The organism is Streptomyces sp. NPDC001920 (assembly GCF_053594495.1).
This window is the reverse complement of the sequence record NZ_JBSFEP010000010.1, coordinates 115,344-318,020: the sequence shown is the minus strand read 5'-3', so window position 1 is coordinate 318,020 and position 202,677 is coordinate 115,344. Positions and strand designations below refer to the sequence as shown.

The window sequence follows — 202,677 nt, the reverse complement described above, 5'->3', positions numbered from 1 at the left end:
TGATTCGCTGCATGTGATTCGTGTGGTGGACCGGGCGCGCAAGGCGGGGATCTCGCTGACGCCGGCGCAGTTCATCGCCCACCCGACCGTCGCGGGGTTGGCGGCGGCGGTGGCCGGTGGGGGGCGTCGGGGGCGTGTGGAGGAGACGCTGGCGGGGATCTGGCGGGAGGTGTTGCGGCTGCCGGAGGTGGGGGTCGAGGACGACTTCTTCGCGTTGGGTGGTGATTCGCTGCATGTGATTCGTGTGGTGGACCGGGCGCGCAAGGCGGGGATCTCGCTGACGCCGGCGCAGTTCATCGCCCACCCGACCGTCGCGGGACTCGCCGCCGTGGCCGGCCGGGCGGGTGCCGGGGGCGACCGGGCCGAGGACCGTGGGCCGGTGCCGTTGGTCCCCTCGCATCTGGCCTTCCTGGAAAGGGACTTCGCCGACAAGGAGATCTACACCCACCCGTTCGTCTACGAGGCGGTCGAGCCTCTCGACCCCACGCTCGTGGAACGCGCCGTGGAGTGCGTCCTGGAGCACCACGACGCACTGCGGATCTGCTTCCCGGACGACGGGGGCGCCTACCGGGTGAAGGTGCAGGAGCGCTTCGATCGCACACCGTTCACCAGCGTGGACCTGTCCGCGCTCGACCCAGAGGCCCAGGAGGTGGCGTTCCAGCGGCTGGACGCGGCTCTGCACCGGAAGCTGGACTTCACCCACGGGCCCCTCCTGCACGTCGCGCTGGTCAAGTTCGGGCCGCGGCGGCCGGACACGCTGATCGTGATCGTCCACCACCAGCTCATGGACAACAGCTCCTGGGACGTGCTGATCGAGGATGTGCAGGCCGCCTACACCGCTCTGGCCGCCGGGCGGATGCCGGAGCTGGAGCCCACGACCTCGTCCTTCGCGGCCTGGGCGCGCAACCTCGACCGGCTCGCCCGCTCCGCGGAACTGGACGACGACGCCGCGTACTGGACCGCGCTCGCCCGCCGGCCCGTGCCGAGCTGGCCACTGGACCACGAAGGCGGCGAGGACTGCATGTCCACCGAGGAGTCGGTGGTCATCGGACTCGACGTCGAGGAGACGTCGGCACTGCGCCTGGCCATGCGGCACGGCTACGGGCTCTCCGTGAACGAGGCCCTGCTCGCGGCCACTCTTCGCGGGTTCACCGAGTGGTCGGGGCAGGACTCGGTGATCGTCGACCTGGTCGCCCGCGGACGGGAACTCGGCGGCGATGACCTCGACCTGTCGCGTGCCATCGGGCGGTTCTCCATGACCTCCCCGCGGCTGCTGGAGGCACCCGCCGAGGAAGGGCCCCGTGCGCTGCTCGACTCGGTCGCGGCGCAGCTCAAGGCGGTGCCGCGGCACGGCCTCGGCTTCGGCCTGCTGCGCTACATCGGCGCCCGGCCGGAGGTCGCGCAGGCCCTGGCCCCGCTGGGCAAGCCGCACATCCTGCTCAACAACTGGGGCACCTTCGACAACGTCGTGGAGGAGTCGCCGGTGCTCGGCCCGCCCATCGAGGACGCGTGGCCGATGCCGAAGCTCCAGCGGATGCACCGCCTGATGATCGACTGCCGGGTCTACGGCGGTGCCCTGAAGGTCGGGTTCCGTTTCAGCCCGAACCTCAACGACCGGGCGAGCATCGAACGGCTGGCCGGCCTGGTGGAGGACAGCCTGCGCGGCTTCGTCCGGCTGGACGACGGCCTCGCGCCGGCGCCGCCCACCGCTCCCGCTTCCACCGGAGCGGCGATGAACCGGGTCGAGCGGACGCTCGCCTCCCTGTGGTGCGAGGTGCTGCGCCTGCCGGAGGTCGGCCTCCACGACGACTTCTTCGCCGTGGGCGGGGACTCGCTGCATGTGATACGGGTCGTCGACCGGGCACGCAAGGCGGGCATCTCGGTGACGCCGGCGCAGTTCATCGCGAACCCGACCATCGCCGGGCTCGCGGCCGTGGCCACGACCGCCGCGGTCGAGCGGGGCGGCGGTGAGGGCAGCGGCGAGATACCGCTCGTGCCGTCCCACCACGCCTTCCTGCGCCGGGAGTTCACCGACCAGCACCTCTACACCCATGTGTTCACCTTCGAGACCAAGGAACGGCTCGACCCGGACCTGGTGCGGCGGGCGGTGGCCCATGTGGTGGAGCACCACGACGCGCTGCGCATCTGCTTCCCGCGCGAGGACGGCGGCTACCGGGTACGCGTGCAGGAGCGGTTCGAGCAGACGCCGTTCACCAGCGTCGACCTCTCCGCGCTCGACCAGGACGCGCAACAGGCCGCGTTCGAGCGCCTGGACCGCTCCCTGCACCGCCGGCTCGACTACGGCAACGGACCGCTGCTCCAGTTCGCGTTGGTGCGGCTGGGCGCGGACCGGCCGGACGTGCTCATCGCGATCGTGCACCACCAGCTGATGGACAACAGCTCGTGGAGCATCCTGATGGAGGACCTGCAGAGCGCCTGTGTGGCGCTCGCCGACGGCCGCGAACCCCGGCTTCCGCAGCCGACCGCGCACTTCGCCGAGTGGGCGCGGCGCCTGGACCGCCTGGCCCGCTCACCCGAGCTCGACCAGGACGCCGAGTACTGGAGCGCGATCGCCCGGCGCCCGGTCCCGCGCCTGCCACTGGATCACGCGGACGGCGGCAACCTCATGTCGTCGGAGGAGTCGGTGGAGGTGACGCTGGACGCGGCGGACACGGCGGAACTGCGCCGGATGCTGCCGCGCGACCACCGGCTCTCCCTCAACGACGCCTTGCAGGCGGCGCTGCTGAAGGGCATCGCCGACTGGTCCGGACAGACGTCGGTCCTGCTCGACGTGGTCGCACGGGGACGTGAGCTCGGCGGTGACGACCTCGACCTGTCGCGCGCCATCGGCCGCTTCTCGGTGACCTCACCGAGGCTCCTCGAACTGCCCGCGGACACCCATCCACGCGCGGTCCTCGAAGCGGTCGCCCGGCAGGCGCGGGCGATACCGCGCGGTGGCCTCGGCTACGGCCTGCTGCGCTACGGCGGCGCCCGGCCCGGTGTCGCGGACGCACTGGCGCCGCTCGGCGAACCGGACGTCCTGCTGAGCAACTGGGGTGAGTACGAGCCGGACGCGGACGAATCACCGCTGCTCGGCGCGGCCATGGGCGAGCTGGCGCCGGTACCGGACCTCACCCGGATGCACCGCCTCATCGTCAACGCCGGCATCACCGGCGGCGAACTGGGTCTCACCTTCCGATACAGCGCCGATCTGCACGACCGCGCCACGATCGAGCGCCTCGCGGGCCTCGTGACACGGGCCCTCAGGTCGTTCCTCCGGCCGGACGGCCACTGACCCCCACCCTGCGACTGATTGGAACTCCCGTCACATGCCTGACGTCAAGGAATGGTGCCTGTTCCCCGAGCGGGACCGGGTGGCCGTCCACGAAGCCACCGAGCCCGGCCTGGATCCGTCGGCCTGGGCGGCCCAGAACGCCGCACGGCTCGACGAGCGGCTGCTGAGCGCGGGCGCCTGCCTGCTGCGCGGGTTCGACGCCCCGGACGCCTCGGCGTTCTCCCGGTTCGTCCGTGTCTTCGGCCAGGAGCTCGGGGAGTACACCTACGGCTCCACTCCGCGCAGCAAGGTCGGCGACGTCTACACCTCCACCGAGTACCCGGCGAGCGAGGTGATCCCGCTCCACAACGAGATGAGCTACACCAGCTTCTGGCCGGAGCGGATCTGGTTCTACGCCGCGGTCGCCGCCTGTGTGGGCGGTGAGACGCCGCTCGCCGACAGCCACGCCGTGTACGAGCGGATCCCCCGGGACGTGCGCGAGCGGTTCGAGCGGCACGGCGTGCGCTACGTCCGCAACTACCGCCCCGGGCTCGGGATCTCCTGGGAGGACGCGTTCGCCACGTCCGACCGCTCGGCCGTCGAGCGCTTCTGCCGCGAGCGGAACATCGCCTTCGAGTGGCTGGAGGACGGGGCGCTGCGCACCACCGAGGTCTGCCAGGCCGTCGCGGCGCACCCGGTCACCGGGCGGCCCGGCTGGATGAACCAGGCGCACCTGTTCCACGTCTCCAACCTCAAGGAGGCCACCCGCCAGGCACTGCTGGACCTCATGCCCGAGGCGGACCTGCCGCGCAACGCCTACTTCGGCGACGGCAGCCGCATCCCCGAGGCCGACCTGGCCGCCGTACGGGCCGCGTACGACGCGGAGACGCTGGCGTTCCCCTGGCAGCAGGGCGATCTGCTGATGGTGGACAACATGGCCATGGCCCACGGGCGGGCCGGCTTCGAGGGCCCCCGCAAGATCCTCGTCGCCATGACCGGCACCATCGACACCCTCGCCCCCGCGGGGGCCCGGTCGTGACCACCGCCGTCGGTCACGCCGACAAGATCGCCTTCCTGGAGAAGCACGGCACCGACGCGCTCGTCCACTCCGGCGCGGACCTGCTGGCGCACCTCCAGGGCGTTCACGACCTGCTGCGCTCCTGGGGATGCGGCGACGCGCTGTGCGACGCCGGGCTCTTCCACTCGGTGTACGGCACGGAGATCTTCCCGACCGGCGCCGTGCCCCTTCAGCTCCGGCCCGTCGTACGCGAACTCATCGGCGAGGAAGCCGAGTTGCTGGTCCATCTCTTCGGGACCGTCGCACGCGCCGGCATCTTCGACGCCGCCTTCGACGGTGCGCCGTTCCTGCTGGAGACCCGCTCCGGCGCGCACATCGGCGTCACGGACCGGCAGTACGGCGATCTCGCGACGCTCACCGTGGCCAACTGGCTCGAACAGCGGCCGCGCTTCCCGGAATCGGCGCGCATGAGCCGGGCCCGCGAGTTCGACGAGATGCGCCGCCATCTGCCCGAGGCCGCCCGGCACGCACTGGAGCAGGCGTACGGCTTCGCCCCCCTTTCCCGGCCCACGACCTGAAACGAGGAGACGTGGCACTCACCGACACCCCGAGCCCTCCCAGCGAGGAGGGCGGCGCGGGGCTCCTCTCCCGCCTCTTCATCCGGTGGCCCGCGCCCCTGGTGAGGACGGGGATGCAGCGGCCGCTCCGCAGCTCCGACACCCTGACGCCCCCGGCGTACGACCACCTGGAGCGCGTGACGCCGAGCTTCGAGCGGGCGTACGCGGAGCGCCGCGACCATCCGGACGGGCTGCGCAGGGCGCTGTACCACACCTACCGACGGCGCTTTTGGGGCGCTGCCCTGATCTTCCTCGCCTACCAGACCTGCGCCACGCTGGGTCCGCTGCTGGTGCGCGAGCTGATCCAGTGGTTCGAGCAGGACCGGCGCGGGGCCGTGCTCCAGGGGCTGCTCGTCGCGGCCTGCCTGGGCGCCTTCCACGTCGTGGACTCCCTGGCGCACAAGCACCAGTGGTCACAGGCGTGGAAGTCCACGCACTCCGTCAACGCGCTGCTGCGCGACCAGGTGCTGCGCAGGTATCTGCGCATGGACCGGGGCGCCCGCGCCGCCCATCCGGCGGGCGAGGTGATCACACTCGTCGCCTCCGACTCGATGCGCGTCGGACGGCTCGGGTTCATCCACATGTCCTGGGCGGTACCGCTGGGCATCGCCGGCTCCAGCGTGATCCTGTGCGTGCTGCTCGGCTGGGCCGGCCTCGTCGGCATCGTCGTCCTGATCGCGGGCCTCGCCCTGTCGCACGTCGCCAACGAGCGGGTCTACGCGCTGGTGCCGAAGATCCGGGACGCCAACGGCGTACGGATCGGGCTGGTCGGTGACTACCTCGCCGCGATGCGCACCCTGCGCGCGCACGGCTGGGAGGACGTCGCCGAGCGGGCGGTGACCCGCGAGCGGTCCGTGCTGGGCGAACTGCTGGTGCGCCGGCAGAAGCGGCTCGCGACGCTCTACCTGGTCAACTCGGCCGTACCCGTGCTGATGGTCAGCATCACCCTCATCACCTACGTCGCCCTCGGACACGAACTGCGCGCGGCCGACGTGTTCTCCGCCGTCGCCGTCCTCACCGTGCTGCGCTCGCAGCTGCCCGAACTGGTCCGCTACCTCGACATGCGCAACGAGTGGCGGGTCGCCCTGGGCCGGATGACGGCGTTCCTCACCGCGCCGGAGGCCGCGCCGGCACCGGCCGGTTCGGCGCCCGCGGGCAGCGTCGCCCTGTCCGACGCGTCGTTCGCGTGGCCTGCCGACGAGGCGGCGGAGCCCTGCCTGACCGGCGTCGACCTGCGGATCGCGCCGGGTGAACTGGTCTGCGTCCTGGGCCGCGTCGGCAGCGGCAAGTCCGCGCTGCTCGGCGCGCTCGCCGGGACGATGCGACCGGTCGCCGGTACCGCCGAGGTGTCGGGCGGCGTGGTGTACCTGCCGCAGAAGGCCTGGATCATGCAGGGCACGGTCGAGGAGAACATCCGCTGCTTCTCGCCCCGCGACCCCGAGCGCTATGCCGCCGTGGTGCGGGCCACCGCACTGGAGACCGACCTGGCCGCGATGCCGCTCGGCGACGCCACCGTGGTCGGCGAACGCGGCACCACCCTCTCCGGCGGCCAGCGTCAGCGCATCGCGCTCGCCCGAGCGGCCTACGAGGACGCCGACGTCTATCTCGTCGACGACCCGACCAGCGCGGTGGACGACACGGTCGCCGGCACCGTCCTGGACGAGCTGGTCTGCGGTGTGCTCGCCGACCGGACCCGGATCGTCGTCACCCACCGCCTGGACTTCGCGCGCCGTGCCGACCGGGTCGTCGTCGTGGAAGCGGGCCGGGTGGTCGCCGCGGGCTCCTTCGACGAGATCGCGGCGGGCATCCCGGAGCTGCTGCCCGCCCTCGGCGAGGCGGCCCGCGCCCACGGCGCCGAGGAGCCCGAGCCCACCGAGCCCGGCGTCGAGCGGAATGCGGACACCGAGCCCGAACCCGAGCCCGCGATCCGCGACGGCAAGGTGCTCGCGGACACCTACCGCGGCTACCTGCGGGTACTGACGCCCGGCATCCTCCTTGCGGTGCTGATCGGCCTGGCCGTCCTCGGCCAGAGCGCGCTGGGCGCGACCTCCTTCTGGCTCGGCCTGTGGACCGACCGGGCCGGTGAGGACACGCTGCTGTACGCCGGTGTCTTCGCCTCGATCGGCCTGCTCACCCTGTGGCTGGACCGCGGCCTGTTCAGCTTCGGGTTCTCCCGCGGCGTCAAAGCCGGCCAGACCCTGCACAAGGGGATGCTGGAGAAGGTCCTGCACGCCCCCGTGTCCTTCTTCGACAAGAACCCGTCCGGCCGTGTGCTCAGCCGCTTCTCGGCGGACACCGAGACGGTCGACCTCGAACTGCCCGAGTACACCATGGACACCCTCAAGATCGCCGTGGGCATGGTGATCCCGCTGCTCGCGCTCAGCGTCACCAGCCCCGTCACCCTGGTGTTCACGCCCCTCGTCCTGCTGCTGTACCTGCGCTGGCAGCGCCGTACCCGGTCCAGCACCGTCGAGTCGTCCCGGCTGGCGAAGCAGGCGAAGGAGCCGGTCCTGTCGCTGATCGCGGAGGCGGTCGACGGCGTGACCACGATCGAGGGCCGCACGGCACGCGTCCGGGGATACGAGGCCGCCTTCCGTGAGCGCGTGCGCGCCGCCCACTACGCCGACTACACGGTCAACTCCCTGTCCCGCTACTTCAACCTGCGTCTCGACCTGGTCGGCGCGGCGGTTCTCTTCGGCTTCTCCGCGCTGCTCGTCGTCCAGGGCGGCGTGGGAGCGGGCACCGTCGGCGTGGGCATCAGCTTCGTGTACACGCTCATCGAGACGCTCGCCATGAGCCTGATGACCGTTCAGACGATGGACCTGGCGCTCGCCGGCTTCGAACGCGTCCACGACTACACGAAGCTGCCGACGGAGACGACCGGCGGCGACCGCGCTCCCGAGGGCTGGCCGGCCAGGGGCGACGTCCGCTTCGAAGGCGTCACCCTGCGCTACGACAAGGGCGGCCCCGCCGCCCTGGACGCCCTGTCCTTCCACGCCCCCGCCGGCGAGAAGGTCGGCATCGTCGGCCGCACCGGCAGCGGCAAGTCCAGCCTCTTCGCGGCGCTTTTGCGGTTCGTCGACGCCGAGGGCGGCCGGATCCTCATCGACGGCGTCGACGTCTCGGCCCTGCGACTGAAGGACCTGCGCTCCGCGATCGCCGTCGTGCCCCAGGACCCCGCACTGCTGCCGGGCACGCTGCGCGCGAACCTCGACCCCCGCCGGATCCACCCGGACGCGGACCTCGAGGCCGTGCTGGGCCGGGTCGGCCTCGCGGACCGACTCCTGGCGCTCCCGGACGGGCTCGGCCACACCGTCTCCGGCGGTGGGGCCCGGCTCAGCGCCGGTGAGCGACAACTGCTGTGCCTGGCACGGGCGCTGCTCGACCGGGCGCGGATCGTCCTGATCGACGAGGCCACCTCGAACCTCGACGCCGAGACCGACGCGCGCATCCAGCGCATCCTCGCCGGGGAGCTGGCCGACGCGACGGTGCTCACCATCGCGCACCGGCGGGACACCCTGGCGGACGCCGACCGGGTGATCACACTCGACGCGGGGCGGGTGGTGCACGTGGCCACGGCGGCGGACGCCGGCGCCTTCGTGGGGGAGGGCATGAAATGAGCGACGACACCGAGGCCCCCGTGCTGGAGCTGGTGACCGACCGGGTCCGCACCAAGCGGCGGGGACAAGCCGTGCGGGACGTTCCGGTCCGGCTCGACCCCTCGGCCGCGCAGCTCCTCACCGAGCTGAGCCGCACCCGCGAAGTACCCGAGCACACCATCCTTCTGACGGCGTTTCAGCTGCTCCTGGGCCGCTACGCCGGAGTCAAGGACGTCAGCGTCGGCTCGGCCGGCCCTGAGGGCGTGGGCGCCTACCGCACCCACTGGGAGGACGACCCGGACTTCGCCACACTGCTGCACCGGACGCGGGAGACACCGCGGACGGAGCGGCTCCGGGCCGAGCTGACCCTGGGCAGCGCCCCGAGCGGAGGGTTCGACGTGGCCCTCGCCTGGGACGAGACGCCGTCGGACACCGGTGAACTGGGCGGCACGCTCGCCTACGACGCCGAACTGTTCGACCGGGCCACGGCCGAGCGGATGGCGCAGCACTGCACCACCCTGCTCACCGCCGCGCTCACCGACCCGGCGGCACCGGTCTCCCACCTCGTGCACACCACCCCCGAGGAGCGCGCCCTCCTGGCCGCCTGGGGGACCGAGGGCGGCGAGGCCCGGGCCGCTGACGTGGTGGCGGCCTTCCGTGCCCAGGCCGAGGCCACCCCGACGGCAGTGGCGCTGCGCTTCGCGGACGGCACGCTCACGTACGGCGAACTGCAGGACCGCTCCGACCGGCTGGCGCGCGCCCTCGTCGAGCGGGGCGTCACGCCGGAGTCCGTGGTCGGGCTGGCCATGCAGCAGTCCGCGTCCCTCGTCGTCGCCATGCTCGCGGTGCTCACCGCCGGCGCCGCGTACCTGCCGCTCGACTCGGGCCACCCCGAGTCACGGCTGGCGTACATGGTCCAGGACAGCGGGGCCTGCGTGGTGCTCGCCGACCGGGACGTCGACTTCGCGGGCGGCGCTCCCGTCGTACGGATCGAGGACCTGACGCGCTGCTCCCCGCACACGCCACTGCCCGCCGTGCACCCTGAGCAGCGCGCGTGCGTGCTGTACACCTCCGGGTCCACCGGCCGCCCCAAGGGCGTCGAGAACACCCACCGCGGGATCGTGCGCCTCGTGTGCGACGCGGCGTACCTCGGCTTCGGGCCCAGCGACGTGGTGGCCCAGGCGGCGAACGTCTCCTTCGACGCGGCGTCGCTGGAGATCTGGGGGGCGCTCGTCAACGGCGCCGTGCTGGTGGGGGTCCCCAAGGACGAAGTGCTCTCGCCCGAGCTGCTCCGCAGGCGCATCGAGGCCGACGGCGTGACCGCGATGTTCCTCACCACCGCGCTCTTCCACCAGTGCGCCGACACCGCCCCGGCGATGTTCGCCTCCTTGCGCACGCTCTTCTTCGGGGGCGAGCCGGCCGACGCCCGGCGCGTGGCCGCCGTGCGCAGGGCCACACCCGGCACGGTCCGTCTGGCCAACGCGTACGGCCCGACCGAGGGGACCACCTTCGCGAGCACCTACGATCCGGCAGACCCCGACCCCGAGGCGGCCCGGGTGCCGATCGGCCGCCCCATCGCCGAGACCAGCCTGTACGTGCTCGACGAGTACGGTCGCCCGGCCGGCGTCGGCGTCCCGGGCGAGCTGCACCTCGCCGGTGCCGGACTGGCACGCGGCTACGCCGGCCGGCCCGACCTCACGGCAGAGCGCTTCGTGCCGAGCCCGTTCGGCGTGGGCGAGCGCCTCTACCGGACGGGAGACGTGGCGCGTTGGCGCGAGGACGGGGTCCTGGAATGTCTGGGCCGCGCCGACACGCAGGTGAAGATCCGGGGCGTCCGTATCGAGCCCGAGGAGATCGCGAGCGTGCTCACGGCCGATCCCGGCGTGCGCGCGGCCGTGGTGGCCGTACGGGGAACGGACGACGCCAAGCGGCTGGCGGCCTACGTCGTCACCGAGGACGGCCTACCCGCCCGGCCGCGGGACCTGCGGGCCCATGTCGCGGCGCGCCTGCCCGAGGCGATGGTGCCCGCCTGGTACGTCACCCTCCCGGAACTGCCCCTCACCCCCAACGGCAAGGTGGATCTGCGCGCTCTTCCCGAGCCCGGCGACGAGCACGGCGTCCAGGCCGCGGCCCGGGTGGCGCCCAGCGGCCCCCGGCAGGAGCTCATCGCCCGGGTCTGGCAGGAACTGCTCGGGGTGCGCGAGGTGGGAGCGCACGACGACTTCTTCGCACTGGGCGGTCACTCCCTCCTGGCCGCGCAGGCCGCATCCCGCATCGAGGCGGGGCTCGGCGTGCGGACCCGGGTGCGAGACGTGTTCGAGGCGCCGACCGTCGAGCGGCTCGCGGCGCGTCTGGCCGCGGCGCGCGGCACGGACGGCCACCCGCCGCTGGTGCCGGCGGGGCCGGGTCCGTACCGGCTGTCGTACGCGCAGCAGCGCCTGTGGTTCCTCGACCGGCTGGTTCCGGGCGGCGCCCTCTACAACGTGCCCCTGGCACTGTCCATCCGGGGCCGTCTGGACGTGCCCGCGCTCGACGAGGCCCTACGGGCACTGGTGGCCCGCCACGCCTCGCTGCGCACCCGGCTGGTCGCGGGCGAGGGCGGCGAACCGCGCCAGGTCGTCGCCGACCACCCGGAGACCGCTTGGGAGGTCGAGGACCTGAGCCGCCTGCCCGCCGCGGAACGCGAACAGGCGGCCCGGGCGAGCGCGTCGCGCGAGGCGCGGCGGGCGTTCGACCTCGAACGGGGACCGCTGCTGCGGGCCCGGCTGGTGAAGCTGGCCGACGACCGGTTCGAGCTGCTGCTCACCCTGCACCACGCCGCCTCCGACGGCTGGTCGGTCGGTGTCCTCCTGCGCGACCTCGGCGCCCTGTACGCCGCGGCCCGCGGGGCCGAGGGCGCGGCGCTGCCGCCGCTCACCGTGGGATACCCGGACTACGCCGAGTGGCAGCGCCGCCTCCTCGACGACGGGGCCCGCGAACGGCAGCTCGCCTACTGGACGGAGCGCCTGCGCGGGGCGCCGCCGGTCCTGGACCTGCCGACCGACCGGCCCCGGCCCTCGACACCCCGGTACGCGGGCGAGGTGCTCCCGCTGCGACTGCCCGCTCCGCTCGCCGCACGGCTCGCCGACGTGAGCCGCGCCCACGGTGTCACCCCGTTCATGACGCTGCTGGCGGCCTTCCAGCTGCTGCTGGGCCGGTACGCGGGTGTCAAGGACGTCAGCGTCGGCTCGCCGGTCTCCGGACGCACCCGTCCGGAACTGGAGGAGCTCATCGGCTTCTTCGTCAACACCCTCGTCCTGCGCACCCGCTGGGAGGACGAACCGACCTTCGCCGAGCTGCTGGAGCGGGTGCGCGACACCACCCTGGGCGCTCACGACCACCAGGACGTGCCCTTCGAACAGATCGTGGAGGCGGTACGGCCGCCCCGCGACCCCGGCCGGTCGCCGCTGTTCCAGGTCATGCTCTCCCAGCAGAACGTGCCGGAGACCACCACCGCGCTGCCGGGCCTGTCGGTCGGGGTGCGGGAGACCCCGGCCGGCATCGCGAAGTTCGACCTGACCGTCGCCTGGGACGAGGCGCCCTCGGCCGCCGGGGAGCTGCGCGGCCACGTGGAGTACGACGTGGACCTGTTCGACCGCGGCACGGTCGAGCGCATGATGCGGCACTACGTACGCCTGCTTCAGTCCGCGCTGACGGATCCCGCCGCGCGGGTGTCGGCCCTGCCCATGCTCGACGCCCACGAACTCGGCGTCGCCACCGGCGAGCCGGTGACCGCGTCGACGCCGGAGGCGGCCACGCTGCACGCGTGGGTCGCCCTCGCCGCCCGGCGCCGCCCGGAGCGGATCGCGCTCAGCCAGGACGGACGGACCGTCACCTACGCCGAGCTGGAGGCCCGCTCCGACGCCGTGTGCCGGTACCTGCGGGCGCGGGGCGTACGGCCGGGCGACACCGTGGTCGTCGCCATGGAGCGGTGCCTGGCCTGGCCGGCGGCGCTGCTCGGCGTCCTGAAGGCGGGCGCCGCCTACGTCCCCATGGACGCCCGTGCCGCCCGCGGACGGTTCGCACACGTGGCCGCCGACGCACGTGCCGTCCTGGTCCTCGGCTCGCGCACCTCACCGGTGCCGCCGTGCGGCGACCTGCCGTTCGCCCTGGTCGAGGACGCCTACGCCACCGACGGCGAAACCGCCGTACCGGCCGGGAACACGGGGCGGGAGCCGTACGACGTGCACCCCGCCGCACCCGCCTACATCCTCTACACCTCCGGTACGACAGGCCGGCCCAAGGGCGTCCCGGTCAGCCACGCCAACCTGGTGCACACGCTCGGCGCGGTCGCCGAGCGGTACGCGCTCCACGGCGACGACCGCGTCCTTCAGTTCGCGTCGCTCACCTTCGACGTGGCGGCCGAGGAACTGTTCGCCACCCTGGTGCGCGCAGGCCGCGTCGTCCTGCCGCCGGTAGGGCCCGTGCCCGGCATCGACGAGCTGGTGTCGCTGGCCCGGCGGGAGCGGCTGACCGTGCTCAACCTGCCGGCGTCGTACTGGCACGAGTGGGTGTCCGTGCTGGACCGCCACCCCCCTGCCGCGTGCCCGGCACTGCGCCTGGTCGTCGTCGGCAGCGAACGGGTCGACGCCGGCAGCCTCGCCGCCTGGCGGGCCGCGGCGCCGGCCCGCATCCGCTGGCTCAACGCCTACGGCCCGACGGAGACGACCATCACGGCCACCGTGTACGAGCCCGAGACGTCCGAGGACGTCAGCGGCACCGTCCCGATCGGCCGCCCGCTGCCCGGCGTGCGCGCCCACGTCCTGGACCACACACTCAGCCCCGTGCCGCCCGGCGTCCCCGGCGAGCTGTACCTCGCCGGGCCCGGCGTCTCACACGGCTACCTGGGCGACCCCGCACGCACCGCCACCCGTTTCCTGCCCGACCCCTGGGGCGGGCCGGGCGAGCGCATGTACGCCACCGGGGACCGGGTCCGGCGTTCCGCGGACGGCGTGCTGGACTTCCTCGGCCGCGAGGACGATCAGGTCAAGCTGCGTGGCTTCCGTATCGAGCTCGGCGAGATCGAGGCCGCCCTCGCCGCGCATCCCCGGGTACGTGACGCGGCGGTGCTGCTGCGCGAGGACACACCCGGACAGCCCGCGCTCGTCGGGTACGCGGCCGTGACCGCACCCGTCGCGACGGCCGATCTGCGGGCCCATCTGGCGGACCGGGTACCGCCGTACATGGTGCCGAGCGCGATCGTCACCCTGGACCGGCTGCCGCGCGGCGAACGCGGCAAGACCGACCGGCGGGCCCTTCCGCCACCCGCCGGCCCGGCGTCCGACGCCGTGCGCGGCACGCCCGCGAACGAGACCGAGCGCTTGGTCGCCGCCGTGTGGCGCGACGTCCTCGCGACGGACCGCGTGGGCGCCGACGACAACTTCTTCGAGATCGGCGGCCATTCGCTGCTCATCGTGCGGGTGCAGCACCGACTGGCCGAGGTGCTCGGCCGGCAGGTGCCGGTGGTGGACCTGTTCCGCCATCCGACCGTGCGCACCCTCGCCCGGCATCTGGCCGGCGGCGAGGAACCCGGCGGGCCCGTCGGGGCCCGGGGGCGCCGCCGGGCCGAGGCCCGCAGACGGCACCAGGGCGCACGAGCGGCGCGACGGCGGACCGACGACATTCCAGAGGCAGGAGAGGCACAGTGACCATCGAGACCACCGAGATCGCCGACCACGGGATGCCCGTCGGCGCCGTCGCCGTCGTCGGGATGTCCCTGCGGGTCCCCGGGGCCCGCACCCTGGACGACTTCTGGCGCAACCTGCGCGACGGCGTGGAGTCCATCAGAACCTTCACCGACGAGGAGCTGCTCGCCGCCGGCGTCACACCCGAGGAGATCGCACGGCCGGGCTTCGTCAGGGCGTTCGGCGCGCTGGACGACATCGCCGGCTTCGACGCCGCCTTCTTCGGCTTCTCGCCCCGCGAGGCGCAGCTGCTCGACCCGCAGCACCGGCTGTTCCTGGAGTGCGCGTGGGAGGCGCTGGAGCACGCGGGCTGTCCGGGCGACGGGGACGAGACGGTCACCGGGGTGTACGCCGGGGTGGGCGAGAGCTCCTACCTGCTGCGCAACCTCCTGGCCGAGGAGGGACTGGTGGAGCGGATCGGCGCCTTCCAGACCTCGCTCGGCAACGACAAGGACTTCATGCCGACACGGGTGTCGTACAAGCTGAACCTGCGCGGGCCCAGCGTCAGCGTGCAGACCGGCTGTTCGACCTCCCTGGTCGCCGTCCACATGGCGTGCCAGGCCCTCGCCAACGGGGAGTGCGACGTCGCGTTGGCCGGCGGTGCGACCGTCGTCGCCACCCAGGACCAGGGCTACCGGTACGAGGAGGGCGGTGTCGTCTCGCCCGACGGGCACTGCCGGGCCTTCGACGAAGGTGCCTCGGGCACCGTGCCGGGCAGCGGCGCCGGCGTGGTGGTGCTCAAGCGCCTCGACGACGCGCTCGCCGACGGCGACGTGATCCACGCGGTGATCCGCGGATCGGCGATCAACAACGACGGTGCCCGCAAAGTGGGCTTCACCGCGCCCAGCGTCGAGGGGCAGGCCGACGTCATCGCGGAGGCACTGGAGGTGTCCGGCACCGACCCGGCCACCGTCTCCTACGTCGAGGCCCACGGCACCGGCACCCCGCTCGGCGACCCGATCGAGGTGGCCGCGCTGAAGAGCGCGTTCGCCGAGGCGGGCGAGCAGCACCGCTGCGCGCTGGGCTCGGTGAAGACCAACATCGGCCACCTGGACACCGCCGCCGGTGTGGTCGGCCTGATCAAGACGGTGCTCGCGATGCGGGCCCGTGAGCTGCCGCCGACACTGCACCACACCTCGCCGAACCCGCGGCTCGCACTGGAGGAGGGGCCGTTCCACGTCAACGCCGCCCTGACGCCCTGGCGGGCAGAGGTGCTGCGGGCCGGGGTCAGCTCCTTCGGTATCGGCGGCACCAACGCCCACGTCGTGCTGGAGGAGGCACCCGAGCGTGCCGCGGCCACGGAGGGGAGCGGCCCGCGGCTGCTGCCGCTGTCCGCCGCCACGCCGACCGCGCTGGACACCGTCGCCGCCGACCTCGCCGCACATCTGCGCAGCCACCCCGAGGAGCGGCTCGACGAGGTCGCCCACACGCTGCAGAACGGGCGCCGGGCGCTGGCGTACCGGCGGTTCGTCGTGGCCGAGAACGCCGAGGAGGCCGTGGCGGCGCTGCTGCCCGGACCCGGCTCCCACGTCACCGACGCCGCGCGCGAGACCGTCTTCGCCTTCTCCGGGCAGGGCACCCAGCGCGTCGGGATGGGCCGCGCCCTGTACGAGCGCGAGCCCGTGTTCCGCGCCGAGGTCGACCGGGCCGCCGGCATCCTGCTGCCGTGCCTCGGCCGGGACATCCGCGCGCTGCTCTACCCGGCCGACGCCGAGCGGGACGCCGCGCACGCCGCGATGGGCTCCACCCGGTATGCCCAACCCGCCCTGTTCGTCGTCGAGTTCGCCCTGGCCAAGCTGTGGATGTCGTGGGGCGTCCGGCCGGCGGCCATGCTCGGGCACAGCCTCGGGGAGCTGGTGGCCGCCTGTCTCAGCGGAGTGCTGTCGTTCGAGGACGCGCTGCGGCTGGTCGCCGAACGCGGGCGGCTGATGCAGGAGGCGGCGCCCGGCGCGATGGTGGCGGTGCCGCTGCCCGAGGACGAGGTGACGGCGCTGCTCACCGGCGAGCTGGCCCTGGCGGCGGTCAACGGGCCGCACGAGTGCGTGGTGTCCGGGCCGGCCGACGCCGTCGAGACCTTCGAGGCACTGCTCGCCGGACGCGAGGTGGCCGCGAAGCGGCTGCGTACCTCGCACGCCTTCCACTCCGCGATGATGGACGCCGCCGCCACCGCGTTCGAGGCCCTGCTCGCCCGGACCCCGCTGGCCGCGCCGCGCATCCCCTTCGCCTCCAACGTGACCGGTACCTGGGTCACCGACGAGCAGGCCACCAGCCCGGCCTACTGGGCAGGTCAACTGCGCTCCACCGTCCGCTTCGACGACTGCCTGCGCACCGTCCGCGCACACGACGCCGTCCTGCTGGAGATCGGTCCTGGCCGGGTCCTGACCGGCCTCGCCCGGGTCGGCTCCGAGGGCCGCGCCGCCGTCGCGTCGCTGCCGACGGCCGCCGAGGACGGTGACGCCCGCCGCGAGGTGCTGACCGCCGCGGGCGAACTGTGGTGCCAGGGTGTCCCCATCGACTGGCCCGCGCTGCCCGGGGACGCCTCCGTGCGCCGCACCGTCCTGCCGACGTACCCCTTCGAACGCGACCGGCACTGGGTCGACGCCCCCCGCGGCGGATCCGGGCCGCGGACCGGCGCGGACGGGCTGCGGGTGCGCGGCTTGCGCCGGTCGCTCCCGGCGGCCGCGCGACCGGCCGGCGCGGACGCCGGTGCCTGGCTGGTGGTCACGGACGGCCCGTGCGGGGTGCTCGGCGCCCTGGTGGAGCGGCTTCGCGCCGGGCACGGCGAGGTGACGGCGGTTCCGGCCGCCGTCCTGTCCACGCCGCAGGAGTGCGCCCGGCTGGTGGCCGGTGAGCATCGCCTCGCGGGTGTGGTCTTCGGCGGGTTCCTCGACGGCGCGGCCGGTGCCGAGGACACGCTCACCGCCCTGTGCGAGGCGGTCGCGGAGCGCGGCGACGCCGGGACACGCGTCATCGTCGTCGCCTCCGGTGTGCTGGACGTCACCGGCGCTGAGCGACTCGTCCCGGCGCGGGCCTCGCTGGCGGCGTGGGCGTCCGCCGGCCGACCGGGTACGCGCACCCTGCTCGACATCACCGCACCCGGCACGCCCGGTGCCCTGCACCGCTTGACCGCCATGCTGCACGCCGAAGTCAGCGGCCCGGCACGGGAGCCGGTGGTCGGCCTGCGCGGTGCCCACCGATTCGTCCCGGAGCTCGAACCACTGCACCCGGCCACGGACGCCGGCCGCCACCGTGACACGCACTACGCCCTCCTCGGCGACGAACCGCTCACCGCGGCGTTCCACCGGGCCCTGACCGGGGCCGGAGCCACCGCCGGTCCGTCCCCCGCGGACGGGGCCGTCGCGCTGGTGCTGCTCGACGCGTCCGCCCCGCAGGCCGACGTGCTCCAGCGGCTCACCGACGCCGCCGCGCTCGTCGAGGGCGCACCCCCCACCGCCGTACGCGCCTGCGAGGTGCACATCTTCGGCGACGCTCCCGCCTCGTCCGTCATCGAGTCACAGGTGGCCCTGATCGCACGGGACTCCCGCACGCCCTGGACGGTCTGCGCCTGGCCGCGCGCCGGCCTCGCCGCCGTGGAGGCGGCCGTCCCCCGTGTCGTCGGCGCCGCGCCGGGCGCCTGCCAGGTCGTGGTCGGGGCCCTGGAGGAGCCCGAGGAGGCGACGGCGCCCACGGCCGCCGAGGACGCGCCCCTCTACACGGACGACACCGAACGCCAGGTCGCCGCCGTCCTCTGCGACCTCCTCGGGGTCCGGAACATCGACGCCGGTGCCGACTTCTTCCACCTCGGCGGCCATTCCCTGCTCGCCGCCCAGGTCGTCACGCGCATCCGCAAGGACTGCGACGTCGAGCTGCCCCTGCGCGCCCTCGTCGCCGACCCGACGGTCCGCGGCATCGCCGCCGCCGTCCGCGACGCCCGTACGCAGGACACCGCCGCGACCGCCGTGGAGGCGCTGCCGGTCGTCGTCCCCGACCCCGAGCACGCCCACGACCCGTTCCCGCTCACCGACGTCCAGCAGGCCTACCTGGTCGGCCGCACCGGCGTCTTCGAGCTGGGCAACGTCGGCATGCACGCGTACGAGGAGTTCGACGTCCCCGGCCTCGACCTGCCCCGCATGCAGCGTGCGTTCCGCCGGCTGATCGGGCGGCACGGGATGCTCCGGGCCATCGTCCACCCGCACGGCGAGCAGGAGATCCTCGCCGAGGTCCCCGACTACGTCATCGAGACCGAGGACCTGCGCGACCTGCCCGAGGACGAGGCCCGCGCGCGGCTCGAAGCGACCCGCGAGGCCATGTCCCACCAGGTCTTCAGCCCCGAGTGCTGGCCGCTGTTCGAACTGCGGGCCACCGTCCTGCCCGGCGACGTCGGCCGACTGCACCTGAGCGTCGACGGACTGATCACCGACGCGTGGGCGTACAACCTGCTGATGCGCGAGCTCACGCACCTGTACGGCGACCCGGACGCCGCGCTGCCCGAGCTCGAACTGTCCTTCCGCGACTACGTACTGGCCGAGCACGGCCTGGAGTCGACCGAGCGCTTCCGCGGCGCCGAGCGCTACTGGCAGGAACGGATACCGGAGCTGGCCCTCGCCCCCGAGCTGCCGCTGGCCCGCGACCCGCGCACCATCGAGACCCCGCGTTTCGCCCGCACCGCCGGAGAGCTGCCGCGCGGGCAGTGGGCGGCACTGAGGGCGGCGGCCGCACGACGCGGCATCACGCCGACCTCCCTGCTGCTCGCGGCGTACGCCGAGGCCCTCGGCACCTGGTCGAAGAACCGCCGCTTCACGCTCAACCTCCCGCTGGCCAACCGGCTCCCGCTGCACCCCGAGGTCGACGCGATCATCGGCGACTTCACCTCGCTGACGCTGCTGGAGCTGGACACCACGGCCCCGGTCCCGTTCCTGGAGCGCGCGGCCGCCGTGCGCGACCGGCTCGTGGCCGACCTCGACCACCGGCTGTTCAGCGGGGTCCGGGTGCTGCGCGAGATGAAGAAGGTGCGCGGTGACTCGGCGGCGGCCATGCCCGCGGTGTTCACCAGCCTGCTCGCCAACGACAGCGAGGAGGGGCAGCTCGGCGAGATCGCGTACAGCATCTCGCAGACCCCGCAGGTCTGGATCGACGCGCAGGTGTACGAGTCGGACGGCGCCCTGGTGCTGGACATCGACGCGGTCGAGGAGCTGTTCCCCGAGGGCATGGTGGCCGCGATCCACGCTGCGACCCTCAGCCTGCTGCGCCACCTCGCCGAGGACGAGGCGAACTGGGACCGTCCGGCACCGCTGCTCGTCCCGGCGGCCGACCTGGCCGCGCAGGAGGAGTACAACCGCACCGAGGGACCGCTGCCGTCCGGTTTCCTGCACGCGCCCTTCTTCGCCCAGGCGGCCCGCACGCCCGAACGGCCGGCGGTCATCACCCCGCACCGCGTCCTGAACTACGGCGAACTGGCCGCCCGCGCGCACCACATCGCCGCGCGCCTCGGTGAGCTGGACGTGCGCCCGAACGACCTGGTCGCCGTCGTCATGGAAAAGGGCTGGGAGCAGTCCGCGGCCGTCCTGGGCATCCTCGCCGCGGGTGCCGCGTATCTGCCCATCGACCCCGAGCTGCCCGCCGAGCGGATCCGTTTCCTGCTCGAACACGGCCGGGCGCGTGCCGTCCTCACCCAGGCCCGAGTCGCGGCGGCGGACGAGGACCGGTTCGCCGGTGTGCGCACGGTGCTGGCCGTGGACGAGCTGCCGTACGACCCCGCGGCGGCGGCCCGGCCGCTGCCCCGGACCGCCACGACGCCGAGGGACCTCGCGTACGTCATCTTCACGTCGGGCTCCACCGGACTGCCCAAGGGCGTGATGATCGACCACCGCGGTGCGCTCAACACCGTCGTCGACATCAACGAGCGCTTCTCCGTGGGCGCCGACGACCGCGTGCTCGCGCTGTCCTCGCTCAGCTTCGACTTGTCGGTGTACGACGTCTTCGGCCCGCTCGCGGTCGGCGGCGCGGTCGTCGTCCCGGACGCCGGCGCCCACCGCGACCCGGCGGCCTGGCTCGACCTCGTGACCGGCGCCGAGGTCACGCTGTGGAACTCGGTGCCGGCGCTGATGGAGCTGCTCGTCGAGCACATGACCGTCAAGGAGATCACCGGCGGTCCGCTGCGCACGGTGATGCTCAGCGGTGACTGGATCCCGGTCACCCTGCCCGACCGGATCCGGCGCACGCTCGGCTCACCGGAGGTCATCAGCCTCGGTGGGGCGACGGAGGCGTCGATCTGGTCGATCCTCCACCCCGTCGGTGAGGTGCCCGAGGACTGGGCGAGCATCCCGTACGGCCGACCGATGCGGAACCAGACCTTCCATGTGCTGGACGAGGCGCTGCGGCCGCGGCCCACGAACGTCCCCGGCCAGCTGTACATCGGCGGTGTCGGGCTGGCGTGCGGCTACCTGCGCGACGAGGTGAAGACGAACGCGAGCTTCATCACCCACCCGGAGACCGGGCAGCGCCTCTACCGCACCGGTGACCTCGGGCGCTTCCTGCCCAGCGGCGAGATCGAGTTCCTCGGCCGGGAGGACTTCCAGGTCAAGGTGCAGGGGTACCGCATCGAACTCGGCGAGATCGAGGCGGCGCTCATGCAGCACCTGGGAGTGCGGGCCGCGGTCGTGGTCGTCCAGGGGGAGCAGCGCGGCGCGAAGCGGCTGATCGCGTTCGTCGTCCCGCAGGACGGCGGGCGGGTGCCCGAGGACGTCATCGAGTTCCTCGGCGCCAAACTCCCGGCCTACATGGTGCCCGGCGTCTACCTCGAACTGGACTCCCTGCCGCTCACGGCGAACGGCAAGGTCGACCGGCGGGCCCTCGTCGTACCGGACGACCTGGCCGACGACGACGCGCCGCAGCACGAGGCGCCGCGGACCCCCATCGAGCAGACCGTCGCGGACATCTGGGCGGGCATGCTGGGCGCCGAACGCGTCGGCCTGAACGACAACTTCTTCGCCCTCGGCGGCGATTCCCTCCTCGCCATGCGCTCGGTGATCCGCCTGCGCAAGGAACTCGACGTCGAGCTCCCGATCCGCACCCTGTTCGACAGCCCGACCCTGAGGGATGTCGCCGCGGCCGTCGAGGACCAGATCCTCGCGGAGCTGGAGCACCTGACGGACGAGGAAGCGGAGGCCCTGCTCTCCAGCTGAGCCGGCCGGGGCCGGACGCGAGGGGCGGGACACGGCGGAACGTGCCGTCGCCCGTCCCGCCCGGCCCTGCCCGGACCGCCCGCGGAGCACGGCCGGGGCGCGGCACGAACCCCCGGCCCCGGCGCTCCCGGCCGCGCGGTGCCCGGTGGTGCCGTCGGCCGTGGCCCGTCGTGCCGCCGAGGCGGCTTCCGGCCCCCGCGGCCGGGCGGCACCCCGCCGGCGCGGCCACCTTCGGCGCACGGCCCCTTCCGACGGCCGAGCGCTTCAGCCGGCCGCCCGCCGCCCGCCGCCCGCCCGGCCGTCTCCGGCCCCCGACCCTCCCCTCCCTCCCCTCCCGCCCCTTCCCGTCCACCGAGCCAAGGACCACGGAGCCCCACACGTGAAGACAACCGCAGTACCCAGAGCGGCACAGCCCGTCGCCCGCGCCGGTGGATGGATCGTCGCGCCGGCGCGGCGGGCCGTGCCCGCCCTCAGGCTGTTCTGTCTGCCGTACGCGGCCGGAGCCGCGTCCGTCTACGCCGGCTGGTCCGGTGCACTCGGCGAGCGGATCGAGATCTGCCCGATCGAGTACCCCGGCCGGCAGACCCGCTGGCGGGAGAGCCCCCACGTACGGCTGGAGCCGCTCGTCGACGCGCTGGCGTCCGCGCTCAAGGGCGAACTCGACGTCCCCTACGCGCTGTTCGGCCACAGCATGGGCTCGCTCGTCGCCTTCGAGCTGGCCCGTGAGCTGCGCAGGCGCGGGGTGGGCGAACCGCACGCGCTGTTCGTCTCCGGCGGCCGGGCCCCCCGGCTGCGTCACGAGCAGCCCCGCATCCACGACCAGCCGGACGCGTTCGTCGTCGAACGGCTGCGCAGGCTGGGCGGCCTGCCCACCGAGGTCTGCGACGAGCCCGAGCTCCTCGAACTGCTCATGCCGGCCGTCCGCGCGGACTTCGCGGTGTGCGAGACCTACCGGTACCGCCCCGAATCCCGGCTGAGCTGCCCGGTCGTGGCCTTCGCCGGCACCGAGGACCGCGAGGTGCCGGCCGAGCGCATGAGCGCGTGGGCCGAGGAGACCTCCGGCCCCTTCGTCCGGTACGTGCTGCCCGGCGACCACTTCTTCCTGCGGCCCTCGCAGGCCGCGTTGCTGGACACCGTCCGCGCCGCCCTGACCCCCTGCCCGACCCCGCACACCCCACAGGAGCACCGATGAGCGCCCACACCGACCCCGCGGCCTCCTACAAGGTCGTGCTCAACGAAGAGGACCAGTACTCGATCTGGCCCCTGCTGCGCACCAACCCGCCCGGCTGGCGGGACGAGGGCACCCGCGGCACGCGCGAGGAGTGCCTCGACCGCATCGAGGCCGTGTGGACGGACATGCGGCCGCGCGGCGTCCGCCGGCGCGCGTCCGCCCTCGTGGCGTGAGAGCGCCGGCCACCCCGCGCAGCAGCTGAAGCGATCACGAAAGGTCAGCGACTTCTGACATGAACCACGGGACCTTCACGCCGGACGGCGCCCAGGAACGCGTCGGGCACCCGGCCCCATGCACCGGCCCCCCGCCCGGTGGCCTCCCCGGCTCCGACCCGGTCCGGGCCGCCGTCGTCGGCACCTACCCCCTGACCGTTCTGCAGACCGGCATGGTCTTCCACCAGGAACTCGACCCGCACGGCCTGCCGTACCACAACGTCCGCAGCCTCCTCGTCCGGGCGCCCCTCGACCCGGCCGTGCTGCGCCGCGCCGTCCAGGACGTGGTGGAACGGCACCCGGTCCTGCGTACGGCCTTCGACCTCAGCGACCACGAGGAGCCCCTGCAACTGGTCCACCGCAGCGTCGAACTGCCCCTGGAATGCGAGGACCTGCGGGGTCTGTCCGCCGAGAAGCAGGTGCGCGTGCTCGGCGAGCTGGCCGAGGCGGAGCGCACCCGGCCGTTCGACGTCACCCGCCCGCCGCTGGTGCGCCTGTTCGCCCACCGGCTCACCGACGACACCTTCCGCTGGACGCAGACCGAGCACCACGCGCTCCTCGACGGCCCGAGCAGGACCGCCTTCCGCGCCGAGGTCCTGGACCGCTACCGCCGTCTGCTCGACGACCCGGCGGCGCCCGCGGAGCCCGAGCCCGCCGCCACCTTCCGCGAGTTCGTCTCCCTCGAACGTCGCACCGCCGCCTCCGAGGAGGTCCAGCGCTTCTGGGCCGACGCCCTCGCCGGCTGCGAGCCCTGCACGCTGCCGCACCGCCCCGAGGAGCACCCCGCCGCCCCGCACGGCACGGTCGAGTGCGAGATCCCCGGCCGGACCGTCGAGAGCCTGCGCGACCTGGCCGAGCGACTCGGCGTCCCGCTGCGCAGCGTCCTGCTGACGGCCCACGCCAAGACCGTCGGTATCGCCACCGGCCGGCACGACATCGTCACCGGTGTCGTGACCGACGGGCGTCCCGAGGGAGCGGCCGGAGCCGGCGCGCTCGGCATGTACCTCAACGTCTCCCCGGTACGGGTGGACCTGACGGGGTCCACCTGGGGCGGACTCGTCCGCCAGGTGCACGACGCCGACGCGGCCGCCCGGCCGTTCAGGCGCTACCCGCTGGCCGCCGTCACCTGGGACCGGGACGGCGGTGAACTCTTCGACCACGTCGTCGACTTCGCCGTCGACGAGCCGGACGTCGAACTGCGCGCCGAGCCGACCGGCCACACCCTGTCGACCACGTTCCTGGACACCCCGGGCGGAGGTCTGCGGCTGCGCCTCGACCACGCCACCGACCGGGTCTGCCGGGAGCAGGCCGAGGACGTCCGCGACGCCTACCTCACGGTTCTCGCCGCGCTGCCCGACACCGAGGCCCGGCACGAGCACCTCTGCCCGCTCACCGAGTCCGCCTACCGGCTGATGCTGAAGGAGTGGAACGGGCCGGCCCGCGCCTACCCGGTGGACCGGTGCGTGCACGAGCTGTTCGAGGAGCAGGTACGCCGGGTCCCGGACGCCCTCGCGGTCACCGACGGCACCCTTGAGCTCAGTTACGCCGAGCTCAACCGCCGCGCCAACCGCCTCGCCCGACGGCTGCGGCAGCGGGGCGCCGGCCCGGAGAGCGTGGTCGCCGTGCTGTGCGGACGCACCACGGAACTCGTCGTCCTCCTGCTGGCCGTGCTCAAGTCGGGCGCCGCCTATCTGCCGCTGGAGCCGCAGTACCCGGCCGAGCGGCTGCGCTACCTGCTGGAGGACTCAGGCGCCCGCCTGGTGCTCGCCGAGGAGCGGTTCGCCGAGCGCGTCCCCGAGGGCCCGTGGACGGTCTGGCACACCGCGCGGGCGGCCGAGGAGGCGGCCGGTCTGGCCGACGGCGACCTCGGCCGCACCAGCTCCCCGGACAACCTGATGTACGTCATCTACACCTCGGGCTCCACCGGCCTGCCCAAGGGCGTGCTGGTGCCGCACTTCGGGGTCGTCAACTACCTGGGCTGGTGCAAGGAGGGCTACGCCGCACGTGGCTCCGGCGGAGCGCCGGTGTTCTCCTCCATCGCCTTCGACATGATCGTCCCCAACCTCTACACGCCCCTGGTCACCGGTGAGCGGCTGTGCATGCTGGACGACTCGCTGGACTCGGTGGCGCTGGCGGACCGGCTCGACGAGCTGGCCCCGTTCACCTTCGTCAAGATGACGCCGGGCCACCTCGACCTGCTGGACCAGCTGCTGCCGCCCGAGCGGGCCCGGAGCCTGGCCACCACCCTCGCGGTCGGCGCCGACACCTTCCCGACCAGGATCCTGGACTCCTGGCGGCGCAAGGACCCCGACAGCGTGATCCTCAACGAGTACGGGCCGACCGAGGCCTCGGTCGGCAACACCGTCCACTTCGTCGACAAACCCGTCACCACCGAGCAGGTGCCGATCGGCCGGGCCATCCCCAACACCACCATGTACGTGCTGGACCCGGCCCTGAACCCGGTTCCGCTGGGCGTGACCGGAGAGCTCTACATCGGCGGCGACTGCGTGGTGCGCGGCTATGCGGGCCGGCCCCGGCTGACCGCCGAGAAGTTCGTACCGGACCCGTTCAGCGAGGCCCCCGGCGCTCGTATGTACCGCACCGGTGACCTCGGCCGCTGGATGCCCGGCGGCGCCCTGGAGTTCCTCGGGCGCGACGACGGCCAGCTGAAGGTGAACGGCTACCGCGTCGAACTCGGCGAGATCGAGGCCGCCCTGGTCGCCCACCCGGCGGTGAAGCAGTCCGTCGCCGCGGTGATCGGCACCGACCAGAAGACGCCGCGCCTGGTCGGCTACTACATGTCCGACGAGGAGATCGACGAGCAGGACCTGCTCGCCCACCTCGCGGAGCGGCTGCCGGCGTACATGGTGCCGGGCATCATGACCCGGATCACCACGCTGCCCCTCAACGCCAACGGCAAGGTCGACCGCAGGGCCCTGCCCACGCCGCGCGCCCTGGCCGAGGCCGGGTACGACGGCCGTGCGGTGCCGAGCGGCGAAGCGGAGCGGGCCGTCGCCGCCGTATGGCAGGACCTGCTCTACCTCGACCAGGTGTGGCGTACCGACGACTTCGTGACCCTGGGCGGCAACTCGCTGCTGGCCGTGCAACTGGTCTTCCGGCTCCGGCGGCAGGGCATCGAGGTGAGCCTCGCCGAGGTGATGCGCCCGGTGACACTCGCCGATCTGGCGGCCGGCGCGGTCCTGACGCCGCCCGGCGACTCCGCCCGCTCCCACAGTGCCGCCGGCGGCAGCGGCCCTGACGACTCCGACAGCTTCGAGAGAGACGGAACGCGATGACCACGAACCTGGTTGCCCCCACGGCTGCCCCCGACGTGCCGGCCCTCTCGGTCGACGCGGCCCGGCTGCTGGGCCGGATCGAGAAGTTCGCGGCCATCGGCCGCAACGCCGCCGGAGGCATCGACCGCGAGGGATTCAGCGACGCGGACATCGAGGCACGGCTCGAACTCGTCCACGAGGCCGAGGCCGCCGGCCTCGCCGCCCGGGTGGACGCCGCGGGGAACGTGATCGTCCGGCGGACGGAAGGCAGGTGTACCGAGCGGCCGACGCTGCTCATCGGTTCGCACCTTGACACCGTGGTCAACGGCGGCCGCCTGGACGGGACTTATGGAGTGCTGGCGGCGCTGGAGGTGCTCCAGACCGTGGTCGAGGCGGGCGTCGAACCGGCCCACGAGCCGGTCGCCGTCGCCTTCGCCAACGAGGAGGGCGCCCGCTTCGCGCAGCCCTTCTGGGGTTCGAAGGCGCTGGTCGGCCGACTGGCCGAGCTGCCCCTGGAGCCACTGGCCCATGACGGTTCGCCGCTTCGGGAGCCGCTCGCCCGGCTCGGCGGCGACCTCGACGCGCTGGACAGCGCCGTCTGGCCGAAGGGTTCGATCGCCGCGTACCTCGAACTCCATGTGGAGCAGGGGCCGGTGCTGGAGCGCGGAGGTGACCGCATCGGCGTGGTCACCGGCATCACCGGGCGCACCGTGCTGACCGTCACGGTACGGGGCGAGGCGGGACACGCGGGCACCACGCCCATGGAGATGCGGCGCGACCCGCTGACCGGCGCCGCCCGCATCCTGCTCGCGGTGGAGGGCCTGGCCAAGGAGCAGCAGCTGTGCCGGGTGGCGACGGTCGGGCGGCTCGACATCCGCCCCAACTCGCCCAACACCATCGCCCAGGAGGTGCAGCTGACGGTCGATCTGCGGGACGGCAACCCGGTCCGGCTCGGGCTCGCCGAACAGGCCGTACGCAACCTGGTGGACACGGTCGCGCAGGAGCGCGGCCTCGGGGTCGAGGTGGCGGTCAGCACCAGGACCGAACCGGCGCAGGCGGACCGCGTCCTGCGGGACGCGATCGCCGACAGCGCCGCCGAACTCGGCCACCCCTACCAGCTGCTGCCCAGCGGCGCCGGGCATGACGCGCAGGTCGTGGCGGGGATCGCCCCGATCGGCATGATCTTCGTGCCCAGCCTGGGCGGAGTGAGCCATGTGCCGGAGGAGGACACGGCGGACAGCGACCTGATCGCCGGCGCGGACGTGCTGCTGCGTACCGCCCTGCGCCTGTGACCGGCGAAGGCGCCGCTCGGCACGGCGCCCGTACCGCGGCCGAGGAGCTCGGCCTGTTCGCGAGGGCGGATTCGTCACCCACCAGGAGAAGACCAGTGATCCCTGTACGTTCTGCACGTAAGAGCATCGGCGTGTTCTGCGGCTCGCGCCCCGGCCGCCACGAGGAGTACACCGAGGCCGCCCTGGCACTCGGCGATGAACTGGCCGCACGCGGGGCCGAGTTGGTCTACGGAGCCGGCGGGGTCGGCATCATGGGCGCCGTGTCGACCGCGGCGATGGCGGGCGGCGCGGCGGTCACCGGTGTCATCCCGCACGCGCTGCACGAGCGGGAGCGGCTCGACAACGCCTGCGGGGAGATCTTCCTGGTGGGCGGCATGCACGAGCGCAAGGCCCTGATGTACCGGCTGTCGGACGCCTTCGTGGTGCTGCCCGGCGGGTACGGCACGCTCGACGAGCTGATGGAGGTGGCCACCTGGAACCAGCTGGGCCACCACGACAAGCCGATCGCCCTGGTCAACGTACGCGGCTTCTTCGACCCGCTGGTCGCCATGCTCGACCGGATGCTCGACGAGCGTTTCTTCTCCGCCCGCGACCGTGCCCTCATCCATGTCGTCCCGGACGCGGGTGCGGCCCTCGACGCGATCGGGGTACCGAGCCCGACCGAAGTAGTCGCCGCCGTATGACGAGACCGTCGTGCGTCGGCACGACGGTGACGGCACCACGGGTGTTCCGTCGCGGTCCGGCCCGGATCGCGACGGAACACTTCGGCGAATCACGCCGCCGTGCCGCGGAACGAAAAAGCCCGGAACTCAGGCGGTTTCACGGAGCGACGGCGTCGCCCGATTCCACTCGTCCACCACGCTCAGCACGTCCTTCAGCGTCCCGACCACCGCGTCCGGCACCGCGCCGTACGCACCCAGCTCCTCCTCAGGAATGCTGCTGTGCGGCACCAGGATCGTCCGCATCCCGGCCCGCTGAGCCCCGTACACGTCCTCGAAGGCCCGGTCCCCGACGAACACGCAGCCGTCCGCCGAAGCCGCGCCCAGCCCGGCCAGCGCCGCCGCGAAGATGTCGGGGTGCGGTTTGGTCCACGGCACCTCGCTGGAGTACACGGCGGCGTCGACGTAGCCGAGCACCTCGTCCCGCTCGAAGATCTCCTCGTGCCACCCGGCCGGCCACAGCGTGTTGGAGAGCACGCCGACGCCCAGGCCGCGTTCGCGCAGCCCGTCCAGCATCTCCAGGGCGTGCGGGTCGATGAGGGTGTGCGCCTCCCAGGCCCGCCGGTACGTCGCGAGCGCCCGCGCCCCGGGCGTCACCCCGGCGAGCTCGAAGACCTCGTCGAGCCGGGCCGAGCACTGGGTCTCGCGGCAGCGTGTCATCAGCTCCCGTTCGGCCCGCAGCAGCCGCCCGCCGACCTCGGCCGCCTCGTGCGCGCCGACCCCGTCCAGGGCGGCGGCCGTCTCCTCCCAGATACCCGGCAGGTCCACCGTGTGCCAGGGGGTGAGGGTGCCCGCCCAGTCGAAGATCACGTACTCGACGGTCATGCCGCCTCCTTCACACTCGTCCTCCCGTACGACGGCTGCCGTACGGCGATCTGCAACAGCGCCAGGCCCGCCACGCACACGGCCAGCAGGCACGGCCCCACCGCCCACCACCCGTCCGCCGCGGTGACCGCGAGCCCCACCAGGGGCGGCGTGGCCAGCGCTCCGATGCTGCCGAACTGCGCGACCAGGCCGTTGGCGGCGCCCAGGTCGGCGGTCGCGCGCACCGCCAGCGGCACGGCCGCGAACACGGTGGCCACGACCAGCTCGTTGGCGAGGGCGATCACCAGCGCGCTGCCGACCGACACCCCGAGCCCGCCCGCCCCGGCGAAGGCGGCGAGCGCCCCCGCCGGCATCAGCAGCACGGCGACGAACAGCAGCCGCACGCCGACGCCGCGCACCAGCAGCCAGCTCGCCAGGAACCCGCCGGCCACCCCGATCAGCGACACCACACCGGTGAGGGTGCCGGCCGACTCGGTGGACAGGCCGAACTCCTCGTGCAGGTAAGGCGGGTAGAGCGTGACGCAGGCCACGATCGAGCCGCTGACCGCGGCGAACCCGGCGCCCAGTGAGGCGGGCCGCGCGAGCCGTCGTACCGCGGCCGCCCGATCCGGGCGCGTGGACTCGCGCCGCTTGCTGTGCCCGGCCACCGCGGGCAGCCGTGTGGTCAGCACGGCGACGACCAGCGTCGCCGCCGCGGCCACCGCCAGCCATTCCCGCCAGTCGAGCCACGACGAGAGCACCCCGCCCGCGAAGGAACCGAGCGCCAGACCCACCGGCATGAACGTGCCCCAGATCGCGAGCGCCCCGGTGAGCCGCTTGCCGTCGCCCAGCGCGAAGAGCAGCACGGGGGCGACGATCACCACGACGACGTATCCGACGCTCTCCACCAGCCGGCCGCCCAGCATCGCGGCGAAGCTGTCGGTCCGGGCGCAGAACAGCCCGGCCAGGCCCATGACGACGAGCCCGGCGACCAGCATGCGGTGCGGCGGCAGGGGACGGATCAGATAGCTGACGAACAGACCGAGCACGGCGGCGACCGCGGTCACCAGTGAGGTGAGCAGGGCGACCTGGGCCAGGGAAAGGGAAAGGTCCTCGCGTAACGCCACCGATATCGGCGTCATTTTTCCCATACTTGTGGCGGCGAAGAGCCCGGCCAGATAAATTAGGCAGAACTTCCATCGGAATGCGCGGGCCTCTCGCCTTTCTGCGAGTTCTTCCGATGTCGATTCAATTCCCTTGCCAGCCCTGACCACTTCGGTCTCGTCTGTCATCAAGCCTTTCCTCGCTCTTCGATTTTCGGGGGTCATGCCGTGGGATACGACGTGCTCGTGCTGGGCTCGCTCGTGATGGACCGCAAGTTCTTCGCCACCGGCATGCTGGGCGGGGCCGAGCCGGTCTGGGGCGTGCAGCGCCACCACGGCGGCGTCGGCCGCAACATCGCCGTCAACACGGCCCGGCTCGGCGCCCGCACGGCCTTCGCGGGCCTGTCCGGGTCCGGGCGGGACGCCGCCGATCTGGAGGGGGAGCTGACCGGGCTGGGCATACGGCCGCTCCACGTGCTGCGCACCGACGACGGGATAGGCCGCTGGGACGTCCTCCTCGACGAGCGGGGACGGCAGATCACCTCCCGCGTCGCGCTGCCCGACCCCGCCGCCGCCCGGCCCCTCGCCGGACCCGGCCTCGCCGGCACCGTGGCCGCGGCGAAGACCGTGGTGGCCGAGGGCGGACTCGACGAGGACCTGCTCACCTGGCTGTCACGGCAGGCCAGGGCGAACGGGACACCGATGTGCGGTCTGCCCACCCGGCAGCGGGACTTCGGCCCCCGCACCCGGTTGCTGCCGCTGTACGACGTGCTGCTGCTCAACGCCCGTGAGGCGCAGACCCTCACCGGAGCGCCGGGCACGCCCGGCGAGCAGGCGCGGCGGCTGCTCGGACAAGGACCCCGCGTGGTCGTGGTGACCGCGGGCGCGGCCGGCGCCGCCGTCGCCTGCGCGCAGCAGCCCGAACCGCTCACCCTGCCCGCAGAGGCAGGACCCTGCACCGACGACACCGGCGCCGGGGACGCGCTGGCGTCCGCGTTCGTCGTCGGCCTGGTACGCGGCGCGAGCCCCGGGGCGGCCCTGGCCCTGGGGCTGCGCGCGGCGCGGCTGACGATCGGCTGCCGGCAGAGCACCTGCCGCAGCCTGGCGACGGATCCGGTGCTCACGGCGCGGCGCACCGGGCGGTGGACGCCACCCGGTGCGCGTGCATCGTGATGCCGTCCGCCGCCAGCGCACGGGCGATGGTCTCCTCGTCGTAGGAGGCCAGCCCGGCGTCGGTGAGGATCTGCAGGTCCGTGGAGTGCATGTCGATCTCGCCGATCCGGGCCTGCCGGATCGCCCCCACGTTGTCCCCGGCGAACCCGGGCCGCAGCGGGTACTCCCCGTCGGCCAGGAAGGCGAACATCAGCAGGTGGTAGCCGCCCTGCTCCCAGGTCCCGGTGAACTCGTAGACGGCGAACAGCGAACAGGAGCGCACGGCGATGCCGGTCTCCTCGCGTGCCTCCCGCAGCGCCGCCGCCTCGGCCGGCTCACCCGGCTCGATCCCGCCGCCGGGCAGCAGCCAGTTGTTCGCGTACGGCCCCTTCAGCTGGCGGATGAAGGTGACGGTGCCTCCCGGACCCGGGATCACCATGAGGGCGGCGGGCAGCGCCCGTGCGAATCGGTCCATCGTCGTGCAGTCCTCGCTCGGTGCGGTGTCGGTGCGCGGTTCGGTGACGCGCTGTCAGTACTCGGTCGGCCAGCCGTCCGGTGGGATCACCAGTGCCAGTCCGATCCGTTCCCCCTCCACCCGGCCCTTGCGGTAGTAGGGCTCGGTCCGGGTGGTGAAGCCGTAAGTGGCCAGCGCCTGGCCGGGGTTGGCGAGGTCGGGACCACAGACGACCACCTTGGAGCGTACGTCGAAGGCCATCGCCTCGCGCACCAGTTCCTGACTGGGCTCGTCCGACTCGATGTACGCCACGAACTCGCCCCGCGCCCTGATCGAGTAGTGCACCGACCTGACCGGATAGCCGAGGCCGCTCAGATGGGCGTACATCAGGTATTCGTTCTGGAAGCTCATCAGGGTCAGACCGGAGCGGGCGCCGGCCACGATCGTCGGCCAGGGCGCGCCCGGTACGGCGGACACCCCGGTCACGGTGAGCACGTTGCTGCGCCGGGCCTCGGCGTAGTAGCCCTTGAACTCACCGAACGGCCCCTCCACCGCGTCCCGTTCCTCGACGAACCCGGTGATGACATGGGTGGCGTCGTCCGGCACCGGTGGGAAGCCCCCGACGTCCACCCGGCGGCCCAGCAGCCGCCCGGCGATCTCGTAGTCGTCGCCCTCGGCCGGCAGCCGGGAGGCGGCCACCACGGTCAGCGCCGGGTCGGCACCGAGGAACAGCGAGATCGGCATGGGGCGGCCGGTCTCCAGCCAGGCCAGCAGGTTGCGGTGGCCGTCGGTGCGCGGGTCCAGGAAGATCCGGGCTTCGTCGGGGCCGACCACCTGGGTGCGGTAGAAGCCCATGTTGACGCCGCTGCCGTCGGGCCGGGTGGTCACCCCGACACCGGCCGTGATGTACGGCCCGGCGTCGGCGGGACGGTGCTGGAGGATCGGCAGGTCGTCCATCAGACCGGGCAACTCCCGGCGGACCGGCGGGAGTCCGGCGGAGGTGCCCGGCGGCGGGACGGGACCCGCGAGCCGCCGGGACATCTCCGGAAGGTGCTTCTCCTCCGTCGTACCGAGCGCGGCCAGCAGCACCTCGCGCGGATACGGATGGCACAGCACCCGGGCACCCGGCCGCTCGGCGATGTCCGTGAACACCACCGTCGGCCGGGCCCCGTGCTCCTTCTCGATCTCCGCGACGGTGCGGGCGACCTCGACCCGGCTGCTGACCCGGCGGTCGTAGGTGTACAGGTCGACGGCGTCGTAGCAGCCGGGCAGCCGCAGCGCGGCGGCGTCCGTGGCCCGGGTCAGCCCGCTGCCGGGGAACCCGCGGCTCACGTGCCCACCCGCGCCGCCGCCGGGAACGGACGGCAGTCCTCGGTCGACTCCCGGGCCGTTTCCCAGGGGAACACGATCCAGTCGTCGACGACGGCCGGGCAGTGGTCGGGGACGTAACCGCTGCGGTGATTGCGGACGACGGCCGCGAACCGCACGTCCTCGCGCGCCACCCCGCGGGCCGCCAGGAACTCCAGCACCGCGTCGGCGGTCGCCCCCGTGCCCACTATGTCGTCGACGACCAGCACCTTGTCGCCGGCCCCGAGCCCCAGGGACCCCGAAGCGTCGACGACCGGCCGCTGCTTGGCGGCGTACCTGCTGTCGTCGGCCGTACGGCGCACCCGCACCGTGTGCATCACCGGCACGTCCAGCGCGCAGGTCAGGTACCCGCCCGCGGCGAGCCCGCCCCGGGCCACCGCGAGCACGGCGTCCGGAACGAAACCCGCCGCCCGCACCTCGCCGGCGATGTCCTCCAGCAGCCGCCCGAAGGTCGCCATGTCCAGGAGGTACGGCCCCTGCCGTGTCCACATGCCGGGCTGCTCGCCCGCCACGGCGGCCTCAGGCGTCGCGCTCATCCCGCCACCGCCTTCGCCACGTGGTCGATGTCGATCTGCACCGAACGCTCCCGGGCGTGCGGCACGTTCTCCGCGCGGCCGGCGGCCGTCACCCGGATGAACTCGGCCTGCGCGCGGAAGGCGCCCAGGTCGGGGGCGCCCGAGTAGCTCATCGCCGACTGCACACCGCCGACCAGCTGACGCAGCGTCCGCGCCAGCGACCCGGATGCGGGGAAGGTCGCCTCGACGCCCTCCGGGACGTAGTCGTCGACCTCCTCCTGGGTGACCGTCCCACCGGCCGCCTTGCGCAGCGTGAGCTCCATGCCGAGCGAGACGAAGCCGTTGCTGACCCGGTAGCGGCGGCCGTCCCGTTCCACCGGGGTGGCCTCGCTCTCGTCGGCGCCCGCGAGCGCCGAGCCCAGCATGACCGCGTGGGCCCCGGCCGCGAGAGCCTTGGCGATGTCACCGGCCTGCCGGATGCCGCCGTCGGCGATGATCGTCACCCCGGCCTCCTCGGCCGCGTCGGCACAGTCCATGACGGCGGTCAGCTGCGGCACCCCGGTGCCCGCCACCAGCCGCGTGGTGCACACACCGCCCGGCCCGATCCCGACCTTCACCGCCTGGGCACCGGCCGCCGCCAGGTCCCGCACCCCGTCCGCCGTGGCCACGTTGCCCGCGATGAGCGGGGTGCCGGGGTAGCTGGAGCGCAGCTCCTTCACGACGTCGATGACCTGGTCGCTGTGCCCGTGCGCGACATCCACCAGCAGGATGTCCACATCGTGCGCGACGAGCTGGGCCGCCCGCTCCCGCCAGTCACCGGTGACGCCGACGGCCGCGCCGGCCAGCAGCCTGCCCCGGGCGTCCAGCGAGGCCCGCCCGGCCTGCTCGGCGTCGGGCCGCACGGCCTTGACCGCGTCCAGCTGGGCGACCTGCTGCTCGACGGTCTGCATCCGGTGCAGGATGCCCAGGCCGCCCTCCAGCGCCATCGCCGCCGCCATCCGGTCACCGGTGCACCACTGCGTGTTGGCCGAGACGACCGGCACCCGCAGGGTCAGACCGGGCAGCAGCTCGCTGCGCGGGTCGGCCTGGCGCCTGCTGGTCAGCGAGGTGCGCCGGGGCACGAACAGGACGTCGTCGAAGCTCAGCCCGGTCCGTTCGGGTTCACAGATGCGCATGGACGTGTCCTCTTCAGTGACGGGTGTCGTTGGTGAGCGCGATCAGCTCGCCGCGCAGGGCGGGGTCCTTGAGCGCGCCCCGCCATACGGCGGTGGTCATCGTGGCCGGCGTACGGATGCCGCGCATCGCCATGCACAGGTGCTCGCCGCGGCCGATGACCGCCACGTCACAGGAGCCCGTCAGCCGCTCCACGTCGTCGGCGATCTGCTGCGAGAGCTGCTCCTGCGACTGGAGCTTGTGGGCGTGCTGGTGGGCGATGCGGGCGAACTTGCTCAGGCCCAGCATCTTCTCGCTGGGCAGATAGCCGATGGTGACCCGGCAGGAGAACGGCAGCAGATGGTGCTCGCACAGGGACCACACGCTGATGCCGGAGACGGCGACCAGGTTGCCGCTCGCCGTCGTCTCGAACAGGGTGTCGACGGACCCCGGCTCGTACCGGGTGAACTCCCGCCACCAGCGGGCGTAGCGGGCCGGGGTCTCCTTCAGGCCCTCACGGTCGGGGTCCTCGCCGATCTCCACGAGCAGCTGACGGGCGATCGACTCCAACGGGTCCGTCTTCTCGCCCGCCTCCAGCAGGTCCAGGTCCTCGGTCAACACTTCCACGCTGCTGGTCATCAGACACCCCGCTTGCTTCCCCACACGTTGACGTGCAGTCGTCCGGACAGATTCCATTTGCGCGTGATCACGTCATCGGCCAGCGCGCGCATGCCCTGGTCGATCTCCTCGGGGGACTGCCCCCGCGGCATGATCCAGACGTTGCTCAGGCCGAACCTCTCGACCAGTTCCTCGACCTCGGCCAGGTCGTCCAGATCGCCGCAGACGAACTTGAAGGACACACCCGGCAGTTGACCGAAGCGCCGCAGCGCCTCGGGGACGATGCGCCGCTCCTCGGCGACCCCCGAGTGCGCGAGCTTCGGCGACACGTTGAACCGGGCTCCGGCCGCCACGAGCGCGTCGCGCGGCACCACGGTGCCGTTGGTCTCGAACTCCACCACGACCCGGCGCTCCGCCAGGGCCTGGACCACGGGCAGCACCCGGTCCTGCTGGCTGAGCGGTTCCCCGCCGGAGATCACGATCAGCTCGACACCGAAACCGAGCAGCCGCTCGGTGACCTCGGTGACGGTCAGCGCGTGCAGCTCGTCCGCCGCACGGTAGGCGACGCCGGAGTCCGACTCGCCCTTCCAGTCCCATGTGTACGGTGTGTCGCACCAGCGGCAGGTGAGATTGCAACCGCCGAGCCGGAGGAACGCACACAACCTTCCGGTGGAAGGTCCTTCGCCCTGTACGGCGCTAGGTGGGTCCGAACATCTCGTTGACCACGAGTTTCGGAACCGCCATTTTCACCACCTCCTTGAGCCCGGAGACCGGGCTTGTAGGTACGCGTGTTCGCCGGCCCGTCAGGCGGCGGGCCGGTACGTCGCCCAGGTCTTCGGTGTCTCCGAGACCCGTACGGCGGTCAGTTCGGGGAAGTCCGCGGCCCACGTCCGGTAGATCCACATGGCGATGTGCTCGGCCGACGGGTTGGTGCCGGACAGCACGTCGTTGAGATGCCGGTGGTCGACGGTGTCGTCGAGCCACTTCTTGAAGACACCGAGCTCGCCGTAGTCCCGGACGAAGCCGGGCCCGGTCAGGTCGTCCTCGGCGGCGCTGAGTTCGAGTACGACGACGTAGTTGTGGCCGTGGAGCCTGCCGCACGGATGGTCCGGTGGCAGCCCTGCCAGCCGGTGGCTGGCGGAGAAGTGGAACTCCTTGGTGATGGAAAGCACGGTCCGGGTCCTCTCTCCCATGTCCCTCTGATCCTGAAGGGCGGCAAGCCCCGTGTCAGCGCTTGCCGTTGGCAGCTGGCGGCCATGACCGGCAGCGGCCAGGCAATGTCACTCCAGGAGCTCTTCCAGATCGGTCAGACAGTCCCCGCAGCCCGTGTTCGCGCCGGTGGTCCGGCGCAGGGCGGGGACGTCCCGGGCGCCCGAGGCCTTCGCCGCGAGGATCACGCTCTCCGGGACGTGTGCGCACAGGCAGATCAGCGGGTCCTCCGTCGGGCAGTGGGTCATGAGCCGCCCTCCGCGCTCCCGCCGAGCAGGCTCAGGGCACGGTCGAGGACCTCCGTCATGACATCCAGGTCCCGTTCCGCGACGACCAGCGGCGGATGGATGTTGATCACGTCGGGGGCCATCCCCGTCGAGGCGACGATGAGCCCGACGCGCGGGTCCGCCGACAGGCACAGCCGCCGCAGAGCGGGGGCGTGGTCGCCGGTCAGCACGAGGCGGGCGGCGCCCCCGAAGGCCTGGCAGTCGCGCACCAGGGCGGGGTGGTCGGCCTGCAGACGCTTCAGGCGGTCCGTCAGTCTTCCGGCGAGCACGTCCATGTCCGCGGCCGGGTCGGCCCAGGTGTCCCAGCGGTCCAGGACCGCCCGCGTGACACCGAGGGCGTGCGGGATGCCGATGTAGGTCGAGGAGTGGCTGCCCGGCCGGTAGGTCCCCGGTGCCGCGAGCGGTTCGCGCGCCCACACCGCGCTCAGGGCCGCGGCGCCGTTCGTCAGCGCCTTGCTGGCGACGACCACGTCGGGGGCGACCCCCGAGCGCTGGAAACCCCAGCGCGGACCGGTCCGGTGCATGCCGGTGAAGATCTCGTCGGCGATGACCACGGCACCGTTCGCGCGGGCATGGTCCACCGCCGCTCGCAGCAGCGCGTGATCCGGCTCGGCCATGCCGCCGACGTTCTGCACGGACTCGAAGACGAAGGCGCTCACCTTGCGTCCGAAGCCGGCCCCGCCGACACCCGAGAGCTCCGAGCCCCATCGGGTGGCCGCGGCGACGCAGCCCTTCCCGCACGCCGTCGCGGTGGGGCTCGCGTGCGGGCAGCGACCGCAGTCGGGGCTGGGCAGCCGTACGACCTCCAGGCCCCAGGCAGCGAGCAGTTCGCGGTAGCGGGGGCTGGAGCTGAGCATGCTGGTCACGCCGGACCTGCCGTGGAACGCGCCCTCGAACACCACGACCGTGCCCGGTCCGACCGCGCTGAACGCGATGCGCAGGGCCGTCTCCATGCCCTGCGCGCCCCCGAGATCCAGCTCGACGCGTCCCGGGGCACCGACGGCCTCGCCGAAGAGCCGCTCCAGCCGCTGGAGCACGTCCAGCCGCAGCTCGGACTCGCAGAAGGACGGCAGCGCGGGCAGGTCCTCGCAGTGGGCGAGGGCCTCCCGCAGGATCTCCCGGTCGTAGCCCCAGGCCACCGTGCCGTTGGCGGCCTCGGCGTCCAGGTAGCGGCGCCCGTCCGCGGCTTCGAGGTAGCTGCCCTCGGCACGGACGAAGCGCGGTACCTCCTCGGCGCGGTAGATGAGGTTGCCCGCTCCGGCGAACGGGGGGACGGCGGTGGTCATGCGTACGTCACCTCTCGGGTCGGTTCGCCCGCCGAGGTGCGCCAGGCGTCAGCCGTCCCGGTGGCGATGATCGGGCGGACGCCCTCTTCGTTGCAGTCGATCCAGCTGGTGAGGACGGTCAGGACGTCCCAGCGGGCACTGCCGGGTGGAAGCGGCGCGCGTCGCAGCACGCCGAGCCAGTCCTCGACGCGTCCCGGCTCCGGCCAGTCCCGGGCGCAGGCCCCCCACGGCCCCGGCTGCCCGGCGAGCCGGCCGAGGCTGGCGTCGACGTCCAGGTCGTGCGCCGGGATCTCGGCCTCCAGCTCGGCGAGCAGCCTCGTCACCGTCTCCCGGGGGTCGGGGGCGCCCGGTGCCGTCGTGCCGAAGAGGGGACCCGCGCACCAGTCCCAGCCCGCCTGGTACGAGAAGAGCTGCAACTCCCGGGCCACGTCGGCCGGTTCGTCGGCGGTGTGCATGAAGTTGTACAGCCCGTTGACCCGCCCGATCCGGGTCCGCAGATCGGTGCTGCGTGCGGCGGAGGGCTCCGCCGCACCCTTGGCGGCCGTGAGGCGTGCGCTGGCGGGCAGCCACGCGGGCCGGTCGCGGTCCTCCAGCAGCACCAGCAGACTGCGCCCCGTGGACAGCAGCGGGTCCACCACGGCGATGCGCTGAGCGGAGGCGGCGTTGAACTGGTAGCGCCACAACTCCCGCACGAGCAGCGGGTCGAAGCGCACGGTGGTCGCCGCGACCGGGTGCCAGCCCTCCGCCCGCAGGATGCCGAGGATCAGTTCGCAGCGGCGTCCGGCAACGGCGTCGGGCTTGAGCACGACGAACGTGTGGCGGTCGAGCACCCCGGGGTCGCGCATCGGGGCCAGTGAATCCAGCGCCTCGCGCATGTAGGGGTCCAGGCGGTAGGCCTCGGCCTTCCGGGGGTCGCGCGTCAGCGGATCCAGGGCCCCGGCGCCGATCGCGGAGTACGGCACGGCGTCACATCCCTTCGGGGGTCTCGTGGGCGGTCAGCTGTCTGCCGCCGAGCGGCGTGGCGACGCCGTCGACCAGGACGACCCGGCTTCCGTCGGAATGCGTGCCGGGGCCCAGGGCGAGCGAGCCGTCGGCGAAGGCCCGCACGGTCCACTGCAGGCAGGGGCGGTCACTGAGGCGCTTCTGCTCCAGCTCCTGCGCCCCGGGATCCACCCCGCGCCGGACCGGGACGGGCGGGCCCTGGCACAGCAGTGCCCCGCCGTCGTGGCTCCGGTCGACGAGGAAGCAGGACGTCCGGGTGGCGGTGTGGCCGAGGTCCATGGCCAGGGTGACCGGGTCGTTGCCGATCAGGACCCGGCTGTGTGCCGCGTCGAGCACGGTGAGGTCACCGGGGTGCTGGTTGATCATCCGGCCGTGGTAGCGGGTGAGCAGATCGCCCTCGATCCAGCGGTGGTACGCCAGCACGACGAGGTCCAGCGGACCGTTGTCCTCCTCCCAGGCGGCGATCCTGGAACCGAGCCGGTCGTGCCACTGCCGGGCCCGCCGCCGGTACGCGGCACGCTCGGCCGGGCCGGTCGCCCGGGAGGCGGTTCCGCAGTGGGCGTCGAAGTCGCCCGGCCACGCCTCGATCCCGTGGTCCCGGGCCAGGCCCAGTGCCTTGGACCGGGTGCCGTGCGAGGCGACGAGGGCGACCTCGTACCGGTCCGGCTCCGCGTGCTGCATGCCGATCAGGGTGCGCAGGTTCGCACCGGTGGCGGAGACGAGGACACCGATCCGCAACGGCCCGTCGGAACTGATGCGGCGCAGGGGAAGCGGAGCGGGGCCGGGCTGCGCGCCGAGGTGGGCGGGCCCGGTCGCGTCGGTGGGCCGGGTCGCGTCGGTGGCCCCGGTCGCGCCGGTGAGGCGGGTGGCGCCGGTGGTCCGGGCGGCGCTGGTGGGCCTGGCGGCGCCGGTGAGCCCGGTTCCCCCGGTGGGGCGGGTGCCGTCCGTGAGCCGGGCGCCGTCCGCGGTGGCGATGCCCGTCATCACGCGGCGTCCGCCACGTCGAGGGACGCCCACTGCTCGTGGGTCGCCGCGAGCATGCCGTCGGGAAGCTGACCGGCCTCCAGGGCGGTGATCCCGAAGGCGCGGTGGGCCGTGCCGGCGGCCAGGTCCCACAGCTGCCGGCCCTTGATGTCACGCCCCATCGCGTTGCGCATCTGCTGGGCCAGAGGCTGGGAGCCGGCGGCGACGATGCCTCCCGCCTGGTACCACAGGCCGTTCTCCTCGCCCTGGGTCAGGTCCTGGCCGCCGAGCCGCGCGGAGTCGCAGCGGTCGGTCATCATCATCGAGTTCTCCAGTCCCATGAGACTGACCGCGCGGCCGGCGATGGCCAGGTCGACGTGCTCGCCGTCGAAGTTGATGCAGGCGGCGATCCGCCCGGCGGCGGCCTCGCGCATGATGGCCGCGGGCACCGGGCCGGCGATCTCGTCCATGGCGTCCAGCGTCCAGCCGGGCAGGTCGTACGAGGCGAGCGTCGCGTCACGGCTCGCGCGGGCCCGCGTGGTGCGGAAGGCGTGCCGGATGTTGAGCGGCATGTCGTTGAACAGGTGGTCCGTCACCACCCGGGCGCCCTTGCCGTTCCACTCCGTGTCCCAGGCGATGTCGACGATGTCCTTGACCAGGCGGGCGCTCAGGCCGGGGTCGGTGCGGGTGAAGTGCCCCAGCGCGGGCCGCACCCCGTGGCCGAGCAGCATCGGGACGATCCACTCGAAGCCGGGGTGGCGCTCGAAGGTCTGCCCGTGGAAGTCCGAGGCGGGCGAGAAGGCGTCGGGGGAGAGAACCATGTAGCACAGGCCGAAGTCACCGAGGCGGGCCAGCCGTTCCCATTCGGCGCGGGTCGGGGCCCACACGGTGTCGGCCGGCGTGCCGCCGTGGCTGGAGAGCAGCGGCCCCTCCAGGGCGACGCCGACGACGTGCGGGATGCGCCCGGCCCGGCGCATCGCGTCGTAGCGGCGCATGAACTTCTCGAACTCGCCCAGCCGGTGGTGGTGCAGATACAGGGTCGGGATGCTGAGCACCCCCTCCCGCGCGCACACCTGCTCGAGGAGTTCGAGGTCGAGCAGGGAGAACTCGGAGAAGTCCACGCCGGCAAAGCCATGACAGTGGACCTCCACCGGAAGCAGCGGGGTGTGGGTCTGCTCGGCCGAGCCAGACAGGTTCTCCATCTTTCATCCCTCTCGCGTTCCTGCTGACGGTGTTGTCAAGGCTACTTGACAGACATTGACAGACTGGTTGGACGAGCGTTGACGATATCACCGGAATCCCTTTAGGCAAGGGGTAGATTCCCGTGCTTGGACCGGCTTGTGGTGTGCGGACGTCGCCGTCCTGGCTTGTCAAAGACGATCTGTAAGGGCTTGACTTGCTTGTCAAGCATCCTTATGTTGATCTGGCAATTGCAGGCAACGAGCCGGGGGTCAGGGGTGGAGCACGAGCTGGTCGTCTTCGACAACAGCGGTGTCCTCGTGGACAGCGAGAGCCTCGGCAACCGACTGCTGGCCGGCATGCTCACCGACGAGGGAGTGCCGACGACGTTCGCCGAGGCCGTCGAGCACTACCTGGGCAAGTCCTTCGCGGACGTGGTCGAAACGGTCCGCCGGCGCACCGGCACGGTCCTCGACGACGACTTCTCGACCCGGTTCCACACCCGGCTCTTCGACGTCTTCGCAAGCGAACTCACGGCCGCCGACGGAGTCCACGAGGTGCTGGACGATCTCGACGCACGGGGCGTCCCCTACTGCGTGGCCTCCAACGACACCGCGGACCGCGTCGCCGTCTCCCTCGAAGTCGCCGGACTCGCCCCGCGGCTGGCCGGCCGGATCTTCGGCGCGGACCAGGTGGCCCGCCCCAAGCCGGCCCCGGACGTCTTCCTCCACGCCGCCCGGCACTTCGGCGCCGCACCCGCCGCATGCCTGGTCGTCGAGGACAGCGCACGAGGAGTCGCCGCCGCACGAGCGGCCGGCATGACGGTGGTCGGCCTGGCCTCGCTCACTCCGCGCACCCGGCTCGGCCAGGCCCAGCGGGTCGTCGCATCCCTCGGGGAGCTGCGGGAACTGCTTCCCGCGCTCCTCCCCGCCAGGCCGCTGCAGGAGACCCGCCGATGACCGACGACCGCCGCCTCGGCCTGCACGTCTTCGACCTCGACGGGACGCTGCTGCGGTCCGACGCCACCCTCAGCGCGTACGCCCGTGACGGACTCAACGCCTTGCTGGACGAGGGCACCCGGCTCACCGTCGCCAGCGCCCGCAGCGCCGTCGCCATGCGCGGGCTGCTCGCGGGCGTGCGGCTGACACTGCCCGTCATCGAACTCAACGGCGCCTTCCTCACCGACCTCGCCTCCGGCCGCCACCTGGCCCACCGGACGCTGGACGAGGCGGCGGCCGCCACCGCACTGGACGCCCTCGCGCACCTGGCGGCCGAACCGGTACTGACCACCTGGGACGGCACCGCCGACCACGTCCTGCACGGCCCGTGCGGCAACCCCGCCCTCGCCTGGTACGTGGAGGAGAAGCGAGCGTACGGCGACCCGCGCCTGAGCGCCTGCACGGACCCCCGGGCCGCCGTCGCGGGCACGCACACCGCCGCGGTGATCACCTTCGTCCCCGACGAGGAGGCCAAGGCCGCCGTCACCGTCCTCGAAGAGGCTCTCGGCGACGCGGCCGGCGTCCTGGCGGCCGCCAACCGCTACGTACCCGGCTGGACCGAGATCCAGGTCGCGCACCCGCAGGCCGAGAAGGGGCACGCCGTACGCCTGCTCCGGCGGTCCGCCGATCTCGGGCATCTGCCGGTGACGGTGTACGGCGACCACCTCAACGACCTGCCCATGTTCGACGTCGCCGACCGCACCGTCGCCCCGGCCAACGCGCACCCCGCCGTCCGCGCCCGGGCGACCGCCGTCACGGCCAGCAACGACGAGGACGGCATCGTCCGCTACCTGCTGGACGGAGCCGCGCCGTGCTGATCGTCATGGAGGGCATCGACGGCAGCGGGAAGTCCACCGTGGCCGGCCTGGTCGCACGGGAGCTCGACCCGGACCGCACCACCCGCGCGGACAAGAAGGACATGGCGCCGGCCGACCCCGGCACCGCTGCCCGCGCCGCCACCCTGCGCGAGCTCATCTGGTCCTCGCCCGAGGAACAGGGCGACACCTACGGAGCCGCGCACTGGATCCTGCTGATCGCCTCGTGGTACGCGGGCCTGGCCCGGCTGCGCCCCGAACTGGGGGACGAGCACACCTTCGCCGTGATGGACGGCTGGTACTACCGCAACATCGCCAAGACCGTGGTGCGCGAACCGCTGGACCCGCACTGGGTCGAGTCGCTGTTCGCTCCCGTCCCCGAACCCGCGCTGACGGTCCTGCTGGACGTCCCGCCCGAGGTCGCCTGGTCGCGCCGCGACGACTTCAAGGACACCGAGATCGGCCGCTGGGACGGCTTCACCGGCCCACCGCGCGAGTCCTTCTGCGCCTACCAGGCGGTCGTACGCGAGGAGTTGCTGCGCATGGCCGAGGAGCGTGGCTGGCTCGTACTGACCCCTGACCCGGACGACCCGCCGGAGCGCACCGCGGCCACCGTCGTGACCGCGGCGCGGGCGCTGAGGAGGACACCGTGAGCCCCACCCGTGACGTGGTCGGCACCTCCGACCTCGACGTCTACGCCGAGACCCTCGCCGATGTCATCGCCGGACGGCGCCCGGCGGACGAGCTGGCCCGGCTGCCGGGCGCCACCTCGCCGGCGGCCCTGCGGATCCGCCGGGCGCACGAGGAAGCGCTCGCCGCCCGCGCCGCCGAGCAACCGCCGGCACCGCACGGCGGGCCACTGCCCGAACCGTCCCCGTACCAAGGAGGAAGCGTGATCGACCACCTCGACCGGCTCACCGTCGACTGGAACGACTTCGAAGCGGCGGGCGAAGCCACCCGCGACGTCGTCCAGCGTCTCGCGGACGACAAGGAGTCCCTGCGCAAACTGGTCTACGACGTGGAGAACAAGCCGGAGCTCCTCGCCATGTGCGAGCGGCACCAGCTGCTCGACTACATCGTGCTGTACGACGCGCTCGACCGGGGCGTCCGGCTGCGCCTGCACATCTCCACCGAGGACCACTTCGACCGCCCGCACGACCACCGGTTCTCCTTCTCCAGCCGCATCGTGACGGGTGGTTACACGCACACCTGGTACCACATGGACGGCGACCTGTACGGCGACGGACCCGACCCGCAGGCGCGCCAGTACCTCAACCGCCACAACCCGGACCCGCGGGTGAAGGACCAGCTGGACCGGCTCACTCCGCACATCGTCCGCTGGGAGGGGCCGGGCAGCTGCTACACGATGCACCACAGCGCCATCCACACCACGTTCACCACGCCCGACACCGTCTCCCTCTTCCTGCGCGGCCCGGCCGAGAAGGACCGGTCCGTGATCATGGACAAGGAGGAGGGCACCCTGTGGTGGCGCTTCGGCCGCCAGGACGAGCCCGAGGAGCGCCGCCAGCAGAAGGCCATGGGCCTCGATGCCTACCGGCAGATCCGCGACCGGCTGGAGAAGCTCGGCGTCATCTGACGCCCGGTGCGGTCCCGTTCCCTTCCCGCACCGCACGACCGGTGCCCTCCAGAGGAGAAAACCACCCATGAGCATCGAGACGGCTGACCGGGTACACGTCAACAACACCGTCGTCGAACTCTTCGAGAACGTCGGCCCCATCGACTGGGACGACCTGCCCCGCGCCGCGGAGCTGACCCAGCGGCTCATCCGTGAGTTCGCAGCCGACAAGGCGCTGTTCCGCAAGCTGCTGTTCGCCGTCGAGCACGACCCGTATCTGTGGGCCAAGTGCGAGGAGGACGTGGTCGAGGACAAGATCGTCCTGTGGGACGACGTGGAGAAGGGCCTGCGCATCAGGCTGCGGATGTCCACCGACCACCAGCAGCAGCTGGCCCACAACCACCGCTTCTCCTTCACCAACCTCGTCCTGCGCGGCACCTACCTGCACCGCAACTACGTGGCGCGCAACGGCTTCGACGAGAACACCCTGCCGGACGAGGTGCAGCCGGTGATGCTGCACCAGGACCAGGCCGGCGAGTGCTTCACCATCCACCACAACGCCCTGCACTCCACCCCGTTCACCGAGCTCGGCACGATCTCCCTGGTCCTGCGCGGCAACCCGGTCAAGGACCGGGCGCCGGTCATGTTCAAGGAGGCCCGGGGCCGCGAGGAGGCGCTGCGGCAGATGCGGCAGGGCCAGGACGGCACCCGCGGCGAACTGTCCGAGGTCGAGCCGGAGGCCGCGGAGGTCGGCACCATGTTCTGGCGGGTCGGCGAGGACCGCGAGTCCGCGGAGCGCCGCGCCGAGCGCCAGATGACCAAGGAGAAGTACCACTACTGGTGCCGCCGGCTGGAAGAGCTGGGGATCATCTGACATGTCGATCCGACGGCTCATGCCCGGGCGGGCGGCACTGCGCTACGGGCTCATCGGCCCCGGTACCCATGCGCAGGAGAACCTGCTGCCCGCCCTGTCGGTGCTGGACGGCGCCCGGCTGACCGCCGTGGCCGCACGAAGGCCCGACGCCGCCGCCGAGGCCGCGCGGCGCTGGGGCGCGGACCTGTGGACCGACGACTGGACCGACCTGGTCGACGGCGAGGGCACGGCCGAGATCGACGCCCTGATCGTCGCCGGCTCCCCGCAGTTGCACGCCGACGTGGTACCGCGGGCCCTGGCCCGGGGCATCAGCGTCTTCGTCGAGAAGCCCCCGGCCCCCGACACCGCGACGCTGGAGAAGCTCGCCGTCGACGAACGCGGCGCGCCCGAGGGCACGGTGGCGTTCGTCGGCTTCAACTTCCCCTACGGGCAGTCCTACCGCAAGCTCCGCGGCACCCTGCGCGCCCACGGCACGGTGCGCACCGTCGACCTGCGCATGGTCTCGGCCAAGCCCACGTCCCCGGTGTGGGGCTGCGCGACGGTGACGGACAGCCTGCTGCAGGGGCTGGGCACCCACGCCGTCGACCTGGTCCTGCGCGAACTCGGCGTCCCGGACCGGGTCACGGCCCGGCGCGCGGACATCGGCGCGGACCGCCATGCGCTCCATGTCTTCCTGGAGTACGCCGACGGGCGGCTGGCCACCCTGCTCCTCGGCAACTACTCCAACCGCCTGGAGTACCGCTGCGAGCTGGTCACCGACCAGTGCGTCGTCGGTGTCCTCGACGACTTCAACACGCTGACGCTCAGCCGCCCGTCGAGCACACCCGGCGTGGGGGTGCTCGACGGCAAGGAGACACTGCGCCACACATGGCCCGGCCGCCGCGGCGGCTACGGCCGGACCGGCTACTCGACCGAACTGGAGTCCTTCCACCGCAGCGTCCTGCACGGGGAGCCCGGCGACTCGCCGCTGTCGGCGTGCCTGGAGGTCTACCGCGTCCTCGACGAGGTGCGACGGCAGACGGGAGAGCGCCCGTGAACTCCGGGTCCCTCTCCCTGCGGGGCCGCACCGCGCTGGTCACCGGGGGCGGCAGCGGCATCGGCCGGGCCGTCGCCGGGGCACTCTCCGCGCTGGGCGCGCAGGTCGCGGTCAACCACCCGCCCGGTGCCGAGTGGGCCGACGGGGACCTCCCCGACGGCTGTTTCGCGGTGGAGGCCGACGTACGGGACCGGCAGCAGGTCGCCGCGATGTTCGAGACGGTGGGCCGCAGGTTCGGCCGGCTCGACGTGCTCGTCAACAACGCGGGTGTCTTCCCGCGCGCACAGGTCCTGGACCTCGACGAGGCGCTGTGGGACCTGGTCCTCGACACCAACCTCAAGGGCGCGTTCTTCTGCGCCCAGGAGGCGGCCGCGATGATGATCCCGCAAGGCGGCGGGCGGATCGTGAACGTGTCGTCGAGCGCGGCCTTCACCGGGTCGCCCAAGGGCGCGCACTACGCCGCGAGCAAGGCCGGACTCGTCGCCCTCGGCAAGTCGCTGGCCCGTGCCCTCGGCGTGCACGGCATCACGGTGAACACCGTCGCCCCCGGTGTCACCAGGACCGCCCAACCGGGCCTGGACGAGGAAGGGTTCCTGGCCGAGGGGCAGAAGATCCCGCTGGGCCGGGTGGCCCAGGCACAGGACGTGGCGAACGCCGTGGTCTTCCTCGCCGGCGACCTGGGCGGCTATCTGACCGGCCAGACACTGGGCGTCAACGGGGGCGCGGTGATGGTGCCGTGACCTCGTCCGACGTCCCGCCGCCCGGCTCGGTGCGCGAGGAGCTCACCGAGCGATGGGGCCCTGCGCTGCCACGGGTGCAGGCCAAGCTCTCACCGGTGCTGCACCCCTGGTTGTGCCGGTTCATCTCGCTGTCCCCCTATGTGGTGATGGCGAGCACGACCGGGTGGGGGCGTTGCACGGCCTCGCCCCGAGGCGGTCCCCCCGGGTTCGTACGGGTCCTCGACGAGCGGACGCTGTTCGTGCCGGAGGAGTCCGGCAACAGGCTGCTGCAGACCCTGCGCAACCTGGAGGAGGACCCCGGCGTCGGCCTGCTCTTCCTGCTGCCCGGCATGCCGGAGACCGCCCGGGTCAACGGGCGGGCCGAACCCCTCTCGCGCACCGATCCGCGCTGGTCCGCGCTCCCGCTCGACGCCGACGAGCGCGAGCGGCTGCTGTGGGGGTCGCTCGTGCACGTCGAGGAGGCGTACTACCACTGCGGCAGGGCGAGCCGTTTCGCCGATCTGTGGGACGTCGGCCGGATCAACCGCAACCAGTCCGACCCGCCCTTGAGCAAGCGGCCGGCCACGGCAGCAGGAGGAGAGAAGCATGTGCGGCACAGTCGGCCTGTTCATGGGGTGCTCGGCGGTGAGCCTGTGCCCCAAGCAGGCCCTGCTCGACCAGCGGGCTGACCCGGCCGCGGAGGAGGACGACTACGTCAGCCCGTTCCGCAACTGGCACGAGCGGGCCACCGTCCGCGCCGCGAGCCGACGCGAACTGACCCCCCTTGAGGACGGGCAGGGCTTCTTCGCGCCCGAGCTGGTGCCGCTGGCCTCCCACCCGCTGATCGAGGCGCTGCGCGACGAGCGTCCGGACGTCTACCGCGACGTGCTCGTGCGGCATCTGTACCGCTACCTGGACTTCACCGCGAAGCTGGAGCACCTGGTGGTCAACCGCACGGCGCTCGGCATCGCACACGGGACCATCGGGGTGCGGGTGCCCGACGCCATGCGGCTGGACGCCTTCAAGATCTACTGCGACGAGGCCTACCACGCGCTGTTCTCGGCGGACCTCGCGGGGCAGGTGCGCGAGCTGACCGAGGTCGACGCCGAACTGCCGCGGGTGCCCTACTTCATCACCCGCCTGGAACGGTTCCTCGAGGAGAGCCAGGACGACCTCGCGGCGCTCACCGAAATCCTCTTCGTCATCGTGTCGGAAACACTCATCACGGCCCAGCTGGCCGGCATGTGGAACGACACCAGCGTTGCCCCGGCCGTCCGTGAGACCGTCCGCGACCACGCGCTCGACGAAGGCCGGCACCATGCCTACTTCGCGATTTTCCTGCGTCATCTGTGGGGACAGCTGACACCCGCCACCCGCAAGCGTGCGGCACTCCAGGTGCCCCGGCTGATCCGCATTTTCACCGACCCCGACGTGCCCTCGGTGGAAAAGGAGATAACCGGTTACGGGTTCTCCCACGACGACGCCAAGCGCATCGTGGCCGAGCTTTTCCCGGACGCGGCCGTCGAGGCGTACGCGAAAAGCGTGGCCCAGCAGACGGTCCGGCATTTCGAGTCGGTCGGGGCATTGGACGACGAACAGGTGAGCGCGGAGTTCGCGACGCACGGGCTGCTCTGAGGCCCGACCGATGTGAAAGGACATGCCGATGGTGCAGACGATCACCACCGAGGACGGCCCACGCCTCCTCGGCCAGCTCCGGGAGCAGGGACTGCTCCCGGACGCGTACCGATGCGTGTACGCGGCCGGCTCCCTGGTGCGGGGCTGGGGCAACGAGACCAGCGACCTCGACCTGTACGTCGTCACGGACACGCCGTTCCCGGCGGACGGCGCCGTCGACTTCCACCCGGTGGCCCTGGTGCCGGACCGGGTACCGGTGGCGGTTCCCGCCCTGGACGGCCGGCGCGGGGACGTCGAGTTCTGGCTGGCGGACCAGTACCGGCAGGTCATGGAGAAGGTCTCCTGGGAGGCGTACCGCAGCGAGCGCGACACCGGGGCCGCCCTGAGCCAGTTCGAGCGCGACTGCCTGGTCAAACTCGGGCACGCCATCGCCCTCGACGGCACCGAGTGGCTGGCGGAGCAGCAGCGGCTGCTGCACGCGTCCGCCTTCGGGCGGACCATCGTCGCGCACAGCCTGGACCAGGCGGACACCTTCGCCGAGGACGCCCTGGGCCAACTCGGCTCGGGCGACGCGGAGAGCGCCCTGCTCACCGTGAAACTCGCCTTCGGGTACGCCGCGGACGCGCTGCTGGCCCACCACGGGGAGTACGGCACCACCGCCAAGTGGCGGTCCAGGAAGTACCGGGCCGCGGCGCCGGCGGTCCTGCCGTTCGAGCAGTACTGGGCGATCGAGACCATGCGCGACTACGACCCCGCCGAACCCGGCCGGTGGATCGAGGACGTCGTCGGCTGCGTCCGGCGCATCTCCATGGAGGCGGAGGTCTGATGGCGGCGAACATCGAGGCGCGGAGCGTCCCCCGGCACCGTCTGGAGGTCCGCATCAGGTCCTCCGAGGGCGCGATCCTGCTCGCCCGCTACGACCAGGCGTACGAGCTGCCCGAGGTGGCGGCGTTCATCTGGCGGCGTATCGACGGCACCGGCCGGGTGGAGGACATCGCCCGCTCGGTGGCCGAGTACTACGGCATCGACGCCGGCACGGCGCTCACCGATACCACCGACATGCTGGAGTGGCTTCTCGAAGAGAAGCTGGTGAAATTGTCCAGCTGAATTCGTTCTCCGTTCTGAAAGCATCCTGAATGGGTGCTGAATAAGCCGTTCGCGCACTTCGCGGACGGCTTGGAGGCGTTTCACTGAAATGCTTTCCGAGAGTTTTCAGGAATTTCCCGCCCGGACTTGCGGAGCGATGAAAAGCCCTCCTAATATCAGTTCAGCACGCCGGGCCGAAAACGTCGGGCCGGCGGAATTCACCGATGAATGAGGTGTATCTATATGAAGCAGTACAACAAGCCCGAGGCCAAGAAGATCGACTTCGGTCGCGTCATGATGGTGGTCCGCTAACCACAAGCGGACCAAGGGCGCCTCTCCATCACATCGAGGGGCGCCCTTCCCCTTTTTCTGAAAGAAAGGAACGGGAGCATGTGCGGACTCGGCGGTCTGGCCCGCGTCGACGGGCAGGACCTCGGCGTCGAAGCCGACGCGATCCTGACGACCATGGCCCGCACGCTTGCGCACCGCGGCCCCGACGCGGAGGAACTGCTGCGCCAGGGCCCGGTCGGCATGGCGTTCACCCGACTGTCCCTGGTGGACCCGGAGAACGGCGGACAGCCCCTCTACAGCGAGGACCGCTCCGTCGTCCTCATCGCCAACGGCGAGGTCTACAACCACCGGGAGCTGGCGGCGACGTTGCCGGCCGGGACCCGGCTGCGCACCGGCTCCGACTGCGAGGTGCTGGTGCACCTCTACCAGCAGAAGGGCCTGGACTTCCTCGACGACGTACGCGGCATGTTCGGCCTGGTGCTGTGGGACCGGCGCCGCAACGTGCTGCTCCTCGCCCGTGACCACTTCGGCGTCAAGCCGCTGTTCTTCACCCGTGACCGCGAACGGATCGCCTTCGCCTCCGAGATCAAGGCGCTCTTCGCCGACCCGGCGACCCCGCGCCGCGTCGACTGGGACCGCGCGCTCGTCAACCCCCTGATGACGTCGGCGCCCTCACTGGACCTGACCGCGCCCGCCACCTACTTCGAGGGCGTGGAGTCCGTACCGGCCGCCACCATCGTGGAGATCGACCTGCGCGACGGTGCGACCCGCCGCCACACCTACTGGCAACTGCCCGCGTTCGACGGGGACTCCACCCGCAGCGACGAGGACATCGTCGCGGAGTTCCGCGAGCTGCTCGCCGACTCGGTGCGGGCCTGCGCCACCGCGGACGTGTCCATCGGCCTGTTCCTCAGCGGCGGAGTGGACTCGGCCGCGGTCGCTGCCCTCGCCGCGGACACGACGGAACTGAAGACCTTCTCCGTGCTGAGCGGCTCGACCGTGGTCAACGGGGACGCCGAGCACGCACGCATCGTCGCCGACAAACTCGGCGTGGCCAACCACCAGATCCGCTTCGACGCCTCCCAGCCGCCCACCGCCGACGAATGGAAGCGGCTGCTGTGGCTCACCGAGATGCCCACGTGCAGCCCGGAGCAGTACTACAAGCATGAACTCCACCGCCACGTCCGTGCCGAGCACCCCGAGATCAAGGGCATGCTGCTGGGCGCTGCGGCCGACGAGTTCTGCGGCGGTTACTCCAGCACCCTCGCCGCCGACGGCGGCTGGCAGGGCTTCGAAGCCGGCCTCGCCGGCATGGCCCGCCGCGGCCTGCTGGAGGACCACCGGCCCAAGCTCGCCGCCTGGTGGGAGGGGACCGAGGGCGGGCTGCTGACCGACGCCGCGCTCGACCACGGCAGGAGCCTCCTCGCCCGCGACCCCTATGCCGCGTTCGTGACGGCGAAGATGCGCGACGTCGAGCAGTTCAACTGCTGGCAGGAGGACCGCACGGCGGCCGGCAGCGGCACCGAGGCCCGCGTTCCGTTCCTGGACCGGCGTCTGGTCGAGCTGGTCGCCTCGATCCCGGCCGCCCGGCGCGAGCGCCTGCTGTGGGACAAGGCCGTCATCCGCGAGGCGGTCGCCGACCTGCTGCCGCCCGAGGTCGTCCACCGCCCCAAGGTCCCCTTCTTCTACGGCGACGGCATCCAGCACACCCACCGCCCCTTCATCGAGATGCTCACGCGGGACGGCTTCGCCCTCGTCGAGGAGGCCCTGGCCACCGAGCGCGGACGCGCCATGCTGGACGCCGACCGGGTCCGCGCCCTGCTGCACCGACTGGCGCACGCACCGCTGTCCGCCCACGTGGAGCGTCTGCTGCCGTTGCTCAACCTGTGCCTGCTCGACACGATGGTCGCCGAACTCCCGCCCCCGCTCGTCGACTCCGCGGCGACGCTGCCCCCGCCCCGCCCCCTCCACCGGTTCACCGAGTGGGAGTCGGCCGCCCCCGAGATCGAGTCACTGGTCTTCGCGCCCTCCCGCTGGACCGCGGACAGCGTGATCACCCTGGCGGACCACGTGGTGCTGCTGAAGGACACCACCGGTACCTCGTACCTGGCCGTCGACGGCTCCCTGGAATACGTGCTGGAGGACGGCGACGACTGGACGGCCCTGCTGCACGGGCTCGACGGCACCCGGACCCTGGCCCAGGTGTGCTCCGACCGGGGCAGCGACCCCGAGGCCTTCCGACAACTGCTGGACGACTCCCTCGACCTCGGCCTGCTGCGCCTGTACGAGCCGGCCGCAGCCGACGCCACAGCACCCACCGAGTGAGACGAGAAGGTTGCTGATGACCACCGACCTGGCGATCGAGGCCGAGAACCTGGCCCGCTCCTACCGGACACGCACCGGCTGGCTCCGGCCCCAGCGCAAGACGATCGACGCCGTCCGCGGCGTCTCCCTCGCCGTCGGCCGAGGCGAGCTGTTCGGTCTGCTCGGTCCGAACGGCGCGGGCAAGACCACCACGATCAAGATGCTCAACACGCTGCTGCTGCCCACCTCGGGCACCGCGCGCATCCTCGGGCACGACGTGGCCAGGAACCCCCTGGAGGTCCGCCGGCGCATCGGTTACGTCTTCGGTGGCGACCGCGGCCTCTACGAGCGGCTCTCCGCCCTCGACAACCTCCGCTACTTCGCGGAACTGTACGGCGTCGAGCCGCGCGAACAGCTGCCCCGCATCCGCGAACTCCTGGAGACCGTGGGCCTCAGCGGCCGCGAGAAGGAGCGCGTCGAGGGCTACTCGCGCGGTATGCGGCAGAAGCTGCACATCGCGCGCGGACTGCTGCACCGGCCGCAGGTGCTGTTCCTGGACGAGCCGTCGATCGGCGTGGACCCCGCCGCCGCACGGGAACTGCGCCGGGTGGTCGCCGATCTCGTCCAGGGCGGTACGACCGTCCTGCTCACCACGCACTACATGGCCGAGGCCGACGAACTGTGCGACCGCATCGCGGTCATCGCCTCGGGCACCCTGCGCGCCGAGGGCACCCCCGCCGAACTCAAGGACCGGGTACGCAAACTCGACGTCCTGGAGGTCGAGGTCCACGAGGCGGTCGGGGAGGAGCATCTGCGACGGCTGCGGGAGACCGCGGGCATCGAGCAGGCCACCGTCGAGACCAGCGGCACCGTGGACGTCGTCACCGTCCACGCCCGGCCGTCCCACGGCACCCACAGCACCGTCATGGCGGCTCTCGCGGACCTGCGCACCGGCAAGGTCACCACGCGCGAGCCCACACTGGAGGACGCCTACATCTCCATCATCAGCGGCCCGGCCGCGGCGGGGAGCGCATGATGGGGTCCTTCACCTGGCGCGGCCTGTACCGCTTCTGGCGGCTCATGGCGGTCGGCGTACGCACCCACGTGCTCTACCTGTCCCGTTCCGGCCTGGAACTGGTCATGGCGGTCTTCGCCCCGATCGTCTTCGCGACCCTCGCCGTCTACCTGTTCCGCGCCGGCGACCACCCGGACCGCCTGCTTCAGGCCGCGGTGGGCGCCGGCCTGATGGGCGTGTGGTCCGCGGTCCTCTTCGGCGGCGGCGGCGCCATCCAGGAACAGCGCTGGATGGGCACCCTGGAGACGCTGGTCTCGGCGCCGACCCGGCTCTCACTCGTCCTGCTGCCGATCACCTTCGCGACCGCGATCGTGGGGACCTACTCCCTGGTGGCCACCGTGGTGTGGGGCGTCGTGCTCTTCGACATCCCCTTCACCCCCGCGTCGCCCGCCCTGTTCGTCCCGGCGATGCTGGTCTGCGTGGTGGCGCTCGGCATGATGGGCCTCCTCATGGCCGCCACCTTCGTGCTGCTGCGCAACGCCAACGCCCTGGCCAACGCGCTTGAGTACCCGGTGTGGATGTTCTCCGGAGTCCTCGTCTCCACGGCTTCCCTGCCGGAGTGGACCCGCCCGGTCACCTGGGCGCTGCCGACGAGCTGGGCCTCCCGCGCGGTGCAGGCGGCGACCGGCGGCGGAGAGGTCGTGCGGCCGGCGGCCGTCGCCCTCGCTCTCGGCGTCGGTTATGTGGCGGTGGCCCTGGTGGCCCTCATCTGGGTGGAGCGCCGTGCCCGCGGCACGGGCACCCTCGCACTCACCTGAGCGCCGAAGAAGCGGAGACACGCGATGACTGCTCTCACACGCGCCCTGCGCCTCGCCTTCCACGGCGGCGGCCTTTCCTACCGGGCCCTGTTCAACTGGACCACCCCGCCCATGTTCATCGGGACGCTGCTGGTGGGTCCGCTGTTCCAGATCTTCTTCTTCGTCCACGTCGGACGGAGCCTCGGGGTCGCCGACGACCGCTTCTACCTGCTCGGCAACACCGTTCTGGCGACCAGCATGCCGTGCGTGTACGGCGCGATCATGGCGGTCGCGAACGAGCGGCGGTATGGCACGCTCGGGGCGGTGCTGCTCAGTCCGCGCTCCCGGGGCCTGATCTGGGGCGGCCGGGTGCTGCCGTACGCCGTCAACGGGCTCGCCGTCATGACCTTCATGATGCTCATGGGCTGTCTGGTGCTGGGCCTGGACCTGCCGGCGACGACGCTGTTCGGCCTCGCGCAGGTCTTCGTCGTGGCCGCGGCCTCGTGCGCCCTGTTCGGCCTGGCGCTGGGGGCGCTGGCGGTCCGCATCCGGGACGTGTTCGTCATCTCCAACTCGGCCTTCACCCTGTTGATCCTGTTCAGCGGTGCCAATCTGCCGCCGGACTCCATGCCGGGGTGGATGAACGCGGTCGGCTCGTTCCTCCCGCTCCACCACGCCATCGAGGCCCTGCGCGCCGTCTTCGACGGCGCCTCGCTCGCGACGGTCTGGTCGGGCCTGGGACGGGAGGTGGCGGTCGCCCTGGGGTACGCGGTGCTGGCGTACGGACTGCTCCGGTTCTTCGAGTGGCGGAGCCGGGCGAACGCCGCGCTGGACGTCATGTGACCCCGGACCGGCCCACCGGCCCGCGGTGAAATTTACCGGGCACACCCCGGAAATTGTCTAAGTGGTCAATATTTGCCACGATTGACAGCGCGTGCGACCATGCGGGGGGTGGTCCGCGCGACCCACCCCCCGTCAGGCGTTGTGCTCCCGCCGGGACGGCGAGAACAACCCTTCCGACAGAGGTGCAATGTGCTTGAGCAGCCAGCATTCGGCAAGCGACTGCGCCAGATGAGGCAACATCGGGGCATCTCCCAGGTGGACCTCACCGGACCGGGGATGTCGGCCGCCTATCTGTCGAGGCTGGAATCCGGGAACCGCCGTCCCACCGAGCGGGCCGTGGCCTACCTGGCGGAGAAGCTCGGAGTACCCGCGGAGGCGTTCGAGGACGACCGGCCCGAGGACAGCCTCATCGACCTGGTCGCGAACGTGGCCGCCATGCCGGAGCGCGACCTCGACGCAGAGACCGGACGGCTCCTCACCGAGAGCCTCGCCGCGGCCGACGACGCCGACGCGCTGACCCGCTGGCACGCGCTCACCCAACTCGCGCGCATCTACGAGGTGCTGGGCCACTTCCGTGAGGAGTACGAGGCGCTGGTCCGGCTCAACGCCCTCAGCGAGGAACTCGGCCGTTCCGCCCTGCAGGTGCGGGCCCGGCTCAGGCTCGCGCGCTGCGCCCGCGACCTGGGCGACGCCAAGGCGGCCCGGGACGCCGTGGTCGAGGTACTGGGGCTCCGGGAGGAGCGCCGGTCGCGGATCTCCGCCGCCGAACTGGTGCGCAGCAAGCTCCTGCTGGTCTCCGTCCAGGCCGAACTCGGCGACCTCGCGGAAGCCGCGCGGCTGGCCGACGAGGTCTGCCAGTCGCTGCGGGGCGCGACCGGAGTGCTCGCCGGCGAGGCCCTGTGGAGCGCCGCCACGGTGGCCGCCCGCCAGGGCAATCACGCCCTGGCGATGGAACGCCTGCTGGACGCCAAGGCCGCCATCGACAGCCGTGACGACCTGAAGCTCTGGATCCGGCTCCGGCTGGCCGGCGCGTCCCTCTCCCTGGAGGCCGCCCCCGCCCGGGTGACGGACGCCGAGTCCTTCCTGGCGGAGGCCGAACCCGCACTGAAACTCATCGGCACCCCGCGCCATCAGCAGGAACTGCTCTTCCTCCAGGCCAAGCTGGCCTTCCATCAGGGCGACCCGGACCGCGCGGCGAAACTGCTGGCCGCGGGCGAGGACGGCAAACAACTGCTGTCGTACCGCGACCAGATCCGCTTCGATGTCCTTTGCGGCCTGCTCGCCCTGCGCGCGGGCGACCGCGAGGCCCTCCGCGACCTCAGGGAGATCGCCGCCCGCGTCCAGGCGGGGAACATGCCGGACCTGGCGGCCGAGGTGTGGCGTACGGTCGCCGAGAACACGATCTGAATGCAGCACCGCGGGCGCGGTCGTCCCCTGCAGGCCCGCTCCCGGCGCATCCCGGCATACAACAGACGGCACAGGGTGACCATTGCCGTGCCTCCCGCCGAGGCGACCTACTCGCTCAGCCCCACGACGCACCACCCTCGCCGAGCCGCTTCCGTCAGGACGTGTCCCCACTGCGTCAGCAGGTCCACGAACGCGTCGAAGTCACGCACCCAGCCGTCGGGGACCGCGGCGTGCTCGACGAAGGGCCCTCGCACCCGGTCGAGGTGAGGAAGGACCCGATCCCAGATCGCGGCCACATCCCGCACGCCGTCCGGTGACCGTGCGAGGAGCACGCCGTGGCCGCCCTCACCGAAGAAGGCCGTATCGGTGCGCTCGGCCTCGCCGTACGGCCCGTCCCAGAAGAGCCCGCGCAGCAGCACATCCAGTTCCCCCCGCAGCGAGGGGTCCACATGGCCGCGGACGCGTTCCCACCGCTGCCCCGCCCAGAAGTGCGCCTTGAAGGAACCGAGGGTGTGCGCAAACTCGTACACGGCGAAGAAGGCGCCGCTCGATCCCCGCGGCCGCACCCATCCCTCCCCGCCCGTCAGCGCCTCGTGGTCCCACAGCCCCGTCTCATCGGCGTACCAGGCGTCCCGCAGCCGCGGCAGCCGCTCCCGCGGCGGGACCTGCGCCAGCCAGGAACGGTCGGCGATCAACACGGTGATGTCGAGCCCCATGCCGGGGAGCGTACCGACCACGTGCCTCTGCGCGGGAACCAAGGGCCGCCCCCGACACCGAGCACACCGACCGCGCATCGGCCCCCGGCTCCCCACCACCGCGAAGGTGATCGCGGCCAGCACCGCGCGGCCCCCTCGCCGACGATGCCCTCCACCCTGCGGGCTAACCTGCGCCGGCGGCACCACCCGCTGGAACAACCTCCACAGGTCCTCCAACGCCATCCCCTCGACAAGCGCAGCAGTCATCACCCCGGACTGCCGCAAGATCACGCCAGCGAAATGGCGCCCAGACCCAGAGAACTGGGCATCTCATTCACCGGCGATGCCGGTCACGGGACGACATGGGGTGCGTTGCCCGAGGACAACGCACCCCATGGGCCGGGCATCGGCCAAGCGGCAACGGCATCGGAGGATATAGCCGCCTCAGGAGATCCGCCGACCCATCCTCGCCGACTGCCTATTGCGGCCCTTGGTGTCCCACCACTCGTCCAGCAGGGCGCGGACGATGTAAACCAGCTGCTGCAACCGGTCAGGGTGTGGGGCGGGCGAGGTGAGCACGTCCACGAAGGACCTGTCGTCCCATGGCAGCGTGACCACCCAGCATTCGTCCGGGTGGTCGGGTCGTTCCACAGTGATCGCAAACGTCAACGTCGCTGTGCGGTCCGGATGGTGCTCGACGGTCAGTCGGGTGATGTTGAACCCGACTCCGTCGACGGTGGTGTACGAACGCCCCAGAGCTTGCTCCGCCGGCGTCCTCTCCCCATGCATCATCTGGCCCTTTCCCTTGTCCCGTGCTCCCGCCTCAGGCGGCTAACAGCGACCTGTGGCGGCGGCCCTTTGGTCCACCTTGTAGGCCGTCAGAAGGTCGTTGATCCCGCCGGGCGTGCCGATGATGGTCCGGAACTTTTCGACCGGTGGGCACTGGATGGTGTAAGTGGAGTAGCCTCCCCGGCCATTGTCGGCTCCCGACGATATGGCAGAACTGATCTTCCGGTCCATCGCCCTGTTCCAGCCGTGGCGCAGCTTGATGTGCTTCCACCCCCACGTCCTGGTGCCGCAACGCAACGTGACCCTCTTGGGCCCTCTGAAGTACTCCCGCACGACGTAATCGCGACTGTGGCTCCTGCACTTTGCATCGATGCTATCGGCCGCCGTGATACTGACCCGCGTGTCAACCGGGGAGGGTGCTGCGGACGCAGAACTGGCTACCGGAAGCGCCAGGGCCGCCATAGCGACAGCGGCGGACAGCCCTGCCCTGACGAAGACATGGCGAGGCATACATTCCCCCTTCTTATTCCCCGTGGTCAGCGGGGAGTTGGGATTGCTCGTGCCTCAGTGCGAGGCACAGCACACGAAACAACGCCTGCCCGCAACCAGGCAAATTCGAAAACAGTTTCGAGCCATCATGGGTGTAGGCATTGGTGACCGCGTGTCTGGTTAGACCCTGGCGGCGGTAGTGACGTAATGGACTCCTCTGCTAGGTGGCGCAGCATGCCGCTGCTGCAGGAAGACAGCCTCGAAATGGTGAGGCCACTCCCTCGTGTTCCAGCGCTCTCGAAGACGAGTTCTTCCGTCGACCAGCAGTCGAGGGCCTTAGGTGTCGGCAGTCTGGGGTGATGACTGCTGCGCTTGTCGAGGGGATGGCGTCGGAGGACCTGTGGAGGTTGTTCCAGGGGGTGGTGCCGCCGGCGCCGGTTCGCCCGCAGGGGGGAGGGCATCGTCGGCGAGGGGGTCGCGCGGTGCTGGTCGCGATCACCTTCGCGGCCACCTCGGTCTGCACCTGAAAACTTCGACACGTATTCGACACGGCGACCCGCAGCACCCCGGTGGGAGCCGGACAGTCCCGGAGCCCTCCCGTGATCGGCAGGGGAGTGCCCGGGGCTTCGTCGCGTCCTGCGAAACACAGCCTGAGCAGGGGTAGCGAAGGCGCCTGCCCTCGGCCGGAGCCAGGGCGTGTTCGACAACGGCGACACCGGAACAACTGCACCGCGAGGTATTTGCTGCCCGCGCGCGAGGACCACGTCCGGTACCGCGCCGAGGCAGGTGTCCGCTTCGTCCGCCGCCTGCGGGTGACTCTGCTGGACCTGGCGCACGCCACTCTGCGCGACGGCCGTGAGCACACGTGCGAGTTCGACACTTTCACCCTTGGCCTGCAGGTGCGGGTGGACGACGGCCACGAGACCTACCTCGCCGTCCGGATCACCGGCTCCGTTCCGCCGAACCTGACCGTGCTGATCCTGCGCAACGTCCCCGGCTGCGAGGCTGAGGGCTGGTATCCGGAGTACGCCCTGTCTGAGCGGGACCTGCTCCCGGCCGAACAGGCGTGGTCCAACCTCATGGACCCACGCGCGGCCGCCCAGGTGCTGGACGAGGAGGGGTAGCCAGGCGTCCGTCGGCGCGAACTGCACCCCGATGTCGGGGTGGTCCACGACCGTGGACGGTCAAGGCGCTTGCTGTCGTAGCGATGTGCATCGCGCCAGGAATGAAAAAGACCAGCGTTTCCGCTGGTCAGATGGGCTTTGCGCCCCCGGCAGGACTCGAACCTGCGGCCAAGCGCTTAGAAGGCGCCTGCTCTATCCACTGAGCTACGGGGGCCGGTTGTGGTGGCCTCGTTCGTGGTGCCCGGGTGTGGGCTGATCCGTGACGTTGCCGGGGACAAGGATAGGGCTCCCGTGTCCATGTCCCTGTTGCTTCGCCTCCGTGGCTCGATGTGGAGGTTCGGTGAAGCGGTCCTGATAATCGCAGGCAGGTACGAATCGTGCACGGTTTTTGGCCCCTTGTGTACCCGGTGTTGTGCACTCGTTATGCCTGGACTGTGCCCGTGTCCCAGTCGTCCCTTCCGTCCCTTGTGTTCCATCGGCGCGCAGACATGCTCATATGCTTCAGAATTCCCCTAAAATTGGGCATTCTTCGCATGTGGTGACCTTGGACGTACGGCCTCAGCTGCTCGACGCACTCTCCGCCCTGCGCGACCGTGTCGCCGCCGCACGCTTCCCGCTGCCCCTGGCGGGGGCCCCACGCGCGCGTGCCAACCGCGACGAACTGCTCGCGCAGCTCGACGACTATTTGGTGCCCCGCCTGAGACAGCCCGAAGCACCCTTGCTGGCCGTGGTGGGCGGATCCACCGGGGCCGGCAAGTCGACGCTCGTCAACTCCCTAGTGGGCAGACGCGTGACCGAGGCGGGCGTGTTGCGGCCGACGACCCGGACGCCGGTGCTGGTCTGCCATCCGGAGGACCATCACTGGTTCAGCGGGATGCGCGTACTGCCCGACCTCACGCGCATGTGGGTGCCCGAACACGACCCGGCCGAGGAGTTGATGCTGCCCGGCGAGGACTCCGCGCGGGTGCTGCGGCTGGAGACGGCCGACACCCTGCCCCCCGGGCTGGCCCTCCTCGACGCGCCCGACATCGACTCCCTCCTCGGCGACAACCGCGCCCTCGCCGCCGAACTTATCTGCGCCGCCGACGTCTGGGTCATGGTCACGACGGCCGCCCGGTACGCCGACGCCGTCCCCTGGCATCTGCTGCGCACCGCCAAGGAGTACGACGCCACCCTCGTGACCGTCCTGGACCGGGTCCCCCACCAGGTCGTCTCCGAGGTGTCACGGCAGTACGGAGCGCTCCTGACCAAGGCCGGACTCGGCGACGTACCCCGCTTCACCGTGCCCGAACTGCCCGAGTCCGCATGGGGCGGTGGTCTGCTGCCGGCCACCGCGGTGGCACAGCTGCGCACCTGGCTCGTCCACCACGCCCAGGACCCGGCGGCACGGGAGCACGCCATGGCCCGTACGGCCTACGGGCTGCTCGACTCCCTCAAGGCCCGCGTGCCCGAACTCGCCGGTGCCGCAGCCGCCCAGTACGCGGCGGCACTGCGGCTGACGGCCGCCGTCGACTCGGCGTACGACAGCGAGTACGCGCGCGTGCGGGCCCGGTTGCAGTCCGGCGCCGTGCTCGCGGGCGACGCCCTCAAGCGCTGGCGTGCCTTTCCGCTGGACTGCTCCGCCGGGGAACTCCTCGACTCGCTGGTGGAGAGCCTGAGCACCCTGTTGCTGTGCGCCGTCACCGCCGCCGACGAGCGCGTCGACGACGCCTGGCGGCGCGAACCGGCCGCCGAGGCACCGGAGCTGATGGGCCGTGACCCGAGGCCGGGAAGCGTGGAGCACCGGATCGGCGTGGCCGTACGGCGCTGGCGACGGGAGCTGGAGGAGTACGCCGAGGACGAGGTGGGCGACGTCGAGCGCAGCGGCGTCGTGCCGGACCCCGAGGTCGTCGCGGCCCTCGTCGCCACGGCCCTGCTCGGTGCCCGCCGGGCGCGGTCCGCGGGCGAGGGGCTCGCCGAGCGGATCGGCGCGCACGGGGCGCTGCGGCTGCGCGACCGGGCGGGGCGGCTGCTCGCCGAGCACCTGGACCGGGTCATGCACAACGAGCGGGAGCGGCGGCTCGCGCCCCTCGACGCCCTGGAAGTCCACGCGGAGCCCCAGGCCGAACTCATCGCCGCGCTGTCCGTACTGCAGAAGGAGAGGTGACCGGTGACTGCCGTCACTGACCAGGACCAGATGGAACAGGACCAGACGGAACGCATCGATCGCCCCCACGAAAGCGCCCCCGACAACGCCGAGCGCGGGAAGGCCACCATGGAGCCCACTTCCGGGGAGGCCGTCCCCGAGAACAGCCTCGCCGCCGAAACCCACCCCGCCGCCGAAACCGGCGAGGGCGAGCGCACGGGTGAGCAGGACGACCGGACCGACGGCGCAGACGGCGACCGGCACGCGCGTGTGGAGGACGGTGACGCCCCCGTGAGCGGGGACGCGGAGAACGACGCCGCTCGCGGCACCGCGGACGAGGGGGGCACCCCCGCGCGCGCGGAGGGCGCCGACGGCCACGCGCGCGTGCGTGTCCCCGACTCCGGGAGCTCCGAGGACGGTGCCGTCCCGCCTCGTACGAGACAGGCCTCCCGCAAGGAGCCCTCCCCGTCCACGGAGCCCTCCTCCCGTAAGGACACCTCAGCGCGCAGGGGCTCCTCCCCGCGCAAGGACACCTCCCGCGCGAAGGCCCGTACCGGCGCCGCTTCCCGCACCACCTCTGCGCCCCGTACCGAGTCCCGTGGCGAGCTTCCGCGCGCGGGCTCCTCCTCCCGTCCGGCCCCCGCTCCCGCCGCGGACTCCACGACCCCCTGGGACGACGGGCTGATCGCGCGCCGGGTCGGTGATTCCCCCGCTCCGGAACAGCCCGCCGCCGCGGAGCCCCGGGCCCCCGGCAAGCCGGTCGTGATGCCGCTCGCCTACGACGGGCCGCTACGGTCCCGCCTCGACGCGCTGCGCGAACTGGTCGGTCTCTCGCGCACCCGGCTCGACGGCAAGACGCTCGCCGAGGCGGGCCGGGTGCTCGACGAGGCGGCGGCGCGGCGCAGGCTCTCCGGGCAGCACACCGTCGTCGCCATCGCCGGTGCCACGGGCAGCGGCAAATCGCAGCTGTTCAACGCGCTGGCCGGGGTGACGATCTCGGAGACGGGCGTACGGCGGCCGACGACCGCCTCGCCGCTCGCGTGCAGTTGGAGCGACGGCGCGGTCGGGCTCATCGACCGGCTGGGCATCCCGCCGCGGCTGCGGCGCCGGCCGGCGCAGAGCGCGGCCGCGGACGGGCAGCTGCGCGGGCTCGTCCTGGTGGACCTGCCCGACCACGACTCGGCGGCCGTGGCGCACCGTGAGCAGGTCGACCGCGTCCTGGCGCTCGTCGACGCGGTCATCTGGGTCGTCGATCCGGAGAAGTACGCCGACGCCGTTCTGCACGAGCGCTATCTGCGGCCCATGGCCGGACACGCAGAGGTCATGTTCGTCGTCCTCAACCAGGTCGACCGGCTGCCCGGGGAGGCCACCGACCAGGTTCTCGACGACCTGCGGCGGCTGCTCGACGAGGACGGCATCGCGCTGGGCGAGCACGGTGAACCGGGGGCGACGGTGCTCGCGCTGTCCGCCCTCACCGGGGAAGGCGTGGGGGATCTGCGCGAGGCGCTCGGCCAGTTCGTGGCGGAGCGCGGGGCGCCGGCCCGCCGTATCACCGCCGACATGGACGCCGCCGGCTGGCGGCTGCGGCCGGTGTACGCCGCCCACCGGCGGACCGGACTCAGCGAGGAGGCGCGCGACGAGTTCTCCGCCCGGCTCGCGGACGCGATCGGCGCCACCGCCGCGGGGGAGGCCGCCGAACGGGCATGGCTGCGCAACGCCAACCGCGCGTGCGGGACCCCGTGGCTGCGGCTGTGGCGCTGGTACCAGGACCGGGGCGAACCTCCGACGGGACGCCTGTCCCTTCGGGCCCAGACGGACGAGGAGGCCACCGCGCGCCAGCGCGTCGAACAAGCGGTGCGTACGGTCGCCGAGCAGGCGTCGGCCGGGCTGCCCGCGCCCTGGGCACAGGCGGTGCGGGAGGCGGCCGTACGGGGGGCGCAGGGACTGCCGGAGGCGCTGGACGAACTGGCCGCGCGGGCCGGACTGCCGCCGGGGCGGCCACCGCGGCCGGGGTGGTGGCCGGCGGCCGTGCTGGTGCAGGCGGCCATGACGATCCTGCAAGTCGTCGGCGGGCTGTGGCTGGTGGCGCAGATCATCGGGATCATGGCGCCCAACCTCGGCGTGCCGGTGCTGCTGATGGTGGCCGGCATCGTCGGCGGCCCGCTCGTGGAGTGGGGCTGCCGGATCGCGGCACGGGGACCGGCACGGCGGTACGGCCTGGAGGCGGAACGCCGGTTGCGGGAAGCGGCGTCCGGCTGCGGTCGGGCCCGCGTACTGGATCCGGTGGCGGCCGAACTGCTGCGCTACCGGGAGGTTCGGGAGCAGTACGGGAGGGTGATGGGGGTGGGCTTGGGCGTGAGGTGAGGGGGCGACCCGTGGCCGGGGGAGGGGAATTCGGGTGGCTGTCGCGGTGTCGCGGTGACGTGTCTGGCGACGGCCGGCAGGGGGCGTGGCCGCCGGTCGTGGTGGCCGGCGGTGACCCGTTCGGGTGGCGGGGATATCCACAGCCCAGCGGTGATCCACAGGGCTCAGCGGGCTCGGCCCGACGGAGGCAGTCTGGCTTCACGGCGATCGCGGCGGACGCGGTCGACCGGGGAGACGGACGCAGCCGTACGGGACGGGCCCGTACGCGTATCCGCCCGGCGAAGGCGGCCGGGCCAGGGAGGGGTTCGCAATGAACGAGACGATCATCTGCGCGGTGGGCAACGTGGCCACGCAGCCGGTGTACCGGGAACTCGCGACGGGGCCGTCCGCGCGGTTCCGGCTGGCGGTGACCTCGCGCTACCTGGACCGGGGGAAGAACGAGTGGACCGACGGTCACACCAACTTCTTCACGGTGTGGGCCAACCGGCAGTTGGCCACCAACGCCGCCGGGTCGCTGAACGTCGGCGATCCGGTGGTGGTTCAGGGCAGGCTCAAGGTCCGCTCGGACGTCCGCGAGGGACAGAGCTGGACCTCGGCCGACATCGACGCGGTGGCGATCGGCCACGATCTCGCGCGCGGCACCTCGGCCTTCCGCCGCACACCCCGACCGGAGTCGGGGGCCGTGTCCGCACCGGCCCGGCCCGAGCCCGACTGGGAGACACCCCCTGCGGACGGCGACGCCCAACAGGCCTCCGAAGCAATGGCCGTGACGTGACGTCAGTCACGCGGCGTAGCTGACCGAACTGCGGCTTATCGACGAATGCGCGCCGAACGACCCTGGTGGATTTGTCGATAAGCCCTGCTCGCGGCGGGCCCTGGCGATAACGATTCCGAGTCGGATCGGCCCTCCGACGGGATCACAGGGAAGCGTGGTGCGCGGCGTCCTTAGGATGCCGGAAATAGCTCTAGGGGCATCTGATTCTGCTGGTGGGACCGTACCCCCCACGTCAACGGGTCCTGCTCGAAGGGGAATTCTGTGTTTGCTGCGTTCTCTGCGCTGTCGGTGCGTGGGCGAGGGGCGGCCCGTCTCGCCGCCGCGACCCTTGTCTCCGGGCTCGTCGCCGCCTCGGCGATGACCGGTGCCGGCACGGCGATCGCGGCCGACGGGAGAACGCAGAGTCAGGGCGGGGCCGCCGCCACCATAGGCGGCCTCAAGACGTACGGCGCGGCGGTCGTCCACGCCGACTCCGGGGACCAGCAGATCTCGGCGGGCCTGTTCGAGATGTCCGTCGACGGCGGCGGCACCCTGCAGACCTACTGCGTCGACATCCACAACCCCACGCAGCGGGACGCGCGTTACCACGAGACGCCGTGGAGCGGCACCTCCCTGGGCGCGAACAAGGACGCGGGCAAGATCCGTTGGATCCTGCAGCACTCCTACCCGCAGGTGAACGACCTCGCGGCACTCGCCGCCGAGGCGGGCGTCAAGGGCGCCCTCACCGAGCAGGACGCGGCGTCCGGCACCCAGGTCGCCATCTGGCGGTACTCGGACGGCGTGAAGGTCGACGCACTCGACCCGCAGGCGGAGCAACTCGCGGACCACCTGGAGAAGAACGCGCGGGACGTCGCGGAGCCCCGGGCCTCCCTCACCCTCGACCCGCCCGCCGTCTCCGGTCACCCCGGTGAGCGGATCGGCCCCGTGACGGTGCACACCGACGCCGACAGCGTGACGGTGACACCGCCCGCCGACGCGGCCACCAGTGGTGTGCGGATCGTGGACAAGGACGGCAAGGCCGTCACCTCCGCGGCGGACGGCGGCCAAGTGTTCTTCGAGGTGCCCGAGGACGCCGCGAACGGCCAGGCGGAGCTGACCGTGCAGGCTTCGACGACCGTGCCGGTGGGCCGCGCCTTCGCCGCCGAGAGCCGCAGTCAGACGCAGATCCTGGCCGGCTCCAGCGAGTCGACCGTCTCGGCGACGGCGAGCGCGACCTGGGCGAAGAGCGGCGCGATACCCGCGCTGTCGGCGACGGAGAACTGCGCCAAGAACGGTGTCGACATCACCGCGGCCAACGAGGGCGACGAGCCGTTCACCTTCGAGCTGCTCGGCGCCGAGTACACCATCGCGGCGGGTGAGTCACGCACGGTGACGGTCCCGTTGCAGGAGGACCAGGCCTACGACTTCACCATCCGGGGCCCGGGCGGTTTCAAGAAGCGGTTCGCCGGGGTGCTGGACTGCAAGACACAGGCGGCCGAGGCCGACGAGGCGGGCACCGTCACCCAGACCCTGAGCGAGCCCACCCCCGCCACGGTCGGCACCACCTCCGACGACACCAACCTGGCCGCGACCGGCGGCTCCGGCATGACCCCGCTGATCGCGGGCATCGCCATCGGCCTGGTCCTGATCGGCGGCACGGCCCTGGTCCTCCTGCGCAAAAAGGAAGCGCCGGCGCGGGACTGAGCGGGGCATGACAGGAGTCCGACCGGGATCGGACACGCGGAGGGCGTTCGGCGGCCATGACCGGCGCCCTCGGCGGCCGGCGGCTCCCCGGTGTCGTGGCTCAGTGATCCGGTACGGGTGTCACCAGCGAAGTCCCCAGGTCAGGTCCCCTCGGCGATACGGGTTTCCCCCCAGGGGTAGCCGTCGGGCAAGATGGGGTGTTACTTACCGCGAGAGGGCATGAAAAGACCCCTCACCAGCGATTTTCCTGCCGATGAGGGGCCGTGTCAGGCGGCTTGGGCCGTCTCTGGGCCGTCGTGGGCGTGACCGGCGGCCCGGTACATCGCGGAGATGGCTTTCCGGGTCCGGGTCTCGCTGGACGGCATCAGGTGCGTGTAGACCCGGAGGGTGAACCCCGGGTCGCTGTGACCGAGGTACAGGCTCAGGGCTTTGATGCTCTCCCCGGCGTCCAGGAGGACCGAGGCGTAGAAGTGGCGCAGGGCGTGCATGCCGTGTTCGCGGGCGGGTGCGTGACGCTCGCCCTTCTCGGGGGTCGGGATGATGCCGGCGGATGCAAGCGCGGGCTTCCACGCCTGGTCGTTGAACCCCTGGCTCCAGATGGCTGCGCCGATGCTGCTCGTGAAGACGAGCCGGTGCGTGACCTTGGGGCCGGTCGGGGTGAGCCAGGGCAAGGTCACCTCGATGGGCGGGAAGGTCGCCATGTGCTCGCGGAGCGCGGCCGACACCTCGGGATCGAGGGGGACGTCACGGAGCTTGCCGCGCTTGGGTGGGGCGAAGACGAGCGTGCCCCGAACCTTCTTGACCTGCTGGCGGACGTAGAGCCAGCCGAGGTCACCGATGTTGTCGACGGCCAGGCCGAAGATCTCGCCCTGTCGCAGGCCGCACCCTGCCCCCACGTCGACCATGGCACGGTAGCGCTCGGGCAGGCCCGCACGAACGGCGAAGACTTCATCAAGGCGGCTCGCTCCGCTCCCCGCGCACGGCCCGGGCGCCGGCCGGGCCTGCGCTCCTGTCTCCGCCCCGCAGCCGCCTAAGCCAGAGAAGGGGTATGTCGTGGCTGGGGCGGTCGGCTCCACGGGTTTAAAGAGGTCGTTCTCTTTCCGAACCTCGTGTGTGGTTCTCGCTGGTCAGACATGAGATGGCTGCTGTCGCGGGAGTCTCGGCTCGTTGCTGGCCGAGATGTCGTGGGGGTGGCGGATGCCGTCGATGCGGGCGGTGTTGGAAGCGCGGCGGAAGGCCGCGGCGGTGCGGGTGGAGGAACTCGAAGCCGAGCTGGTACGGGTGCGGGCGGCTCTGGCGGACGCGGAAGAGGCGCTCAGGCGCCGGGTGATCGGCCTGGAGCAGTATCTGGAGGCACTGGCCGAGGCGGATGCGCCCGCCGAGGTGACCGGCGGGGTGTCACGGCGGAAGCCGGTGGGACCGCGCCGGGCGGTGCCTCAGCCGCAGAACGCCACCGGGGCCGAGGAGTTGTCGCCGGACTGTCAGGTGTTGATGGCCGCCGCGGTGGAGGCGGGAGGAGACGGGCTGGGTGCCCGGCGGGCAGCGGTGGTGCTGGGCTGGGACAGTGCCTCTGCTTCCCGCGTCGAAGGAGCGAGGGCCCGGCTGAAACGGCTGGTGGAACGGGGCTGGCTGGTCGAGGAGAAACCGGGCAGGTTCATGCCGCCGACACCGGAGCAGGTTCCTGGTGCTGGAATGCCAGGCGGCGGCTTATGAGCATGGTCATCGACCACAGGACCATAGCTTCGCTGGTCTCGATGCGCCGTTCGTAGTCACGGACCAGGCGCCGGCTGCGCAGGAGCCAGGCGAAGGATCTCTCCACGACCCAGCGGCGGGGCAGGACCTCAAAGCCGCTGGCATCGTCGCTGCGGCGGACGATGTCGAGGACGACTCCGAGGTCCTGAGCGGTCCAGTCGGTGAGGTGGCCGGAGTAGCCGCCGTCGGCCCAGATGCGCGCCAGCCGCCGGAAGTACTTCTTTGCTGCGGGCAGCAGGATGCGGGCGGCGTCCCGGTCGGTCGTCGACGCTGGTGTGACAGCCACGGCCAGCAGGAGGCCGAGTGTGTCGGTGAGTAGGTGGCGCTTGCGCCCGTTGATCTTCTTCCCGGCGTCGTATCCCCGTGAAGCGAGGGCGACCGTGGCGTCAGCCTTTACCGACTGCGAGTCCACGACCCCCGCGCTCGGCTCCTGATCGCGGCCCTCCGCCCGGCGGACGGCCTCACGCAGCCGGTCGTGCAGCTCGGCCACCAGCCCCGTATCCCGCCAGCGGGCGAAGAAGGCATACACCCGCGGCCAGGGCGGGAAGTCGCAGGGCATCGCCCGCCACTTGATGCCGTTGTCGACGAGATAGCGCACCGCGTCGATCATCTGCCGGTGGCAGTAGCCCTCCGGACGACCGCCCCGGCCCGCCAGCCAGGCCGGCACCGGCAGCAGATCCCGCACCCGTGCCCACTCGGCATCGCTCATGTCCGAGCCGTACCGGGGACGGCGTTCCGGCCGGTCGGCCGCATTCCCGAACCGATGGGCGAGACAGTCACACCCAGGAGTGGACGGACTGGACCCGGCAACCACGATCACGCGACACTTCGACAACAGGGCCTCTTGCTTCTCGCTGGACTCGACAACCGCGAGCTACCAAGAGGCCCTTCCGTCATGCCTCAACACCGCTCAACTCACCCGAACCAGCGCCCTGTTCGAACCACACCGACCACGCGAGCGGATAGAGAACAGGCAGTTAGCCAGCCACTTTGGCGCGAGCCTCGAAGATCACGGCCCCAACGTCGTGCCTTACCGGGCAGGTCCACAGACTGCCCGACGCGCCGCAAGCTTACGGGGCCATGATCACTCGCCCCAAAGCAGCTCCAGCCCAAAGCCGCTCCGCCGGCCGCGTGAGCGGGCTCCCGGAGCATCGGCATCATGGCCTATCGCCGCGTACGGGTGGCAACCGGTGACCGGTGGGACAACCAGTCGAAGAGAGCGAGTAGCTGCACGTGGCGCACGCCCGGAGCCTGCCATTCAGGATGTGTCCCACCTGTCCGCCCGCAGCAGACTCACGCCAGTCATTGGGCGAACGTTGGTGCGTCAGCCCCAGTCGCAGCCGGTGCCGTCATTGTCCCGGTCGAGGTGACTGCCGTAGCCGGGCTCTCCCCGGTCGCCGGCCGCGCGGGCGGAGGCGGCACTTCTCGTAGCCAGTGAATGGGACCAAAACTGAGACCAGGACCAGCTTCACTTTCGCTGATCACCTGGTTGCTGCTCCAGCGGACCTGTCGGGGGTGGGAACAACAGGCTTAGTGAGCCGTTGAATGAGGACGCTCCCATATCGGGTGGCGTCTGAGTCTTCGGCACCTTACGATCCTCGGATGCCTGTACAGCCTCAATCTGCTGCAGGACCGATCGCAGATGGCGGATGATCAGGAGTTCAAGGTCGCGGTCGCCGGTCTCATGGGCCAGGTTACGGGCATGCTCGCCTGCGCCAATAGCCTCCTCGAACCGCCGCATATCGGCCAGGGCCATGCCAAGGTTGTTCCATGCGTGGGCCTCGCTGTGACGGTCACCGGTCTCCTGGAAGAGGCTGCAGGCACGCTCGTAGGCGTCAATAGCCTCCTCGAACCGCCGCACCTGGACCAGGGCATTGCCGAGGTTGTGCCATGCGGTGGCCTCGCTGTGACGGTCACCGGTCTCCTGCGCCAGGTCGCGGGCATGCTCGTAGGAGTCAATGGCCTCCCCGAACCGCCGCACATCACTCAAGGCACTGCCGAGGCTGTTCCAAGCGGTGGCCTCACCGTAACGGTCGCCAGTCTCCTGGAGGAGGGTGCAGGCGCGTTGGCATGCCGTGATGGCCTTCTCAAACCGCCGCACACCACGGAGGGTGAGTCCAAGGTTGTTCCATGCCTGGGCCTCGCTGTGACGGTCACCGGTCTCCTGGAAGAGGCTGCAGGCACGCTCGTAGGCGTCGATGGCCTCCACAAACCGCCGCACCTTGCTCAAGGCATTGCCGAGGCTGTTCCATGCGTCGGCCTCGCCGTGACGGTCACCGGTCTCCTGGAAGAGGCTGCAGGCACGCTCACCTGCGTCCATGGCCTCCCCGAACCGCCGCACATTCGTCAAGGCCATGCAGAGGTTGAGCCATGTGGTGCCCAGGCCGTGACGGTCGCCAGTCTCCTGGAAGAGGCTGCAGGCACGCTCGTAGGCGTCAATGGCCTCCCCAAACCGCCACTCCCCGCTCAGGGCCATGCCGAGGCTGTTCCATGCGGCGGCCTCGCCGTGACGGTCGCCAGTCTCCTGGAAGAGGCTGCAGGCACGCTCGCCTGCGTCAATGGCCTCCCCGAACCGCCGCATATCGGCCAGGGCCATGCCGAGGCTGTGCCATGCGGCGGCCTCGCCGTGACGGTCGCCAGTCTCCTGGAGGAGGACACGGGCATACTCGCCTGCGTCAATGGCCTCCTCGAACCGCCGCATATCGGCCAGGGCCATGCCGAGGCTGTGCCATGCGGCGGCCTCGCCGTGACGGTTGCCGGTCGCACGGGCCAGGTCGCGGGCATGCTCGTAGGCGTCAGTGGCCTCCTCGAACCGCCGCCCCTCGACCAGAGCCATGCCGAGGTTGTGCCATGCCCTCCCCTCGCTGTGACGGTCGCTAAGGGTGCGAGCGGCGGTGCAGGCGACTTCAGCAGCGTGGACGGCGTGAAGGAAGTCCCGACGCCCATGGAGGTAGGTATTCAAGGCGAGGGCAAGAGTGAGGGCAGCGGTGTGGCGGTTGTCAGCTGCCATCAGGTCCAGGGCGGACAGCAAGGTGGCGCGCTCGGTATCGAACCACGCCCATGCATGCTGCGGGGTAGGGAAGACCTCCGGACCCGGTTGCCCCTCGGGTGCGCTCAACCCTTGGTCGGCGGCGGCGGCGGTGTCGACGTAGTAGGTGAGCAACTCCTCCATGCCGTCGGCGGGATCATCAGGGTGGTCAGCGATCAGCATCGTGGCGTACAGGCGGATCAGGTCATGCATCCGCCACCGGTCTGGGCCCGCCTGCTGAATCAGGTGCGCGCGGGCCAAGACGGTGCCCAGCATTTGGGCAGTGGTGGCCCGGTCCTGGCCGATCAAGGCGGCGGCAGCGTTGGTGGTGAACTCTGGCCACGGGCAGGCCGTCAGCAACCGAAAGGCTCGGGCGGCAGCTTCGCCTTCGACTGTGCGCAGGTGGGTGTAGGACAGGTCGAACGCGGCCCTCACCGGGCGTTCACCATCGCTGAGCATCTCCAGGCGCTGGGCAGCGTTCGCCAAATCTGCGGCGAGAGCTCCAACGGTCAGGTCAGGCGTAGCAGCCAGACGTCCGGCGGTGATCCGCAGAGCCAGCGGCAACCCTCCGCACGCCTCTACCAGCGCCCGGGATGCCGAGGTGGAACGACGCAGCCGGGAATCTCCAGGACGCGCGGCCTGAAGCGCCGCGGCGAGCAGAGCGTGCGCAGCTTTGGGAGGCAGCACCTCAACCTCCATACCGGGCACACCCAAGGCAGTGAGGATGTGGCGGGAGGTGACCAGCACACGATGGCCTCCATCGCCAGGCAACAGCGGCGCCACTTGGTCACTGGCAGCGGCATTATCCAACACGATAAGCACCCGATGCCCGGCATCTGCCAGTTCCGCCAGGACCGTACGCACCAGCGCCCCGCGGGCCTGCGCGCCTGCAGGGATGACCTCGCCAGGCACGCCAAGGGCGCCAAGGAGCTCCATCGCGCCGTTGTCGGCTTGCAAGCGCCGGTCAGGGTCGTAGCCGTACAGGTCCAGAAACACCGCGCCACCAGTGAAGGAGCCTGCCTTCAGTGCGGCGTGAGCCGTGTGCAGTACCAGTGCGGTCTTGCCGATTCCAGCCATCCCCGTCACCACATGGACCGCCACTGTCTCCGGGCTTTCGCCATCCGGGCGCGGAGCGAGGAACGCCGCTAATTCGGTGAGTTCGTCTGTGCGGCCGGTGAATGCCGACGGTGCCGGGGGCATCCCTCGCATGGCGGAGGGCACATCCCTGGGTAGATGTAAGGCGATGTCGCGGCCTTGTACCAGCATCCGCACCGACCCGCCGGAGAACACGTTCGCGGTGTCCCCACCGGTGTGCACTACAGGCCGCCGACGCCACCAGCGCCACAACGCCATGCCCTTCGCCCCCTGCATCGATCACACCCAACCACCCCCTGTCCTACGGCTGGGGGGGCTCCTGCCTTGGTGGAGTCGGCGGGGTCGCACCGGGAGCGGAGGAGGCCGAACCGGTGATGTCCCGCCCCATCACCACCGGCCCGTAGGCGGTGCCGCCACTGAAGGTGTTAGACACCCCTTGGTCTGCGGCAGGCGTCCGCCCTGCCGGTGCCGGCGAAGGGCGGCGGGCCAGCACGATCCCGTAGCTGGATAGCGCCAGCCCAGCCAGCCCGATGAAGGCCCCCAGCACGCTAGCCACCTTGTCCGCCCGATCCAGGCCGACCACGGCGAAGAAGGCACCCAGGCCTAGCATGGCTACCCCGGCTGCCACTACTGCGACCGTGACCGCATTCCGTCTTGTCACCCGTCCAGGATGCTCGGCACCGTCCCCTGCCGCAGGCAATCCATCACAGCCAAGGGTCACAACCTGGCATCGCACTGGAGAGCGAACGCTTTCCAAGCCTGATAGCACAGCGAGGGATGTCATGTGCGCGCCGACTACGCACCGCTGCCAGAGCGGGCGCCTGATGTGCTCCTGCCCTTCGCGACCCGCAATAGTCTGGAGCGATATGGTTCCCCCTCATACCCGAGGCACCACCAGGAGATACGGGCAACATAGTCCTGGGTGGTGCGGAATCGTGGCGGACTCCAGTCGACCGGTGCCGCGCCAGCAGTTACCTCACGTGAGGCTGTGGGGTTCGGGCTCGCCATTCCAGCCAGCCAGCTCACGACGGCTGCAACACCACAGGGCAGGTCCCCCGGTGTTGCAGCCCGTCGGCGAAGCCGACTTCCATCAGGTCCAGCCCACGCTGGGCTGTCTTCGTGTGGGCAACGTGTGAATCTGGAGCACCCCGCCTACGTGTCCTTCAGCAGGACGCCAGAAGCGGGTGTCGACCTCTCGGCCTACCGGCGGCCGTGAACCGGCTGCGAGCCGTGTCGAATGTGTGTCGACGTCAGGTGGCGAGCTGTCAGGGGAAGGGGTAGCTGCCCAGGTCAGTGACCGACCCCCGGCGAACACACTTAGCGCCTTCTAAGCCCCAGGTCCATCATTGCGTCATGATCTGCAGATGGATGAGTACGCGTGGCCCACGGGCCCCGACCTGCCGACCGCGGACGTAGTTCTCGGGAGCTGGGCGGCGACCGTCGCAGCTCTGCCAGTGGGGACCCACATCACTGGAGAGGTCATCGGTCGCCAGCCCTTCGGCGTCTTCATACGTATAGATGGTGTGCCCGACGCCGTGGCGCTGGCCGAGATCACGGCCATGCCGCTGGGGATGGAGCTGCCCGCCCTCGGTGCCTCCGTCGAGGGGGAGGTCTTCTGGCACGCCCACAACCACCAGGTGAGGGTCCGGCTGGATGTGTGGCGGACGTCCGCCGAGTGATCGTTCCCTGGGCCGTCTCTGGGCCGTGCGAGGGCGCCCGAGGGCACTCAACGACGACCGACGCTGACAGTCGAGCCACCGCCGCCAGCAGCGAAGCCCCAGGTCAGAGTCCCTCGACCATACGGGTTTCCCCCCAGGGGTAGCCGTCGGGCAAGATGGGGTGTATCTGCCCACTGCCAGATTTCAAGCTGCCGGACGGTTTCTCTTGGCTGAGTTCATTTACACCATGCGCAAGGCGCGCAAGGCGCACGGCGACAAGGTGATCCTCGACGACGTCACCCTGAGCTTCCTCCCCGGAGCGAAGATCGGCGTCGTCGGCCCGAACGGTGCCGGTAAGTCGACCGTTCTGAAGATCATGGCGGGCCTTGAGCAGCCGTCGAACGGTGACGCCTTCCTGTCGCCCGGGTACAGCGTCGGCATCCTCATGCAGGAGCCCAAGCTGAACGACGAGAAGACCGTCCTGGAGAACGTCCAGGAGGGTGTTGCCGAGATCAAGGGCAAGCTCGACCGGTTCAACGAGATCGCCGAGCTGATGGCGACCGACTACTCCGACGCGCTGCTCGACGAGATGGGCAAGCTCCAGGAGGAGCTGGACCACGCAGGCGCCTGGGACCTCGACGCCCAGCTGGAGCAGGCCATGGACGCGCTCGGCTGCCCGCCCGGCGACTGGCCCGTGGTCAACCTCTCCGGTGGTGAGAAGCGCCGCGTCGCGCTGTGCAAGCTGCTCCTGGAGGCCCCCGACCTGCTGCTGCTCGACGAGCCCACCAACCACCTCGACGCCGAGTCGGTGAACTGGCTGGAGCAGCACCTCGCCAAGTACGCGGGCACGGTCGTGGCCATCACCCACGACCGGTACTTCCTCGACAACGTCGCCGAGTGGATCCTTGAGCTCGACCGCGGGCGCGCCTACCCGTACGAGGGCAACTACTCCACGTACCTGGAGACCAAGCAGACCCGTCTGAAGGTCGAGGGGCAGAAGGACGCCAAGCGCGCGAAGCGGCTCAAGGAAGAGCTTGAGTGGGTCCGCTCCAACGCCAAGGGGCGGCAGGCCAAGTCCAAGGCGCGTCTGGCCCGCTACGAGGAGATGGCCGCCGAGGCCGAGAAGATGCGGAAGCTGGACTTCGAGGAGATCCAGATCCCGCCGGGCCCGCGTCTGGGCAACATCGTCGTGGAGGTCAACAACCTCAGCAAGGCCTTCGGTGAGAAGGTCCTGATCGACGACCTGTCGTTCACGCTGCCGCGCAACGGCATCGTCGGTGTCATCGGCCCGAACGGCGCCGGCAAGACGACGCTCTTCAAGATGATCCAGGGCCTGGAGACGCCGGACTCCGGCGACATCAAGGTCGGCGAGACCGTCAAGATCTCGTACGTCGACCAGAGCCGCGAGAACATCGACCCGAAGAAGACGCTGTGGGCCGTGGTCAGCGACGAGCTCGACTACATCAACGTGGGGCAGGTGGAGATGCCCTCGCGCGCGTACGTCTCCGCCTTCGGCTTCAAGGGCCCCGACCAGCAGAAGCCGGCCGGCGTGCTCTCCGGCGGTGAGCGCAACCGCCTGAACCTCGCTCTCACCCTCAAGCAGGGCGGCAACCTGCTGCTCCTGGACGAGCCGACCAACGACCTCGACGTCGAGACCCTCTCCTCGCTGGAGAACGCCCTGCTCGACTTCCCGGGCTGCGCCGTGGTCGTCTCCCACGACCGGTGGTTCCTGGACCGGGTCGCCACGCACATCCTCGCCTACGAGGGTGACTCCAAGTGGTTCTGGTTCGAGGGCAACTTCGAGTCGTACGAGAAGAACAAGATCGAGCGGCTGGGGCCGGACGCGGCGCGTCCGCACCGGGCCACCTACAAGAAGCTGACCCGGGGCTGATCGGTCTTGCGGCACATCTACCGCTGCCCGCTGCGCTGGGCGGACATGGACTCGTACGGCCACGTCAACAACGTGGTCTTCCTCCGCTACCTGGAGGAAGCGCGTATCAACTTCCTGTTCCGCCCGGAGAAGGACTTCAAGCAGGGGTCCGTGGTGGCGCGTCACGAGATCGACTACAAGCGGCAGCTCGTCCACCGGCACACGCCCGTGGACATCGAGCTGTGGGTCACTCAGATCCGCGCGGCGTCCTTCACCCTCACCTACGAGGTGAAGGACGACGACCTCGTCTACGTCCGGGCGTCGACGGTGATAGTGCCGTTCGACTTCGAGGCGCAGCGCCCGCGTCGGCTCACCTCCGAGGAGCGCGAGTTCCTCCGTGAGTACATGGACGACGACGAGGAGGAGGCCGTCGCCGCATGACGGTGCTCCACCTCGCCGACGAGGGGGAGGCGGCGGATCTCGCGGCCTTCCTCTCCCGGCTGCTCCACTACGACCGTGGGGCCGCGGTGCGCCTGCAGGGGGCCGGCACCGCGCTCGCCGTCTTCGGGCGGCCGCCGTCCTTCGAGGTGCTGGCGATCCGCGCGGTACGGCTGGCGAAACCGTACGAGAACGGGCTCGACATCACACTCGATGTGACCGTCTCCGCGGGTGAGCTGCTGGAGTCCGTGGACGAGGCGGCGGCCACGGCCGTCGTCCCGGCCGCCGTGACCGGCCCGCCGTGGGCCGGGGTGCTTCCGCCGCGCGGCGGCTGGCGGCGCGAGCCGGGGTTGCCGGAACCGGGTGAGCTGCGGGCCATGGTGGGTGCGGTGGTCGCCGAATTCCGCTCCCGTACGCAGGAGTTGGCGCCGGAGAGCCGCACGCGGGCCGAGCTCGACCAGATCGGGCGGGAGATCTGGTCCCGGGCGGTCGGGGACACCCGGCTGCCGGTGCGGGCCGTGCACGCGGCTCAGTCGCTGGGCTTCCTGCGTGCACCGGGCGGCACCCACGCGCCCGACGCGGCGCAGCTGGGGCTGTTCTCGTCGGGCGCATGGCTGAGACTGCGTACGCCGTACGGGTCGATCGCAGTCCGCAGGGCGGGACTCGGGGCGCTGGACGTCAGCGTCCGCTGACCCTGTCGCGGAAGGAACGCCGGCCACGGAAGGAAAGCCGGACGCAGAGGGGCCCCTTCTGCACCGGCGCCGTCCGGATCCGGCCACCCCGGTGTCCGGCCACCCCCGTATCCGGCGCCATCCCGGTGTCCGGCCACCGAGAGGCTCTCAGCCCTCCGTGTTCACCATCGACGCCGCCGCGTACGTCAGGTAGTTCCACAGCGTCCGCTCGTGCTCCTCGGAAAGGCCGAGCTCGTCGACGGCGTCGCGCATGTGCTTCAGCCAGGCGTCGTGTGCCGCCCGGTCGACGGTGAAGGGGGCGTGCCGCATACGCAGGCGGGGGTGGCCGCGGTTCTCGCTGTACGTCGTCGGGCCGCCCCAGTACTGGATCAGGAACAGGGTGAGGCGCTCCTCGGCCGGGCCCAGGTCCTCCTCGGGGTACATGGGCCGCAGCAACGGGTCCTGTGCGACACCCTCGTAGAAACGGCGGACGAGCCGGCGGAAGGTCTCCTCCCCGCCGACCTGCTCGTAGAAGGTCTGCTCCTGAAGAGTGCCGCGCCGAATCTCGGTCACGCCGCGCCGAATCTCGGTCACTGTGGGCTGCCTCGCATGTCTTGTTCCGGTCCGCCCGAGTCTGCTCTGCCGGGGGCCCGGGGGTCGTCCCCCGGAATGCAGTACGTCCCCCATGGTCTCAGACCGGGCGGCCCAGGACTCAAGGCCTAGGACCAGACCCGTTGCCGGAGGGTGCCATCACGCCGACTCCGGATCCGTCCGTCGGGGCGCTCGCCTCGTGCCGCCACCCGCAGGACAGTGGACGTATGAGCACGCAGGATCTCGGCAGGGACGCGAGGGACGCGAGGGACGCGAGGGACGCGAGGGACGCGGAGGCACTCGCGTCGCTCGCCGCTTCGGCACGGGCCGCGCTGGTGCGTGAGATCGAGGCGAGCGGGGCGTGGGCCGACGACCCCGTGTGGCGGGACGCCTTCACCGCCGTACCACGGCACCTGTTCGTGCCCTACTACTACGTCGGCGTCGTCGGCGGCTACGAGCGTCGCTGGTGTCTGAGTCCCGACCCGGCGGCGCGGGAGCGCTGGGTGCGCGGCGCGTACGCGGACACCCCGCTGGCCACCCGGCTGCGCGACGGAGAACTGCTCTCCTCCAGCAGCCAGCCGTCCCTGATGGCGATGATGCTGGCCGCGCTGGAGGTCAGGGACGGGGACCGGGTCCTGGAGATCGGAGCGGGCACCGGCTACAACGCCGCCCTGCTCGCCCACCGGCTCGGCGACGACGACCTCGTCACCACCGTCGACCTGGAGCCGGACATCACCGAGACGGCCCGGCAGCATCTGGCGGCCGCCGGGTACCACCCCGTCGTCGTCACCGGCGACGGCGCGCGCGGCGTACCCGAGCGCGCCCCCTTCGACCGGGTCATCGCGACCTGCACCCTGACGTCGATCCCGCGCGCCTGGCTCGCGCAGTCCCGTCCCGGCGCCCGCATCCTGACACCGCTGGCCACCGGCCTGGTCGCCCTCACCGTCCGCGACGCCGAGCACGCCGAGGGCCGCTTCCTGCACACGCCCGCCTACTTCGTGCCGCTGCGCGGCGGGAGCCGGGGCGAACCTGAGCGCGCGCATCTGGGCGCACTGCCGCACCGGGCCCGCGATCACGACCTGTTCCGCTTCCTGCTTGCGCTGACCCGCGGCAACCTCGATCCGCAGGAGGCGTACACGCTGTGGGAGCGCGAGGGGCAGCCGGCCCGGGAGCGGTACGGGATCACGGTGCGCGGCGAGCACGAGTGGGCGTGGCTGGACGACCCCGAAGGGCCGTACGCGTGGCCGCTGCCCGGCTGAGGCACCGTGCGCACCGCACACGCGGGAGGGGGCGGTCGCACGGCACTTCCACGCCGTACGACCGCCCCTTCCCGGCCGAGTTTCGGGCTCCTAGCCGCGCCGGATCGTGATCGTCGTCCACGCCCCGACGTGCACCCGGTCGCCGTCCTGCAGCGGGACCGGGACGAACGGCTGGATCGGGTCCTCCGCGCCGTTCACCGTGGTGCCGTTGGTCGAGTTCTGATCGACGACCGCCCAGGTGCCGTCCGGCTGCTGGACCAGGACCGCGTGCTGGTGGGAGACGCCCGGGTCCTCCGGAGGCACCGACAGGTCGATGTCGGGGGTGTCGCCGGTGGAGTGGCGGCGGCGGCCGATGGTGACCTGGTTGCCGGTGAGCGTGCGCTGCTGCTCGGGCGAGTACGCGGGCAGGTTGAGACCCGCGGCCTCCGGGCCGGAGCGCTGCATCATCGCCATGAAGTAGTCGCGGTCCGGGCCGATGGTCGCCGTCCAGGTCGCCGGCTGCTGCGGGAAGCCGGGGCCGGGCGGGGGCGGGGCCTGGGCCGCGCCGGGCTGCGGGTAGCCGTAGCCGCCCTGGGGCTGCGGGGCGCCGGGGCCGCCGTGTCCACCGTGACCGCCACCGGGGCCGGACGACGGCGGGGAGATCACCCAGTCGTCGTCACCGCCGCCGAAGGGAGGCGGGCCGCCCTGCGGACGGTTCTGTTCCTGCGGGAATCCGGGCGGGGCGGAGGGGCCACCCGGTGCGGGCGGGGCCGCGGGGCCGCCGGGGCCGGGCGGGCCGGACTGCAGGAAGCCCTGCGGCAGGCCACCGGTCGCGCCGGGGCCGCCGGGCGGCGTGGGTCCGGGCGGGGGCGGAACCGACCGTGACGGGTCGCCGCCGAAGCCGGAGGGGCCGTTGCCCTGCGGGCCGCCGGGGCCGGGCCCGAAGCCTCCGGGACCGGGGTTGGTCTGGGCAGGACCACCGGGACCCGGGCCGAAGCCATGGGGACCACCGGGGCCTGGACCATTGGGGTTCCCGGGACCACCGGGGTTTCCGGGACCACCGGGAGGACCAGGGTGCCCCGGTCCGCCGGGTCCGCCGGGTCCGCCGGGTCCGCCGGGTCCTCCGGACCGGGGCGGCTCCGAGCCGAACGGAGGGATCGGCTCCGCCGGGCGGTTCACCTGCGAGGGGCGCGAGCTCTGGTAGTCGTACGCGTCACCACCGCCGTACGACGGGCCGGGGCCCGGCGGCGGCGGGAATCCGCCCGACGGGCCCGGGCCCGGGCCGGGTGCCGGCTGGCGCGGGGCGGCGGGGGTGTAGGACGTCGCCGTGTTGGTGAGGAAGTTCCACCGGCACTCCTCGCAGAACGGCGCACCGCCCTCACGCGGCGTGCGGCACTGCGGGCAGAGCTCCGGCTCGGGCGCTCCGCCCATGTGCGGCCGGCCGGCAGGCTGGCCGGCGTTCGGCCCCCCGGACGGGCCGCCGGGGCCGGGCGGCGGGAAGCCGTAGCCGCCGGGCGGGGGCGGCGGGGGAGGGGGCGGAGGTACGGCACCGGCCATGCGGTGACCGCAGACCTCGCACCAGTCGTCGGAACCCGACTGGTGTCCGTTCGGGCAGGTCGGCATGTCGGCGCTTCCCCCTCTCCTTTCCGGTCGCCTCGACCGGACTACTCCAACCCCAAGGGGTCAGGCTCGCTGCTTTTTCGGTGCTGCTGGGTCACTTCTTTACACGAACAGTCTTTGTCGACCGTGTTTCGAGAGTCATCTCGTCGGCCTCCGCGACCTTCGCCTTCAGTCGCACAGTACCTGCCGCGGCATCGACCACGTCCACCACCTTCGCAAGGAGTTTCGCCGTATCCGCGTTTCCGGAGCTACTGGCGAGCTGGACCGCCCGGCCCAGTTTGGCCGTCGCTCCGTCGATATCTCCCGCTTTGCGCAGGTCGAGACCTTGCTGGATGGCCTGTGCCAGTTCGGCCTGGCCGGTGTAGTGGGCGACCTGCGGGTTGATCGAGGTCGAGGCGGCCATGTCATCGGTCCAGACGGCCCGTACGAGACCCTGCGCGCCCAAGTTGTGCGCGGTGCCGTCGGGTTGCGGGACGACCAGGGAGACCCGGGCGGCGAGCATCTCCTGGCCCAGATTCGCGGCCGGGACCTCGACACAGACGTGGTAGTCACGGGACTCGTCTCCCCATGAGCCCGTGGGGTAGTCACCGGCGCGCGGACCGGCGTCGGTGCGCCGCTCGGTCAACTCCTCGACGGTCGGCGCCACTTGCTTGACGAACTTGATGGTGGTGCCCACCGGTGTCCACAGCCGCAGGGCGACGTCCGCGACCTCCTTGCCCATCGCCGTCTCCATCATCCGGGTGAAGTCGGCGGCGAGGCCGGCCGGGTCGGCGACGATGTCGGCGCTGCCGAGCAACGCGGAGGCGATCGCTGTGACTTCTTTCACTTCCCAGTCGGTGCCCACGCCTCGGGCGTCACAGGTGAAACGTCCGGCACAGGCGTCGAGCGTGGCCTTCAACTCCTCGGGCGACTCGTGCTCGTTGCGGCCGTCGGTGAGCAGGATGCCGTGCCGGATGCCGACGTCGGCCGAGGACAGCAGACGGTCGGCCAGTCGCAGCCAGGTTCCGATGGCGGTGCCGCCGCCCGCGCCGAGTCTGCGCAGCGCCTGCTTGGCCTGGTCGCGGGTGGTGGCGTCGGCCACGGCCAGACGGCCGCCGCCCGGATAGACCTCCTTCGCCACGTGCGTGCCGCCGATCACCGCGAAATGCACACCGTCGCGCAGCGTGTCGACGGCGGCGGCGGTGGCGTCGCGGGCGTTGCGCATCTTGGTCGGCGGGTAGTCCATCGAGCCCGAGCAGTCGACCATGATCGCCACTGCCGCGGACGGGCCCTGCCCCGGTGCGTAGAGGTGGGGCGCCGCGACCGCGCTTCCGACCGTGCCGCCGCCGGTCGCGGTCACCGTGACGATCGCGTTGACCTCGCGACCGCCCTCCGGCAGGTACTCGTTCTGGTACACGTCCACCGAGAACTGCGGCGCGTTCGACTTCGAGAAATTGGCCATGCCTTCTCAAATCCCCCTAAAGACCCCCATGGTGGGGCAATGGCTGTAGGCGGACCGGTCCCCTCCGGTCCGATGAGGCCTGTCCCCTATGTGTGGCCTCAGGCCGATCCTGCCCCCATCGGGGGCGCCGGGAACGGCAGGACGGCCACTGTTACGTTGTCGTGGCCCCCGCCGTCGAGAGCGTGACCGACCAGAACCTGCGCGGTGTGCAGGGGGCGCGCGGCGGCGTCGAGGGGCACGGCCTCGGCCATGTCCGCGGCCGCCTCGGCGTAGTTCCACAGCCCGTCCGTGCACACCACCACCACACCGGGCCGGTCCGGCTTGAAGGAAGCGGTGTGCGGCTCCAGTTCGTAGGCGTCCGCCCCGAGCCAGCCCGTGATCGCGTGCGCGCGCTCGTCGGCGTACGCCTCCGCCTCGTTCATCAGGCCGGCGGCGACCATCTGCGCCGCCCACGAGTCGTCCTCGGTGAGCCGGGCCGGGGGAGTGCCGCGGTCCACCGGCACCCAGTAGACGCGGCTGTCGCCGACCCAGCCGACGATCAGCAGTTCCGGGGTCACCACCGAGCCGACGATCGTGCAGGCCGGGGCGTTCTGGTGCGGTGCCTGCTCGCGGGCCGTCTCGGGCTCCGCGGCCAGCGCGTTGACCGCGTTGGCGGCGGCGACGATCGCGTCGTGCATGGCCTGCTGCGGGTGCGTGCCGCGCGGCAGGGCGGCCAGCAGCGACTCGCTCGCGGCCCGGGAGGCTGCCATCGAGGCGTCGTCGGGCCGCGTCGCCGAGGACACACCGTCGCAGACGATCGCCACGGTCGCGGGCCGCCCGTCGGGCAGCGCGGTGCAGCCGACGGCGAACGCGTCCTCGTTGCGGTGGTGGCGCAGGCCGCGGTCGCTGACGGCGGCGACCGGTCCCGCGTCCTGCTCCATGTGGTCGCGTTCACGCGGCTGCGCGTGCCCGCAGTTCTCGCAGTACCCGTCGTGGTCGACGCGGCCCGCCCGGCAGGCCACGCACACCTTGGCGCTCTCGCGCGGGCTGGGCAGGTCGGCCACGCGCGGGTCGGGTGCCTGCAACGGGTACTCCTCGGGCTCGGCCGGGCGGTCGAACCGGACACCGGACGCCGGAGAGACCGGCGAGCCGGTCGGGGCGGGGGGAACGGCCGGGGCTGACGGGGTCTGCGGGGCCGCCGGCACGCTGTGGTCGCCCGGGGCCGGGGGGTCGGGGAACCCCGCGCCGGGGGTGCCGTGCGGGGCGTCGGGGCCGTTCGCGGACGGCGGCACCGGTGCGGCGGACGGAGGTGACTGCGGGGGCGGGGGTGTGCCCGGGGGCAGGTCGTGACCGGCGGAGCCGGCGCCGTGGTGCCCCGTCGGCCGAGCGGCCGGTGCGCTGCCGGTGCCGTCCGGCGCCGTGGCGCGCGGCCAGTGCATGCCGGGCGCGCCCGCGGCAGGGGGCGGCGCCGAACCGTTCAGGGCGATGGTCGGGTTGTCGTCCGGCCGTACGGGCACGGCGGACAGGTCGTATCCGCACGCACCGCAGAAACGGTCACCCGACTCAAGCGGCCATTCGCAGCTCGGGCAGGCGGACAACTGGGGCATCTGCGACATCAACTACACCCACGTCCGGGGGCGGTAACGGTTGGCACGTTCCACCAGGTCGATCCTCTCCTCGCCGCCCCGTGCGAGCCGGGCCAGCGTGCGATATGCACGCTCCAGGCCGAAGCGCAGTCCCCGCTCGTCCAGGCCGCTGCCGAGCAGCGTCCGTCCTCCGGGGGCGGGCGGGGCGGAACCCTGGCCACCGGAGAGTATCCAGTCCAGCGCGCAACCGAGGACTTCCGCCGACAACTGCTCCCGGCGCGCCGGATCCAGGCCGTACGCCTCCAGCGCCTCGACCTGGCCCGCGGCGGCGGTCAGGTCCTCCAGGAACGGTACGTCGGCGGCGACCGGCGTGCGGCCACGCAGCCGGGCGCGGACGGCCGCCACACGTGCGGCCGTGTAGTGAATGGAGCTTTCCGGCACCGACTCCAGGGTCCTGACGGCACCGCTGCGGTCACCGGACGCGAGCCGGACGCGGGCGAGACCGAAGGCGGCGCTGACATAGCTGGGGTCGGTCGACCACACCAACCGGTAGTACTCGGCGGCGTTGTCCAACTGGCCCAGCACCTCCGCGCACATGCCGAGGGCCAGCTTGGGGGCGGACTCCCCGGGGAAGGCGTCGTAGATCGCGTCGAACGCGACCGCGGCGCCCTCGTGGTCGCCGATGACGAGCGCGGCCACGCCGCGGTACCAGACGACCCGCCAGTCATCGGGCCGCTCTTCCTCCAGCTCCAGCAGGGCCTCGTGCGCGCTGCCGCTGTCACCGTTCTCCAGCCAGGCACGGACCTGCCGCAGCCGTGTCTCGGTCGACGGCGTCGGCGTGGCCGCGAGCGCCCCGAGCAGCTCGGCCGGAGCGGTCGTCATCAGACCCGCCAGGAAACCCGCGTTGGGGTCCGAGGGGTCGACAAGAGGGACCGGCAGGGCGAGGGCGGCGGCGGACGTGTCGACGGACTTGACGATCCCGGCAGGAAGCGCGGCCACGGGCGAGGCGGTGGCCGCGGCGAGCGCGAGGGCGGGACCCGAAGAGGTGCCGGGGGAGCCGGACACCGCGCCGCCGCCCTGGGCCGGGACGGGCACCGGACCGGCGGCAACCCTCCCACGCCACCGCCCCGGCGGGACGACCCGCGTCCCCAGCCGCGACACCTCCGTGTCCAGCTTCGGGAACAGCTCCGTGTCCGTCACCCGCAGCTCCGGGCCGAACAGCGTCGACAGCGACGGCCGCGCACGCCCCGTCTGCAGGGACACGACCTCGCGCAGAACGCCCGTCAGCTGCTCCGCCATCTCCTGCGCGGAGGCGAAGCGGCGGGCCGGGTCGGGGTCGGTGGCGCGGACCAGGAGCCGGTAGAAGGACTCGTACTGGCGGAAGACCTCGATGTTGTCGGGGTCGGGCAGGGAGTCGACGTAGACGTTCGTGTAGCCCTGGAAGTCGAAGGTGAGGACGGCGAGCGTACGCGCGACCGTGTACAGGTCGGACGCCACCGAGGGGCCCACCTCCGCGACCTCCGGCGCCTGGTAGCCGACCGTGCCGTAGATGGCCGACTCCTCGTCGTCCATCCGGCGCACCGCGCCCATGTCGATCAGCTTGAGCTGGTCCTCGGTCTGGATGGCGTTGTCGACCTTGAAGTCGCAGTACAGGAGGTTGCGGCTGTGGAGGTGACCGAGCGCCTCCAGCGCCTCGATCCCGTACGCGCACGCCTGCTCGACCGGCAGCGGGTCCCGCTTGCCCTCGGGGGTGCGGCGGCCGTTGGCTATCTCCTTCAGCGACTTGCCGCCCACGTACTCCATGACGATGTATCCGTCGAGCGAGCCCGTGCGCTGGTCCAGGTGTTCCACGAAGTTGTAGATCCGCACGATGTTGGCGTGCTCGATCTCCGCGAGGAAGCGCCGCTCGGAGATGGCCGCCGCCATCGCGTCCTGGTCACCGGTGTCGAGCAGGCCCTTGAGCACCACCCAGCGGTCGGAGACCGCCCGGTCCACGGCGAGGTATATCCACCCCAGCCCGCCGTGCGCCAGGCAGCCCGCGACCTCGTACTGGCCGTGCACGATGTCGCCGGCCTTCAGCTTCGGGACGAAGGAATACGGGTGACCGCACTTGGTGCAGAAGCCCTCGGTGCGCCCCGGACGGTCGCCGCGGGCCCGGCCGACGGCCGCGCCGCAGTCCGAGCGGGAGCAGAACCGCTTGCGCTCCGGCACCTCCGGGTTCTCCAGCACCATCGCCCGCGGATCGGGGCGCGGGACCCCCGGAACCTGGACCAGACCGGCACCGAGGCGCCCACGGCCGCTGGAGCCGGCGGTCGAACCGGAGCTGCGCACCGACACCGAGCGGCCCGTCGAGCGGCCCGAAAGGGAACGGGACAACCGGCCCGACACCGAGCGCCGGGACTTCGACGACTGCGACGACGTACGGGAGCTGGCCCGGCCGGTGGATCGGGAGCCGGCGCTGCCCGCCGAGCCCTTGCCGCCGCCCGTGACACCGGTGGGCGGCGAGCCGACCATGCCGGTCGCCGAGACGACCGGGGCGAGGCCGCAGGTGTCGCAGTACAGCTCACCGCCGCCCATGTCCTCGTACGATCCGCCGCAGTCCGGTCGCTGGCATTGCTGCTGTGCCTGACTCATGACGACGACTCCCCCCTGTCCCTCATGCCGCCGGACCCCCGCGGTCCTCGGGCCCCCGCGGCCCCGGCACCCGTCCGCTGCCGAGCAGTTCGGCGGCGGCCTGCTGGTAGCGCAGGACCGCCTGCTCGGCGACCCGCAGGTCGCAGGGCGCGCTCCACAGCATGCGGCGGGCGGCGTCGTAGCGCTCGATGAGGAAAGGGTCCTCCGCGAGGCCGTGCCGGGCCACCTTCGCCTTGTACGCGTCGAGACGGCCGCGCAGCTCGGCGCGGACCGCCAGCGGCGCGGTGACCGCGGTCAGCGACTCGCGAGCGCGCAGCAGTTCGTCCTCCGCCTTCTGCTCCAAGGACTCCAGGAGCGGGGACAGGCGGTGCCACTGTCCCTGTCTGCGGTACTCGGCGGCCGTCGCCAGCTGCTCCTGCAGCACGGTCGGCGGACCGCTGACGACGGGCACCTCCGTGGCCGCGATCTTCGCCAGCACCTCGCCGCGCGCGGTCCGGGCCTCGGCGAGCGTACGGTCCGCGCGCGAGAGCACGTCCCGCAGCTTCACCAGACGCTGCTCCGCGTCCTGACGGACCGTCAATACCGCGTCGATCTCCCGGCGTACGTCCTCCAGCGCGCGCGCCTCCCGGTCGTAGACCGTGGTGTCCGGCCTGCCGCCGCCGGGCGCCGAACTCCCGGGCGTCGGCAGCCAGTACGCGAGCGGATCCGACACCACCTCGGCGCGCAGCCTGGTGAGCGTGCGGGTGATGCGCTCCAGGTCGTCGCCCGCCGGGTGCTCGCCGGGGCGTACCCCGACGGAGTGCGCGAGCCGGCGGGTGCGCTGCAACTCCGCGGCCAGTAAATCGATACGGGCGGGCAGCGCCGACCAGACCGCGTCCGCGGCGACGACCATGTCCAGCGAGGCCGCGTACAGCTCGTTCATCCGGTCGACCAGCGCGGCCAGGCTGAACTGCTCGCTGAGCTTGCCCGAACCGCCGTGCAGGGTCGGCGCGTTGGCCATCGCGGTGGCCGAGCCGGCGACGGTCACCGACTCGCCGCGCAGCAGCTCCGTCAGCTCCACCAGGTCGTCCCGGCTCGACCAGCGGCGGCGGGCGCGGATCTCACGGGCGGAGCGCAACGCGCCCGTGTACGCGTCGAAGTACGCCCACAGCAGCGTGATCGAGGCCTCCGCGGCCGTCCAGCGCTCCTTGGTGGTGCCGGTGAGCTCGGCGCCTTCGAGGAGTCTGCGGCCCGCGTGGTCCTGCAGGGCGAGGAGCGAGGTCTCGATCGCCTCGTGCTCCGCGCCGAGCCGCGCCAGCGCACGGTCCACCTCGTCCCGGTCCATCACCGGCCCGGCGGGGTCCGTGACGCCCATCGATCACCTCTCGCTGCGTTGAGTTCCGTCGGTCGGTCGGTCGTCGGTTGCGTTGTCGTCGGTCTGCCGGTGCGTCGTCCGGTGTCCGTCGGTGGCCGGTTACTTGTAGTCCGCCTCGGGAGGCGTCGCCGACTTCGACTTCTCACCGGGCTTGTCCATGGTGGGGTGCAGCCACTTCTCGTAGGACGCCCGCCATCCGTCCGATGCCGCTATGTAGCTCTCCAGCGTCCGGTTGACCTGGCGTACCAGATCGTCTGCCTTCAGGTTCATCGCCACGCCGTAGTACTCGTCCGTGAAGAGCCCGCCCTTGAGCTCCACCGCCGGGTCCTGTGCGGCCTGGCTGGCCGCGAGGGCGCCGTCGGTGACGACCGCGTCCGCCTGGCCGAGCTGCACCTTCACCAGGCAGTCCAGCTGGTTGGGAACGACGGTGGAGATGTCGGCCGAGGCCGGCAGGTCCCCGCTCTTCTTGTCCGCCTTCAGTTTGTCGTACGCCGTGGACCCCGTCGCCGAGCAGATCCGCTTGCCGGCGAGCGTGCCGTCGTAGCCCTTGATCGTCGAGGTCTTGGGAGCCAGGACCTGCTGACCCGTGACGAAGTAGGGAGCGGAGAAGGCGACTTGCTCGATGCGGTCGCAGTTGATCGTCATGGTGCGGACCACCATGTCGACCTCGCCCTTCTGGATCGCCTCGATACGGCGGCTCGTCGGGATGGCCTTGAACTGCACCGCGTCCCGGTCTCCGAGGATGTCCTCGGCGATCCGGTGGACCAGGTCGATGTCGAACCCCTCCAGCTCACCCGCCGGGTTGTTCGGGTCGAGGTAGCCCCAGCGGTAGCTGTTGGTGTCGACGCCGACGACCAGGCGCCGGTCCTCGCGGTCCTTGATCGCGTCCAGGGTGGGCGTCTCGCCGTCGCCCCCGGACGGCGACAGGCTCTGGTTCTGCGGATCCTCGCAGTTCTCGGCCCGCACCCGGGTGGCGTGGGCGACGCCCTGGCCCGCGGCGACCGTACCGCCGGTGTCGGCGTGCGGACGGCTCAGGGGCAGCATCAGCGCGAACGTCATGACCAGGGCGCACACGAGCGCCATCGCGCCCACGCCGCCCCAGCCGCGGAGGCGTGAGCGGTGCGTCGTGCCGTGCGCGTTCATCGTCGTGCCCCCTTTCATCGGTACTCCGAAAGCCTGCGGCCGATGCCGAGCACCGCGCCGGCCGCCCCGAGGACCGCGAGGACCGCGGCGCCGGTCGGGAGGCCGGAAAGCGAGTCACGGCCGTCGCTCGCGGCGCGCTTGAACTCGGTCTGCTCATGGGTGAGCGCGGTAGCCAGGGCCTTGTCGACGTTGTCGAAGCACACGCTCGTCGGCTCCTTCGCGGCGCCGATGACACGGTCGCGGGCCGCCTGGTAGTCGCCGGAGTCGTTGTCCTCGCGGGCGAGGCCGTGGCGGTCCTTCCAGACCTTCATGAAACCGTTCGCGTCCTGAACGGGCTTCCTTCCCGCCGTGTCGTCCGCGAGGTCCTCGGCCCGGGCGAGCGCCTTGCCCAGCTGGTCGATCTCCTGGTCGTAACCCCATTCGTAGAGGTCCACGACCGTGCCGTCCTCGAGCGTCCTGGAGTCGGCGCCGCGGCGTACCAGGGTGAGGTTCTCGTCGCTGCGGGCGGTGAGGGAGGCGATACGGGCCTCGTGCAGCACGTCCAGGGAGCGGACGCCGTGGTCGTACGAGTCGTTCAGGCCCGCGCGTGCCACGGTGTGGCCCACGGCGACCCAGAGCAGGACCACGGTGGACGCGGCCGTCGCGGTGACCAGGCCGTGGTTCAGGACCCTGTTGGTGCGCCGGTAGTTGCGGCGCTGTGCCCAGCCGAGGGCGGCCAGGGTGACGACGCCGAGAGCGGCGGCGGCCCATGGGAAGGACTTGGCCGCCGCGTAGTCGGCCCGCAGGCGCTGGTTCTCGGTCTGGTGGAGCTTCTCGGCGGCCGGCAGCATCTTCTGCTGCATCATCTCGTTCGCGGCACGCAGGTAGGCGCCGCCCACCGGGTAACCCTGGCGGTTGTTGGCCCGTGCGGTCTCGACGAGACCCTTGTACTCCGGCAGCAGTCTGCTGAGCTCGGCGATCGTGTCCGCCGAGGTGGAACCCGGTTCGGAGTTGGCGGCGGCCTGGACCAGCTTGGCGGCGGCGGTGCGGATGTCCTGCTCGTAGCCCTCGCGCATGGCGGGCTTCTCCTGCAGGCCCGCGAGGTATCCGCTGGCCGCTGCGGTGTTGGCGTCCGCCAGGGAGCGGTAGATGTCGGCCGCGTCGGAGCTGAGGGGCTGGCTGCGGTTGAGGACGTCGTCGGCCGCTGCCGCGCGGTCGGTCATCTGCCAGGCGGCGACGGCGCCGAAGGCCATGACCAGGGCGGCCAGGAGGGCCCCGATGAGGCGGAGCCGGCCGGGTTCGGTGGTGGCGGCCGCGCGCAGCTGGTCGAAGCCCTCGGCGAAGGCGGTGCGGCGGGGTTCCGCGGCCGGGAGCCCCGGTGGGGCGGGCCGGGAGGGTCGCGGCGGCACGGACGGCAGGGTGGGTACGCCGGGTGTCGGGCCGTGGCCCGGTGGTGGTGCGCTGGTTTTCGGCGTCTGTGTCACTGCTGACCTCCCCCATGGCCATCCGTCGCCGCAAGTATCGCTGCCGGGACTGACATCCGCATCGCGGACCCCGAACCTTCGCCACGACGAAACACGCCCCGCACGTCCCCCTGCCCATGAACACGTCGCGGGAATCGGTTCGGTTCCAGGTTCGGGCGGTGGGGGCGGCCAAGGGCGAGCGAGGGGGCGTGGGGGCGCGCGCCGGCCGCCCGGCGGCTCCCCGCCCGCCGGCCGCCGCCCGGTGGCAGGGGTTGCACCCGGGCTACGACTCGAAATGCCGGCGGAGCCGCTCGTGCGCCGAGGCGGGTGCCCCGACCGCGTCCAGGCCCAGCAGGGCCGCGCCCAGTACCGGGCTCGCCGTGACGACCTTCGGGGCCGCCTTGGGGGCGCGAGAGGCGAGCAACTCGTGAATCCCGTCGATCAGTTGAGGGGGGCGGGCGGCCAGGACGCCCCCGCCCAGGAGCACGGGTGTCTCCTCCTCCAGCAGGTCCAGGCGGCTCAGGGCGACCGTGGCCATCGTGACGACCTCGTCGGCCAGGCGGGCCACGATTCGGCGGGCGACCGGATCGCCGGAGGCCGCCGTGGCGAAGAGGACCGGGGTCAGTTCATGGCGGCGGGCGGGGGCGATCCGCTCCAGGTGCAGGGCCTCGATCAGGGCGTACATGGTGGGCAGGGCGAAGTGGGCGGGGAGGGTCCGCATCAGTGCCGTGGATGCCCCGCGGCCGTCCTCCGCCCGCGCCGCGTGCCACAGGGCCTCCTCCGCCAGACCCCAGCCGCCGCCCCAGTCGCCGGAGATACGGCCCAGCGCGGGGAAGCGGGCCGTACGGCCGTCGGGGCGCATGCCCACGCAGTTGATGCCGGCGCCGCAGACGACGGCCACACCGCGGGGTTCCGTGACGCCCGCGCGCAGGACGGCGAAGGTGTCGTTGCGGACCTCCACGGTCGTGCTCCACGCGCGCGTGTGCAGTGCGGTGGCCAGGTTCGCCTCCTCCACCGGAAGGTCGGCGTTGGCCAGACACGCCGAGACATGGTCGGCGGCGCTGACGCCCGCCGCGGTGAACGCCCGCCGCACGGCCTCGGCGAGGGTGTCCATCGCCGCGTCCACCCCCACCGCCGGCGGGCGGAAGCCGCCTCCGCGCGCGGTGGCGAGGACGGTTCCGTCGGCCGCCACCACCGCCACGTCCGTCTTGCTGTTGCCCGCGTCGACGGCGAGGACTCGTGCGGTCATGCCCACGCGAGGTGCTCCCGGTTGTGTGCGATCAGCCGGTCGGTGAGGTGCTCCGCGTACGCGTACTGGCCGATCAGGGGGTGGGAGAGCAGGGCCTTGAAAACCCGGGCGCGCCCACCGTGCAGGGCCGCTTCGAGGGCCAGGTCCTCGTACGCGGCCACCTGGGCCATCAAGCCCGCGTACAGGGGGTCGGGGCTCGGTACGGCGAGGGGGGTCGGGCCCTTGCGGCCCACCGCCGCCTGTACCTCGATCACCGCGTCGTCCGGGAGGAAGGCAAGGGTGCCCCTGTTGTGGGTGTTGACGACCTGGTACGGGCTGCCCGCCCCGTTCAGCAGCGCGGCCGCCAGGTCCACCGCCGCCTCCGAGTAGTACGCGCCGCCCCGCTTGGAGAGCAGCTCCGGCTTCTCGTCGAGGGCCGGGTCGGCATAAAGGGTCAGCAACCTTCTCTCCATGTCCGCCACTTCCGCGGCGCGGGACGGTTTGGTGCGCAGCTCACGGACCACCTCGTCGTGGGCGTAGTAGTAGCGCAGGTAGTAGGAGGGGACGACGCCCAGGCGGTCCAGGAGGGGCCGGGGCAGGCGCAGGTCCGCCGCGATGGCGTCGCCGTGTTCGGTGAGCAGCCCGGGCAGGACGTCCTCGCCCTCGGGGCCTCCCAGACGTACGCCCGTCTCCCAGGTGAGGTGGTTCAGGCCCACGTGGTCGAGGTGGATGTCGGAGGGGGACGCGGCGAGAAGGGCCGCGAACCTGCGCTGGAAGCCGATCGCCACGTTGCACAGGCCGACCGCTCTGTGGCCCTCCTGGAGCAGGGCGCGGGTCACGATGCCGACCGGGTTGGTGAAGTCGATGATCCAGGCGCCGGGGTTGGTGCGGCGGACCCGGTCCGCGATGTCGAGGACCACGGGGACGGTGCGCAGGGCTTTCGCCAGGCCGCCGGCGCCGGTGGTCTCCTGGCCCACGCAGCCGCACTCCAGGGGCCAGGTCTCGTCCTGCTCGCGGGCCGCCTGGCCGCCGACGCGCAGTTGCAGCAGCACCGCGTCCGCGCCGTCCACCGCCGTGTCCAGGTCCGTGGTGGTGGTGACCTCGCCGTCGTGGCCCTGGCGGGCGAAGATACGGCGGGCCAGCGGCCCCAGCAGGTCCAGGCGGTCCGCGGCCGGGTCCATCAGGACCAGTTCCTCGATGGGCAGGGTGTTTTGGAGGCGGGCGAAACCGTCGACGAGTTCGGGGGTGTAGGTCGAGCCGCCGCCGACCACGGTGAGTTTCATGTCTGGTTCAACCCTTCACTCCGGTGAGTGTGACGCCCTCGACGAACGCCTTCTGCGCGAAGAAGAACACGAGGATCACGGGGGCCATCACGAGGACCGTGGCGGCCATGGTGAGGTTCCAGTCGGTGTGGTGCGCGCCCTTGAACGACTCCAGGCCGTAGGAGAGCGTCCAGGCGCCCGGGTTCTCGGACGCGTAGATCTGGGGGCCGAAGTAGTCGTTCCACGCGTAGAAGAACTGGAAGAGCGCCACTGCGGCTATGCCCGGTCTCGCCATGGGGAGGACCACGCGGACGAGTGTGCGTAGTTCGCCGCAGCCGTCCACTCGTGCCGCGTCCAGGTACTCGTCCGGGATCGTCATCAGGAACTGGCGCAGCAGGAAGATCGAGAACGCGTCGCCGAACGCCATCGGGATGATCAGGGGCCAGAGCGTCCCGGAGAGATCCAGCTGCTTCGCCCAGAACAGGTACATCGGAATGACGATCACCTGGGGCGGCAGCATCATCATCGAGATGACCAGCATCAACGACAGATTCCGGCCGCGGAAGCGGAACTTGGCGAGCGCGTACGCCACGGGGATGGAGGACACGACGGTCAGGACGGTGCCCAGGCCCGCGTAGACCAGCGTGTTCCGCCACCACGTCAGGAAGCCTGGGGTGTCGAGGACCACGCCGTAGTTGCCCCATTCCCAGGTGTCGGGCACCAGGTCGCGGGTGAGCGCCTGCTGGTCGCTCATCAGCGAGGTCAGGACGACGAACACGAAGGGCAGGGTGAAGAAGAGCGCGGCCGCCACCCCGAGGGAGTGGATCGCCATCCATTCCAGGAACGCCTTGCGGCGCGCCGTGCGCTCGGCGACCGGCGGCGTGCTCACGTCGACCGGCCGGTCGAGTACCCGGGTCATGTCAGTCACCTGCCTGGATCAGTCCGCCGCGGCGCCGCATCAGCAGCGCGGTGAACGCCATGGCGAGGGCGAACAGGACGAGCGCGACCACGCAGGCCGAGCCGTAGTCGAAGCGCTGGAAGCCGAGGTTGTAGACGAGCTGGGGGAGGGTCAGGGTCGACTTGTCCGGGTAGCCCGGCTCGAACTGCTGGCCCGAGCCGCCGATGATCCCGGAGGCGACCTTCCCGGCCACCAGGGGCTGCGTGTAGTACTGCATCGTCTGGATCACGCCGGTGACGACGGCGAACATCACGATCGGTGAGATGTTCGGCAGGGTGACGAACCGGAACCGCTGCCAGGGTGACGCCCCGTCCAGTTCGGCGGCCTCGTACTGCTCCTTCGGTACGTCGAGCAGCGCGGCCATGAAGACGACCATGAGGTCGCCCACGCCCCACAGTGCCAGCGCGGTGAGGGCCGGCTTGGACCAGGCGGGGTCCGTGAACCAGCCCGGTGCGGGGAGCCCCAGGTCGTCGAGGACCGAGCCGACCGGGCCGGTACCGGGGTTGAGGAGGAAGACGAAGGCCAGGGTCGCCGCCACCGGCGGAGCGAGATACGGCAGGTAGAAGAGGGTGCGGAAGACGCCCGCGCCGGTCTTGATCTTCGTGATCAGCAGACCGACGCCGAGCCCGAACACGACCCGGCACGTCACCATCACGAGTACCAGCCAGAGCGTGTTGCGCAGGGCGGGCCAGAACAGCGGGTAGTCGTAGAAGACGTAGGCCCAGTTGCCCAGGCCGCGGAAGACCGGAGTGCCGAAGCCGTCGTACTTCATCAGGGAGAAGTACACGGTGGACACCAGCGGATAGGCGAAGAAGACACCGAATCCGATGAGCCACGGTGACAGGAAGGCCGCCGTCCGAAGCGCCGACATGCGGCGCTTCGCGCGGAGAGGGTGCGTGGACATCGGGCCGCTACTTCGCCTGCTCGATGTCGGTGTCGATCTGCTTCGCGGTCTTCTCCAGACCGGCCTCGAGGTCCGTCACCTTGCCGGACTCGTACTGGTAGCCGAAATCCTGAAGCGTCGTCTGGTACGTCGAGCCGTTGACGGACGCCGGCGGGGTGTTGGACTCCGGGTGCCGGGCGATGTCCAGGAACGTCCTGAAACCCGGTTCCACCTTCAGGTCGGGCGACTTCAGGGCCGCGAACGTCGACGGCACGTTGTGGATGGCGTTGGCGAAGGACACGACTGCCTGTGTGTCGGTCGTCAGGTACCTCACCAGTTCCCAGGCCGCGTTCTGCTTCTCGCTCCGCGGGGCGATCCCGATGATCGTGCCCGAGAGGAAGCCCTTGCCGTACTCGTCCGCCTCGTCGTCGGCGACGGGCATCGGCGCGGTGCCGATCTCGAAGTCCACCCCGGCGTCCTCGGCCATGCCGAGCCGCCACTCGCCGTCGAGCTGCATGGCCACCTGGCCGGTGTGGAACGGGTGCTTGGCACCCCACTCGTCACCGAAGGTGTTGCGGTACCTCTCCAGCCGGGCGAAGCCGCCGAGGTCGTCGACGAGCTTCTTCTGGAACCTGAACATCTCGGCGAAGGCCGGGTCCTCGGCGACGGCGGATTTGCCGTCCTTGCCGAAGTAGGCGTGGTCCCACTGGGACATGTAGTGGGCCACGACCGTCTCGTAGCCGTGGTACGTCGGCATGAACCCGAGTCGCTCGTAGCCGTCGCCCTTTGTCTTCGTCAGCTTCTCGGCGACCTTCGCGAACTCCGACCAGGTCTTCGGCGGGGACGTGACGCCGGCCTTCTGGAAGGCGCCCTTGTTGTAGTACAGGCCGTAGGCGTCGCCCAGCAGTGGCAGGGCGCAGCGGGTGCCCTCGAACTGGGTGTAGTCCAGCATCGGCTTCGGGATCATCTTGTCCAGGTCGAGCTTCGACTTCTCGATGAAGGGCTTCAGATCGAGGAAGGCGCCCGAGGAACAGAACTTTCCGATGTTGGAGGTCGTGAACGACGACACCACGTCCGGCCCGTTCGAACCTCCCGCGCGCAGCGCCTGGTTGAGCTTGTCGTCGTTGATGTTGCCGACGACCTTCACCGTGATGTTCGGGTGCGCCTTCTCGAAGCGGTCGACGTTCGCCTGGACCGCCTCGACCTCGGCGGGCGCGCTCCAGCCGTGCCAGAAGGTGATCGTCGTCCGGGCGTTCGGGTCGTCGGTGGCCCCGGAGCCCGACTGGCCGGTACAGGCCGTGGCGAGGAGGGCCAGGGAGGCGGAGGCGGCGAGGGCGGTGGCCGTGCGGCGGGGCAGTGAAGCTATGACTTTTCCAGACTTTCCGGGCATGACTGAGTCTCCCAAGGGCGGGGCGGGGTGGGTGAGGGCAGCGGGGGAGGAGAGGGAAGGCGGGGGTGAGGGTGGGGTGTCGGTTGTCGGGGGACGCCGCCGAGGGGGGGCGATCAGCGTGAGGTGTCGAAGACCTCGTCGCGTGTGGTCGCGAGCGCGCTCTCCAACGCGCCCCGCAACACCGGATGTTCGCGGACGTCACCGACGACGAGCCGGGGCCGGGACGCGGCCAGCTCCTCCAGTTCGGCCTGGACCAGGGCGCGCAGGACCTCGCCGCCGGCGGTGAGGGAGGCGCCGCTGAGGACGACCAGTTCCGGGTCGAGGACGGAGACCAGCGAGGCCAGACCGGTGGCCAGCCGGGTCGCGTACGTCTCCAGGAGCAGCCGGTGCAGGACGGTGTCCTCGGTGGCGGCCCGCTGGACGAGGGCGGCGGCTGCCTCCGCGTACGGCCCCGACGGGATGTTCGTCATGCCGAGTTCGCTTGCGAGCCGAGGGATGGCCTGGGAGCCGGCGAGCGCCTGGTATCCGCCGCTGTTGGCCCTGGTCACATGCCTGACCAGGGGTGCGCCCGGAACCGGCAGGAAACCTACCTCGCCCGCGCCCCCGGTCCAGCCGCGGTGCAGGCGTCCGCCGAGGACGAGGGAGGCGCCGAGGCCGCCCTCGTTCCACAGCAGCACGAAGTCCTCGTGGCCGCGCGCCGCGCCGAGCCGCTGCTCGGCCACCGCGACGAGGTTGACGTCGTTCTCGTACTCGACCGGCATCGGCAGTGCGGCGGCGACTTCGTCGAGCAACGCAGGGGTGTGCCAGCCGGGGAGGTGGGAGGCGTAGCGCAGCCGGCCCGTGTTCGGGTCGAAGGCGCCGGGGGTGCCGATGACGAGCCGGTGGACGTCGTCGCGGGCGAGTCCCGCCGCCTTCACCGCGCCGTCGAGGGCGTCGGTGACCTGCCGGGTGACGGGCTGGGCCGGGCGCCTGCCCGGGGTGGGCAGTTCGTACGACCCCACCGTGCGGCCGGTGATGTCGGCGACGGCGGCGAGGATGCGTTCGGGTGTGACATCGAGCCCCGCGGCGTACGCGGCGGCCGGGTTGACCTCGTACAGCTGGGCGCCCGGGCCGGGCCGACCCTCCGTGGTGCCGGTGGCCAGGACCAGGCCGGCGGCCTCCAGGCGGGCCAGCAGCTGGGAGGCGGTCGGCTTGGACAGGCCGGTGAGCTTGCCGATCCGCGTGCGGGACAGTGGCCCGTGCTCCAGGAGGAGGTCCAGGGCGGCACGGTCGTTCATGGCGCGCAGGACGCGCGGAGTGCCCGGCGTACCGGCGGTTCCTGCCATGGGATCGACACCTGCCTTTCGGCTGACCAGCTTCTCAGCGGCTCGTGAGGTGCGTCCATCCGGGGTACCTCGATCGAGCACTGTTAGGAAACTTTCCTATCGCTTGCGGAGGAAGGTAAGCCGGGAGGGAAGGGGCCGTCAAGAGACGCGGCCTCAAGGGGTGACCGGGTGGAGGGATCACTTACGGGGGAGCAGCAGCGGGGTCGCCAGAAGGAGCACGCCGGCGACGCCGATCGCCGTTCGCGTGTCCGTGGTGGCGGCCAGCAGGCCCCACAGGGCGGTCATCGCGGCGGTCGTCGTCCTGCCGGTGATCTGCCAGGCCGACAGGGTGCGGGTCACACGGTCCCGCGGGGTCAGTTCGAGGCGACGGGTGGCGAGCACCGGGTTGAAGACGGCCGCGCAGGTGATCAGGCCGAACTCGACGGCCATCACGAGGGCGAGGCCGGACGCGCCCGGCCCGACGAAGGCCAGCCCGACGGGCCAGCACGCGCGCAGGGCGCCGGCGGTGAGCAGGACCCGCCGTGAGCCGTACCGGGCCACGAGTCGGCGCGACAGGCGGGAGCCCAGCAGGCCGCCCAGGCAGGGGGCGGCGAAGGCGAGGCCGTACTGCCAGGGGGCGAAACCGAGTTGGCCGACCATGAGGACCGCGAGCAGCGGGGTGGGCGCCATGATCAGGGCGTTGACCAGGATCGTGTTGAGGAACAGCGGGCGCAGGGTGGGGTGGGTGAGGATGTGCCGCCAGCCTGCCTGGAGGCCGGCGGCCGACAGCTTGCCCGCGCGTGGGACTGGCGGGAGGTCAGGAGGCGACTGCCGCCTTTCCTCACCACCGATCGCCCGGATCCCCAGCGCCGACAGCAGATAGCTGACCGCGTCCGCCAGCACCGTCGCCATCGGCCCGAACACCCCGATCGCCGCACCGCCGAGCGGCGGCCCGAGCGCGGTGGCCGTCCAGGCCGTGGCCTCGAAGCGGCCGTTGGCCACGAGCAGGTCCCCGGGCGCCACGAGGGACTTCAGATACGCCCCGCTCGCCGCCGTGAAGGTGATGTCCGCGGCGGCGACCACCATCGACACCACCAGCAACTGGCCGAGACCCAGCGCGCCCAGTGCGTACGCGGCCGGGATGCTGAACAGCGCCGCGCACCGCAGCAGGTCCGCCGCGATCATCACCGGCCGCTTCCGGCGGAACTCCACCCACGCCCCGAGCGGCACCGCCACCAACGCCCCCACCGCGAGCCCCGAGGACGCGAGCAGCGCCACCTCGCTCGCCCCGGCGTGCAGCACGACGATCGCGATCAGCGGCAACGCGTCGAACGCCAACCGCGTCCCGAAGGCACTGACCCCGTAGGCGGCCCACAGCCACCCGAAACGCCGCCCCAGCGACTGCCCGCCCGCCATGGCCTGCCCCAGCCTCCCGGTCTCGGGGGCCATCCAAACGAGCAGGGCCTCGCGGGGTCAAACAACTGCGGCGGACCCGGTCACCCCTGCTGGTCGTACGCGCGAGAAGGCTGCCGGGCCCCTCGGCGAGCCGGCTCGGTCGACCACTCAGTTCCGCTCGGCCCGCTCGGTCTGCCACAAACTCCGGCACCGCCACCCGCTGCCCCACGAAGGCGGTTGTGGTCGGGGCGAAGACGCGATGGCGACGAACACCGCGGACGCGAGCCGGGGCGACAACCGGGAGGCCGAGTCCGCCCCCACGGGTCGGGTTCCGCCCCGTCGGGGCGGGTTCCGTCCCCAGCCGACCAGCGGCCTACTTGGTAACGCTCGGCGGCGTCAGCGGCGTAGCCGCCTGGGCCTGCGGGGAGGATGTGTTGGCGTATGCGGACGGGGCCGCCATGGCGGCCGTCGGGTCGGCCGGGGAGCCTTCGTCCGCCGGGACGGCGGCCTGGCCCACGATCGGGATGTCGGCGGCGTCGAAGGCGCGCTTGATGCGCCAGCGCAGTTCGCGTTCCACGGTCAGGGACTTGCCGGGCATGGTCTTGGCGGACACCCGGACCACCATCGAGTCCAGCAGCACGCTGTCCAGGCCGAGGACCTCGATCGGGCCCCACAGGAGCTCGTTCCAGGGCTCCTCCTTGCTCATCCGCTCGGCGACCGCGTCGATGGTGGCCTTGACCCTGTCCAGGTCCTCGCCGGAGCGGACCGTGACGTCCACGCCGGCCGTCGCCCAGCCCTGCGAGAGGTTGCCGATGCGCTTGACCTCGCCGTTGCGGACGTACCAGATCTCACCGTTGTCGCCGCGCAGCTTGGTCACGCGCAGGCCGACCTCGATGACCTCGCCGGAGGCGACGCCCGCGTCGACGGTGTCGCCGACGCCGTACTGGTCCTCCAGGATCATGAAGACGCCGGAGAGGAAGTCCGTCACGAGGTTGCGGGCGCCGAAACCGATGGCCACGCCCGCGACACCGGCCGAGGCGAGCAGGGGGGCCAGGTTGATCTGGAACGCGGAGAGGATCATCAGGGCGGCGGTGCCCATGATCACGAAGCTGGCCACCGAGCGCAGGACCGAGCCGATCGCCTGCGAGCGCTGACGGCGGCGTTCGACGTTGACCAGGAGGCCGCCGATGGCCGTGCCGTCCACCGCCTGGACCGTGCGGTTCATCCGGTCTATGAGCTTGGTGATCGCCCTGCGGATCACCACTCTCAGCACCGCCGCGATCACCAGGATCAGCAGGACCTTGAGGCCTATCGCGAGCCAGGTCGACCAGTTCTGCTCGACCCAGCTGGCGGCCTGGTTGGCGCTCTCCTGGGCGTCCTGGATCGAGGGAACCGCCGGAGTCGTCGTCTCGGCGGGAGACGGCGACGGCGTCGGTCCGACGGCCAGTGGGACGACGGGCAAGGACACGGCAGGTACCTCCAGTGCAGCGGCCCGCCCCACCGGCAGATGGTCAAGGTCACGAAAAGGTCACCGATGGGGCAGGCTCACCACACTATCGGGGCATCGTGTGCGGATCGTCGCGATGTTCGAGGGAGAAACCGTGCCCACCTGGGGATGAACTGGTGGGATGAACAGTTCGCCGCTCGGGGGATGAATTCAGATGTGGTTGAAAACACTCCCAGCCCGTTACCGGGACATGGTGGCGCTTTCACCAGGCAAGAGGGGAGACTGACTACAGATCGTCCCGGCGCGAGCCACGCGCCGCCGACGCCCAAGGAGGCATCCGTGCCGCATGTCCTGGTCCTCAACGCGTCGTACGAGCCACTCGGCGTCGTACCGCTCCGCCGCGCGCTCGTCCTCGTCCTGGAGAACAAGGCCGTATGCCTTGAGGAGTCCGGCGCCTATCTGCACAGCGCAACCGTCACAGTCCCCGCACCCAGCGTGGTCCGGCTCAAGCGTTTCGTCCGGGTTCCCTACAGGGGGCCCGTTCCTCTGACCCGAAGGGCGCTCTTCGCGCGCGACGGGGGCCGGTGCATGTACTGCGGTGGCGTCGCAACCAGCGTCGACCACGTCATCCCGCGCAGCCGCGGGGGCAAGCACGTCTGGGACAACGTGGTGGCGTCCTGCCGCCGCTGCAACCACGTGAAGGCCGACCGACACCTGTTCGAAATCGGCTGGCGGCTGCGCCACAAACCCGCTCCACCCACCGGTCTGGCCTGGCGCATCATCGGCACCGGGCACAGGGACCCGCGCTGGCTGCCGTACTTGCAGCCGTACGGCGCGGACGACGCCTTGGCCCGGATCGACGGCATCTCCGCCTGAGGATCCGGGCTTTTGTGTGCGCCGGTGCGGCACGCGCCGGCGAGGCGGCCCGGCGCCGGGCCGGGGAACCGACCCGCGCCCGGCACCGGCCCGCCCGCGTCAGTGACGCGGCCCCTCCGCCCGCGCCCCCCGCCGCAGGTACAGCAGGCCTCCGCCCACGAAGGCCACCAGGGCCACCAGCCACGCGTCCGCCTGCCCGGAGGGCTGCACGAGCCAGGCCCACACCGGCACCGAGCCGCCGCGCAGACCTGAGGCCGCCACGTACACCGCGCTGACGTATCCGAACACCGGCAGCCAGCTCAGCCGGGCGCCGAGCAGCACGGCCGAGGCCGCGGTGAGGCCGACACAGCCGAGGGTGTTGCGGATCATGGCCGGCGGGCCGAACGACGACATGTGCCCGAGCACCGCCCATGGCAGCAGCGCGGCGGCGAGGGCCGTGAGGGCCAGCAGATGGACCAGGCGACGGCGCCACCACGGGCGTACGGCCGTGCGGTCCAGTTCGTCGGAAGCCGTGTGGAGGCTTCCACCGATCACCGCGGCCGCGGCCAGCGGGGCGAGCGCGACCACCGGGACCCGTCGGTCGGGATCCAGGAAGGCGTCCAGGCCGTGTGCGGCCCAGACCGCGAGCCCCGCGGTCGCGGCCAGCAGGGCGACGCTGCGCGGGACGGTGCGCGAGCGGGCGTAGAGCAGCGGTCCGGAGGTCGTCACAGGGCCGGCACCCCGCTCGGTTGGCACGCGCGCGCGGTCGCGAAGTACGCCGACAGCCAGGCCCGGCGCTCCTCGTCGCCCATCGCCAGCAGCCGGGCGCGGGCGTCGAGCCGGGCCCGCAGCTCGGCGCGGTCGGCCCTGTCGCCCTCGGCCGCCAGCTCGTCGAACCGGCGCTCCGACGGACTCGGCGCCAGATAGTGCTCCACGGCGTCGTCGGTCCGGGCCACCTCCGGGTCGACGGCCGCGTTGCACTGGTCCCGGCTGTACAACGCCATCCCGGCCTCCCACGCGTACCGCCGCTGATCGGTGAGCCGGCCCCGTACGACACTCCAGCCGATCGGTGTGAGCATCGGCAGGTCGACCTCGTCCGGGCCGGGCTCGCCCGGCAGGTCGGTGAAGCGGACCGGGAGGTTCTGCACGCCCCGCAGTCGGCCCGTCAGACCGGACAGGGCATCCGTGATCTGGGGAAGGAGGCTCTCGTAGCGGGCGTTGACGCAGATGTGCGGGGTGGTGGAGGTGTCGCACACCTGGCGCCGGGCGACCGGGGCGGTGTGCCACAGGGCGCCGCCGGTCTGCACCAGCAGCGCGCCCGCCGCCGTCGCGGCGGCCAGCGGCAGCAGGGCCGTGAACCGGCGCCGGGCGGCGTACCCGAGGACCGCGGCCCCCGCGAGACCGCCCGTCCACACGGCCATCGCGGCCGGCTGCCACCACACCGGTACGTCGGTGACCGATCTGCTGCCCAGCGGGGACAGCTCACGCAGCGGGCCGGTGCTGTCGTACGCCATGACACCGAGGACGGCGTACCCGGCGACCGCGAGCAGCGGTGCCGTCAGCCGCCGGGGCAGCAGCCGGCCCACCACGTGGCCGACCAGGACGGCGGACGCCAGGGTCACGGCGTCCGTGAGCGGCGCCACGAGGTCCGGCTCGTCACCGGTGGCGTACAGCGCGGTGGCGAGCAGAGCGAGGGCTGCGGCGACGGCGTAACCGGCGACCGCCCAGCACGCGACCGGCAGGGCGGCGGCCAGCGACCGGGCGAGCGGACCCCGCACGGCCGTCGCCAGCAACTCCTCGGTACGGCGGCCGCGTTCCCGGGCGCCCTGCAGTCCGCCGGCGGCCAGAGCCAGCGGGACACCGAGCAACTGGGCCGTCAGATGCAGCCGTTCCCGGGTCTCGCCCCAGCCGCCCTGCCACTGCGCTGACGTGCCGGCCATGCCGACGACGAGCACGAGCAGCAGGGCCGCGCCGGTCCAGGGGGCGAAGCCGCGCAGGAACTCGGCACGAAGGGGATGGTGCGACCCACGGGCCGGGGCGAGGGACCGCGGCTCGTGGCTCTTCTTGTCCGCTACGAGGGTCATCGCGCCGTTCCTCCTGGGGCGCCGGCCGCGTGTGCGGCGAGGTCGGGGGCGCGGTGGGAGCGCAGCGCGGCCGTGTAGCCGCGCTCGATCGGGTTGTCGCCGCTCACGTCGGCCGCCGTGTCACCGAGAGCCGCAAGGGACTCGGGTGTGCCGCGGTAGGCCACGCGGCCCGCGTCGATGAGCGTGACCTCCGTGCAGGCCGCCGCCACGTCCTCCACGAGGTGGGTGGAGACGATGACGGTGGCCGAGGCGCCCAGCTCGCGCAGCAACGCACGGAACTCCACGCGCTGTTCGGGGTCGAGACCGGCGGTCGGCTCGTCGAGGAGCAGCACCTGCGGGTCGTTGACGACGGCCTGGGCGATGCCGACCCGGCGGATCATGCCGCCGGACAGCGTACGGACCTTCGCGTCGATGCGGTCGGCGAGGCCGACACGGGCGACGGCCCTTTCCACCGCGGCGGGGATGCCGGCGGCGGGCATCTCCTTCAGCCATGCGACGTACGCGACGAACTCCCGGACGGTGAAGCCCGGGTAGTAGCCGAAGTCCTGCGGCAGGTACCCCAGGCGCCGCCGCACCGTCCCGCGCCGCCGGTGCTCACCGGTGTCCTCGCCGAGGATCTCCACCCGGCCCCCGGACGGCTCGGCGACCGTGGCCAGGACGCGGATCAGCGAGGTCTTCCCGGCACCGTTCGGGCCGAGCAGACCGTGGACTCCGGGGCCGAAGTCGAGGTCCAGCGCGTCGAGGGCGACGGTCTTGCGGTGCCGGACCCGTAGGCCGGTGACTCGGATGGCGGGCAAGGGAACTCCAGAGGTTCGGGTGCAGGGGTGGTTCGGGTACGTCGGACAGGCCGGTGGGCGGACCGTGCCGCCCCCGGCGGCGGCCGGACCGCCGGTCAGCGCCGCTGCGCTCGGCCGAAGTCCGGGCGGCGCGCGGCCAGCAGGGCGGCGCAGACCAGGGCCGCTGCGGCCCAGGCGCCCTGTGCCGGAGCGCCGTCGAGACACGCCGAGAGCTGCTCGGCCAGACGTGCGAGAGGCCGTCCCGGAGCGGTGAGCACGGGGGCGAGGACGGCACACAGCCAGCCGCCGCCCGTCAGGGCCGTGGCGGCACGGATCCCGACCCATGCGGCCAGGGCCAGCGTGGCCAGGGTCAGGGCGAGCCCGGGCAGCAGCCAGGCGACCGCGGCCGGCGCGCCCGAGGACGGCAGCAGCAGCCCCGCCGAGGTCAGCAGCGGCAGGCTCACCGCCAGCACGGCGGCCGTCCGGATCAGCACCAGCCGGAGCCCGGCGGACGGGGTGGCCGCCGTGATCTCGTGGAGCGGATCGGCGTGGGCGCCGTAGGACGCGGCGACTCCGAGGACCGGTACGACGGGTGCGACGGCCAGCAGCAGGGGCCGCGCCCCCTCGAAGCCGGCGCCCCGTGCCAGCGCGACCGCGCCGAGCGCGACGCACAGCACGGCCAGCGACCACGCCCCGCGCACCGCGGGGCCGGCGGCCCACAGCATCCGGGTGAGGCGGGAGCCCACGGCGAGGACGCCCCGCCGCCGCACACGGGTCGGGGTGCGGTCGGGGAGCCGTACGGATTCCGGTGCCGGATCGGCTGCCGGAGCGGCTGCCGGAGCGGCTGCCGGAGCGGGTGCCGGCACCGCCGCCCGCGCGTTGCCCGGTGCCGCCCCCAGGACCGCCTCCCGCAGCTCGGCCAGCACCGGGCCGGCCGGCGTCAGCCGTACCGCGCTCGACACCCGGGACGCGCAGGAGCCGCAGGACTCCAGATGCCTTTCCAGGGACCAGGCGTCGGGCTCCGGCAGGGAGCCGTCGGCGTAGCGGGTGACCAGGACGTCGGACGCGTGCCAGTCGGTCATGCCGGTCCTCCCAGCGGGGACGGGTGCAACTGGGCCAGGGCGGCGCGCAGTTCCGCGCGGGCGCGGGTCGCGCGGGACTTCACGGTGCCTTCCGGTATGCCGAGCAGCCGGGCGGTCTCCCGGGTGGTGAGCCCGTCGACGACCGTGGCGCGCAGCACCTCGCGCAACTCGGGCGAGATCCGGTCGAGGGCCGTGCCGACATCGCCGTACTCCAGGCCCGCCAGCACCCGCTCCTCCACCGACGGCGCTGCCGCCCGGTCGTGCCCGGCCGTGGCCTCGTCCATCGACGTGGTCTCCAGCCGCGTCGCCCGCTCCCGCACGCGCAGCGCGTCGATCAGGCGGCGCGCCGCGATGGTCCACAGCCAGCCGCCGGTCTGCTCGCCCCGGTGCGTCCGCGCCGAGCGCCAGACCGTCACGAACGTGTCCTGCAGCACCTCGCGCACGACCTCGGGATCGGCGCAGCGCCGGCTCAGCCGGGCGTGCAGCCACCCCGCGTGGCGGTCGTACAGCGTGGCCATCGCCGCAGAGTCCCCGCCCGCGACAGCACGCAACAGCGCCGCGTCCGAGTCCTCCTCGTCCTCCCGGTGACCCCCCATGGGGCGGAACAGTCTCACACCCCGTCTATCGACAGGACTTCGGCGGCCGGTTCACGGTCCGCCGGACTCCTGGTCCAGAAACGGGATGCGAAGCGGAAATGGGGGGCGGGAATGTGATGAGAGGCACGTTGCCGCGGTCGGTACGTCTGCCGCCGCGCCCGCTGGGTAGGGCTGCCGTAACCACCACGTCGTACCTGACAAGGAGGCCCCCATGGCCACAGCATCGGCCCTGTCCAAACCTGAGGCGCCCTTCGAGCCCGAGATGCACGCCTGCGTCTTCAGCGCCGAGGGTGCCTGCGCCGAAGCCCCGCTCACCAGCGAACCGCCCCTCCCCGACGCCGAGCCCCTCACGAGTGAGCCGCCCCTCGCCGACGCCGCGCCGCTGACGAGTGAGGCGGCGACCTGGGACATGGGCATGGACCTGGGTATGGACACCGGTATGGACTTGGACATGGATGCCACGAGGCCGTAGATGACAGCACAGCGGCCGGCCGAAGCCTCACCCCAGGAGCCCGCGGGGCCCGAAGGCCCCGAGGACCCCCCTTCCGACGATCTGTCCCGGCTCGCCGAGCTGTACGGCGTCGCCCCCTCCTACCAGCCGTCCCCGGGCCGAACGGTCACCGCGTCCGCCACCGCTCTGACGCTCGCCCTGGCCGCCCTCGACGTCGACGCGAGCACACCCGAGGCCGTCGGCGCCGCGCTCGCCGCACGGGAACAGGAGCTGAGCGAGCGGCTGCTGCCCCCGACGGTGGTGTGCTGGAGCGGCGCCGAGCCCGACCTGCGGGCCCAGCTGCCCCCCGGCACCCGGCTGCTGATCGAGACCGAACAGGGCGCAACCCGCACCACCTTCGATCAACTCCCGCCCGGCGTCCATCGACTGACCGCGACCACCCCCGACGGCCGTACGGCGACCAGCCACCTGGTCGCCGCCCCGCCCGGCCTGCCCACGCCGCCCGGACGCTCGTACGGCTTCCTCGTCCAGCTCTACTCCCTCCTCTCCCGCCGCTCCTGGGGCATGGGCGACCTCGGTGACCTCGCCGAGCTCACCGCCTGGGCCGGACGGGCGCTCGGCGCCGGGTTCGTGCAGGTCAACCCGTTGCACGCGGCCGTACCCGGAGCCCCCACCGACCCCTCCCCCTACCGCCCGTCCTCCCGCCGCTTCCCCGACCCGGTGCACCTGCGGATCGAGGACGTGCCCGAGTTCGCGTACATCGAGGACCGCGAGCGGGCGCGGACGCTCCTCGAAGGGGCCCGGCGGCTGCGGGAGGCGGTGCTGGAGAAGGGGGCGCTGATCGACCGGGACGCGGTGTGGGCCGCCAAGCGGGAGGCGCTGGAGCTGCTGCGCGAGGTGCCCCTCGGGCCGGGGCGGCGGGCCGCGTACGCCGACTTCCTCGCGCGGGAGGGGGAGGCGCTGGAGGACCACGCCACGTGGTGCGCGCTGGCCGAGGTGCACGGCTCCGACTGGCAGCGGTGGCCGGCCGGGCTGCGGCACCCGCGCTCGCCCGAAACCACCCGTGCGCGCCGGGAGTTGATGGACCGCGTCGACTTCCACTGCCGTCTCGCCTGGCTCACCGACACCCAGCTGACCGCCGCCCAGCGGATCGCCCGGGAGGCGGGCATGCCGGTCGGGATCGTGCACGACCTGGCGGTCGGGGTCCATCCCGGGGGCGCGGACGCCTGGGCCCAGCAGGAGTACTTCGCGGCCGGGATGTCGGTGGGCGCCCCGCCGGACGCCTTCAACGCCCGCGGCCAGGACTGGGGGCTGCCGCCGTGGCGGCCGGACCGGCTGGCCGGGTCCGGGTACGCGCCGTACCGTCTGCTGCTGCGGGCCCTGTTCCGCTCCGCGGGCGCGCTGCGGATCGACCACGTCATGGGGCTGTTCCGGCTGTGGTGGGTACCGCAGGGACATGCGCCGACGCAGGGGACGTACGTGCGCTACGACGCCGAGGCCATGCTCGCGATCCTGGTGCTGGAGGCGTCCCGGGCCGGGGCCGCGGTGATCGGTGAGGACCTCGGCACGGTGGAGCCGGGGGTGCGGGAGACGCTGCGCGCACGGGGCGTGCTGGGCACGTCCGTGCTGTGGTTCGAGCGGGACTGGGACGGGGACGGCCGTCCGCTGCCGCCGGAGTCGTGGCGCTCCGACTGCCTCGCCACCGCCACGACCCACGACCTGCCGTCCACCGCGGCCCGCCTCACCGGCGAGCACGTGGAACTGCGCGACAGCCTCGGCCTGCTGACCCGGCCCCTGGAGCAGGAACGCGCGGAGGCCTCGGTGGACACCGCCGAGTGGCTGGCACTGCTGTCCCGGCTGGGACTGCTGCGGGGCACGGGCGGCGGGCGCTGCGCCTCGGAGGAAGAGGCCGAGATCCAGGCCGTCCACCGCTTCCTGCTGCGCACACCGGCCCGCATGGTCGGGGTCTGGCTCCCCGACGGGGTGGGCGACCGCCGCCCGCAGAACCTGCCGGGCACATGGGACCAGTACCCGAACTGGCGGCTGCCGATCGCGGACGCGGCAGGGAGGCCGCTGACGCTGGAGGAGCTGGCGGCCTCGCCCAGGGTGCGCAGACTGGTGGAGGTGCTGAAGGACGGGGTCGCCCGACGCCGCGGGTGACCGAGGAGAGCCCGGCGCGAGGGCGGGATCGCGGAGGCGCCGACGCGGTGGACGGGTGCCGCGGCGGGGGAGCGCGACGAGTCCGCCGGGCGGGCCGGGGGCCGTACGGCACCCCGGGCGCGCGGCCCCTCGTGGCGTTCTGTACTTTTGGGACCGTGGACAAGAAGAACGCCCTGCGCGCCGGCGCCCTGGCCGCCGGTACGACGCTGATGATGCTGCTCATGTCGTCCCCTGCGCTCGCGCTCACGCGTGACGACGGCGACGACCCGGGTCCGGGTCTGAGTGTGATCGAGACGGTGACCCAGTTCGTCCTGGCCCCGACTGTGCTGTTCCTGGTCATCGCCGGGCTGGTGATGGTCCTGGACAAGTCGCACAAGCAGAAGGACACCACCAGCTCCAACATCCAGACCAAGGCCGACGCCAAGGTCTGACGCGAGGCTCTTCGAGTCCGCCGCGCGCTTCCCGAGGGCGCCGGCCCCGTCGTACGTACGCGCATCCGCCGTACGGGACGAGGCCGGCGCCCTCGGTGTGTTCACCGGCGGGCGGCTTTCACACCTTCGGGTAGGGCGCCGTCAGATACCGCTGCACCGTGGGCGCCAGCCAGGCCACGAGTTCCTCGGGGGCCAGCGCCACCGTGGGCGGGAACCGCAGGACATACCGCGTGAGCGCGAGCCCCAGGAGCTGTGACGACACCAGCGCCGCCCGTGCCGCCGCCTGCTCGGGGTCGGGGCACACCCGGCGGGCGAGCGGCAGCAGCTGGTCCCCGAAGATGCCCCGCATGCGTTCGGCGCCGGCCTGGTTGGTCGCGCCGACCCGGAGGAGGGCGGTGAGCACCTCGTTCTCCTCCCACATGGCCAGGAAGTGCGTCACGAGCGCGCGGCCGGCGTCGTCCCGGCTCAGCGACGCCGGGTCCGGCAGCCGCAGGTCGATGGCGACGGCTGCCGCGAACAGGCCCTCCTTGTTGCCGTAGTAGCGCATCACCATCGAGGGGTCGATGTTCGCGTCCCTGGCGATGGCGCGGATGGTGGCGCGTTCGTAGCCGTCGGCCGCGAAGCGCTCGCGGGCCGCTTCGAGGATCGCCGTGCGGGTGCCCTCGGAGCGGCGCGACGGGGCGGGGGCCTTGCCTTCTGTCATGCCGACCAATGTAGGCCAACACGCGTAGGCCAACAAACGTGTGCCAACAAGCGTGTGCCAACAAGTGTGTGCAAAGGATCGGTGCCAACAGGCGCATGCCAACGAATGCGCGCCAACCGTTGCGCACCAACGAGGGGTGCCAACAGGCGGGCGCCAACGCATGTGTGCCAACAGCTGTGTGCCAACAAGTGTTGACTTCATCTCCGGCTCGGCCCTACGCTTGCCAACAGACGTTGACCAACAAATGTTGGCACCCACAGGAGGCGAGGCCGTCATGACCGGCATAGAGAGCACGACCGGCACCGAAACGGACATCACGATGGACACCGCCTCCCCCCGCCCCCACGTCCACCCCGTCATCGTCGTCGGCTCCGGCCCCACGGGCCTCCTGCTCGCCGGTGACCTCGCCACCGCCGGCGTCCCCGTCACCCTCGTCGAGAAGCGCCCCCGCGAAATCAGCAACCTCTCCCGTGCCTTCGGCGTGCACGCCCGCACCCTGGAACAACTCGACGCCCGAGGCCTCGCCGACCGGCTGCTCGCCACCGGCAGCACCATCACCGAACTGCGGCTGTTCCGCCGGCTCTCGCTCGACCTGGGCGCCCTGCCGTCCCGCTTCCCGTACCTGCTGATCACTCCGCAGTACGAGGTCGAGCGGCTGCTGGAGGAGCGGGCGCGGCAGGCCGGTGTGGAGTTCCTGTACGAGAGCGAGGTCGTGGAGCTGCGGCAGGACGACAGCGGGGTCGATCTCGGCATCCGCGGCGCGGACGGGGCGGTCGTCACCCGCCGGGCGCTCTACGTCGTCGGCGCGGACGGCCACCGCAGCGCCGTGCGCCGGGCGCTCGGCCTGCCCTTCCCCGGTGTCTCCGTCATCCGGTCCCTCTTGCTGGCGGACGTCCGCCTCGCCGACCGGCCGGACAGTGTGCTCACCGTCAACGGCACGGGCGACGCCTTCGCCATGATCGCGTCCTTCGGTGACGGCTGGTACCGCGTCATGGGCTGGAACCGCCGCCACGAGGTCCCCGACGACGCCCCGCTCGACCTCGACGAGGTCAGGGAGGTCACCCGTCGTGCCCTGGGCACCGACTTCGGGATGCATGACGCCCGCTGGCTCTCCCGCTTCCACAGCGACGAGCGGCAGGTCCCCGAGTACCGGGTCGGGCGGGTCTTCCTGGCCGGTGACGCCGCGCACGTGCACTCACCGGCCGGCGGCCAGGGCATGAACACCGGCCTGCAGGACGCGGCCAACCTCAGCTGGAAGCTCGTCGCGGCGGTCGAGGGGCGGGCGCCCGAGGGGTTGCTGGACACCTACCAGGCCGAGCGGCACCCGGTCGGCAGGGCCGTGCTGCGCAGCAGTGGCGGACTGGTCCGGCTGGCCCGGGCGCAGAGCCTGGTGCTGCGTGCCGTGCGGGCCCTCGTCTCCGGCGTCCTCGGCGCGCTCCCGCCCGCCCGGGCCAGGGCCCTGGCGCAGATCTCCGGCATCGGCTACCGCTACCCCGCTCCGCGCGGCTCCCACCGCCTCGTCGGCACGCGCGCGCCCGACGTCGCCCTGGAGGGCGGTCGCCTCTACGAGGCGCTGCGCGGCGGGCGGTTCGTACTGATCCAGCCGGCGGCTTCGGCGGCGTACGACGGGAGGGGTGCCCGCGAGGGACGGCTGGCCGTGGAGCGCTGGGCGAGCGAGAGCCGTACGACCGTGCTGGTGCGGCCCGACGGGTATGTGGCCTGGGCGGCGCAGGGCGCGGACCCGGCGGACGTGGAGCGCGCGGTCGCCGCTCACGTCGGGTGAGCGCAACCCGCTCCCGGGTGCGTCACCCCACTTGTGCCGCTGCGCTCCCGGCCCTCACCGGGACTCGTGCGTCCCCGCGAGCAACTCCCTGAGCAGGTCGGCCAGTTGGCCGGCCTGTTCGTCGTCCAGGACGGACAGGGCCTCCGTCTGGACGGCGAGCCCGGCGGTGACCGCCTCGTCGACGAGGGCCAGCCCCTCCGTGGTGAGGGTGACGTTCAGGCCCCGGCGGTCGTGCGGGTCGGGGGAGCGGCGCAGGAGCCCCGCTCGCTCCAGCTTGTCGAGGCGGCCGGTCATACCGCCCGTGGTGAGCATCAGCGTCGCCGAGAGCCGGCGGGGCGGGAGCGTGTACGGCTCGCCGGACCGACGCAGGGTGGCCAGGACGTCGAACTCGCCCCGTGAGATCCCGAACCGGGCGTACGTCGTGTCCATCCGGCCGCCCACCGCGTGCGTGAGGCGGTAGATCCGCCCGAAGACCTCCATCGCGGTCGTGTCGAGGTCGGGCCGCACCTGCGCCCACTGGTCGATGATCGCGTCGACGGCGTCCTTGCGCCGGGGTGGGCGTGCACTCATGGACCGAGTATCGGGCGAAGAACGGTCGGCCGCAAGAAAGTAGCTTGACGGAAAGTTGCTTAGCGCTAAGCTACTTTCCGCTGACCTACTTCCCGCTGACCTACTCTCCAGGGATCTGCCGAAGGGTGCCGACCCATGGCCGCCAACCGCGCCGTCCTGATACTCCTCACCGCCCTCGCCCCCGTCTCCTGGGGCACGACCTACGCCGTCACCACCGAGTTCCTCCCCGCCGACCGCCCCCTGTTCACCGGTCTGATGCGCGCCCTCCCGGCCGGTCTGCTGCTGCTCGCCCTCGCCCGGGTGCTGCCGCGCGGCGCCTGGTGGTGGAAGTCGGCGGTCCTGGGCGCGCTGAACATCGGGGCCTTCTTCCCGCTGCTGTTCCTGTCCGCGTACCGGCTGCCCGGCGGTATGGCGGCCGTGGTCGGCTCGGTCGGCCCCCTGTTCGTCGTGGGCCTCTCGGCGCTGCTGCTGGGGCAGCGGCCGACGGTCCGGAACGTCCTCACCGGCGTCGTGGCGGCGTTCGGTGTCAGCCTGGTGGTCCTGAAGGCGGCCGGCGCGCTCGACGCCCTCGGCCTGCTGGCCGCCCTCGCCGCCACGGCGGCCATGTCCGCCGGCACCGTCCTGACCAAACGGTGGGGGCGCCCGGACGGCGTCGGTCCGCTCGCCCTCACCGGCTGGCAGCTCACCGCGGGCGGCCTGCTCATCGCCCCCCTCGCCCTGCTGGCCGAGGGCGCTCCCCCCGCGCTGGACGGCCGGGCCGTCGGCGGCTACCTGTACCTGGCGCTGGCGAACACCGCGGTGGCGTACTGGCTGTGGTTCCGCGGCATCGGCCGCCTCAGCGCCACGCAGGTCACCTTCCTCGGCCCGCTGTCCCCGCTGACCGCAGCGGTGGTCGGCTGGGCGGCGCTGGGCCAGGCGCTGACCCCGGTCCAACTGGCGGGCATGGCGCTCGCGTTCGGGGCGACCGTCGTCGGGCAGCTCGGGGCCGCGGGCGGCGGTGCGGGCAAGGGTGCTCTCGGCGGCAGGCTGTTCGGCACCGCTGGAGCGAGCCGTGAAGAGCCGAGGGACGTGACAGGTGTGGCGCTGCGACGGTAGACCGAGCCGTTTCGGTTCGCCGCCCACGCGGACCCACGAGGCGGCTGATACGACAGCAGGGGGCGCCCGGTGCGGACCGGGCGCCCCCTGTGGCGTACCTACCGCTGCGGCTACGCCTGCTGCTCCTGCTGCGCCGCGGCCGCGTCGGCCGCTTGGGCCTTCAGGGCGCGTTCCACGCCCGCGCGGGACTCCGAGACCAGACGGCGCAGGGCCGCGTTCGGCTCGGCCGAGGCCAGCCAGGTGTCCGTCTTGGCCAGGGTCTCCTCGGAGACCTGGAGGGACGGGTACAGGCCGATCGCGATCTGCTGGGCGATCTCGTGGGAACGGGACTCCCAGATGTCCTTGACCACCTCGAAGAACGCGTCCGTGTACGGCGCCAGGAGCTCACGCTGGTCGGTCTGGACGAAGCCCCCGATCACCGCTTCCTGGAGGGCGTTCGGCAGCTTGTCGGAGTCGATGACCGACGACCAGGCCTCCGCCTTGGCCTCGGCGGTCGGGCGGGCCGCACGGGCCGTCGCGGCGTGGCGCTCGCCGGCCGCCGTCCGGTCCCGCTCGTACTCGCCGGTGATCTCCGCCTCGTCGAAGCGACCCACTGCCGCGAGCCGCTGGACGAACGCCCAGCGCAGCTCCGTGTCGACGGCCAGGCCCTCGATCGTCGTGGAGCCGTCCAGCAGGCCCTCCAGCAGGTCCAGCTGCTCCGGAGTGCGGGCCGTCGCCGTGAACGCCCGCGCCCACGCCAGCTGGTGGTCGCTGCCCGGCTCGGCGGCGCGCAGATGGGCCAGCGTGGCGTCCGTCCAGCGGGTCAGCAGGCTCTCGCGGGCAGCCGGGGCGGCGTACAGCTCGATCGCCAGCTTGACCTGGCGCTGGAGCGACTGCACGACGCCGATGTCGGACTCCTTGCCGATGCCCGACAGGACCAGGGAGAGGTAGTCGCGGGTGGCGAGCTCCCCGTCCCGCGTCATGTCCCAGGACGACGCCCAGCACAGGGCCCGCGGGAGGGAGGCCTCGAAGTCACCCAGGTGCTCCGTGACGAAGGCGAGGGACTGCTCGTCCAGGCGGACCTTCGCGTACGACAGGTCGTCGTCGTTGAGCAGGATCACGTCCGGGCGGCGCTTGCCCGCCAGCTGCGGTACGGCGGTCAGCTCGCCGTCCACGTCCAGCTCGATGCGCTCGTCACGCACCAGCTTGCCCGACGCGTCGTCCAGGTTGTAGACGCCCACCGCGATGCGGTGCGGACGCAGCGTCGGCTCACCCTGCGCGCCGGTGGGCAGCGCCGGTGCCTCCTGGCGGATCGCGAAGGACGTGATCACACCGTCGGCGTCCGTCTCGATCTCCGGGCGCAGGACGTTGATGCCCGCCGTCTCCAGCCACTTCTTCGACCAGGCCTTCAAGTCGCGGCCGGAGGTCTCCTCCAGCGCGCCCAGCAGGTCGGACAGCCGCGTGTTGCCGAAGGCGTGGCGCTTGAAGTACGCCTGGACGCCGGTGAAGAACTCGTCCTCGCCGACGTAGGCGACGAGCTGCTTGAGGACGGAGGCGCCCTTGGCGTACGTGATGCCGTCGAAGTTGACGAGGACGTCGTCCAGGTCGCGGATCTCGGCCATGATCGGGTGCGTGGACGGCAGCTGGTCCTGCCGGTACGCCCAGGTCTTCATGGAGTTGGCGAAGGTGGTCCACGAGTGCGGCCAGCGCGACTCGGGGTGGGCCGCCTGGCAGGCGATGGAGGTGTACGTGGCGAACGACTCGTTCAGCCACAGGTCGTTCCACCACTCCATGGTGACCAGGTCGCCGAACCACATGTGGGCCAGCTCGTGCAGGATGGTCTCGGCCCGCGTCTCGTACGCGGCGTCGGTGACCTTCGAACGGAAGACGTACTGGTCCCGGATGGTCACCGCGCCCGCGTTCTCCATCGCGCCCGCGTTGAACTCCGGCACGAACAGCTGGTCGTACTTCTTGAACGGGTACGCGTAGTCGAACTTCTCCTGGAACCACTCGAAGCCCTGCCGGGTCACCTCGAAGATGGCGTCCGAGTCGAGGTACTCCGCGAGGGAGGGCCGGCAGTAGATGCCGAGCGGGACCGACCGGCCGTCCTTCTCGTAGACGCTGTGCACCGAGTGGTACGGGCCGACGACGAGCGCCGTGACGTACGTCGAGATGCGCGGCGTCGGCTCGAAGGACCAGACGTTGTCCTTCGGCTCCGGCGTGGGCGAGTTGGAGATGACGGTCCAGCCCTCGGGGGCCTTCACGGTGAACTGGAAGGTGGCCTTCAGATCCGGCTGCTCGAAGGACGCGAAGACGCGGCGGGCGTCCGGGACCTCGAACTGGGTGTAGAGGTAGGCCTGCTGGTCGACCGGGTCGACGAAGCGGTGCAGGCCCTCGCCGGTGTTGGTGTACGCGCAGTCGGCGACGACCCGCAGCACGTTGCGGCCCTGAAGCAGGCCGGGCAGTGCGATCCGGGAGTCCTTGAAGACCTCGGCCGCGTCGAGCTGGTCGCCGTTGAGCGTCACCTCGTGAACGGTCGGGGCCACGAGGTCGATGAAGGAGTCGGCGCCGTTCTCCGCGACGTCGAAGCGCACGGTGGTGACGGACCGGTAGGTCCCGCCCTCCTGCGCGCCGGAGAGGTCGAGATCGATCTCATACGAGTCAACGGTGAGCAGCTTCGCCCGCTGCTGCGCCTCGTCGCGAGTCAGGTTTGTGCCAGGCACGCGGTCATCTCCTCGATATGTGTGGGTTCGGTCATCCTTCCACGGGACATCGGGATCGGGCGACGAGTGGGGCCTCGCACGCGGATGTCAGGGCAACTCATGGGGATACCCCTCTACCGGAGCGGGACGCGACGTCCGGATCCCGCCAGCGGTCCGGGCCCGCGGGCACGAGTGTGGGGGTCATGACGACGTACACTGCACGCCCCGTAGCACCATCGGTCCTGACAGAACTGCGCACCGCCGACGACGCAGGCCGCCCGCTGTCCCCGTTCACCGACGAGGAGGGCGGGGCGCCGCTCAGGTGCTGCCTGCGCCGGAGCGGCCCGGGGGAGCGGATCGCACTCGTGTCCTACGCGCCCCTGCGCCGCTGGGCGGCCGAGACCGGTGTGGATCCCGGTGCCTACGACGAACAGGGCCCCGTCTTCATCCACGCCGAGGAGTGCGCGGGACCGGAGGGAGACGGTCGCCCGTTCGCGAACGCCCACCGGATCGTCCGCCGCTATTCCGCCGACGGACACATCCTGGGCGGACAGCTCGTGGCTGCCCCCGACGACGAAGCCCTGCGGAACGCCTTCGACGACCCGGCCGTGGCGCTCGTCCACGTCCGGGCCGTCGAGTACGGCTGCTTCCTCTACGAGGTGCGCAGGTCCTAGGGGTGCCTCGCAGGGCCTGGGTGCCTGCTAGCCCTTCAGCTCCGCCGCCACCAGCTCCGCGATCTGCACGGCGTTCAGCGCCGCGCCCTTGCGGAGGTTGTCGTTGGAGAGGAACAGGGCGAGGCCGTGCTCGACCGTCTCGTCGGTGCGGATGCGGCCGACGTACGACGGGTCCTGGCCGGCCGCCTGCAGCGGGGTCGGGACGTCGGTGAGCGCCACGCCGGGCGCGCCGGCCAGCAGCTCCTTGGCGCGCTCCACGCTGATCGGACGGGCGAAGCGGGCGTTGACCTGGAGGGAGTGGCCGGAGAAGACCGGGACGCGCACGCAGGTGCCCGAGACCTTCAGCTCGGGGATCTCAAGGATCTTGCGGGACTCGTGGCGGAGCTTCTGCTCCTCGTCGGTCTCGTTCAGACCGTCGTCGACGATCGAGCCGGCCATCGGCAGGACGTTGTACGCGATCGGCGCGACGTACTTGTTCGGCGCGGGGAACTCCGCCGCCGAGCCGTCGTGGGTCAGCTTGGGCGCGTCGTCGCCGACCTTCTTGACCTGCTCGAACAGCTCGTCGACGCCCGCGAGGCCCGAACCCGACACGGCCTGGTAGGTGGCGACGACCAGCGCCTGCAGGCCGGCCTCGGCGTGCAGCGGCTTCAGCACCGGCATCGCGGCCATCGTCGTGCAGTTCGGGTTGGCGATGATGCCCTTGGGGCGGTCGGCGATCGCGTGCGGGTTCACCTCGGAGACGACCAGCGGGACCTCGGGGTCGCGGCGCCAAGCCGAGGAGTTGTCGATCACCACGGCGCCCTGCGCGGCCACCTTCGGTGCCAGGGCCTTCGAGGTCGAGCCGCCCGCAGAGAACAGCACGATGTCCAGGCCGCTGTAGTCGGCCGTGGCCGCGTCCTCCACGGTCACGCCGTCCAGGACCGTCCCCGCCGAGCGGGCCGAGGCGAACAGGCGCAGCTCGGTGACCGGGAAGTCGCGCTCCGTGAGGATCCTGCGCATGACCGTGCCGACCTGACCGGTGGCTCCGACGATTCCGACCCTCACGGCGACTCCTTCTACGTGGCTTGTCTGTGTCTGCTGCATGGCCGAGGCATTTCCATCATGCGGTGCGCCTCGGCCCACCTGTCCAATTGTTTGACCGGGATGCTCGGACAATGGGACGCGACGGACCACGACCCCGGCTCCGCTTCTGCGGCTCCGACCCGGTCTGAGCTGGAGAAATTCCCCTCACGGTGGCCTCGCGCCGCAAGCTCACCTGCCCATCCGGCATCGGGCTACGCGAGTGTGTGACGTACGCCTCGGCCTGCCCCGCGAAAGTGCCGTGCCGTCCGCCGAACGTTTCCGCCCCTGCCGGCGTCACAGTCACAACACGGCGAGGGGAGGGTGGCTGTGCTGCGCAGAAAGGCCCGCCGCGGCCAGGGGGGCGGGGCCGTCCAGGGCGTCCTGGACGATCCGCTGGACGCGGCCCAGGAACGCCGGGTGCGAGCGGTGCTCGCGCTGGGCGGAGTGCCGCAGGCGGACCTGCCGGACGGGGTGCAGCAGGTCCGTCTGCGGCTGCTGGAACGGGCCGCGAGCGGTCGCGAGGCGCCGCGGGACGTGTCCGCGTGGGCGGCCGTCGTCGCCTCCAACCTTGCCATGGACTGGCACCGGGCCAAGAAGCGCCAGGAGCGGCTCGGCGAGCGGCTCGCCGCCCTGCGCGAGCCCGCACACCCCTCCGGCGAGGACACCAGCCTGCTCTCCCTCGCCGTCGCCCAGGGCCTGGACGAACTGCCCGACGCCCAGCGTCAGGTCCTCGTCCTGCGGTTCTACGCCGACCTGCCGGTGCGCGGGATCGCCGAGGAGCTCGGCATCCCCGAGGGCACGGTCAAGAGCAGGCTGCACACGGCGGTACGGGCCCTGCGTGCCCGCCTGCACGAGGACGAGGTGGTGTGACGTGACCGCCGAGAACGAAGGCCGTACCGGCCGCGACGGCTACGACGGCCGTACCGGTGCCGACGCGCTGATGGCCGCGATCACCGGCGAACCGCTGCCGGACGAGGCCCGCGCGGACGCCGCTCTGATGGCCGAGCACCGGTCGGCCACCGCCGATCTGGCGCTGCTGCGGCAGCAGCTGGAGATCATCGGGACCGCGCTGACCGCGGCCCCGGACCCGGCCCGGGAGCCGGAACCCGAACCTGTCCCCGCCCGGCTGCGACCGTCCTCCCGCGCGCGCCGGCGTGCGTTCACCCTCGCCTTCGGCACCCTCGCGGTGGCCGCCGTCGCCTCCGTGGTGACCGGCCTGGGCTGGCTGCTGTCCGAGGCCGGGGACGGTGGCCTGGCCTCGGGGAGCAGCGCCGACCAGGCGAGCAGCAAGCAGGCCGAGGCCGCATTCGGCACCTCTCGCTACCTCGCCTGCGCCCGTCTGGTCGCCGAGGGTGACGTCACCGCCGTGGTGTCGGTGCCGGGGACGGCACAGGAGAGGATCACCCTGAGCGTGACCCGCTCCTACTGGCCGGAGAAACCGGAGAAACCGGAGAAACCGGAGAAGCCGGGGAAGGGCCCCGACGAGGTGACCTTCCTGATGGAGGAGGACGCCGTCGGCAAGGGCGAGCACATCCTGGTCGGCATCCCCAGGCACGCGGCGGGCCCGGACTTCTGGGCCGTCGGGGAGCGGGACATCGCCCCCGAGCGGGAGTGGATCACCGCCAGGCTTCCCGAGGCGCGGAACCTCACCTGCGCATGACGAGGGGCGGGCGCCCGCACGGACGCCCGCCCCCTTGCCGTTCACCGGACTACGGCGTGACCTTCTCGATCTTCACGTTGCCCAGGCCCGCGACCGTGCCGCGCGCGTTGAGCAGCCGGACCTGCCCGAAGAACTCACGGCCCTCCGGAGCGGCCGCGAGCGCGGTGACGCTGCCGGAGACGGCGGCCGTCTCGCCCGTACCGAGCTTCACCGGCGCCGACTCGTCGACCGTGACGGTGCCGAGCGCGGCCGAGTAGAACACGTCCAGGTAGTCGTAGGCGGTCGAGCCGCCCGGCACCGCGTAGCCGACGACCTCGATGCGGTACTTCCCGGCCGCCGGCTTGGCGATCGAGACCGACTCCTCCGAGTCACCGTCGGCGGAGCTGCCCACCTGGGTGCCGGCCGCGTCGTAGACGACCAGGTCCAGGTCGGCGGCGGCGTCGGAGACGTTGCCGATGGTGACGTCGAGCGACGTGGCGCCCTCGGGCACGTCGACCGTGGTGGTCTGCGTGGCGCCCTCGGCGATCGTCGGACGCGTCGTCTTCGACGAGCCCAGCGGGCCGCCGGCCAGCTTGCCGTCGAGCGCGGCGTACTTGTTCGTCACCTTCCAGGAGGCGGTGGCCGGCGTGCCGACCTTGGCCTCGGGGACGGTCACGGTCTCCGGGTCGAAGGCCGCGCCGAGGACGGTGACGTCCAGCTTGTACGGGTTGTCGAGCAGCGGCGACGTACGGCGCGACTCGACCTCGATCTCCCAGACGCCGGGCTGCGGGTCGGCGTAGGAACGCACGTCCGGCTTGCAGCCGTTGCCGTTGTTGTAGTTGTTGTAGCAGTTCGGCGTGCCGGTCGGGTCGGACGGGGTGCCGTACGGGTGGATGGCGATGAACCGGGTCTGGCTCTTGTCCTTCAGCCCGCCGATCGCGACCTCCAGCGACGTGGCGCCCTCGGGCACGGTCACGAAGTAGTGCTTGGTGCTGTTGCGCTGCACCGAACCGGACGCCGAGTACGTGTACTTCAGCGGTGCCGCGACCACGACCGTGTTGAGGATCTGCTTGTCGATGCCCTCGGTGCGCGGGTCGTCGACCTCCAGGATGGCGCTCTTGATGCCGGCCGAGGACGGCTTGGCGGCGACCTGGACGGTGACCGGCTTGTTCAGGCCGAGCTTGATCTCGTCGGAGCCGACGATCCGGAAGGTGTCACCGGCGTTGTTCTCCAGGTGCAGCTCGTGCCGGATCGCCCGGTCCGCACCGGACGTACGGGTGATGGTGACGTCGTACGTCTTCTTCTGCCCGGCCTTCAGACCGCCCTCGCGGTCGTAGACGCCCGTGCCGAAGCCCGGCGTCTTCAGGAACTGGTCGATCGCGGTGTCCACCGGCGCCTTGACCGTGTACTCGTGGGCGGTGGCGCCGTCACGGATGGCGTCCCAGGCGTCCTCGACGTTGATGAGGCCCGCACCCTCCTCGTACGCCTGGACACCCTTGATGTGGTCGGCGGTCGAGGTCAGCGCGGTGCGCAGCTTCGCCGGGGTGAGGTCGATGTCCTTCTGCTTCGCGGCGCTCAGCAGCAGCGCGGCCGCGCCCGCGGCCTGCGGGGAGGCCATCGAGGTGCCCTGGAGCATGCCGTAGCCGGCCGGCAGCGAGTAGCCCGCCTCGGCGACCGGGGCGCCCGGCAGCCAGGTCTGGATGGTGTTGATCGCGGCGCCCGGGGCCGACAGGGTCGGGGTGAAGCCGCCGTCCTCACGCGGGCCGCGCGAGGAGAACGGCATCATCGCGTACTTCTTCTCCACGACCGAGCCGTAGTTGGCGGCCCAGGTCTCCTTGGAGACGGTCGCGCCGACCGAGATGACCTTGCTGGACAGGGCCGGGTCGCCGATGGTGTTGGCGCCGGGGCCGGAGTTGCCCGCCGAGATCACCAGCTGCACGCCGTAGGTGTCGATGAGGCGCGTGTACAGCTCCGAGCGCGCGTTGTTGCCGTCGTTCAGGGCCGGCAGACCGCCGATGGACATGTTGACGATGTCGACGCCGCGGTTGACGACGAGGTCGATCATGCCCTCGGTGAGCGCGACGTTGGTGCAGCCGCCGGTCCAGGTGCAGGCACGGGAGGCGACGAGCTTGGCGCCGGGCGCCGCGCCGTTCATCTCGCCGCCGAACAGGCCGTTGGCGGCGGTGATGCCGGCGACGTGCGTGCCGTGCTCGGACTCGATGACGCCGATGTTGACGAAGTCGGCCTTCTTGCCGACCCAGGTCCCGCCCAGCGGGTCCATCGGCACGTCCTTGCGGATCTGCACGACGAACGGCTGGCGCTCGGCGACGTCGGTGGACGGGTCGTCGGTGCCGAAGTACCCGATCTGGAAGCCGTCCTTGTACGGCTTCATCGGGGTGTCGTCACCGAAGTCGTTGTTGTTGTTGAGGTCCACCCGGACGGTGCCGTTCGCGGCGTCGTACAGGACGCCCCAGGAGTCGGTCTTGTCGCCGTCACGGTTGGCGTCGCCCGCCGCGTCGCCGCCGGTGGTGTACGACTCCAGGAAGGTGCTGACCTGGTAGGAACCGGCCGGCGCGGTCCAGGTCTTGCCGCTGTAGGTGAAGGTGGGCCCGGAGACGGAGGTCACCATCGGGCGCCAGGTACGGTCGTTGTCGACCAGCGGGTCGGTGGCGGTGACCCAGTCGACGATCTTGCGCTCACCGGTCGTGGTCTTCTGCAGCGCGGGGTGGCCGAGGTCGACGCCGGAGTCGAGGATGCCGATGGTGATGCCGCGGCCGTCCGCCTTCGGGTGGTCCTCGACGAAGTCGACGGCGCCGGTCTCGAAGGACGGGTTGTACGGGTTCTCGGCCGGCGTCTTCTTGCCCGGAGCCGGGTAGGTCGCCGCGCCGGCCGTCGACGCCTCGGTGTCGACGGCGGGGTCGTCCAGGGGTATCTCCTCGCGCAGGTCGATGCCGTGCACCGAGGAGAGCTTCGTGGCGGCCGCGATGGCCGAGTCGGCCTTGGCGGTGGGCACGGTGGCCCGGACGTAGCCGAGCTTGTCGTAGGTGCGGCCCACAGAGCCGACCGCGTCCAGCTCGTCGGCGACCTTCTCGGTCTGACCGGGCGCGGTCGCGATCATCATCGTGACGTTCTTGTCGCCGTCCGCCTTGGCCTCGGCGAGGAGGTCGGCGTCGCTCGAACCGAGCTTGTCGTGAGCGGACTTGACGCTCGGGTCCGCCGCGGGAACGGGGTCCGCGGCGACGGCCGTGGATATCGGCCCGGCCGCGGAGAGCGCGGCGACGAGACCGGCGGCCAGGGCTGTGCGGACCGCGCGTCTCGGACCCGGCTTCGGATCGCGCTGGGGGGTGAGGGTCATCGGCATCCCTTGTTGGTAAAGGAGCATCGGTCGTCCGGTATGCGATCCCGGACGACCGCACAGCCTTACGCAAGGGAAGGATGTTTGGGAAGAGTTGACCGAATCGAAATGGAGAGGTGGGGGAAACCCCCTGTGCATACCGGGCGAGAAGCCAGGAAGGCGGGCAAGTCGCCCGAACGGCACTTATATTCGCCTGCCGACTCGCCGACGGCCGACTAACGTCCCCATGTGCGGAAGAAGTTGAGGGTGGCGGCCTACGCCATATGCGTACGTGACGGACAACTCCTCCTCGCCCGGTCCCCGGCGCCCCGCGGCGGCTTCGAGTGGGTGCTGCCGGGCGGTGGCATGGAGCACGGCGAGGACCCCTACGACACGGTCGTGCGGGAGCTGGAGGAGGAGACCGGCTACCTCGTCGAACCCACCGGCCTGCTCGGCATCGACTCCTCCCACCGGGTCTTCCCGGGCCGCTTCGGCAGAGGGGTCGACCACCACGGCGTACGGCTCGTCTACGAGGCCAGGATCACCGGCGGCGACCTGCGCCACGAGGTGAACGGCTCCACGGACATGGCCGCCTGGCACCCCCTCGACGACGTGCCGGGCCTGACCCGGGTCCGGATGGTCGACCTGGGGCTGTCGCTGTGGCGGGAGCGGCCGGCCGTGGGACGGATCCAGAACCCGGGGAGATAGCTGCACTACCCCGGAAAATGAACGGGGAGTGACCGTGTCCCGGCCGTTCGAGGAGCGGCCGTGGACGCGGAAGGTAGTCCAAGATCCACGTACGGTGATCGGCGCTGCCCGTTGCGGCCGTGTTCACACGCAGGTCACCCCCGGTGCCAACGATCCCTGGTGAGCGGGACGTTTCGCGGAAGCGAAAGCCCGCGACCACTGCCGACGCGTTCGCACTCGGGGAGATCGCGCATGTCGCGCATACGCTCTGTCGCCAGCTCCGCGCTGGGGATCCACCGCCGAACCCTGCTCGCCGCGACCGGGGCGGTGACCCTCTCCGCGGGCGTCGGCCACGCCCTGCGGCCCACCGACAGCCAGGCCGCCACGACCACGGGCACCACGGGCGTGGCGGGCGTCGGCGATGCCGCCGCCGAGGCCCCCGTCGGCGTCTCCCGCAGGCTCCCGGTGGCGCTCGCCCCCTACACCCGGGGCACGACCCTCGCCGACGTCGCCACCCCGGTCGGCGGCTCCGGCTACCGCCGCCTGGGGGACGGCCCCGGCTGGCGGCGGATCGTCCGCGAGGACCTGGCCGCGCCGAAGACGGGGCGCGCGAACCGGCGTACGGCGCTCGCCGCCTTCGTCCAGCTCACCGATCTGCACCTGATCGACGCACAGCACCCGCTCCGGCTGGAGTACCTGCGCGCCACGGACGTTCACGCCTGGCGACCGCAGGAGGCGCTGACCGTGCCGGGCGCGGTGGCGCTCGTCGAGAGGATCAACGCGCTGCGCGGCGGCCCCGTCACCGGCGCCCCGCTGCACTTCGCCATGACCACCGGCGACAACACCGACAACAACTGCAGATCCGAGCTGGAGTGGTTCCTGACGGTGATGAGCGGCGGCCGGGTCACCCCGAACACCGGTGATCCCCGGCACTACGAGGGCGTCCAGAGCAGCGGTCTGAAGCTCTACTGGCAGGCCGACGACAGCGTCCGCGACGCCGACAAGCAGCTCGGCTTCCCGCACATCGAGGGCTATCTGGCCGCCGCGATACGCGAACTGCGCAGCCCCGGCCTGAACATCCCCTGGTACTCGACGGTCGGCAACCACGACGCGATGCCGCTCGGCACCTACGCCTCGCACGGCGACTCCTACCTGACCGACCTCGCCGTCGGCGGCAAGAAGCTGATGAACGTCTCGGCGGCCGACGCCAAGAAGCTCCAGGACTCCCTCAAGCAGGACAAGGACCCCAGGGGCACGGTCTTCAAGGACTTCCTCAAGGCCCACGCCCGCTCGATGCGCTCGGTCACGCCCGACGAGAGCCGGGCCCCGTTCACGCCCAGGGAGTACCTGCGGGCCCACCTGGACCCGGTGTTCCGAGGCCACGGCCCGGTCGGGCACGGCTACTCGACGGCCAACCTGGACGCGGGCACCCAGTACTACAGCTTCCGCATCGCCGACGACGTCATCGGCATCAGCCTCGACACCACCGACCCGGGCGGGCACTACGAAGGGTCCATCGGGGCGGCGCAGTTCCGGTGGCTCGACAGGACGCTGCGGGACCACGAGGACTCGTACGCGATCATCTTCAGCCATCACACCAGCGAGACGATGGACAACCTCCGCCGCGACCCGGCCCGCCCCGGTGAGCGGCGGGTGGGCGGCGCGGAGGTGGTGGAGCTGCTCGCGAGCCACCGCAACGTGCTCGCCTGGGTGAACGGCCACATCCACAAGAACGTCATCACCCCGCGCTCCGGCGCCGCCGGCGGCTCCTTCTGGGAGATCTCCACCGCCTCCCACGTCGACTTCCCGCAGCTCGCCCGGATCATCGAGGTGGTGGACAACAAGGACGGCACGCTCTCCCTCTTCACCACCCTGATCGAGTCCTCGGCCCCGCACCGCACGGACTTCGCCGACCTCTCCCAGACGGGCCTGGCCGCCCTCTACCGGGAGCTCTCCCTGAACGCCCCCGGCGCGCGCACGACGCTGGCGGGCGACCGCCGGGACCGCAACACCGAGCTCGTGCTGAAGAAGGGCTGAAACACGCTCAACTGGGGTTCACCGTCTCAACCTTCGTCGCACCCGCCCGGTCTCTCCCCCTGACCCCGCTCGACGTGAGCGGTCAGAAGGGGGAGAGACATGAGCGTACGTACGAAACGAGCGGCCCTGGTGGCGGGGACTGCTGTGGCGCTGTCCGTGGCCCTCGTGGCCCCCGCGGTGGCGGCGGGGACCGCCGGAGCGGACCACGGGGCGACCCGCAAGGCCGTCGAGGCCGCGGTCGGGGCCGGAGTCCCCGGCGTGACGGCGACGGCGAAGGACACGAAGGGCACCTGGTCGGCCACGGCAGGGGTCGGCAACCTCAGGACGGGGAAGCCGCGTTCGGCCGACGACCGCTACCGGGTGGGCAGCATCACCAAGACCTTCGTGGCCACGGTGCTGCTCCAGCTGGAGGCGGAGGGCAGGCTGTCGCTGGACGACACGGTGGACAGGTGGCTGCCGGGCGTGGTCGAGGGCAACGGCCACGACGGCGGCCGCGTCACCCTCCGCCAGCTTCTCAACCACACCAGCGGCATCTTCAACTACACGGCGGACGACGACTTCGGCCGCACGTACTTCCTCAAGGAGGGCTTCTTCGAGCACCGCTACGACACCAAAACGCCCGAAGAGCTGGTCGCGGTCGCCATGACCCACGAACCGGACTTCGAGCCGGGCGCGTCCTGGAACTACTCCAACACCAACTACGTCCTGGCCGGCATGGTGATCGAGAAGGTCACGGGCCGCCCGTACGGCACCGAGATCCGCGAGCGCCTCGTCGAACCCCTGAAGCTGAGGGCCACGACCGTTCCCGGCACCCGTGTGACGGTGCCGCGGCCCAGCAGCCGCGCCTACTCCAAGCTGGCCGAGACGGCGACGGGTCCGACGTACGACGTGACGAGGATCAACCCGTCGCTGGCCTGGGCGGCCGGTGAGATGATCTCCGACTCCAAGGACCTCAACCGCTTCTACACAGCTCTCCTGCGCGGCAGGCTCCTGCCGCGCGAGCAGCTGAACGAGATGACCACGACCATCCCCGTCGACGAGGCGCACTCCTACGGCCTCGGCCTGATGAGTACCGAGCTGAGCTGCGGCGTCACCGTCTGGGGTCACGGCGGTGGCATCCACGGCTCCATATCCGAGGCGCTCACGACCCGGGACGGCCGGCACTCCCTCGCCTTCAACTTCAACGGCGACTGGTCGGGGGACACGACGGCGGTGACCGAGGCGGAGTTCTGCGGGAAGGCCACGGCCACCGGGCGTACCGCGACGCGCGGCCCGGACCTCAGCTGACGGCACGAGGTGGGGCCGCCCGGACCTTCCGGCCGGGCGGCCCCTCCTCTCCCCTCCTGGTGCTGTGCTCCCGGTCCGTCACTACCGGGGCAGCACCACGACGTACGCGGCCGGATCGCGGTCCGCCGCCGCCATCAGGGCGGTACGGACCACCGCCGCCTGCTGCTCCATCGACTCCCGCAGCTTCTTCGGGGTGATGTACACGACCGTGATGCCGAGCCGCTCCAGATGCTCGCGCTTGCGGACGTACTCCGACCACAGGGCGTCCTCGTCCTGCCGGTGACCCTGGCGGGGGGCCCGCGTGTCCAGCTCCACCGCCACGGCCTGCTCCGGCCAGTAGGCGTCCAGGCCGCCGAGGTGGGGGCCGCCGGGCAGGCGCAGGTCGACGTTCCAGACGGGGTCGGGCAGGGCGTGGTCGCGGACCATCTCGTACAGGCGGTCCTCCGCGATCGCGCGGCCCTCGGCGAGCAGCGAGTCCACCGCGTCCACCACGTGCGGCCGGGACAACAGCTTCGCCTGGTTCAACTCCCGTACCACCGAAGCCGGTTCGCAGTGACCGCCGCGGACGGCCTCGGTCAGCAGCCGGCGTACGGCCCCCGCGTCCGTCAGTTCGGCGACCGCGTCGGCGAGGGCCCGCGGAACCGGTGCCACCGGCAGGCCCGTCACCTGCTCGGGCTGGGGGAGCGCGGGGGTGCGCAGCAGGCGGGCGCAGCCTGCGGAGCGCAGCCGGCGCATACGGGGGACCAGGACGTCGATCGTGTCCAGCGCGGTCAGTGGCGGCGTCGCCGCGAAGCCGTGCAGGGTCAGTGCGGCGAGCCCCGTGATCACCGCGTCGGGGTAGCGGGGGGCGGCGTGGCCCTCGCCCGCGTTCGGCTGCGACGGCACCCCGGACGCCCGTTCCCGTGCCGCGTACATCAGCACCGCGTGCAGGCGCTCCTCGCTGGTCGGCGGGCCGGGGTGGAGCAGGAAGACGCCGGGCAGGAACTGCTGCCAGGGGCCGCCGGGGCGGCAGTGCTCGTTCGTCTCGGAAGGCTGGACACCGTGCGACTTCAGCTGCGCCGCCGTCATGACACGGCGGTGCACCTCGGAGAGGTGGCGCAGCGGGCGGGGGGAGAGCGGGGGGAGCGGGGCGTTGTGGTTCATGCCCCGGAGGTTCCCGCGTCCCGTCCGCCTCCTAACCGCTGTTACACGGTCGTCGACAAATACGGACAACCCAGTACTAAAGGACGGGTGTTCGGATGCCGAGTAGGCACGGAAAACCCCTGGTCCGTTCGGGTTGGACCAGGGGTTACGGCTGCTATTGCCTGAATTCCGTAACGGTCACGGAGGGCCGTGATCGTTGGCCAAAGGTCTTGTGCGGTTGACGGCGCTCGGGACGGCGCGTTCGCCTACGGGGCGCTGCCGGCCGGCGCGCCCCTACGGCTCACTGGTGTGCCGCGTCGCACGCCTGCCCCCGCAGCCCCCGCGCCAGATCGTCCCGCGCCTCCAGCACCAGCCGCCGCAGTGCCGGGGCCGCGTCCTCGTGGGCCGCGAGCCAGGCGTCCGCGGCGTCCAGCGTCGCGGGCGAGTGCTGGAGCGCGGGGAACAGGCCCCGGACCACGTCCATGCCGATCTGGATGGACCGCTCGGACCACACCCGCTCGATGGCCGCGAAGTACTTCTCGGCGTACGGCGCGAGCAGCTCCCGCTGGTTCGCCTGCGCAAAGCCGGCGATGGTCGCCTCGACCAGGGCGTTGGACAGCGCGTCCGACTCGACGACCTGCGCCCACGCCTGGGCCTTCACCGCCTCGGACGGCCGGGCGGCGAGGCAGCGCACCTGGTGGCGCCGGCCGGACGCGGTGTCGTCCCGGGCCAGTTCGGCCGCCAGCGCCGACTCGTCGACGACGCCGTGCGCGGCCAGCGGCTCCAGGAACGCCCAGCGCAGCTCCTGGTCGACGTCGAGACCGTCGATGGAGGCCGTACCGTCGAGCAGGCCGGTCAGCAGTTCCAGCCCCGGCTCATCGGTCACCCGGGCGAAGAACCGCGCCATCGCCAGCTGGTGTTCGCTGCCCGGCTCGGCGGCGTACAGCTGGGCCAGGGTGCCCTGCCTCAGCAGCTCGGCGCCCTGCGCCCGCCACTTCGGCGCCGCGTAGTTCGTCAGCGCCGACTCGGCCCAGGCGTGCAGCATCTGCAGGACGCCGATGTCGGACTCCCGGTGCGCGAACTCCAGCACCAGGCCGATGAACTCGCGCGCCGGCAGCAGCGCGTCCCGCGTCATGTTCCACAGCGCCGACCAGCACAGGGCGCGGGCCAGCGGATCGGTCAGGTCGCCGAGGGCGACACGCAGCGTCGCCAGCGACGTCTCGTCGAAACGCGTCTTGCAGTACGTCAGGTCGTCGTCGTTGACCAGCACCAGCTCCGGTGCCTCGGCGCCCGCCAGCTCCGCCACCACCGTCCGCGGCCCGTCGACGTCCACCTCGGCGCGCGCGTACCGGGCCAGCTCGCCGCCCTCGCCGCGCCGGTACAGGCCCACGGCCACCCGGTGCGGACGCAGCTCCGGGTGCGACTCGGCGGCCTCCTGCACCACCGCCAGCTCGCTCACCCGGCCCTCGGGGTCCAGCAGCACCTGCGGCGTCAGCGAGTTCACGCCCGCCGTCTGCAGCCAGGACCGCGCCCAGGCGGTCATGTCCCGGCCACTGGTCTCCTCCAGCACCGACAGCAGGTCACCGAGGCGCGTGTTGCCGTACGCGTGCCGCTTGAAGTAGCGCCGCGCGCCCTCCAGGAACGCGTCCTGGCCGACGTACGCCACGAGCTGCTTCAGGACGGAGGCGCCCTTGGCGTAGGTGATGCCGTCGAAGTTCAGCTTCGCGTCCTGCAGGTCGCGGATGTCCGCGGTGATCGGGTGCGTGGAGGGCAGCTGGTCGGCGCGGTACGCCCAGGCCTTGCGGCGGTTGGCGAAGGTGATCCAGGCGTCCTTGAAACGGGTCGCGCCGACGCTCGCGAACGTGCCCATGAAGTCCGCGAAGGACTCCTTCAGCCACAGGTCGTCCCACCACACCATGGTGACCAGGTCGCCGAACCACATGTGCGCCATCTCGTGCAGGATGACGTTCGCCCGGCCCTCGTAGGAGGTGCGGGTCACCTTCCCGCGGAAGATGAACTCCTCGCGGAAGGTGACCATCCCCGGGTTCTCCATCGCGCCGAGGTTGTACTCCGGCACGAACGCCTGGTCGTACTTGCCGAAGGGGTACGGGTAGTCGAAGTGGTCGTGGAAGAAGTCCAGGCCCTGCTTGGTGACCAGGAAGACGTCCTCGGCGTCGAAGTGGGGCGCCAGCGCCTTGCGGCACATCGCGCCCAGGGGGACCTCCAGGGTCGTGCCGTCGTCGAAGGTGCGTGTGTAGGAGTCCGTGACGTAGTGGTACGGGCCCGCCACCACGCAGGTGATGTACGTCGAGATCGGCTTGGTCTCCGCGAACCGCCACGTCCCGTCGGCCAGTTCACCGGCCCCGTTGCTCCACACGGTCCACCCCTCGGGTGCCCGCACCTCGAAGCGGAACGGTGCCTTGAGGTCCGGCTGCTCGAAATTGGCGAAGACACGGCGGGAGTCGGCCGGCTCGTACTGGGTGTACAGGTACACCTCGCCGTCCTCGGGGTCGACGAAGCGGTGCAGGCCCTCGCCGGTGCGGGAGTAGGCGCACTGGGCGTCGACGGTCAGCTCGTTGTCGGCGGCCAGGTCCTCCAGGACGATCCGTGAACCGTCGAAGACCTCGCTCGGGTCCAGGTCCTTGCCGTTGAGGGAGACGGCCGTCACGCTCGGCGCGATCAGGTCCGCGAAGCTGGTGGCGCCGGGCTCGGCGCAGCGGAAGCGGATGGTGGTGACCGAGCGGAACGTGCGCGGCGCCTGGCTCCCGGCGTCCCGGTCGCCGACGGCCGAACGCACGTCCAGGGACACGTCGTACCCGTCGACGGACAGCAGGGCGGCCCGCTCACGGGCCTCGTCACGGGACAGATTCTCACCGGGCACGGGCGGCGCTCCCTCGGGTGGTGTTCAGTATGCGGACGGACGGTCCCGATCCTGCCATGCGCTCCGCCCGCGCGGCACCGGGGAATGGCATGCCGGGCGGCGGCGTTGCCCCAGACGTTGCGCGGACACACGCCTGCCTCATGAGGAGAGACATGTCGGAGAAGACCCCCGTCGACTTCTGGTTCGACCCGCTGTGCCCCTGGGCCTGGATGACCTCCCGCTGGGTGCTGGAGGTGGAGAAGGTCCGTGACATCGAGGTGCGTTGGCACATCATGAGCCTGGCCGTGCTGAATGAGGACAAGCTGGATGAACTGCCCGAGGAGTACCGCGAGATGCTCGCCACGCACGCGTGGAAGCCGGTACGCGTGGTGACCGCCGCCTGGCAGAAGCACGGCGACGACGTCCTCGGCCCCCTCTACACCGCGCTCGGCACCCGCTTCCACAACAACGGCGAGGGCCCGACCACCGAGGCCATAGCCGGCGCCCTCGCCGACGCCGGGCTGCCCGCCGATCTGATCGACTACGCCGACCAGGAGGACTTCGAGTTCGACGCCGAACTGCGCGCCTCCCACAAGGAGGGCATCGACAAGGTCGGCCAGGAGGTCGGCACGCCGGTCATCGCCGTCCCCGGCGCCGACGGTGAGCAGCTCGCCTTCTTCGGTCCGGTCGTCACCCCCGCTCCCAAGGGCGAGGATGCCGCCAGGCTCTGGGACGGCACCCTCGCCGTGGCCTCCGTGCCGGGCTTCTACGAGATCAAGCGCACCCGGACGAAGGGGCCGGACTTCAGCAACCTGTAGGGGTCACTCCTGGGCCGCGGCCTTCTCCTCGCGGAACCTCTCGGGGAGCAGGCCGCGGTCGTACTTGTTGAGGTGGCGGTAGTACGTCAGGCACCCCTTGGCCATGCAGCGCCAGAGGTTGTCCACGTGATAGCCGTCCCCTTTGTCCGCCCGGATCGCCGCCTTCTCCTCGCCGTTGACGAGCCGGAAGTCCTGCATCCCGCCGCAGGTCGGGCACGCCAGCCTGAACGTCCTCATCAGCCCCTCCTAGCCATCACCGCCAGATCGGGGAAGTCGGTCACCACCGCGTCGACTCCCAGTGCGTAGTACAGCGCGTACTCCGCGAACGCGTCCCCGAAATCGTTCGCTCCGCTGCCACGCCGGAACCGGGCGGGCAGGAACTGGTTCTCCGCCCGGAAGGTGTACGGCCCGATCCGCAGCCCCGCGGCATGCGCGTCCGCGACGAGGGAGGAGGCGGCGACCGACGACTTGTCCGGCCCGATCCAGTCCGCGTACTCGGCGATCCGCGCCAGCCCCGCCGGGGCCATCATGTCCTCGTACGTCGTCGGATCACCGGCCGAGACCAGGTCGTACGGCCCACCCGTGGTCCCCAGCGCCTGCCACAGCGGCACCTTCAGCTGCTCCGCTGCCATCCGCCGCAGGCTCGTCGGCTCGAAGGACTGCACGACGCACTCGCGCGGACCGAGCCGGTTGCGGCGGATGGCGGAGGCCAGCTTCGGCTCCAGCGGCAGGCCGATCGAGCGGAAGTACGTCGGATGCTTGGTCTCCGGGAAGACGGCGATCGTACGGCCGTACGCCCTCGACAGCCGCCGCGCCAGATCCACCACCTCCTGGAAGGTGAGCACCTCCTCGCGGCCGTCGAACACCGTGTTCCGGTTGCGCACCAGCGGCAGTCGCTCCACCGCCCGCAGCGTCTTCAGCTCCGCCAGCGTGAAGTCCTCCGTGAACCAGCCGGTCACCGACCGCCCGTCCACCGTCTTCGTCGTACGGCGCCCCGCGAACTCCGGACGCGCGGCCACGTTCGTGGTCTGCGAGATCTCGTTCTCGTGCCGGACCACCAGCACATGGTCCTTCGTCGGCACCAGGTCCGGTTCTATCCAGTCGGCGCCGGTCTGCACGGCGTACGTGTACGAGGCCGCCGTGTGCTCCGGACGCCAGCCGGCCGCGCCGCGGTGGCCGATGACGAGCGGATGCCGGGCGGGCGCGGGTCGCTCGGCCGCCTGTGCCGGGAGGGCCGTGGCCGCCGGGGCCGCGGCGGCCGCGAGCAGCAGGGAACGACGTCTGAGGTGCATGTGACTCCCTTGTGTCGTCGGGTCGTTCACGCGTGTGCTGTGTGCCGCGCCCGGGCCAGCCGGGCCAGATGGTCCTGGTAGGCCCTCGCGTAGTACGCCGCCCGCTCGGCGTCGGGCTCGACGAGAGCCGTCGGCTCGGTCCAGGCCGCCGTGTCCAGGTCGAGACCGAACCGCGAGGCCGCCGCCAGCACAGCCCCCCGGGCCCCCACCTCGCCCTCGACGACCCTGAGCGGCCGGCCCAGCACGTCGGCGAGCAGCCGCATCCAGGCGGGGCTGCGCGTGCCGCCGCCGCACACGGCGAGCGAGCCGGTCAGCCCCGCCGCCTCCAGGCAGTGGCGGGCCGCGAAGCCGATGCCCTCGCAGGTCGCGCGGATCAGGTCGGCCTTCGTGGACTCCAGGCACACCCCGGTGAGCTCGGCGCGCAGCCGAGGCTCGACGAAGGGCGCGCGCTCGCCCGACGGCGCGAAGTACGGCAGCACACGGACACCGTGCGCACCGGGCGGGGTCTCGGCCAGCAGCCCGTCGACCTCCTCGTGCCGGACGCCCGTCGTCGACAGCACCCAGTCCAGCGCCGCCGTACCGACCATCGCGGGCATCGCACGCAGCCAGTACCCGGGGCGGTCGGTACTGATGTACAGGCCGGCGGGCTCGCCGGTCAGGTCCAGGTCGGTCGTCGCGACCAGGCTGGCCAGGCAGGTGCCGACGATGAGGAGACCGTCGCCGGGGGAGGTCACCCCCGCCCCCAGTGCGCAGGCCGGCAGATCGTACGGGCCGTTCGAGATCCGGGTGCCGGGCGGCAGGCCCTCGCCGCGCGTGCGCGCCGTCGCGATCGGGTCGCTGACGGGGGCGAGGAGGCCACGGCGACGGGTCAGGCCCAGCAACTCGACGACCCGGTTGTCGTACGTACGCGTACGCGGGTCCAGGAACGGCATCGACGCGTCCGAGACGTCGGTTGCCGGACCTGCTCCCGTCAGGCGCTGGAACACCATGTCCTTGCAGTACAGGGCGGCCTTCGCGGCATCCAGTGCCTTCGGCTCACGACTGTCCAGCCAGGCGAGGAGTGGGCCCGGACAGCCCGGGAACATCGCGCTGCCGGTGCGCCGGAACACCGTCTCGAAGGTGCCGTCGGCCAGCCAGCGGGCGAGGAGTTCATGCGCCCGGCCGTCCATCCAGGAGGCGGCCGGGCGTACCGGGCGTCCCTCGGCGTCCACCAGCCAGACGCCGTCGCCCTGGCCGGTGAGGCCGGCGAGCTCGACCGGTTCCGGGACGCGGGCGGTCACCTCGGCGAGTACGGCGACGACCGCGCCGTACACCTCGTCCATGTCCTGCTCGACGACCCCGTCGTGCAGGGTGAGGTCCACCGGGCGGGAGGCCACGGCCAGTTCACGGCCGGTGTGGTCGAAGGCGGCGGCTTTCACCGTGGACGTGCCTACATCGATACCGACGTACATTCCAACCCACCTCTTCTGGTTCGGTCGGCTGTCAAGTGCCTCGTGCGGCTGGTGTGCCGAACTGTCCGGCTCGGTCTCCGCGACACCGGCGCGCCCCTACGGCTCCCACCCGGCGCGGCGGTCGTCAGGTCAGGCAATGAGCCAGTGGCTCCCCGCGTGCCCAGCGGCCCACCTCCTCGGCGGCGATGCGCGCCGCCTTCTCCGCCACCGCGCGGGACGCGCCGCCCAGGTGGGGGGTCAGGACGACCCGGTCGGCGAGGGCGTGCAGGCGTGAGTCGGGGGGAAGCGGCTCCCGGACGTAGGTGTCCAGGGCCGCCGCCGACACCTGGCCGCTCTCCAGGGCGTCGCACAGGGCTTCCTCGTCCAGGAGCGGGCCGCGCGCCGCGTTCACCACGATCGCGCCGGGCGGCAGCAGGGCCAGCTCTCGGGCGCCGATCAGGCCGTGGGTCTCGGCGGTGAGGCGGGCGTGCAGGGTGATCACCTGTGAGGACCGCAGGAGGTGGTCCAGGGTGGGGACGCGCAGGCCGTGGATCTCGTGGTGGTGGACGTACGGGTCGTGGACCGACACCCGTGCCCCGAAGGCGCACAGCACCCTGGCCACGCGGCTGCCCACCGCCCCGTAACCGACCAGCCCGACGGGCAGGTCCTCCAGTTCCAGGCCGCTGTGCTCGTACGTGTAGTAGGTCGCCCCCTCCCAGCTGCCCTGCCGGGCGAGCAGGTCATGGGCCTGGGGGATACGGCGCAGGGCGGCCAGCATGAGGCCGACGGTGAACTCGGCGGTGGCGGCGGCGTTGCGGCCGGGGGCGTAGCACACGCGGACGTCGTGCCTTTGGGCTGCATCCAGGTTGACGTTCACCGGGCCGCCCCGGCAGACGACGACCAGGCGCAGGTCCGGGCAGGCGTCGAGGACGCGTTCCGTCACCGGGCCCATCTGGGTGACCAGCACCTGCGCCCCGGCGAGTGCCCCGATGAGCTCGTCCTCGGCGTCGCTCGCCTCCTTCACCTCGGCCACCGGGCCGAAGGGGTCGAGCGGCCAGCCCAGGGTCAGCTCCCCCACGTCACAGGTGAGTTCCCGGCCGAGTGCCGCGCTGATGAGTGACGGCAGGATGAAGTGGTCGCCGGCGGCCACCACACGCACGCTGTTCCCGCTGGTCATCGAAGGGAGTCTCCCGTCTCGGCGTCGAAGACATGGGTGAGGTGAGGGTCGGCGGTGATGTGCACCCGGTCGTCGTGGGCGAGGCGGACCTCGGGGTCGGTGAGGACGGCGAGGGAGGGTTCGACGCCGTCCAGGGCGAGGGTGGCGATGCCCGATTCGAGGAGCGGCTCGTGCGCCAGGACGCGGGCGGGGATGCCTGCCTCGCCGCTCAGGCGCAGGTCCTCGGGCCGGATGCCGACCACCACGTCCCGGTCCGCGGCCACCGGCACCGGCAGTGCCACGCGCACGGTGCCGGAGAGGCGGGCGTGGGTGCCGGATTCCGCGACGCCCCGGAGCAGGTTGATCGCCGGTTCGCCGACGAAGTCCGCGACGAAGACGTTGGCCGGACTGTCGTAGATCTCGTACGCGGTGCCGAGCTGCTGGATGACGCCGTCCTTCATCACGGCGATCCGGTCGGCGAGGGAGAGGGCCTCCTCCTGGTCGTGGGTGACCAGGATGGCCGTATGGCCCAGGTCGCGCTGGATGCGCTTGAGTTCGCGGCGGGTGGTGTCGCGCTGGGCCGCGTCCAGGTGGGAGAGCGGTTCGTCGAGGAGGAGCACGTCGGGTTCGCGGATGAGCGCGCGGGCCAGACTGACCCGTTGCTTCTCGCCGCTGGACAGGCCCGCGGGGCGGGCGTCGAGGACGGCGGTGAGATCGACGCGCTCGGCGATCTCCCGCACCTTGCGGTCGACGTCACCCCGGTCGGCTCGCCTGCGTGCCTTCAGCCCGAACGCCAGGTTCTCCGCCACCGTCAGCGGCGGATAGAGGGCGTAGTTCTCGAAGGCGACCCCGATGTTGCGCCGCTGGGCCGGACGCCCGGTCACCGAGGTGCCGCCGACCAGGATGTCCCCGCCGGTCACCGTCTCCAGCCCGGCGATCATCCGCAGGGTCGTCGACTTGCCGCAGCCAGAAGGGCCCAGCAGGCCCAGCAGCTCGCCGGAGCGCAGGGCCAGGTCGATGCCGCGCACGGCGTCCACGGCCGGACGGCCCCGCGCACGGTAGGTCTTGCGCAGATCACGTAGCTCCAGCTCGGTCATCGCGGCCCTTCGTCACGGTCGGTGGCTCAGCACCCGTCCGGCCCGGTCCGCCGTGGGTCCTGGCGCAGACTTCGTAGGTGACCTTGTGCTCGTCCAGGTCCCGCAGCGCCTCCGCCGACGCCCCGTCGTCGACGAGGAGCAGATCGAAGCGGGAGAGGGGGACCACCCGGTGCAGGGCGACCCGGGCGAGCTTGGTGTGGTCGATCAGCAGGACGTTGCGGGCCGCCGCGTCGAGCATGGCCCGCTTCACCGACACGATGTGCTGCTCCTGGTGGTAGGCGTACCCCCCGCGCACCGCCGACGTCGACGCGAAGCACACGTCCACCCGCAGCTGCTCGATCGCCTCCACGCAGGACACACCGAGGAAGGAGGAGTGCAGCGGATCGTAGTCGCCGCCGAGGGCCATGAGGTGGATGCCGCGCTGGTCGGAGAGGAGGTTGATCGCCTCCAGGAAGTTGGTGACGACCGTGAGCGGGGTGACCTCGCCGTGCCGCAGCCTGCGGGCTATCTCCAGGGTCGAGGTGGAGTCGTCCAGCATGATCGCCATACCGGGCTCGATGAGCTGCAGCGCGCGGTCGGCGACGGCGGCCTTCTCCGCGCGCATGGTCTTCAGCCGGTACTGGACGTTGGACTCGAAGACCCCGGAGGGCTGCGCGGTCACGCCGCCGCGGAACTTCCGTACGATGCCCTGCCGTTCCAGCTCGTCGAGGTCCCGGTGGATGGTCATCAGGCTCACCCCGAACCGTTCGGCCAGGTCGGCGGCGGTCGCCGAGCCGTCGGCGAGCACCTGCTCGGCCATGGCCGCCTGGCGGGCCGCGGGGCCCTGCTGACCGCTGCTGTTGCTGCTGCTCATCGTGCGCTCATCTCGATCCGTCGTCCTGGGCGCTCCGGCCGGTCTGCCTCGAACAGCAGCAGGTTCTCAGGCCGCACCGACAGCCGTACCGGATCGTCGGGGCGCAGGCCGGCCACGTCGCCGCGCGGGGCGACCAGTGACAGGTGCTGCTCGCCGAGCCGGACGGTGACCTCGACGGACCGGCCGAGCACCTCGGTGACGTAGACCGTGCCGGTGAGCCGGTGGCCGGGGCCGTCGCCGAGGGTGAGGTCGCGGGGCCGGACGCCGATCAGCACCTCGGTGCCGGGAGCGGCCCCGGCCCTGATCGGCAGCTCGGCCTCGCCGTCCGCCGAGCGGAAACCGCCGTCGGCCGTGACGGCGCCCGGCAGCAGGTTGATCCGGGGGCGCCCGAAGGCCCGCGCGACCTCCGTGTCGTACGGCTGGTACCAGATCTCCTCCCGCGTTCCGGTCTGCACGAGCCGCCCCGCACGGAGCACCCCGATACGGTCGCCGAGCGCCAGCGCCTCCACGGAGTCGTGGGTGACGTAGAGGGTGGTCGTACGCCGCACCGCCCCGATCGCCTTGAGCTCGGCCCGCATCTGCTGGCGCAGCTTGGCGTCCAGGTGGGAGAGGGGCTCGTCGAGGAGGAAGGCGCGGGCGGGGCGGACCAGGACCCGGCCGAGCGCGACGCGCTGACGCTGCCCGTTGGACAGCTGCCCGACCGGGCGGTCCAACAGTGCCGAGATACCGAGGAGTTCGGCGATCTCACCGATCCGCTCGCGGGCCCGCGCGGCCGGCAGGCGGTGGCGAGGGGAGCGCAGGGGCGAGGCGAGGTTGTCGTAGGCCGACTTGTGCGGATAGAGGGCGTAGCTCTCGAAGCACATCGCCACGCCACGGTCGTACGGCTCGACGCCGCTCATGTCCTCGCCGTCGAGCCGGACCGTGCCCGCGTCGGGCCGTTCGAGTCCGGCGACGGTCTTGAGCGTCGTCGTCTTGCCCGCGCCGGACGGGCCGAGCAGGCAGAAGAACTCGCCCTCGCGGACCTCCAGGTCGAGGTCGTCCAGGGCCGTCGTCCTGCCGTACGCCTTCCTGATGCCGTCGAGCGCGATCACGACTTCACCGCCCCGAAGGACAGGCCCCGCACCAGATACCGCTGGATCGTCAGCGCGAGCAGCAGCGGCGGTACGACGGAGACGAGGGCCGCCGCGGCCGTCAGGTTGTACTTGGGGCGGTCGCCGCCGAGGAAGGACAGCGCACCCACGGTCACCGTCTGGGCCTCGTTGGAGGTGAGGATGAGGGGGAAGACGAAGTTGTTCCAGGCGAAGATGAAGGCGAGCAGCGACACGGCCGCCACGCCCGGCTTCACCAGCGGCAGGGCCACCCGTACGAACGCCTGCTTGCGCGTGTAGCCGTCCAGCAGCGCCGCCTGCTCCAGCTCGGGGGTGAGGTCCGCGAAGTACGACCGCATGATCCACACGATCAGGGGGAGGGTGACGAGCTGGAGCACCCACACCATGCCGACGTACGTGTCGAACAGCCCGAGCTTCTGGTACAGCACGAACAGCGGGATGATCACGGTGAGTTCGGGTGCGAACCGGAACGACAGCAGCGTGAACATCAGGTTCTCGGAGCCTTTGAACCGCCAGCGCGCCGAGGCGTACGCGGCCGGCAGCCCCACGAGGAGCGACAGGGCCACCGCGCCCACCGACACGACCAGGCTGTTGACGAAGAACCGCAGGAACGGGATGCCCTCGCTGTCGCCGAGGACCGTGCGGTAGCCGTCGAGGGTGGGGGAGAAGGAGAAGTAGGTGGAGAAGAGTTCGTTCGTCGGCTTCAGGGAGAGGATCACCATCCAGGCGATCGGGAACAGCGCGAAGAGGAAGTAGAGGATGAGGGCGGCGTCGGCCAGCCGTCCCAAGAGGCGCTTGCGCATGGTCATTTCACCTCCGCGGCCTTGCGCTGGATCTTCCCCAGGTGCTTGACCAGCACCATCGCGGCCAGGTACACCACGGCCCACAGCACGATCGTGTAGCTGATCCCGAAGGAGTACCGCTGGAAGCGGATCGCCTCCAGGTACGCCCGGATCTGCAGGACGACGGTCGAGTCACCCGGCCCGCCCTCCGTCAGGGCGTAGATGATGTCGAACACCTTCAGCGAGTCCATGAACCGGAAGATCACCGCGACCAGGACGTACGGCCACAGCATCGGCAGCGTCAGCCGCCGGAAGGTGTACCACCAGCCCGCCCCGTCGACGGCCGCCGCCTCGAAGGGGGAGGTGGGCAGCGACCGCAGTCCGGCCAGGGCGAGGATCGCCACGAACGGGGTGTAGACCCAGACGTCCACGGCGATCGACGACAGCAGGGCGCCGGTCGGGGTGTCCGTCCACTGCACTCCGCCCAGCCCGAAGGGTCTGAGCAGGTAGTTCACCACCCCCACCGAGGGCTGGAGCATCAGCTTCCAGATGATGGCCGCGATCACCGGCGCGATCATCAGGGGCAGGATGAGGATCTTCTCCAGCACCCGCCCGACGAGTGTCGACCGGTGCAGCAGCAGGGCGACGGCGACCCCGAGGACGGTCTCGACGGCGGCGGCCCCGACCGCGTACAGCACCGTCACCCACGCCGAGTTCCAGAAGGCCTCCTGCGTGAAGACGGCCTCGTAGTTCTCGAACCGCACCATGTCCGGCTGCGGCTTGCTCGCCGAGAAGTCGAACAGGGTGTAGTACAGGCCGAGGCCGAAGGGGTAGAGGATCCCGCAGGTCAGCAGCAGGGCGGGGACGATCAGGACGTACGGGCGCAGGGCGGGCCGCCATCCCATCGCGCTAGCCCACCTTGTCGGCGAGGTCGCCCGCCAGCCCGTCCAGCACCGACTTCGCGCCCTGGCCGCCGTAGATCTCCTGGAGGGCGGCGGCCCAGCTGGTGGTCGCGTCGAAGAACTGGGCCTGCGGGGTGAACTGGATCTTCGTCTGGTCGACGACGGCCTCGAAGGTCTCGATGAAGCCGGGGAGGTGCCTCATCTTGTTCTTGTAGGCGGCCGCGTCGGCGACCGACTTGCGCACCGGGTCGATGTGGTTGTGCGTGACCGCGCTCCTGAGCAGGTGCTCCTTGCCGGTGGCCCACTGCAGGAACAGCCAGGCCGCGCTCTTCTTCCTGCTCTTGGCGTTCATGCCGAGCGACCAGATCCACATGTTGGTGGCGAGGGACCCGTCCGGCCCCTTCGGGCCGGGGTGGAAGGCGATCTTCCCCGAGGCGGGGCTCGCGCCCTCGACCGCCTGGAAGTAGGCGGCCGTGTCCGCGTCGAACAGCATCCCGGCCTTCTTCGCGCCGAGGTCGCTGGAGCACTGGTACCAGGTGTACGACGTCCAGGACGGCGGCCCGCCCTGTTTGACCATGCCGGCCCAGTCCTCGGTGAAGGCGACGGCCTGAGGGGTGTTCATGGCGGGTGTGAGTTTCCCGCCCCGCACTGTGAAGTCCTTCAGGCCGTTGCGGGCGTACATCGTCATGAAGCCGGGGTGGATCGTCGCCCAGCTCCTCGATCCCCGTACGGCGATCCCGTACATGCCGTCGAACCCGGCTCCCGGCGCCTTCCGCTTGATCGTCCCGGCGAGTTCGCGCAGCTCGTCGAAGGTCTCGGCGGGCTTGAGGCCGAGCTTTTCGAAGACGTCCGTGTTGTAGGCGACGACGTTGGTCTCCCAGCCCCACGGCAGTGCGTACTGTCCGCCCTGCCCGAGCGGCGCGCCCGCCTTCAGGGACCACTGGTCGGCCTGGAGGAGGTTCGGGAAGAAGTCCGCCTGGTCCCATTCGGCGCCGGTGGCCGAGGAGTTGCGCATCCAGGGGCCGAGATCCTCCAGCCAGCCCGGCGGGCCGTACTGCCAGACCATGTACGCGCCGAGCATGAAGACGTCGTACGAGGCGCGTCCGCTGGACAGGTCGACGGTGAGCTTGTCGAAGTAGTTGTCCTCGGGGAAGACGTCGTACTCGACCTCGATGCCGGTCTTCTCGGTGAAGGACTTCAGGTCGGCGATCAGCGCGTCCGTGTACGGGTGCTTGTTGAGCAGTGCCTTGATGGTCGTGCCCTTCTCCCGCTTCCAGTCGAAGGAGCCGGTGACGTCGTCGGCGGCCGAGCCGTCGCTCTTGTCGTCGTCACCGCCGAACCCGGCCCCGCAGGCCGCGAGCAGCGGGGTCGCGGCGGCCGCGGCGGTCAGGGCGAGGAAGCGGCGGCGGTCGTGCACGTGCTTGTCCATCCGTGACCTCCACGTGGGGGCTCGGTCAGCTGCTCGGGTTCACACGGCGAGTCGACTCGCTAACCGAGGGTGGAACGGCGGAAGTTGGCCGTCAATCCCTCGCGCACGGGAAAATCTCAGTGCAGAGTGAGAAGTTCACGGATCGGATCGCGATGTGCGGGAGGTTCCGGATGGCGGATGAGCGTTCCGAGGACGAGGCATGGCTCGGGATCGACCTGGGCACCCAGAGCGTCCGCGTGCTGCTCGTAGCCCGGGACGGCACGGTCCTCGGCAGCGGCTCGGCCCCGCTGGCCGGGCGGCGGGACGGCGTGCGGCACGAGCAGGACCCGGCGGAGTGGTGGGACGGGCTGTGCGCGGCGTCGCGGGCCGCGCTGCGCGGGCGGCCGAAGGTTCCGGTCCGGGGGCTGGCGGTGTGCGGGACCTCCGGGACCGTGCTGCTGACGGACGGGGCGGGGCGCCCGATGAGCCCCGCGCTGATGTACGACGACGGGCGCGCGACGGCTCAGGCGGCGCGGGCGAGGATGGCGGGGCTCGACGTCCAGGACACCTGGGCGCTGCCGAAGGCACTGTGGCTGACCGAGACCTACGGGCCGGGCCGGATCACCCACCAACCCGACCTGGTCGTCTCCCTCCTCACCGGTGAGCTGCCCCCGGCCGACGCCAGCCACGCCCTGAAGACCGGCTACGACGTCGAGCGCGACGCCTGGCCCGCCGTGCTGCCCCGGCTGGGCCTGTCCGACGCGGCGGTCCCGGACGTCGTACGTCCCGGCACCCGCCTCGGCGAGGTCTGCGCGACCGCCGCCGACGTCACCGGCATCCCCGCGGGGACACCCGTCGTCGCCGGGATGACCGACGGCTGCGCGGCCCAGATCGCCTCCGCCGCCCTGCGCCCCGGCTCCTGGAACTCGGTGCTCGGCACCACGCTGGTCCTCAAGGGCGCGTCCCCGGAGCCCGTCCGTGACCCGGCCGGCGTGGTCTACAACCACCGTGCCCCCGACGGTGGTTGGCTGCCCGGCGGCGCCTCCAGCGTGGGCGCGGGCGTACTCACGGCGGCGTTCGCGGGCGCCGACCCGGCGGCCATGGACGAACTGGCCGCCGCGTACGAGCCGTCCGGCGCCATCGCCTACCCCCTGGTGTCGCCCGGCGAGCGCTTCCCGTTCCTCGCCCCGGACGCCTGCGCGCTCGTCCTCGGCGAACCGGAGTCCGACGCCGACCTGTGGGCCGCGCTGCTGCAGGGCGTCGGCTACGCGGAGCGCCTGTGCCTGGACTACCTGCACCACCTGGGCGCCCCGCTCGACGGGACCCTCACCTTCACGGGCGGGGCCGCGCGCAGCCGGTACTGGAACCAACTGCGCGCCGACATCCTGGGCCGCCCGGCACGGGTGCCGCGGCAGACCGAACCGGCCCTGGGGATGGCCGCGTTGGCCGTCTACGGCACGGGTGCGGCACCGCGCCTCGAGGAGGCCGCGGAGGCCATGGTCCGCATCCGCGCGACCGTCGAACCCCGCCCCGGGAGCACCGCCCGCTTCGCCGAGCCGTACGCCCGCCTGATCGACGAACTCACCGGCCGGGGCTGGCTCCCACCCCCGGTCGCGGCGCATGCCCGTGCCCGCCTGGACGGGGATACTGCTCAGTCATGAGTACGAGCACCGCGACGACGCTGCTGCTGGCCCGGCACGGGCAGACGGTCTGGCATGCCGAGAACCGCTACGCCGGCGTGAGCGACGTGGCCCTCACCGACACCGGCCGCGCCCAGGCCGAGGCGCTCGGCCGCTGGGCCGCCGCCCACCCGGTCGACGCGGTCTGGACCTCCCCCCTGTCCCGGGCCGTGGTCACCGCCGAGCCCGCCTGCCGTGCCCTCGGCCTCACCCCGCATCGCGAACCCGACCTGCGCGAGTGCGACTTCGGGGTGGTGGAGGGCCGTACGCTCGCGCAGTTCGCGGCACAGGACCCCGAGGCCGCGAACGCCTTCCGCGCCGACCCGGTGGCGCACCCCTTCCCGGGGGCGGAGAACCCCGCCGCCGCAGCCCTGCGCGGTGCCGCGGCCCTGCGCCGCATCGCCGCCGCGCACCCCGGCCGACGGGTCCTCGTGGTCGCCCACAACACCCTGTTCCGGCTGGTGCTGTGCACCCTGCTGTCGATCCCGGCCGGGGAGTACCGCAGAGTGTTCCCCCGGTTGCGCAACGCGGCGATCAGTGAACTCCTCATGAGATCCGACGGATCCGCCGCACTTCTCTCCCTCAATGTGCCGTGCGAGCCCGGCCTGCCGTAGCACCATGGGCGCATGACGGAGATCGACACCTCGGTACCGCACTCGGCCCGCATCTGGAACTACTGGCTGGGCGGCAAGGACAACTACCCCGTGGACGAGGTGGCCGGTGACGCCTACACCGCCGTCTTCCCCGGCATCGTCACCATCGCCCGCAGCAGCCGCGCCTTCCTGGGCCGCAGCATCCGGTACCTGGTGGCCGAGGCGGGCGTGCGCCAGTTCCTCGACGTCGGCACCGGCCTGCCCACCGTCGACAACACCCACGAGGTCGCCCAGCGCCTCGCCCCCGAGTCGAGGATCGTCTACGTCGACAACGACCCCCTGGTCCTCGCCCACGCCCGCGCGCTGCTCACCTCGACGCCCGAGGGCGCGACGGCGTACGAGGACCTGAGCCTGTACGAACCGGAGAAGATCCTCCAGGCGGCGTCCCGCACCCTCGACCTGACCCGCCCCACGGCCCTGATCCTCAGCGGCATCCTCGGCCATGTGGCCGACCACGACCGGGCCCGCGACCTCGTCAGCCGCCTTCTGGCCGGTCTGCCCTCCGGCAGCTACCTGTCGGTCAACGACGGCTCCCGGGGCACCGACCCGACCTATGAGCAGGCCCAGGACGCCTACAACGAGACCGGCGCCGTCCCCTACTTCCTGCGTCCGATCGACCAGATCGCCGCGTACTTCGAGGGTTTGGACCTGGTGGAGCCCGGTGTCGTCTCCGTCCCCCTGTGGCGTCCGGACCCGGGCGGCACCGAGCCGCGGCCGATCGGCCAGCACGGGGGCCTGGGCCGCAAGCCCTGACCGCTGAGCGCCCGGCAGCGGGTGAGCCCCCGCGAGTCACGTCCTCGCGGGGGCTTCCCTCATTCCGCCTGCCGCCGTGAAGGGTGAGAAGACGATCACGAGGCAGGACGCTGCTGCGGCCAGCTTGTTGCAACTTGGTCGCAATAACAAGCTAACAGCAAAAAGCCCCCCGCGTGGATCACACGGGGGGCTTCGTCGTCGGCCGCGGCCGTCAGTTCCTGGCGCGCGCCTTCTGCCACGCGAACCCGGCCGCCGCCAGGAACAGCGTCATCGCACCCGTCGAGTACAACTGGACGCGGGTGTCCGGCTGCCGGGCCATCAGGACGAAGATCGCCACCATGCCCGCCAGGGCCACCCACGTCAGCACCGGGAACGCCCACATCCGCACGACGAGCTTCTCCGGTGCCTCGCGCTCCAGACGGCTGCGCAGGCGCAGCTGGGAGACGGCGATGAAGATCCAGACGACGAGGATGACCGCGCCGATCATGTTCAGCAGCCAGGGGAAGACGTCGTCGGGACGCCAGTAGCTCAGCACCACGCACACGAACCCGAAGACCGAGGAGGCGAGGACCGCCACGCGCGGGACGCCACCCGCCACCCGGCCGAGGGCCTTCGGTCCCTGGCCGCGCTCGACCAGCGAGTACGCGATGCGCGAGGAGCCGTAGATGTTGGCGTTCATGGCGCTCAGCAGGGCGACCAGCACCACGACGTTCATCACCTGGCCGGCGCCGGGGATGCCCAGGTGGTCGAGGGCGGCGACGTACGGGCCCTTCTCGACGACCGCCTTGGAGTCCCAGGGGACGAGGGTGACGACGACCGCCATCGAGCCGATGTAGAACAGGCCGATCCGCCACATGGCCGTGCGGACCGCGCGGGCCACACCGCTGACCGGGTTCTCCGACTCGGCCGCCGCGATGGTGACCGTCTCCAGGCCGCCGTAGGCGAAGACCGAGGCGAGCAGGCCGATGATCAGGCCCTCACTGCCGTTCGGCAGGAAACCCCCCTCGCCGGTGAGGTTGGCGGTGCCCGGCGCGTCCGTGCCCGGCAGGAGGCCGGCGATCGCGAGGCCGCCCAGCACCAGGAAGAGGCTGATCGCGCCGACCTTCAGAGCCGCGAACCAGAACTCGAACTCACCGAAGTTCTTCACCGCGGCCAGGTTCGCGCCGCAGAAGACGACCATGAACAGCGCCACCCACGCCCACTCGGGGGTGTGCGGCAGCCAGGTCGTCACGATCTTCGCGGCGCCGATGCCCTCCAGGCCCACGGCCGTGCACAGCAGCACCCAGAACGACCAGCCGGCCGTGAAGCCCGCCCAGGGTCCGAGAGCCCGCTCGGCGTGCGCGGAGAAGGAGCCCGACGAGGGATACGCCGCCGACATCTCGCCGAGCATCCGCATCACCAGCATCACCAGGAGGCCGGAGAGGATGTACGCGACGACGATCGACGGGCCGGCGGCGGCGATACCGGCGCCGGAGCCGACGAACAGGCCGGCGCCGATGACACCGCCGAGGGCGATCATCGACAGATGGCGCTGCTTGAGACCGTGGGACAGCGAGGCGCCGTCCGCCTGGGCGGGCGTCTCGGTGGTCGTGTGAGGCATGGGCGCGGCTCGTCCAATGCGTAGAGGGCAAAAAACCCCCACAGTCTGGGCAGCCTCTCCGCTCAGAAGGAGGATCTGCCCACTATGCGGACACTTGCCGCACTGTAGGTGACATGTCGATCACGTGGGGCCGGGGTGAGGCTGCCCCTCCTGGCCGGTGACGGGCCACGCAAGGGCTCACGGATTGGTGAATCCCTACAGTCGGCACCCTCGTCCGGCATGTGAGCCGCACGTCCCTGCCTCAGTGATCGACATCACCCCGTACCCGGTGTAACAGCCATCCTTTGTCCGGAGCCCACCAACTCCGTGAGCGCCCCTTTGTCGACCACTGACGGTGATCACGGCGTGTGTCCCGGGATAGCGTCACAGCGTCCCGTACTGCCCCTCACTTCGCGGAGTCCCCATGAGCACCGCTGCCGCCGCCCCCGCCCGCACCGGTCAGGTCCTCGCCGACCTGCTCCCGGCCTCCCGCGTCCGCGACCTCGCGCTCGTCGTCGGCGGTGCCGTGCTGACCGGTCTCGCGGCCCAGATCGCGGTGCCCGTGCCCGGCTCCCCGGTGCCGGTGACCGGCCAGACCCTCGCGGTGCTGCTCGTTGGTACGGCCCTCGGCGCCGGCCGCGGCTTCCTCTCCCTCGCGCTGTACGCACTCGCGGGCATCGCCGGTGTGCCGTGGTTCGCGGAGGGCACCTCCGGCGCCGCCGCCCCGTCCTTCGGCTACATCCTCGGCATGATCCTCGCCTCCACGGTCGTCGGCGCCCTGGCCCGCCGCGGTGCCGACCGCACCATGCTGCGCACGGCCGGCGCGATGCTGCTGGGCGAGGCGATCATCTACGCCGTCGGCGTCCCCTACCTGGCCCTCGCCACCGGCATGTCCGCGTCCGCCGCGATCGCGGCCGGCCTCACCCCGTTCCTGATCGGCGACGCCCTGAAGGCGGCCTTGGCGATGGGTGCCCTGCCCACCGTGTGGAAGCTCATCAACCGCTGACCCCGCAGCCGTCACGGAAGAGGCTCGCCCGGTCGCACCGCGACCACCTGGCGAGCCTCTTTCGCGTCTCGCTGCCGCTCAGCCCTCCTGCGTCCGCCTCGGCCGCCGCGGTTGCGACCACCACAGTCCGGCCGCGCCCACCGCGATCAGCGCGGCTCCGGCCGCCCCGAGCGGCAGGGCGTCACGGCCGAGTCCGGTCTTGGGCAGTTCGTCGGCGCCCGGCGCGACCGGCTTGTTGTCGGTGCCGAGGAGCAGCGGGGTGGCCGGGGCGTCGGGCGACGGGTTCGTCGTGCCGAACGGCACCGGGCCCTGCTGCCAGTACGTCTTCTTGCCGTCACCGCTCTGGACGGGAAGGCAGATCTTGCCCGCCTTCTTCAGGTCGTACGTCGCGTCGACGGCGTACGACTTCGACTCACCGGCCGGCAGATTGTCGAGGGCGCAGGCGAAACCACTGTTCGAGCCCTCCGGCAGATTGTTTTTGTCGATCGCTGAACATCCCTCGACATTCTTCACCGTGAGGCCGTCGAAACCGACGACCAAAAGCTGGATCTTTCCGCTTTCCTTGGTCCCTTCGTTCTTCACCGTGGCCGTGATGTCGGTGGTTCCCGAACTGTTGTCCACCGAAATTTTCTCGGGCAGCAGAGTGGTCAGCTCGACCCCTGCCGGTGCCTCGTCGATGACCTTTCCCCCCTTGCTGCTCCCGGTGTCCCGGTCATCCGCGCCGGCTGTGCCGGAAAGGATCACCACTGCCGAGAAAGATGCCGCGACCAGCGATCCCGTGATGGCCTTCATGCGACGAGAACTCATGTTCGTCCCCCTTGTCTGCGCCTGAATTCGCAGTACTTGAAGAGCTACCACAAGATTTCTCCGCACTATGCTGGTACGGCCTGAAGTGTGACCGTTGTGTTTCAGTCGGGGTCGGCTGAGGAGCGGTGGAGGGGGTGCAGCGGATTGCCGGGGAACGCGGAGAACACGGGAAACTCGGGAAACACGGGAAGCGCGGGAAATACGAGGAGCGAGGGGATTCCCGGTCTCCTGGTGGCGGGCCGCTACCGGCTGGTCGAGAGCATCGGCCAGGGGGGAATGGGGCGCGTGTGGCGAGCCCTCGACGAGATGCTCGACCGTCTGGTCGCCGTGAAGGAGATGCGCATCGACGGCCTCGACGCGGAGGACACGCGCACGCGCCGTGAACGCACCCTGCGCGAGGCGAGGGCGACGGCGAGGATCGACCACCCCAATGTCGTACGGGTCTACGACGTGGTCGACGAGGGCGAACGACTGTGGATCGTCATGGAGTTGGTGGCGGGCCGCTCCCTGGAGCGCATCATGGCCGAGGAGGGCCCCCTCGGCCCCTGCGAAGCGGCCCGGATCGGCCTGGGCCTGGTCGCGGCACTGCACCGGGTCCACGCCCGCGGTGTGCTCCACCGTGACATCAAGCCGGGAAACGTGCTGGTGGAGTCGGAGGTGACGCGCGGACGGGGCCGCGTGGTCCTGACCGACTTCGGTATCGCGGCGATCCAGGACGCCAAGGCCCTCACCATGGTCGGCATGCTCGTCGGCTCACCCGACTACATGGCCCCCGAGCGCATCTCCGGCCGGCCCCAGGGCCCACCGTCCGACCTCTGGTCCCTGGGCGCCACGCTGAGCGCGGCACTGGCGGGCCGCTCTCCGTTCTCCCGTGACACGACCCTGGCCACCCTGCACGCGGTCCTGTACGAGGAGCCCGAACTCCCCCCGACGGCAGGCCCGTTGCGGGACCTGCTGGCCGCCCTGCTGGAGAAGGAGCCGTCGCACCGGCCGGGCCTGGACGAGCTGGAGACGGCGCTGGAGCCGGTGGCGTTCCCCGAACCCACACCGACCGTGCCGGTCGTGGCGGCCGGGGTGCCCCGGCTGGGGGCGGGGGAGCGGACCGGTGAGGACGCCGCGTCGGCGCCGGAGGAGGACGAGGGCGGCAGCCGGGACCCGCAGACGCAGGCCGGTCCCGGACGCTTGGAGCCCGAAGCCCCGGCGGCCGGACGTCTGGAGCCCGGGGGCACGGAGGGCGGTCGTCCGCACCGGGGGCCGGATCCGGTGACTGGCCCCGGGGCGGATGCCGTACGGGGCCCGGAGCCCGAGCCCGTACGCACGTCCGGCCCCGAGCCCGTACGCGCGGACGGCCGAGAACTCGTACGCGCGTACGACCCCGAGCCCGTGCGCCCGGGGCCGCCGGCCGGTTCGCCGGATGCCGGTTGGCCGCCGGAGCCTGCACGCACGCCCGCGCACACCGCCGGACCCGCGCCCGCGGCGGCCGTCCCGGCCCACCCCGATCCACGGCGGCCGGCCACCGAGGTACGCGACGCGATACCGCCGACGCCCGTGCCGACGGCGGGAGACGCGCGACCCTCGGCCGAGGCGGCTCCCTCGGCCACCGAAGCGGCCACCTCGGCCCGCTCCTCCACCGAAGCGGCCACCTCGGCCTCCACCGAACTCGCTTCCGGGCCCCTCTCCGACCCCCGGCCCCAAGCCCCTCCCGGACCCCGGCCCCAGGCTCCGTCCGACCCCCGGTCCCAGGCGTCGTCCGAGGCCCACTCCCCAGCGGCCCCCGAGGTGTGTTCGACACCCCCGCCCGGCGACTCCGCCGCCTCCCCGCCGCGCCGGGGCGGTGTCTCCCTGGCCCGCTCGGATGCGGTGACCGAGCGGCGGCCCGCCCCGGAGCCGGAACTCGTGCCGAGCACGGGCGGGTCGTACGCCCCCATGCCGCCCGGCGAACTCCCCGGTCCTGCGGTCCCGGCCCGGCCCCGGCGGGGACGTCGCCGTACGGGTCTCGTGGCCTCCGTCGGGATCGTCGCAGCGGGCGCGGTCGTGGCGGTCGTCCTGGCGACCGACTTCGGTGTGCCCAAGGGCGACCGCGCCGGCTCCTCGGCAACGCCGTCCGCCACGGCGGAGTCCTCCCCGGGCAGCGGCCCCTCCGCCACGGTCGAGGGCACCTCACGGCCGCAGAGCCTGCCGCCCGGCGCCCACCGCGAGGCGGGCGGGTTCGCCTGGGCCACCCCCGAGGGCTGGCGGCGGAACGTCAAGACGGGTTCAGAGGTGCACTACACGTCGCCGGACGGCAAGCAGGAACTGGCCGCCAAGTCGTCCCTGGCCCGCGGCGACCTCATGGACTCCTGGCAGGAGTCGGAGCGCAACGCCCGGCAGGGCAAGGACTACAGCAAGATCCGCCTGGAGCGCACGACCTTCCGGGGGCGCCCGGCGGTCGTCTGGGAGTACACCTTCACCCTCCAGGGCGAACCCTGGCACGCCCAGCTGCTGGGCTTCACCGTGGGCGGCAAGTCGTACCAGGTCAACACGTGGTACCGCCCGGACATCGAGGCGCAGGCGCTCACGACCTACGAGAAGGTCAGGGACAGCTTCACGGTGCTGTGACCGCAGAGACGACAAAGGGGTGGTGAGGCGCGCGAGCGCGCCCCACCACCCCTCCCCGAGGAGTCAGCGGCTTCAGCCGGTCTTGACCTCGTCGCGCTCCGCGCCGGAGACGGCGGCCTCCACGCTCGCGGGACGCTTGGCGCCGACCTTCTCCTTCACGAAGGCGACGATCAGCACGAGTGCGGCCACGAGCAGGGACAGCAGTACGGTCTTGCGGCCGTCGTGCTCGGTGTCGGTGAGCATGTAGCCGAGGACGAAGACGATCAGCGCGGCCGTCGCCCAGGTCAGGTACGGGTACAGCCACATCCTCACGACGAGCTTCTCCGGTGCCTCGGCCTGGATGATCTTCCGCATGCGCAGCTGCGAGAAGCAGATCACCAGCCAGACGAACAGGGCGACCGCACCGGAGGAGTTGACCAGGAAGAGGAAGACCGAGTCCGGGTAGGCGTAGTTGAAGAAGACCGCCACGAACCCGAAGACGACGGAGGCGAGGATCGCCGTGCGCGGCACACCACGGCCGGTCGTGCGCGCGAAGGCCTTCGGCGCGTCACCGCGCTGGCCGAGCGAGAAGGCCATGCGGGAGGCGGTGTAGAGGCCGGAGTTGAGGCAGGACAGCACCGAGGTCAGCACGATGAAGTTCATGATCTGACCGGCGTGCGGGATGCCCAGGGAGTCCAGCGCGGCGACGTACGAGCCGTCCTCGGCGATCGACTTGCTGTCCCAGGGCAGCAGGGCCACCACGACGAAGATCGAGCCGAGGTAGAAGACGGCGACACGCCAGATGATGCTGTTGGTGGCCTTGGTGACCGCGCGCTGCGGGTTCTCGGACTCGCCGGCGGCGAGGGTGGCGATCTCGCTGCCCATGAAGGAGAACACGACCAGCAGGACACCGGTGAGGATGGCGCCGGCGCCGTTGGGCAGGAAACCGCCGTGCTCGGTGAGGTTGGCGAGCCCCGCCTGTTCGCTGTCGACACCGGGGAGCAGGCCGAAGACGGCAAGTCCGCCGACGACGATGAACGCGGCGATGGCGACGACCTTGATACCGGCGAACCAGAACTCGAACTCACCGTAGGAGCCGACGGAGACCAGGTTGGTGGCGGTGAGCACCACCATCACGATCAGGGCCCAGCCCCACTGCGGGACGGCCGGGATCCAGCCCTCCAGGATCACCGCACCGGCGGTGGCCTCCACCGCCAGCACGACGACCCAGAAGAACCAGTACAGCCAGCCGATGGAGAAACCGGCCCAGTTCCCGAGAGCCCGGTCGGCGTGCGCGGAGAAGGAGCCCGAGGTCGGGTTGGCGGCGGACATCTCACCCAGCATCCGCATCACCAGCACCACGAGCGTGCCGACGAGGGCGTAGGACAGGAGGATGCCGGGGCCGGCGGTGGCGATACCGGAGCTGGATCCGACGAAGAGCCCGGCGCCGATGACGCCGCCGATGGCGATCATCGACAGGTGGCGGTTCTTGAGCCCGGCCTGTAGGCCATGGCCGCCGGCGGCCGGTTCGGCCGTCTGCTTGGTCGGCTGCGAAGTCATGGAACGGATTTCCTTTGCGCCGTTGGGGAGGGGTTTTCCCGTACCAGCGGTGTACGAGTCGCACGAGCGGTGTACGAGTCGGACCAGTGAATCGGAGGAGAACTGATTCGGGAACCTTTGATTCGGGATTGTTACTTGAGGTTTCCTTGAGGTTCTATGGCGCGAGTCACAATTTCAGACGGTCGGCACCCGACGCTGCTGCCCTGAAACAGCCGTGTCACACTCGTTCCATGCGCGTGTATCTCGGCTCCGACCATGCGGGCTACGAACTCAAGAACCACCTCGTCGACTGGCTGAAGGCGGCGGGTCACGACCCGGTCGACTGCGGCCCCCACATCTACGACGCCCAGGACGACTACCCGCCCTTCTGCCTCCGCGCCGCGGAGCGGACCGCCGCGGACCCCGACGCCCTCGGCATCGTGATCGGCGGCTCCGGCAACGGCGAGCAGATCGCCGCGAACAAGGTGAAGGGCGTGCGGGCGGCGCTGGCCTGGAGCGAGGAGACGGCGGCGCTGGGCCGCCAGCACAACAACGCCAACGTCGTCGCGGTGGGTGCGCGCATGCACACGACGGAGGAGGCGACGAAGTTCGTCGAGACCTTCCTGGGCACCCCGTACTCCGGTGACGAGCGTCACACCCGCCGCATCACCATGCTGGCCGACTACGAGACGACCGGCGACCTCCCCCCGATCCCGCCGCACCACCCCCAGCAGTAGGGCGTTCTGCCCCTCGGGCGAGGGTCACGAGCCTGGCGCCGGTCCAGGTGGACTCAGCCCGACCGGCGTTCGAGGACACGGGCAGGGGCGGCGGGGGCGAAACCCCCTGCCGCACCCCCACCCGCCCGCAGCAGAAGAAGGAGTCCGCCGTGCCCGAGGGCCACACCATTCACCGGCTGGCCCAGGACTACGCCGCAGCCTTCCTCGGCACGGCCCCACGCGTGACCAGCCCCCAGGGCAAGTTCTCCGACGCCGCGGCTCTCCTGGACGGCTCGGAACTCACCCACACCGAGGCCCACGGCAAACACCTCTTCCTCGGCTTCCGGGACGACGACTGGGTCCACATCCACCTCGGTCTCTTCGGCAAGGTCACCTTCGGTGGAGCCCCGACACCCCCGCCCACCGACACCGTCCGGCTCCGCCTCGCGCACAGCACGGCGTACGTCGATCTGCGCGGACCCACCACCTGCGCCCTGATCACGCCCACCGAGAAGCAGGCGATACACGACCGCCTCGGCCCCGACCCCCTGCGCGACGACGCCGACCCGCACGCCGCGTACCTGAGGATCCGCCGGAGCCGTACGACCATCGCCGCCCTGCTGATGGACCAGAAGATCATCGCCGGTGTCGGCAATGTCTACCGCGCCGAGGTCCTGTTCCGGCACCGCATCGACCCGTACCGTGCGGGCAAGGACATCACCGCCGCCCAGTGGGACGCCATCTGGACGGACCTCGTCGAGCTGATGCGCGAGGGCGTCCGCAACAACCGCATCGACACCGTCCGCCCGGAACACACACCGGAGGCGATGGGCCGTCCGCCCCGCGTCGACGACCACGGCGGCGAGGTCTACGTCTACCGCAGGGCCACCCTGCCCTGCCACATCTGTGGTGGCGAGATCCGCACCGCCGACCTCGCCGCCCGCAACCTCTTCTGGTGCCCCGACTGCCAGACCCCGTAGGGCCGCCGGCGCGGGCTCAGAAGCCGTGCGGCAGCCACGGCGCCACCGTGGACGCGAACCCCACCGACGCCGCGGCCAGTGCCCCCTGCCGCAGCTCCCGCACCCGCCCCGCGGCACCCAGCGCGCCCAGGCCGACGCCACCGAGGTAGGCCGCGCCCAACTCCCGTACCGACAAGGAGAGATCGGCGGCGTCCGTCGTACGCTCGCACGAGGCGCCCTTGGCGTCCCCCGACAGCCGCCAACGCCCCGCGTTCCAGGGGCAGAAGGAATCCTCCACCTCGAACACCACGTCGACCGGCGCCTGGTAGGTCCTCGCCTCCAGCGCGGCCCCCACGTCCACCAGCCGGACGTGCAAGGAGTCCCGCACCCGCACCGCACACCGCCGGAGGTCGGACACCTGGTACTGCCACGCCTCGTCCCCGGGCCGCCCGAAGACCTTCACCGTGGACGTCAGGTCGATGCCGAACAGGAACCGCCACAACGCGGCCTGCGCCGCCGGATCCAGGGCCTCGGTGTCCCGCAGCATCACCGAGCCCTCGGGCCCGGAGGAGTCCCACTCCGGCTTGACGCGGAAGCGCGCGTACCCCACGACCTCGCCGTCCCGCTCCGCCAGCACGCACTGCAGCGGCGACGCGCCGTCACGGTCGTTCTCCGGGTCGAACACCATCAGCCGCTCCCAGCCGGGCTGCCGGGCCAGCATGCCCGGCCGGCCGGGCACCTTGCGCGCGTACACCGCCTCGCACACGTCGAGGACGTCGGACGGCACGGCGTACCTCAGGCGTACGTCGTCGGTGCCGGGCGGCACGGAAAGCCGCACACGGGTCGTGTCGATCTCGGCGTCCACATGGAAGGTGCCGACGCCGTACCCGAACCGGCCGTAGATCTCCGGCTCGGAGGCGGTCAGGACGGCCAACGGCCAGCCCCACTCGCGCACGTCGTCCAGCTGCCGCCGCATCATCGACGTCAGCACTCCGCGCCTGCGGTGCGTGGCGGCGACGCTGACCATCGTCACGCCCGCGGCGGGCACGCAGGCGCCGCCGGGCACGGTCAGCCGGAAACCGAACGCACCCGCCGTCCCTACGCACGCGTCGCCCTCCCAGGCGCCCAGGGAGCGGTCGACCTCGGTGAGCGAGTTCCACAACTCCCGCTCCGCGGCGGCCTCCGGGACTCCGCCGAAGGCGCGGATCAGTGTGTCGTACCAGGTGTTCCACTCGTCCTGCCGCAGCGCGCGCAGTTCCACGCGGCCGGGGTCGCTCGCACCGTCATTCGCCATGAACCATGCCTACCAGGGCATTGGGGGACGAGCGAGGGAATTTCTCGTTGGCGGCGGCACGACGGCATTCCGTGAAGTTCACTGTGAAGTTGAACCTCGGACGGGGGACAAGTGGGACCTCCCGTGCCAAGCAGCAGGTTCGATGGATAGGGTCCCGAACTAATGGCAGCAGGACGAGACCGCCGCACGGTGGCCGAGACGTTCACGGCCCGGTTGAAGATGCAGTGGCACCGGGCCCGCGTCGGCGTGCGCAGAAGTGCCGTGGACTACTTCCGCGGCGACGGCTCGGACTGGATCGCCCTGGCCGGCCTGCTCCTGATGGTGCCGCTGATCTGCGCCCTGACCATGGCCAACCCGGTGTGGTTCTCCCCGGCCGCGCTGGTGCTGCCCATCGTGGCGGGCGGGCTGCTGCTGCGCCCCGCGAGCCTGCTCGGCCTGTACGCGGCGGCGGCCACCGCCCTGATCGTGGAGTCGGTGCAGCTGGGCCCCTACACGGAGGGCCCGTCGAGAGTCACCCCCGGAGTGGTCCTGGTCGTGGCCGCCTGCGGCTTCTTCGGGCTGCTGATCGCCCAGTTCCGCAGCCGCGTGGGCGTGCCCTGGCGGCGCGGCGGCACGATGCTCTTCGACCTGCGCGAACGCATCCGCGTCCAGAGCAAGCTGCCGGGCCTGCCGCACGGCTGGCACCGCGAGATGGCGTTGCGTCCCGCGGGCGGCCAGTCCTTCTCCGGCGACTTCGTGGTCGCGGCCCGTACGAACGGCGGGCGCACCCTGGAGGTCGTCCTGACGGACGTGTCCGGCAAGGGCATGGACGCGGGCTCGCGCGCCCTCCTGCTGTCGGGGGCCTTCGGCGGCCTGCTGGGCAGCCTGCCCCCGCACGCGTTCCTTCCGGCGGCCAACGGCTACCTCCTGCGCCAGGACTGGGACGAGGGCTTCGCGACCTCCATCCACCTGGTCCTGGAGCTCGACTCCGGGGACTACGAGCTCTACTCGGCGGGCCATCCGCCGGGCCTGCAGCTGAGCGCGGGCACCGGCCGCTGGGAGGAGAAGGCGGCCGAGGGCCCCCTCCTCGGCGTGTACGACGGCGCCCAGTTCGACCCCGTCAAGGGCACGCTGCGGCCCGGCGACGTGCTGATGCTCTTCACGGACGGTCTGGTCGAGACGTCCGACCGCGACATCGTCGAGGGCATCGACCGCCTGACGGGCGAAGCCGACCGCTATGTCGCCGGCGGCTTCCACGGAGCGGCCTGGCACCTGATCGAAGCGGTGGCGAGGGACGTCAACGACGACAGGGCGCTGCTGCTGATCTGCCGCGAGGGGCCGACGGCGACGGCGGCACGCTGAGCCGCGACACTGGACGGGTGACCGAGACACAGCGGCAGGAAACCGGAAGAGACCCGCGGGATCCGCGGGAGAAGCTGTCCCTGGCGGACGTGGAGGCCGTCGCCCGCGCCGCCCACGAGGGGCAGAGGGACAAGGCCGGACGGCCGTACGCCGAGCACCTCAGGGCCGTCGCCGAGGGCGTACGCGCGCGTGGCGGCGACGAGGACCAGATCGCGGCGGCCTGGCTGCACGACGCCGTCGAGGACGACGCGCTCTCCGAGCAGTGGCTGGAGCAGGCCGCGCTGAGCCGTCGTACGAAGGACATCGTGCGCGCGGTCACCAAACGGGCCGGGGAGCCGCCCGAGGCCTACGCACAGCGCATCCTGGCCACTCCCGGGGCGCTGGTGGTGAAGGAGGCGGACCTGGCGCACAACGCGGACCCGGCGCGCCTCGCGGTCCTGGACGAGACGACCCGGAAACGACTGACCGAGAAGTACGCGCGGATGCGCGCACTTCTCGGTCTCGGGTCGTCCTGAGTCGTTCTACGGCGCGTCGGCTCAGGCGTCGACCTTCTGACGCACAGCCGCCGCGCCCTCGCGCTTCTCACGCTCGCGGGCCAGCTCCGCCGCGTCCTTCTTGAACGCCCAGTCCATCTTGGGCTCCATCGCGAACCGGAACACCCGCTGCACCGGCTTGGTGCACAGCAGCGTGACACCGATCGCCGCGAGGACGCTGACGAGGATCTCGCCGAGCGGGCGGTGCAGCCAGGCGGCCTCGAACCAGCCCTGGTAGTCACCGGCCTTCACGACGAAGCCGTGCAGCAGGTAGCCGTACAGCGTGCCCGCGCCGAGCGCCGTGAACCACATGTGGCGGCGCGGCACCCAGGCGAAGAAGCAGGCCGTCAGCAGCAGCGAGCAGCCGAACATCGCCAGCACCATGACCGGACCGGTCCACCAGGGCGCGCCCAGCTCCTGCGCCGAGTCGCGGTGGTAGAACCACGCGGTGTTCATGCGCGGCACCGCCCAGTAGCCGACGACCAGTGCTGCCAGGCCCACCGGCACGGACAGGATCCGCACGGTGCGGGTGCGCACCATGTGGAAGTGCTCGGCCTTCATGCACAGGCCCAGCACGAAGTACGGCAGGAACTGCAGGACCCGCTGCAGGTCCAGGTCGTCGCCGATCTCGGGGGCGACGGTCGCCGCCATGGCGAGGCCGAGGGCGATCGGCAGCGGCCAGCGCACCATCTTCCAGATGGGGGTGGTCATCCGCCAGATGAACAGCGCGCACAGGAACCATGTGAGGTACCAGGGGTCCAGGAGGCTGATGTCCTGGCCCGGGTCCTCGGCGATCCAGCGCTTGAAGAGCGGGTAGGCCGTCTCGAAGACGATGTACGGCACCGCGACGCCGGTGATCAGCCGCTTGAGCCGGCTGGGGCTCGCGTCGAAGCTGCGTGAGAAGAAGCCGGAGATGATGATGAACGCCGGCATGTGGAAGGTGTACACGATCGTGTACACGGCCTCCAGGGTCCGGCTGTCGCCCTTGATGGGCTCCCACGCGTGTCCTATGGCGACCAGCACGATCGCCAGGTACTTGGCGTTGTCGAAGAACGCGTCGCGCTGCTTGGCACCGCCGGACGCGGATCTGTTGTTCGCCTGGGCCTTCTGGTTGTGCGGTGAGCGCGGACTCGGCACTCCGTCCGCGGACGGCTGTGCCGGGGGGAGTGGCGCTCTGTTGTGGCCGTGCGGTCGCAGCGAGTTCGTCACAGACCCTCCCGCCGGAATCCGGGGGAGACGATCCAGGACCTGGCTGCGCATGCGGGGGACGAGGCAGCGTGGAACATCTGAGGCACCCTAGCGTCGCGTGTGGGATTTCGTAAAACCTGCGAGGTCATTACCGGTTATTGCGCTCGATGACATGTGTACGACGAACATGCACCTGTCGGACACCTGTTGAGCACCCGCCTTGTCCGGATTCATCCCGACTAACACGTGCATATGGTCAGGATGCGGCTCCGGTGTAATGATCATTGTGCGGTGAATTCGAAATCCCTGCGAACACGTTGTGTGGCGATGGAAACGATCCTGTCGAATTCTCACTGCGAGTGTCCTGTCGAAATACTGTGCGGGCACTCCATGAGGGGTCGGTACGCACGAGGGAGCCGCACAGATCCGGCACAGGTGTGGCGAACGAAACGTCACGGGCCGCATAGCCGGGCCTGGTTGGTGGCACGATGGTTCTGGCGGGGGTGCGCTGGGTCGCGTCCCCGGGCCGGGAGAGCGGACCGACCGAGGGTGTGATCTGTTGTGGCCATTTCGCTGTCAGTGGTGTTGCTGTTGGCGATCATCTTGGTGGTGTTGATCCGTGGCGGTTCCCTGAAGGCCGGCCCTGCCGTCGTCGCCGTGCTGTTCGGCTTCTTCCTCGCCTCGACCGGCATGGCGGACGACATCCAGCGCTTCCTCAACTCGATAGCGGAGACCATCAACTCCATCCAGTTCTAGGGCCCGTGGGGCGGCCTGGAAACGTACGGATACCCTCGATCGTGATCGTCGAACGGTCCGGAACGGGGGGAACGTACGGATGGCGCTGCGCGAGACGGACCCGGCGGAGGTGGGCGGCTACCGGATCGAGGACCGCCTCGGCTCCGGCGGTATGGGCGTCGTGTACCTGGCCCGCTCCGCCTCCGGCCGTCGCCTCGCCGTCAAGGTCGTACACGCGCATTACGCCGACGACGACGAGTTCCGCATCCGCTTCCGCCGCGAGGTGGCCACCGCCCGCCAGGTCAGCGGCGCCTTCACCGCTCCCGTCGTGGACGCTGACGCCGACGCGCCGCGCCCATGGATGGCCACGCTCTACATAGCGGGCGAGGACCTCGGCACCCACGTCCGCCGCCACGGCCCGCTCCCGCCGCCGAAGGTGCGCGAACTCGCCGCCGGCCTCGCCGAGGCGCTCGGCGACATCCACCGCGCCGGCATGGTGCACCGGGATCTGAAACCGGCCAACGTGATGCTCGCCGAGGACGGCCCTCGCGTCATCGACTTCGGCATCTCCCGCGCCGCCGAGTTCGCCCCCGCCGACGTCCTCACCCAGACCGGCCGCGTGATGGGCACCCCGCCCTTCATGTCCCCCGAGCAGTTCTCCTCCCCCCACGACGTGGGACCGGCCGCCGACATCTTCTCCCTCGGCTCGGTCGTCGCGTACGCCGCGACCGGTCGAGGCCCGTTCGACAGCCCGACCCCCTACGAGACGGCCGTGCGGGTCGTCGACGGCGACCCGGAGCTCTACGGAGTACCGGACGAACTGCTTCCGTTCGTCCGCCTCTGCCTGGAGAAGAGCCCCAAGGCCCGCCCCGCCGCCGGCGAACTGCTCACCCTCCTGCGCGACGGCCGGCTGCCCGCCCCACGCCCCGCCCCCGAGCCGGCCGGCACCCCGCCACAGCCCCGCCGTCGACGCCGTGCCCGCCTGCTCCTCGCCTCCGCGCTGGGCGCCCTGCTGCTGGCCGTCGCGACCACCGTCACGGTGGTGGCGATCAACGCCGAGCCGCGCCCCGTCGAGCGTGACCTGCCTGCCGGATGGCGGGCCTGGGCCGAGAAGGCGAAGGGGCCGGAGGGCGCCGACGGCCCGTTCAAGCGCTGTGCCGCCGTCGACTCCTCCCTGGTCTGCGCGGGCGACGGCCTCATGGCCGCCCGGTTCACCCTCGCCGAGGGACGCAACACCTGGTCCCGGCCCCTGGACCCCACACCCGACGGCGGGACGTTCAGCGGGGACGGCGCGCTCATCACCACCCGCGGTGACGTCGTCTACACGTACGGCTCGGACGAGCAGGACAACGGGGACGAGCACATGACGACCGTCTACACGGTCCAGGCCCTGGACGCCGACACGGGCAAGGTGCTCTGGAAGGCCGTGACGGGCGACGGCGCCGGTTCCAGCGCCCCCGACGCCACCACGGGGTGGGCCACCGCCGTCCCCGGGGGCATCCTCACGATCCACGGCGACGAGGGAGACGCGTTCGCGCTCCTGGACGCCGACGACGGCAAGGTCCGCTGGAGGTACGAGCTGCCGGCGGGCTCGGACCCGACCAGCTGCTCGGTGCACGGCCCGGCGGGCGTCGCGTACGTCGTGTGCCAGTCCGACCTCGGGGCGGAGAGCACCGCGCGCACCCGCGTCGTCCAGCTCGACCCGGCCACCGGCCGGGCCCGCTGGACCGCCTCGGCCAAGGGCTCGCTGGGCATCCTGGGTCAGCGCGACGGACGCCTGGTGCTGGCCGACCGGTACTACGCCCGCCGCACCCTGACCCTGATCCACGTCTCGTCCCACGTGGTCACCACGGTCAAGCTGTCCCGCACCCAGCCGGAGAACGCCACCCTCCACCTCGCCCGCGGCACCCTGTACTCCGTCCTCCCCAGCGGCACCGTCCGCGCGATCGCCCCGCGGACCGGGCAGCAGCTCTGGGAGACCAACTCCACCCTGGAACTGCCGGGCCCGCCGGCCGTCACCGCGCACCGCGTCTACTTGGCGTCGCCCAGCGGCCGCCTGGCCGCCCTCAACACCCGCACGGGGAAGATCGAGGCCACACGCCCCGGACGGGACGACGGCGGCACCGACGGCCTCATCACCCCGGCGGCCCCGGTCCTCGCGGGCGACGCGCTCTACGTCTCGTACGGCGTTCGCTCGGTGTACTCCGTGGACGTACGGAGCCTGTGACCCCGCCGGCACGGCAAGCCTCCGGGGCACGGCGAACCCCAGGAACGCAAAAGGCCCAGGGAGAGACCTGGATTTATCCGAGGTGCTCGCCGCTGTTCCCCGTGGTTCCCCGACGGCCGCCGCCCTGTGATGCACGCAGGGGGCACGTGCGGCCTTCTGCGGGCTCGCCAAACTTTCGAGGCAGTCCTCGCCTGTTCACCCGCCGGGGGCGCTCCTGGCCCTGACTGAGGCGTGCTTTGCGCTTCTTGCATTCCCAAGGAAGGGGCGTAGCGTGCCAAAAGTACGCCAAAGGGGAGAAAGGGGCATTGCGTCATGGTGAAGCGCATAGGGCGGGTCGTAGCCGGTGCGGTGCTCGTGGGGGCTGGCGTCTTCGGTGCCTCGGCCCAGGCCTTCGCCACTCCGCAGCCTCCTACCAATGGCGGCAACGGTGCAGGTCAAAGCGGCCAGTGCACAGGACCTGCCGCAGAGCGTCCAACGTCTTGCCAGAGCCCTGGGGGTGTCAGCGGACGGTAATCGGTGATCTCGTGTGACCACCGCCGAACATAAGGCCCCGGGGAGTATCTCCGGGGCCCTCACGCTCGTGTCGCTCGTCCATGCCTCGTAGCGGTTGCACCTCGGGGGAGTGGGCTGCACGGTCGCTTCGAGCGGCGACCCCGCCAACAAGGCGGCGCGCGCGGGCCTTGATGATGCAGGGAAATTCCCAACACGGCGCACTGATCGGAGCCCCCCGAAAACGATCAGGGCCAGGCCGAGGAATCATCCTCCGACCTGGCCCTGAGCCGTTCAGAGCGGGCGACGGGAATCGAACCCGCGTAGCTAGTTTGGAAGACTAGGGCTCTACCATTGAGCTACGCCCGCACAGGACGCGCCGCAGGTCGGTGACCGCGGCACTGCAGGCATCGTAGCGGGTCGTGCCCCCTCGACGCACACCCGATTGCCGCCCGGGGCCGACCCGGTCGGTGCGCGCGAAATGCGGCGGCCCGACTGTCGGCGGGCATGTACCCTACGTGTCGCACCAGCACGGGGTGTGGCGCAGCTTGGTAGCGCGTCCGCTTTGGGAGCGGAAGGCCGTGGGTTCAAATCCCGCCACCCCGACCACGACCGGTCGACGCCCGGCCACATGCGCGGCGACCTCGTGCGATCGCGCCCCGTGATCGCCTTTGGGGGCGTCTCGCCGCTGCCGTTACTATGCAAGCTGCACGCCCGTGTGTCTCTCCGTACGAAGTCACGAAGTCCTCCGGGCGGCGAATTTGCCGGACCAGTCTGGCTCCGGCAGAACCCAAGAAGTCAGCCACAAGGAGACCGAACCGTGAAGAGCGCCGTGGAGACCCTGAACCCGACCCGGGTTCGGCTCACTGTCGAGGTGCCCTTCGAGGAGCTCAAGGACAGCCTCGACGCGGCGTACAAGAAGATCAACCAGCAGGTCACGGTGAAGGGCTTCCGCAAGGGCAAGATCCCGGCCCGCGTCATCGACCAGCGGTTCGGCCGCGGCGCCGTGCTGGAGGAGGCCGTCAACGACGCGCTCCCGAAGTTCTACACCGAGGCGGTCAACGAGGCCGAGCTCAACGTCCTGGGCCAGCCCGAGGTCGACATCACCGAGCTGAAGGACGGCGAGACGCTGAACTTCACCGCCGAGGTCGACGTCCGCCCCGCCATCGAGATCCCGGACTACTCCGGCATCGAGGTCGAGGTCGACGCGGTCGAGGTCACCGACGAGGACGTCGAGAAGTCCGTCGAGCAGCTGCGTGAGCGCTTCGCCTCCACCTCCCCGGTCGAGCGCGCCGCCGAGGACGGCGACGTCGTCACCATCGACCTGCAGGCCAAGGTCGACGGCGAGGTCCTGGAGGACGGCGTCGCCGAGGGCGTCTCCTACACGATCGGCTCCGGCGAGCTGCTGGACGGCATCGACGACGCCGTGAAGGGCCTGGAGGCGGGCGCCGAGGCCACCTTCACCTCCGAGCTCAAGGGCGGCTCCGCGGCCGGCAAGGAGGCCGAGGTCACCGTCAAGGTCACCCAGGTCGCCGCCCGCGAACTGCCCGAGCTGGACGACGAGTTCGCGCAGCTCGCCTCCGAGTTCGACACCCTCGAGGAGCTGAAGGCCGACAGCCGCAAGCGCCTTGAGAACATGAAGCAGTACGACCAGGCCACGCAGGCCCAGGAGCGCGTCCTGGAGAAGCTGCTGGAGCTCGTCGAGGTGCCCGTCCCCGAGAAGCTGCTCGAGGACGAGATCAACACCCGCAAGCACAACCTGGAGCACCACCAGCTCGGCCAGATGGGCCTCGACCTCGAGAAGTACCTCGAGATCCAGGGCAAGACGGTCGAGGAGTTCGACGCCGAGACCAAGGAAGCCGCGGTCAAGGGCATCAAGACGCAGTTCGTCCTCGACGAGCTCGTCAAGCAGGAGAAGCTGAACGTCAACCAGGAGGAGCTCACCGAGCACCTCATGCGTCGCGCCGCCTCCTCCGGCATGTCCCCCGACCAGTTCGCCCAGGCGGTCGTCGAGGGCGGCCAGGTTCCGCTCCTGGTCGGCGAGGTCGCCCGCGGCAAGGCCCTGGCCGTCGTGGTCGAGAAGGCCACGGTCAAGGACACCAACGGCGAGGTCATCGACATGACCGACGAGGACGAGGTCGAGCAGGCCACCGAGACGGTCGAGGCCGCCGAGGGCACCGCCGACGCCTCCGACGAGGAGAAGTCCGAGGGCTGAGCCCACGGCACCTTGTAGCTCGCAGGAACGGCCCCGGGGACGGTGTGACGCCCCGGGGCCCTTCTGTTGCCGTACGGGTGGGCAGCGGCCCGCACAGCGCGTCGCATGCGCTCACAGCGAACACTCCCGGAACCGGGATTGCGGCACAGGGCCACCGCGTTAGGGTCCATGAGTATGAGGGCAGGGGAGTCCCCGTTGCCCAAGCAGGACACGTGAGACGGCCCGGCGCCGTCGTAAGACGAGCAGGTGGATACGTGACGAATCTGATGCCCTCCGCCGCCGGCGAGCCTTCCATCGGCGGTGGCCTCGGCGACCATGTCTACAACCGGCTGCTCAACGAGCGGATCATCTTCCTCGGCCAGCCGGTCGACGACGACATTGCGAACAAGATCACCGCACAGCTGCTGCTCCTTGCCGCCGACCCGGACAAGGACATTTACCTGTACATCAACAGCCCGGGCGGTTCGATCACGGCCGGTATGGCGATCTACGACACCATGCAGTACATCAAGAACGACGTGGTGACCATCGCCATGGGCCTCGCCGCCTCGATGGGCCAGTTCCTGCTCAGCGCGGGCACCCCGGGCAAGCGCTTCGCGCTGCCGAACGCCGAGATCCTGATCCACCAGCCCTCCGCGGGCCTGGCCGGCTCGGCCTCCGACATCAAGATCCACGCTGAGCGGCTGCTGCACACGAAGAAGCGCATGGCCGAGCTGACGTCCCAGCACACCGGCCAGTCGGTCGAGCAGATCACCCGGGACTCGGACCGCGACCGCTGGTTCGACGCCTTCGAGGCCAAGGAGTACGGCCTCATCGACGACGTGATCGCCACGGCCGCCGGCATGCCGGGCGGCGGCGGCACCGGGGCCTGAGCCCCAGCGGATGGCCACAGCGCCCCCGCACAGCCCCCAGCCGACCGCCTCAGCCCCTAGGAGACAGACAGTGAACGACTTCCCCGGCAGCGGCCTGTACGACCGCACGCGTGCCGAGTACACCGGGCCCGCCGCCGAGTCCCGCTACGTGATCCCCCGCTTCGTCGAGCGCACCTCGCAGGGCATCCGTGAGTACGACCCGTACGCGAAGCTCTTCGAGGAGCGCGTGATCTTCCTCGGCGTGCAGATCGACGACGCCTCCGCCAACGACGTCATGGCGCAGCTGCTGTGCCTGGAGTCGATGGACCCCGACCGGGACATCTCGGTCTACATCAACAGCCCGGGCGGCTCCTTCACCGCGCTCACGGCCATCTACGACACGATGCAGTTCGTGAAGCCGGACATCCAGACGGTCTGCATGGGCCAGGCGGCCTCCGCCGCCGCCATCCTGCTGGCCGCGGGCACGCCCGGAAAGCGCATGGCGCTGCCGAACGCCCGCGTGCTGATCCACCAGCCGTACAGCGAGACCGGCCGCGGCCAGGTCTCCGACCTGGAGATCGCCGCCAACGAGATCCTCCGGATGCGCTCGCAGCTGGAGGAGATGCTGGCCAAGCACTCCACCACGCCGATCGAGAAGATCCGTGAGGACATCGAGCGCGACAAGATCCTCACGGCCGAGGACGCGCTGTCGTACGGGCTGATCGACCAGATCATCTCCACGCGGAAGATGAACAACGCCGACGTTCGCTGACGCGGACCCGGTATTGTCTGCTGCCCCTTGGCACGGTTTGGGACGGTGCACGTCAAAGTGAACCGCGCCAAGGGGGGCCCGAACGGGGGGCCAGGCAAGGTACCGTCGACATAAGGCAGCACCAGGAGCCGCTGGATCCGAAATGTCCAGTCGTCTCCCAGGCGAAGGGGAAGCACACCGTGGCACGCATCGGTGACGGCGGCGATCTGCTCAAGTGCTCGTTCTGCGGCAAGAGCCAGAAGCAGGTCAAGAAGCTCATCGCAGGCCCTGGTGTGTACATCTGCGACGAGTGCATCGATCTCTGCAACGAGATCATCGAGGAAGAGCTCGCGGAGACCAGTGAGGTCCGCTGGGAGGAACTCCCCAAGCCGCGCGAGATCTACGAGTTCCTCGAGGGCTACGTGGTCGGCCAGGAAGCGGCCAAGAAGGCGCTCTCCGTCGCCGTCTACAACCACTACAAGCGCGTCCAGGCCGGCGAGAACGGCGGCGCCCAAGGCCGTGACGACGCCATCGAGTTGGCGAAGTCCAACATCCTGCTGCTCGGCCCCACCGGCTCCGGCAAGACACTCCTCGCCCAGACCCTGGCGCGCATGCTGAACGTCCCCTTCGCCATCGCCGACGCCACGGCGCTGACGGAGGCCGGATACGTCGGCGAGGACGTCGAGAACATCCTCCTGAAGCTGATCCAGGCGGCCGACTACGACGTCAAGAAGGCCGAGACCGGGATCATCTACATCGACGAGATCGACAAGGTCGCGCGCAAGAGTGAAAATCCGTCGATCACCCGGGACGTGAGCGGCGAGGGCGTCCAGCAGGCCCTGCTGAAGATCCTTGAGGGCACCACCGCCTCGGTCCCGCCGCAGGGCGGCCGTAAGCACCCGCACCAGGAGTTCATCCAGATCGACACGACGAACGTCCTGTTCATCGTGGGCGGCGCGTTCGCGGGCCTGGAGAAGATCATCGAGTCCCGGGCCGGCGCCAAGGGCATCGGGTTCGGCGCGACGATCCGCTCCAAGCGCGAGCTGGAGGCCAAGGACCAGTTCGAGGACGTCATGCCGGAGGACCTGGTCAAGTTCGGCATGATCCCCGAGTTCATCGGCCGACTGCCCGTCATCACGAGCGTGCACAACCTGGACCGCGAGGCACTCCTCCAGATCCTGGTCGAGCCCCGCAACGCGCTGGTGAAGCAGTACCAGCGTCTCTTCGAACTCGACGGCGTCGAGCTCGACTTCGAGCGAGAGGCCCTGGAGGCCATCGCCGACCAGGCCATCCTCCGCCAGACCGGCGCACGCGGTCTGCGCGCCATCATGGAGGAGGTGCTGCAGGGCGTGATGTACGAGATCCCGTCCCGCAAGGACGTGGCCCGTGTCGTCATCACCGCCGACGTCGTCCACTCGAACGTGAACCCGACGCTGATCCCGCGGGACGCGCGCCGCGGTCCGGGCGAGCAGAAGTCGGCGTAGCCGAACCCGTACGCCCGAAGGGGCCCCGGTCGACCGACCGGGGCCCCTTCGTCGTCGAGGCGTACGGTGTCAGGCCTTGACGCGGATCTCCTGGCGCACCTTCGACGTGATGTCGACGGCCACGTCCTTGGTGATGTCCTTGGTGGCGTCGTTGGGCTGCACCATGGTGAGGGTGCTGTAGTCGGCCCAGACGCAGAACCAGTTGGTCTTCTGCTTCTTCGTCACGAAGTCCTGGCCCTTGGCGGCCTGGCACTTCATGACCGCGCCGTCGATGTCGGCTTCCTCAGGGTCGCCGACCAGTTCGGTCTTGGGAGTGCTGCTGGAGGAGGAGCTCTGCTCGGACGACTTCTTGATACTCGCGAAGAAGGCGTCCAGGGCCTTCTCCGGGTCGGAGATCTCACCGTAGGCACCTACGTACGTGATGCCCCTGGAGGTCGCCAGCTCGGTCAGGTCGGGCGCCTTGCTGTTCGGGTCGCTGGGGTCGAAGTCGGAGAGGTCGGTGGTCGAGTAGCCGCCGAGTACGGTCGTGGCGTTCTTGACGCCGCTCTTCTCCAGTTCCGACACGGGGTCGTCGCCGCTGCCGCCACTCGACGTCTGGCCGTCCTTGGTGGCCCGCGTGTACTCGCCGAGCAGCTTCTCCGGCGTCGCCAGCTTGTGCGCCCCGTCGTCCTCAAGGCCGCCCGCTCCGCCGCTCGCGCCGAACACGAAGTACGCCCCCACACCGATCGCGGCCACGACGGCCACCGCGCCGATGATCAGGCCGGCCTTCTTGCCGCCGCCACCCGGCGCCGGCGGCTGGGGCATCCCGTACGGGGCCTGGCCGTACGGCGGCTGGGGCTGCTGTCCGTAGGGGGGCTGGGGCTGCTGGCCGTACGGGTTCGGCTGCTGGGGCGGGACGCCCGGGGCCTGCTGCGGGTAGCCGTAACCGGGCTGGGGCTGGGGCGGGGGAGCCTGCTGGGGGTAGCCGTAGCCGGGCTGGGGTGCCTGCGGCGGCTGGCCGTACGGACCCGGCTGGCCGTACGGGCCGGGCTGCTGGGGCTGCCCGCCGTACGGGCCCGGCTGGTTGTAGCTCATTTCTGGGTTCCCCTCCAGATGCTTATGCGTTCACGACATCCTGGCGCAAAGCCAATGGACGCACGGCATCGGGGGGCGCACCGTTACAGAACAAACGCGTTTCGGGACACGCCCGGGACACCCCTAAACTGAGCCCGTGACCGAGAACGCTCAGCAGCAGCCACCAGCGCCCGACACCGAACTGCCGACCCAGTACGCGCCGGCCGACGTAGAGGGGCCGCTGTACGAGCGCTGGGTGGAGCGGGGTTACTTCGAGGCCGACGCGAAGAGCGAGAAGCCCGCGTACACCATCGTCATCCCGCCGCCGAACGTCACGGGCAGCCTGCACCTCGGGCACGCCTTCCAGCACACGCTCATGGACGCCCTCACCCGCCGCAAGCGCATGCAGGGCTATGAGTCGCTGTGGCTGCCGGGCATGGACCACGCCGGTATCGCCACGCAGAACAAGGTCGAGCAGCAGCTCGCCGAGGAGGGCAAGTCCCGGCACGACCTCGGCCGTGAGCCGTTCGTCGAGCGCGTCTGGCAGTGGAAGGAGGAGTACGGCGGGAAGATCCTCGGCCAGATGCGGCGCCTCGGCGACGGCGTCGACTGGAGCCGCGAGCGGTTCACCATGGACGAGGGGCTGTCCAAGGCCGTCCTCACCATCTTCAAGAAGCTGTACGAGGACGAGCTGATCTACCGCGCCGAGCGCATCATCAACTGGTGCCCGCGCTGTCTGACGGCCATCTCCGACATCGAGGTCGAGTACCAGGAGGACGACGGCGAGCTCGTCTCCATCAAGTACGGCGAGGGGGACGAGACCCTCGTCGTCGCCACGACCCGTGCCGAGACCATGCTCGGTGACACCGCCGTCGCCGTCCACCCCGACGACGAGCGCTACCGGCACCTGATCGGCAAGCGCATCAAGCTGCCGCTGACCGACCGCCACATCCCGGTCGTCGCCGACAGCCACGTCGACCCCGAGTTCGGCACCGGCGCCGTCAAGGTGACCCCGGCCCACGACCCGAACGACTTCGCGATCGGCCAGCGGCACGGCCTGGAGTCCATCACCGTCATGGACGAGCGGGCGGTCATCACCGCGCACGGCCCGTTCCAGGGCCTGGACCGCTTCGAGGCCCGCGCCGCCATCGTCGGCGCGCTGCGCTCGCAGGGCCGGATCGTCGCCGAGAAGCGCCCGTACGTCCACTCCGTCGGCCACTGCTCGCGCTGCAAGACCACCATCGAGCCGCGCCTGTCCATGCAGTGGTGGGTCAAGGTCGGCCCGCTCGCCAAGGCCGCCGGTGACGCGGTCCGCGACGGCCGGGTGAAGATCCACCCGGAGGACATGTCGAAGCGCTACTTCGACTGGGTCGACAACATGAACGACTGGTGCATCTCGCGCCAGTTGTGGTGGGGCCACCGCATCCCGATCTGGTACGGCCCGAACGGCGAGATCGTCTGCGTCGGCCCGGACGAGGAGCCGCCGACGGGTGAGGGCTGGACGCAGGACACGGACGTCCTCGACACCTGGTTCTCGTCCGGCCTGTGGCCGTTCTCCACCCTGGGCTGGCCCGAACAGACCGAGGACCTGCGGAAGTTCTACTCCACCGACGTCCTCCTCACCGGCCACGACATCATCTTCTTCTGGGTCGCCCGGATGATGATGTTCGGCCTGTACGCGATGGACGGCGAGGTTCCGTTCAAGACCATCGCGCTGACCGGCCTGGTCCGCGACGAGCGCGGCAAGAAGATGTCGAAGTCCTTCGGCAACGTCGTCGACCCGCTCGACTGGATGGACAAGTACGGCTCCGACGCCGTCCGCTTCACCCTCGCCCGCGGCGCCAACCCCGGCACCGACGTGCCGATCGGCGAGGACTGGGTCCAGGCGTCGCGGAACTTCGCCAACAAGATCTGGAACGCCACGCGCTTCGCGCTGATGAACGGCGCCACCGTCGAGGGCCCGCTTCCCGACCCGGCCGCCATGTCGGCGACGGACCGCTGGATCCTCTCCCGCCTCAACAAGACGGTCGCCGACGTCGACGCGTTCTACGAGGACTTCCAGTTCGCCAAGCTCTCGGACGCCCTGTACCACTTCGCGTGGGACGAGGTCTTCGACTGGTACGTCGAGCTGTCCAAGACGACGTTCGCCGCGGGCGGCGAGGGTGCCGAGGTCTCCAAGCGCGTCCTCGGCGAGGTCCTGGACGTCACGCTGAAGCTGCTGCACCCGGTGGTCCCGTTCGTCACGGAGACCCTGTGGACCACGCTCACCGGCGGTGAGTCCGTGGTCGTCGCCGAGTGGCCGACGGACAGCGGCTTCAGGGACGAGGCGGCGGAGCAGGAGATCGCCGTCCTCCAGCAGGTCATCACCGAGGTCCGCCGCTTCCGCGCCGACCAGGGACTGCAGCCGGGCCAGCGGGTCCCGGCCCGCCTGACGCTGGACGGCACCGCGCTCGCCCCGCACGAGCCGGCCATCCGCCAGCTGCTGCGCCTGCAGCCGGAGGGCGAGGAGTTCTCGGCCACGGCGACGCTGCCGGTCGCGGGTGCGGAGGTCGCGCTGGACCTCTCCGGCGCGATCGACGTCGCGGCCGAACGCAAGCGCCTGGCCAAGGACCTCGCCGCCGCCGAGAAGGAGAAGGCCCAGGCGACGGCCAAGCTCGGCAACGAGGCGTTCCTGGCGAAGGCGCCGGACCAGGTGGTGGACAAGATCCGTACGCGGCTGGCGAAGGCCGACGAGGACATCGCCCGGATCGCCGCCCAGCTGGAGCGCCTGCCGCAGGCGTAGTGGTGCGTACGATCACGAAGGCCCTCGGTGCTGTCGGCGCCGGGGGCCTTCGCCGACTCTCTCGGGGGCGCGGGGCCTTGTGGACACAGGGCCGCGCGGTGTGCGCACCACCAGCCGCAGTCGGCCACCGGCCGCCCGACGCCATCAGCCCCTACTCCGAAGGCACGCTGTCAGTCCCCCTCCGTAGACTGGCCCCGTGAGCGACCAGAACGAGCCCGACCCCCTCGACTCCTTCGAAGAGATCATCGCGGCCGAGACCGACCGCGACCCCGACCTCGCCGTCATCGAGGCCGGCAGCCGCACCCTGCGCACCCAGGGCGGCCCGCCGCAGGCCGACGTGCCCGCGCGCCCGGAGGACCCCGAGGTCGACAAGGCCCTGCGCGAGGTCGAGACGGAGTTGGCGACACGCTGGGGCGAGACCAAGCTGGAGCCCTCCGTCGCCCGCATCGCCGCGCTCATGGACGTGCTGGGCGAGCCGCAGCGGTCGTACCCCTCGATCCACATCACGGGCACGAACGGCAAGACGTCGACCGCCCGCATGATCGAGGCCCTCCTCGGCGCCTTCGAGCTGCGCACCGGCCGCTACACCTCCCCGCACGTCCAGTCGATCACCGAGCGGATCAGCCTCGACGGCGCCGCGATCTCCGCCGAGCGCTTCGTCGAGACGTACCAGGACATCAAGCCGTACATCGAGATGGTCGACGCCTCCCAGGAGTACCGTCTGTCCTTCTTCGAGGTGCTCACCGGCATGGCGTACGCCGCCTTCGCGGACGCGCCGGTCGATGTCGCGGTCGTCGAGGTGGGGATGGGCGGCTCCTGGGACGCCACCAACGTCATCGACGGTGACGTCGCCGTCGTGACCCCCATAGACCTCGACCACACCGATCGGCTGGGCGGGACGCCGGGCGAGATCGCGGCGGAGAAGGCCGGCATCGTCAAGCAGGGCGCCACCGTGATCATGGCCCAGCAGCCGGTGGACGCCGCCCAGGTGCTGCTGAAGAAGGCCGTGGAGGTCGACGCCACCGTGGCCCGTGAGGGGCTGGAGTTCGGCGTCGTGGCGCGGCAGGTCGCCGTCGGCGGCCAGCTGGTCACCCTGCGCGGACTGGGCGGTGAGTACCCCGAGGTGTACCTGCCGCTGCACGGTGCGCACCAGGCGCACAACGCCGCCGTCGCCCTGGCCGCCGTCGAGGCGTTCTTCGGTGTCGGTGCCGCCCGTGCCGAGCCGCTGGACATCGACACGGTCCGCAAGGCGTTCGCGGCCGTCGCCTCGCCGGGGCGGATGGAGGTCGTACGGCGCTCCCCGACCGTCGTGCTCGACGCCGCCCACAACCCGGCCGGCGCGCGGGTCACCGCCGAGGCCGTGGGGGAGGCCTTCGACTTCAGCCGGCTGATCGGTGTCGTCGGCGCGAGCGGCGACAAGAACGTCCGAGGGCTGCTGGAGGCCTTCGAGCCGATCTTCGCCGAGGTCGTCGTCACGCAGAACTCCTCGCACCGGGCCATGGACGCCGACGAGCTCGCCGCCATCGCCGTCGAGGTCTTCGGTGACGAGCGCGTGCAGGTCGAGCCGCGGCTGCCGGACGCCCTGGAGGCCGCGATCACGCTGGCCGAGGAGGAGGGCGAGTTCGCGGGTGGCGGAGTGCTGGTCACCGGGTCCGTCATCACGGTCGGCGAGGCCCGGCTGCTGCTGGGGAAGGGTTGAGTCGTGCGCACGCTCTGTTCCTCCACCCTGATCGGTGAGTTCTTCGTCATCGGCTTCGCCGGTCTGGTCGCCATGAAGGACCCCGACCTGTCCATGGGGCAGGTGTGGACGGTCTGCGGTGTCGCGATGTTCCTGTGCGTCCTGCTGTGCGGCCTGGTGACCCGCCCCGGTGGCGTCGCCCTGGGCTGGGCCCTGCAGATCGCCCTCATCGCCTCCGGCTTCGTCGTCCCCACGATGTTCATCCTCGGCGTGGTCTTCGCGGCGCTGTGGTGGGCCTCGGTGCACTACGGCAGGAAGGTCGACGAGGCGAAGGCGAGATTCGCCGCTCAGAGCGACTCCTCCACGGCTGACGCTGCGTAACAAGGGTCCGGACACGCCCTGTAACCTCATCCCACCGCACCACCGGCAGTAAGAAGGAGCCCTCCCGTGACCCAGCGCACCCTCGTCCTCCTCAAGCCCGACGCCGTCCGTCGAGGCCTGACCGGCGAGATCATCAGCCGTATCGAGCGCAAGGCCGGCTGGCAGATCACCGCGCTGGAGCTGCGCACCCTGGACCAGGACACGCTGGAGCAGCACTACGGCGAGCACAAGGGCAAGCCCTTCTACGAGCCGTTGGTGGAGTTCATGGCCTCCGGTCCGGTCGTCGCCCTGATCGTCGAGGGCGAGCGGGTCATCGAGGGGCTGCGCCAGCTCGCCGGCCCGACCGACCCCATCGCTGCGGCGCCCGGCTCCATCCGTGGTGACTACGGCGTGATCGTGCGCGAGAACCTCATCCACGCTTCCGACTCCGAGGAGTCCGCCGAGCGCGAGGTGAAGATCTTCTTCCCGGGCCGCGCCTGAACCCCACACCGGGCCCGAACCGGGGCGGTCGCGAAAGCCGGCCGCCCCGCGGCATATGCGTGGCGATCGAGGGAACGAGTGCCCCCGATGGCCCGTCTCCACAAGCGGGGCGGCTCGCCATCTGATGACAATGGCGAATACCCTCCCGCAGTGTTCGCGAAGGCACGTCTACGATGGAAGCCTTCACGTCACAGCACCCACTTCGCCGACCTGAAAAGCCGTCAAAAGCTCCCAGGAAGGCCAGACGAATCCTGATGGGGAACTCAATGTCGTTCATCGGCCGTGACATGGCTGTCGACCTCGGGACCGCCAACACGCTGGTGTACGTCAGGGGTCGCGGGATCGTACTCAACGAGCCGTCCGTGGTCGCGATCAACACCAACACCGGTGGCATCCTCGCGGTCGGTGCCGAAGCGAAGAAGATGATCGGGCGCACGCCCGGCAACATCGTTGCCGTACGTCCGCTGAAGGACGGCGTGATCGCCGACTTCGAGATCACCGAGCGGATGCTCCGCTACTTCATCCTGAAGATCCACAAGCGGCGGTATCTGGCTCGTCCGCGGGTCGTCGTCTGTGTGCCCTCCGGTATCACCGGTGTCGAGCGCCGCGCCGTCATCGAGGCGTCGTCCCAGGCCGGCGCCCGCCAGGTGCACATCATCGAGGAGCCCATGGCCGCGGCCATCGGCTCCGGCCTGCCGGTCCACGAGGCCACGGGCAACATGGTGGTCGACATCGGCGGCGGCACCACGGAGGTCGCGGTCATCTCCCTCGGCGGCATCGTCACCGCCCAGTCCATCCGCGTCGCGGGCGACGAGCTCGACAACGCGATCATCCAGCACATCAAGAAGGAGTACTCCCTTCTGCTGGGTGAGCGCACGGCCGAGCAGATCAAGATCACGATCGGTTCGGCGTACGACCTCGATGCTGACGAACACACCGAAATCCGTGGCCGGGATCTCGTCTCCGGGCTGCCGAAGACCGTCGTCGTCTCCGCGGCCGAGGTACGCAAGGCCATCGAGGAACCGGTCAACGCGATCGTGGACGCGGTGAAGACAACCCTCGACAAGTGCCCGCCCGAGCTGTCCGGCGACATCATGGACCGCGGAATCGTTCTGACCGGCGGCGGAGCGCTGCTGCGCGGTCTCGACGAGCGGCTGCGGCGCGAGACCGGCATGCCGATCCACATCGCCGAGGACCCGCTGGACAGCGTGGCGCTCGGCTCCGGCAAGTGCGTCGAGGAGTTCGAGGCGTTGCAGCAGGTGCTGGACGCCCAGCCGCGCAGATGACGTAACTCTTCGATTCCGCCGTACGGGATGACCCCCTCTCGTACGGCGGATCGTTGATATAGAGGCATAAGCTTCCGAAGAGCCTCGAAACCCGCATACGAACCACACGTACGAACCCCCATACGGACCCTTTGCGGTTATTCCCGGGGGTTTCCCGAATTCCTATGAGGAAGGGCACGGCCGCCGCACGTGAGGGACACACGAGAGAGCCGGCTGCTCCTGGTGCTGCTGATCGCCATCGCTTTCGCGCTGATCACGGTGGACATCCGCGGCGGTGAGGACTCCCCTGTCGACGGCGCCCGCTCCGCCGCGGCCGCGGTCTTCGGCCCGATCGAGAGCGGTGTGTCCTCGGCGGTCGACCCGGTCGGCAACGCGGTCGCCGCGATCCGCGACTCGGGCGAGCGCCACGACCGGCTCGCCCGGCTGGAGCAGGAGAACGCCGCCCTCAAGGCCGAGCTCGGCAGCGACGACCGCAACCGCAGCAGGCTCAAGCAGCTCGACAAGATGATCAAGATCGCCGGGGAGGGTCAGTACGGCATCAAGGGTGCCCAGGTCATCGCCATAGGAGCGGCCCAGGGCTTCTCGTGGACGATCACCATCGACGTCGGCGCCAACGACGGCATCCAGCGCGACATGACCGTCCTCAACGGGGACGGCCTGGTCGGGCGGGTGACGACGGTGGGCCCGAACACCGCGACCGTGCTCCTCGCCAACGACCCCGACTTCACCGTCGGCACCCGTATGGAGTCCAGCGACGAACTCGGCTTCGCCTCCGGCCAGGGCGACCGGCCGCTGCGCGTCGAACTCCTCAACGGCAAGGCCGAGGTGAAGAAGGGCGACCGCCTCGTCACCTTCGGCTCCCAGGCCGACAAGCCCTTCGTGCCCGGTGTCCCCGTCGGCATCGTCTCCCGCGTCGACCCGTCCGGCGGCAACCTGACCCGCACCCTCTACGTCACGCCGTACGTCGGGTTCAGCAAGCTCGACATCGTCGGCGTCGTCGTCCGGGCCCCCGCGAAGAACCCGCGCGACACGGTGCTCCCCGACAAGCCGAAGCCGACCCCCAGGCCGACCGTGACGGTCACCGTCACCCCGGGCGCCGAAGCCCCGGGCGACGGCCAGGACCAGCCGCGGGCGGACGGCAGCACCGACCCTCTGACCGAGGGTCAGAACGAGCCGCAGGCCGACGGGCCGTACGAGCCACCGGTCTACGGCCAGAACCAGTACGAGCAAGAGCAGTAGGAGCTGAAGCCTGATGCGCGTCAACCGAATCCTGCTCTCCTCCTCGCTGGTCGTCGTCGCCCTGGTGATCCAGGTCAGCGTCCTCGCCCGGCTCCACCTCCCGGGCGCCGTACCCGACCTGATGCTCCTGACGGTGCTGGGCCTCGCTCTGGTCTACGGCCATGTCGGCGGCGCCCTCGTCGGCTTCGGGGCCGGACTGCTCGCCGACCTCGCCCCGCCGGCCGACCACGCCGCCGGTCGCTACGCACTGGTGCTGTGCGTCATCGGCTACCTCGCCGGGCTCGCCAAGCCGGAGAACGGCCGGCTGAAGTCGGCCACCGGACCGATGGTCGTCGTGGTCGCCGCCGCGATCGGCTCGACCCTGCTGTACGCCGGTGTCGGCGCCCTCGTCGGCGACACCGCCGCCCGCCATGTCGGCCTGGGCAGCCTGCTGTTCACGGCCGCGCTGTACGACCTGCTGCTCGCGCCGTTCGTCGTCCCCGGGATCATGGCGCTCGCGCGGCGCGCGGAGAACGACCCGCTCGCCGAGTCCAACTCCCAGGCGAAGAAGCCCAGCATCTCCTCCGGCTGGCTCTCCGGCGGCACGGGCCTGCGCATCGGCGGCCAGCGCGGCGGGCTGGGCGGCCTGAAGGTGAGGGCGGTGCGGGCACGGACGGCGCGTGCCGGACGCATCAAGGGGGTCAAGCGGCTGTGACCGCACAGGAGTTCACCACAACGGGTGACGATCGGCGGAACCGCGCCGCGAGGGCCGGTCGTTCCTCACTCGTACACAGTCCGTCGTCATTCGTGCACGCCCATCCGTCCACACGCTGAGAGGGGGAGCGACAGACGTGACCAACATTCCCGAGACGGGGCGGACGCCACGCGTCCAGATCCGGCTCGTCGTGATCCAGATCCTCGTCCTCTCTCTCCTCGGCACGCTCGGCGGGCGCCTGTGGTACCTGCAGATCCGCGAGGGAGACGCCTACGCCAAGGAGGCGTCGGGCAACCACGTCCAGCAGGTCGTCCAGCCGGCCGTGCGCGGTTCGATCCTGGACGCGCGCGGAGTGGCGCTCGCCGACAACGAGACACGACTGGTGGTCTCGGCCTCGCGTACGGACCTGCTGAAGATGAAGGACGACGGCAAGGGCGTGCTGACCAAGCTGGCCGGCGTCCTGGGCATGAAGCCCAAGGAGGTCATGGACAAGGTCCGGCTGTGCGACTCCGAGACACCGCAGCCGTGCTGGAACGGCTCGCCGTACCAGCCGATCCCGATCACGGACGAGGCCACCCCCAAGCAGGCCCTGCAGATCCGTGAGCGGGCGGAGGACTTCCCCGGGATCACCGCCGAGCCGCAGGCGCTGCGCCGCTACCCGAGCCCGGGTGCGGCCAACACCGCCCAGGTACTGGGCTATCTCTCGCCCGTCACCGACGAGGAGCTCCAGAAGGCGCAGGACAGCGACTCGCCGTACCTGCGTTCGGACCAGGTGGGACGCTCGGGCCTGGAGCGTCAGTACGACAAGGAACTGCGCGGCAAGGCGGGCGTGACCCGCTACGAGGTCGACAACCTGGGCCGGGTGATCGGCCAGGCCAAGGCCGATCCGGCACAGGCCGGCTCCAACCTGGTCACCAGCATCGACGCCCGGGTGCAGCGGGTCGCCGAGTACGAGCTGAACCAGGCGATGAAGGACGCCCGCAAGGAGTGGGACCGCAACACCAACGAGCGGTACAAGGCCGACTCGGGCGCGGTCGTGGTGATGGAGGCCAAGACCGGTCGCATCGTCGCCATGGCGTCCAACCCGAGCTACGACCCCAACGCATGGGTCGGGGGCATCTCCGCCAAGGACTACAAGAAGCTCACCGGCAAGTCCTCCAACTACCCGCTGCTCAACCGCGCCATCCAGGGCCAGTCCGCCCCCGGCTCGGTCTTCAAGGTGATCCCCACGGCCGCCGCGGTCAACGCCGGCTACTCCTTCAACGGCCCGTACGAATGCTCCAGCTCGTACTCGATCGGCGGCCAGGTCTTCAAGAACTTCGAGTCCAAGGGGTACGGCCCGATCAGCCTCGGCCGGGCCCTGGAGGTCTCCTGCGACACCGTCTTCTACCGGCTCTCCCACCAGGAGTGGAAGCGCGACGGCGGCACCAAGCCGAAGAAGAACGCCCAGGACTGGTTCTACAAGACGGCGCACCAGTTCGGCCTCGGCGCGGAGACCGGCATCGACCTGCCCAACGAGGTCACCGGGCGCGTCCCGGACCGCAAGTGGAAGCAGGACTACTGGAAGGCCAACAAGGACGCCTGGTGCCGCTACGGCAAGAAGGGCGGCTCGTACGCCGAGCGCATCGCCTACGAGAACTGCCTCGAAGGCAACCGCCTGCGCGCCGGTGACTCCGTCAACTACTCCATCGGACAGGGCGACACCCTGGTCACCCCGATCCAGATGGCCACCATCTACGCGGCCATCTCCAACGGCGGCACCCTGTACGACCCGACCGTCGGCAAGGCCATCATCAGCGCCGACGGCAGGACCGTCCAGGAGATCAAGCCCAAGCCCCACGGCAAGCTGCCCATAAGCAGGCAGACGCTGGCCGAGATGGACGAGGCCCTCGCCGGCGTCGCCACCCGCGGTACGGCCGCCTGGCGGTTCGCGGACGTCGGCTGGCCCCAGGACAAGATCCCGATGCACGCCAAGACCGGTACCGCGGAGGTCTACGGCAAGCAGACGACCTCGTGGTTCGCCACGTACACCAAGGACTACTCGGTCGTCATGACGATCTCCCAGGGTGGTACGGGCTCCGGGGCCTCGGGCCCGGCCGTCCGCAACATCTACGACGCGCTGTACGGCGTCTCCGACGACGGCACGATCAGCAAGAAGAACGCGCTGCTGCCGACGCCGCAGAAGAGCCTGCCGAAGGTCCGGACGGACGGGACCATCGCCTCGCCGAAGGTCGGCAAGGACCCGGCGAAGGAGCAGCGGGCCAGTCAGAAGGGCAGCGACGCGCCGGACGGGCAGCAGCTCGCCGGGACGGTGTCGACGCCGACGCCGGAGAACCGGGACACCCGGCGCCGACGGCACGGGAACCGCAGGCGGGGAAGCCGGAGGATGCTCACATGACCGGCGCCAACAGCTTCCAGGTCTCCGGGTACGGGCCCGAACGGGCGGGCTGGACCCGCCTGTTCGCCCGCGACTCGCTCGCCCGCCGGCTCGACTGGCCGATACTGCTGGCGGCGCTGGCCCTGTCGATGCTCGGCACGCTCCTGGTGTACTCGGCGACCCGCAACCGCACCGAGCTCAACCAGGGCGACCAGTACTACTTCCTGGTCCGCCATCTGCTGAACACCGGCATCGGCCTGGCCCTGATGGTCGGCACGGTCTGGCTCGGCCACCGCACCCTGCGCACGGCCGTGCCGATCCTGTACGGCGTCTCGGTCTTCCTGATCCTGCTGGTGCTCACCCCGCTCGGCTCCACCATCAACGGCGCCCACTCCTGGATCAAGCTCCCCGGCGGCTTCTCCCTGCAGCCCTCCGAGTTCGTGAAGGTCACGATCATCCTGGGCATGGCGATGCTGCTGGCGACGAGAGTGGACGCGGGGGACAAGCAGTACCCCGACCACCGCACCGTGGTGCAGGCACTGGGCCTGGCGGCGGTGCCGATGCTGATCGTGCTGCTCATGCCCGACCTCGGCTCGGTCATGGTGATGGTGGTGATCGTGCTGGGCGTGCTGCTCGCGTCCGGCGCCTCCAACCGCTGGGTCTTCGGCCTGATCGGCACGGGCACCTTGGGGGCGATCACGGTCTGGCAGCTGGGCGTCCTGGACGACTACCAGATCGCCCGTTTCGCGGCCTTCGCCAACCCGGAGCTCGATCCGGCGGGCGTCGGCTACAACACCAACCAGGCGCGTATCGCGATCGGTTCGGGCGGGCTCACCGGTGCCGGGCTGTTCCACGGCTCGCAGACGACCGGACAGTTCGTCCCCGAACAGCAGACCGACTTCGTCTTCACCGTGGCGGGCGAGGAGCTGGGCTTCGTCGGTGGCGGGCTGATCATCCTGCTGCTCGGCGTGATCCTGTGGCGGGCCTGCCGTATCGCGCGTGAGACGACCGAGCTGTACGGGACGATCGTGGCGGCGGGCATCGTCGCGTGGTTCGCCTTCCAGTCGTTCGAGAACATCGGGATGACGCTCGGGATCATGCCGGTGACCGGTCTGCCGTTGCCGTTCGTGTCCTACGGCGGATCGTCGATGTTCGCGGTGTGGGTGGCGGTGGGCTTGCTGCAGTCGATCCGGGTGCAACGGCCGATGTCGGCCTGAGCCCGGCCGGGCTCAGGCAGGGAGACCCTGTCGTCCCGTCGAGACTCCCACTAGATTCAGGTCATGGCGGACACCAAGCGCGAAATCGAGCGGAAGTATGAATCCGATGACAGCGGCCTGCCCGATCTGACCGGCGTCGCCGGGGTCGCGGCCGTCATCGACAAGGGGGTCGCGCAGCTGGACGCCGTCTACTACGACACCGCCGACGAACGCCTCGCCGCCTCGGCGGTCACGCTGCGCCGCAGAACGGGTGGGTCCGACGCGGGCTGGCATCTGAAGTTTCCCGTCGCCCAGGACGTACGGGACGAGATCCAGGCCCCGCTGTCCGACACCCTGCCCCGCGGCCTCGCCGGCCTCGTCCGCTCCCGCGTCCGGGGCGCCGACCTGGTGCCCGTGGTCCGGCTGCGCTCCGACCGCGACGTGCGGCACCTCGTGGACGCCGACGGGCGGCTGCTCGCCGAGGTCAGCGTGGACGCCGTACTGGCCGAACGCCTCAGCGGGGGGAGCCGTACCGCACAGTGGACCGAGATCGAGGTGGAACTGGCGGACGACGGTGACCCGGCGTTCCTCGACAAGATCGACAAGCGGTTGAGGAAGGCGGGGGTGCGGCCGTCCTCGTCCGCCTCGAAACTGCAGCGCGCCCTGGCGGAGACGACACCGAAGAAGAAGCGGGGCAAGAAGGCGGACGCGACCGAGGAGCCGGTCACCGCCGGTGATCACGTCCTCGCCTACCTCCGCGCCCAGCGGGACGACATCGTCGCGCTCGACCCGGCCGTGCGGCGGGACGTGGCCGACTCCGTGCACCGGATGAGGGTCGCCACCCGCCGGTTGCGCAGCGCCCTGAAGTCCTACGGCAAGGTCCTCGACCGGGCGGTGACCGACCCGGTGGGCGAGGAGCTGAAGTGGCTGGCCGGGGAGCTGGGGGCCGACCGGGACCAGGAGGTGCTGACCGAGCGGCTGACGTCCGCCGTCGACGAACTGCCCCGGGCACTGATGGCCGGACCGGTGCGCACCCGGCTGCGCACCTGGTCGTACGCCAGGCGCGGGGGGTCACGACGACGGCTCGTCAAGGTGCTGGACGGGGAGAGGTACCTGCGGCTGCTGGAAGCCCTTGACGCCCTCCTCACCGACCCGCCCCTGCTGAAGGCGGCCGGCGGCAAACCGAAGAAGGTGATCAGCAAGGCCGTGCGGAAGGACTTCACCAAGGTCTCCCGGCTGGTCGAGCAGGCGCTCGAACTGGAACCGGGGCAGGACCGGGACCTCGCGCTGCACGAGGCACGCAAGAGGGCCAAGCGGACGCGGTACGCGGCGGAGTCCGCGGTCCCGGCGCTGGGCGACCCGGCCGCCGAACTGGTGCGGTCGATGAAGAAGCTGCAGAACCTGCTGGGCGACCACCAGGACAGCGTGATGGCCCGGCAGGCGCTGCGGGAGCTCGCACGGCAGGCGCACGCGGCGGGGGAGCCCTCGTTCACGTACGGGTTGCTGTACGCGCGGGAGGAGCAGCGCGCAGCGGCGGACGAGGAGGCGCTGCCGGAGGTCTGGGCACGGGCGAAGGCCGGAGCCGGCGTCTGAGCGTGCTGGGGGCCGTCGCGGTCGCGTTAGGCTAGATGGTCACCCCTGTCAGTTCAGTCCAGCTCACGAAGGTTCGCGAGATGTCTGCCGAAGCCGCTGCGGCCGCTGAGTCCGTGTTTCCGCAGCTCGAAGCTCTGCTCCCGCATGTGCAGAAGCCGATCCAGTACGTCGGCGGAGAGCTCAACTCCACGGTCAAGCCGTGGGAGTCCTGTGACGTCCGCTGGGCGCTCATGTACCCGGACGCGTACGAGGTCGGGCTGCCCAACCAGGGCGTCATGATCCTTTACGAGGTCCTGAACGAGCAGGAGGGCGTCCTCGCCGAGCGCACCTACAGCGTGTGGCCGGACCTGGAGGCCCTGATGCGGGAGCACGGCGTCCCGCAGTTCACGGTGGACACCCACCGGCCGGTGAAGGCCTTCGACGTGTTCGGCCTGTCCTTCTCCACCGAGCTGGGCTACACGAACATGCTCACGGCCCTGGACCTGGCCGGCATCCCGCTGGAGTCCAAGGACCGCACGATCGACGACCCGATCGTCCTGGCGGGCGGCCACGCCGCCTTCAACCCCGAGCCGATCGCCGACTTCATCGACGCCGCCGTCATCGGCGACGGCGAGCAGGCCGTGCTCGACATGACGAAGATCATCCGCGAGTGGAAGGCGGAGGGCCGGCCCGGTGGCCGCGAGGAGGTCCTCTTCCGCCTGGCGAAGACGGGCGCGGTGTACATCCCCGCGTTCTACGACGTGGAGTACCTCCCCGACGGCCGTATCGCCCGTGTCGTACCGAACAGGTCCGGTGTGCCGTGGCGCGTGTCCAAGCACACGGTCATGGATCTGGACGAGTGGCCCTACCCCAAGCAGCCCCTCGTCCCCCTGGCCGAGACGGTCCACGAGCGCATGTCGGTCGAGATCTTCCGCGGCTGCACCCGCGGCTGCCGCTTCTGCCAGGCCGGCATGATCACGCGCCCGGTCCGTGAGCGCTCGATCACGGGCATCGGCGACATGGTCGACAAGGGTCTGAAGGCGACGGGCTTCGAGGAGGTCGGCCTGCTGTCCCTGTCCTCGGCGGACCACAGCGAGATCGGCGACATCGCCAAGGGCCTGGCCGACCGCTACGAGGAAGACAAGATCGGCCTCTCCCTGCCGTCCACCCGCGTCGACGCCTTCAACATCGACCTCGCGAACGAGCTGACCCGCAACGGCCGCCGGTCCGGGCTGACCTTCGCCCCCGAAGGCGGCTCGGAGCGCATCCGCAAGGTCATCAACAAGATGGTCTCGGAGGACGACCTGATCCGCACGGTCGCCACCGCCTACGGCAACGGCTGGCGCCAGGTGAAGCTGTACTTCATGTGCGGCCTGCCGACCGAGACCGACGACGACGTCCTGCAGATCGCCGACATGGCGACCAAGGTCATCGCCAAGGGCCGCGAGGTCTCCCGCTCCAACGACATCCGCTGCACCGTCTCGATCGGCGGCTTCGTCCCCAAGCCCCACACCCCCTTCCAGTGGGCCCCGCAGCTGAGCGCCGAGGAGACCGACGCCCGCCTGGAGAAGCTCCGCGACAAGATCCGCGGCGACAAGAAGTACGGCCGCTCCATCGGCTTCCGCTACCACGACGGCAAGCCCGGCATCGTCGAGGGCCTCCTCTCCCGTGGCGACCGCCGCATCGGCGCCGTCATCCGCGCGGTCTACGACGACGGCGGCCGCTTCGACGGCTGGCGCGAGCACTTCTCCTACGACCGCTGGATGAGCTGCGCCGACAAGGCCCTGGCCCCCTTCGGCGTCGACGTCGACTGGTACACCACCCGCGAGCGCGGCTACGAGGAGGTCCTGCCCTGGGACCACCTCGACTCGGGCCTCGACAAGGACTGGCTCTGGGAGGACTGGCAGGACGCCCTCGACGAGACCGAGGTGGAGGACTGCCGCTGGACGCCGTGCTTCGACTGCGGGGTGTGCCCGCAGATGGATACGGCCATACAAATCGGCCCGACCGGGAAGAAGCTGCTGCCTCTGACGGTCAAGAATGCCGCGCCGGCGTCGAGCGGGCACGAGCACTGAGGTGAGTGACGCACTCGTTCGGGTGATGGATGCCCTGGTGGGGGCGAGTGAGGACGAGGTGGCGGCTGCGCTGGCTGCTGTCGGGGCTTCGAGCCGCCGGCAGCAGGAGCAGCAGAGTGGGCCTTGTACGCCTCTGACGGGCCCGGGAGGGGCCTCGGGCATCCGCTCAGAGGTGGAGTGGGTCTGAGGCTCTCGGAGCCTCGCTGAAGTGTTTCTGGCGACTACGGAGCCCCCTTCGACGCGGAGGGGGCTCAATGGTGTCGGTGCTCGATGACGTCCTTGCACGGTGCGGCTGCGTCGTGAAGGTCGGGTGAGTGGTGACCTGCCCGAACGATCCGGCCTGATCGCTTTGGCAACTTGAAGCGCGACCGCCCACGTACACGCCATCGTCCGCCTCGACGGCCCGGCCGGACCCACCGACGGACCCCCGACGTGGGGTACCGCCGACTGCCTGACCGACGCAGTACGGGCATCCGCGCGGCGGGTCCGGGTCCGCACGCCCTACAGTCCGGCCGTTGGTGAGGTAGTGCTGCGCTGGGGCACCCAACTGGACGTTCGTCCGTTGCGAGCAGACGGCGACGGACCCGATGACGACGCGGTGGCTGCGTACGTCGCGAAGTACGTCACCAAGGGAGCCAGCGAGACAGGCGCCGGCACCGACCATCGGCCCACGACGTGGCACGACATCGGCTTTGCGTCGGTGAGCAAGCACGTCCGCACCCTCATGCGCACCTGCTGCAACTTGGTGGCCTACCCGAGTACGAGTGACTTCGCCTCCGCACCTGGACTCACACCCTCGGCTACCGGGGCCACATCCTCACCAGATCTCGGGCGTACTCCACCACCTACGCAGTGGTGCGCGCCGAACGCGCCCACCACATGGGGCCACGGCAACACGGACGACCTCTCCGCTTTGATCACCAATCGCCACTGGCGCTACGTCGGCTCCGGACACACCCCCCGGCGCGGGGCTCATCGCGGTCGGAATCGCCGAATACCTCGCAGAGTCTCGACGGCTCGCCGCTGAGGGGAAGCAACACGAGGGGGAGTGGTGCCGATAGCCGTGCCTTCGAAACGTGAGCCGTGGCAGTCCGGGCGCCTGTTGCAGCCTCGGAACGACGTCGACAAAGCTCCGAGTCTGATCGAAAGTGAGATCGTGATCGCTGACGGGTGGACGGCCCCGCAGGAGCTAGCTACGTGTCAACACCGAGATCATTGCGCATGGCGGTGCGTAAGGCGCGCAGCGCAGCGTCATATCGTGCCCGATGTTCTGCGTAGTCGGGGTCTGCAAGCAGGAGCCCTTCGGTAACCGCATTTCGAAGGTCGCGGAGCCTCCGGTACACGTCTTCGGCTGGCTCCACGACCGTCGTGGGTGCGGATATCGTCATCTGGTGCCGCAGTCCGGAGCATGGGTCGAAGGCGTCCCAGGCTGCCTGCCTGCGCTCCCCGGCAGAGACGTTGGGGTCTCTGGCTAGGCGACTGAACACAAGCCTGGCCTGGGACAGGGTGGCGAGGTAGGTGCCATAGAGGACTCGACGCGCCTCAGTCTGCTGGTCAACCTGGTCACGCTTCCAACGCCGACGATCAAGATAGCCAGCGGAGACGGTGGCGATTGCACCGCCGACTATGGTGCTGGCGAGGGCCATCCACTCCATCCTCGAACGATATGAGGACTGCTGTCCGTCGAGTAGGTCGCCCAAGTAGCGGACTGCTGCATTGGCCTGCTGTCTCCGCGAACGGCATTCCAATCGCTCGCGCCGCATGCCGTCACTGCCAGGTGTCAGCAGGGCGGCGTCAGAATGCTTCCGCGAAATCGTCCTGCTTCAGTATCAGACGATCCCGCACGTCCTTGGGGATCATCAGCTTCATGTGGATACGCGGGGCACGTACGCCCTTCACCCTTGTTCGCTCGACCACGCACTTCACGCCGACCCGCAGTAGATCGGCGGCCATGGCCTCCATGCCGCCCTCTTCCCAATGAGCGCGAAAGGTCTTGCCGTTGTGCACGGCCACCCATCGGTCCTTCGTCGACTCCGGGTCGATGGCCTCCAGTTGCTTGATGAGGTCGTCCAGCGTCTTCTCGGCCTTCTCCTTGGTGAAACGTGTCTTCGTGAAGCGGCCTCCGGGCTCAAGCCCAGTCATGTAGTAGCTGATGGACTGTTCCAGGTGCTGGAGCTCCTTGCGGGCCTCAGCGCCCTGCCGGTACTCGCGCGTCATGACCGGCTCGTCCCCGAGGACCCTCAAGACGTCCTCGACGAGCTTGGCGTAGATGTCGTCAGGGTTCGGGGCTCCGTGGCCTCCGGCCTTGCACTTGCCGCACCGCAGGTACGAGTACGTCCGGTCTTCGACGCGGTTCTTCTGCACGGTCATGTTCGAGCGGCAGTCGTGGCAGATCAGGACACCGAGGAACTTCGTCGCTCCGTCGGGGCGCCGTGTGGGCTGGTTCCTCCCTCGGCGGTCGAGTGCCTCCTGGAGGCTCTGGAACTCCTCCTCGGTGAAGATCGGGTCTGCCACGCGGATCGGCTTCGCGTCGCTGCCGAGGACGATCTTCGAGCGACGAACCCCTCCGTTCTGGCGGTCAAGAACGCTGCGCCGGCGCCTGGTGGTCACTCCCTCCGCTGCCGGCTCCTGAAGGTGCGTCGCAGATCGTCGCGGATCGTCTCCGAGGTGGAGTGGGTCCGAACCCTTCGGCCGCTCAGGACGCGGCGGCTACGGTGGGCGAATGTCTGTTCAGCGCACCGGTGAGGCCGATCGGGTCGCGGCTGCCTGGCGGAAGGTGACCGGCTGGCTCGCCGAGCATGCGCCCGTCTCCCACGCTTCTCTCCTCGCGCCTGCGACGGAGGAGGAGATCGCCGCGGCCGACTCCCGCCTGAGGCGTGCCCTCGGGTTCGGGCTGCCCACGGAACTGGCGGCGCTGTGGCGGCTGTGCGGCGGTGTGGAGCACCAGTACATCGAGGCCAATGAGGAAGCGGGCGAGGTCGGTTCGGGGGCGTTCCTGCCGGGCGGGGTTCTGCTCGGTCCGGAGGATGCGCTCCGGCCGCGGCTGCCGGAGGTCGGGCGCGGCGACATGTGGGGCTCCGCGGTGGTGCCTTGGCTGACCGGCGACGAGGCAGGACCCGAGTCGGGGCTCTACGTGGGCGAGGACGGCGTCGGCTCCTGGTCGCTGCCGGACGATCTCGCGTGCGACAAGCCCGGGTATCCGTCGATCGCCGCCTGTCTCGAGGCCGTTCACCGCACGCTCACCGAGGGGCCGGCCGACGCCATGGGCCCCGATGTGCCCGGCCTGGTGTGGGGCTGCCTGATCTGGGACGACCCCGAGGCTCCTCTGCTGGACGATGCGTCGGAGCACTGGCACCCCGTCCACTGAGCGCGCCGCTGCCCGAAACCCGCCTGGCTGACGGGCCCCGGGCCGGCGTGCGGTGGCTACGGCTTCTTCATCTCGCAGACGAGCGTCGCCGCACCGGTGCTGTAGCCCCTGAACCACCAGCAAAGTCCAGGTGAGCATACGGTCGTGGGCCGCCGGGCGGAGAGGGGGGCGCGGCTTCTGGACGCCCCGCTGTGAGGAGGATCTGCGCTAGGCGGGCCTCGGTCCGCTCGGGGCCTGGGTGGTGGGGTGGCCGGGGTCCGGTGGGTGGGGCAGGAGGAGGGGGAGCAGGTCCGCGGGTATCTCGGAAGAGGTGGCGCGGGCGGCGTTGAGCAGGGCGTCGATCTGGTGGGCGATCTCGGGCGAGGTCGTCGCCAGGCCGGTGTCGCGCAGCAGTCTGATCGCCTGCCAGTCGCGGGCGGTGGGGCGTCGGGCGAGTACGTTCACGAGTTCCACGCCGGCGGCCCTGGCGATCTGTCGTGTCGGGTCGGTCAGCAGCCGGCGGACCGCCGGGTCGTTCGCGGGGTCCTTGAACAGGTGGGCCAGGTTGCGGGCGACCCGGAACCGGACCCAGTCGTCCCAGGTGACCAGCAGCCGTCCGAGAATGCGTTCCCGCCAGGGTTCGGCGACGGGGGCGATCAGCACCAGCCGCAGCAGATAGCGCTCGTTCCACGTCGCCTCGATGTACTCGAGCAGCGGTACGCGCGCCGGTGCGGGCACCTTTTTGAAGTCGGAGATCAGCCGGTTCCGTGCGGCCTGGCGGATCGCCACGTCGGAAGCGTCCAGGAACTCCCGGAAGATGCGCTGGCCCCAGGGGGCGGTCCACATGATGTCGGCATGCCGCAGGAAGCCCTGCAGGGCGGAGCTGCGCACCCCGACGCTGGCGCTGTCGGCCATCCGTCGCACCAGCCGGCGGACGACCTCGGTGAGCTGCGGGTCGGCGCGGACGCAGCGGTCGAGTCCTTCCTCGATGCTGGGATGCCGCAGGGCGAGGTATCCGCCGGTCAGGGTGCCGTGCCACAGGATGTAGTCGCTCACCGCGTCGAGGGCCATGTCGAAGGACGTGATCCCCACGGGCCCGAGGTCGCCGTCCCGGACCGCGGCGTCGAAGAGCCGGCGGACCGTCTCCCGGTCGACGTGCTCCGAGGACAAGGTGGCGACGAGGTACAGGAATGCCTGTTCCACCAGGGGCAGAAGCCGGACCTGCCGGCCGAATTCCGAGGAGATGTCCCGGTATCCGGGCAGCCGTGTCAGGGCTTCTTCGACGTCCGGGATGTCCCGGGTGTTGCGGATGAACAGTTCGACGTTGTGCGGTACGGGCAGGGCGTCGGTGATGCGTGTGATGACGGACGGCGACACGGGAGTCCAGCGCGGGCGGTAGCAGGCGACGTACCGCTCGGCGATCATCTTCAACTGGTCGGTGGTGTACGCGGTCTCCACCGCGAGTCGCTGGCTCAGGGTGATCGTGTACTCGGCGAACGAGTCGATGATCACCTTGTCGAAGACGGCGGAGCGTGACGTGATGACGATCCGGCACCTCCTGGCGGCCACCAGGTCCAGGAACCGCCGTAGGTTGGTGACGAACTCCGGCATGTCGACGGGCACCGTCGCGCCGAAGGGGTCCTCCAGATATATGGCGTGGTCGTTCGGGAAGAGCTTGGCGAGCCGGTCCTCGAACCGGCCCGGTGCGGTGCTCAGCGTCAGACTGAGCTGCTGGGAGTTCACCCAGCTGGGAGAGAACCCGGACCGCGAGTAGAGCCTCCACAGCAGTTCGACGGCCGTGAAGGTCTTGCCGACGTGCGGATCGCCCACGATGAAGACGACGTGATGGCGTTCGAGGATGGCGACGATGTCGTCGTACTGCTGGGGAGGCACGAACACGGAGGTGAGCTGTGCGTACGGACTGGCCTCCGCGTGGCGGTCGAGGCCGAGTTCGTCGAGGAAGTCGTCCAGCGTGCGGTCCTCGGACGCGTCCGAGGCGGCGATGGCCGTGATCTGCCGTGCCAGTGTGAGAAGTTCGCTGTCGAGCGGGGACCCGACCAGTTCGGTGGCGGCGCGCAGAACCGACACCAGCGGGGGCTCGGTGCCGGGTGGATGGTGGTGGCGGGCGCAACGGTCCACGACCACGGCGCAGAACTCGATGGTCGAGCCGTCCACGGGAATGCTGTCGAGCAGGTCCGTGTCGAACGCGGCGTCCTGGAGCAGGGCTTGGCGCAGGCCGGGTCTGTCGATGCCCGGGACACGGCGCAGCAGGCGCTGTGCCTGCTGGCGTATTCGGCCCGGTACGGCTCGGTGGTGCGGGTCGGTCATCTCAGCGGAGGAACTCCTCGGGGTGGGTCTTCTGCTGCAGGGCGAGGTCGGCGAGCCTGCGCTGCTCCGGGTCGTGCCCGGCTTCCGCGACCACGCGGTCGTACCAGAGTGCCGCCGTCTCGGGTTCACCGACCCTGCGGTACTGCTCGCCGATCAGGTACTTGATGGTCTGGGCGTGCTCACCGGTGACGGAGTTCTCCTCGACCGCCCTCTCGAAGTGCTCGATCGCCTGCCGGCGCAGGTAGTCCTGGCCCTCGGCGCTCTCCACCTCCGGTTCGTCGCCCCACGCCCAGGCGGCCCGTAAGTACAGGCTTCCGATGACGTCCGAGTCGAGGCCCCGCCATTTGGCGATCCACGCGGCGTACTCGAAGCGGCGGGAGGCCGAGGAACGCTCGTCGCGTACCAGGGGTGTGATGCGCTCGGCGATGAGCCGGGACACCTTCTCGTCCACGCTGCCCTGGAAAGCGTCGCTGCCGCCGGTGAACCCGCAGTTGTCGCAGGTGTGGATGAAGCCCCTGTCCGGCTGGGAACCGCCCGCGATCTGCCGGAAGTCGGTGGTGACGCCGCCCAGGTTGTTGGTGCTGCCGGTGACGTAGGACTGGAATGTCGTACCGCAGTTGGGACAGTCGAAGTCACGCGGGAAGATGGTCGTCATCCAAGGCCCCCTGGGACGAAGGCGGGAACGCCGGTCTGCCGGCGCAGCTCGCCGGGAAGGTGGTCGAGCACACTCGAGAGCAGGATGCCCTCGTTGCGGTAGAAGAACCGGCCGGTCGTCGGCTCGGGAATCCTGCCTCCACTGTGGTGGATCGCCACCACCTGCCAGTGGTCGTCCAGTACCGGGGAGCCCGAGGAGCCGGGGAGTGTGGACGTCAGGTACTGGACGACGTCCCCGCCCTGATAGGCGATCCGGTTGTGCTGCAGCGCGACCTGCTTGGGCTGCCCGGCCGGATGCTGCACGATGTTGACCCGGTCCCCGGTCCGTGGTGCCGTCTTCGACGCGCTCAGCCACCCCCACTCCCGCCCGGGCTGCCCGTCGATCGCGATGAGGGAGTAGTCCAGTTCGTCGCCCGGACTCGTGTGCAACAGGCCGCCCTCGGCTGCCCGGTACTCGCTGACCGGTCGGGGGCGGCCCTCGGCGTCGTCCTCGAAGCCGAAACGGAAGACGGATCCGCGTAACTGCTCCTCGTCACCGATGACGTGGTGGTTCGTCAGCAGGAGGCCGGGGGCGACGAGGAAGCCCGTGCCCGACCAGATGCGGGGTCCCACCCTGGTCTCGATGTACGCGACGGCGGCCGCGGCACGCAGACCTTCGGTCAGGAAGGAGACCGGCCGCAGCGTGTTCTCGCCGATGATCTTCTCCTGGAACCGGGTCACATCCCGGTCGCTCAGGGTTCCTCTCGGCTCGGGTCGGGCCGCCACCGGAACCATGAGGCCGTAGCGATCGAGGATTCCGGTGAGGAGGGTGCGCTGCTCGACGCCCACGAGCAGGGTCAGCTCGTTGACGATGCGCCCGAGTGCCTCGTGTTCCGGGGAGATTCGTCCGTACGCGAGAGCGTGGGTCACCAGCCTGCTCGCCGCCACGTACGGCGAACCACTGAGGTCGACATGGGTGGCGAGCGGCGCCAGCCCCGCGTTCCGTACGAACTCGCCCCGGTCGACCTCGCGGGCGAACTCCGGTAACTCCTTCAGTACGGTGATCAGCGCCGTCCTGTCCTCCGGAGCCAGTTCGACCATCCGGCAGTCCCCCCTTCGGGCCGTTGGCACGCCCCAGCGACCAGCGTCACAGCGGGCTCAGCGTCCACGGTATCCGTGACCGGTCGCCGGTGCCCGACAACTGCCGGGACACGGTGTGCCCTTGGCGCTCTCGGGGCCGTGTCCTTCGCTCGCGGACAGCGGTTGCCGAGGTCCGCGTCAAGGTTCGCGGCGTACGACGCACAGCGCCCAGATGACGAAGGCGTACATCGCGATGAGGGTGAGCGACCAGACGGGGTAGTAGGGGATCGACAGGAAGTTGGCGATGATCAGCAGTGCCGCGATGCCCACACCGGCGACCCGGGCCCAGGTGGCGCGTGTGAAGAGACCCGCGCTCACGGCCATGGCGATCACTCCGAGGGCCAGCTGGATCCAGCCCCAGCTGGTCAGGTCGAACTTGAAGATGTAGTTGGGGGTGGACACGTACACGTCGTCGTCGGCGATCGCCATGATGCCCCGGAAGAGATCCAGGATCCCGGCGAGGAACAGCAGAACGCCGGCGAACGTCACCAGGCCGCCGGCGGCGGCTTCCGTCCTGGTCGAGCGGTGGTGGGTCGTCGTCATGGTCGCTTCCTCACTGCTTCGGTGATCTCGTGTCGCGGGGGTTCGGGCGCTTGGAGCGCCGGGCTCCGCATCTCTCAGCGTGTGAGGCCGCGGGGGAGGTGTGATCACCCGTGCCGGGTGAAGTGGGCCGGAGCGGGTGGCGGCGTGCGTACGGCGTCGCGGTCGGGGCACGCCCGGTTCCGCGGTGTCCGGGCGGTCGTCCGCGCCGATCGGTACGCCTGCCGGTACGCCGCCGCAGCGGGACGGTGACGACCACGTGGTGCCGGCGTCCGCGTGATCACCCGCGGCGGGTGAGGCAGGGCGGTTCATGAACAGCGCGAGCGGCCCGGACGGCAACCACAGGCATCCGCCGCGGGGCGTCCGCGCGAACGTCGTCGACGGGGTGCGCGGTGGGCGCGCAGCAGCCCTTGCCCTGCCAGGCGTCGCGGCCCTCCTGCACGGCCACGCCCCGCCCGGGGGGCCTCAGGTGGCGCCGCGGCTCTCGTCGGCGGTCCCGGCGGCGGGAGCGGGCTTGACCGCGCGCACGATCGCCGAGTGCATGCCGTCGGCGACCGGGTGTGTCGGGGTGATCTCGGCATCGGTGAATCCGGCCGCCTCAAGGCCCTCGCGGTACTCCGTGAAGGACAGGGCCCCGGCGATGCAGCCCACGTGGTCACCGCGTCGCGCGCGCTCCGCGGGGGTCAGGGCGTCGTCGGCGACCACGTCCGTCACGCCGATCCGGCCGCCCGGCCGCAATACGCGGAAGGTCTCGGCGAACACGGAGGGCTTGTCGGTGGAGAGGTTGATCACGCAGTTCGAGATCACGACGTCGACGGTGTTCGAGGGCAGCGGGATCGCCTCGATCGTGCCTTTGAGGAACTCCACGTTGGTGACCCCGGCCTCGGCCGCGTTGGTCAGGGCGAGTTCGAGCATCTCGTCCGTCATGTCGAGGCCGTAGGCCCTGCCGGTGGGGCCGACCCTGCGGGCGCTGAGCAGGACGTCGATGCCGCCGCCCGAGCCGAGGTCGAGGACGCGTTCGCCCGGGCGGAGGTCGGCGACGGCGGTGGGGTTGCCGCAGCCGAGCGAGGCTGCCACCGCTTCGGCGGGAAGGGTGTCCCGCTCGGTGGCGGCGTACAGGGCGGAGCCGAAGTTCTCGTCGACCTCGACGGGCCGCGGCCCGCAGCAGGCGGATTTGCCTTCGGTGACCTGAACGGCGGCCGCTGCGTAGTGCCGGCGCACGGTTTCACGCAGGTCGGTGGACGGATCGGACATGACACCCTCCCGCAGGACTGGATGTGATGGTGCCTTGAACGGCTTGCATTGACGTTCGTTGATGCCACAGTGCGCCTTGAATCGAGGAGCGTCAACATAGAGAACCGTCGAAACAGGGGTGAAGGGTCGTCCTGACCCAGGGCACCGCACCGGCTGCCGCCCGCGGCGGCGCGGGATCCGGATCCGGGCAGGCCGCACGTGATCGACCGTGTTCCAGCCGTCCGCATCCGGCCACGCCGTTCCAGCGTCTACGAGGGTATGGATCTCGAAAAGCCGCCACCGCAGCAGCGCCAGGACCCCGAGGGGTGCCTGGTCGTGGCGATCCGCGTCCCCGTGCGGATCGTCGTCCTCGTGCTGGTGGTGCCGGTGCGGATGGTGTGGGACGCGCTCGTGGTGAGCGGGCGGTTCCTGAACGACACGGTGGGGCGGCCGCTGGGCCGGGCGTCGCTGTGGCTGATGCGCGCGGTGTTCGTGTGGCCGTTCGTGGGGGTGTGGCGGTATGCCGTCGTGCCCCTGGCGAAGGGGCTCGCCTGGCTGGGGAACGTCCTCGTCGTCGTGCCCGCCGGGTGGCTGTACCGGTACGTGCTGACTCCCCTGGGGCACGCCTGCGCCTGGGTGGCCCGCGGCGTCGGGTACGGCTTCGCGTGGCTGGGGCGCGGGATCCGGGCCGGGTCGCAGTGGCTGTACGCGCGCGTCCTCACGCCGGTCGGACATGCGGTGACATGGGTGCTGAAGGGGATCGGCGCGGTGCTCGGCGCCCTCGGGCTCGGGATGTTCGGCGCGGTGGCCTGGCTGGTGCGGTACCTCGTCGTCGTCCCTGCCCTGTGGGTGTACGAGTGGATCCTCGCGCCGGCCGGGCGGGCCGTCATGTGGTGCCTCCGGGGCCTCGCCCGGGGCGTGGGGGCGGTCGCGACCGGTGTCGCGGTCGCCCTGTACTGGACCGGGCGCGTGCTGTTCGTGCTGCCCGCGGTGGGGCTGTACCGGTGGGTCCTCGCGCCCGTCGGCCGCGCGCTCGCCGTCGTCGGCAGGGAGACCCTGGACGCGCTGGGGCACGCGTGGCGGGTCGCCGGACGGATCTCGCTCGCCGTCGGCCGGTTCCTCGCCGCCCTCTTCCGGTGGATCTTCGTCGAGCCGGTGCGGTGGGTGTACCGGACGGTGCTCACACCGATCGGGCACGCGGTCCGCGACGCCGTGCTGCGGCCCGTCGCCGAGGCCGCCCGCAGCGTGGGGCGGGCCGGTCGGCAGGCCCTCGCCGCCGCCCGGGAATCCGCACGACAGGCGCGTGCCGACTTCCGGCGGATGCTGTTCGGGGAGCCGAAGCGACGGCAAGCGGTGGCCCGGCGGGAACCTCCGGGCCGCGAGACACGTACTCTTGGTAGCAGTACGACCGCTCTCACGAAGGACTGAACGACACTGGGCAAGCGACAGCCCGAAGGCCCGCCGCCCGCACCCGCGGTGCAGCGCATCCGACTGCGCTACACCAAGCGCGGCCGCCTCCGGTTCACCAGCCACCGTGACTTCCAGCGCGCCTTCGAGCGTGCGCTGCGCCGTGCCGAGGTGCCGATGGCGTACTCGGCGGGGTTCACGCCGCATCCGAAGGTGTCGTACGCCAATGCCGCACCCACCGGCACGGGCAGTGAGGCGGAGTACCTCGAGATCGCGCTCACCGAGGCGCGCGATCCCGAGCAGCTGAGAGTGCTTCTCGACGAGTCGCTGCCCGCCGGGCTCGACGTCATCGAGGCGGTCGAGGCCCGTACCTCCGGGCTCGCGGACCGGCTCACGGCGTCCGTCTGGGAGCTGCGGCTCGACGGTGTGGACCCGGCCGACGCCCAGCGCGCGGTCGACGCCTTCACCACCGCCGACGCCGTCGAGGTGCAGCGCATGACCAAGAACGGCGTGCGGACCTTCGACGCCCGCCCGGCGGTCGTCCACCTGGAAAGCCTGCACAGCACCGACGGAACAGAGACGCACAGTTCGCGGGCTGATAGGCCGACCGACCAGCCCTGTGCGATACTGCGGCTGGTTGTTCGGCACGTGACGCCTGCCGTACGACCCGACGACGTCCTGTCCGGTCTCCGCGCCGTGGCCGACCTGGCGCCGCCGGTCCCCGCAGCGGTGACCAGGCTGGCGCAGGGGCTGTTCGATGAAGAGACCGGCACGGTGACCGACCCGCTCGCGCCTGACCGCGAGGCAGCGACGGCCCCAACCGAGGCCGCGCCCGCTGCCGCCGCGACGGCGCCGGCGTAAGGAAGGTTCCGCGTAGGGACGGACGTCGAAGCGCCGCCCTCGGACTCGGGAGCCACCTGGGTCGGGCAGCGCACCGACCAGAAGACTTTCGCCAGGCCGTACGCATTCGGTGTACGGAACCGGCGAGACAGGACACAGAGAGCTCCCGTGCGGCGCCCGCGCCCCGGACGGCGGCAGTCGCGCAACCCGCGAGCCGCGGACGTCACCGGCATATCGCCGGACCAGGCGCGGCGCCCGGGAGCCTGACGGGAGAAACGCCCGCATGCTCGAACCGACCGAACCCAACGAGGGTTCCGAACTGAACACTCCCAGCGACACCCTGCCGCCGCGTCGGCGGCGTCGCGCCTCGTCCCGCCCGGCGGGACCGCCCGCCGCCGCGGAGACGCAGCCCGCTGAGCTGGTCGAGCCGGCCATACCGGCCGCTGAGGTGGCCGACGTCGCCTTGAGCGACGAGGCCGAGAAGCCCGACGAGAGCGTCGAGGCCGAGGTGAGCACCGAGGCAGCGGAAGCAGCCGAGGCGGAAGAGACCGCCGTCGCCGAGGTGGCCGCACCCGCCGGTCGTCCCCGGCGGCGCGTGGTGCGTCGCGCTGCCGCGCCCACCGGGTCGCCGGCGGCCGCCGAGACCGCCGAGACCGTGGTGCCCACCCCCGCTCCGGTCGCCGAGGAGCCGAGCCCGGCCGCCCCGGCCGCCGCCGCGGCCGAGTCCGTGGAGGAGGAAGCGGCGCCGCGTCGTACGCGTCGTCGTGCCGTGCGCCGGGCCTCCGCGCCCGCCGGTGCTCCGGCCGCCGCCGAGACCGCCGAGACCGCCGAGACCGTGGTCTCCGCCGCCGAGGTGACGGCTGAGGTCGCGGAGCCCGAGACCGCCCCGGCCGCCGCCGCGGCCGAGTCCGTGGAGGAGGAGGCGGCGCCGCGTCGTACGCGTCGTCGTGCCGTGCGCCGGGCCTCCGCGCCCGCCGGTGCTCCGGCCGCCGCCGAGACCGCGGTGGCCGACGCGAGCACCGAGGCCGTCGCCGAGGAGCCCGTCGCGTCCGCCGAGACCGTCGAGGCCGAGGCCCCTGAGGAGGCCGCCCCGCGTCGTACGCGTCGGCGTGCCACGCGCCGGGTGACCGCGTCCGACGAGGGCACCGGCAGCGAGACGCCCGTTGCCACCGAGGCGCCTGCCGCCGAGACTTCGATCACGGCGGAGACCCCCGTGACCCCCGGCATCGACACGGAGACCGCCGCGGTGACCGGCGTCGGCGCCCCGGCGCAGGCCCCCGCCGCCGAGTCCGGCGAGGAGACCGGCCCCCGCCGTCGCCGTCGGGTCGTGCGACGGGCCGCCACCGGATTCGCCGAGCCCGCTCGGTCCGCCGCCTCCGAGGCCGCCGAGGCGCCGCGCCCGGCACGGCCCGCGGTGGCCCTGTTCCAGGCGCCCGTGTTCACCGAGCCGCAGTTCCAGACGCCCGAGCGGGCCGCCGCCGAAGCCGCCGCCGAGGCGGAGACCGAGGACGTCGAGGAGTACACGGAGGAGCAGGCCGGCGCATCGCGTCGCCGTCGCCGTCGCCGTGGCGGGGCGTCCGGTGAGGAGTCCGAGGCCCCGGCCACCGACACCTCGACCACCGAGGCCGCCGCCGAGGACGAGTCCGAGGAAGCCGACGAGGCCGCCGAGGACGTCGCCGAGGGCGACGAGACCGAGGAGACCGGCTCCCGGCGCCGTCGTCGGCGCGGTGGCCGTCGCCGTCGTCGCGGTGAGGCCGCGGAGAGCGACGCCGAGGGCGGTGACGCGGACAGCGACGAACTCGCGGCCGAGCAGGCCGCGCAGGACGCCGAGGACACCGCCGAGCAGGAGGAAGAGGACGACGAGGCCCGCGAGGAGGGCGCCGGGTCCAGCACCAGCAGCCGTCGCCGCCGTCGCCGTCGCCGTCGCGCCGGTGACACCTCCGTCGACACCGAGCCCGGCGAGGGCGACCCCGAGCGCACCGTCGTCAAGGTCCGCGAGCCCCGCCCCGCGCGGGAAAAGGGTGCCGAGCCGTCCGACGAGGTGCAGTCCATCAAGGGCTCGACCCGTCTGGAGGCCAAGAAGCAGCGCCGCCGGGAAGGACGTGAGCAGGGCCGCCGGCGCGTTCCGATCATCACCGAGGCCGAGTTCCTCGCCCGGCGTGAGGCCGTCGAGCGCGTGATGGTCGTCCGGCAGCACGGCGACCGCACGCAGATCGGCGTCCTGGAGGACAACGTGCTCGTCGAGCACTACGTCAACAAGGAGCAGTCGACCTCGTACGTCGGCAACGTCTACCTCGGCAAGGTGCAGAACGTGCTGCCGTCGATGGAGGCCGCCTTCATCGACATCGGCAAGGGCCGCAACGCCGTCCTGTACGCCGGTGAGGTCAACTTCGAGGCGCTGGGCATGGCCAACGGCCCGCGCCGGATCGAGTCCGCCCTGAAGTCGGGCCAGTCCGTCCTCGTCCAGGTCACCAAGGACCCGATCGGGCACAAGGGCGCCCGTCTGACCAGCCAGGTCTCCCTCCCGGGCCGCTACCTGGTGTACGTGCCCGAGGGCTCGATGACCGGTATCAGCCGCAAGCTGCCCGACACCGAGCGCGCGCGTCTGAAGACCATCCTCAAGAAGATCGTCCCCGAGGACGCGGGCGTCATCGTGCGCACCGCCGCCGAGGGCGCGAGCGAGGACGAGCTGCGCAGGGACGTCGAGCGGCTGCAGGCGCAGTGGGAGGACATCCAGAAGAAGGCCAAGAACGGCAACGCGCCGACGCTGCTGTACGGCGAGCCGGACATGACCGTCCGGGTCGTCCGGGACATCTTCAACGAGGACTTCTCCAAGGTCGTCGTCAGCGGTGACGAGGCCTGGGAGACCGTCCACGGGTATGTCTCGCACGTGGCCCCGGACCTGGCGGAGCGGCTGCAGAAGTGGACCTCCGAGGTCGACGTCTTCGCCACCTACCGGATCGACGAGCAGCTCGCCAAGGCGCTGGACCGCAAGGTCTGGCTGCCCAGCGGCGGTTCGCTGGTGATCGACCGGACCGAGGCGATGGTGGTCGTCGACGTCAACACCGGCAAGTTCACCGGTCAGGGCGGCAACCTCGAGGAGACCGTCACCAGGAACAACCTGGAGGCGGCCGAGGAGATCGTCCGCCAGCTGCGGCTGCGCGACCTCGGCGGCATCATCGTCATCGACTTCATCGACATGGTGCTGGAGTCCAACCGGGACCTGGTGCTGCGGCGCCTGCTGGAGTGCCTGGGCCGGGACCGGACGAAGCACCAGGTGGCGGAAGTGACCTCGCTGGGCCTGGTGCAGATGACCCGTAAGCGGGTCGGCCAGGGCCTGCTGGAGTCCTTCTCCGAGACCTGCGTCCACTGCAACGGGCGCGGTGTCATCGTGCACATGGAGCAGCCCACGGCCGTCGGTGGCGGTGGTGGTGGCAAGCGCAAGAAGCGGGCGCGTGCCGGTGCCGGTCCCGAGCAGGTGCACGAGGCGTCCGTCGCCGTCGAGCCGGTCGAGACGGCCGAGGAGGAGGCGGAGACCGAGGCCGAGGTCGCGGCCGAGGTCGCCGAGCCGGTCGCGCTCGCGGAGCCCGCCTTCACGCCGGACGAGGAGCTGTACAGCAGCGTCGCCGAGGCGGAGGCCGCGGTCGCGCGCGGCGGCCGTTCGCGTCGGCGTGGCGGTCGCCGCGCGTCCGCTCCGGCGGGTGCGCCGCGCAAGCCCGAGACGGTCGCCACGGCTCAGGACGTGACGGTCGAGGAGGAGATCGCGCGTCCGGTGCAGCCGGAGTCGGCAGCCGAGGCCAAGGCCGAGCCGGCGGCCGTGGAGGACGCGGTCGTCGAGGCGCCCGCAGCCGAGGCGCCCGCAGCCGAGGCGCCGGCCGTCGAGGAGGCCGCGCCCAAGGGACGTACGCGGCGTCGCGCGACCCGCAAGGTGTCGGCGCCCGCCGGGTCGCCCGCGGGGGCCGAGGCCGCCGTGGTGACGGTCGGCGAGACGGCGTCCACGACGCCCGAGCCGCAGGCGCAGGCCCTGGCGGAGCAGGCCGAGCAGGCTCCGGCCGAGGCGGTCGCGGAGAGTGCCGCCCCGGCCCGCCCGCGGCGTCGTGCCGTGCGCAAGGCCACCGCGCCGACGGCCTCCGAGGAGGCGGCCGTCGTGGTCGTCCCGGCCGCGGAGACCCAGCCCGAGGCCACCGCCGCGCAGGAGCCCGCTCCCGCGGAGGAGGTCCCGGCCGCGCAGGAGGGCGTCGAGGAGACGGCTCCGGCCAAGAAGACGGCCCGTAAGACGGCCAAGAAGGCGACGGCGAAGAAGGCCGCCACCAAGAAGACCGCGGCCAAGAAGACGGCTGCCAAGAAGGTCACGGCCAAGAAGGCGGCGAAGACCGCCAAGACGGCCGCGGCCAAGTCGACGGCGAAGAAGACCACGGTCTCGGCCGCCACCGACGAGAGCTGAACCCCTGGCTGGGCGGCCGGTCCACGTGACCGGCCGCACAGCCGCGGGGCCCGGCCCGGTTTGACCCCCTCGGCCGTGGCCCCGTAACCTTGACCCTCGGCGTGTCCGCGGATATAGGACGCGCCACATCCCCGTAAACCTCTTCCTCCGGAGCACCGGGTGCTCCGGAGAGGCCGCCCGCGTGCCGGGTGGCTGGACTGCGGGGGTGCCGTTCCCGAGCGAGAGAGTGAGATCCGCGTGTACGCCATCGTGCGCAGCGGTGGTCGCCAGCACAAGGTTGCTGTCGGCGACATCGTTGAGGTTGACAAGATTTCCACTGCCAAGGTTGGCGACACGGTCGAGCTCTCGACCCTGCTCGTTGTCGACGGCGACGCTGTGACCAGTGACCCGTGGGTGCTGGCCGGCATCAAGGTCCAGGCCGAGGTCGTGGACCACCACAAGGGCCAGAAGATCGACATTCTGCGCTACAAGAACAAGACCGGCTACCGCCGTCGTCAGGGCCACCGCCAGCAGTACACGGCGATCAAGGTCACTGAGATCCCCACGGCTGCGAAGTAAGGGACTGAGAACAGATGGCACACAAGAAGGGCGCATCGTCCACCCGGAACGGTCGCGACTCGAACGCCCAGCGGCTCGGCGTGAAGCGCTTCGGCGGTCAGGTCGTCAGCGCGGGTGAGATCCTGGTCCGCCAGCGCGGCACCCACTTCCACCCCGGTGCGGGCGTCGGCCGTGGCGGCGACGACACGCTGTTCGCGCTGCAGGCCGGTGCGGTGGAGTTCGGCACCAGCCGTGGCCGCAAGGTCGTGAACATCGTTCCGGTCGCCTGAAGCAGCCCCCTCAGGGCTCAGGCGCGGTAGAGCGTTTCGCGAGGCGGACCTCACTTCCCCTGTGGGAAGGCGGGTCCGCCTTTCGCGTGTTACGCAAGAGACAAACCCTACGTATTCAGTGCTGGAGGCACCCACCATGACCACCTTCGTGGACCGCGTCGAGCTGCATGTCGCCGCGGGTAACGGGGGCCACGGCTGTGCCTCCGTCCACCGTGAGAAGTTCAAGCCGCTCGGCGGACCCGACGGCGGCAACGGCGGGCGCGGCGGGGACGTGATCCTCACCGTCGACCAGTCGATCACCACGCTGCTCGACTACCACCACTCCCCGCACCGCAAGGCCACCAACGGCAAGCCCGGCGAGGGCGGCAACCGGTCGGGCAAGGACGGGCAGGACCTGGTGCTGCCGGTGCCGGACGGCACGGTGGTGCTGGACAAGGCGGGCAACGTGCTCGCCGACCTGGTCGGGCACGGCACGTCCTTCGTCGCCGCCCAGGGCGGCCGGGGCGGCCTCGGGAACGCGGCGCTGGCGTCGGCACGGCGCAAGGCGCCCGGGTTCGCGCTGCTCGGTGAGCCCGGGGGGCTGAAGGACATCGTCCTGGAGCTGAAGACGGTCGCCGACGTGGCGCTGGTCGGCTATCCGAGCGCCGGCAAGTCCTCGCTGATCTCCGTGCTGAGCGCCGCCAAGCCGAAGATCGCGGACTACCCCTTCACGACGCTCGTGCCCAACCTCGGTGTGGTGACCGCCGGTTCGACCGTGTACACCATCGCCGACGTCCCCGGCCTCATTCCGGGCGCCAGCCAGGGCAAGGGCCTGGGCCTGGAGTTCCTGCGGCACGTGGAGCGGTGCAGTGTGCTCGTGCACGTCCTGGACACCGCGACGCTGGAGTCCGACCGGGACCCCCTCTCCGACCTCGACGTCATCGAGGCGGAGCTGCGGGAGTACGGCGGCCTCGACAACCGGCCGCGGATCGTGGTCCTGAACAAGATCGACGTACCGGACGGCAAGGACCTCGCCGAGATGGTGCGGCCGGACCTGGAGGCCCGCGGATACCGGGTCTTCGAGGTGTCCGCGGTGGCGCACATCGGGCTGAAGGAGCTGTCGTTCGCGCTGGCCGAGCTGGTGGGCAGGGCGCGGGCGGCGAAGCCGAAGGAAGAGGCGACGCGGATCGTCATCCGGCCGAAGGCCGTCGACGACGCCGGGTTCACCGTGACGCGCGAGGAGGTCGGCGGCGAGCCGTTGTTCCGGGTGCGTGGCGAGAAGCCCGAGCGCTGGGTGCGGCAGACCGACTTCAACAATGACGAGGCCGTGGGCTATCTCGCGGACCGGCTCAACCGCCTAGGTGTGGAAGAGGAGTTGATGAGGGCCGGGGCCCGCTCCGGTGACGGCGTGGCCATCGGGCCCGAAGAGAACGCCGTGGTCTTCGACTGGGAGCCGTCGGTGACGGCCGGTGCGGAGATGCTCGGGCGGCGTGGCGAGGACCATCGCTTCGAGGCGCCTCGGCCCGCGGCGCAGCGACGACGTGACAAGCAGGCCGAACGGGACGAGGCGACGCAGGAGTTCGACGACTTCGAGCCGTTCTGAGGTTGCCGGCCGCAAGGCCGCCTGCGGTGAGGGCGCCGGGGTGCTGACATGCGCCCCGGCGTTTCTGCTGCCGTCGACCGGGGGCTTCGGCTCCCCGGGCGGCACGGGCCACCCGGGCCGGCGCCGCGAGGCACCGCTGACCGAATCGGTTGACGCCGTGAAAAATTCCGGTGTATTCGAGGGCAACCCCCGCCCTCCCCGGTGAGTCGTACTGGGCGGCGTGAAGAGGATCTTGAACCTCGGCACGCAGTCCCACCGCCCCACTCGATCCCCGGAGTTCGCCATGGTCCCCCTGGCTTCGCGTGCCCGCCGCCGCACCCTTGTCTCCCGCCGCAGCCGTCTGGCCCTCGCCACGGGCGTCGCCGTCGTCGCCGGAGCGTTCGTGGTGCCCGCTGTCGACGCCGCCACCGGCGAGGCCACCGCCGCCACGCCGAGCGCCAAGCGCCTGCACGACGACTTCAACGGGGACGGGTACCGCGACCTGGCGATCGGGGCGCCGGGCACCGCGCCCGACGGCGAGACGAAGGAGGGCGCGATCAGTGTCGTGTACGGCGCCTCCAGCGGGCTGTCGACCTCGCGCAAGCAGGTGCTGACCCGGCCGTCCGGCGAGTATCACGGCGAGTACGGAGCACGGCTGCAGAGCGCGGACCTGGACGGGGACGGGTACGCGGACCTCCTGTCGGTCGTCGGCCAGTACCTGCACGAGAACGGTTACGCCCTTGTCGTCAACTGGGGCGGTCCCAAGGGACTTTCGGCCACGGCGACCTCTTTGACCTGGGCCCCGCAGAGCGAGTGGCAGGGGGGATTCACCGTCGGGGACGTGGACGGTGACAAGCGCCCGGACGTGGTGACGTCGACCACCGACGAGTGGGTGACCGGCACCGACGAGGCGGACGGGACGGTGTGGCACGGTCCCTTCACCCGGACCGGAGAGGCGGCGAAGAAGGACTCCTTCCGCGTCTTCGCCGGGGAGTCGGCGCGCATGCACTCGCTGACCGCCGGTGACGTCAACGGCGACGGGGTCGCCGACGTCGTCGTGCGCATGGGCGGCAACGGGTCGCCCGACTCGCGCGAAACCGCCCTCCTCACGGGCGGCAGCGGCGGGCTCACCCCGAAGGGCCGGCTCAAGGACGCGCAGGGCAGGCTCGTCGGCGGCGAGGACGCCGTGATCGGCGACCTGAACAAGGACGGATACGGCGATATCGTCGTCGGCCGCTCCGACGACATGTACGACAGTGCCCAGGCCCCCTTCCGGGGTGGCTCCCTGAC

The 202,677-nt window shown here is 71.3% G+C and carries 155 protein-coding genes, 3 tRNA genes and 6 pseudogenes (1 of these 164 cut by a window edge); 90 read left to right on the top strand and 74 right to left on the bottom strand.

What is annotated here, in order from left to right:
* The 11 genes from ACWCPI_RS19460 to ACWCPI_RS19410 form a co-directional block, all read left to right on the top strand.
* Positions 1 to 3,295 (top strand): condensation domain-containing protein (locus ACWCPI_RS19460; protein ID WP_451039273.1); only part of this gene is annotated, 3,295 nt, incomplete at its 5' end.
* A gap of 34 nt (positions 3,296 to 3,329) precedes the next feature.
* The gene (locus ACWCPI_RS19455; protein ID WP_451039272.1) at positions 3,330 to 4,313 is read left to right on the top strand and encodes a TauD/TfdA family dioxygenase; all 984 of its coding nucleotides are present in this window, start codon (positions 3,330 to 3,332) and stop codon (positions 4,311 to 4,313) included.
* Positions 4,310 to 4,870, top strand: coding sequence for a DUF6817 domain-containing protein (locus ACWCPI_RS19450; RefSeq protein WP_451039271.1), 561 nt, complete (start codon positions 4,310 to 4,312; stop codon positions 4,868 to 4,870). Before ACWCPI_RS19455 ends, ACWCPI_RS19450 begins: the two co-directional genes overlap by 4 nt.
* Before the next feature lie 11 nt (positions 4,871 to 4,881).
* The gene (locus ACWCPI_RS19445; RefSeq protein WP_451039270.1) at positions 4,882 to 8,529 is read left to right on the top strand and encodes an ATP-binding cassette domain-containing protein; all 3,648 of its coding nucleotides are present in this window, start codon (positions 4,882 to 4,884) and stop codon (positions 8,527 to 8,529) included.
* Positions 8,526 to 14,195 carry an amino acid adenylation domain-containing protein gene (locus ACWCPI_RS19440; RefSeq protein ID WP_451039269.1) on the top strand — a complete coding sequence of 1,890 codons (5,670 nt, stop codon included), beginning with the start codon at positions 8,526 to 8,528 and terminating at the stop codon, positions 14,193 to 14,195. The genes ACWCPI_RS19445 and ACWCPI_RS19440 overlap by 4 nt, the downstream gene beginning before the upstream one ends.
* Positions 14,192 to 21,415, top strand: coding sequence for a hybrid non-ribosomal peptide synthetase/type I polyketide synthase (locus ACWCPI_RS19435; RefSeq protein WP_451039268.1), 7,224 nt, complete (start codon positions 14,192 to 14,194; stop codon positions 21,413 to 21,415). The genes ACWCPI_RS19440 and ACWCPI_RS19435 overlap by 4 nt, the downstream gene beginning before the upstream one ends.
* A 379-nt stretch (positions 21,416 to 21,794) precedes the next feature.
* Positions 21,795 to 22,607 (top strand): thioesterase II family protein, encoded by an 813-nt coding sequence (locus tag ACWCPI_RS19430; RefSeq protein ID WP_451039267.1) that lies wholly within the window; start codon positions 21,795 to 21,797, stop codon positions 22,605 to 22,607.
* On the top strand, positions 22,604 to 22,819 hold the full coding sequence (locus ACWCPI_RS19425) for an MbtH family protein (protein WP_451039266.1): 216 nt from the start codon (positions 22,604 to 22,606) through the stop codon (positions 22,817 to 22,819). The genes ACWCPI_RS19430 and ACWCPI_RS19425 overlap by 4 nt, the downstream gene beginning before the upstream one ends.
* 59 nt (positions 22,820 to 22,878) lie before the next feature.
* On the top strand, positions 22,879 to 26,154 hold the full coding sequence (locus tag ACWCPI_RS19420) for a non-ribosomal peptide synthetase (protein WP_451039265.1): 3,276 nt from the start codon (positions 22,879 to 22,881) through the stop codon (positions 26,152 to 26,154).
* Positions 26,151 to 27,425, top strand: a complete 1,275-nt coding sequence (locus ACWCPI_RS19415; RefSeq protein ID WP_451039264.1) for an allantoate amidohydrolase — start codon at positions 26,151 to 26,153, stop codon at positions 27,423 to 27,425. The genes ACWCPI_RS19420 and ACWCPI_RS19415 overlap by 4 nt, the downstream gene beginning before the upstream one ends.
* 95 nt (positions 27,426 to 27,520) lie before the next feature.
* Positions 27,521 to 28,108 (top strand): LOG family protein, encoded by a 588-nt coding sequence (locus tag ACWCPI_RS19410; RefSeq protein WP_451039263.1) that lies wholly within the window; start codon positions 27,521 to 27,523, stop codon positions 28,106 to 28,108.
* A 126-nt stretch (positions 28,109 to 28,234) separates the two neighbouring features.
* Here the strand turns inward: ACWCPI_RS19410 and ACWCPI_RS19405 are convergent, their stop codons facing one another.
* Together ACWCPI_RS19405 and ACWCPI_RS19400 are read right to left on the bottom strand one after the other, a co-directional pair.
* Positions 28,235 to 28,969 carry an HAD family hydrolase gene (locus tag ACWCPI_RS19405; RefSeq protein WP_451039262.1) on the bottom strand — a complete coding sequence of 245 codons (735 nt, stop codon included), beginning with the start codon at positions 28,967 to 28,969 and terminating at the stop codon, positions 28,235 to 28,237.
* Complete coding sequence (locus ACWCPI_RS19400; RefSeq protein ID WP_451039261.1) at positions 28,966 to 30,240, bottom strand: MFS transporter; 1,275 nt, start codon at positions 30,238 to 30,240, stop codon at positions 28,966 to 28,968. The genes ACWCPI_RS19405 and ACWCPI_RS19400 overlap by 4 nt, the downstream gene beginning before the upstream one ends.
* 39 nt (positions 30,241 to 30,279) lie before the next feature.
* On the opposite strand from ACWCPI_RS19400, the gene ACWCPI_RS19395 reads away from it, so the two are divergent.
* Complete coding sequence (locus tag ACWCPI_RS19395) at positions 30,280 to 31,224, top strand: PfkB family carbohydrate kinase (protein ID WP_451039260.1); 945 nt, start codon at positions 30,280 to 30,282, stop codon at positions 31,222 to 31,224.
* Here ACWCPI_RS19395 and ACWCPI_RS19390 read toward each other — a convergent pair.
* From ACWCPI_RS19390 to ACWCPI_RS19335, 12 genes are all read right to left on the bottom strand, one after another.
* Positions 31,172 to 31,678, bottom strand: a complete 507-nt coding sequence (locus ACWCPI_RS19390) for an NUDIX domain-containing protein (protein WP_451039259.1) — start codon at positions 31,676 to 31,678, stop codon at positions 31,172 to 31,174. The two genes, ACWCPI_RS19395 and ACWCPI_RS19390, sit on opposite strands and share 53 nt — an antisense overlap.
* A 54-nt stretch (positions 31,679 to 31,732) precedes the next feature.
* Positions 31,733 to 32,989, bottom strand: a complete 1,257-nt coding sequence (locus tag ACWCPI_RS19385) for a UbiD family decarboxylase (protein WP_451039258.1) — start codon at positions 32,987 to 32,989, stop codon at positions 31,733 to 31,735.
* Complete coding sequence (locus tag ACWCPI_RS19380; RefSeq protein ID WP_451039257.1) at positions 32,986 to 33,561, bottom strand: phosphoribosyltransferase; 576 nt, start codon at positions 33,559 to 33,561, stop codon at positions 32,986 to 32,988. Before ACWCPI_RS19380 ends, ACWCPI_RS19385 begins: the two co-directional genes overlap by 4 nt.
* Positions 33,558 to 34,715 (bottom strand): IMP dehydrogenase, encoded by a 1,158-nt coding sequence (guaB, locus tag ACWCPI_RS19375; protein ID WP_451039256.1) that lies wholly within the window; start codon positions 34,713 to 34,715, stop codon positions 33,558 to 33,560. Before guaB ends, ACWCPI_RS19380 begins: the two co-directional genes overlap by 4 nt.
* A 13-nt stretch (positions 34,716 to 34,728) precedes the next feature.
* Positions 34,729 to 35,331, bottom strand: coding sequence for a GTP cyclohydrolase I (gene folE, locus ACWCPI_RS19370; protein ID WP_451039255.1), 603 nt, complete (start codon positions 35,329 to 35,331; stop codon positions 34,729 to 34,731).
* Positions 35,331 to 35,972 (bottom strand): 7-carboxy-7-deazaguanine synthase QueE, encoded by a 642-nt coding sequence (locus ACWCPI_RS19365; protein ID WP_451039254.1) that lies wholly within the window; start codon positions 35,970 to 35,972, stop codon positions 35,331 to 35,333. Before ACWCPI_RS19365 ends, folE begins: the two co-directional genes overlap by 1 nt.
* 141 nt (positions 35,973 to 36,113) lie before the next feature.
* Positions 36,114 to 36,503, bottom strand: coding sequence for a 6-pyruvoyl trahydropterin synthase family protein (locus ACWCPI_RS19360; protein ID WP_451039253.1), 390 nt, complete (start codon positions 36,501 to 36,503; stop codon positions 36,114 to 36,116).
* 87 nt (positions 36,504 to 36,590) lie between these two features.
* On the bottom strand, positions 36,591 to 36,767 hold the full coding sequence (locus ACWCPI_RS19355; RefSeq protein WP_388799573.1) for a (2Fe-2S)-binding protein: 177 nt from the start codon (positions 36,765 to 36,767) through the stop codon (positions 36,591 to 36,593).
* Complete coding sequence (locus ACWCPI_RS19350; RefSeq protein ID WP_451039252.1) at positions 36,764 to 38,092, bottom strand: aminotransferase class III-fold pyridoxal phosphate-dependent enzyme; 1,329 nt, start codon at positions 38,090 to 38,092, stop codon at positions 36,764 to 36,766. Before ACWCPI_RS19350 ends, ACWCPI_RS19355 begins: the two co-directional genes overlap by 4 nt.
* Positions 38,089 to 39,054, bottom strand: a complete 966-nt coding sequence (locus ACWCPI_RS19345) for a nucleoside-diphosphate kinase (protein WP_451039251.1) — start codon at positions 39,052 to 39,054, stop codon at positions 38,089 to 38,091. Before ACWCPI_RS19345 ends, ACWCPI_RS19350 begins: the two co-directional genes overlap by 4 nt.
* A gap of 4 nt (positions 39,055 to 39,058) precedes the next feature.
* The gene (locus tag ACWCPI_RS19340) at positions 39,059 to 40,078 is read right to left on the bottom strand and encodes a hypothetical protein (RefSeq protein WP_451039250.1); all 1,020 of its coding nucleotides are present in this window, start codon (positions 40,076 to 40,078) and stop codon (positions 39,059 to 39,061) included.
* Positions 40,078 to 41,259: a hypothetical protein gene (locus ACWCPI_RS19335; RefSeq protein WP_451039249.1), complete on the bottom strand. Its 1,182-nt coding sequence runs from the start codon at positions 41,257 to 41,259 to the stop codon at positions 40,078 to 40,080. The genes ACWCPI_RS19340 and ACWCPI_RS19335 overlap by 1 nt, the downstream gene beginning before the upstream one ends.
* Before the next feature lie 255 nt (positions 41,260 to 41,514).
* Between ACWCPI_RS19335 and ACWCPI_RS19330 the strand changes: the two genes are divergently transcribed.
* The 16 genes from ACWCPI_RS19330 (at position 41,515) to ACWCPI_RS19255 (ending at position 56,632) form a co-directional block, all read left to right on the top strand.
* Positions 41,515 to 42,195 (top strand): HAD family hydrolase, encoded by a 681-nt coding sequence (locus ACWCPI_RS19330; RefSeq protein WP_451039248.1) that lies wholly within the window; start codon positions 41,515 to 41,517, stop codon positions 42,193 to 42,195.
* A complete protein-coding gene (locus tag ACWCPI_RS19325; protein WP_451039247.1) occupies positions 42,192 to 43,052 on the top strand; it encodes an HAD family hydrolase in 861 nt (286 codons plus the stop codon). Before ACWCPI_RS19330 ends, ACWCPI_RS19325 begins: the two co-directional genes overlap by 4 nt.
* A complete protein-coding gene (locus ACWCPI_RS19320; RefSeq protein ID WP_451039246.1) occupies positions 43,046 to 43,702 on the top strand; it encodes a dTMP kinase in 657 nt (218 codons plus the stop codon). The genes ACWCPI_RS19325 and ACWCPI_RS19320 overlap by 7 nt, the downstream gene beginning before the upstream one ends.
* Entirely contained in the window at positions 43,699 to 44,646 is a 948-nt protein-coding gene (locus ACWCPI_RS19315; RefSeq protein WP_451039245.1) for a hypothetical protein, read from the top strand. The genes ACWCPI_RS19320 and ACWCPI_RS19315 overlap by 4 nt, the downstream gene beginning before the upstream one ends.
* A gap of 67 nt (positions 44,647 to 44,713) precedes the next feature.
* Positions 44,714 to 45,499 carry a hypothetical protein gene (locus ACWCPI_RS19310; RefSeq protein ID WP_388799546.1) on the top strand — a complete coding sequence of 262 codons (786 nt, stop codon included), beginning with the start codon at positions 44,714 to 44,716 and terminating at the stop codon, positions 45,497 to 45,499.
* A gap of 1 nt (position 45,500) precedes the next feature.
* Positions 45,501 to 46,535 carry a Gfo/Idh/MocA family protein gene (locus ACWCPI_RS19305; RefSeq protein ID WP_451039244.1) on the top strand — a complete coding sequence of 345 codons (1,035 nt, stop codon included), beginning with the start codon at positions 45,501 to 45,503 and terminating at the stop codon, positions 46,533 to 46,535.
* Positions 46,532 to 47,275 (top strand): SDR family NAD(P)-dependent oxidoreductase, encoded by a 744-nt coding sequence (locus ACWCPI_RS19300; RefSeq protein ID WP_451039243.1) that lies wholly within the window; start codon positions 46,532 to 46,534, stop codon positions 47,273 to 47,275. Before ACWCPI_RS19305 ends, ACWCPI_RS19300 begins: the two co-directional genes overlap by 4 nt.
* Entirely contained in the window at positions 47,272 to 47,943 is a 672-nt protein-coding gene (locus ACWCPI_RS19295) for a pyridoxamine 5'-phosphate oxidase family protein (RefSeq protein WP_451039242.1), read from the top strand. Before ACWCPI_RS19300 ends, ACWCPI_RS19295 begins: the two co-directional genes overlap by 4 nt.
* Complete coding sequence (locus ACWCPI_RS19290; RefSeq protein ID WP_451039241.1) at positions 47,861 to 48,889, top strand: diiron oxygenase; 1,029 nt, start codon at positions 47,861 to 47,863, stop codon at positions 48,887 to 48,889. Before ACWCPI_RS19295 ends, ACWCPI_RS19290 begins: the two co-directional genes overlap by 83 nt.
* Positions 48,890 to 48,917: 28 nt before the next feature.
* A complete protein-coding gene (locus ACWCPI_RS19285) occupies positions 48,918 to 49,715 on the top strand; it encodes a hypothetical protein (protein WP_451039240.1) in 798 nt (265 codons plus the stop codon).
* Positions 49,715 to 49,996: a PqqD family protein gene (locus ACWCPI_RS19280; RefSeq protein ID WP_451039239.1), complete on the top strand. Its 282-nt coding sequence runs from the start codon at positions 49,715 to 49,717 to the stop codon at positions 49,994 to 49,996. Before ACWCPI_RS19285 ends, ACWCPI_RS19280 begins: the two co-directional genes overlap by 1 nt.
* 369 nt (positions 49,997 to 50,365) lie before the next feature.
* Positions 50,366 to 52,591 carry an asparagine synthase (glutamine-hydrolyzing) gene (gene asnB / locus ACWCPI_RS19275; RefSeq protein WP_451039238.1) on the top strand — a complete coding sequence of 742 codons (2,226 nt, stop codon included), beginning with the start codon at positions 50,366 to 50,368 and terminating at the stop codon, positions 52,589 to 52,591.
* Positions 52,592 to 52,607: 16 nt separating this feature from the next.
* A complete protein-coding gene (locus ACWCPI_RS19270; protein WP_451039237.1) occupies positions 52,608 to 53,606 on the top strand; it encodes an ABC transporter ATP-binding protein in 999 nt (332 codons plus the stop codon).
* Entirely contained in the window at positions 53,606 to 54,403 is a 798-nt protein-coding gene (locus ACWCPI_RS19265) for an ABC transporter permease (protein WP_451039236.1), read from the top strand. The genes ACWCPI_RS19270 and ACWCPI_RS19265 overlap by 1 nt, the downstream gene beginning before the upstream one ends.
* 24 nt (positions 54,404 to 54,427) lie before the next feature.
* Positions 54,428 to 55,225 carry an ABC transporter permease gene (locus ACWCPI_RS19260; RefSeq protein WP_451039235.1) on the top strand — a complete coding sequence of 266 codons (798 nt, stop codon included), beginning with the start codon at positions 54,428 to 54,430 and terminating at the stop codon, positions 55,223 to 55,225.
* A 99-nt stretch (positions 55,226 to 55,324) separates the two neighbouring features.
* The gene (locus tag ACWCPI_RS19255) at positions 55,325 to 56,632 is read left to right on the top strand and encodes a helix-turn-helix domain-containing protein (protein WP_451039234.1); all 1,308 of its coding nucleotides are present in this window, start codon (positions 55,325 to 55,327) and stop codon (positions 56,630 to 56,632) included.
* A 107-nt stretch (positions 56,633 to 56,739) separates the two neighbouring features.
* On the opposite strand, the gene ACWCPI_RS19250 is transcribed toward ACWCPI_RS19255, so the two are convergent.
* The 3 genes and pseudogenes from ACWCPI_RS19250 to ACWCPI_RS19240 form a co-directional block, all read right to left on the bottom strand.
* Positions 56,740 to 57,348, bottom strand: a complete 609-nt coding sequence (locus ACWCPI_RS19250) for a hypothetical protein (RefSeq protein WP_451039313.1) — start codon at positions 57,346 to 57,348, stop codon at positions 56,740 to 56,742.
* A gap of 102 nt (positions 57,349 to 57,450) precedes the next feature.
* Positions 57,451 to 57,594: pseudogene (locus tag ACWCPI_RS19245) on the bottom strand (IS5/IS1182 family transposase); the annotation flags it as partial.
* A gap of 177 nt (positions 57,595 to 57,771) precedes the next feature.
* A complete protein-coding gene (locus ACWCPI_RS19240) occupies positions 57,772 to 58,119 on the bottom strand; it encodes a hypothetical protein (RefSeq protein WP_451039233.1) in 348 nt (115 codons plus the stop codon).
* Positions 58,120 to 58,964: 845 nt separating this feature from the next.
* Here ACWCPI_RS19240 and ACWCPI_RS19235 point away from each other — a divergent pair.
* Positions 58,965 to 59,129, top strand: a pseudogene (locus ACWCPI_RS19235) (IS5/IS1182 family transposase); the annotation flags it as partial.
* Positions 59,130 to 59,345: 216 nt separating this feature from the next.
* A complete protein-coding gene (locus ACWCPI_RS19230) occupies positions 59,346 to 59,729 on the top strand; it encodes a hypothetical protein (protein WP_451039232.1) in 384 nt (127 codons plus the stop codon).
* 141 nt (positions 59,730 to 59,870) lie between these two features.
* On the opposite strand, the gene ACWCPI_RS19225 is transcribed toward ACWCPI_RS19230, so the two are convergent.
* Positions 59,871 to 59,943: transfer RNA gene (locus ACWCPI_RS19225), tRNA-Arg, on the bottom strand.
* Between the two features lie 321 nt (positions 59,944 to 60,264).
* Between ACWCPI_RS19225 and ACWCPI_RS19220 the strand changes: the two genes are divergently transcribed.
* From ACWCPI_RS19220 to ACWCPI_RS19205, 4 genes are all read left to right on the top strand, one after another.
* A complete protein-coding gene (locus ACWCPI_RS19220; RefSeq protein ID WP_451039231.1) occupies positions 60,265 to 61,875 on the top strand; it encodes a dynamin family protein in 1,611 nt (536 codons plus the stop codon).
* A gap of 3 nt (positions 61,876 to 61,878) precedes the next feature.
* Entirely contained in the window at positions 61,879 to 64,218 is a 2,340-nt protein-coding gene (locus ACWCPI_RS19215; RefSeq protein ID WP_451039230.1) for a GTPase, read from the top strand.
* 310 nt (positions 64,219 to 64,528) lie between these two features.
* Positions 64,529 to 64,993 carry a single-stranded DNA-binding protein gene (locus tag ACWCPI_RS19210; RefSeq protein WP_451039229.1) on the top strand — a complete coding sequence of 155 codons (465 nt, stop codon included), beginning with the start codon at positions 64,529 to 64,531 and terminating at the stop codon, positions 64,991 to 64,993.
* 261 nt (positions 64,994 to 65,254) lie between these two features.
* The gene (locus ACWCPI_RS19205) at positions 65,255 to 66,676 is read left to right on the top strand and encodes a Cys-Gln thioester bond-forming surface protein (protein WP_451039228.1); all 1,422 of its coding nucleotides are present in this window, start codon (positions 65,255 to 65,257) and stop codon (positions 66,674 to 66,676) included.
* 266 nt (positions 66,677 to 66,942) lie between these two features.
* Here ACWCPI_RS19205 and ACWCPI_RS19200 read toward each other — a convergent pair.
* A pseudogene (locus ACWCPI_RS19200) lies at positions 66,943 to 67,629 on the bottom strand (tyrosine-type recombinase/integrase); the annotation flags it as partial.
* Positions 67,630 to 67,882: 253 nt separating this feature from the next.
* Between ACWCPI_RS19200 and ACWCPI_RS19195 the strand changes: the two are divergent.
* The gene (locus ACWCPI_RS19195; RefSeq protein ID WP_451039312.1) at positions 67,883 to 68,389 is read left to right on the top strand and encodes a hypothetical protein; all 507 of its coding nucleotides are present in this window, start codon (positions 67,883 to 67,885) and stop codon (positions 68,387 to 68,389) included.
* On the opposite strand, the gene ACWCPI_RS19190 is transcribed toward ACWCPI_RS19195, so the two are convergent.
* The 3 genes and pseudogenes from ACWCPI_RS19190 to ACWCPI_RS19180 form a co-directional block, all read right to left on the bottom strand.
* On the bottom strand, positions 68,331 to 69,137 hold the full coding sequence (locus ACWCPI_RS19190; RefSeq protein ID WP_451039227.1) for an IS5 family transposase: 807 nt from the start codon (positions 69,135 to 69,137) through the stop codon (positions 68,331 to 68,333). The genes ACWCPI_RS19195 and ACWCPI_RS19190 overlap by 59 nt on opposite strands.
* Positions 69,138 to 69,752: 615 nt before the next feature.
* Positions 69,753 to 69,851, bottom strand: a pseudogene (locus ACWCPI_RS19185) (excalibur calcium-binding domain-containing protein); the annotation flags it as partial.
* A 45-nt stretch (positions 69,852 to 69,896) separates the two neighbouring features.
* The gene (locus ACWCPI_RS19180; protein ID WP_451039226.1) at positions 69,897 to 72,827 is read right to left on the bottom strand and encodes a tetratricopeptide repeat protein; all 2,931 of its coding nucleotides are present in this window, start codon (positions 72,825 to 72,827) and stop codon (positions 69,897 to 69,899) included.
* Positions 72,828 to 73,915: 1,088 nt separating this feature from the next.
* Between ACWCPI_RS19180 and ACWCPI_RS19175 the strand changes: the two genes are divergently transcribed.
* From ACWCPI_RS19175 to ACWCPI_RS19160, 4 genes are all read left to right on the top strand, one after another.
* Entirely contained in the window at positions 73,916 to 74,230 is a 315-nt protein-coding gene (locus ACWCPI_RS19175; protein ID WP_451039225.1) for a hypothetical protein, read from the top strand.
* 205 nt (positions 74,231 to 74,435) lie between these two features.
* A complete protein-coding gene (gene ettA / locus ACWCPI_RS19170) occupies positions 74,436 to 76,100 on the top strand; it encodes an energy-dependent translational throttle protein EttA (protein ID WP_451039224.1) in 1,665 nt (554 codons plus the stop codon).
* A 6-nt stretch (positions 76,101 to 76,106) separates the two neighbouring features.
* Complete coding sequence (locus ACWCPI_RS19165; protein ID WP_451039223.1) at positions 76,107 to 76,520, top strand: acyl-CoA thioesterase; 414 nt, start codon at positions 76,107 to 76,109, stop codon at positions 76,518 to 76,520.
* A complete protein-coding gene (locus ACWCPI_RS19160; protein WP_451039222.1) occupies positions 76,517 to 77,209 on the top strand; it encodes a hypothetical protein in 693 nt (230 codons plus the stop codon). The genes ACWCPI_RS19165 and ACWCPI_RS19160 overlap by 4 nt, the downstream gene beginning before the upstream one ends.
* 147 nt (positions 77,210 to 77,356) lie before the next feature.
* Here the strand turns inward: ACWCPI_RS19160 and ACWCPI_RS19155 are convergent, their stop codons facing one another.
* Complete coding sequence (locus ACWCPI_RS19155) at positions 77,357 to 77,761, bottom strand: globin (RefSeq protein WP_451039221.1); 405 nt, start codon at positions 77,759 to 77,761, stop codon at positions 77,357 to 77,359.
* A gap of 245 nt (positions 77,762 to 78,006) precedes the next feature.
* On the opposite strand from ACWCPI_RS19155, the gene ACWCPI_RS19150 reads away from it, so the two are divergent.
* Positions 78,007 to 79,038: a methyltransferase domain-containing protein gene (locus ACWCPI_RS19150; RefSeq protein WP_451039220.1), complete on the top strand. Its 1,032-nt coding sequence runs from the start codon at positions 78,007 to 78,009 to the stop codon at positions 79,036 to 79,038.
* A gap of 90 nt (positions 79,039 to 79,128) precedes the next feature.
* Here ACWCPI_RS19150 and ACWCPI_RS19145 read toward each other — a convergent pair whose 3' ends face one another.
* The 15 genes from ACWCPI_RS19145 to ACWCPI_RS19075 all read right to left on the bottom strand — a co-directional run bounded on the left by ACWCPI_RS19145 (position 79,129) and on the right by ACWCPI_RS19075 (position 100,104).
* On the bottom strand, positions 79,129 to 80,640 hold the full coding sequence (locus tag ACWCPI_RS19145; protein ID WP_451039219.1) for an FHA domain-containing protein: 1,512 nt from the start codon (positions 80,638 to 80,640) through the stop codon (positions 79,129 to 79,131).
* Between the two features lie 91 nt (positions 80,641 to 80,731).
* A complete protein-coding gene (locus tag ACWCPI_RS19140) occupies positions 80,732 to 82,078 on the bottom strand; it encodes a VWA domain-containing protein (RefSeq protein WP_451039218.1) in 1,347 nt (448 codons plus the stop codon).
* Positions 82,079 to 82,176: 98 nt separating this feature from the next.
* On the bottom strand, positions 82,177 to 83,673 hold the full coding sequence (locus ACWCPI_RS19135; protein WP_451039217.1) for a protein phosphatase 2C domain-containing protein: 1,497 nt from the start codon (positions 83,671 to 83,673) through the stop codon (positions 82,177 to 82,179).
* Positions 83,674 to 83,676: 3 nt separating this feature from the next.
* The gene (locus ACWCPI_RS19130) at positions 83,677 to 86,277 is read right to left on the bottom strand and encodes a tetratricopeptide repeat protein (RefSeq protein WP_451039216.1); all 2,601 of its coding nucleotides are present in this window, start codon (positions 86,275 to 86,277) and stop codon (positions 83,677 to 83,679) included.
* A gap of 22 nt (positions 86,278 to 86,299) precedes the next feature.
* Positions 86,300 to 87,631 (bottom strand): hypothetical protein, encoded by a 1,332-nt coding sequence (locus ACWCPI_RS19125; protein ID WP_451039215.1) that lies wholly within the window; start codon positions 87,629 to 87,631, stop codon positions 86,300 to 86,302.
* Between the two features lie 99 nt (positions 87,632 to 87,730).
* On the bottom strand, positions 87,731 to 88,774 hold the full coding sequence (locus ACWCPI_RS19120; protein ID WP_451039214.1) for a glutamate ABC transporter substrate-binding protein: 1,044 nt from the start codon (positions 88,772 to 88,774) through the stop codon (positions 87,731 to 87,733).
* Positions 88,775 to 88,788: 14 nt separating this feature from the next.
* Positions 88,789 to 90,237, bottom strand: a complete 1,449-nt coding sequence (locus tag ACWCPI_RS19115) for a hypothetical protein (protein ID WP_451039213.1) — start codon at positions 90,235 to 90,237, stop codon at positions 88,789 to 88,791.
* 262 nt (positions 90,238 to 90,499) lie between these two features.
* Complete coding sequence (locus ACWCPI_RS19110; RefSeq protein WP_451039212.1) at positions 90,500 to 91,471, bottom strand: N-acetylglucosamine kinase; 972 nt, start codon at positions 91,469 to 91,471, stop codon at positions 90,500 to 90,502.
* Positions 91,462 to 92,727, bottom strand: coding sequence for a 6-phospho-beta-glucosidase (locus ACWCPI_RS19105; RefSeq protein WP_451039211.1), 1,266 nt, complete (start codon positions 92,725 to 92,727; stop codon positions 91,462 to 91,464). Before ACWCPI_RS19105 ends, ACWCPI_RS19110 begins: the two co-directional genes overlap by 10 nt.
* A 7-nt stretch (positions 92,728 to 92,734) precedes the next feature.
* Complete coding sequence (locus ACWCPI_RS19100; protein ID WP_451039210.1) at positions 92,735 to 93,625, bottom strand: carbohydrate ABC transporter permease; 891 nt, start codon at positions 93,623 to 93,625, stop codon at positions 92,735 to 92,737.
* Position 93,626: 1 nt separating this feature from the next.
* Complete coding sequence (locus ACWCPI_RS19095; RefSeq protein WP_451039209.1) at positions 93,627 to 94,568, bottom strand: carbohydrate ABC transporter permease; 942 nt, start codon at positions 94,566 to 94,568, stop codon at positions 93,627 to 93,629.
* Positions 94,569 to 94,575: 7 nt separating this feature from the next.
* Positions 94,576 to 95,937, bottom strand: coding sequence for an ABC transporter substrate-binding protein (locus ACWCPI_RS19090; protein WP_451039208.1), 1,362 nt, complete (start codon positions 95,935 to 95,937; stop codon positions 94,576 to 94,578).
* A gap of 113 nt (positions 95,938 to 96,050) precedes the next feature.
* Positions 96,051 to 97,262: an ROK family transcriptional regulator gene (locus tag ACWCPI_RS19085; protein WP_451039207.1), complete on the bottom strand. Its 1,212-nt coding sequence runs from the start codon at positions 97,260 to 97,262 to the stop codon at positions 96,051 to 96,053.
* A gap of 177 nt (positions 97,263 to 97,439) precedes the next feature.
* Positions 97,440 to 98,657 (bottom strand): MFS transporter, encoded by a 1,218-nt coding sequence (locus ACWCPI_RS19080; protein ID WP_451039311.1) that lies wholly within the window; start codon positions 98,655 to 98,657, stop codon positions 97,440 to 97,442.
* Between the two features lie 352 nt (positions 98,658 to 99,009).
* Entirely contained in the window at positions 99,010 to 100,104 is a 1,095-nt protein-coding gene (locus ACWCPI_RS19075; protein ID WP_451039206.1) for a mechanosensitive ion channel family protein, read from the bottom strand.
* A 318-nt stretch (positions 100,105 to 100,422) separates the two neighbouring features.
* Between ACWCPI_RS19075 and ACWCPI_RS19070 the strand changes: the two genes are divergently transcribed.
* Entirely contained in the window at positions 100,423 to 100,959 is a 537-nt protein-coding gene (locus ACWCPI_RS19070) for an HNH endonuclease (RefSeq protein WP_019760491.1), read from the top strand.
* 99 nt (positions 100,960 to 101,058) lie between these two features.
* Here ACWCPI_RS19070 and ACWCPI_RS19065 read toward each other — a convergent pair whose 3' ends face one another.
* From ACWCPI_RS19065 to ACWCPI_RS19045, 5 genes are all read right to left on the bottom strand, one after another.
* Positions 101,059 to 101,667 carry a hypothetical protein gene (locus ACWCPI_RS19065; RefSeq protein ID WP_451039205.1) on the bottom strand — a complete coding sequence of 203 codons (609 nt, stop codon included), beginning with the start codon at positions 101,665 to 101,667 and terminating at the stop codon, positions 101,059 to 101,061.
* Complete coding sequence (locus ACWCPI_RS19060) at positions 101,664 to 103,022, bottom strand: hypothetical protein (RefSeq protein ID WP_451039204.1); 1,359 nt, start codon at positions 103,020 to 103,022, stop codon at positions 101,664 to 101,666. The genes ACWCPI_RS19065 and ACWCPI_RS19060 overlap by 4 nt, the downstream gene beginning before the upstream one ends.
* Positions 103,019 to 103,819, bottom strand: a complete 801-nt coding sequence (locus ACWCPI_RS19055; RefSeq protein WP_451039203.1) for an ABC transporter ATP-binding protein — start codon at positions 103,817 to 103,819, stop codon at positions 103,019 to 103,021. The genes ACWCPI_RS19060 and ACWCPI_RS19055 overlap by 4 nt, the downstream gene beginning before the upstream one ends.
* A gap of 95 nt (positions 103,820 to 103,914) precedes the next feature.
* Positions 103,915 to 104,880, bottom strand: coding sequence for a zf-HC2 domain-containing protein (locus ACWCPI_RS19050; RefSeq protein ID WP_451039202.1), 966 nt, complete (start codon positions 104,878 to 104,880; stop codon positions 103,915 to 103,917).
* Entirely contained in the window at positions 104,877 to 105,476 is a 600-nt protein-coding gene (locus tag ACWCPI_RS19045) for an RNA polymerase sigma factor (protein WP_451039201.1), read from the bottom strand. The genes ACWCPI_RS19050 and ACWCPI_RS19045 overlap by 4 nt, the downstream gene beginning before the upstream one ends.
* A gap of 211 nt (positions 105,477 to 105,687) precedes the next feature.
* Between ACWCPI_RS19045 and ACWCPI_RS19040 the strand changes: the two genes are divergently transcribed.
* The 3 genes from ACWCPI_RS19040 to ACWCPI_RS19030 all read left to right on the top strand — a co-directional run bounded on the left by ACWCPI_RS19040 (position 105,688) and on the right by ACWCPI_RS19030 (position 108,518).
* Positions 105,688 to 105,948, top strand: coding sequence for a hypothetical protein (locus tag ACWCPI_RS19040; protein WP_388799426.1), 261 nt, complete (start codon positions 105,688 to 105,690; stop codon positions 105,946 to 105,948).
* Complete coding sequence (malQ, locus tag ACWCPI_RS19035; RefSeq protein ID WP_451039200.1) at positions 105,949 to 108,087, top strand: 4-alpha-glucanotransferase; 2,139 nt, start codon at positions 105,949 to 105,951, stop codon at positions 108,085 to 108,087.
* Between the two features lie 155 nt (positions 108,088 to 108,242).
* Positions 108,243 to 108,518 carry a hypothetical protein gene (locus ACWCPI_RS19030; RefSeq protein WP_388799420.1) on the top strand — a complete coding sequence of 92 codons (276 nt, stop codon included), beginning with the start codon at positions 108,243 to 108,245 and terminating at the stop codon, positions 108,516 to 108,518.
* 118 nt (positions 108,519 to 108,636) lie between these two features.
* Here the strand turns inward: ACWCPI_RS19030 and ACWCPI_RS19025 are convergent, their stop codons facing one another.
* A complete protein-coding gene (locus ACWCPI_RS19025; RefSeq protein WP_451039199.1) occupies positions 108,637 to 109,221 on the bottom strand; it encodes a TetR/AcrR family transcriptional regulator in 585 nt (194 codons plus the stop codon).
* Between the two features lie 319 nt (positions 109,222 to 109,540).
* Here ACWCPI_RS19025 and ACWCPI_RS19020 point away from each other — a divergent pair, with 319 nt between their 5' ends.
* Positions 109,541 to 111,004, top strand: coding sequence for an FAD-dependent monooxygenase (locus ACWCPI_RS19020; RefSeq protein WP_451039310.1), 1,464 nt, complete (start codon positions 109,541 to 109,543; stop codon positions 111,002 to 111,004).
* A 54-nt stretch (positions 111,005 to 111,058) separates the two neighbouring features.
* Here ACWCPI_RS19020 and ACWCPI_RS19015 read toward each other — a convergent pair whose 3' ends face one another.
* Positions 111,059 to 111,574 (bottom strand): MarR family winged helix-turn-helix transcriptional regulator, encoded by a 516-nt coding sequence (locus ACWCPI_RS19015; RefSeq protein ID WP_451039198.1) that lies wholly within the window; start codon positions 111,572 to 111,574, stop codon positions 111,059 to 111,061.
* A 135-nt stretch (positions 111,575 to 111,709) separates the two neighbouring features.
* Between ACWCPI_RS19015 and ACWCPI_RS19010 the strand changes: the two genes are divergently transcribed.
* The gene (locus tag ACWCPI_RS19010; protein WP_451039197.1) at positions 111,710 to 112,669 is read left to right on the top strand and encodes an EamA family transporter; all 960 of its coding nucleotides are present in this window, start codon (positions 111,710 to 111,712) and stop codon (positions 112,667 to 112,669) included.
* A 110-nt stretch (positions 112,670 to 112,779) separates the two neighbouring features.
* Here ACWCPI_RS19010 and pepN (ACWCPI_RS19005) read toward each other — a convergent pair whose 3' ends face one another.
* The gene (gene pepN, locus ACWCPI_RS19005) at positions 112,780 to 115,371 is read right to left on the bottom strand and encodes an aminopeptidase N (protein ID WP_451039196.1); all 2,592 of its coding nucleotides are present in this window, start codon (positions 115,369 to 115,371) and stop codon (positions 112,780 to 112,782) included.
* Between the two features lie 182 nt (positions 115,372 to 115,553).
* Here pepN (ACWCPI_RS19005) and ACWCPI_RS19000 point away from each other — a divergent pair, with 182 nt between their 5' ends.
* Positions 115,554 to 116,024, top strand: a complete 471-nt coding sequence (locus ACWCPI_RS19000; protein WP_451039195.1) for a DUF1203 domain-containing protein — start codon at positions 115,554 to 115,556, stop codon at positions 116,022 to 116,024.
* Between the two features lie 27 nt (positions 116,025 to 116,051).
* Here the strand turns inward: ACWCPI_RS19000 and ACWCPI_RS18995 are convergent, their stop codons facing one another.
* Positions 116,052 to 117,068 (bottom strand): aspartate-semialdehyde dehydrogenase, encoded by a 1,017-nt coding sequence (locus ACWCPI_RS18995; RefSeq protein WP_451039194.1) that lies wholly within the window; start codon positions 117,066 to 117,068, stop codon positions 116,052 to 116,054.
* 339 nt (positions 117,069 to 117,407) lie between these two features.
* Here ACWCPI_RS18995 and ACWCPI_RS18990 point away from each other — a divergent pair, with 339 nt between their 5' ends.
* Entirely contained in the window at positions 117,408 to 117,956 is a 549-nt protein-coding gene (locus ACWCPI_RS18990; RefSeq protein ID WP_451039193.1) for an RNA polymerase sigma factor, read from the top strand.
* Position 117,957: 1 nt separating this feature from the next.
* Positions 117,958 to 118,746, top strand: coding sequence for a hypothetical protein (locus ACWCPI_RS18985; RefSeq protein WP_451039192.1), 789 nt, complete (start codon positions 117,958 to 117,960; stop codon positions 118,744 to 118,746).
* Positions 118,747 to 118,795: 49 nt separating this feature from the next.
* Here ACWCPI_RS18985 and ACWCPI_RS18980 read toward each other — a convergent pair whose 3' ends face one another.
* On the bottom strand, positions 118,796 to 122,080 hold the full coding sequence (locus ACWCPI_RS18980; RefSeq protein ID WP_451039191.1) for a S8 family serine peptidase: 3,285 nt from the start codon (positions 122,078 to 122,080) through the stop codon (positions 118,796 to 118,798).
* 228 nt (positions 122,081 to 122,308) lie between these two features.
* Here ACWCPI_RS18980 and ACWCPI_RS18975 point away from each other — a divergent pair, with 228 nt between their 5' ends.
* The 3 genes from ACWCPI_RS18975 to ACWCPI_RS18965 all read left to right on the top strand — a co-directional run bounded on the left by ACWCPI_RS18975 (position 122,309) and on the right by ACWCPI_RS18965 (position 126,070).
* Entirely contained in the window at positions 122,309 to 122,767 is a 459-nt protein-coding gene (locus ACWCPI_RS18975) for an NUDIX hydrolase (RefSeq protein ID WP_451039190.1), read from the top strand.
* A 231-nt stretch (positions 122,768 to 122,998) separates the two neighbouring features.
* Positions 122,999 to 124,783: a TIGR03767 family metallophosphoesterase gene (locus ACWCPI_RS18970; protein ID WP_451039189.1), complete on the top strand. Its 1,785-nt coding sequence runs from the start codon at positions 122,999 to 123,001 to the stop codon at positions 124,781 to 124,783.
* Positions 124,784 to 124,882: 99 nt separating this feature from the next.
* Entirely contained in the window at positions 124,883 to 126,070 is a 1,188-nt protein-coding gene (locus tag ACWCPI_RS18965; protein WP_451039188.1) for a serine hydrolase domain-containing protein, read from the top strand.
* 81 nt (positions 126,071 to 126,151) lie between these two features.
* Here ACWCPI_RS18965 and ACWCPI_RS18960 read toward each other — a convergent pair whose 3' ends face one another.
* A complete protein-coding gene (locus ACWCPI_RS18960) occupies positions 126,152 to 127,213 on the bottom strand; it encodes a hypothetical protein (RefSeq protein ID WP_388799378.1) in 1,062 nt (353 codons plus the stop codon).
* Between the two features lie 280 nt (positions 127,214 to 127,493).
* Positions 127,494 to 130,073: an aminopeptidase N gene (pepN, locus tag ACWCPI_RS18955; RefSeq protein ID WP_451039187.1), complete on the bottom strand. Its 2,580-nt coding sequence runs from the start codon at positions 130,071 to 130,073 to the stop codon at positions 127,494 to 127,496.
* 152 nt (positions 130,074 to 130,225) lie between these two features.
* On the opposite strand from pepN (ACWCPI_RS18955), the gene ACWCPI_RS18950 reads away from it, so the two are divergent.
* Positions 130,226 to 130,870: a mycothiol-dependent nitroreductase Rv2466c family protein gene (locus tag ACWCPI_RS18950; RefSeq protein ID WP_451039186.1), complete on the top strand. Its 645-nt coding sequence runs from the start codon at positions 130,226 to 130,228 to the stop codon at positions 130,868 to 130,870.
* Between the two features lie 3 nt (positions 130,871 to 130,873).
* On the opposite strand, the gene ACWCPI_RS18945 is transcribed toward ACWCPI_RS18950, so the two are convergent.
* From ACWCPI_RS18945 to ACWCPI_RS18900, 10 genes are all read right to left on the bottom strand, one after another.
* Complete coding sequence (locus ACWCPI_RS18945) at positions 130,874 to 131,107, bottom strand: hypothetical protein (RefSeq protein ID WP_451039185.1); 234 nt, start codon at positions 131,105 to 131,107, stop codon at positions 130,874 to 130,876.
* Entirely contained in the window at positions 131,107 to 132,162 is a 1,056-nt protein-coding gene (locus ACWCPI_RS18940) for a glycerophosphodiester phosphodiesterase family protein (RefSeq protein ID WP_451039184.1), read from the bottom strand. The genes ACWCPI_RS18945 and ACWCPI_RS18940 overlap by 1 nt, the downstream gene beginning before the upstream one ends.
* Positions 132,163 to 132,188: 26 nt before the next feature.
* Complete coding sequence (locus ACWCPI_RS18935; RefSeq protein ID WP_451039183.1) at positions 132,189 to 133,613, bottom strand: FGGY family carbohydrate kinase; 1,425 nt, start codon at positions 133,611 to 133,613, stop codon at positions 132,189 to 132,191.
* Positions 133,614 to 133,737: 124 nt separating this feature from the next.
* A complete protein-coding gene (locus ACWCPI_RS18930) occupies positions 133,738 to 134,769 on the bottom strand; it encodes a 2-hydroxyacid dehydrogenase (protein WP_451039182.1) in 1,032 nt (343 codons plus the stop codon).
* Entirely contained in the window at positions 134,766 to 135,845 is a 1,080-nt protein-coding gene (locus ACWCPI_RS18925; RefSeq protein ID WP_451039181.1) for an ABC transporter ATP-binding protein, read from the bottom strand. Before ACWCPI_RS18925 ends, ACWCPI_RS18930 begins: the two co-directional genes overlap by 4 nt.
* Complete coding sequence (locus ACWCPI_RS18920) at positions 135,823 to 136,698, bottom strand: DeoR/GlpR family DNA-binding transcription regulator (RefSeq protein ID WP_451039180.1); 876 nt, start codon at positions 136,696 to 136,698, stop codon at positions 135,823 to 135,825. The genes ACWCPI_RS18925 and ACWCPI_RS18920 overlap by 23 nt, the downstream gene beginning before the upstream one ends.
* A complete protein-coding gene (locus ACWCPI_RS18915) occupies positions 136,695 to 137,789 on the bottom strand; it encodes an ABC transporter ATP-binding protein (RefSeq protein ID WP_451039179.1) in 1,095 nt (364 codons plus the stop codon). Before ACWCPI_RS18915 ends, ACWCPI_RS18920 begins: the two co-directional genes overlap by 4 nt.
* On the bottom strand, positions 137,786 to 138,610 hold the full coding sequence (locus tag ACWCPI_RS18910; protein WP_451039178.1) for a carbohydrate ABC transporter permease: 825 nt from the start codon (positions 138,608 to 138,610) through the stop codon (positions 137,786 to 137,788). The genes ACWCPI_RS18915 and ACWCPI_RS18910 overlap by 4 nt, the downstream gene beginning before the upstream one ends.
* Before the next feature lie 2 nt (positions 138,611 to 138,612).
* Positions 138,613 to 139,494, bottom strand: a complete 882-nt coding sequence (locus ACWCPI_RS18905) for a carbohydrate ABC transporter permease (protein WP_451039177.1) — start codon at positions 139,492 to 139,494, stop codon at positions 138,613 to 138,615.
* A 4-nt stretch (positions 139,495 to 139,498) separates the two neighbouring features.
* A complete protein-coding gene (locus ACWCPI_RS18900) occupies positions 139,499 to 140,920 on the bottom strand; it encodes an ABC transporter substrate-binding protein (RefSeq protein ID WP_451039176.1) in 1,422 nt (473 codons plus the stop codon).
* A gap of 170 nt (positions 140,921 to 141,090) precedes the next feature.
* Here ACWCPI_RS18900 and ACWCPI_RS18895 point away from each other — a divergent pair, with 170 nt between their 5' ends.
* From ACWCPI_RS18895 to ACWCPI_RS18885, 3 genes are read left to right on the top strand one after another with little or no spacing between them, the layout of a single operon-like run.
* Positions 141,091 to 142,560 (top strand): FGGY-family carbohydrate kinase, encoded by a 1,470-nt coding sequence (locus ACWCPI_RS18895; protein WP_451039175.1) that lies wholly within the window; start codon positions 141,091 to 141,093, stop codon positions 142,558 to 142,560.
* Positions 142,557 to 143,192, top strand: coding sequence for a histidine phosphatase family protein (locus tag ACWCPI_RS18890; RefSeq protein ID WP_451039174.1), 636 nt, complete (start codon positions 142,557 to 142,559; stop codon positions 143,190 to 143,192). The genes ACWCPI_RS18895 and ACWCPI_RS18890 overlap by 4 nt, the downstream gene beginning before the upstream one ends.
* A 12-nt stretch (positions 143,193 to 143,204) precedes the next feature.
* Positions 143,205 to 143,984 (top strand): SAM-dependent methyltransferase, encoded by a 780-nt coding sequence (locus ACWCPI_RS18885; protein ID WP_451039173.1) that lies wholly within the window; start codon positions 143,205 to 143,207, stop codon positions 143,982 to 143,984.
* A 211-nt stretch (positions 143,985 to 144,195) separates the two neighbouring features.
* Here ACWCPI_RS18885 and ACWCPI_RS18880 read toward each other — a convergent pair whose 3' ends face one another.
* Complete coding sequence (locus ACWCPI_RS18880; protein ID WP_451039172.1) at positions 144,196 to 145,584, bottom strand: amino acid permease; 1,389 nt, start codon at positions 145,582 to 145,584, stop codon at positions 144,196 to 144,198.
* Between the two features lie 403 nt (positions 145,585 to 145,987).
* Between ACWCPI_RS18880 and ACWCPI_RS18875 the strand changes: the two genes are divergently transcribed.
* Complete coding sequence (locus ACWCPI_RS18875) at positions 145,988 to 146,569, top strand: biotin transporter BioY (RefSeq protein ID WP_451039171.1); 582 nt, start codon at positions 145,988 to 145,990, stop codon at positions 146,567 to 146,569.
* Positions 146,570 to 146,647: 78 nt separating this feature from the next.
* Here the strand turns inward: ACWCPI_RS18875 and ACWCPI_RS18870 are convergent, their stop codons facing one another.
* Positions 146,648 to 147,376 (bottom strand): hypothetical protein, encoded by a 729-nt coding sequence (locus ACWCPI_RS18870; protein WP_451039170.1) that lies wholly within the window; start codon positions 147,374 to 147,376, stop codon positions 146,648 to 146,650.
* Positions 147,377 to 147,652: 276 nt separating this feature from the next.
* Here ACWCPI_RS18870 and ACWCPI_RS18865 point away from each other — a divergent pair, with 276 nt between their 5' ends.
* Positions 147,653 to 149,974, top strand: a complete 2,322-nt coding sequence (locus ACWCPI_RS18865; protein WP_451039309.1) for a protein kinase domain-containing protein — start codon at positions 147,653 to 147,655, stop codon at positions 149,972 to 149,974.
* Positions 149,975 to 150,046: 72 nt separating this feature from the next.
* Here ACWCPI_RS18865 and ACWCPI_RS18860 read toward each other — a convergent pair whose 3' ends face one another.
* Complete coding sequence (locus ACWCPI_RS18860) at positions 150,047 to 151,513, bottom strand: amino acid permease (RefSeq protein WP_451039169.1); 1,467 nt, start codon at positions 151,511 to 151,513, stop codon at positions 150,047 to 150,049.
* A gap of 230 nt (positions 151,514 to 151,743) precedes the next feature.
* On the opposite strand from ACWCPI_RS18860, the gene ACWCPI_RS18855 reads away from it, so the two are divergent.
* A complete protein-coding gene (locus ACWCPI_RS18855) occupies positions 151,744 to 152,229 on the top strand; it encodes a ribose-5-phosphate isomerase (protein ID WP_451039168.1) in 486 nt (161 codons plus the stop codon).
* A gap of 149 nt (positions 152,230 to 152,378) precedes the next feature.
* Positions 152,379 to 153,188: an Fpg/Nei family DNA glycosylase gene (locus ACWCPI_RS18850; RefSeq protein ID WP_451039167.1), complete on the top strand. Its 810-nt coding sequence runs from the start codon at positions 152,379 to 152,381 to the stop codon at positions 153,186 to 153,188.
* A gap of 16 nt (positions 153,189 to 153,204) precedes the next feature.
* On the opposite strand, the gene ACWCPI_RS18845 is transcribed toward ACWCPI_RS18850, so the two are convergent.
* Entirely contained in the window at positions 153,205 to 154,461 is a 1,257-nt protein-coding gene (locus tag ACWCPI_RS18845; RefSeq protein ID WP_451039166.1) for a GNAT family N-acetyltransferase, read from the bottom strand.
* 162 nt (positions 154,462 to 154,623) lie between these two features.
* Between ACWCPI_RS18845 and ACWCPI_RS18840 the strand changes: the two genes are divergently transcribed.
* Both ACWCPI_RS18840 and ACWCPI_RS18835 read left to right on the top strand, forming a co-directional pair.
* Positions 154,624 to 155,802, top strand: a complete 1,179-nt coding sequence (locus ACWCPI_RS18840) for a PP2C family protein-serine/threonine phosphatase (RefSeq protein ID WP_451039165.1) — start codon at positions 154,624 to 154,626, stop codon at positions 155,800 to 155,802.
* Between the two features lie 17 nt (positions 155,803 to 155,819).
* Entirely contained in the window at positions 155,820 to 156,317 is a 498-nt protein-coding gene (locus ACWCPI_RS18835; RefSeq protein ID WP_451039164.1) for an HD domain-containing protein, read from the top strand.
* Between the two features lie 21 nt (positions 156,318 to 156,338).
* Here ACWCPI_RS18835 and ACWCPI_RS18830 read toward each other — a convergent pair whose 3' ends face one another.
* Positions 156,339 to 157,544, bottom strand: a complete 1,206-nt coding sequence (locus ACWCPI_RS18830; protein WP_451039163.1) for an acyltransferase family protein — start codon at positions 157,542 to 157,544, stop codon at positions 156,339 to 156,341.
* A 540-nt stretch (positions 157,545 to 158,084) separates the two neighbouring features.
* Between ACWCPI_RS18830 and ACWCPI_RS18825 the strand changes: the two genes are divergently transcribed.
* Positions 158,085 to 158,279, top strand: a complete 195-nt coding sequence (locus ACWCPI_RS18825) for a hypothetical protein (protein WP_030044846.1) — start codon at positions 158,085 to 158,087, stop codon at positions 158,277 to 158,279.
* A 79-nt stretch (positions 158,280 to 158,358) separates the two neighbouring features.
* Positions 158,359 to 160,485 (top strand): protein kinase domain-containing protein, encoded by a 2,127-nt coding sequence (locus ACWCPI_RS18820; protein ID WP_451039162.1) that lies wholly within the window; start codon positions 158,359 to 158,361, stop codon positions 160,483 to 160,485.
* 787 nt (positions 160,486 to 161,272) lie between these two features.
* Here ACWCPI_RS18820 and ACWCPI_RS18815 read toward each other — a convergent pair.
* Positions 161,273 to 161,343 (bottom strand) — tRNA-Gly (locus tag ACWCPI_RS18815).
* A gap of 163 nt (positions 161,344 to 161,506) precedes the next feature.
* Here ACWCPI_RS18815 and ACWCPI_RS18810 point away from each other — a divergent pair.
* The 5 genes from ACWCPI_RS18810 (at position 161,507) to clpX (ending at position 166,275) form a co-directional block, all read left to right on the top strand.
* Positions 161,507 to 161,583, top strand: a tRNA-Pro gene (locus tag ACWCPI_RS18810).
* A 211-nt stretch (positions 161,584 to 161,794) separates the two neighbouring features.
* Entirely contained in the window at positions 161,795 to 163,189 is a 1,395-nt protein-coding gene (tig, locus tag ACWCPI_RS18805; RefSeq protein WP_019756768.1) for a trigger factor, read from the top strand.
* A gap of 266 nt (positions 163,190 to 163,455) precedes the next feature.
* A complete protein-coding gene (locus ACWCPI_RS18800) occupies positions 163,456 to 164,061 on the top strand; it encodes an ATP-dependent Clp protease proteolytic subunit (protein ID WP_031476850.1) in 606 nt (201 codons plus the stop codon).
* 70 nt (positions 164,062 to 164,131) lie between these two features.
* Positions 164,132 to 164,812, top strand: coding sequence for an ATP-dependent Clp protease proteolytic subunit (locus tag ACWCPI_RS18795; protein ID WP_383410748.1), 681 nt, complete (start codon positions 164,132 to 164,134; stop codon positions 164,810 to 164,812).
* 179 nt (positions 164,813 to 164,991) lie between these two features.
* Positions 164,992 to 166,275, top strand: coding sequence for an ATP-dependent Clp protease ATP-binding subunit ClpX (gene clpX / locus ACWCPI_RS18790; protein ID WP_030967070.1), 1,284 nt, complete (start codon positions 164,992 to 164,994; stop codon positions 166,273 to 166,275).
* Positions 166,276 to 166,344: 69 nt separating this feature from the next.
* On the opposite strand, the gene ACWCPI_RS18785 is transcribed toward clpX, so the two are convergent.
* The gene (locus ACWCPI_RS18785; RefSeq protein ID WP_451039161.1) at positions 166,345 to 167,349 is read right to left on the bottom strand and encodes a hypothetical protein; all 1,005 of its coding nucleotides are present in this window, start codon (positions 167,347 to 167,349) and stop codon (positions 166,345 to 166,347) included.
* Positions 167,350 to 167,485: 136 nt separating this feature from the next.
* On the opposite strand from ACWCPI_RS18785, the gene ACWCPI_RS18780 reads away from it, so the two are divergent.
* The 13 genes and pseudogenes from ACWCPI_RS18780 (at position 167,486) to ACWCPI_RS18720 (ending at position 184,168) form a co-directional block, all read left to right on the top strand.
* The gene (locus ACWCPI_RS18780) at positions 167,486 to 170,110 is read left to right on the top strand and encodes a valine--tRNA ligase (protein ID WP_451039160.1); all 2,625 of its coding nucleotides are present in this window, start codon (positions 167,486 to 167,488) and stop codon (positions 170,108 to 170,110) included.
* A 196-nt stretch (positions 170,111 to 170,306) separates the two neighbouring features.
* Positions 170,307 to 171,809: a bifunctional tetrahydrofolate synthase/dihydrofolate synthase gene (gene folC / locus ACWCPI_RS18775; protein ID WP_451039159.1), complete on the top strand. Its 1,503-nt coding sequence runs from the start codon at positions 170,307 to 170,309 to the stop codon at positions 171,807 to 171,809.
* Between the two features lie 3 nt (positions 171,810 to 171,812).
* Complete coding sequence (locus tag ACWCPI_RS18770) at positions 171,813 to 172,169, top strand: DUF4233 domain-containing protein (RefSeq protein WP_451039158.1); 357 nt, start codon at positions 171,813 to 171,815, stop codon at positions 172,167 to 172,169.
* Between the two features lie 66 nt (positions 172,170 to 172,235).
* Positions 172,236 to 172,649 (top strand): nucleoside-diphosphate kinase, encoded by a 414-nt coding sequence (gene ndk / locus ACWCPI_RS18765; RefSeq protein ID WP_019756227.1) that lies wholly within the window; start codon positions 172,236 to 172,238, stop codon positions 172,647 to 172,649.
* A 266-nt stretch (positions 172,650 to 172,915) separates the two neighbouring features.
* Complete coding sequence (locus tag ACWCPI_RS18760; protein ID WP_019756228.1) at positions 172,916 to 173,935, top strand: rod shape-determining protein; 1,020 nt, start codon at positions 172,916 to 172,918, stop codon at positions 173,933 to 173,935.
* 189 nt (positions 173,936 to 174,124) lie between these two features.
* A complete protein-coding gene (gene mreC, locus ACWCPI_RS18755) occupies positions 174,125 to 175,174 on the top strand; it encodes a rod shape-determining protein MreC (protein ID WP_451039157.1) in 1,050 nt (349 codons plus the stop codon).
* Positions 175,175 to 175,187: 13 nt separating this feature from the next.
* Complete coding sequence (gene mreD, locus ACWCPI_RS18750; RefSeq protein ID WP_451039156.1) at positions 175,188 to 175,868, top strand: rod shape-determining protein MreD; 681 nt, start codon at positions 175,188 to 175,190, stop codon at positions 175,866 to 175,868.
* Positions 175,869 to 176,004: 136 nt separating this feature from the next.
* Positions 176,005 to 178,266, top strand: coding sequence for a penicillin-binding protein 2 (mrdA, locus tag ACWCPI_RS18745; RefSeq protein ID WP_451039155.1), 2,262 nt, complete (start codon positions 176,005 to 176,007; stop codon positions 178,264 to 178,266).
* Entirely contained in the window at positions 178,263 to 179,462 is a 1,200-nt protein-coding gene (gene rodA, locus ACWCPI_RS18740) for a rod shape-determining protein RodA (protein ID WP_388799267.1), read from the top strand. The genes mrdA and rodA overlap by 4 nt, the downstream gene beginning before the upstream one ends.
* 63 nt (positions 179,463 to 179,525) lie before the next feature.
* Positions 179,526 to 181,034 (top strand): CYTH and CHAD domain-containing protein, encoded by a 1,509-nt coding sequence (locus ACWCPI_RS18735; RefSeq protein WP_451039154.1) that lies wholly within the window; start codon positions 179,526 to 179,528, stop codon positions 181,032 to 181,034.
* An 80-nt stretch (positions 181,035 to 181,114) separates the two neighbouring features.
* Positions 181,115 to 183,088, top strand: a complete 1,974-nt coding sequence (locus ACWCPI_RS18730) for a TIGR03960 family B12-binding radical SAM protein (RefSeq protein ID WP_451039153.1) — start codon at positions 181,115 to 181,117, stop codon at positions 183,086 to 183,088.
* Positions 183,089 to 183,473: 385 nt separating this feature from the next.
* Positions 183,474 to 183,797 (top strand): annotated as a pseudogene (locus ACWCPI_RS18725) (replication initiator); the annotation flags it as partial.
* 104 nt (positions 183,798 to 183,901) lie between these two features.
* Complete coding sequence (locus ACWCPI_RS18720) at positions 183,902 to 184,168, top strand: hypothetical protein (protein ID WP_451039308.1); 267 nt, start codon at positions 183,902 to 183,904, stop codon at positions 184,166 to 184,168.
* A 113-nt stretch (positions 184,169 to 184,281) separates the two neighbouring features.
* Here ACWCPI_RS18720 and ACWCPI_RS18715 read toward each other — a convergent pair whose 3' ends face one another.
* Complete coding sequence (locus tag ACWCPI_RS18715; protein WP_451039152.1) at positions 184,282 to 184,743, bottom strand: hypothetical protein; 462 nt, start codon at positions 184,741 to 184,743, stop codon at positions 184,282 to 184,284.
* Positions 184,744 to 184,882: 139 nt separating this feature from the next.
* Positions 184,883 to 185,674 (bottom strand): annotated as a pseudogene (locus tag ACWCPI_RS18710) (zinc ribbon domain-containing protein); the annotation flags it as partial.
* A 136-nt stretch (positions 185,675 to 185,810) separates the two neighbouring features.
* On the opposite strand from ACWCPI_RS18710, the gene ACWCPI_RS18705 reads away from it, so the two are divergent.
* Positions 185,811 to 186,455 carry a hypothetical protein gene (locus ACWCPI_RS18705; protein WP_451039151.1) on the top strand — a complete coding sequence of 215 codons (645 nt, stop codon included), beginning with the start codon at positions 185,811 to 185,813 and terminating at the stop codon, positions 186,453 to 186,455.
* A 207-nt stretch (positions 186,456 to 186,662) separates the two neighbouring features.
* Here ACWCPI_RS18705 and ACWCPI_RS18700 read toward each other — a convergent pair whose 3' ends face one another.
* The 5 genes from ACWCPI_RS18700 to arsM form a co-directional block, all read right to left on the bottom strand.
* A complete protein-coding gene (locus tag ACWCPI_RS18700; RefSeq protein ID WP_451039150.1) occupies positions 186,663 to 188,762 on the bottom strand; it encodes an nSTAND3 domain-containing NTPase in 2,100 nt (699 codons plus the stop codon).
* A 1-nt stretch (position 188,763) separates the two neighbouring features.
* Positions 188,764 to 189,417 carry a DUF2225 domain-containing protein gene (locus tag ACWCPI_RS18695; RefSeq protein ID WP_451039149.1) on the bottom strand — a complete coding sequence of 218 codons (654 nt, stop codon included), beginning with the start codon at positions 189,415 to 189,417 and terminating at the stop codon, positions 188,764 to 188,766.
* Complete coding sequence (locus ACWCPI_RS18690) at positions 189,414 to 190,496, bottom strand: trypsin-like peptidase domain-containing protein (protein WP_451039148.1); 1,083 nt, start codon at positions 190,494 to 190,496, stop codon at positions 189,414 to 189,416. Before ACWCPI_RS18690 ends, ACWCPI_RS18695 begins: the two co-directional genes overlap by 4 nt.
* Positions 190,497 to 190,673: 177 nt before the next feature.
* Entirely contained in the window at positions 190,674 to 191,078 is a 405-nt protein-coding gene (locus tag ACWCPI_RS18685) for a DUF7144 family membrane protein (RefSeq protein WP_388799236.1), read from the bottom strand.
* A gap of 462 nt (positions 191,079 to 191,540) precedes the next feature.
* Complete coding sequence (arsM, locus tag ACWCPI_RS18680) at positions 191,541 to 192,329, bottom strand: arsenite methyltransferase (RefSeq protein ID WP_451039147.1); 789 nt, start codon at positions 192,327 to 192,329, stop codon at positions 191,541 to 191,543.
* A gap of 258 nt (positions 192,330 to 192,587) precedes the next feature.
* On the opposite strand from arsM, the gene ACWCPI_RS18675 reads away from it, so the two are divergent.
* The 7 genes from ACWCPI_RS18675 to ACWCPI_RS18645 form a co-directional block, all read left to right on the top strand.
* A complete protein-coding gene (locus ACWCPI_RS18675) occupies positions 192,588 to 193,736 on the top strand; it encodes a hypothetical protein (RefSeq protein ID WP_451039146.1) in 1,149 nt (382 codons plus the stop codon).
* A 48-nt stretch (positions 193,737 to 193,784) separates the two neighbouring features.
* Positions 193,785 to 194,576, top strand: a complete 792-nt coding sequence (locus ACWCPI_RS18670) for a TIGR03936 family radical SAM-associated protein (RefSeq protein ID WP_451039145.1) — start codon at positions 193,785 to 193,787, stop codon at positions 194,574 to 194,576.
* 262 nt (positions 194,577 to 194,838) lie between these two features.
* Positions 194,839 to 198,999, top strand: coding sequence for an Rne/Rng family ribonuclease (locus tag ACWCPI_RS18665; protein WP_451039144.1), 4,161 nt, complete (start codon positions 194,839 to 194,841; stop codon positions 198,997 to 198,999).
* A 237-nt stretch (positions 199,000 to 199,236) separates the two neighbouring features.
* The gene (gene rplU, locus ACWCPI_RS18660; RefSeq protein WP_003990208.1) at positions 199,237 to 199,557 is read left to right on the top strand and encodes a 50S ribosomal protein L21; all 321 of its coding nucleotides are present in this window, start codon (positions 199,237 to 199,239) and stop codon (positions 199,555 to 199,557) included.
* Between the two features lie 14 nt (positions 199,558 to 199,571).
* A complete protein-coding gene (gene rpmA / locus ACWCPI_RS18655) occupies positions 199,572 to 199,826 on the top strand; it encodes a 50S ribosomal protein L27 (protein ID WP_004988181.1) in 255 nt (84 codons plus the stop codon).
* A 136-nt stretch (positions 199,827 to 199,962) separates the two neighbouring features.
* A complete protein-coding gene (gene obgE, locus ACWCPI_RS18650; protein WP_451039143.1) occupies positions 199,963 to 201,408 on the top strand; it encodes a GTPase ObgE in 1,446 nt (481 codons plus the stop codon).
* Between the two features lie 220 nt (positions 201,409 to 201,628).
* Positions 201,629 to 202,677: the 5' portion of an FG-GAP-like repeat-containing protein gene (locus ACWCPI_RS18645; RefSeq protein WP_451039142.1), read on the top strand. It continues 526 nt past the right edge of the window; the window shows 1,049 of its 1,575 coding nt (coding positions 1–1,049); the start codon lies at positions 201,629 to 201,631; its stop codon lies beyond the right edge, outside the window.

Coding starts and splice junctions, on each gene's coding strand:
- ACWCPI_RS19455 (WP_451039272.1), top strand. CDS start 3,330: ATGCCTGACGTCAAGGAATGGTGCCTGTTCCCCGAGCGGGACCGGGTG.
- ACWCPI_RS19440 (WP_451039269.1), top strand. CDS start 8,526: ATGAGCGACGACACCGAGGCCCCCGTGCTGGAGCTGGTGACCGACCGG.
- ACWCPI_RS19425 (WP_451039266.1), top strand. CDS start 22,604: ATGAGCGCCCACACCGACCCCGCGGCCTCCTACAAGGTCGTGCTCAAC.
- ACWCPI_RS19420 (WP_451039265.1), top strand. CDS start 22,879: ATGAACCACGGGACCTTCACGCCGGACGGCGCCCAGGAACGCGTCGGG.
- ACWCPI_RS19415 (WP_451039264.1), top strand. CDS start 26,151: ATGACCACGAACCTGGTTGCCCCCACGGCTGCCCCCGACGTGCCGGCC.
- ACWCPI_RS19405 (WP_451039262.1), bottom strand. CDS start 28,969: ATGACCGTCGAGTACGTGATCTTCGACTGGGCGGGCACCCTCACCCCC.
- ACWCPI_RS19400 (WP_451039261.1), bottom strand. CDS start 30,240: ATGACAGACGAGACCGAAGTGGTCAGGGCTGGCAAGGGAATTGAATCG.
- ACWCPI_RS19390 (WP_451039259.1), bottom strand. CDS start 31,678: ATGGACCGATTCGCACGGGCGCTGCCCGCCGCCCTCATGGTGATCCCG.
- ACWCPI_RS19380 (WP_451039257.1), bottom strand. CDS start 33,561: ATGAGCGCGACGCCTGAGGCCGCCGTGGCGGGCGAGCAGCCCGGCATG.
- guaB (WP_451039256.1), bottom strand. CDS start 34,715: ATGCGCATCTGTGAACCCGAACGGACCGGGCTGAGCTTCGACGACGTC.
- folE (WP_451039255.1), bottom strand. CDS start 35,331: ATGACCAGCAGCGTGGAAGTGTTGACCGAGGACCTGGACCTGCTGGAG.
- ACWCPI_RS19360 (WP_451039253.1), bottom strand. CDS start 36,503: ATGGGAGAGAGGACCCGGACCGTGCTTTCCATCACCAAGGAGTTCCAC.
- ACWCPI_RS19355 (WP_388799573.1), bottom strand. CDS start 36,767: ATGACCCACTGCCCGACGGAGGACCCGCTGATCTGCCTGTGCGCACAC.
- ACWCPI_RS19350 (WP_451039252.1), bottom strand. CDS start 38,092: ATGACCACCGCCGTCCCCCCGTTCGCCGGAGCGGGCAACCTCATCTAC.
- ACWCPI_RS19340 (WP_451039250.1), bottom strand. CDS start 40,078: ATGACGGGCATCGCCACCGCGGACGGCGCCCGGCTCACGGACGGCACC.
- ACWCPI_RS19335 (WP_451039249.1), bottom strand. CDS start 41,259: ATGGAGAACCTGTCTGGCTCGGCCGAGCAGACCCACACCCCGCTGCTT.
- ACWCPI_RS19325 (WP_451039247.1), top strand. CDS start 42,192: ATGACCGACGACCGCCGCCTCGGCCTGCACGTCTTCGACCTCGACGGG.
- ACWCPI_RS19310 (WP_388799546.1), top strand. CDS start 44,714: ATGAGCATCGAGACGGCTGACCGGGTACACGTCAACAACACCGTCGTC.
- ACWCPI_RS19305 (WP_451039244.1), top strand. CDS start 45,501: ATGTCGATCCGACGGCTCATGCCCGGGCGGGCGGCACTGCGCTACGGG.
- ACWCPI_RS19290 (WP_451039241.1), top strand. CDS start 47,861: ATGTGCGGCACAGTCGGCCTGTTCATGGGGTGCTCGGCGGTGAGCCTG.
- ACWCPI_RS19285 (WP_451039240.1), top strand. CDS start 48,918: ATGGTGCAGACGATCACCACCGAGGACGGCCCACGCCTCCTCGGCCAG.
- ACWCPI_RS19280 (WP_451039239.1), top strand. CDS start 49,715: ATGGCGGCGAACATCGAGGCGCGGAGCGTCCCCCGGCACCGTCTGGAG.
- asnB (WP_451039238.1), top strand. CDS start 50,366: ATGTGCGGACTCGGCGGTCTGGCCCGCGTCGACGGGCAGGACCTCGGC.
- ACWCPI_RS19270 (WP_451039237.1), top strand. CDS start 52,608: ATGACCACCGACCTGGCGATCGAGGCCGAGAACCTGGCCCGCTCCTAC.
- ACWCPI_RS19265 (WP_451039236.1), top strand. CDS start 53,606: ATGGGGTCCTTCACCTGGCGCGGCCTGTACCGCTTCTGGCGGCTCATG.
- ACWCPI_RS19260 (WP_451039235.1), top strand. CDS start 54,428: ATGACTGCTCTCACACGCGCCCTGCGCCTCGCCTTCCACGGCGGCGGC.
- ACWCPI_RS19255 (WP_451039234.1), top strand. CDS start 55,325: ATGCGGGGGGTGGTCCGCGCGACCCACCCCCCGTCAGGCGTTGTGCTC.
- ACWCPI_RS19250 (WP_451039313.1), bottom strand. CDS start 57,348: ATGGGGCTCGACATCACCGTGTTGATCGCCGACCGTTCCTGGCTGGCG.
- ACWCPI_RS19240 (WP_451039233.1), bottom strand. CDS start 58,119: ATGATGCATGGGGAGAGGACGCCGGCGGAGCAAGCTCTGGGGCGTTCG.
- ACWCPI_RS19210 (WP_451039229.1), top strand. CDS start 64,529: ATGAACGAGACGATCATCTGCGCGGTGGGCAACGTGGCCACGCAGCCG.
- ACWCPI_RS19195 (WP_451039312.1), top strand. CDS start 67,883: ATGCGGGCGGTGTTGGAAGCGCGGCGGAAGGCCGCGGCGGTGCGGGTG.
- ACWCPI_RS19190 (WP_451039227.1), bottom strand. CDS start 69,137: ATGAGCGATGCCGAGTGGGCACGGGTGCGGGATCTGCTGCCGGTGCCG.
- ACWCPI_RS19180 (WP_451039226.1), bottom strand. CDS start 72,827: ATGCAGGGGGCGAAGGGCATGGCGTTGTGGCGCTGGTGGCGTCGGCGG.
- ACWCPI_RS19175 (WP_451039225.1), top strand. CDS start 73,916: ATGGATGAGTACGCGTGGCCCACGGGCCCCGACCTGCCGACCGCGGAC.
- ACWCPI_RS19160 (WP_451039222.1), top strand. CDS start 76,517: ATGACGGTGCTCCACCTCGCCGACGAGGGGGAGGCGGCGGATCTCGCG.
- ACWCPI_RS19150 (WP_451039220.1), top strand. CDS start 78,007: ATGAGCACGCAGGATCTCGGCAGGGACGCGAGGGACGCGAGGGACGCG.
- ACWCPI_RS19145 (WP_451039219.1), bottom strand. CDS start 80,640: ATGCCGACCTGCCCGAACGGACACCAGTCGGGTTCCGACGACTGGTGC.
- ACWCPI_RS19140 (WP_451039218.1), bottom strand. CDS start 82,078: ATGGCCAATTTCTCGAAGTCGAACGCGCCGCAGTTCTCGGTGGACGTG.
- ACWCPI_RS19135 (WP_451039217.1), bottom strand. CDS start 83,673: ATGTCGCAGATGCCCCAGTTGTCCGCCTGCCCGAGCTGCGAATGGCCG.
- ACWCPI_RS19130 (WP_451039216.1), bottom strand. CDS start 86,277: ATGAGTCAGGCACAGCAGCAATGCCAGCGACCGGACTGCGGCGGATCG.
- ACWCPI_RS19125 (WP_451039215.1), bottom strand. CDS start 87,631: ATGGGCGTCACGGACCCCGCCGGGCCGGTGATGGACCGGGACGAGGTG.
- ACWCPI_RS19120 (WP_451039214.1), bottom strand. CDS start 88,774: ATGAACGCGCACGGCACGACGCACCGCTCACGCCTCCGCGGCTGGGGC.
- ACWCPI_RS19105 (WP_451039211.1), bottom strand. CDS start 92,727: ATGAAACTCACCGTGGTCGGCGGCGGCTCGACCTACACCCCCGAACTC.
- ACWCPI_RS19100 (WP_451039210.1), bottom strand. CDS start 93,625: ATGACCCGGGTACTCGACCGGCCGGTCGACGTGAGCACGCCGCCGGTC.
- ACWCPI_RS19095 (WP_451039209.1), bottom strand. CDS start 94,568: ATGTCCACGCACCCTCTCCGCGCGAAGCGCCGCATGTCGGCGCTTCGG.
- ACWCPI_RS19090 (WP_451039208.1), bottom strand. CDS start 95,937: ATGCCCGGAAAGTCTGGAAAAGTCATAGCTTCACTGCCCCGCCGCACG.
- ACWCPI_RS19085 (WP_451039207.1), bottom strand. CDS start 97,262: ATGGCAGGAACCGCCGGTACGCCGGGCACTCCGCGCGTCCTGCGCGCC.
- ACWCPI_RS19080 (WP_451039311.1), bottom strand. CDS start 98,657: ATGGCGGGCGGGCAGTCGCTGGGGCGGCGTTTCGGGTGGCTGTGGGCC.
- ACWCPI_RS19060 (WP_451039204.1), bottom strand. CDS start 103,022: ATGACCCTCGTAGCGGACAAGAAGAGCCACGAGCCGCGGTCCCTCGCC.
- ACWCPI_RS19050 (WP_451039202.1), bottom strand. CDS start 104,880: ATGACCGACTGGCACGCGTCCGACGTCCTGGTCACCCGCTACGCCGAC.
- ACWCPI_RS19045 (WP_451039201.1), bottom strand. CDS start 105,476: ATGGGGGGTCACCGGGAGGACGAGGAGGACTCGGACGCGGCGCTGTTG.
- ACWCPI_RS19040 (WP_388799426.1), top strand. CDS start 105,688: ATGGCCACAGCATCGGCCCTGTCCAAACCTGAGGCGCCCTTCGAGCCC.
- malQ (WP_451039200.1), top strand. CDS start 105,949: ATGACAGCACAGCGGCCGGCCGAAGCCTCACCCCAGGAGCCCGCGGGG.
- ACWCPI_RS19025 (WP_451039199.1), bottom strand. CDS start 109,221: ATGACAGAAGGCAAGGCCCCCGCCCCGTCGCGCCGCTCCGAGGGCACC.
- ACWCPI_RS19020 (WP_451039310.1), top strand. CDS start 109,541: ATGGACACCGCCTCCCCCCGCCCCCACGTCCACCCCGTCATCGTCGTC.
- ACWCPI_RS19015 (WP_451039198.1), bottom strand. CDS start 111,574: ATGAGTGCACGCCCACCCCGGCGCAAGGACGCCGTCGACGCGATCATC.
- ACWCPI_RS19010 (WP_451039197.1), top strand. CDS start 111,710: ATGGCCGCCAACCGCGCCGTCCTGATACTCCTCACCGCCCTCGCCCCC.
- ACWCPI_RS19000 (WP_451039195.1), top strand. CDS start 115,554: ATGACGACGTACACTGCACGCCCCGTAGCACCATCGGTCCTGACAGAA.
- ACWCPI_RS18980 (WP_451039191.1), bottom strand. CDS start 122,080: ATGACCCTCACCCCCCAGCGCGATCCGAAGCCGGGTCCGAGACGCGCG.
- ACWCPI_RS18970 (WP_451039189.1), top strand. CDS start 122,999: ATGTCGCGCATACGCTCTGTCGCCAGCTCCGCGCTGGGGATCCACCGC.
- ACWCPI_RS18965 (WP_451039188.1), top strand. CDS start 124,883: ATGAGCGTACGTACGAAACGAGCGGCCCTGGTGGCGGGGACTGCTGTG.
- ACWCPI_RS18960 (WP_388799378.1), bottom strand. CDS start 127,213: ATGAACCACAACGCCCCGCTCCCCCCGCTCTCCCCCCGCCCGCTGCGC.
- ACWCPI_RS18950 (WP_451039186.1), top strand. CDS start 130,226: ATGTCGGAGAAGACCCCCGTCGACTTCTGGTTCGACCCGCTGTGCCCC.
- ACWCPI_RS18945 (WP_451039185.1), bottom strand. CDS start 131,107: ATGAGGACGTTCAGGCTGGCGTGCCCGACCTGCGGCGGGATGCAGGAC.
- ACWCPI_RS18940 (WP_451039184.1), bottom strand. CDS start 132,162: ATGCACCTCAGACGTCGTTCCCTGCTGCTCGCGGCCGCCGCGGCCCCG.
- ACWCPI_RS18935 (WP_451039183.1), bottom strand. CDS start 133,613: ATGTACGTCGGTATCGATGTAGGCACGTCCACGGTGAAAGCCGCCGCC.
- ACWCPI_RS18930 (WP_451039182.1), bottom strand. CDS start 134,769: ATGACCAGCGGGAACAGCGTGCGTGTGGTGGCCGCCGGCGACCACTTC.
- ACWCPI_RS18925 (WP_451039181.1), bottom strand. CDS start 135,845: ATGACCGAGCTGGAGCTACGTGATCTGCGCAAGACCTACCGTGCGCGG.
- ACWCPI_RS18920 (WP_451039180.1), bottom strand. CDS start 136,698: ATGAGCAGCAGCAACAGCAGCGGTCAGCAGGGCCCCGCGGCCCGCCAG.
- ACWCPI_RS18910 (WP_451039178.1), bottom strand. CDS start 138,610: ATGCGCAAGCGCCTCTTGGGACGGCTGGCCGACGCCGCCCTCATCCTC.
- ACWCPI_RS18905 (WP_451039177.1), bottom strand. CDS start 139,494: ATGGGATGGCGGCCCGCCCTGCGCCCGTACGTCCTGATCGTCCCCGCC.
- ACWCPI_RS18900 (WP_451039176.1), bottom strand. CDS start 140,920: ATGGACAAGCACGTGCACGACCGCCGCCGCTTCCTCGCCCTGACCGCC.
- ACWCPI_RS18895 (WP_451039175.1), top strand. CDS start 141,091: ATGGCGGATGAGCGTTCCGAGGACGAGGCATGGCTCGGGATCGACCTG.
- ACWCPI_RS18890 (WP_451039174.1), top strand. CDS start 142,557: ATGAGTACGAGCACCGCGACGACGCTGCTGCTGGCCCGGCACGGGCAG.
- ACWCPI_RS18885 (WP_451039173.1), top strand. CDS start 143,205: ATGACGGAGATCGACACCTCGGTACCGCACTCGGCCCGCATCTGGAAC.
- ACWCPI_RS18880 (WP_451039172.1), bottom strand. CDS start 145,584: ATGCCTCACACGACCACCGAGACGCCCGCCCAGGCGGACGGCGCCTCG.
- ACWCPI_RS18875 (WP_451039171.1), top strand. CDS start 145,988: ATGAGCACCGCTGCCGCCGCCCCCGCCCGCACCGGTCAGGTCCTCGCC.
- ACWCPI_RS18870 (WP_451039170.1), bottom strand. CDS start 147,376: ATGAGTTCTCGTCGCATGAAGGCCATCACGGGATCGCTGGTCGCGGCA.
- ACWCPI_RS18865 (WP_451039309.1), top strand. CDS start 147,653: ATGGGGCGCGTGTGGCGAGCCCTCGACGAGATGCTCGACCGTCTGGTC.
- ACWCPI_RS18860 (WP_451039169.1), bottom strand. CDS start 151,513: ATGACTTCGCAGCCGACCAAGCAGACGGCCGAACCGGCCGCCGGCGGC.
- ACWCPI_RS18855 (WP_451039168.1), top strand. CDS start 151,744: ATGCGCGTGTATCTCGGCTCCGACCATGCGGGCTACGAACTCAAGAAC.
- ACWCPI_RS18845 (WP_451039166.1), bottom strand. CDS start 154,461: ATGGCGAATGACGGTGCGAGCGACCCCGGCCGCGTGGAACTGCGCGCG.
- ACWCPI_RS18840 (WP_451039165.1), top strand. CDS start 154,624: ATGGCAGCAGGACGAGACCGCCGCACGGTGGCCGAGACGTTCACGGCC.
- ACWCPI_RS18820 (WP_451039162.1), top strand. CDS start 158,359: ATGGCGCTGCGCGAGACGGACCCGGCGGAGGTGGGCGGCTACCGGATC.
- ACWCPI_RS18800 (WP_031476850.1), top strand. CDS start 163,456: ATGCCCTCCGCCGCCGGCGAGCCTTCCATCGGCGGTGGCCTCGGCGAC.
- ACWCPI_RS18785 (WP_451039161.1), bottom strand. CDS start 167,349: ATGAGCTACAACCAGCCGGGCCCGTACGGCGGGCAGCCCCAGCAGCCC.
- ACWCPI_RS18760 (WP_019756228.1), top strand. CDS start 172,916: ATGTCGTTCATCGGCCGTGACATGGCTGTCGACCTCGGGACCGCCAAC.
- mreD (WP_451039156.1), top strand. CDS start 175,188: ATGCGCGTCAACCGAATCCTGCTCTCCTCCTCGCTGGTCGTCGTCGCC.
- rodA (WP_388799267.1), top strand. CDS start 178,263: ATGACCGGCGCCAACAGCTTCCAGGTCTCCGGGTACGGGCCCGAACGG.
- ACWCPI_RS18735 (WP_451039154.1), top strand. CDS start 179,526: ATGGCGGACACCAAGCGCGAAATCGAGCGGAAGTATGAATCCGATGAC.
- ACWCPI_RS18730 (WP_451039153.1), top strand. CDS start 181,115: ATGTCTGCCGAAGCCGCTGCGGCCGCTGAGTCCGTGTTTCCGCAGCTC.
- ACWCPI_RS18715 (WP_451039152.1), bottom strand. CDS start 184,743: ATGGAGTGGATGGCCCTCGCCAGCACCATAGTCGGCGGTGCAATCGCC.
- ACWCPI_RS18705 (WP_451039151.1), top strand. CDS start 185,811: ATGTCTGTTCAGCGCACCGGTGAGGCCGATCGGGTCGCGGCTGCCTGG.
- ACWCPI_RS18700 (WP_451039150.1), bottom strand. CDS start 188,762: ATGACCGACCCGCACCACCGAGCCGTACCGGGCCGAATACGCCAGCAG.
- ACWCPI_RS18695 (WP_451039149.1), bottom strand. CDS start 189,417: ATGACGACCATCTTCCCGCGTGACTTCGACTGTCCCAACTGCGGTACG.
- ACWCPI_RS18690 (WP_451039148.1), bottom strand. CDS start 190,496: ATGGTCGAACTGGCTCCGGAGGACAGGACGGCGCTGATCACCGTACTG.
- ACWCPI_RS18685 (WP_388799236.1), bottom strand. CDS start 191,078: ATGACGACGACCCACCACCGCTCGACCAGGACGGAAGCCGCCGCCGGC.
- arsM (WP_451039147.1), bottom strand. CDS start 192,329: ATGTCCGATCCGTCCACCGACCTGCGTGAAACCGTGCGCCGGCACTAC.
- ACWCPI_RS18675 (WP_451039146.1), top strand. CDS start 192,588: ATGGATCTCGAAAAGCCGCCACCGCAGCAGCGCCAGGACCCCGAGGGG.
- ACWCPI_RS18665 (WP_451039144.1), top strand. CDS start 194,839: ATGCTCGAACCGACCGAACCCAACGAGGGTTCCGAACTGAACACTCCC.
- rpmA (WP_004988181.1), top strand. CDS start 199,572: ATGGCACACAAGAAGGGCGCATCGTCCACCCGGAACGGTCGCGACTCG.
- obgE (WP_451039143.1), top strand. CDS start 199,963: ATGACCACCTTCGTGGACCGCGTCGAGCTGCATGTCGCCGCGGGTAAC.